Genomic DNA, 227456 nt, shown 5'->3' on the forward strand with positions numbered 1-227456 from the left:
TGGCTTGGGGGTGGGGATTGGGACATGGCTGCTCACTGCTGGAATGCACTTTTGAAAACGACACAAACCTAATGTGGGAGGGGGCTTGCCCCCGATGGCAGTGTGTCAGTCACTTATTTGTCAACTGACCCACCGCTATCGGGGGCAAGCCCCCTCCCACATTTTCAGCCCCGCGGTGCATTCAGGACCTTACAGGTCGCCATAGCCCAGGGAACGCAGTGCACGCTCGTCATCGGACCAGCCGCCCTTCACCTTCACCCACAGGTTCAGCATGATCTTGGAATCGAACAGCAATTCCATGTCCTTGCGCGCCTCGGTGCCGATGCGCTTGATACGCTCGCCCTTGTCGCCAATGATGATTTTCTTCTGACCGTCACGCTCGACGAGGATCAGCGCATGGATGTGCAAGGTCTTGCCCTGCTGCTTGAACTCTTCGATTTCCACGGTGATCTGGTACGGCAGCTCCGCGCCCATCTGGCGCATGATTTTCTCGCGCACCAGTTCAGCGGCGAGGAAACGGCTGCTGCGGTCGGTGATCTGGTCTTCCGGGAAGAAGTGCTCGTTCTCCGGCAGGTGCTCGGCGATCACGCGCTCCAAGGCATCGAGGTTGTGGCCGTGCTGGGCCGAAATCGGGATGATCTGGGCGTTCGGCAGTTGTTCCTGCAGCCAGCTCAAGTGCGGCATCAGCTCGGCTTTGTCTTCGATACGGTCGGTCTTGTTCAGCGCGACGATCAACGGGCCGGTGACGTACTGCACGCGCTCCAGGACCATCTGGTCTTCGTCGGTCCACTTGGTGCGGTCGACCACGAAGATCACCACGTCGACGTCTTTCAACGCCGCCGAAGCGGTCTTGTTCATGTAGCGGTTCAGGGCTTTCTCGCCACCTTTGTGCATGCCTGGGGTGTCGACGTAGACCGCTTGCACGGTGCCTTCGGTCTTGATGCCCAGCATGTTGTGGCGGGTGGTCTGCGGCTTGCGCGAGGTGATCGCCAGCTTCTGGCCAAGGATGTGGTTGAGCAACGTGGACTTGCCCACGTTCGGGCGGCCGACGATGGCAACATAGCCACAGCGTGTTGCGGTTGAATCAGTCATGGCCATTCTCCACGCCCAGGGCAATCAGTGCTGCGGCGGCCGCTACCTGTTCGGCAATACGACGGCTCACACCCTGACCTCGGCTTTTTTCGTTCAGTAAGGTGATTTCACATTCCACGAAGAACACGCGGCAATGGGGCTCACCCTGGATATCCACCACTTCGTAGCGTGGCAGTTCGCACCCGCGGGACTGCAAAAATTCCTGCAGGCGGGTCTTGGGATCTTTGTTGGTGTCGACCAGCGTGAGGCTTTCGATCTCGGAAGTCAGCCAGGCAGTGACACGTTCCTTGGCGGCTTCCATGCCGGCATCGAGGTAGATGGCACCGATCAGCGCTTCAAGGGCATCGGCCAGGATCGACTCGCGACGAAAACCGCCACTCTTCAACTCGCCGGACCCCAGGCGCAGGTACTCGCCCAGGCCAAAGCCACGGGCCAGCACGGCCAGGGTCTCGCCCTTCACCAGGCGCGCACGCAGGCGCGACAACTGGCCTTCACGGGCTTGGGGGAAGCGCTCGAACAGCGCCTCACCGGCGACGAAGTTGAGGATGGCATCACCGAGGAATTCCAGGCGCTCGTTGTTACGCCCGGCAAAGCTGCGGTGTGTGAGGGCAAGGACCATCAGTTCCTGGTCCTTGAAGGTGTAGCCGAGCTGGCGCTCGAGACGTGCTAGAGAAACGGTCACGGTTTATCCATATCTAGTTGGTGGCACCGGCGGCCATCGACGATTGACGCAGTGTTCAAATTCAAATCCTGGTTGGTGCCGCATGAGGCAGGACCGATTTGTCCCCACCCCAGAAAAGCATTCGGCGCTGTGATCACAGCGCCGCCTGTATTACTTGATCAGCCCGATCCGCGAGAAGTTCGGCAGGTGGCTGAGTTTGGGTTCCGGCCAGCTCATCCAGACCGCAAAGGCCTTGCCGACGATATTCTGGTCGGGAACCATGCCCAGCAGGTCCTTGGGAATGTTGGGGTCATCCCAGTACCGGCTGTCATTGGAGTTGTCTCGGTTGTCGCCCATCATGAAGTAGTGCCCGGCCGGAACCTTCCACTGCCCATCAGGCTGGGCACGGTAGCGGCTCATTTCCTTGCGGATTTCGTGCTCCACCGCACCGAGTTTTTCCTGGTACAGCTCGGCGCTGCCCAGGCTGTTCGGCTCGGAACCCAGCAGCTTTTCAGCCACCGACTCACCATTGATGAACAGGCGCTTGTCACTGGTGTAACGAATCACGTCGCCCGGCAGACCAACCACACGCTTGATGTAATTGACGTTCGGGTCGCTCGGGTAGCGGAACACCATCACATCGCCGCGCTGCGGGTCACCGACTTCGATGACCTTCTTGTCGATCACCGGCAGGCGAATGCCGTAGGAAAACTTGTTCACCAGGATGAAGTCGCCCACGTCCAGGGTAGGCTTCATCGACCCCGACGGGATCTGAAACGGCTCCACCAGGAAAGAACGCAGCACCAGCACGATGAACAACACCGGGAAGAACGACTTGCCGTATTCAACCAGCAAAGGCTCTTTGTTCAGCTTCTCGATCACCACGCCATCGGGCTGGCTGACGCTGCCCTGATAGGCCGCGATAGCCGCCCGCCGACGCGGGGCGAAGAACACCAGATCGAGCAACGCCAGGAGACCGCAAACGGCAACGGCGATGACCAGCAACAGCGGGAAATTTAGCGACATAGGACCTAACTATCCAACCTGAGCACCGCAAGGAAGGCTTCTTGTGGAACTTCCACGTTACCTACTTGCTTCATGCGTTTTTTACCGGCCTTTTGCTTCTCAAGCAGCTTGCGCTTACGGCTTACGTCACCGCCGTAGCATTTGGCCAGTACGTTCTTTCTGAGTGCCTTGACGGAGGTCCGCGCAATGATCTGCCCGCCAATGGCGGCCTGGATCGCGACGTCGAACATCTGGCGCGGGATCAGTTCTTTCATCTTCTCGGTCAACTGGCGACCTTTGTAGTGCGCGTTGTCCTTGTGCACGATCAGTGCCAGGGCATCGACCTTGTCGCCGTTGATCAGCACATCCAGTTTCACCAGATTAGCCGATTGGTAACGGTCGAAATGGTAATCCAGCGAAGCATAGCCGCGACTGGTGGATTTGAGACGGTCGAAGAAGTCCAGCACCACCTCGTTCATCGGCATGTCGTAGGTCACTTGGACCTGGGTGCCGAGGAACAGCATGTCGCGCTGTACGCCACGTTTCTCGATGCACAGGGTGATAACGTTGCCCAAGTGTTCCTGCGGCACCAGGATATTGGCGCGCACGATCGGCTCGCGCATGTCTTCGATCGCCGAGAGATCCGGGAGCTTGGACGGGTTGTCGACGTAAATCGTTTCACCGGTTTTCAGCAACAACTCAAAAATAACGGTCGGCGCAGTGGTGATCAGGTCCAGGTCGTATTCGCGCTCGAGGCGCTCCTGGATGATTTCCATGTGCAGCATGCCCAGGAACCCGCAACGGAAGCCGAAGCCCAGGGCGTCGGAGCTTTCCGGGGTGTACTGCAACGACGAGTCGTTGAGGGTCAGCTTCTGCAGGGCTTCGCGGAAGTCTTCGAAATCGTCGGAGCTGACCGGGAACAGGCCGGCGTAGACCTGCGGCTGGATGCGCTTGAAGCCTGGCAGCACGTCGACGTCCGGCGTGGAGCTCAGCGTCAGGGTGTCACCTACCGGTGCGCCGTGAATATCCTTGATACCGGCGATGATGAAGCCCACTTCACCGGCTTTCAGATCAACGGTTGCGGTGTGCTTGGGGTTGAATACCCCGACGCTGTCCACCAGGTGGATCTTGCCGGTGGATTTGACCAGGATCTTGTCGCCCTTCTTCACGCGGCCATGGCGCACGCGCACCAGGGAGACAACGCCCAGGTAGTTGTCGAACCAGGAGTCGATGATCAACGCTTGCAGCGGATCTTCGTAGTTGCCGGTCGGCGCAGGGATAGTGTGCACCAGGCGCTCGAGCACTTCGTCGACACCCAGGCCGGTCTTGGCGCTGCAGGTGACGGCGTCGGTGGCGTCGATGCCGATGATCTTCTCGATCTCTTCCTTGACGCGCTCAGGCTCGGCCTGGGGCAGGTCGATCTTGTTCAGCACGGGCATGACTTCCAGGCCCTGCTCGATCGCGGTGTAGCAGTTGGCAACCGACTGCGCCTCCACGCCCTGGCCGGCGTCCACCACCAGCAGGGCACCTTCACAGGCCGCCAGGGAACGGCTGACTTCGTAGGTGAAGTCGACGTGGCCCGGGGTGTCAATGAAGTTCAGCTGGTAGGTGATACCGTCTTTGGCCTTGTAATACAGAGTAACGCTGTGGGCCTTGATGGTGATGCCGCGCTCGCGTTCGAGGTCCATGGAGTCCAGGACCTGGGCTTCCATTTCGCGCTCGGCAAGGCCACCGCACATTTGGATAAACCGGTCGGCCAGCGTCGACTTGCCATGGTCAATGTGGGCGATGATGGAGAAATTGCGGATATGACTCAAATCACTCACGGATCAACACTCAAAAAGGCTGCAGGCAGATTGCCCGCTGAAAAATAGCCGGGAATTGTACCTGATGCTCAGGCCAGACGTCATCTTTGCTGACCAGAACAAAAATGCCCCGATCTCTCGACCGGGGCATTTTTTGATCATAAGCGCGACATCAGCCAGCTCGACGCAACAGCCAGAACCCGGCCAGGGCGCAGATGCCGGTGGGCACCAGCACCGCAAACAGCGGCGAGAAGCCAAACACCAGGCTCGAAGGGCCAAGCAGGTCCTGGGCGATGCGGAAGGTGAAGCCCACCAGCACACCCGTGAATACACGCTGGCCCAGGGTCACCGAACGCAGCGGGCCGAAAATGAAGGAAATCGCCATCAACACCAGCGCGGCGGTCACCACCGGTTGCAACACCTTGACCCAAAATGCCAGCCAGTAGCGGCCGTTGTTCAGGCCCTGGTCCTTCAGATAGTGGATATAGCCCCACAACCCGGAGATCGGCAGGCTTTCCGGAATCATCACCACGGTATTCAGCAACTCCGGCTTGAGGGCGATATCCCATTCCTGGCTCGGTACGTTGATCACTTCGGTGCTGGCCTTGGTGCCTTGGCCAATATTGCGGAAGTAGGTGGTGGTTACATCGCTGAGTTGCCACTTTTCGCCACCGTATTGCGCACGTTTGGCGAAGCTGGACTCCAGCAGGTGACGCTCCTTGTCGAACGTATAACGGGTCACACCAATCAACAGTCCGCCGGGCTGCACGGCGTTGATATGGATGAACTCATCGCCCTGGCGGTGCCACAGACCATGCTTGGAGCTTTGCGCATCGCCTGACCCCTGGGCCAGGGCGCGATTGGCCTGGGCAGTGGTTTCGGCTGGTGGCGCGACGTATTCGCCGATCAGCACGCTGCAGGCCATCAGCAGCAGCATGGGCTTCATCACCGCCCAGACGATACGACCAATGGACACGCCGGCAGCGCGCATGATGGTCAGTTCGCTATTACTGGCCAGGCTGCCCAGCCCGATCAGGCAGCCGATCAGCGCGGCCATCGGCATCATGTCATAGAGGCGACGCGGCGCGGTGAGGGCCACGTAGCTCAGCACGTCCCACACGGTGTAGGTGTCGCTGACATTACTCACTTCATCGATGAAGGCGAACAACGACGCCAGCCCGAGGATGATGCCCAGTACCGCCAGGATGGCGATCAGTACGCTGCTACCAATGTAGCGATCGAGCTTAGCCACGAGCCAACTCCTTCTGGCCACGACGGCTCTTCAGTTTCAAACGGATCGGTTCCCAGTAGAGCAGCCCCAGGCCGATCACCAGGAACATCCCGTGCACCACCCACAGGCCCAGGGTCGGCGACAACTTGCCCTTCTCCAGGGAGGTACGGGCGGAAATCAGGATGGTCAGGTAGGCCATGTACAGCAGGATTGCCGGCAACAGCTTGAGGAAGCGGCCCTGGCGCGGGTTGACGCGAGACAGCGGCACAGCCATCAAGGTCACGATGAACACCAGCAGCGGCAGGGAGAGTCGCCATTGCAACTCGGCGATGGAACGCAGTTCCGTGCTGCCCCACAGATCAGGCGTCGGGATGGCATCACGGTCGGTGACTTCGTCGCTGATGTCCGGACGAGCCAGCATCACGCCATAGGTGTCGTACTTGATCGCGCGGTAATCAGCCATGCCCGGGCTGCCGTCATAGCGGTAGCCATTTTCCAGGATCAGGTAGCGGCTGCCATCAGGACGGACTTCCTGGCGCCCCGAATCGGCCACCAGCACGGAAATGCCACGGTCTTTCTTGTCCTGGCCCAGGCGCTTCTCGGAGATGAACACACCGCCCAGGTTGGCGCGGTCGTCGGTCAGGGTTTCGGTGTAGGTCACCCGGGAACCGTCATTGAGCGCCTGGAAGCGACCGGGCTCGAGCGTGTCGAACTCGGTCATCGCGTCCTGCTTGTTCAGCACCAGCTGGAACTGCAGGGCACCCTGAGGCGCCAGACTCAGGCTCAGCCAGGCAACGATCAGCGCGATGCCGGCGGCCGGGATCATGGTCATGCCCAGCAGGCGCTGCTGGCTCATGCCGGTGGCCGAGAGCACGGTCATTTCGCTTTCGAGGTACAGGCGGCCATAGGCCAGCAGTATCCCGAGGAACAGGCCCAACGGCAGGATCAACTGCAGGAAGCCCGGCAGGCGAAAGCCCATGATCAGGAACAGCGAACCCGGGTCGAGGGCGCCGGAGGCAGCCTGGGCCAGGTATTTGACGAAACGACCACTCATGATGATGACCAGCAGCACCGCACTCACGGCACTCAGGGTCAACAGGACTTCGCGGGACAGATAACGGAAGACGATCAAACCAGACACTCCAGGGTTGTCAGGCTAAGGCGGCCAAACAAGCAAGCATACCGAGACAGCCCATTTACACAGGGCCGGCTAAAAAGATGGCGCATTATCCTGTGATTGACCGCGCCTGTCACGGAGCTTGCTCGTGCACACGCACAAAGCGTGCACCAAGGGTTGTCAGGCTCCGTCGGCGAGGTTCAAACTGCGGCCTTTGTCGCCGGCGGCTTACACGGCTGCCTGGTATTAAAGCCGGAGTACAGACTCCTGGCTAACCGACCTTTATAAGGGACCCGAAAATGGAACTGGTTGTAAAAAGCGTTAGCCCCGAAACGTTGAAAACCGCCACCCTCGTGGTCGCCATCGGCGAAGGCCGCAAGCTCGGCGTGGCCGCCAGGCAACTCGACGAACTCAGCGGCGGCGCCATCAGCGCGGTGCTCAAGCGCGGCGACCTGGCCGGCAAAGTCGGCCAGAGCCTGCTGCTGCAAAGCCTGCCCAACCTGAAAGCCGACCGCGTATTGCTGGTGGGCGTGGGCAAGGACGCCGAACTGGGTGACCGTCCGTTCCGCAAGATCATCAGCGGCATCCTCGGCACCCTCAAGGGCCTGGGCGGCAGCGACGCGACGCTGGCCCTCGACGAAGTCGTGGTCAAAGGCCGTGACAGCTACGGCAAGACCCGCCTGCTGGCCGAGACCCTGGTGGACGGCGGCTATATCTTCGACCAGTTCAAGAGCACCAAGACCGAACCCCGCGCCCTGAAGAAAATCACCCTGCTGACCATCAAGGCCGCCCAGGCTGAAGTCCAGCGCGCCGTGACCCACGCCACGGCCATCGCCAACGGCATGTCGTTCACCCGTGACCTGGGCAACCTGCCGCCGAACATCTGCCACCCGACTTTCCTCGGCGAACAGGCCAAGGCGCTGGGCAAAGAGTTCAAGGGCCTGAAAGTCGAAGTGTTCGACGAGAAGAAGATCAAGGAACTGGGCATGGGCTCTTTCTATGCCGTGGGCCAGGGCAGCGACCAGCCGCCACGCCTGATCGTGATGCAATACAACGGCGGCAAGAAGTCCGAGAAGCCTTACGCCCTGGTGGGTAAAGGCATCACCTTCGACACCGGCGGCATCAGCCTCAAGCCGGGCCTGGGCATGGACGAGATGAAGTACGACATGGGCGGCGCCGCCAGCGTGTTCGGCACCCTGCGTGCCGTGCTGGAACTCAAGCTGCCGATCAACCTGGTGTGCATCCTGGCCTGTGCCGAGAACATGCCGAGCGGTGGCGCGACCCGTCCGGGCGACATCGTCACCACCCTGAGCGGCCAGACCGTCGAAATCCTCAACACCGACGCCGAAGGTCGCCTGGTGCTGTGCGATGCCCTGACCTACGCCGAGCGCTTCAAGCCGCAGGCTGTGATCGACATCGCCACCCTGACCGGCGCGTGCATCGTCGCCCTCGGCTCCCACACCTCCGGCCTGCTGGGTAACAGCGACGAGCTGATCGAGCAATTGCTCAACGCCGGTAAAGCCGCCGACGACCGCGCCTGGCAATTGCCGCTGTTCGATGAGTACCAGGAACAGCTGGACAGCCCGTTCGCCGACATCGCCAACATCGGTGGCCCGAAAGCCGGCACCATCACCGCGGCTTGCTTCCTGTCGCGTTTTGCCAAGAACTTCAACTGGGCGCACCTGGACATCGCCGGCACGGCCTGGACCAGCGGCGGCAAGGACAAGGGCGCCACTGGCCGTCCGGTGCCGCTGCTGACCCAGTACCTGCTGGATCGCGCCAAGGCCTGAAACTGAAGATTCCGGGGCGACGCTTATGTCGCCTCGGTCTCGGGAACCGCAATGACCCAAGTCGACTTCTACATACTGCCCAGCGCCGATCCGCTCGCGCGCCTGGACTTTGCCTGCAAACTCACCGAAAAAGCCTGGCGCATGGGCCACCGCATCTACCTGCATTGCAGCGATGCTGCCCAACGCGATGAGCTGGATGCCCGCCTGTGGCGCTTCAAGGGCGAAAGCTTCGTACCCCACGGCCCCGCCGAGTCTGAACCTGAAGGGCTGGTGGTGCTCGGTTTGGGCGACAGTTGCGGCGATCACCATGACCTGTTGGTCAACCTGGACCTGAAAGTGCCGCCGTTCGCCAAGGCGTTTGCCCGTGTGGCCGAGGTGGTGGTGGAAGATCCGGCTATTCGTCAGGCCGCGCGGGAGAGTTTCCGTTTCTACCGCGAACAGGGCTATCCTCTCCAGGATCACCGGCTACAACGACTTTGAGTAAATGATGGACACGCCAAACCCGCTGAAAAAAGATGACCACCTGCTGGACGACCTGGAGTCGATCCGTCAGTTACTGGGTGATGATGACTTGCAACCGCCGCTGTTGACCGAAACGGTCGAGGGCGAGGTACAGATTCCGCTGCTGTTCGACATGGTCGGCGGCAAACCTGTCGCGCCGGAGCCGGTTGTCGAAGCACCCGCCGTCGCACCTGCCCCCGCTGAAAAAGGGCCCGACGCCCTGCTACTGCACCTGGACAACGAACTGCGCGCCGCCGCACAACTGATCATGCAGGACGTGATCGACGACTTTGCCCCGCACATCGAAACCGAGATCAAGCGGCGACTGGATGCGCGGATGGAGCGGCTGCTCAGCCAGTACCAGTCCTGAGCCTTGCATAATCTCCCTGTGGGAGGGGGCTTGCCCCCGATAGCGATGGGTCAACGACTGCTGCGTTGACTGACACGCCGCCATCGGGGTAAGCCCCCTCCCACATTTGATTCGCACAAGTCTTCAACTCGCCCTCAGCTCCCAGCCCCGTTATACTTGCCGGCTTTCCTGAATTAATGCCAACTAGGGTCCCGCCGCGCATGGATAAGACCTACCAGCCGCACGCCATCGAAACTTCCTGGTACAACACCTGGGAATCCGAGAATTATTTCGCCCCGCAAGGCGCGGGCGATTCCTACACCATCATGATTCCGCCACCGAACGTCACTGGCAGCCTGCACATGGGCCATGGCTTCAACAATGCGATCATGGATGCCTTGATCCGTTTCCGCCGCATGCAGGGCCGCAACACCCTGTGGCAACCGGGCACCGACCACGCCGGTATCGCCACCCAGATGCTGGTGGAACGCCAACTCGAAGCCACCGGCCAGAACCGTCATGACCTGGGCCGCGAGAAATTCCTGGAAAAAATCTGGGAATGGAAGGACCAGTCCGGCGGCAATATCAGCCGTCAGATCCGTCGCCTCGGTTCGTCCGTAGACTGGAGCCGCGAGCGCTTCACCATGGACGATGGCCTGTCGGAAGCCGTGAAAGAAGCCTTCGTGCGCCTGCATGAAGACGGCTTGATCTACCGCGGCAAGCGCCTGGTCAACTGGGATACCAAGTTGCACACGGCGATTTCCGACCTCGAAGTGGAAAACCACGACGAGAAAGGTTTCCTGTGGAACCTCAAGTATCCGCTGGCCGATGGCGCCAAGACCGCCGAAGGCAACGACTACCTGATCGTCGCCACCACGCGTCCGGAAACCATGCTCGGCGACGCTGCCGTGGCGGTTAACCCGAATGATGAACGCTACCAGGCGCTGATCGGCAAGTTCGTCGAGCTGCCGCTGGTGGGCCGCCGTATCCCGATCATCGCGGACGACTATTGCGACCCTGAATTCGGCACCGGCTGTGTGAAAATCACCCCGGCCCACGATTTCAACGACTACGAAGTCGGCAAGCGCCACAACCTGCCGCTGCTGAACATCTTCGACAAGAACGCTGCCGTGTTGCCGGCCTGCCAGGTGTTCAATCTGGACGGCACGCTGAACGAAACTGTCGATGGCAAGATCCCGGCTGAATACGCCGGCCTCGACCGGTTCGAAGCACGCAAGCAGATCGTTGCCGCCTTCGACGCCGCGGGTTTGCTGGTGAGCGTTGACGACCACGGCCTGAAAGTGCCGAAGGGCGACCGCTCCGGCACCGTGATCGAGCCGTGGCTGACCGACCAATGGTACGTCTCCACCAAGCCGCTGGCCGAACCCGCCATTGCCGCCGTGGAAGACGGCCGCATCCAGTTCGTACCCAAGCAGTACGAAAACATGTATTTCTCGTGGATGCGCGACATCCAGGATTGGTGCATCAGCCGTCAACTGTGGTGGGGCCACCGCATTCCGGCCTGGTACGACGAGTCGGGCAAGGTCTATGTAGGCCGCGACGAAGCCGAAGTGCGTGCCAAGCACAACCTGGGTGCCGGCGTTGCGCTGCAACAGGACAACGACGTACTGGACACCTGGTTCAGCTCGGGCCTGTGGACCTTCTCCACCCTCGGCTGGCCGCAGCAGACTGAATTCCTGAAGAAATTCCACTCCACCGACGTACTGGTCACTGGCTTCGACATCATTTTCTTCTGGGTTGCCCGGATGATCATGCTGACCATGCACCTGGTGAAAAACGAGGACGGCACGCCGCAGGTACCCTTCAAGACCGTGTACGTGCACGGCCTGGTACGTGATGGCCAAGGCCAGAAGATGTCCAAGTCCAAGGGTAACGTGCTGGACCCGCTGGACATCATCGACGGCATCGACCTGGAAACCCTGGTGCAGAAACGCACCTCGGGCCTGATGCAGCCGAAACTGGCGAAGAAGATCGAAAAGCAGACCCGCGACGAATTCGCCGACGGCATCGCCAGCTACGGCACCGACGCCCTGCGCTTCACCTTCTGCTCGCTGGCATCCACCGGTCGCGACATCAAGTTCGACATGGGCCGTGTCGAAGGCTATCGCAACTTCTGCAACAAGATCTGGAACGCGGCGCGCTACGTGCTGGATAAAGGCGAAGACTGCGGCCAGAACGGCGAAGCCGTCGAACTGAGCCTGGCCGATCGCTGGATCATCTCGCAGCTGCAACGCACCGAAGCCGAAGTGACCCGCCAGCTCGACCAGTTCCGTTTCGACTTGGCCGCACAGGCCCTGTATGAGTTCATCTGGAACCAGTATTGCGACTGGTACCTGGAACTGTCCAAGCCTGTGCTGTGGGACGAGAACGCCCCGATCGAACGCCAGCGCGGCACCCGTCGCACCCTGGTGCGCGTACTCGAAGTCGCGCTGCGCCTGGCGCACCCGTTCATGCCGTTCATCACCGAAGAAATCTGGCAGCGCCTGGCGCCACTGGCCGGTATCGAAGGCAAGACCATCATGCTGCAACCCTGGCCGGTAGCCAACGAAGCGCGCATCGATGAGGCGGCCGAAAGCGATATCGAATGGCTCAAGACCCTGATGATGGGCACGCGTAACATCCGTGCCGAAATGAACATCGGGCCTGGCAAGCCATTGGCGGTGTTCGTGAAGAACGCCAGTGCCGAGGACCTGCGTCGTCTCGCCGAGAACGATGCGCTGCTCAAGAAGCTGGCGAAGCTGGAGTCGATCACCGTATTGGCGGCCGGCGAAGAAGCACCGCTGTCCGCGACCGCACTGGTTGGCGAGATGGAAGTGCTGGTGCCAATGGCCGGCCTGATCGACAAGGGTGCCGAACTGGCCCGCCTCGACAAGGAAATCGCACGCCTGCAAGGCGAAGTGCAGCGGGTGGGTGGCAAGCTGTCCAACGCGGCGTTCGTCGACAAGGCGCCGGCTGAAGTGATCGAGAAGGAACGCGCCAAGCTGGCCGAGGCCGAACAGGCCCTGGGCAAACTGGCGGAGCAACATGCGCGGATTTCCAGCCTGTAAGGATCAAACCGTGTGAAAAAAGAGACCTTCGGGTCTCTTTTTTTATGAAGATCAAATGCAATACGCCTCCTCAGGCCATTAAATTAACTCTCTTCACGTCCCCAAGCGGATCACTGTTCCTAATGACGTCCGCCGACGCTATTAAAGCGATCAACTTAGCACTTGCGAGCATGATGATTATAGAGAGGATAAAGCCACCACTTATAACTTCAAGATATAAGTTTTATAACCGTCGCCACACAACGCATTGCGTAGCCATATTGGAGGCCTGAGTGTCTATAGGAGAAGTAAGTGGGACACTGGCATAAAGAACCTTCATAACTTGGTTCCTTGAAGCAAAAATACTTACAAAAAAATTTGCACTCCATGAAAGATTCTGATCAGGATTCCTCCCTCCAACCTTCCTAAAGTCAAAGGGGCTTTACTTTCCTCGTCCAATACAGGAATCCCCTCATGCCAGTCATCCCGAATAATATTTCATCGTTATCGCCGGCATCTGCAAAAAACACTTACATTGAGCATGATAGTCTCTCGCTTCCCAGCGCCGCAGACAAAAACCCCGCCATTAAAAGCCAAACATTTCGCAGCTGGGAAACAGAGCACACTATTACTCATGACGAAAAAGACCGGTTACATATGCCAGAGGCAAAGGACCCTCGTAACTACCCTAAGACCCATGACAAATATGACCTCGCTTACTTACGAAACTGGAATAAACCCAAAGGCCCTGTTTGCACTGAAAAAGCGGCGAAGAAGTGCAATATCAATCAACTGGCGTTACTCACCCCTCCGAATACCCAGGCGCTCTTCAAGTTATACGACAACAAAGAGGGCTGGGGCGGTGTCCCGGGCTTTATCGATGCATTCTTGCGCGGGGAGCCAGGAGGAAGGACTGAGGGGTTTGGAGCACGGCCCGAACAGTTTTCGACCACGTCCTTTGACCCTCAACTAGGCGGTTTCCTGATATCGCCAAACCCCAGCAACATTCCTGAACGTGGCAAAACGTATACGGATGACGCCACTGCGTTACTTGAAAAGACACGTGGCAAGAATGGCTTCGGGTTGGTTTGCTACTGGATTCCCCCAGGAACCTATGAACGTTACCCTACCTTCCAAAAATTATTTCCACACGTAAAGATTCCAGAATCTTCACCTGCATTCGAAGAACGCGGGCATCTGCCGCCAAACCGACAGGACAGGGATTTCAATACCGAGTCTAATCAACAATACCTCCAGAGAACCGGAAACAGATTTCTATCGGTACCTGTGAACTTGGAGCGCAAACACATCCCCTTGCTTGAAGAGCTGACCAGTACCGTCAATAAGGTTTTGAAGGACGTATATCAAACGGATCCTGAGAAAGAAAAAGTTGAGATATTCACTCACAGTCCTGTATACGATATGGATTCGTGCGGCCTTCATGTACATGTGCGAATCAATCAAGGGCGCCACCCCCTTGAAGAAGACCTGCGGAATTTGCCTATTGGTCAGTCAAATCCGAATCCGACTGTCATCGCCCCCGACAGTCATTTGAATCATTTCCCCCATAACCGGACTCTGATCGAGCAGTTGGAAAGCAATGGGAGACTCACCGACTTCCCACAAACCAAGAATAAACATTTCATCTCCTATAATATCGCCGCAAAAATGGAAAGAGCCAGAGATAATGGCATTGAGTTTTTAACTGTCCCGAATGTTTTCAAAAATCCAGCCCTCGCTGTCAGCAAGCAAAGCCTTACGCTATCTCCACACCCCTTGATCAATAGAGAAAACGACCCCAACAGTATTCAAATATCAAAAAAATCCGCGGCCAAATATAATTGTCCAGAAATAGGCTTGGTGCCCCCTGAAGGCATGCAAGAACGCATTTCACGTTATGCCAACAATGAAATACTGCCAACGTTCATCTATAACTTCTTTACTAAAGAGGACGACCCGAAGGCAAAGGCATTCCAACAGCACCCAGAACAGTTTCCTGCCACCCACTTTTCCACAGAGGGCGGCATGTTTTTAATGCCCAATACAAAATATGTCCCCGGAAAATCCGAATCCTTTGAGCGTCCGGAGGACATTCTGGCAAGTACCCGCAACACGGGTGGGTTTGCCTTGGTCGGCTATTGGGTCCCGCCTGGTGTTTTTGAAGGCAAAGAACCGTTCAATAAACTCTTTGGCGTAAACACCCAGCGGGCTGAAGGTCCTGAAAGTCGTGAGACCATCGCTGCGTATAACAAACGAACTGACTCATCTTTTATTGTCAACCCGATTGACCTGCAAAAAAAACATATTCCGATGCTCAATGAGTTCAAGGAAATGAGCCTTAAACACTTGCAGGATGTATACGGGGTCCAGCCTGACAAAGAAAAAGTCGATATTTACCTGCACAGCCCGATCTACGGAAACCGGACGGCCGGCCTTCATATTCATGTGCGCATTAACCAGAACCTGCCTGCGGGAGAAATAGATAGTAATCGGCTTGGCTTCGACAAGCTCATGTCCATTTTGAACGATGAAAAAATTTCTGATAGCCACATTCGGGAGCACATTTTGAACAGCGGCCTCAAGACGAACTCTGGAAGCTTTTTGTCATTCAGTTCTGCTTGGGGAAGGCAACAATTCGAAGGTACAGCGACCACCTACGTACCCAACCCATTCCGACGTCCGGACCTCATGACAAGCACATGAAGAGCTAAGTGCATTGGAAGATGAACACCCTCAACCAAAACCGGCAAGCCTCCACCACAGGGGGAGGCTTGCGCATGAGTGCGCCGGTTTGGGTCCACGAGTAACCCTTCCCACTACGACACGCGGTAGCGGTATATGTGTGACAATACCTGCCACTTTTGAAACAGCCTCAGAATCGACGCAGCCAATGACCGCCCCCAGCACGCCAAAACCTCCGCGCAAGAAGCCTAAAACCGCAGCCACGGCCAAACCCGTTGTGCCGCGCAAAGAGGCCACCCTGCATCCGCGCAACCGCCACACAGGCCGCTACGACTTCCCGGCGCTGATCAAGACCACGCCAGAACTGGCGCAATTCGTGATCATCAACCCGTACGGCAAGGAAAGCATCGACTTCGCCAGCCCGGATGCGGTGCGGGTGTTCAACCGGGCGCTGCTGAAGGCGTTCTACGGCATCCAGCATTGGGACATCCCGGCCGACTATCTGTGCCCACCAGTGCCGGGGCGTGCGGACTACGTACACTTCCTCGCCGACCTGCTGGCCAGCACCAATGACGGCAAGATCCCGCGCGGTTCGATCGTCAAGGTGCTGGACATCGGCATGGGCGCCAACTGCGTCTACCCGCTGATTGGCTACATGGAATACCGCTGGAACTTCCTCGGCTCCGAGGTCGACCCTATCGCCGTGGCCGCGGCCAAGGCCATCGTGCAGTCCAACGACCTGAGCAAGGTCATCCAGTTGCGCCAGCAAACCAACCCCAAGCAGATCCTGCTGGGCTTGCTGGAGCCGGGTGAGCGCTTCGACCTGACGATGTGCAACCCACCGTTCCATGCCTCCATGGACGAAGCCACCAAGGGCAGCGAACGCAAATGGCGCGCCCTGGGCAAGGCCGATCCCAAGCGCAAGTTGCCGGTGCTGAACTTCGGTGGCCAATCGGCTGAACTGTGGTGTGAAGGTGGCGAGGCGCGCTTTGTGACGCAACTGATCGCTGAAAGTGCGCATTTTGCCCACAAGGTGTTGTGGTTCAGTTGCCTGGTGTCAAAAGCGTCGAACTTGCCCGCGATTGAGACAGCACTGAAAAAAGCTGGAGCTCTGGAAAGCCAGGTGGTGGAAATGTCCCAGGGGCAGAAGCAGAGCCGGTTTGTGGCCTGGACCTTCCAGACCAAAAATGAGCAGCAGATCTGGCGAAAAACTCGCTGGGTGCACAAAAGCGGCTGAAGTAAATCCTGTCGCCTACGTGTTCATAACGACAATAGCGTGGGCGCAACTACCCAAATGTAAACAATACCTACCACGTGCGCCCAGTATTGTTATTGGAACTGGCAGACACCTCCCGGAGTTCTAAAATCCATGTCAGCGTGAGTAACGGGGGACGTAACAGTTTGTCCACCACCATCGGTGTACGAATAGCTTAGCTCCACGTTACCACGCTGCACAGGTGCCATTAGTTTATCGTAAGGCGCTAAGAAGGCTTTCTCATCACAAAAAGGAATTACCTTCGTGATGTCCGCATTCACATTTTCATCGCCTTTGGCCCTCCAATGAAAATGGACCTTGGTGTTCTGGGGCAAGCTATTGATCTCTTTGATATGTACCCATACCCCCCATTTCCCGTCGTGATGCCTGATACTGTTACAGACAATCCTGCCTTGGTGCGTGTCAATAAACTCCACGGGATGAAGAGCGTTTTTACCGGACATAAGTTATCTCCTTGGTTAGCTAGCAACCATCTCCACTAAATATGTTTCAGGATGGCATAACATTAATGTCGGTTTCGATGCCAGATGTCTACTGTAAGTCTTGACAGTTGAAAAATGTCCAAAATCTGTTATTGAACGCTATCGGCTGCGCCCCGACGTCACTGCAACATGCCATTTTTCAGACAATAAAAAACCGTGCCCGGATCGCTCCGAAGCACGGTTTTTTTTGCTGCGGCTTACTTGTTAACAGCGTCGGTCAGGCCTTTGGCCACAACCAGCTTGATAACTTTCTTGGCAGCGATTTCGATGGGGGCGCCAGTCGAAGGGTTACGGCCAGTACGGGCAGGACGCTCGGTCACTTTCAGTTTGCCAATGCCTGGCAGAGTGATTTCGCCGACGGTTTCCAGCTGGTCAGCAACAACCTGGCTCAGTTGGTCCAGCAGAGCGCGCACGGTAGTTTTTGGTGCGTCTACTGCTTCAGCCAGGTCAGCGATCAGTTGGTCTTTAGTAATAGCCATTGTGGTGTTCCTTCCCTATCAAATTCATATGGATTGCAGAGTGCAGTGTCAGCCGTCGAGCCCGACCGTCATGGCCTGGCACCCCAGGCTTATAACCACGGAGATCGCGGTTATAGATGCTTGAAACGGGGATTGGTTCGACCTGACAGATGCTGAATGCACGCTTATCGCCGAGACTTGGCGTAAGACGGGGCAAAACTAGCACAGAGACGGGGAAATATCCGCCTCTACCTACCCATTTGGTCAGCTTTATCGCTCTAAACCGTGAAAAAAAGGCATATGCCCCGTCGGAAGGTGCCCAAAACACCCTTCGAAGCACGTCTTGGCCAATGGTGCGGTACACTTGGCGACTTTTCGGGGAGGCCCACCGCTCCCCTCTCAACCAGCCGAGAAGCCTATGCCGATCCGTCATTGCATCGTCCACCTGATCGACAAAAAACCCGACGGCACACCTGCAGTTCTCCATGCCCGCGACTCCGAGCTTGCCGAGTCGGCCGCCATCGAGAACATGCTTGCCGACCTCAACGAGAGCTACAACGCCAAACAAGGCAAGGCCTGGGGTTTCTTCCATGCCGAGTCGGGCGCGCACCCGTTCAGCGGCTGGTTGAAGGAGTATTTCGACGGTGGGCAGGATTTCACCACCTTCAGCCGCACCGCAGTCGAGCACCTGCAGAAGCTGATGGAAGAATCCAACCTTTCCACCGGCGGCCACGTGCTGTTCGCCCACTACCAACAAGGCATGACCGACTACCTGGCCATCGCCCTGCTGCACCACAGCGAAGGCGTGGCGGTGACCGACGAGCTGGACGTGACCCCGTCCCGTCACCTGGACTTGGGCCAACTGCACCTGGCGGCGCGGATCAACGTGTCCGAATGGCAGAACAACAAGCAGTCCAAGCAGTACATCTCGTTTATCAAGGGCAAGAACGGCAAGAAGGTCTCGGAGTACTTCCGCGACTTCATCGGCTGCCAGGAAGGTGTCGACGGCCCGGGCGAGACCCGCACCCTGCTCAAGGCCTTCAGCGACTTCGTTGAAAGCGAAGACCTGCCCGACGAATCCGCCCGCGAAAAGACCAAGACCCTGGTGGACTACGCCAGCAGCCAGGCCAAGCTTGGCGAACCCATGGGCCTGGAAGAACTCTCGGGGTTGATCGATGAAGATCGGCCAAAGGCGTTCTACGACCATATCCGCAACAAGGATTACGGCCTCTCGCCGGAGATTCCGGCGGATAAACGCACCCTCAACCAGTTCCGTCGCTTCACCGGCCGCGCCGAGGGCCTGTCCATCAGCTTTGAAGCACACCTGCTGGGGGACAAGATCGAGTACGACGAAGCCGCCGGCACCTTGATCATCAAGGGCCTGCCGACCCAGCTGACCGACCAGCTCAAGCGCCGTAACTGATGCTGGGCGGGGTCTTCAAGAAAGTCCTGCTGGTATTGCTGGTGGTGGTGGTGATCCAGAACTGGGGCAAGATCGAGCGGGTGTTCAACCCATCGCAGGTAGCCCCTGAACAAGTGCGCGCTTCGGCGCGCGTGGTGCTGTATGCCACCGAGTGGTGCGGGTACTGCAAGCAGATCCGCCGTTTCCTGGACCAGAAAGGCATCCCCTACCAGGCGTTCGATATCGAGAAAGACGCCCAGGCGCGCAAGACGTATGAGGCGTTGGGCGGCGGCGGGATTCCGTTTGTGGACGTGAACGGCACGCTGATTCGCGAATACAGCCCCGAGAAGATCATGGCGGCGCTGAAGTAATCAGCGCACCACGATCATGCGCCCCAGCACCTGGTGCTGTTCAAAACCGAGAACCGCCTGCAAGGCATTCAGCACAGCCTGTGGGTCTTTGCTCGGGAAGCTGCCGCTGACACGCCTGGCGCCCATCTCTTCGTTAAGCAACAGGATGCGACCGGGGTAGTAACGGCCCAGGTCCTTCACTACGTCCGCCAAGGGCGCCTTGTAGTAGTTGAGCCAGCCGTCGCGCCAGGCCAGGCGTGATTCGCTGTCGACCCCATGCATTGGTTCGGCAATGCCATCGGCGTAGGCCACTTGCTGGCCGGCGGCAAGAACCTGCTGTTGGCCGTGCTTTGACGGCGTCACGCCAACCCGCCCGGACAACACCGTCACCTGGGCGCCTGCCGGTCGCAGGCGCACTTCGAACTGGGTGCCCAGCACCCGCGCTTCACCGCTGCCCGCCGCCACCACGAAGGATTGCCCGGTGTGGGTCACGCTGAAAAAGCCGGCCCCGCGACGCAATTGGATACGCCGCTCGCCATGGTTGAAATCCACGGCGATGGCGCTGTCAGCGTCCAGGGTGACTTGGGAGTTGTCGGCCAGCGTGACGGTCTTGATTTCCCCGGGTGCCGTCACGTAGTCAGCGCCAAGGTCATCGACCCAGCGCGACGGCTGCCAACCAGCCCCCATGGACACCATCACCACCAGGCAGGCAGCCATGGCCAACGCCCCGGACCAACGCAGCACCCGCGAACGCTTCGGGGTGTTCATCGCATTGAGGTAGCCCTGCAAGGCCATGGCTTCTTCGTCCGCCAGCTTGCGCGCCGGGACTTCGCTCAACTCCCACAGCACCTGGGCCTGGGAATAGGCCTCGACATGTGCAGGGTCGGCCCGCAGCCACTGGCTGAACGTGGCCTGGTCGCCACTGCTGGGCTGGTCGTGCAGCAGGCTCAACCAGGCCAGGGCCGCTTGTTCCTGGGCGGGCGTGGGGATGACGTTCACGGTGCTTTCCCTGGCGTGCGTGGGGATGAGGGGTCGCGAAGGCTGGCTTTGCAGGCTTCGAGGGCACGCATCATATGTTTTTCCACGGCACTTTGGGACAGGCCCATGGCCTTGGCGATTTGCGCGTACTTGCGGCCGTGGATGCGGTTGAGCAGGAAAATCTGCCGCGTGCGCTCGGGCAAACTGCGCAGCGCCGCTTCGACATGGCGCAGATCATTGCCGGCTTCCAGCGCCGCCTGGGGCTCGGAGCCTTGGTTGTCGTGCTGTTCGGGCAGCCAGCCTTCGCTGCTGCGCACCCGCGCGCCTTCGCTGCGCAGGTGATCGATGGCGATATTGCCGGCGCAGCGCAGCAGGTAGGTGCTGAGTTCTTCGACCTGCACCAGCGGCCGGCGCCAGAAGCGCAGGAACAGGTCCTGCACCAGGTCGGCCGCCGTGGCGCGGCACCCCACGCGGCGACTCACCAGGGCCTCCATCTGCGAACGCTGGGACAGGAACACCTGCAGGAAATGCGCACGCCCACCGGCCGCGTCAGCGTGCTGGCTGTCCTGGGGTTCCGGTGGGGTGCTGATCATCATGGACGGGCTCAGAGGGTGGCGAAGGCTGCGACAGGGCTGGCGAGCAGGCCGACACCCGCCAGGATCAGGGCCAGCCTTGGCCGATACGGCAACAGCAGCACCAACAGCAGTGCGCTGAGCATCAACACGGCGCACCACTCCACCAGGCCCTGGCCCCAACCGGCGATGGCCACGGCGGGCCAGATCGACACGGTCAGCAGCAACCACCCGGCCACACGCAAACCCAGGCGCCGGCGAGGCGTGGGTCTACTGTGCAACAGTTCGCCGTGATGACGGTCGGTGGACAAGCACAACGCAGCAAACCCGGCGTAGCACATCAGCAGTGCAAGCAGCATTCAGTTCGCCTCCTGCTTGAGCGTCAACCCGCGTGTGCGTTCAACCTTGGGCGCAGGCACGGTGCGATGCCGCATCTTCCAGGCGGCCCAGCCGAGGAATATTCCGCTGGCCAAGCACGTCAGGTCGAAGCCGGCCATGGCCCAGTCTCCGGTGGCCAATGAAACGCCCAGGTGATGCGAGGTGGTCAACGCGTTGAGCAATGGAATGGCGATAAACAGCAATGCGCCGACGCTCAACTGCTCGACCCAACCCTGGCGGCCACGCCGCAGGATGGCGTGCAGCAGGCTCAGGCCCCAGGCAATAAAGAAGGTTTGCACTTCCCAGCCGGAACGTTCGGCGAAGGTCACCGGCAGCAGGCGGTTGGCCCAGAAAAACGCCGCGATGGCGATCATCAGGCCGGACATGCTGGCGATGTTGAGTACTTCCACAAGACGCAGTTCAAACGGCATCACATTGCTCTTGAGGTGCTTGAGCTGACGCTTGCCAAGCCAGATGACCAGCCCGGTGCCGATCATCGCCGTGCCCGCCAGCCCGCAGATAAAGTACAACCAGCGCAGCACCGGGCCGGCGAAATGGCCCATGTGCAGGCCGTAGAAACTGCCGCCGATGGCCGCCGGCAGCGACTGCCCGCCGCTCACTCGCAACAGTTCGCCGGTGCTGCCATTGAAGGACACGGTACTGCCGAAATCGTGCACTACGCTGTCGGAACCGGCGCGCAATACATTGACCGAGGCGTTCACATCGCCGGGGTTATTCACCGCCACGCGCCCCACATGCCCGCCCGCCCACTGTGCCCGCGCCTGCTCGTACATCGGCACCAGCGGCAGCAATGTGCCTGGCTGGCCCGATGCAGGCGCGTTGTTGGTGTTCGGGAACACCTCGCTGAAAAAGGCGCGGGTGTCGTTGCCATAGGAAGCCAGGATCGGCGCCGGCATCACCATGCTCATGAAGATCACCAGGCTGCTGTAGGTGATCATCAAATGGAAAGGCAGCACCAGCACACCCACCGCGTTGTGCCCGTCGAGCCAGGAACGCTGGCCTTTGCGGGGACGGAAGGTGAAGAAGTCCTTGAAGATTTTCTTGTGGGTGATGATGCCGGTGATCAGCGCGATGAACATCACCATCGCGGCGATGGTCGACAGCCAGCGCCCCCACGGGTGAGGCATTTGCAGTTGGAAGTGGAACCGGTAGAAGAACTCGCCGCCCATGCTTTCACGGGCCTGCACGGCCTGGCCGGTGACGGGGTCGAGGGTTTTCTGGATGAAGTTGCCACGCTTGCCGGGGTCGACCTTGTCCTGCCACATCACTGACAGGCCGGGGTCGCGGCTGTCCGGCAAGGTGATGAACCAGCGCGCGGCGGTGGGTGCGACCTGCTGCAGATAGGTTTGGGCCACGGTGAGGCTGCGCGCATCGTCCAGGGGACGGGCCTGCACTTCGGGCTGCATCCAGTGGCTGATCTCGTCCTTGAAATACGAAAGGGTGCCTGTCAGGAAAATCGCAAACAGCAGCCAGCCGAAGATCAACCCGGCCCAGGTGTGCAACCAGGCCATGGCCTGACGGAAACCCTCTTTCATACTCGTGTCATCCACAAGCCCACGCCCGCCAGGGTGGCGAACGCCGCACTTGGCAGCAGCACACCGAACCAGGCGCGTGCGGCACTGCGGCAGGCGAAACACCAGAGCACAGCGAGCAGGTAAAACACGAAGGAACTCATCATTCCGGTGATCACCGCATCGGCGCGAGAAGTAGGCAGCCACAGCGCCAGACAGATGCTGGCCAGGGACGCCATCAGGTAACCGCCCACCACGGCAGCCAGCACACGCGAGGTCACGGCGAGACGATAGGAGACAGGCAGCGAGGTTTTGCTTTTCATGCGGGAGGCGCCAGGTTCATCAGCGCGCAATATTAATGATAAATATTCTCATAAGCAAAACAGAACGGATGAATCACCTGTGCGGATGGATTGCCGAAGCCACCCATGCGCCCTACAATGCGAACAATTCTTGTTCTCTAAAGCATGGCGATGCTTGTGGAGTGTCCCCGTTGAGCCCGTCCAACACCGTCGAAGTTTTGTACACCGACCATCACCACTGGCTCACCGGCTGGTTGCGACGCAAGCTCGGCTGCCCGGAAAGCGCCGCCGACCTGGCCCAGGACACCTTCATGCGCGTGCTCACCGCGCGGGAAACGCCCACCCTGGTCGAGCCCCGCGCGTTTCTCACCACGGTTGCCAAGCGCGTGCTGTTCAACTTCTACCGCCGCCAGGACCTGGAACGCGCCTACCTCGATGCCCTGGCACACATGCCCGAACACGTGGCGCCATCGGAAGAAGAACGCGCAATCATCCTGCAAACCCTGGTCGAGCTGGACCAACTGCTCGACGGCCTGCCGGTGCAGGTCAAGCGCGCCTTCCTGCTGGCGCAACTGGATGGGCTGACCTACGCGCAAATCGGCGCGGAGCTTGGGATTTCCATCGCCACCGTCAAACGTCACCTGACCAAAGCGGCCATGCGCTGCTATTTCGCCCTATGAACTTCTCCACTCAAGTCGCCGAACAGGCCGTGCATTGGCTGATGGAAATGCAGCAAGGTGGACTCAACCCTCGCCAGCAGGCTGCCTGGCAACACTGGCTGAACGCCCACAGCGAACACCAGCGCGCCTGGGACCACATGCAACGCGTCAACCAGCGCCTGCGCGGCATGCCCTCGCCCCTTGCCCATGCGGCGTTGAACGCGCCAACCTCCACCAGCCGCCGCCAGGCGCTCAAGTTGCTGTTGATCCTCGGCGCCGGTTCGGCCGCCGCCTGGGGCCTGCGCCAGCAACATATCCTGCCGCCGCTGAGCGCCGACTACCGCAGCCCCATCGGCCAACGCCGCAAGGTGCAATTGGCCGATGGCAGCCAGTTGCAACTCAATACCGGCAGCGCGGTGGATGTGCACTTCGATGGCAGGCAACGACTGATCCGCCTGCTTGAAGGCGAAATCCTGCTGACCGGTATCGCCGGCAACACACCGCTTAACGTGTTGACCGGCCAGGGTCTACTTACCAGCCAGGCCGCACGCATGAACGTGCGTCAGTTCAACGACCACACCCAGTTGGCGGTATTCAATGGCCGCGTCGAGGTAATGCCCAACACCTACAGCGGCCTGCCGCTGACGGTCGAGGCCGCGCGCCAGGTCAACTTCACCCGCAAAGGCTGGGACACCCCGCGCCCTAGCGACGCCAACAGCGGCGCCTGGGCCGACGGCATGCTGGTCGCAGCTCACATGCGCCTGGAAGATTTCCTCGGCGAACTCGGCCGTTATCGTCGTGGCCAGGTCAATTGCGACCCACAGGTGGCCAACCTGCTGATCTCCGGCAGCTACCCGCTGGACGACAGCGAACGGATTCTGGACCTGCTGGAAGTGAGCCTGCCGGTCAAAGTGCGGCGCTTCACGCGGTATTGGGTGACGGTGCAGGCACGCGCCTGAAATTAATTCAAAACACTGTGAGCCGTTTTCCACACCTCGCGTGACAGAGAAGGAAAGCCCCCTTGATCCTTCCTTCTCAGGACCGCTCTTCATGCCCCAGCAACCCACGCTTCTCGCCCGCACCCTGCGCCAGTTCCTACTTGGCGCCAGCCTGAGTCTTACGGTACTGCCACACGCCATGGCGGCCGATGCCAAGCCGTATCACATCGCGCCGACTTCGCTCGAAGCGGCGTTGAATCAATTCGGACGTGAAGCGGGTGTGCTGATTTCCTTCGGTTCGCAAGTCACCGCGGGCATGCAGAGTCGTGGCTTGTCCGGTAACTATGGCGCCGCCGACGGCCTGCAGAAACTGCTGGAAGGCACCGGCCTGCAAGCCCGCGCCGAAGGCGACAATGCCTACAGCCTGCAACCGGCCAATGCACCGACCACTATTGAGTTGGGCACCTCCAGCGTGGTCGGCGACTGGCTCGGCGACGCAGCGCAAACCAATGTGTTCGAACACCCCGGCGCCCGAGATGTGATCCGCCGCGAAGAGTTCGAACGCCAGGGCGCCACCCAGGCCAGGGACGTGCTCAATCGCATCCCCGGCGTCAACGCCCCGGACAACAACGGCACCGGCAGCCACGACATGGCGCTGAACTTCGGTATTCGCGGCCTCAACCCGCGCCTGGCCTCGCGCTCCACGGTGCTGATGGACGGTATTCCGGTGCCGTTTGCGCCGTACGGCCAACCACAACTGTCGTTTGCGCCGATCAGCATGGGCAACATGGATGCCGTCGACGTGGTGCGTGGCGGCGGCGCCGTGCGCTACGGCCCGCAGAACGTCGGTGGCGTGGTCAACTTCGTGACCCGCGCGATCCCGGATGCGCCCACGGTGAAAGGCGGCCTGCAGACCGAAACCAGCCCGTCCTCCAGCCATGACGGCTTCAAGACCACCGGCAACCTGCTGGCCGGCGGCACGGCCGACAATGGCCTGGGCGGTGCGCTGCTGTACTCCGGCACCCGTGGCGGCGACTGGCGCGAGAACAGCAACACGCGCATCGATGACCTGATCCTCAAGGGCAAATACCAGCTCGACGACGCCAACAGCTTCAACGCCATGGCGCAGTACTACGAAGGCCAGGCCGATATGCCTGGGGGGTTGAACGTTGCGGACTACAAGGCCGATCCATACCAGTCCACCCGCCCCTACGACAAATTCTGGGGCCGCCGCACGATGTTCAACGTCGGCTACCGCTATGAGCAGGATCGTCGCGAGTTCACCGTGAATAGCTTCTTCACCAAGACCCTGCGCAGTGGTTACCTGGACCAGGGCACCTTCCTCTCGCTGTCCCCGCGCGAGTACTGGGTGCGTGGCATCGAGACCCGCTTCGCCCAAGGCTTTGATGTGGGCCCGAGCAGCCACGAAGTAGGCGTCGGCTACCGCTACATCAACGAGGCCGGCCACGAGCTGCGCTATCGCACGCCGATTGCCGCCAACCAGCAGATTCCCACTACCAACAGCCGCAACGACCGCGACACCCGTGGCGGCACCGAAGCCAATGCATTCTTCATCGACGACCGGATCGATATCGGCAAGTGGACCATCACCCCGGGCGTGCGCTACGAGATGATCGAGTCCCAGCAGACCAACAACCTGAGCAACGTCAAATACAAGGGTGACTACAACACCGCGCTGCCGGCCCTGAACGTGCTCTACCACCTCACCGACAGCTGGAACCTCTATGCCAACACCGAAGGTTCGTTCGGCAGCGTGCAGTACAGCCAGATGCCCAACCGCGTGACCAGCGGCGAAGTGAAACCGGAAAAAGCCCGCACCTGGGAACTGGGTACCCGTTACGACGACGGCACCTTGCGTGCCGAGATCGGCGCGTTCCTGATCAACTTCGACAACCAGTACGAAAGCAACCAGACCAACGACTCGGTGATTGCCCGTGGCGAAACCCGCCACCAGGGTATCGAGACCAGCGTCAACTACGCGCTCGATGGCTTGAGCCCGGCGCTGGCCGGGTTTGATGTGTACGCCACTTACGCCTACGTCGACGCCACCATCCGCGAGGACGGCCCGAACAAAGGCAACCGCGTGCCCTTCTCGTCCAAGCACAAAGGCACCCTTGGCGTGGGTTACACCGAAGGCCGCTGGAAACTCAACCTGGACAGCAGCTACCAGAGCAGCCAGTTCGCCGACAACGCCAACACCCAGGCCGAAAGTGCCGACGGTGCCAACGGACGTATCCCGGGCTATATGTTGTTCAGCAGCCGTGCCGCCTACGACTTCGGCCCGCAGTTGTCGGATTTGAACGTAGCGGTGGGGGTGAAAAACATCTTCAACAAGCAGTACTACACGCGCTCGTTCGACGATAACAACAAGGGCAAATACGTCGGCGAGCCGCGCACGGTGTACGTACAGACCTCGATCGCGTTCTAACTGCCCGCCAGGCAACTGGGAGTGGCCGCGACCAGGGCGTCGATGGCGCAGCGGGTCTTGGCCGGCATATGCGCGGCGGTCGGCCAGATCACGTGGATCGGCGAGGGTTGCTCACGGTAGGCGGGCAACACCGCTTCCAACTGCCCGCGCAGCACATAGTGTGCAATCAACCAACTGGGCAACCAGGCCAGGCCGACGCCCGCGATAGCAGCGTCCGCCACGGCCTGGAGGTCATCCAGCACCAACGGCGATACGACCCGCGAACGGTGCGGGGTGTTGCTGCGGTAGGCAATGCCGCGGTGGCCGGCAAGGTCATCCGTCGATTCAATCCGTCCCACCCGCTGCAAGTACGCCGGTGAAGCGGCCAGCCCCACGGACTGTTCGCCCAGGCGCCGTGCACTCAAGCGTTCGGTGTCAGGCAAAGCACCGATTCGCACGGCGATATCGAAGCCTTCCTGCACCAGGTCGGTGATACGGTCAGCAAAACACACCTCGATCTCCAGTTGCGGGTAACGGTCCATCAACCCCCATAACGCGGGCGCCGCATAGTGATGCCCGAAGGCCAGCGGCACGCTGGCGCGCAGCCGGCCGCGTGGCAACTGCCGGCCACTCTCCAGCACCGATTCGGCGGCTTCGAGTTCGGCCAGTGCGCGCAGGCAATGCTCGTAGTAAGCCTGCCCGTCTTCCGTCAGACGCTGGCGGCGAGTGGAGCGCTGCAACAGGCAAGTCCCCAGCCGCGCCTCCAGCCGCGCCAGGCCCTTGCCCACCGCCGAGCGCGTCAGGTTCAGGCGTTCGGCGGCTTCCGTCAGGTTGCCGCTTTCGACGATCTGCAGAAAGAGTTCAATGCCATCGAAACGCGCAGTGGCCATGATTTTATTGTCGCCCTTGATTCCCCTGTTGACGGAAAACTTATCACGAATAAAGAAACAGATTCCCCTGAAAATCTAACGACCCCTCGACCTCAGGAGAATCCCATGCCACCCGCCGCCACCTTATCGGCCATCAACCCACCTCGCACCGCCAGAAACGGCCTCGCCCTCACCGCCGTGTGCCTCGTCGCCCTGATGTTCGGCCTGGAAATCTCCAGCGTGCCGGTGATCCTGCCCACGCTGGAGCAGCAATTGGGCACAGGCTTCCAGGATGCCCAATGGATCATGAATGCCTACACCCTGGCCTGCACCAGCGTATTGATGGCAGCCGGCAGCCTGGCGGACCGTTTTGGCCGCAAGCGCATACTGGTGCTGTGCCTATGGTTGTTCGGACTGGCTTCGCTGGCGTGTGGGTTGGCGAACGATGCACCGACGCTGATTGCCGCGCGCTTCGTCCAGGGCGTGGGCGCCGGGGCGATGATGATCTGCCAGTTCGCGATTCTGTCGCACCTGTTTCGCGAACCGGCGGCGCGGGCACGGGCGTTCGCAATCTGGGGCGTAATCGCCGGCGTGGGCCTGGGCTTCGGGCCGATGGTGGGGGCGCTGATCCTGGCAGTGGCGGACTGGCGCTGGGTGTTCCTGGTGCATGTACCGCTCACCCTGTTCACCCTGGTGCTGTTGCATGTCAGCGTGCAGGAGTCCCGTGACCCGGCCGGCCATCGCCTGGACATCGCCGGTATGCTCACCTTGACGCTGTCGGTGTTCGCGCTGGTCTATTTCATCACCCAGGGCACCGAGAACGGTTTTGGCACACCGGTCATGCTCGGCTGGGCGGGACTGGCGGTGGCCGGGTTGCTGTTGTTCATCGTCGTTGAACGACGCAGCGCCCACCCGATGTTCGACTTCTCGGTATTGCGCATCCAGCGCTTCAATGGCGCCTTGATGGGCTCGATCGGCATGAATTTCAGCTTCTGGCCGTTCATGATCTACCTGCCGCTGTATTTCCAGGCCGGCCTGGGCTACGACACCCTGACCAGCGGCGGCGCCCTGCTCGCCTACACCCTGCCCACACTGCTGGTACCGCCGCTGGCTGAGCGCCTGGCCCTGCGCTATGGCGCCGAGCGCATCATTCCGTTGGGCCTGGGGTTGATGGGTGTCGGCTTCCTGGCCATGGCCGCTGCCAATGGGGTGGCGCAACCCAGTATCCTGCTGATCCTGGGCAGTTGCATCATTGCCGGCACAGGCCTGGCGCTGACCAACTCCCCCACCACCAACACCACGACCGGCTCGGTGTCGACGGACCGCGCCGGCATGGCCTCGGGCATCGACCTCAGCGCACGGCTGATTACCCTGGCGCTCAACATCGCGTTGATGGGGCTGGTGCTGTTGCTGGGGATCAGCGATCAACTGGCCGGTGTGCTGCCCGAAACCACGGCGCTGGATTGGCCGGGCATCAGCCAGAACATTGCGGCCGGCAAGCTCGATGTACCGGCGTTGAACGCCGCGCAGGCCCAGGCCGCACTGCGCCACGGTGCCGGCTGGGCGATGCTGTTTGCAGGGTTGGGTGCATGTGGGCTGGCGCTATCGAGCCGGTACTTTTTCCGACGCGGACAGTAAATGAAAACGGGCCTGCAGTTGCAGGCCCGTTTGTAGGGGGGTGAAAATCGGTCAGCCGTTAATGACAGCGTTTTCGTTTTCCAGGAATTCCTCTTCCAACGCGTCTTCATTCACTTTATTGATTGGCTGGTTTTTCGCGGCAGCGCGTGGCTTGCCTTGCAGTTTGCCAAACAGATGTTCCAACGCATGGTCCAGCTTAGTCGCCGCACCGTCGATGGCCTGTTCCAGCGTATCGGCCTTATGCAGCACCGACAGTGGCTGATGGCCTTTTGGCCGCGCTTCCAGGCGGCAACTCAAATCGTGGGGACCGGGCTTGTCGCCGTTCTCATCCCGCAGGTAGACCTCCACTCGGGTCAGGTCTTCTTCGTAACGTTCGAGCGTGCTCTCAATGGTAGTACGTACCCACTCCTCCAGTCGGATGCTGCTTTCAATATGGTTATCGCTATTGACTTGGATTTGCATAGTTCTTCCCTTATTTCAGCTAGCTCGCGAGAGGTCACAACTGCGACACCGGGGCGGTGAAACCATGACCTCTTGATTACACAATTGAGCAGTCCGCAGAACAATTCAACCCCTTTGCAAAGATAAATCCTACATTACAAATTAAGCCTGACGACGAGCAAAAACGCTGTTAGGGTGGGGAGTTAGTTACATCTTCTTACGTGCAATCAACCTTACAGTTGCCCCTCACCCAACGGGTGCAATCCGCGAAAGATCTCCGCCTCCTCCACCAGCCAATCATGTACCGCACGCACGCCCGGATGGCTCAGCGCACCCGGCGCATACAGCAGTACGTAGCGTTTATGGTTAGGCACGGCCAGGCCGAAGGGCACGATCAAGGTGCCGCGCTCCAATTCATCGTTGAGCAAGGTGCGGCGTGCGATGGCCACGCCCATGCCAGCGATGGCGGCTTCGATGGTCAGGTGGTTGCGGTTGAAGGTGTGGCCACGGCGCACATCGGCGTCGTGGTAGCCGATGGCATTCAAGTAAAACTCCCACTCCGCATACTCATAACTGCCACGCCAGGCGGTGATGTCATGCAGCAGCGGGAAATGCACCAGGTCGGCCGGCCCATGCAACGGTGGGCGACCGCGTAGCAGGCTCGGCGCGCACACCGGGAAGATCTGCTCGTCGAGCAAGGCGGTGGATAACAGGCCGGGGTAGCTGCCGTCGTTCAAGTCGACGGCCAGGTCGAAGTCGCCCTCATGCAAGGCGATGCTGCTGTCCTCGGCGACCATACGCAATTGGATATCCGGAAAGCGCTGCTGCAAACGCGGTAACCGAGGGGTCAGCCACTTGCCGAGAAACGACGGGATCGAGCGCAGGCGCAAGGTGCCGCTGATCATTCCCGCGTCCAGGCGCTGCAACTCCGCGTCGATGCTGCCATAGGCCTCGCCCACCGTCGCGGCCAAACGTTGCCCCTCGGCACTCAGCTCCACCCCACGGGCGCGTCGATGAAACAGACGAAACCCCAATCGCTCTTCCAACTGGCGGATTTGCTGGCTCACCGCGCCCGGCGTGATGTGCAGTTCTTCGGCGCAACGGGTGAACGACAGGTGCCGCGCAGCACAGGAAAAAACGTGCAGCCAGACATACGTCTGGCCATGGAGGGGCCGGATCATAGCGTTTAGTCCTGCTAAAGGGTGTCTTAGGATAATTCGTTGGTCAGTGCCGTGCCAGAGGCTCAGTATCGCGCCAATTGCGCTCGTCCTACAAAACATGGCAGCGATTCCTACTCCATTGCTTGTAAGGGTTTAGCATGGCTATCAGTGTTTTTGATCTATTCAAAGTGGGCATCGGCCCTTCCAGCTCCCATACCGTCGGCCCCATGCGCGCGGCGGCGACCTTTGCCCAAGCCCTGATCGACCAACGATTGTTGAGCGGCACCCGCCGCGTGGAAGTACGCTTGTATGGCTCGCTGTCCGCCACCGGTGTAGGGCATGCCACCGATCGCGCCTGTGTGATGGGCCTGATGGGTGAGTGGCCGGACACCGTCGACCCCACCTCGATCAATGCGCGTATCCAGCAACTGCGTGAATCCGGGCGACTGTTACTCGCCGGCCAGCAGGACATTGCCTTCAACTGGCACACCGACCTCCTGCTACTGGACGAAAGCCTGCCCTACCACCCCAACGCCATGTCCCTGCACGCCTACGGTGAAAACGGCCTGCTGAGCGAGCAAACCTATTACTCGGTAGGCGGTGGTTTCATTATCGAAGCCGCCGAAGCCGCCTCCGGCATCGCACCGGCCAGCGATGTGCAATTGCCCTACGACTTCTCCAGCGCTGTCGAACTGCTGGCTTTGTGCAACAAGCACGGCCTGCGGGTTTCCGAACTGATGATGGCCAACGAACGTGCGTGGCGCAGCGACGCCGATATCCGCAGTGGCCTGCTGCATATCTGGTCGGTGATGCGCGAATGCGTGGAGCAAGGCCTGCGCGATGAAGGCATCCTGCCGGGCGGCCTGGATGTGCCACGCCGCGCGGCGAAACTGCACCGCAGCCTGTTGGAAATCGGCAAGCCGAATGTCATCACCTCCACCTTGTCCGCCATGGAATGGGTCAATCTGTTCGCCCTCGCCGTCAACGAAGAAAACGCTGCCGGCGGGCGCATGGTCACCGCGCCCACCAACGGTGCAGCCGGGATCATCCCGGCCGTGCTGCATTACTACATGAAGTTCAACGCCGACGCGTCTGACGACGACGTGGTCAATTTCTTCCTGGCCGCCGCCGCCGTCGGCATCCTCTGCAAGAAAAACGCTTCCATTTCCGGTGCCGAGGTTGGCTGCCAGGGCGAAGTCGGTTCGGCCTGCGCCATGGCAGCCGCCGGCTTGGCCGACGTGCTCGGTGCAACCCCCGAGCAACTGGAAAACGCCGCGGAAATCGGCCTGGAACACAACCTCGGCCTCACCTGCGACCCGGTCGGTGGCCTGGTGCAAGTGCCGTGCATCGAGCGCAACGCCATCGCCGCCGTCAAGGCGATCAACGCCACGCAAATGGCCCTGCGCGGTGACGGCAAGCACTTCATTTCCCTCGACCGGGTGATCCGCACCATGCGCGATACCGGCGCCGATATGCATGACAAATACAAAGAAACTTCACGGGGCGGCCTGGCGGTCAGTTGGGTGGAGTGCTGATTGGCTTGATTGCGCTGTCAGCGATCGTTTTCTCGGGACTGCCCTGAAACAGGTCACCCCACTCAAGCACGACCCAAAACAACGGTGGGAGTGGGCTTGCCCACGATAGCGGTCTTCCAGCCAAGCATTCATTGGCTGAAGCTCTGCTATCGGCGGCAAGCACCCTCCCACATTGAGATACGCGCCCCACACGGCACGGCCTTTGCTGTACAGCTCATGAGGCAAACGGACTTTGTTAAACCTCAACGACGAAGTGGCCGGTGGTCAGGAGACGCGAACTAATCCCGACACCGGTCGTCAATGACTGCATGTTCTTATCAGGCGGTAACACACCATGGACAATCCTTTTCAGATCATCACCGATACCTTCACCCCGCAATACCGCGTCAATCTGAGCATCCAACGCCTGGACGGCAGCATCATGCTGACCCTCTCCAACGAGCAGGGCGTGGTAGCCAAACGCATGATCAGCGCCGAGCAACGCAATGATCCCAAGCGGCTCAAGCGTCTGGTGCAGAGCATCCAGTTCGGCATCGCCATCGAGCAGGGCCACAGCGCCATGGACATCCTCACGGTAATGACGGATGGCGACCACAAAGTGCTACAGCGCCCGCCTGCCCGTACCCTGCCCTTCAGCGTCGGGCTTTAAAGCTCGCCCTTCTCGGTTTCCAGGCTCGCCTCGCCCTTGCGACGCGGGCCTTCGACCTTCACGGAAGGGAATGCCGATGAGGCATAGCGCACCACCAGGATCGAGAACGCCAACAGCAGAATCCCACCGCACAGGTAGATGATGCCTACATCCGGCGGGTTGTGATGGGACACGTTGGAGATCAGCAGACGCGTCAGCGCGGTGATTGCCACGTAGATCAGGAAGCGTACCGGCATGTGGTTGGTCTTGAAGTAAATCCCCACCATCGCGCCCAATTCCAGGTAGATGAACAGCAGCAAGATGTCATCGATCTTGATGTGTCCGTTCTCCAGCATCCCCAGAAACTCCATCACCGCCGCCCAGGCCGTCACCGCACCAATGGCGAACAGCGCCAGGTAGTGGAACGACTCGACGAACAGATTGCCCAGGGACTCGGCCAGACCATGTACTTGCTGGCGCAGCCTTTCGGCCCAGTTGATTTTCACGATGATGCTTCCTTAGGTCGACTCGACCGGATAATGCGGGTTGGACGTGACGGTTGTTCTGCATGCAGAAAAAAGGCCAGGGGCAGGTATAAGATGATGGCGGGGTGATATGAGGCACTCCAATCCCGTATTTCCAGACTACATTAAAAAACTGCTACCCAAACCCCACGGTTTGGCTTACCCTTTTCGCTGTATATAAATACAGTAGTCGCAAAAGACAACTATCGTGAAGGCATGTGAGGTGGTGAATGGCCGTCGAAGTGGTATACCGCAGCAGCCGAGATCTGGAGCGTTTGTTCATGGATAAAGCCGAAGCTGACCGTCATGACAAGATGCTTGAACTCGCCGAGTTGCTCGCAGAAGTGTTGCAAAAAGCCGTGCCGTCCCTGAGCGAGCAGCAGGTGGAAGAAGCCGGGATCTATATGGCGAAGAACCGCGATGTGTTCGCCAAGGCGTTCAAGAGCCAGCCGGACGCGTTGTCCGAGTTGCTGAACGCGGCGGCGGAATAAAGCCCGAATTGAACAGGCCCTGAATCATTGGTTCAGGGCCTTTTTAATACCTGGCTATTGGTAAAGCAGGCGCTCGGCGAGTTCGTCGGCCACGCGGGCGGGTGAGCGTTTTTCGGCCTGGGCGTGGGCGAAGATTTCGGTGAGGCGCGTGCCGATGTTGGACAGGTGCGCGGTGATGGAAGGGAGCTCTGCGCCGCTGTGCCTGAGGGCGACGTAGATCAGCCCTCCCGAGTTGATCACGTAGTCCGGTGCGTAGAGGATGCCACGCGCCTCCAGTTGATCCGCGTTGTCGAGGTGGGTCAGTTGTGCACTGGCGGAACCGGCCACGGCGGCGCAGCGCAGTTGGCCGACGCTCTGGCGGTTGAACACGGCACCGAGGCCGCAGGGGGCGAGGATGTCGCACGGCGTGCTGAGCAAGGCGTCATTGGCGATGGGGTGTGCGCCCAGTTGCTCCATGGCCAGTTGCACCTTGCCGTGGTCGATGTCGCTCACCAGCAGTTCGGCCCCGGCCGCGTGCAGTTGTTCAGCCAGGGCGAAGCCGACGTTGCCCAGGCCCTGGATGGCGACACGCAAGCCTTCGAGGTTGTCGCTGCCCAGGCGTGCCATGGCGGTGGTGCGGATGCCGGCGAACACGCCCATGGCAGCGTGGGGCGAAGGGTCGCCCGCAGCGGTGGTGCTGGTGACGTAGCGGGTGTGCTGGGCGATGCAGTCCATGTCGGCCACCGAAGTGCCGCTGTCGATGGCGGTGATGTAGCGTCCGTCGAGCTGTTCGATGCAACGTCCAAAGGCTTCAAACAAGGCGGCACGGTTTTCCACATGAGCGGGACGCAGGATCACGGCGGTGCCACCGCCCACCGGCAAACCGGCCAGGGCCGCCTTGTAGCTCATGCCTTGGGCCAGGCGCGCAGCATCTGCCACGGCACTTTCGTCGTCGGGATAGGAGAGGTAGCGACAGCCGCCAAGGGCAGGCCCCAGACGGCTGTTATGGATGGCAATGACCGCCTTCAGCCCGGTGACCGGGTCGACGCTCAAGTGCAGCGATTCAAGGCGGGTGCTGTGCATGAGAGCAAACATCGTCAAGCTCCCGAGTCACTTCTGGTAGTGGGCCAAGTATAGGCTTGCGGTAGAAAACTGCCGGAATACGCTGGAATAAGCCGGCCGATTTGGTAGGGCTTGCGACATAAGCGCGCAGGATATTTCCCAAGCCACTGGACGAAAATTCCCAGCAAGGCTAAAACGGGGGCATCCGCCGGAGATTGCAATGAACCCCCGCAAAGCCTTTTTCGCCTGCCTGGAAAGCTCCCCGCCCGCGCTGTTTGAAGCAGCGTTGTGGATTGCGGCCGAGCATGACCCGGCGGTGCAGCCATCCGTGATCCTGCAGGAGCTGACGCTGCTGCAACAACAGGTGAACATCGGCATGCCCATGCTGCCGGCGGATGAGCTGGGCCAGCCGCTGCTGCGGCGCCTGAATGACCTGGGGTTTACCCAGGATGAATTCACCCCGCTGCGCCCCGCCGCCGCCCTGCTGGACAAGGTGTTGCAACGCAAGCGCGGACAACCCCTGGCGATGGGGCTGATCGCCATGGAGCTGGCGCGACGGATGGATATCCCCATGGTCGGCGTGAACTTCCCCGGGCATTTCCTGCTGCGCGTACCCGGCGCCGATCACCTCTTGGACCCATGCGGCGGCCGGCGCCTGTATCCCAATGATTGCCGCGACCTGCTGCAACGCCAGTACGGCCCCAACCTCAAGCTGCAGGCCGACCACCTGCACACCGCCGACCCGCGTTCGATCCTGCAGCGACTGTCCCGCAACTTGCGGCAATTGCACCTGTCCAACGACGCCCCGCTCGAGGCCCTGGTCGACGCCGAACGTGTGCTGGAACTAGGCAATGCCAGCGCCGCCGATTACCTGGCACGGGCCAGCCTGTACCAGCGCCTGGACTGCCCCAACGCCGAGCGCTTCGATCTGGAACACGCGCTGATGCTCAGCGAAGACCCGATCCAGCGCCTGCGCCTGACCGAACGCCTGGGGCATTTGCCGCCCAACTCAGTGGTGCACTGAACCCACGACTTGCCACAGCTAGTTCGCTCGCAGTGTCAGTGATTGGCCGGTGCCTTGAGAATATCGCCGGGCATCGCGCTCTTCGGCCCCCCAGCCCCAGGCGAACGCACCTGGATAATCAACAACGCCGCCACTACCGCCGGTATCGCGCAGAAGAAGAAAATCTGCTCCACCGGGATATGCATCGCCAGCAACATGCTGCCAAACAATGGGCCCAGGATTGAACCAAACCGCCCCACCCCCAACGCCCAGCCCGTCCCCGTGGCGCGCACCTGTGCCGGATAAAAATTGCTGGCAAAGGCATTGAGCGTCAGTTGCCCACCGATGATGCAAAACCCGGCTGCAAACACACAGGCCACCAGGTAACGGGGGTTGTCATGGTTCAGGCCGAGCAGGATGGTGCACACCGCCGCTATCGCCAGCACGCCGGACAACAGCCGCACCTTGCTTTTCAAACGGTCGGCGAACCAGGCCATGCCGATGGCGCCCAAGGTCCCGGCGAACAGGAACATCGAGGTCACCAGGTTGGCTTCTTTCAACGCCAGCCCACTTTCCAGCAGCAGCGACGGCAACCAGCTGATCATGAAGTACAACAGGATCAGGCTGACAAAAAAGGTCGCCCAGATCAGCAGCGTCGGTCGTGCATAACCATTGCGGAACAACTCCACCACCGTCAGTTTGCTGCCCTGCTCCTGTTGGTTTTGCGCCTCGGTGGCCAACGGCGGTTGCCAGCCCGGCAACATCCGCGACGTCACGCTTTGCAGCCGCGCATAAGGCGGAGCGTCGCGCAACAGACGTGGCAAGGATTCCGGCAACAGCCACACCAGAAACGGAAACAGCAGCAACGGCGTCACGCCACCGGCGAGAAACACGGCCTGCCAGCCAAACCCTTCGATGAACCCCGCCGCCACAAACCCGCCCGCCGCGCCGCCGAACGAGAAACCACAAGCCGCCAAAGTCACCATCAATGTGCGCAGGCGTGGAGGGGAATAGTCCGACATCAAGGCCATCGCACTCGGCATTGCGCCGCCCATGCCGATGCCACAGATGAATCGGGCGGCCATCAACGTGGTCAGCGAGTTGGCGAACACCATCAGCACAGTCAGGGTGGCGTAGATCAGCACACAGCCGAGCAGGATACGGCGTACCCCGAAACGATCCGCCAGCGGGGTGACCAGCAACGAGCCCAAGGTCAGCCCGAGCAGGTTGGCGCTGAACACCGGGCCAAAGGCAGCCTTCTCCAGCCCCCAGTCCTGGGCCAGCGCCGGCACCACATAACCCAGGACCTGGGCGTCGTAGCCATCGGTCACCAGCAGCAGCGCCAGCAACAGGAGAATCAACCACTGGTAGCGCGACACCGGACGGGCGTCGAGTGCCGCGCGAAAGCTGGCAATCTGATTATGCATCGCAAGGTACCTATTATTTTTATAAGGGTGTTGCAGGTCAAAATGTGGAAGGGGCTTGCACCCTTCCACAGTGTGTCCTAAGGCGTGTCAGGTTGATTGGCGGGGTGTGCTTTCACAAACGCCGGATTCTGCGCCGCCAATGCCGCCACCCGCCCGATGCGCGGGTACGCCGCCAATGGCACCTTGAAGCGTTCCGCCGCATACAACTGGGGAATCAGGAACGTATCGGCCAGCCCCGGCTGCTCGCCAAAACAAAACCCCGTGTCACCGATCAACTGCTCCACCGTACCCAGGCCCTGGCTGATCCAATGGCCGATCCATTCCAGCACTTGCGCCTCGTCATGCCCCCACTGGCGCAGCAGGTTCTGGGTACTGGAATTGTGCAGCGGATGAATATCGCAGCCGATGATCGAGGCCACCGCACGCTCATGGGCGCGGGTCGCCAGGTCGTTGGAGAGCAGCGGTGCCTGTGGATAACGTTCTTCCAGGTATTCGATGATCGCCGGCGACTGAATCAACAGCTCGCCCTCATCGGTGCGCAACGAAGGCACACGGCCCTGCGGATTGATCGCCAGGTACTCCGGCTGGCGATTGGCACCGCCCGCCGGCACCAGCAGGTTGACCGGTACGGCAGTGAAATCCAGGCCCTTGAGCGCCAGGGCAATGCGCACCCGGTACGACGCAGTGGAACGGTAGTAAGTGTAGAGTTCCATCGCCGGGCCCTCCTAGCGCGCCGCGACCACGGTGCCACGGCATTCGCCGAAGCCGATGGAGGCAAAGCCTTCGCGGCGGCAGCGGGCGCGCAGGATGATTTCGTCGCCATCCTCGAGGAACTTGCGCACCTCGCCGGACGGCAACTCGACCGCCTTTTTGCCACCTTCGGTCATTTCCAACAGGCTGCCGAACTGGCCCGCCTGCGGCCCGGACAAGGTGCCCGAACCAAACAGGTCACCGGCCTGCAACTGGCAGCCATTGACGCTGTGGTGCGCCACCAATTGCGCGACAGTCCAGTACATGTGCAGGCTGTTGCTCAGGGCCAGGCGGAATGCCGGCAGGTTCTGTTCGCGCATCGCGGCGGTGGTCAGCAGCACTTCCAATTCGATATCCAGGGCGCCCGCAGCCTGGTCGCGTTTATCCAGCAAGTACGGCAGCGGTTGCGGGTCGCCTTCGGGGCGCGCCGGTTGCGCTGTGCGGAACGGCTCAAGTGCCTCGACCGTGACCACCCACGGTGAGATGGTGGTGATGAAGCTTTTCGACAGGAACGGCCCCAATGGCTGGTATTCCCAGGCCTGGATATCCCGCGCCGACCAGTCATTGAGCAGGCAGAAACCGGCGATGTGGTCCGCCGCGTCACCAATGGCAATCGAATCGCCCATCTCGTTGCCCTGGCCGATCCAGATACCCAGTTCCAACTCATAGTCCAGGCGTGCACACGGGCCGAAGGTCGGCTCGGTCTGGCCGGCCGGCAGGGTCTGGCCCTTGGGACGACGCACGTCGGCGCCCGAGGCGCGGATGGTCGAGGCGCGGCCGTGGTAACCAATCGGCACGTACTTGTAGTTGGGCAGCAGCGGGTTATCGGGACGGAACAGTTTGCCGACGTTCTGCGCGTGCTCGATGCCCACATAGAAGTCGGTGTAGTCGTTGATCTGCGCCGGTACGTGCATCCGGCAATCGGCGGCGCGGTGCAGTACCTGTGCCTCGCGGGTTTGCAATGGGCTGCCTTCGGCCAGCAGTTCCAGCAGACGCTCGCGCAGGGCCACGCGCGGGCCTCGGCCCAGTTCAAAAAATGCGTTCAGTTGACCACCGGCGGTAGCCTCGACGGCGCGGCGGGCATCACCACTGAACTCGTCGATGGCGGCATGCAGATCCAGGATCGAGTCACCAATCGCCACGCCACTGCGTGGCGCACCGCCGTTGATGCTGAACACACCCAGTGGCAGGTTCTGCAAGGGGAAATCGGTGTGACCGTTGGCGGAGGCCACCCAGCTGCGGGTGAGTGTGGGCTGCGTCATGGGTTATCTCCGGTTCGGGTTGAAGGTAGCGGGCAGCGAGGCCCAGCACGCGTCATAAGCAGGTTGCAGTTGCGGGCAGTCCAGGGCGAACTGGGTCGGGCGCAGCACCTGGCTGGTCTCGAACATGAACGCCATGGTGTTATCGATCTTGTGCGGCGCCAGCTCCACGTTGATGGCCTTGGTGCAGGTCTCGCCGTCCGGGCCGTGGGCGCTCATGCAGCTGTGCAGAGATGCGCCCCCCGGCAGGAAGCCTTCGGCCTTGGCGTCGTAGGCACCCTGGATCAGGCCCATGTATTCGTTCATCAGGTTGCGGTGGAACCACGGCGGGCGGAAGGTGTTCTCGGCCACCATCCAGCGCGGCGGGAAGATCACGAAGTCGAGGTTGGCCAGGCCGTGGGTGCTGGTGGGCGAGGTCAATACGGTAAAGATCGACGGGTCCGGGTGATCGAAGCTGACGGTGCCAATCGTGTTGAAACGGCGCAGGTCGTATTTGTACGGCACGTTGTTGCCGTGCCAGGCGACCACGTTGAGTGGGGAATGGTCGAGCTCGCAGGCCCAGAGTTCGCCGAGGAATTTCTGTACCAGCGTCGTCGGTTTCTTCACATCTTCATAGTGCGCAACCGGCGTCAGGAAATCACGCGGATTGGCCAGGCCATTGCTGCCGATGGGGCCCAGGTCCGGCAGGCGCAGGGGTGCGCCATGGTTCTCGACGACGTAACCGCGCGCTTGCGCGTCCAGCAGCTCGACGCGGAACTTCAGGCCACGAGGCAACACGACGATTTCCAGTGGCCCCACTTCCAACACGCCAAGCTCGGTGGCGATGCGCAGGCGGCCTTGCTCGGGAACGACCAACAACTCGCCGTCGGCGTTGAAGAACACACGCTCCATGGAGCGGTTGGCGCGGTAGTGATGGATGCTGATGCCTGAGGGCTTTTCTGACCCGGAATTAGCCACCATCCCGACCAGCCCGTCGATAAAGTCCGTCGCCTCGCTCGGCATATCCAGCGGGTTCCAGCGCAGGCGATTGGGCGTCACCGCGCCCAGCGGACCACCGGCCAACTGTCGTTCAAGCCTGATAAACGCCGGGTGATTGGCCGACGGCTGGATGCGGTACAGCCAGGTACGCCGGGCTTCGCTGCGGGCCATGGTGAACGCGGTGCCGGAGAACAGTTCGGTGTACAAACCGTAGGGCGCTTTTTGCGGGGAGTTCTGGCCGACGGGCAGTGCGCCGGGCAAGGCTTCGCTGGCGAATTCATTGCCAAAGCCCGACAGGTATTCGAGGTTCATGGATCATCCTCTGCACGGAAGTTGTTTTTATCGTAATCCAGTTACGCATAACGTAATTTGATCACTATCGACCGTCAAGCTATAAAGACGCCCATTCATCTCTCGGATTCTCGTCCCTCCATGGAAAAGCCCCGCGACACCGGTAAACAGAAAGTCCGCTCGGCCGAAGTGGGCACCGATATTCTCAAGGCCCTGGCCGAGTTGTCCCCGGCCACGTCGCTGTCACGCCTGGCCGAACACGTACAGATGCCGGCCAGCAAGGTGCACCGCTACCTGCAGGCGCTGATCGCCTCGGGTTTCGCCGAACAGAACACCGCCACCAACCACTATGGCCTGGGCCGCGAAGCGTTGCGTGTGGGCCTGGCGGCGCTGGGCAGCATGGATGTGCTGAAAGTCGGCGCACTGCCCCTGGCGGAGTTGCGCGATGAATTGAATGAAACCTGCTTTTTGGCGGTGTGGGGCAACCAGGGCGCGACCGTGGTGCAGATCGAACCGGCGGTGCGCGCGGTGACGGTGGTGACGCAATTGGGTTCGGTGCTGCCGTTGCTCAGTTCGTCCACCGGGCTGGTGTTCAGCGCCTTCCTGCCGTCGCGGGAAACCGTGGAGCTGCGCGAACGTGAGATCCAGGCCGGCATCGCCCATGCGTTGGCGGACGACCAGGCCTACGCCATCACCTGCGAACAGATCCGCAGCCGTGGCCTGCACTTTGTGCATGGTTTGTTGATGCCCGGCGTCGATGCGCTGTCCGCACCAGTGTTCAACGCCATCGGCCAAGTCGCGGCAGTGATGACCGTGGTCGGCCCTACCTCGTTGTTCCATGCCGATGAAGACGGCCCGGCGGCGCAGCGCTTGCTGGCGGCGACCCGGGCCGTGAGTTGGCGCATGGGTTATCAGCCCTGAACTAATCGTGCCATTGGGTCAGGGCCAACGCCACGCGGTTCTCCAGGGCGCGGATCGGCGCGGCGCTGCTCAGGTAGTTGTTACTGATCATTGAAAACACCAGGCGCCGGCCCTGGGCGTCGCTGATGTAGCCGCTCAGCGACGACACGCCGGCCATGGAGCCGGTCTTGGCGTGCAGGTTGTTTTGCGCAGGCGTCCCACTCAGGCGATAGCGCAGGCTGCCACCGGTCATGCGGTCCGGGTTGCCGGCAATCGGCAAGGCGTTGTACCAGGCGTCGAACCACGGCTGTCTGGCGGTGGCCAGCAGCAGATCGGTGAGGCCTTGGGAAGACACCAGGTTACGCCGCGACAGGCCCGAACCGTCGACCTGGCTGAGAGTCGTCGGGTCCAGGCCCTGGCGCCGCATGAAGTCCGCCACCGCGGCCACCCCCGCCTGCGCCGTGCCCGCATTGGACGTCTTGCGCCCCATGGCCTTGAGCAAGGCTTCGGACATGTTGTTGTTCGAAAGCTTGAGCAGCGGCGTGATCAGCTCCTGCAATGGCGCCGACTGATGTTCCGCCACGACCTTGGCCGTCGCAGGACTGGCACCGCCGATCACACGACGCCCGAGCACTTGGATGCCTTGCTGCGCCAGTGCTTGCTCAAACAGATTCGCCACCAGTTGCGTCGGCTCCCACACGCTCACCCACTGCCGGCTTTGCTTGCCCGGCGCCAACGCGCCGGTGAGTTGCAGCAGGTTGGTGCCGTGCTGGCGGGTGATGCCGTAATTGTTGCCGGGGCCGCTGACAGCACGGTTGTCCAGTTGCACGTAGTCGGTGGACGGACTCACCAACACGCTGACCGGCTGACCCACCACGGCGGGGGCTTTGGCGGTGACCAGCAACGTGCCCGCATCAAAATCAGAATTGGGTGACACGGTCAGCGCCGAAATTTGCGCGCCGTAGTAGGTGCTTTCGTCGTCCTGGGCCCAATCCACGCCCAGGCGTTCGGCGTCGAAAAAGCTATCGTCGAACACCAGGTCGCCCTGGATCTGACGCACGCCCTGGCCGGCAAGCTGTGCCGCCAATGCCTGGTAGTCGGCGAACTGCGTGGTCGGATCGCCCAGGCCCTTGAGGTACAGGTTGCCGCTGAGACGCTCGCCTTGCTGCGTGCCGTCGCTCAACAGTTGCGTGGAAAAACGATACTGCGGCCCCAGCACATCCATCGCCGCTGCGGTGGTGAGCAGCTTGAGATTGGATGCGGGAATCAGGCGGGTTCGCGGGTTGTGTTGATAGAGGGTGCTGCCGCTGCGGGCATCACGCACCATCAGGGACACAGTGGCGCCGTTGAGGGCCGGGTCGGCCATCAACTGGTCGATGATGGTTGGGGTGGACGTCTGGGAAACACTCGCGCAGCCACCCAGCAATAAGCTCAAGCCCACCAGCATCCCGCTGGTGGATATCCATTTTCCAAAGTACATCAGTAGCGTTTTCCTAAAGCGGTCAGTGGCAGCAACGCTAACAGCTCCCTCCCCCTGTGGCGAGCAGGCTTGCCCTGCGTTGGGCTGCGCAGCAGCCCCCATCAGAACACCGCGCTATACCAGTTATTTCTCACCGACCAGGTTTGGGGCCGCTGCGCGGCCCAACGCGGGGCAAGCCCGCTCGCCACAGAAGCCTGCTCACCACGGAAGCCAGTTCGCCACACAATAGGCGCATCAGAACTCCAGGGTGCTCGACACCGACACCTGACGCGCATCCCCCATGGACACAAACAACCGGCTGGCCGCCGAGGTGTAGTAGACGCGGTCGAACAGGTTCTTCACGTTGAGCTGGAACTTGACCTTCTGCCCGTCAATCCTGGTGTCATACGTGGCAAACGCATCCGCCACGGTGTACCCCGGCAGGGTGAAATCGTTGGCGGCATCGCCTGCACGCTCGCCGACATACCGCGCGCCGGTCCCCACCCGTAACTGATCGCCCCCGAACACGTTGCCGAAGTCATAGGCCACCGACAGCGAGCCGGTGTGCTTGGCCACGTTCTGCAGGCGGTTGCCTTCCAGGGTCGGGTCCTTGTCCTTGATGTCTTCGGCGTCGGTGTAGGCGTAGCTGCCGATCAGGCTCCACTTGTCGGTCAGTTGCCCGGTGGCGTCCAGTTCCAGGCCGCGGGAACGCACCTGGCCGGCAATGCTGTAGATAGTGTTCGCGCCGGAACCGACCGATACCAGCACGTTGCGCTTGTCGATGGTGAACAACGCGGCACTGGCCGTGATGCGCCCAGGGATGTCGAGCTTGGCCCCCAGCTCCCAGGACTTGGATTTCTCGGGCGTCAGGTCGCCAGTCAGCGTGCTGCCGTCGGCCAAGGCAGCAATGGTGGAGTTGGGCTTGAACGATTCGGTGTAGCTGCCATAGAACGACAACTCATCGGTGTAGCGGTACACCAGCCCAGCACGCGGCACCCAGGCCTGGCCATTGCCGTTGGTGTTGGCCTTGAACGGTACGCCTTTGCCAGCGTATTGGTCGTACATCTGGTAGCGCGCACCGGCGACAAAAATCCATTGGTCGTTGAGGTGAATCGCATCCTGGAAGAACAGCGAGTCGCTGCGCAGCAGGTCGGTCTGGGCGCTGTCGGCGGGGCTGACGGTGGTGCCCGCCACTTCGTTGCCATACACCGGGTTGTTGTAGTTGAAGGTGCCGCGCGAATTCTGGCGGATCAGGTCAGCGCGGTAGATCTTGCGGTACTCATCATCCAGGCCGAACACCACATCGTTCTGCAGGCCGAACACATTGACCTTGCCTTCCAGGCTTGCAGTGGCGAAACGGTCGGTGGTGATCGCTCCCTTGGTGCCATCCATCTTGCGGGTCAGGGTGCCGTTGGTGTTTACCGCGCTGACGCGCACCTGGCTGGCGTCATAGGTCTCGCGGTTCCAGCTGTAGCCGAAGTGGGCTTTCCAGTCGTCGTTCAGGTCGTGGTCGGCTTCGAAGCGGTAAAGGTCGGAGCGACCTTCCATGTTGTTGAACGGTTCATCCAAACGACGTGTGGCCGGGATGTCCAGCGGGTGGTTGGACTTGTCGATGGCGGTGCCACGGTCAAACGGCGTGAGGAACTCGCGGTGCTCATAGGCGAACAGCAGTTGGGTGCTGTCGCCATACCAGGCCAGCGACGGCGCGATCAGGCTCTCGCGGTGGGTGCCGAAGTTGCGCCAGTAATCTTCATCTTCATGGTCGACGATCAGCCGATAGGCCAGGCCGCTGTCGCCAATCGGGCCGGTGGTGTCGAGGCTGCCGCCGCTGCCGTTCTTGCCGTCACCGAAGGTGGAGCCGCGTACGGTCAGGGCGGTGGACTGGACCAGTTCAGGCCTTTTACTGACGATGTTAACCACGCCGCCCGGGTCCTGGATGCCGTACAGCAACGACGCCGGCCCCTTGAGCACTTCGACCCGCTCCGCCGTGGCGTTCAGCGCACGGCCCTGCACGATGGGCATGCCGTCACGCATGATCGAGCCGTTACGGTTGTCGCCAAAGCCGCGCAGCATCACCGCGTCCTGGGTGCTGGCCAGAGTGTTGGCCTGGGTGATGCCGCTGATATTGCCCAGGGCGTCATCCAGGTTGCGCGGGGTCTGGTCGCGCAGCACTTGGGCCGGGACCACGTTGACGGTTTGCGGAGTCTCCAGCAGCAGGCCATGGGAGCGCATCACCGAACTGGTGGGTGGTGGCTGGTAGCTGGTGCTGTCCTGGGCCTGGCTGGCACCGCTGATGGTGGTGGCGCCGAGGTTGACCGCGCCTTCGGTGGGCACCGGCTCAAGGGCCAGGGTGCGAGCGTCGATCTGGCGGAAGGTCAGGCCGGAATTGCCCAGCAGGCGCTGCAGGGCCTGGATCGCGCTCATCTGGCCGCTGACCGCCGGGGCTTTGATGCTGTAGGGCGCTTCGTCGGTGTAGATCACGCTGATCCCGGTGACCCGGCTGAAATCGCTCAGGGCCTGGGGCAGCGGCTTGGCTGCCAGGGCAAAGGTGAACTGGGCGCTTTGCTGCTCTTGTGCCTGCGCCATGCTCAAGGGCAGCACCGCCAGCCCCGATACCGCCAATACCGAGGCTCCCAGCCACTGTTTAACCCAACCGCCCGCCGCTGACTTCATGCTGTGAGAACCCGTGTAGAAAACGCTGTTAATGCGAATAGATCGCAGTTTCAAGCACTACACGGTTGCGCGGTGGTTTTACCTCACTTTTATTTGCAAATATTTTTCCCTACTGCGCCTGGATGCGAAAACCGATGCGCGGGAAATGCACATGCACGGTGCCCGCGCGCTCGTCGGTGCGGCGCAGGATCAGTTCTTCACGCCCGGCAAACAGCAGTTCGCCGGCGACCGGGTCGGTGCCGTAGTCGGTCGCCGAAATGGTCACCTGCTGGCCTGCCTTGAAGCCGTTCAAGTCTTCAAACAGTTCTTCGGGCAGAGCAGCCGGCGTCGCATTGCGCGACACGTCCAGGGCTTGCTCGGCGCTCATCTGAGTGGAGGTACCGTGGCCGAAACCCAGCACACAATCCAACCAGGCGGCAACGGCGGGATAGGCGTCTACCAAAGGCGACGTCACTGAAGAGCCTTTGAGGAACCACAGGGGATGGGCCAGGGCAAAGTCGGCAATCGACGGCTCGCCGAACAGGAAATCCCCGGCCTGGTGCTGCAGTTGCTGATCGATGCGGCCAACAATCGCCGGCCATTGATGCTTGGCTACATCCAATTGCACCCGAGTCGCCGTGCCGCCGCTGAACAGTTTGCTGCGATCCGCCACCAGCACCTGGAGCATTTCCGGCGGCACCTTGGCGAACTTGACCGCCAGTGATTCCGGCTGGAACACCAGCGCCACCGCATGGGAGAACACCACCGAGTCGGCCCAGGCGGCGAAGCCTTGGGTGACCAGTTCCAGGCCTTGGAGAAACAGGGCCGGAGCGGCTTTTTCCTGTTCCAGCCGCCGGGCGATCAGCGCGGTGTCGCAGTAGATATCGGCACCGATTTGCAGCACGGGGGTCTTGCGATAGCCGCCCGTCAGGGCGGTGAGGTCTGGCTTGGGCATCACCGGCGAAATATGCACCGAGCGCCAGGACAAACCCTTGAAGCCCAGCAACAGCCGGGCTTTTTCAGCAAAGGGGGACTGCGGGTAGTGGTGGAGGATCAACTCAGACATGCCAGGCTCCGCGAGAGAAGTGAATCGCTAGCTTAGCCTGCAAACCCTGGCGCGGGCATGATGGGAACTCATCAGTCAAATCAATGAGCCACTTGCCGCCAGGCACTCCTTGGCGCTCTTCTTCAACTTCTTGATCAGCCGTTCCTGACGCAGGGCCTCGCCCTTGCTCGCGCATTGCTCGGTGTACACCAGCGCCACCGCCGGGCTGGACAGGAAAAACCGCGCACCCTTGCCGCTCTGGTGCGAGGCGAACCGGCGCACCGGGTCATTGCTGATGCCGCAGTACAGCGAGCCATTGGCGGCGCGCACCAGGTAGACGAACCAGGGTTTGGGGTCAGGCGTATTCACGGATCGATTCGGCAAGGCATAGGAGTTGCCAAGCTTATCAACGACTGGCCTGGAATGCCTTCAAGCCTTTGCGCGCCTGGGCACGCACGGCGTTTTTCACCAGCGGCGTCCACCCCAGCAACAACCCCTTGGTGCCCAAGGCCTGGCGCGACCAGCGCCACAGGTCGAAGTGATCGTGGTGTTCGCAGATCCTGCCGTCGCGAAACACAAAGCGCGCCTGGATATCGTTGACCACTGTGTTGCCAGTGGCGCTGAACAGGTAAGTCGCCACCCAGTGAGCGCCACCACTACGGTCGTCGCTGCGCACATTGTCGAAGGTCAGGGAGAAATCCTTGGCGCGGGTGGTGAGCATGCGCCACATGTCACCGGCATCCCGGCCGCGCAGTTCGCCGAAGGCCGGGTCGCTGAAGACCACATCGTCGGTGTAGCAGGCCGACATGGCCTCGGCGTCCAGGCGCTGGAACGCGCTGTAGAACTCGGTGATCAAGGCGTTGTGGGCATCACTCATGAACAGGCTCCGCAATTATCGGCATAAGGCCAGCACGATAATCCGCGGCGCCTGGAAACACCATGTTCATTCACCCGATGGATAAACGAGGGTGCGTCAGAGGTAGACGATATCCAGGGTGGCGCTGCCGTCCAGCGGGATCTCTTCGGTGATGGCGCCCCTGGGTTTTCTGACCCGTGTCTGTACCATCACGTCCATCGCCAGGTTCTGGACCGGCACCGGCATGGCGTCGACTTCACCGGGCGCACCTACAGAGCGCATCCAGAGCGGTTGCCAGGTTTGATCTTGCGAGATGGGAAACCAGGTCTGGCCATCCACGGACTCGATCACCGGGGCCACGGCACCGTCGGCCTGGACGTTTTTCACCATCAAGCGATACCCGCCCAAGCGCCAGGTCCCGCCGTAGAAACCCAAACCAAACACCGCATCGGTATCGCTACCGAACCAGGCACTGCCGGACCGATTATCCGTGGCCTTGACCGCCATCAATGTCGCGGCCTCACAGTTGACACTCAACGCCAGCGTGGCCTCAGGCAGGTAAGCGTCGTAAGAAAGATCGCCGATGGAAATCTTGCCATGATCGACCACTCCTGCGCGTGACAGTGCTGGCGTGCAGGCGGAAGGGGTCAATGTACCCACGACGCTCAGGTCTATGGTGGACGCGGCAAACAAGTTCGAACTCGCCGTGATCAGGAGTACGGAGGAAATAAGGGACAGTGAGTATTTCATTGATTCAAGTGCTCGCATTCAAGCCAATACAGATACTTGCATCTTGCCTTATAACAAGACGCTGCTCTGTATTCAGCTCAGTGTTGGACATAGGTATTTTATGTCGCCGATTTATAACTATCGGGTACATGAACACACACTAACCTGCCAACGCTTACCCCCCCATACAACTAATACGAATCACCATCAAGCCTGTAACAAAACTGCAACTTATCCATTATCCACACCAACTAAGGCACCATGCCGCTTTGCCGTGCGTAGGTAAAAAGATCCACATCGGTGGAGATACACAAACGCTGCATGGCCGTGCTTTTCTGCTTGCTGATGGTCGAGATACTGCGGTTGACCCGTGCGGCAATCTGGCTGACAGTCATGCCACTGGCGAGCATTCTGACCACCTCCCGCTCCTTGCCCGACAATTGCGGCTGGGACGGATGCGCCAAGTCGGCTTGCTCCATCTGCAGGCGCAGGCACTCACTGACAAAAGTACGCCCCTCGACCACCGCCCGCAGAGCCAGGGGCAGCTCCCTCGCCGACGCGCTCTTGGCCACGATTGCCCGCGCACCATGGGCAAACGCTTCGCGCAGCGTCACAACGTTGGCGAACATCGTCACCAAAATCACCGGCAATTTGGGGTATTGCCGATGCAACAAGCCCAACAAGCCATACCCATCTGCCTGTTGGTTCCCTGGCATCGCAAAGTCGGTCACGATGATATCGCACGGGATACCGCTCACCAGTGCCAACAACTCATCCGGCCCGTTGGCTTCTCCTACGACTTTGTATTTACCACTTGCCTCGATCACCACTTTTTGCCCAATCCGAACTATAGGGTGATCGTCAGCAATAATTATGCGAATCATCGACACTATCCGTGATGGCAATTTGAATTTACGCAAAATAGCGCGCTCTGCCTCATGTAACAACCTGAAATAACTGGGTGATTGCGCGTTACCCCCCACGTCGCTGGAAGTCGGCATTTAACCCACAAAACAAAAGGAAATTACATACAGATAAATCCTACATATCAGCAAAGAAACTTCTTACAAGCATCTCAGTTTAAAGTTGATGCAACCGCTGCAGATAACACTCGACATCGCGGTGGAATCGCTCCAATGCCTGCCGATTCCTTCCCACCCCATTGGCCTGTACCCGGTCAATCAACACCGCGGCCCGCCGCTCCAAAACCGTCGCTCCCAGAAACGCCACGCTGCCCGCCAGTCGGTGCAAGCGCTGCGAGGTCAGCGTGGCGTCGCCGCTGATACGCGCCTGCACCAGCACTTCCAAGTCGTCGCGGGCCTCTCGCAGCAGGCTTGTCAACATCGCCTCTACCACCGACCAGGAGCCAAAGGTCGCGATGAGGCTGTCACGGGAAGGGAATCGTTCCCGTCGACGACGCGGCGACTGCGGTTGCCGGCCACGGGCGCAGAGCAACGGCGCCGGCGCCAGCCACTGCGTCAGTAACTCGTGCAACTGGCCCAGGTTGATGGGTTTGACCAGCCACCCATCCATCCCGGATTCCAGGCAACGGCGAATCTCTTCCGGCCCCAGGCGTCCGGTCATGGCAATGATGGGGATACCAGGCCGGCTCTTGCCGTACTCGCGTCGACGCCATTCACGCGTCATGGCGAAGCCATCCATCACCGGCATTCGGCAGTCGGTAATGACCAAGTCAAAATGCCCCGTCTCCAAGGCGTGCAGCGCCATGCGGCCATCGCCGCAGGCTTCGTGAGCGACCCCCAGCATCTGCAGCAATGACCCGACCAGCAATCGATAGGTTGCATGATCATCGACCACCAGGACCCGGGCCTGCTGCCAGTGGGCGGGAACATCAGCCGGGGGCGAAGCCTTTCGTGAATAACGACGTGGAGCATTGCCCGGCATAACAACCTCATGCAGAGCGATCAGCTCACCAGGCTTACCTGGCGCAAGGAGACGCCTGAAAAGGTTTATGGCCTGTCAGACGATTTCACTCGAACTTTTCGCGCAAAGACATTCCGCTTCATTCAAAAGAAGCCGGATCGATTAAAAAAGAGCGCGAAAAATATCCGAACGAATGAGTTTGAGCGATACAACAACTACGACTAAGCCACTTTCCTTACATGTTGATCTGCACATTCCAACAGCAAATCGCAGCGGTATCAGGCAGCGCCATTATCGTAATTGTTGCATTCCAGCCCCCAGGGGAACGGGCGTTAAATATGTCCCGGCTCAAGGCAACAAGAGGCGCGTCGCCGCCTACAACATCCCTCCAATATCGCGACGCCAGCGCCCCGCCCAAGCCACTGACTGCCCTTCGTGCCAACACTTTGCCCAGGAATGCGCTGTTCACATGAAAGCCCAATATGCCCTGCTCTTCACTACCTTGCTGATGACCACTGCAACCCCGTTGCTGGCTGCCAGCAGCACCGACCTGAACGTCTCCGGCCTGATCACGCCAAGCGCTTGTACCCCTTCGCTCAGCGGCGGCGGGGTGGTCGATTTTGGCAAGATATCCGCCGCCGATCTCTACGAACACAGCGCCAAGGCGTTGCCGCCCGCGACGTTGCAATTGGGCGTGGAGTGCGAAGCCGCCACGCTGTATGCCTTCATCGGCCTGGATAACCGCGACGGCAGCTCCATCGGCGGCCCGACCTCCTATGGACTGGGGTTGATCAACCAGACCGAACGGGTAGGTGCCTTTGACCTGGGCCTGAACAACGCCACCGCCGACGGCGTGCAGGTCGCCACCCTCGCATCCAGGGACAACGGTGCCACCTGGCAGCAGAGCAGCGAAAACGCGTTATGGACCCGCGACCGCCTGGCCGGATTCGGCACTGAGGCCGCAGGGACCTGGGCGCCAATCCCGATCCGCGCCTTGAGCAGCGACCTGCGCATCTACGCGGTCATCGCCGCCACCAGCACCCTGACCCTGACCGAGGAACAACCCCTCGACGGCTCCGCCACGTTGGAGTTGCGCTACCTGTAAGCCCCACTGCTTTCCCTTCACACAAGGACCCGTGCCGATGGACAGAAACACCTGCGCCACACTTGCCCTGTTACTGAGTACCTGCGCTCCCGCAGCCTTCGCAGCCAGCACTACCGACCTGAATGTCTCGGGCACCATTACGCCCAGTTCATGCACCCCCAGCCTGTCCAATGAGGGCGTCGTCGATCATGGCAAGTTGACCGGTCGGGACCTGGACATCGATCTGCCGACCCGTTTGCTCCCCGGTGAAATGCAACTGGATGTGCATTGCGAGGGCGCCACGCATTTCACCCTGACCACCGTCGATAACCGTGGCGGAACGTCGGCCATCAATCCGGTGTTCCACGGGCTGGGAGTGGTCAACGATGACCAGATGCTGGGCAGCGTCGCGCTCGGACTGTTCGAACCCGTGGCGGATTCGACACCGGTGCAGGCCATCATGTCGCGGGACGGCGGTGCCAGCTGGGGGCCGTCGTCCTACCTGGGGCACGCCGCACTCACCGCCTTCGCCGCCGCGGGCGCCCCCTATACCCCCATTGCCATCACCGAGCTCAGCGCTCGCCTGCGGGCCTTCACCATCATCGCCCCGGCCCGCGACCTGACCCTGCTGGACGAGCTGCCGATCGATGGCAGTGCCACGTTGCAACTCAAGTACTGGTAACCCTTTTTCCCTTGCCCTTTATATGGAGCCTGACCATGAAACTTTCCTTGAATACCTTGTTCGCCAGCGTACTGCTGGCCGGTAGCGCCAGCGCCTTCGCGGCCTCCAGCGTCGATCTCACCGTCAAGGGCCTGATCACCCCCAGTGCCTGCACTCCAGCCCTGTCCAATAGCGGGTCTGTGGACTACGGCAAGATTTCCGCCAAGGATTTGAATGTCGACCAGGTAACGCCCCTCACCGAGCAAACCGTACAACTGACCGTCACCTGTGATGCGGCTACCCTCATGGCCCTGGACGCCGATGACAACCGTGCCGGCTCGAACTACGGCGGCGACATCACGGAATTCGGCCTGGGCCTGATCAACGGTACGCAGAAGCTCGGGGCCATGGGCCTGAGCCTGAACACGCCGATTGCCGATGGTGTGGAGGGGCGGCCGATCACCTCGGTCGACGGCGGTGTCACCTGGGTCGTTGCGCGCAACTTGACGCCCGACAACCTGATCTCGGTGGCCGACACCGCCGTCGACACGCCCATCCCGGTGCAGGTGCTGACCTCGGACCTGACGGTCAGCCCCAAGATCGCCCCCTCCAGCCAATTGACGCTGACCAACGAGGTGGCCATTGACGGTTCGGTGACCGTGACGGTGCGCTACCTCTAAGCCCACTCGAAACGCACACAGGCAGGTCATGAGACCTGCCTGTGCCCTGCACTGAAACGAAGAACCAGGCAACCGGTGAACCTCCCCATGAAGCACACCTCTTCACGCCTTCTTGCCATGCTTTGCCTGCTCTGTAGCGGGCCCGCAGCGTTGGCGGCCTCCAGTACCGAATTGAATGTGACCGGGATAATCACCCCCAGCGCGTGTACACCGACGCTGTCGGCCAACGGCATCGTCGACCACGGATTGGTGCCGGCACGCAGTCTCAACCAATACGAATTCAGCGTCTTGCCCACCCAGGCCCTGGACCTGAATGTGAGCTGCAACGAGTCAGTGCTGTTTGTATTGGTGGGCTTGGACAATCGCGCCGATTCATCCCTGGGCCCGGGCTTTTACTATGGCCTGGGCCATAACGTCCACGCGCCCACCGAACGACTCGGCACCGTGTCCATTGCCTTTCGCGACGTGATGGGCGACGGCGAGCGCGTATTGGTGCTGGCGTCCAGCAATCAGGGCCTGACCTGGTTCCCGGAAAGCAATGCCTACCCGAACAATTACATGGGGTTCGCTCACCCCGGCACGTTGGTGCCGGAACCCCACCGCCAGATCGCGGCCACGTTGCAAGTCAATACGTCGATCAATGCGGCCGCCTATTTGACCCTCAAGCAGGAAGTCCCTCTGGACGGTTCCATCGTGCTTGACCTGAGGTATCTGTAGCCATGTCCCCCCTGCCCTTTTCAACCCGCGCCTTCACCGCCATTCGCTACGCCGGCCTCTACCTCGGCGCACTGGCCCTGACGTTCGCCGGCCCATCATGGGTGCTGGCCGACGGCATGGTGCCCGACACCTCGGTGGTCATCGTCAACGAGGCGGACGGCGAAGCCTCGGTGTCCGTGACCAATACCGACGACAAGTTGGCGCTGTTGCACGTGACCCTTGAAGACATCCCCGAGGACAAAGCCTCGCTGTTGTTCGTGACCCCGCCCCTGGCCCGGGTGGAACCGAACAAGAGCCAATTGATCCGTTTCATTCTGCAATCGCCGCAACCGCTGAAAACCCAGCGCCTGAAACGGGTGATATTCGAAGGCATGCCCCAAGGCCGTTCGGCGGCCCAGGCCGGGCACGCACGGGTGGGCGTGACCGTGCGCCAGAACCTGCCGGTGATTCTGCACCCCAAGGGCCTGCCCCCCAACCGCACACCCTGGACCGGACTGGAGTGGCGCCTGCAGAACAACCAATTGAGCGTCAGCAACCCCACGGCCTATGTGGTACGCCTGGCTCAGGAGTTGCGCTTGTTGCCCGGCGACGGTTCGGCCTTGCTGCCGCGTACCTACGTGCTGCCCGGTGAAACCCTGCGCGTGACGGCCACCGGCAGCGGCGCGAGTCGCGTGCAACTGCAACCGGCCACGGTGTATGGCTTTGCCGTGGCGCCCTACGAAGCACCGATCACCCTATAAAAAAGAGTGGCCTGCCAACGCCACCAGAGGGCCTGACTGAACCGCAGAGTCAGCAGGCCACCCACAGCTGAGAATGACCTTGTGAGCACAGTAATGACTGATCGCCGCGGCCAAGCCGTGCCCGCCGTTTCACCACGCCGCGCGCACACCTTATTGGCAGGGCTGGCGCTGACCCTGGGTGGTTCACTGCCATACGAGGCAGCTTGGGCGAGCGACAACCTGATTGCCGGCGCCTTCGACCCCCAAACCTTGTCCCATCGCGGCATCGATCCGGAGTTGGCCAACCTGCTCCTGCAAACGCCCCGTTTTGCCACGGGCAGGCATGCCGTCAACCTGAGCGTCAACGGCCAACGCCGTGGGCGGGTGGATGTGGAATTCGACCGCCAGGGCAGTCTCTGCTTTAGCCGGGCCCTGCTGGATGCGGCCAACCTGATAGTGCCCGATGAAGTCCAGACCCCAGGCTGCCATCGTTTCCTCGAGCGCTACCGACAAACCGTCATCGAGCAAGACCCGGCCAGCCTGACCCTGGCCCTGGTGGTACCGACCGACGCACTGCGCCCCGCCCGGCAGGATATCTCCGGCTATCAGACCGGTGGTTTTGCCGGCCTGCTCAACTATGACCTCACGGGCCTGCATAACGAGTTCGGTGACGCCACCAGCCGCTTCGGCTCAGCCAACACCGAAGTCGGCTTCAACGCCGGCGACTGGATCGTACGCAGCCGCCAGGTCAAGACCTGGCAAGACAGCCGCTCACGCACCACTCATCTGGATGCCTATGCCCAGCGCACCTTTGCCGAGCAACAGGCCGTGTTCCAGGCCGGCCAGATCAGCCTCTACAACCCGGTGCTGGCGGGCACGCAGATCACCGGTGCCCAAGTGCTGACCGAAACCGCACTGCAAGACCAGAATCAGGGCGCGACGATCAACGGTATCGCCAACAGCCCGGCCCAGGTGGAAGTCCGCCAGAACGGTGCGCTGATTCACTCCACCGTGGTGCCGGCCGGGCCGTTCGCGCTGACGGATGTGCGCCGCTTGAACAGCCGCTCCGACGTGGAAGTCACCATCAAGGAAACCACCGGCGAAGAACGCCGCTTTACGGTGCCTGCCGCCATGCTCGGGCTGGGCTTGCCGGCGCCGGGGTATTCCGTGGCGGCGGGCCGCGTGCGGCAGATTGGCGACAGTGACGGCACCGAGCCCTGGGTGGTCAGCGCGGGGTGGAGTGGTGCGATCCATCCGCAAGTCAGCCTCGGCGGCGGTGCACTGATGGCCGATGACTATCGATCGGCGGGCATCAACCTGGGTTGGCTGCCCTGGCAGGACAGCCAATTGCAGGTCTCGGCGCAAGCGGCCCAGGCCAGCCACGAGGGGCGTGAGCGTGGCGTCCAGACGGACGTGTCCTGGTCCCAGCGCTTGAGTGAAAACTGGTCGGTGACCACTGCCGGCTCGTGGCGCTCCCAGGGCTATCGCGACCTCGAGGACTCAACCTTCGTCGGCAACAGTCGCGACCAACAGCGCTCGCGCTATCGCGATCAGCAAAGCCTCACCGCGTCCTGGGCGCATCCAGCGCTGGGAGCGTTCAGTGCCGGCGTGTCGCGCACTGCGGCCTATAACGGTGAAAGCAGCAGCCGCGCGTTGGCGTCCTGGGGCACCAGTTTTGGCCGGGTGTCGGTGTCCGCCAGTGCCGAATGGCAGGTGGGCGGCCGCCAGCAAAACGATGACAGCGTTTACCTGAACATCAGCCTGCCGCTGGGTGAAAACCGTCGCGCCCGCACTTGGGCGCGCAGGGCCGGCGGTGAGCATCGCCTGGGCGTGGGGTTGAACGAGCAACTCAACGACCAGTTGAGTTACCGCATGGGCGTGGAGCATGACAGCCGCGACCGCGAGGTGGAGTCTTCGATCGGTGTCTCGGCCCTGCCGTGGTACAGCCAACTGGACTTCAACTACACCCGCAGCAACGACGAGTACTCCAGTTACCAGGGCGGCGCCCGTGGCGGCGTGGTGGTGCATGGCGACGGCTTGACCTTCTCGCCCTATCCGGTACGCGACACCTTTGCCGTGATGTCGGTGGGCGAGATGGCGGGGATCAAGGTGGCAACGCCCAGCGGCCCGGTGTGGACCGACTGGCAAGGCCAGGCCGTTGTGCCGCAACTCAACGCCTACGGCCGCAGCCCGGTGGAAGTGCAGACGCGCTCACTGCCGCGCAACGCCGATATCCATAACGGCCTGGCGGTGATTTCCGCCGGGCGCGGCGCGGTGGACAAGGTTGAATTCGGCGTCGCCCTCACCCGGCGCGCGCTATTGAACGTGACCACCGACAACGGTCAGCCGTTGCCGCGCGGCGCGACCGTCAGCACCGCCGACGGTGAATTCATCACTCTGGTGCAGGAGGACAGCAAAGTCTTCCTGCCCGACGTACTCAACCCGCGTCCTCTGTGGATCAAGGCCCCGGGCCAGGCGCCTTGCCGCCTGAGCTACGAATTGGCGGACGACGTCGACCCCGAGGTGTATTACGAAACCGCACCCGCCCGGTGCCACCAACCATGAGGACTGTGACCATGGGCCTGAAACCTGTCTTGTACGTCATGGGCGTGCTGTTCGGCGCCCACGCCCTGGCCGCCGACGAATGCAAACTCAACCTCAGCCAGACGCACATGGACTTTGGTTTGATGAACCGCGCCGTGGCATTGGTGCCCGCCCCCGAGCGCCTGCTGGGAGAGCGACAACTGAGCCTGACGTTGAACTGCCCGCAACCTATCGACATGAGTGTGTTTTATCGTGGGCTGGGCGCGGGCCCTGGGCGCTTTCGCTTCACCGAGCGCGGCAGCTACGGCTTGCAAGTGCGCGATGCAGTGCTCGACGGTCAAACGGTCGAGCTTGGTTTGATTGCAGGCCCGGGGCAGGCGCCATCGGTGGTCGCTGGCCATCTGAATTGGCAGCCCGACCACGGCGTGGTGCCGATGCGTGGTGGCGTCGCGGTGACCGGGCGCAACCTGTCGCTACAGCTGCAGGCCAGTGCCTGGGCCAACGAAGATGCCGCCCGGGTACGCGACGCAGTCACCTGGGACACCTCCGGGCTGTTCGACGCCTTCGCCGCCGGGCGCTCGCGCGAGTTGCACTGGCAGGCACGTTTTGCGCCGGCCGCCTGTACCCCCACCCTGTCCAACGGCGGCCATGTGGAGCTGGGCAAACTTTCGATCGGCGACCTGTCCATCGACAAGGACACCCTTCTGGCGCCACGGCCCCTGTCCCTCAGCGTGACCTGCGATGCACCGACGACCTTTGCCATACGCATGCAGGACAACCGCCAGGGTTCGGCAACCGGCGCCACGGATGAAACCACCTTTGGCCTGGGCCTGGACGCCAGCCGCCAGAAAATCGGGCGTTATCGCCTGCTGTTCGACCCGTCGCACATCGCTGCCGACAGCTTCGCCCATGTCTTCAACACCTTCTCCAGCACCGGCGGCCTGCCCTGGAGCAGCGCCAGCGCACGCATCACTGCGGTAGGCGCCAATCGCTACCTGGGGTTCAGCAACACCTCCGGCAGTACCGGGGGACCCACTGCCATTCAACACCTCAGCGCCACGTTGAGCCTGGAAGCGACCATTGCGCCCTTGGGCACCCTGGACCTGGGCAACGAGGTACGCCTCGACGGCGCGGGCACCCTCGAAATTCATTACCTATAGGAACGCAACCATGAAAGCGATACTGATCCGACTGACCGCCTGCGTGTGGCTGGCCCACATGCTACAGGCCCAGGCCGCCTCAACCGTCGAGCTGAGTATCAACGGCCTGATCACGCCCAGCGCCTGCGCGCCCGCATTGTCCGAGGGCGGCGTGTATGACTTGGGCAAGATAGCCGCCAAAGACTTGAACAGCGATCGACCCACCCTATTGCCCGCCACCAGCCTGCAACTGGCAATCACCTGTGAAGCCATGACGCTGCTGGCCCTTGAGCCCCGGGACAATCGCCTCGGCTCGAGTTACAACGATTCACCCAACTCATTCGGCCTGGGGCTGACCGGCAATAACGCCAAGCTCGGCTTCCTGCTGCTGACCCTCGATACCGCGTTGGCCGACGGCGTTGAGATGATACCGATTGGCTCGACGGCGTCCTCGTCCTGGTCCCCCACGAGCATTCTCTCGCACCACTTCCTCACCGCATTTGCCCCAAAAGACGTATTCGCTCCAGTACCTGTGCAGCAACTGACCGCCCAACTGCACGTCGTGCCAGCCCTCGCCCCCGCCAACACCCTGCCACTGAGCGAAGAAGTGCCCTTCGAAGGCTCGGTGACCCTGACCATCAAGTACTTATAGGAGCTGAACCATGAACGCCTCACTGATTCGCGTGGCCGCCCTTGCCTGGCTGGCCAGTATTTCAACCGCCCAGGCCGCGTCCACGGTGGAACTGACCGTGGGTGGCCTGATCACCCCCATGGCCTGCACCCCGGCGTTTTCCGGCGGTGGGTTGATCGACTTCGGCAAGATCTCCCGGCAGGACCTCAACCAGGCCACGGGCACCCGGCTGCCGCTCAAGTCACTGACCCTGACCGTCAGTTGCAACGCCCCCGGTCGCTATGCCCTGCGCATGCACGACAACCGCGACGGCTCGGCTCACGTCAACAGCGAGATTTACTACGGCCTGGGCCTGGACAGCGCGGGTAACAAGATTGGCGTGTACTCGGTGAAATTCGATCCCAAGCAAACGGTGGCCGATGCTTTGCCGGTGACTTATGGCACCGAGTCGACCACGGGTGGGGTGGCGTGGCGTACATCCAACAGCAACCCCATCGATATCGGCTCCAGGAGCCTGCTGGGCTTTACCGATGTGGCTGGCAGCACCGCCGGCCCATCAGCGATCCAGAACCTGACCAGCACCCTGACCCTGGAAGCCGTGATCAACGCCAAGCAGAACCTCGACCTGAGTGTGGAAACGCCGATGGATGGCTCCGCGACGCTGGAAGTGGTGTACCTGTAGGCCGTACGCAGCCCCTGCGTTACCTCGAGGCCGCAGATCAAACCCGCTCGCTGAGCACGCCCACATAGCGTGCTCGGCCGGCGCCGAGACCTGCGATGATGGCCCCCAGGCCGATCACAGCGAACACCCAGCCGGTGGCGCCCCAGCCGCCGGTCCAGTCATGCAGCACACCCACCGCCAATGGCCCCATGGACGCCAGTGTGTAGCCAAAGCCTTGCGCCATGCTCGACAGGTTGGCCGCCACGTGGGAATCCCGCGAGCGCAACACAATCAAGGTCAGCGCCAGGCTGAAGGTGCCGCCCTGGCCCAGGCCCAGCAGGATCGCCCAGCCCCACAGGCCGTCGAGCGGCGCGTACAGGCAACCGAACAGGCCGCCGAGGGTGAGCAGCATCACCACCACAATCGCCAGCCGTTGATCCTTGCCCCGCGTCGCCAACCACGGTGCCGCCAGCGAGCTGAACAGCTGCACGATGATCGAACCCGAGAGCGCCAACCCGGCCTCAGTGGCGCTCAGGCCACGGCCGATCAGAATCGACGGCAACCAGCCGAACACGATATAGGCCAAGGACGATTGCAGGCCCATGTACAACGTCACCTGCCAGGCCAGCCGGTCGCGCAGCAAGCCCTTCACGCGATAGGCCACGTGGTGCGCACCGTGCTTGTGCCCGACCTGCGGCAACCAGACCAGTGCCGCTACCAACGCCGGCAAGACCCAGAACCCCAGGCCGATGCTCCAGCTGTCGCCGAAGTAATGGCTCAGGGGCACCGAAGCGCCGGCTGCCAATGCCGCCCCCAGGCACAGGGCCATGGTGTAGACGCCGGTCATGGTGCCCGCCTGCCGGGGGAAATCACGCTTGACGATCCCCGGCAACAGTACGCCGATGATGCCGATACTCGCTCCGGCGATCAGGCTGCCGACGAACAGCCCGGCTTCGCCAAATGAACTGCGCAGGATGATGCCGGCAGCCAGGGTCAGGAGGATGCCCAGCACCACCCGTTCGGCGCCGAAGCGGCGCGCCAGCAACGGAGCGGTCGGCGCGAACAGGCCCAGGCACAACACCGGCAACGTGGTCAGCAGACCGGCCCGGGCTGCCGACAGCCCCAGGCTGGCGGAGACGTCGGCCAGCAACGGCGCCATGCTCGAGAGTGCCGGACGCAGGTTCAGTGCCACCAGCACCAGGCCCAGCAGCAACAACCATGGGCGGCTCACTGGCGATGGCGTGTGCTGCACCACCTCGTCATCGGCTTCGGCGTCGATCAGCAGTTCTTCGAATTCGGTTTTGCGCTGGGTTTCAAGGCTCATTGATCAACTGCCGGCAGAGGGATTTGGCGCGTTCAGGGTTTTGCTGTTCCACGGCGTCGAGCAAGGCGGTGTGCAGGTCGAACACCGCTTGGCGACGCGGTGAAATGTTCAGGGTCTGGCGCAACTGGGCGGCAACGATGCGCGAGAAATACTGGTACAGCTCGCTGAGTGCCGGATTGTGCGCGGCGTCCACCAGATGCTTGTGGAACAACAGGTCAGCGCTGATATAGGCCTCAAGGTCGCCGTGAAACAGCTTGCCACTGGTGTCAAGGGCTTCGCGCAAGGCGATGAGGTCTTGTTCGGTACGACGCATGGCGGCCAACCCGATGGCTTCCACTTCAAGAATCTGCCGCGTCTCCTGCGCCTGCTCCAGGGTGCAGTGGGATAGCGCCCGCATCGTGCCCAGCGGATCGGTCATCGAGCGCAGGTAACTGCCATCGCCCTGGCGGATTTCAATCAAGCCGGAGAACGCCAATACGCGCATGGCCTCGCGCACGGTGTTGCGGCTGATGCCCAATTCGGCGGACAGCTCGGGCTCGGTGGGCAGGCGCTCACCGATGGCCCACCGGCCTTCAGTGATGCGCAGGCGCAACTGTTCCAGGGCCTGGTCGACCAGGGAGCGTTTGATCAAAGGGACGATGTCTGTCATGGGCTCCGCGCTTTCGTCCAATCATAGGATGAATTTTCCTACAGCCTATTCGGACTTGCCTACAAAGGCAACGCACTACGGTTCTTAGGCAGGTAAAGGAGCAGTATTTTCGATTGGTAAAATTACCCTTTGAGGGTAATTATGGACTTAGGTGTCTTATGGAAAAGTACACACCTCATTACGATTTGGCGGTGATAAAGGCGGATGTGAGGCGGTTGGGAAGGAAAGCATTCACCCGGACAGCAGAGGAATGTGGCGAGCGTCTTGGATTTGGCATCGAGGAAATGCAGGACGTTATTTATGAGTTGCGAAACTGGATGTTGTACAAGTCGATGACCACTTATGGAGACCATCGAGTATGGCAGGACGTGTACCACACCCACTCGAAAGGTAGGGAGATTTACATCAAGGTCACTTACCGCACAGACGGTAGACCTCCGGTGATCTCCTTCAAGGAGAAAAACCCATGAAAAAGAAAGAGCTGTGCTACATCTGCGGGGCCCCCGATGCATTGAGTTATTACCAGGGCCGCAGCGAAACAATCAGAGTCAAAAATATGGAGCGTCGGATCGACAATCTTTCAGGCTGGGAGTGTGAGGTGTGTGGTGACGGATTCTGGGACCCAGAAAACGACAGTGCAGACCGCTACGGCAAAGCCAAGGAAGAATTGATCCTTGCCTTCCGACAAATCATCGGCGCCGAGATAAAACGCATCCGACGCAAGCTGCATCTTACGCAAAAAGAGGCCGTCGAACTGCTGTCGGGAGGCGGCCACAACGCGTTCTCACGCTACGAACGCGGCGAACTGCTTGCCCCCAAACCCCTGGTATTACTGATGCGCTTGCTGGATCGTCACCCGCATTTGCTGGCTGACGCAAAAACCCTGGCCGAGGGTGCAGACATGCGCGGCGCGTTCACCTACATCAAACACGATAACGCTGAAACGCTCAAAGTGTCCTAGCCCCAAAAATAAACCCGGCGCCAGGCCGGGTTTATCGTTTCAAGCATCGATCAATGCAAGATCTGGCTCAGGAACAACTTGGTCCGATCATTCTGCGGGTTGTCGAAGAAGTCATTCGGCGCCGCCTGTTCCACGATCTCCCCCTTGTCCATGAAGATCACGCGGTTGGCCACGGTGCGCGCAAAGCCCATTTCGTGGGTCACGCACAGCATGGTCATGCCGTCTTCGGCCAGGCCGATCATGGTGTCGAGTACTTCCTTGACCATTTCCGGGTCGAGTGCCGAAGTCGGCTCGTCGAACAGCATGATCTTCGGCTTCATGCACAGCGCACGGGCAATCGCCACGCGCTGCTGCTGACCACCGGACAGTTGCCCCGGAAACTTGTGCGCCTGCTCCGGGATGCGCACGCGCTCCAGGTAGTGCATGGCGATTTCCTCGGCCTTGCGCTTGGGCATCTTGCGCACCCACATTGGCGCCAGCGTGCAGTTCTGCAGGATGGTCAGGTGTGGGAACAGGTTGAAATGCTGGAACACCATGCCGACTTCGCGGCGGATCGCTTCGATCTGCTTGAGGTCGTTGGTCAACTCCACGCCATCGACCACGATGCGGCCCTGCTGGTGCTCTTCCAGGCGGTTGAGGCAGCGGATGGTGGTGGACTTGCCCGAACCCGACGGGCCGCACAGCACGATACGCTCGCCCTGCTTGACGTTGAGGTTGATGTCTTTCAACACGTGGAACTGGCCGTACCACTTGTTGACGCCCTGCATCTGGATAATGCCTTCAGGGCTCACAGGCTGTTTGATCGCTTCGCTCATAACAACAACTCCTAACGCTTGTGGCCTGTGTCGAGCTTGTGTTCCAAATGAATGGAATAGCGCGACATACCAAAACAGAAAATCCAGAACACCAGGGCCGCGAACACGTAGCCTTCGGTGGCCATGCCCAGCCATTTAGGATCGGCGGCGGCTTGCTTGACGCTGTTGAGCAGGTCGAACAGGCCGATGATGATCACAAGGCTCGTGTCCTTGAACAGCGCGATGAACGTGTTGACGATGCCGGGAATCACCAGCTTCAGGGCTTGCGGCAGAATCACCAGGCCCATGCTGCGCCAGTAACCCAGGCCCATCGCTGCAGCCGCTTCGTACTGACCTTTGGGAATCGCCTGCAAGCCACCGCGCACCACCTCGGCCACGTAGGCCGACTGGAACAGGATCACGCCGATCAACGCCCGCAGCAGCTTGTCGATGCCCATGCCTTCGGGCAGGAACAACGGCAGCATCACCGAGGACATGAACAGCACGGTGATCAACGGCACGCCGCGCCAGAATTCGATGAAGGTCACGCAGACCACCCGAATCGCCGGCATGTTCGAGCGTCGCCCCAACGCCAGCATGATGCCCAGCGGCAAGGCGCCGGCGATGCCGACGGTGGCAATCACCAGGGTCAGCATCAGCCCGCCCCATTGGCTGGTCGCCACGTTGGTCAGGCCGAAGATGCCGCCATGCAACAGGAAGTAGGCGATGATCGGGTACAGCACCAAAAAGCTCAGGCCGTAGATCGCCTTGCGTTGGAAACGCGAGATGAACAGTGGCGCCACGCCAACGATGGCCAGCCACACGGTCAGGTCCACGCGCCAGCGCAGGTCGCCGGGGTAGTAGCCGTACATGAACTGCCCGAAGCGCTGTTGGATAAACACCCAGCAGGCGCCCTCCTTGGTGCAATCGGCCCGCGTGGTGCCGACCCAGTTGGCATCCAGGATCGCCCAATGCAGGATCGGCGGTACCACCAGGTAGATCAGGTAAAACGCCAACAGGGTCAGCAGGGTGTTGAGCCAGCTGGAAAACAGGTTGGCGCGCATCCATGCCATCGGCCCGAACACTTTGTTCGGCGGCGGCATATCCGGTTTGAATGTATGCGTAGTCATGCTGGTTTCCTCACCGCTCGATCAGCGCAATGCGCTTGTTGTACCAGTTCATCAGCAGGGAAATGCTGATGCTGATCGCCAGGTACACGCTCATGGTGATGGCAATGACTTCGATGGCCTGGCCGGTCTGGTTGAGCACCGTGCCGGCAAACAGCGAGACCATTTCCGGGTAACCGATACCGGCGGCCAGGGACGAGTTCTTCGCCAGGTTCAGGTATTGGCTGGTCAGCGGCGGAATGATCACCCGCAGCGCCTGCGGGATGATGACCTTGCGCAGCGTCGGCCCAGGGCGCAGGCCCAGGGAGCGCGCGGCTTCGGTCTGGCCATGGCTGACGGACTTGATGCCCGAACGCACGATCTCGGCGATGAACGCTGCCGTGTAGACGGTCAGCGCCAGGGTCAGTGCCAGCAGTTCAGGGATGAGTACCCAGCCACCGACAAAGTTGAAACCTTGCAACTTGGGCATTTCCCAATGCAGCGGCGCGCCGAAGATCAAGGCGCACAACGCCGGGATCACGATGAACAGCGCCAGGCCCGCCCAGAACTTGTGGAACGGTACGCCGGTGGCTTCGAAACGTTTGTTGGCCCAACGCGCCATCAGCACGATTGCCACGATGGCGACAACGATACTGACCACAAACGGCCAGAATCCGTCAGCGGCAATCGCTGCCGGCATGTTCAGGCCACGGCTGCTGACAAAGAAGGTGTCACCGAAGTTATGACTGTTACGCGGCCCCGGCATGGTCAGGAACACCGCGAAGTACCAGAACAGGATTTGCAGCAGCGGCGGAATGTTGCGGAACACTTCCACATACACGGTCGCCAGCTTGTTGATCATCCAGTTCGGTGACAGCCGCGCCACGCCGATGATGAACCCCAGCAAGGTCGCCAGGATCACGCCGATAAAGGTCACCAGCAAGGTGTTGAGCAAGCCGATCACGAAGACCCGGGCATAGCTGTCCGATTCGGTGTAGTCGATCAAATGCTGCGCGATGCCGAAGCCGGCACTGCGTTCAAGAAAGTCGAAACCCGAGGTAATGCCCCGGTGCTGAAGGTTGGTCTGGGTGTTGTTGAAGAGGTACCAGCCCAGCGAGACCACCGCCACTATCGTGATGATCTGGAAGAGCCACGCACGCACTTTAGGGTCGCTGAAGCTGAGCTTCTGCTTGGGTGCGCCGATTTGATTTTGCATGAAGTGCCCCGGAAATAATGGAACAGAACATCACCCGGCGGTTGGCCCACCGGGTGACAGAACCATCAGCGATCAGCGCACAGGTGGTGCGTATTGAATGCCGCCAGCGTTCCACAGCGCGTTCAGGCCACGGTCGATTTCCAGCGGGGTGCTCTTGCCCAGGTTGCGCTCGAACACTTCACCGTAGTTACCGACTTGCTTGACGATCTGCACGACCCAGTCTTTCTTCACTTTCAGGTCTTTGCCGTATTCGCCGTCAGCACCGAGCAGACGCGCAACGTCCGGGTTCTTGGTGGACTTGGCTTCAGCTTCGACGTTTTTGGAGGTGATGCCGGCTTCTTCAGCGTTGAGCATGGCGTAGCCAACCCAGCGCACGATGGCCAGCCACTCGTCGTCGCCATTACGCACGACCGGGCCCAGTGGTTCCTTGGAAATGGTTTCCGGCAGAACAACGTAGTCCTTCGGTGAGGCCAGCTTGCTGCGCTGGGCGAACAGCTGGGACTTGTCGGAGGTCAGTACGTCGCAACGCCCGGATTCCAGCGACTTGGCGCTTTCATCGGAAGTGTCGAAGGTGATCGGCGTGTATTTCAGGCCGTTGCCACGGAAGTAGTCGGAAACGTTCAGCTCGGTGGTGGTACCGGCCTGGATGCAGATGGTTGCACCGTCCAGTTCCTTGGCACTTTTCACGCCCAGCTTGTTGTTTACCAGGAAGCCGATGCCGTCGTAGTAAGTGATGAAGCCTGGGAATTTCAGGCCCATGCCGGCGTCGCGGGAGCTGGTCATGGTGGTGTTACGGGACAGAATGTCGACTTCGCCGGATTGAAGCGCGGTGAAACGCTCCTTGGCATTCAACTGGCTGAATTTGACCTTGGTCGCGTCGCCGAAAACGGCAGCGGCCACAGCGCGGCAAAAGTCGGCGTCAATCCCGAGGATCTTGCCGCTGGCATCCGGTACCGAGAAACCCGGCAGGCCGTCACTCACGCCACACTGCACAAAGCCTTTTTTCTGCACGGCGTCCAGCGTGGCGCCCGCCTGGGCGAAACCACTGACACCCAGTACAGCCGCCGCAGTCACGATGGCCAGGGTGGATTTCAATACCTTCATTCAAACCTCCAGTTTGCTCTTGTTGTGTCGGAGCTCGAACCTCAGCGCACCCTTATGAGGCGATATCGACCCGTGTTGGCTTTTTTTAGGGTCAAGCGGCATGAAGTTGTCGCAGTAATTCCAGTTGCTATCCCACAAGCGGCAGTCACTGATAGTGTTACCGTCCCGGGATAGCGCTGACATCGTTCAACACATAGCAAGCGCCGTACCAGAGTGCCGGCTGAGTCGTTCCAGCCCCCGGTCAAGAGAAAAAGATTCAACCGTGCGACATCTTCTTAACAGATCAACCCATCGCGCACCGTTCCGTCGCACTTAATCGGAGCGCGCGCACATTAATGGAGCAGACATGACCGAACCCTTGATTCTTCAGCCCGCCAAGCCCGCAGACGCCTGCGTTATCTGGTTGCATGGCCTGGGTGCCGATCGCTATGACTTCCTGCCAGTGGCCGAGGCGCTGCAGGAAAGCCTGCTGACCACGCGTTTCGTTTTGCCCCAGGCACCGACCCGGCCGGTGACGATCAATGGTGGCTACGAGATGCCAAGCTGGTACGACATCAAAGCCATGAGCCCGGCCCGTTCCATCAGCCTGGAAGAGCTGGAAGTCTCGGCAAAAATGGTCACGGATTTGATCGAGGCACAGAAGAGAACCGGAATAGACGCTTCGCGGATTTTCCTCGCCGGTTTTTCCCAGGGTGGCGCCGTGGTCTTTCACACCGCTTTCCTGAATTGGGAAGGCCCCTTGGGTGGCGTGATTGCCCTCTCCACCTATGCCCCCACGTTCAGCGACGAGCTGGAATTGTCCGCCAGCCAGCAGCGCATTCCCGCCCTGTGCCTGCACGGCCAGTACGACGACGTGGTGCAGAACGCCATGGGCCGCAGCGCCTACGAGCATTTGAAGAGCCGTGGTGTCACCGTGACATGGCAGGAATACCCAATGGGCCACGAAGTGTTACCCGAGGAGATACGCGATATCGGTGCCTGGTTGACCGCTCGCCTGGGCTGAACACCTGCGTTTATGTAGCCGTATGACAGACGCACTACGCCGCGCCCGATTCTTGCATTACACTGGCCGGCGTACATTCCTTAACCAATTAATGAGATCACCGTGCTCAAAGCACTCAAGAAGATGTTCGGCAAAAGCGAGGCTGAGCCGCTCGCGCCTGATTCCAGTGCTCCTGCCCCGACAGCCGGCAGCCGCAATGACGGCAGACAGCCCGACCGGACCGCACCCGCCGCCCAGCCGAAGAAGCCGACGGTGACCCCACCCGAACAGGCCAGACCGGTCGAACCCGTTGCCGCACCGGTGGCACCAAAACCGCGCCGTGAACGTGCGCCAAAACCGCCGGTAATTCCGTGGAAACTCGAAGACTTTGTCGTCGAACCCCAGGAAGGCAAGACCCGCTTCCATGATTTCAAGCTGGCCCCGGAACTGATGCACGCCATCCAGGACCTTGGTTTTCCGTACTGCACGCCGATCCAGGCGCAGGTGCTGGGCTTTACCCTGGCCGGCAAAGACGCCATCGGCCGCGCCCAGACCGGCACCGGCAAGACCGCCGCGTTCCTGATCTCGATCATCACCCAGTTGCTGCAGACGCCGCCGCCCAAAGAGCGCTACATGGGTGAACCGCGCGCGCTGATCATCGCCCCGACCCGGGAGCTGGTGGTACAGATCGCCAAGGACGCCGCCGACCTGACCAAGTACACCGGCCTCAACGTCATGACGTTCGTGGGCGGCATGGACTTCGACAAGCAGCTCAAGCACCTCGAAGCCCGTCACTGCGACATCCTGGTGGCTACCCCTGGCCGTCTGCTGGACTTCAACCAGCGCGGCGACGTGCACCTGGACATGGTCGAAGTGATGGTGCTGGACGAAGCCGACCGCATGCTCGACATGGGTTTCATCCCACAAGTGCGCCAGATCATTCGCCAGACCCCGCCGAAATCCGAGCGTCAGACCCTGCTGTTCTCCGCGACCTTCACCGAAGACGTGATGAACCTCGCCAAGCAATGGACCACCGACCCGTCCATCGTCGAGATCGAAGCGGAAAACGTCGCCAGCGAGAACGTCGAGCAACACATCTACGCGGTAGCCGGCGCCGATAAGTACAAGCTGCTCTACAACCTGGTCAACGACAACGGCTGGGAACGCGTGATGGTGTTCGCCAACCGCAAGGACGAGGTGCGCCGGATCGAAGAACGCCTGGTGCGTGACGGTGTGAACGCCGCGCAACTGTCGGGCGACGTGCCACAGCACAAGCGCATCAAGACCCTGGAAGGCTTCCGCGAAGGCAAGATCCGTGTGCTGGTGGCCACCGACGTGGCCGGGCGTGGGATTCACATCGACGGCATCAGCCATGTGATCAACTTCACCCTGCCGGAAGTGCCGGATGACTACGTGCACCGCATTGGCCGCACCGGCCGTGCCGGAGCGGCGGGTGTGTCGATCAGCTTTGCCGGGGAAGATGACTCGTATCAGCTGCCGTCGATCGAGGCGTTGCTGGGGCGCAAGATCAGCTGTGAGACGCCGCCGACGCACCTGTTGCGCGCCGTTGAACGCAAGCGTCCGTAAGCTGGAATGCAGTGAAAACTGTGGGAGGGGGCTTGCCCCCGATAGCGATGGCACATCTAACATCTCTGTTGGCTGACCCACTGCAATCGGGGGCAAGCCCCCTCCCACATTTGGTGCTGTGTTTGGCCTAAGACTTCCAGCGATCCGCGGCGGCGTGGTCGCTGTGGCGCCCTTCCACCCAACGCGGCCCCTCGCTGGTATTTTCCTTCTTCCAGAACGGCGCCCGCGTCTTCAGGTAATCCATCACAAACGCGCAGGCATCAAACGCCGCCTGGCGATGGGCACTGGCCGCCCCGACAAACACAATCGGCTCGCCAGGTTCCAGCGCGCCAATGCGGTGCAGCACTTCCAGCTTGAGCAACGGCCAGCGCTGCTCGGCTTCCACAGCGATCTTGGCCAGGGCCTTTTCGGTCATGCCGGGGTAGTGCTCCAGGAACATTCCCGCGACATCCAGACCGTCATTGAAATCGCGTACATAGCCAACAAAACTCACCACCGCGCCCACGCCGACATTGGCCGCATGCATCGCGTTGACTTCAGCACCGGGATCAAACGCCTGGACCTGCACACGAATGGCCATGTTCAGCCTCCGGTCACGGGTGGGAAGAATGCTACTTCGTCACCTGCCTGCACCGGCTCATCAAGGCCGCACATCTCTTCGTTGCGCGCACACATCAGACTGGTTTCGTTGAGCACTGCAAACTCCGGGTCACTGGCCAGCGCCAGACGCACCGCATCGACAGTGGCGAAGTCGCCCTCCATCTCCAACGAATCAAAACCCACCGCTTCGGCGTAACGCGCAAAAAACAATACGTTGATGCTCATGCCTGGTCCGCCTTGAAATGCCCGCTTTTGCCGCCGAGTTTTTCCAGCAGGCGAATGCTTTCGATGGTCATGCCACGGTCCACCGCCTTGCACATGTCGTAGATCGTCAGCGCCGCGACGCTGGCAGCAGTAAGGGCTTCCATCTCCACGCCGGTCTGGCCGGAGAGTTTGCAGCGCGCCACGATACGCACCAAGTCTGCACCCTCGGCGCTCAGTTCGACCTTGACACCTGTCAACATCAACGGATGGCAGAGGGGAATCAGGTCACTGGTTTTTTTCGCGGCCTGGATCCCGGCAATGCGGGCCACGGCAAACACGTCGCCCTTGGGGTGGGCGCCGTCGACAATCATTTGCAGGGTCTCGGGCAGCATGCGCACACGCGCTTCGGCCACCGCCTCACGGAACGTCACGGACTTGTCGGTGACGTCGACCATATGGGCGCGACCTTGGGAATCGAGATGAGTCAGCACAGGGATACTCCTGATCAGGAGCAGCGATTGTAAACCCGTCGGTCAAGATTGCGCACACCTGATTCCCCTTCCCTGAATCACCAGTAGCCAATGCTCGATCAGTGCGACGAATACACCCCATCAGAACAAAGAATTGGCGCCAACAATCCAAGCACCGTAAAACTTGAAAAAAAACGGAATGCCCACTTCATGACCTTACTGTATTTCATCCTGCTCAGTTTATTCGCCGGTTTTGCAGTGCCCTTGCAGGCAGGCACCAACGCAAAACTGGGTAACCTGCTAGGCCATCCTTTATGGGCCACGGCAGTATCTCTATTGGTCAGCCTGGTTGTACTCATTGTTGTCATTATTGCAGTCAAGGCGCCTCGCCCCAATCTTGCCGCCGTGCAAGACGGCCCCTGGTGGATTTGGATGGGCGGTGTTGCCGGCGTTTTTTATATTACCGTAGCCTTATTGATGGCGCCTCGACTCGGCGCCCTCAACTTCATCATGGCGGTATTGATCGGACAACTTATCGTTTCAATTGCGATTGACTATTTTGGCTTATTGGGCTTTCCCAAACAGTCTCTCAACATTAATAAACTGGTCGGCGTACTTGTCGTCATAGGAGGATTCCTTATTACCACTCGCACTTGATTCACGCCTAACAGGGTCACCAAAAACAGAAGACTTCTTCATGTTCCCAGTCAGGGATTGACGACAGCTATTAACTTTAAAAAGGTGAGGCAATGACCACTCAAACTGCAACGGCAACTTACGACGCCATCGGCGAACGCTTCGAAGCTTTCACGGACAGCGCCTCGCAGCGCTCGGTGGAAACCGCAACCTTCTTCAGTATGGTTGGTAATCCCCAGGGCAAATCCGTACTGGACCTGGCCTGCGGTTTCGGTTTCTTCGGACGCGAGCTGTATCGCCAAGGTGCCAGCAAAGTGGTTGGCGTGGACATCTCCGCCTCCATGATTGAACTGGCCCGGCAAGAGTCGGCGCGCAACCAGGAGCCGATCGAGTACCACGTCAGCGATATCTGCGATCTGGGCATTCTCGGCAAGTTCGACCTGATCACCGCCGCCTGGCTGTTCAACTATGCCGATTCGCCAGAAAAACTGGACAAGATGTTCCAGGTCGTCGCCAAGAACCTCGCCCCAGGTGGACGGGTCGTGGCTTACACGGTAGAGCCAACCTTTCAATTGAAACGTGGCAACTTCACCAAATACGGCGTGCACGTACTCACCGAAGAACCCCATGAAGGCGGCTTTCGCCACCACGCCGAATTCGTCACCACACCGCCCAGCGCCTTCACCTTCCATCGCTGGAGCCGCGAACGCTATGAGCTGGCGATCATGAAAGCCGGCTTCTCCCGCCTGCAGTGGCAAAAACCGATTATTTCCGAGGCCGAGCGGGCCAAGCACCCCAAGGGCTACTGGGATGACTTCGAACGCAACTGCCTGCAAACCGGGCTGATCTGCACTCTCTGAAGGCCGGGCACGTACGCCTGGGTGTACGTGCCTTTTCCCCCACGCAGTAGGAAAACGAGCGTTATGACTTCCAAGGGTTTCAACCATTGGCCCGTGTTCGACGGCCCCCTGACCGCCGAAATGACAGACCGTTTCTTGATGGGCCTGCCTGAGCATTTCCACGAAGCCGTCAACCTCAAGTTGCCGCTGGCAGCCTGGCGCCTGGTGTCGGAAGAGACCAGCGAACAGTTGGCCGACCGCGTCGAAAACCCTGTCTCGCCGCTGGCCTGGCGCTATGCCGCCGCCCAACTGCTGGCACTGACCCATGACCCCAGGCTCGATGTACTCAACCCCACGATGATTCAAATCAGCGCAGGCACCGTCGAGATCGGTCTGGCCGAATCGGCGGTCGACCAGGTGATGCATGACATGCGCGGCCTGGGCCTGGATCGGGACTGGATCGCCAAGGAAGTCCCTCGTCATCGCGTCCACCTGCGGCCATACGCCATCGGTAAATATCCGGTGACCAACCTCGAATACCGAGCCTTTCTCGAAGCCAACACGCAGGCACGGATTCCCGAAAGCTGGGCCTTCGGACAGTACCCTCACGCACGCGCCAACCATCCGGTCTACGGGATCACTGCCGATGACGCCGACGCCTACGCTGCCTGGCTCAGCGAAGCCAGTGGCCGCAGCTTCCGCCTGCCCACCGAGGCTGAATGGGAATACGCCGCCGCCGGCCCGGAAAACCTCGAATATCCCTGGGGAAATACCTTCCTGCCCGAGCGTGCCAACACCGCCGAACTGGGCCTGTTCGACACCACTCCGGTCGGCTTCCTGGTCGAGGGTGCTTCGCCATTTGGCTGTCTGGACATGGCCGGTAATGTCGAAGAATTCGTCGCTGACGACTACGCCCCCTACCCCGGCGGCACCGCCATCACCGACGACCTCGTCACTGTGGTTGGCACCCACCGCATCGCCCGTGGTGGCAGCTTCACGCGGTTTCGCGACCTGACCCGCAATTGCCGGCGTCACGGCAAGTATCCGCGACAGATTTACGTAATGGGCTTTCGCCTCGCACAAACCCTGTAATCCCTCTTCTGTACCAAAACAATAACGCGTTGATCATTCAAGCACGGAAGGAACCGCCATGAACCGCCTAAGCGTACGCAACCATGTTGATATCCCCCTGGACGACCATTCCAACCCTGGAACTTTCTACACGTTCAGTGGGTTGGACACGGCACACGAACATATCGTGATAAAGCTTGGCCCCGCCAATCCCATCAGCCCGTTGGTGCGTATTCATTCCGAATGCCTGACCGGCGATGTATTCAGTTCACAGCGCTGTGACTGCGGCCCGCAATTAAACGAGTCGATCCTGCGCATGCAGGAAGTGGGTGGCTATCTTATCTACCTGCGCCAAGAAGGCCGCGGCATCGGCTTATATGCAAAGTTGGACGCCTACCGCCTGCAGGATTCTGGCATGGACACGTTCGAAGCCAATACTCATCTGAACTTTCCGGAAGATGATCGCGACTTTTCCATGGCCGCAGGCATGTTGAAAGCGCTGAACATCAAACATTGCCAATTGATCACCAATAACCCGGACAAAGTTCAGGCCCTGGTGGATAACGGCATTGTAGTGGACAACGTTATTCCGACCGGTGTGTTTGTCACCCGACATAACACTCATTACCTGCAAGCGAAAGTCGATAAGAAAAACCACGTGATCAACCTGATGAAACAACCGAAGCGCGCCTGAACACTTTCTTTCGCCCACACTACATTAAGGATGATGACGCATGAGACACTTTGGCCCTATTAGCGGTATCGCAACATTCAACGATACTTACGTTGCAACCGCCGGTTATGACAACCAGGTTATTTTGTGGGATGCAAAAACCAAGACGCCGATCCAGCGCGTGCTCCACGACCACCTGGCCAACCAATGTGCGTTCAACGCCAGCGGCACCCTGCTGGTCAGTGCCAGCAGCGACTACACCGCCCGCGTCTGGGAAATCCCTTCGCTGCGCTTGAAAAGCGTGCTGGTGGGTCACGATGACGACATCGAAATGGCTGCCTTCTCACCGGATGGCCAGACCATCGCCACCTGCTCGCGGGACCACAGCATCCGCCTGTTCGACCTCAGCGGGCGAACCCTGCGGATCCTCAGCGGTCACGATGCCGACGTGATTTCGGTGTGCTGGGCCGCCGATGGCAAGACCCTGGTTTCCAGCAGCGATGACGGTTCGATCCGCCGTTGGGACGCTGCCAGCGGCGAACAACTGGACCTGATCGACCTGGGCGGCGTCGAAACCGACACCGTTGCCCTGTCCCGTGAGGGCATCATTTTCGCCGGTGACGACGAAGGCAAAATCTCCGTGATCAGCAGCAGCGGCACCTACCTGCAAGCTGCCCATGCCGCCGGCATCAAGCGCATCGTATGGAACGACGCGCAGCGCCTGCTGGTCAGCCTCAGCTACGACCGTTGCGTCATGCTGTGGGAGTTGACGCCCGACAACCAACTGGTAAAAACCGCCCAGACTTCACTGCCAAGCATCATCTGGCCACGCAGCTGTGCATTGCTGGGCAACCATCGCATCGCCTTCGTGACCTTCGGTTCCACCTACGCCACCTGGGATTTCATCACTCAGGAATGGGACGTGGGCGGCATCGAGCCGGCCATCAGCTTGAACGCCGTCACGGTGGTCGGCGACGACATCTACAGCATCGGTGATGCCGGCATCCTGCAGATCAATGGCCAGCCCAGCACCAAGGCCGGCAGTCTGTGCAACTTCCTGCTGCCCTTCGGCGACAGCGTGTTGACCGGCGGCCAGATGGGCACGGTGTTCGACGCCAAGACCGGCGACGTCATCTACCAGCACCGCTCACCGCTCAACTGCGGCACCACCTTCGAAAAAGATGGCCAGTTGCACGCCGCAATCGGTACGTACACTGGCGAAGCCTTGATCTTCAATCTGGAACACCAGCAGCCGCGCTTCCTGCGCGAAGTGCGCATGCACGAGAACGCCATCAAGGGCATCGCCGCCGATGAACAGTACCTGTTCAGCGTATGCGCGACAGCGGCCGCAGCGTTCTTCCGGATCGAAGACTTCGAGCTGGAAACCTACCTGGACAAGGCCCACGACCGTATTTCCAACGGCTGCACGCAGATCCAGGGCGGCTTTGCCAGTATCGGTCGCGACCTCAAGCTGCGCCTGTGGCAAGCCGGCAACAGCGAGGTGTATGACACCCCTCACAGCCACTCGATCAAGTGCATTGCCATCTCCAAGGACCGCCAGATGATCGCCACCGGCAGCTACGGCGGCACCGTGGCCGTGTTCGACCTGGCCAAGCGCAAATGGGCAAAGGTGGAGAAGATCACCGCCAGCGGTATTTCATGCCTGACCCATGACGCCGAAGGCAGTGGCTTCCTGGCCAGCGCCTACGACGGGCGTATCTACCCGATCACCGCCCACGCTGTGGCAGGGCAACGCCGCCCATGACCCACTTCAGCGAAATCGACTTTCAACATATGCATCATGCATTGTCGTTGGCCGAGCGCGGCAGTCACTCCACCTGGCCCAATCCACGGGTCGGGTGCGTCATCGCCCACGGTGCACACATCGTGGGCGAGGGCTGGCATCGGCGTGCGGGCGGTCCGCACGCCGAGGTCTTCGCCCTGCGCCAGGCGGGTGCCCTGGCCAAGGGCGCCACGGCCTATGTGACGCTGGAACCCTGCAGCCATGTCGGGCGCACCGGTGCCTGTCACCAGGCGCTGATCGAGGCTGGCGTGGCGTGTGTGGTCGTTGCCCATGAAGACCCGTTCGAGCAGGTCGACGGTCGTGGGATCGCCGAACTGCGCGACGCCGGGATCGAGGTTCGCGTGGGCTTGCTCAATGCGGTCGCCCGCGAGTTGAACCGTGGCTTCCTGTCCTCGGTCAAGCGCCAGCGGCCGTGGGTGCAACTGAAGATGGGCATGAGCCTGGATGGCCGCACCGCGCTGAACAACGGGCGCTCGCAATGGATCACCGGCGCCAGGGCGCGCGCCGATGTGCAGTATTGGCGAGCGCGCAGTGCAGCGATCCTCACCGGCAGCGGCACGGTGCTGGCCGACAACCCCTCATTGACCGTACGCGAGATGGCATCCGCCGAAGCCATCGCGCCGCTGCGGGTGATCCTCGACAGCCAGGCGCGGGTGCCGGGTACCGCGAGGGTGTTCGACGACCAGGCGCCAAGCCTGCATGTGGTGCACGAGCAACATCTGCCGCCAGGCGCCAACGCCGAGCGCTTGCTCGGCCTGCCGGGCAACCAGAATGGCCTCGATCTGCATGCCTTGATGGTCCATCTGAGCCAGCGCGGTTTGCATGATGTGATGGTCGAGGCCGGGCCGACCCTGGCCGGCAACCTGCTGCGCGCCGGGCTGGTGGATGAGCTGTTGCTGTACGTCGCGCCGCGCCTGCTCGGCGACCTCGCACGGCCGCTGGTGCATTTGCCGGAGCTGGAAAACCTCACCCACTCCCTGGACTTCACCCTGTACGAAGTGACCCAGTTGGGCCAGGACTTGCGATTACGCCTGCGCCCCGATCAGTCGACCTGCACGGTATGAGCTACCACTTGCTTGACCTGTTCGCGCAACCACGCATGTGCCGGGTCGTCACAGAATCGCTGGTGCCAGATCTGCACAAAGGGAAAGCGCGGAATGCTGAACGGTGGCGGCAATTGCACCAGGTCCGGGTTGAGCAACGTGTCTTCCAGCGTGCGGGTGGCCACGGTAAGGATCAGGTCGGTGTTGTGCAACAGGCTCGGCGCCGTACGCCAGTGCGGCACGCTGACGGCGATGCGACGACGCAAACCTTCGGCACGCAACAGGCTATCGACTTCACCATTGGCACCTCCGTCCATGGACACCTGGATATGCGGGCGCTCCAGGTAGCTCTCCAGATCCAGCATGCCGTCCTTGGACAGGGTCCGCCGGTCGAGCAGGCAGGAAAACGTTTCCTCGAACAACACTTCCATCGACACATCGGGCGTCAGGCTGGGGAACACCCCCAGCGCCAGGTCGATCTTGCCCTGCGCCACTTGCTCGAACATCGCATGCCGGCTGCCCTGGGTCACCACCAGCGTGGTGTTCGGCGCCTCGCTGCGCAGTCGCACCAGCAACTTGGGCAGGATAATCGCCGCGCCGTAGTCCGACATCGCCAATTGAAAGGTACGTTGGGAACTGGCCGCGTCGAAGTCGATGGACTTGCCGAACAGCGTTTCGATTTGGCTGAGGATGTCGCGCAACGGCACCTGGATATTCTGCGCCAGGGCGCTGAGTACCACTTCGTTACCCTCGCGGATCAGGATCGGATCGTCGAGCAGCACCCGCAACTTACTCAAGGAGTGACTGATGGCCGGCTGGCTCAAATGCAGTCGCGCACCGGTGCGGGTGACGTGTTTTTCAGTCAGCAGTGCATCGAGCACCACCAACAGATTCAAATCGATATTGCGCAGTAGGACCGTGACCATGCTGTGAATTCCATCTCAGGGAGCAACCTTCAACAAGGAGCAAAACCATGCCTCAACTCAAACGAATCATTGAGACCGCGCTGTACGTAGACGACCTCGACCGCGCCAAAGCGTTTTACGCCCGGCACCTGGAGCTTGAGACGATGGTCGAGAGCAACGTACTCGTCGCGTTAAATGTCGGTCAGCAGAATACTCTCTTGCTCTTCAAACGGGGCGCCTCTCTTCAAACCAAATACTTGAGCGGCGGCGAGATCCCTCCCCATGACGCCAACGGGCGCATTCATATCTGCTTTGCCATCGACGCCGACGATCTGCCGACCTGGGAGGCGCGCCTGGACAACGCGAACATTGCCATCGAGGGGCGCACCCACTGGCCCAAAGGTGGATCGAGCATCTATTTCCGCGATCCGGATGAGAACCTCGTCGAACTACTGACGCCGGGCTGCTGGCCCATTTACTGATTGCCGCTCAAGGAATGAAGCTTATGTCACACGTCAGTCGATCCGGACGTGCCGTCTCACGAACCAGCGTGGCGCTGTTGATCGCCGTGGTTGTCCTCATTGCGTTGGCGTGGGCATTGTGGCGCTGGAGCCATCAGGCTGCCGCTGCCTACGCGCCCGCGCCGATCAAAGTCGCGGTGGCGCCGGTCAGCGACGCCCCCTTCACCCGCTACCTGGAAGCCATCGGTGAGCTGGAAGCCGTGCAACAGGTGAGCGTACCCGCCGAAGTCGGCGGACGTGTGGTGCAGTTGCCAGTGGAATCCGGCCAGCGCGTCGAGCGCGACCAAGTGCTGGTCAGGCTCAACGATGCTCCCCAACGCGGCAACCTGATGCGCCTGCAGGGTGAGTTGGAAAATGCCAAGGTCAAACTGGAACGCTCGCGCACCCTGGTCAAGGTGAACGCCACGTCCCGCGAAGCCTTCGACAATGCCCAGACCGAATACACCACCGCCCAAGGCGCCCTGCAGGAACTGAAGGCGCAGATCGACCAATTGACCATACGCGCACCGTTCGCCGGCACCCTCGGGATCCGCAAGGTTCACCTGGGCCAATTTGTGAACCCCGGCGACAGCCTGATCAACCTGGTCGGCGACAAGGGCCTGTACGTGAACTTCAGCGTGCCGGAGCAAGCCCTGGCCCAACTGAAGGTCGGCAATACCCTGGATGTGCAACTCGATGCGCTGCCGGGGCAACGCTTCAGCGCACGTATCAGCAGTATCGACCCGTTCCTCGACCGCTCGCGCACCCTGAGCGTCCAGGCGCTACTGCAGGCCCCCACCGACGGCGCCCTGCCGCGCATGTTCGCCAAAGTGCGCCTGCCGCAGTCACTGCCCGGCAATACCTTGAGCGTGCCGGAAACCGCCATCACCTATAACGCCTACGGCGAAGATGTCTTCGTGGTGCAGCCATCGACCGATGCCAATACCCCACCCGTCGTCCGCCGCGTATTGGTCAAGACCAGCGAGCGGCGCAATGGCCGCGTAGTGATCGATGCGGGTCTGAATCCGGGTGACCGCGTGGTGATTTCCGGGCAGATCAAACTCAGTGACGGTGCCGCTATCGAGCCCCTCGAACGTACGGTGTTGAACGATGCCAACCCGTCCTCGGGGATGACCATGGCCGGAGAAAACCCGTGAAATTCACCGACCTGTTCGTACGTCGCCCAGTGCTGGCCCTGGTGGTCAGCCTGCTGATCGTACTGGCCGGGCTCAAGGCCTACCTCGACCTGCCTGTGCGCCAATACCCGCTGTTGGAAAGCTCGGTGATCAGCGTGACTACCGATTACCCCGGCGCGCCCGCCGAGCTGATGCAAGGCTTTGTGACCCAACCGATCAACCAGTCGCTGGCCTCGGTGGAAGGCGTGGACTATGTCAGTTCCTCATCGGTGCAGGGCCGCAGCCAGATCACCCTGCGCATGGCACTCAACCAGGACTCGGCCAAGGCGTTGAGCGATGTGATTGCCAAGGTCAACCAGGTCAAATACCGCCTGCCTGAACAGGCCTATGACCCGGTGATCGAACGTTCCGCCGGCGATGCGACAGCGGTGGCATACGTGGGATTTTCCAGTGATTCGCTGTCGGCCTCAGCCTTGAGCGATTACCTGAGCCGCGTGGTACAGCCACTGTTTTCCACGATCGACGGCGTGGCCAAGGTCGAGACCTTCGGCGGCCAGCGCCTGGCCATGCGCCTGTGGCTCGACCCGCAACGCATGGCAGGCCACGGCATCAGTGCCGCCCAGGTGGAACAGGCGATCCGCGACAACAACTTCCAGGCAGCACCGGGGCAGATCAAGGGCCACTATGTGATCTCCTCGATCCAGGTCAACACCGACCTGAGCAGCCTCGATGAGTTTCGCAACATGGTCATCAGCAACAACGGCGACCACCTGCTGCGCCTGCGCGATATCGCGACCGTCGAGCTGGGTTCGGCTGCCTACGAAACCAGTGCGTTGATGGACGCCAGGCCCGCAGTGCACCTGGGCCTCTATGCGACACCCAAGGGCAACCCGCTGTTGATCGTCGCCGACATCAAGCGCCTGCTGCCGAACATCGAGAAAACCCTGCCGCCTGGGGTCAAGGTGGCGCTGGCGTTCGAGACCGCGCACTTTATCGAAGCCTCGATTATCGAAGTCATCGAAACGCTGATCGAGGCCATCCTGATCGTGGTGGTGATCATCTACCTGTGCCTGGGCTCGGTGCGCAGCGTGATCATCCCCATCGTCAGTATTCCATTGTCGATGCTCGGCGCCCTGGGCTTGATGACGTTGTTCGGCTTCAGCATCAACCTGTTGACGCTGCTCGCAATGGTGTTGGCGATCGGCCTGGTGGTGGATGACGCGATTGTGGTGATGGAGAACATCCACCGGCATGTCAAGGAAGGCCGCAGCGCGCTGCAGGCTGCCTTGTTCGGCGCGCGCGAGATCGCTTCCCCGGTGATCGCCATGACCATCACCCTGGCGGCGGTGTACATGCCCATCGGCCTGATGAACGGCCTGACAGGCGCGCTGTTCAAGGAGTTCGCCCTGACCCTGGCCGGCGCCGTGCTGGTCTCCGGGGTGATCGCCCTGACCCTGACCCCGGTCATGTGCGCCAAGCTGCTACCGGGCCAGGAGCATGAAGGCACCATGAGCCGCCTGGCCGAGCGCTTCTTCCACCGCCTGGCACGCCTGTATCAGCGCGCGTTGCTGGGCTCGCTGCGCAAGCGCGGGCTGATCCTGTTGTTCGGCGCCGTGGTGCTGCTCAGCCTGCCCTGGCTGTATGGCCATGCCAGCAAGGAATTGGCGCCCAACGAAGACCAGGGCAACCTGCTGCTGGCGATCAAGTCACCGCAGCACGCCAACCTGGATTATGTAGAGCGCTACGCCTATCAGTTGAGCGGGATTCTCGGCCACTTGCCGGAGACCGTGAGCACCTGGATCATCAACGGCAATGACGGTGTCGCCGCGAGTTTTGCCGGGGTGAACTTCACCGAATGGTCGCAGCGTCAGCGCAGCGCAGCGACAATCCAGGCCGAGCTGCAACAAAGCGTCGATGCCGTGGAAGGCAACTCGATCTTCGTGTTCCAGTTGCCGCCACTGCCCGCCTCCACCGGTGGCTTGCCGGTGCAAATGGTGATGCGCAGCACAGAAGACTACCGCTCGCTGTACCAGGCCATGGAAACGCTGAAAACCCAGGCGCGGGCCAGCGGGCTGTTTGCGGTGGTCGACAGTGACCTGGCGTTCAATAACCCGGTGACCCAAGTGCGCATCGACCGCAGCAAGGCCAACAGCCTGGGGATTCGCATGCAAGACATCGGCAGCACGCTGGCGGTGTTGATCGGTGAGAACTACACCAACCGGTTCGCCCTGCAAGGCCGCTCCTACGATGTGATCCCCCAGAGCCAGGCCTCGCGACGCCTCACGCCCCAGGACCTGAATGGCTTCTACGTCGACACCGACACCGGCCAGCAGGTGCCGCTGTCCACCGTGGTGAGCCTGCACAACGTGATCGAGCCGAACAAGCTCAAGCAGTTCAACCAGCAGAACAGCGCGACCTTCCAGGGTATTCCCGCGCCCGGCGTCAGCCTTGGCCAGTCAGTGGCCTTTTTGCAGGAACACAGCCGCCAGTTGCCCGCCAGTTTCAGCCATGACTGGCAGGCCGATTCGCGGCAGTTCATCCACGAGGGCAATGCGCTGATGCTGACCTTCCTGTTCGCGCTGATCGTGATCTACATGGTGCTGGCCGCGCAGTATGAAAGCCTGACCGACCCGCTGATCATCCTGATCACGGTGCCGCTGTCGATCTGCGGCGCGTTGATTCCCCTGGCGCTGGGGCTGGCGACCATCAATATCTACACGCAGATCGGCCTCGTCACCCTGATCGGTCTGATCAGCAAGCACGGGATCCTGATGGTCGAGTTCGCCAACGAGCTGCAGGTGCTGTACCGCTGCACCCCGGCCCAGGCGATCATGCGCGCGGCACGCATTCGGCTGCGGCCGATCCTGATGACCACGGCGGCCATGGTGGTGGGCCTGGTGCCGATGCTGTTCTCGTCAGGTGCCGGCGCCGGCAGCCGCTTCGGGTTGGGGCTGGTGATCGTGATCGGCATGCTGGTGGGCACGCTGTTTACCTTGTTTGTACTGCCGTCGGTGTACACCCTGCTTTCCAGGGCACATAAACCGGCAATCGATTGGGCACAGGTCGAGCAGTCGGCCTGAACACAAAAAACGGGCGTCCCATGGGACGCCCGTTTTAGTCAGTGCCGAGGGTCAGAGATGGGATTCGGCGTATTCGGCCAGGATCGAACGTGGAACACCCTGCAGCGCAATGTGCACGCCGTTCGGGAAATCCTTGAAGCGTTCAGTCAGGTACGTCAGCCCGGAGCTGGTCGCGGACAGGTAAGGGGTGTCGATCTGTGCCAGGTTGCCCAGGCACACCACTTTGGAACCGGCGCCGGCACGGGTGATGATGGTTTTCATCTGGTGCGGCGTGAGGTTCTGGCATTCATCGATCAGGATCAGGCTCTGCTGGAAGCTGCGACCTCGGATGTAGTTGAGGGATTTGAACTGCAACGGCACTTTGCTGAGGATGTAGTCGACACTGCCATGGGTGTTTTCATCATCCATGTGCAAGGCCTCGAGGTTGTCGGTGATCGCCCCCAGCCACGGCTCCATTTTTTCCGCTTCGGTGCCGGGCAGGAAACCGATCTCCTGGTCCAGGCCCTGCACGCTGCGGGTGGCGATGATGCGGCGATAGCGTTTGGTCACCATGGTCTGCTCGATGGCGGCAGCCAGGGCGAGAATGGTTTTCCCCGAGCCTGCGGCGCCGGTCAGGTTGACCAGGTGGATGTCCGGATCGAGCAGCGCGTACAGCGCCAGGCTCTGGTAGATATCACGCGGTTTCAGGCCCCAGGCCTCCTGGTGCAACAGGGGTTCCTGATGCAGGTCGAGGATCAGCAACTTGTCGACCTGGATCTCTTTGATCCAGCCCACGAAGCCCTGTTCGTCGACGATGAACTCATTGATATGTACGGCCGGCAGGTTATCGATCAGCTGCACCTGGTGCCAGGTACGGCCATGGTCCTGACGGGTTTCGACCTTGCTGACGCGGTCCCAGAACGAGCCAGTCATCATGTGATAACCACGGGACAGCATCGACACGTCGTCGACCAGTTGGTCGGTACTGTAGTCCTCGGCCGCGATCCCACACGCTCGGGCCTTGAGGCGCATATTGATGTCTTTGGTCACCAGCACTACGCGCAGGTCCTTGTCACGGGCGTGCAGGTCGATCAATTGGTTGATGATCTTGTTGTCGTTCAGGTTTTCCGGCAGCAGGCTGTTGGGCTCGCTGCGCTTGCTCATCAGAATCGACAGCAAGCCCTTGGGTCCGCTTTTGCCACGCTGGATCGGCACGCCGACTTCGACATCTTCTGGCGAAGCTTCGCCCAATGTCTTGTCGATCAGGCGGATGGCCTGGCGGCATTCGGCGGCCACGCTGTGGTGCCCGCTTTTGAGTTTATCGAGCTCCTCAAGCACGATCATCGGGATGGCGACGTGGTGTTCTTCGAAGTTGAGCAGTGCGTTTGGATCGTGGATCAATACGTTGGTATCAAGCACATAAAGGATTGGCTGGTCGGAAGAAGGGTTACGTCCATGATCATCCATACTCGGTCACCTTTGTGGGAGCCAGTCGACGCAATACCTGGGCGGTGCTGCGCCTCGATTCGACCACCGACTGCACCTGAGTGACGTCAAGCGCAGTGCCCACATGAGGAGTCTTGGAAGACGCCACCTGTGTTGCAGGTTTCGGCGATCTGACTTCGTAATACCGCAAAACGTGTGACAGGAAAAAGCACTTTGACGCTTTTTTGAAGTTTATTTTTCAGGATGACGAATAGCACTAGCCGAGTGCCACTTACCCCGCTAAAGTCGGAAGTCCGCCTGCATCGAAATGTCGCACAAAATTACCCCGAAATCGCCCAAAACCCAACAGTTCCGGGCACTTCAGCGAAACGCCTCCCGGCAGTCCTGCCAACCCAGACCACTCTGCGCCGTCGCCTGCAACAGCATGGGCAAAGCGACCCGTGCCTTGTCCTGGGTGTCGTGGAACACAATCACGCCTTTGCGCCACAACAGCATCAAGGTCAGCACCCGTTGCGCCGACTCATCGGCCTTGAGCTTGCCCGGTTCATCCTGGGAATCGATGTCCCACAACGCCACCTGCAAGCCCTGGGCTTGAAAGAACCCCTGGCTGTCCGCGCGGCGCTGGCCATAGGGCGGACGGAACAGCGGCACGTAGTTTTCCGGCATCAGGTTTTGTGCCAGCGAAGCGCTGCGGGTAATCGAGCTCTGCCAGTCCACCCAATGGCTGTGGGAACGATACTGCCAGCCCTGGGTGCCGACGCACTGGCCCTGGTACAGCGCCTGCACATCGGCAACCGAACTGCGCTCGACACGGGCCTGCAGGCTGCTGCCAAGGGTGAAGAAGGTCGCGCTCATCTTCTGCTTGCGCAAATAGTCGGCGAGCCAGTCGGTATTGCCGCTGACCGGCGCAGGGCCGCCGTCGAACGTCATCAGGAACAGGCGGTCGTTGAACTCGTCGCCATTGCGCTCATGGTCGCCGAAACGTGCGACTTCGCTGCTGATCTGCGGAAACAGCGCGGCCTTGCGCAGCAATTCATCCAGGTAGCGCTCATGGAAGGTATGGCTCGGAGCGGCCCAGCCTATATAGAAGGAGTCTTCGCTCACCTCGAACTTGTCGGCCTGCTCGCGCAGGTCGTCCATGTTCTCCACCAGATAGCAGAACGAGGCGTCTTCCGCGCAGCTCTGCTGGGCGAAGGTGTAGTTCTCCAGCAGGCGCTGCCAGAGCTGGCGGCGCAGGTCGTCGATGGCGGCCAGGTTGATGATCTTCAGGCCCAGGCGCTGCTTGAGCGCGGTTTCGTCCTGGTTCTCGCTGGCCAGCAGGCTGTGGGCGAACATGAGGATTTCGGCACGTGAAGCCACATCGAACAGTGCCGGGCTGCCGAGTTTTTCGGGCCAGGTGCCACGGTCAAGGCTGGCCACATCCACGGGTGCTGCCTGGGCATTCAGGCATAGCAGGCATGCCGACAATAAAAGCGCTATTCGCACACAGGGTCTCCCTCTCCAGAGTCACCGGCCATCATAGCGGATCACGCCTATCGCCATCATAGGTGGAGTCAAAACGCCCCAGCCCCTAGAATCGCCTCACGTTTAAAGGAGACGACTTCATGCTGATGGTGATTTCCCCCGCCAAGACCCTCGATTTCGAGACCGCGCCGGCGACCCAGCGCTTTACCCAGCCGCAGTACCTGGACCACTCCCAGGAGCTGATCGAGCAACTGCGCACCCTCAGCCCGGCGCAAATCAGCGAATTGATGCACGTATCCGACAAGATCGGCGGCCTCAACGCCGCCCGCTTCGGCAGCTGGACGCCTGCGTTCACACAGGAAAACGCCAAGCAGGCGCTGCTGGCCTTCAAGGGCGATGTTTACACCGGCCTGAACGCCGAGACCTTCAGCGATGCCGACTTCAGCTACGCCCAGGACCACCTGCGCATGCTCTCGGGCCTGTATGGCCTGCTGCGCCCCCTGGACCTGATGATGCCGTACCGCCTGGAGATGGGCACCAAGTTGCCCAATACCCGTGGCAAGGACCTGTACGCCTTCTGGGGCACGCGTATCAGTGAGTGGCTCAACCAAGCGCTGGCCGAACAAGGCGACGACGTGTTGCTCAACCTGGCCTCCAACGAATACTTCTCGGCGGTCAAGCGTACGGCCTTGAAGGCGCGGATCATCAACACCGAGTTCAAGGACCTGAAGAACGGCCAGTACAAGATCATCAGCTTCTACGCCAAGAAAGCCCGGGGGATGATGAGCCGCTTTGTGATCGAGGAACGCATCAACGACCCGGCGAAGCTCAAGCAGTTTGATGTGCAGGGCTATCGCTTCAACGCCGAGCAGTCCAAGCCGGATAACCTGGTGTTTTTGCGCGATCACGCACCAGAATAAAGCTCCCGAGAACACTGATGAACAAATGTGGGAGGGGGCTTGCCGCCGATGGCGATGGATCAGCCAGCTTATCTTTAGCTGACCCACCGCCTTCGGGGGCAAGCTCCTCCCACATTTTTAACCGCATTTTAATTCGCGAATCGTCATTTTTTTGACGTCAAAAAATATCCCGACGCATCTCTAACAATTCTTTCACTCGACATTCGTCGATTTTTTTCGTAGTGGCACCACTTTTTTCAAACACTAGTGGCACAAAACTATCCCCGCGCGCCAACTCCCTATAACTACTGGCTCAAATAGCAAGTGCTATCAATATACTACCAGTGCCATCTTTCCTAATATTTCAAGAAATTTCAGGAAACAGGATGAGCGGCCCGGAACTTCGTCTAAACGCACGGCTCATACCACCGGTAACGAAATTCTCTGCTTCTGTAAGAGATGACTTACATGACGACCCAAGGAAGTAGCAAAGTTGCCCCATCAACTTTGACTCACGGGTCATATCATCAACTGATATGAGTTGAGGGCAGCGATAAGGATTAATTGCTATCCCCTATAGGCCAAGGCAGCGCTTACCCAAATGTGTCAGTGACGACACCCAAGATGTTGATAAATAAGGGCCTAAAGCCCCCATCAGGATCTTGTGGCACTGGCGTCGGCACCTTTCCCCAGAAAGGCCGGCTGCATTTCAGGGCAAGCCCCAATAACAAGGCCAAGTTGCGCACAACTTGAGTGCAATTGTTAGTCACTCGCTAATTAACATGCCTGTACGCGGTAAGTTGGCGTCTATTCGCCTAACTTTCGCGGCATCAGTGACGCTTGCAAACATGAACTCCGCCATTAATTGGCATGATTAACACAGTCTTGAAGACAAAGAGGTAAATGCGATGCGCATCAGCATATTTGGTCTCGGTTACGTTGGCGCAGTCTGTGCCGGTTGCCTGTCTGCCCGTGGCCACGAAGTGGTCGGCGTAGACATCTCCAAGGATAAGATTGACCTGATCAATGCAGGCAAATCGCCCATCGTTGAGCCCGGTCTGGGCGAGCTGTTGAGCCAGGGTATCGAAACCGGCCGACTGCGCGGCACGACCAACTTCGCCGACGCCATCCGCGATACCGACCTGTCGATGATTTGTGTCGGCACACCGAGCAAGAAAAACGGCGACCTGGAGCTCGATTACATCGAAGCCGTGTGCCGCGAGATCGGTTTTGTCCTGCGTGACAAAACCACCCGCCACACCGTGGTCGTGCGCAGCACCGTACTGCCGGGCACCGTGGCGAACGTGGTGATCCCGATCCTCGAAGACTGCTCCGGCAAAAAAGCCGGCATCGACTTCGGTGTCGCGGTCAACCCGGAATTCCTGCGTGAATCCACCGCCATCGCCGACTACGACCAGCCACCGATGACAGTCATCGGCGAGTTCGACAAAGCCTCCGGCGATGTCCTGCAGTCGCTGTACGAAGAACTCGACGCACCGATCATCCGCAAGGACATCGCCGTTGCCGAGATGATCAAGTACACCTGCAACGTATGGCATGCCACCAAAGTGACGTTCGCCAACGAAATCGGCAACATCGCCAAGGCCGTCGGCGTCGACGGTCGCGAAGTGATGGAAGTGGTATGCCAGGACAAGACCCTCAACCTGTCCCAGTACTACATGCGCCCAGGCTTCGCCTTCGGTGGTTCGTGCCTGCCCAAAGACGTGCGTGCCCTGACCTACCGCGCCAGCTCCCTGGACGTGGAAGCGCCGCTGCTCAACTCGCTGATGCGCAGCAACGAGTCCCAGGTACAGAACGCCTTCGACATCGTCTCCAGCCACGACAAACGCAAAGTCGCCCTGCTGGGCCTGAGCTTCAAGGCCGGCACCGACGACCTGCGCGAAAGCCCGCTGGTTGAACTGGCCGAAATGCTGATCGGCAAGGGCTTCGACCTGAGCATCTACGACAGCAACGTCGAGTACGCCCGTGTCCACGGTGCAAACAAGGACTACATCGAAGGCAAGATCCCGCACGTGTCGTCCCTGCTCAACTCGGACTTCGACGATGTGATCAACAACTCCGACGTGATCATCCTGGGCAACCGTGATGAGAAGTTCCGTGCCCTGGCGCAGAACGCACCACACGGCAAGCAAGTGATCGACCTGGTGGGCTTCATGTCCAAGGCCACCTGTGCCACAGGCCGTACCGAAGGCATTTGCTGGTAACAGCAACGGCAAGTTCCGGGCTGCAAGCGTACCTATCCCCAGCGCTTGCAGCCGGGAGCCTTCTTCACCTTCGGATGACGCTTATGTCCAAGTTAAAACACGTACTGCTCCAATCCGCCGGCTGGCTGTTCTTTTTGAGCCTGCTGATGGGACTCGCCCTGCTCTTGCCGGCGAGTACGTTCGACTCCGAGTCGAAGAATTTTATTTTCCTGATTGGCGCCGTCGGCATCTGGCGCTACTCGATGGGTGCTACGCATTTCTTTCGCGGCATGCTGTTCCTGTACGTGGTCTACCCGCACCTGCGCCGCAAAGTGCGCAAGCTGGGCAAGGCCGCCGACCCGTCCCATGTGTTCCTGATGGTCACCAGTTTCCGTATCGACGCGCTGACCACCGCGCAGGTCTACAGCTCGGTGATCCGTGAAGCCATCGAATGTGGCTTCCCCACCACCGTGGTCTGCTCGCTGGTGGAAATGTCCGATGAGCTGCTGGTGAAGAGCCTGTGGGAACGCATGAATCCACCGGAGCACGTGAAGCTCGACTTCGTGCGCATCGCCGGCACCGGCAAACGCGACGGCCTGGCTTTCGGTTTCCGCGCCATCTCCCGCCACCTGCCGGACGACCGTGCCGTGGTTGCCGTGATCGATGGCGACACCGTGCTCGCCGAAGGCGTGGTTCGCAAGACCGTGCCGTGGTTCCAACTGTTCGGCAACGTCGGCGGCCTGACCACCAACGAGTTCTGCGAAGTGCGCGGCGGCTACATCATGAGCGAGTGGCACAAGCTGCGTTTCGCCCAGCGTCACATCAACATGTGCTCCATGGCCCTGTCCAAGCGCGTGCTGACCATGACCGGCCGCATGTCAGTGTTCCGTGCCAGCGTGGTCACCGACCCGGGCTTTATCGCCGACGTGGAAAGCGACTCGCTGCAACACTGGCGCCTGGGCCGCTTCAAGTTCCTCACCGGCGACGACAAGTCCAGCTGGTTCAGCCTGATGCGCCTGGGCTACGACACCTTCTACGTGCCGGATGCCGCGATCAACACCGTGGAACACCCGCCGGAGAAGAGCTTCATCAAGGCCAGCCGCAAGCTGATGTTCCGCTGGTACGGCAATAACCTGCGCCAGAATTCCCGTGCCCTGGGCCTGGGTGTGCGTCGGCTGGGCCTGTTCACGAGCATCGTGCTGTTCGACCAGCGCGTGTCGATGTGGACGTCCCTGCTCGGCCTGACCGTGGCGATCATCGCCACCTTCAAATACGGCGGCGCCTTCATCCTCGCGTACCTGCTGTGGATCGGCATCACTCGCCTGATTCTCACCCTGCTGCTGTCGTGCTCCGGCCACAAGATCGGCCCTGCGTACCCGGTGATTCTCTATTACAACCAGATCATGGGCGCGCTGGTGAAGATCTACGTGTTCTTCCGCCTCGATCAACAGTCCTGGACCCGCCAGGACACCAAACTGACCCGCGATTTGGCCAGCTTTCAACGTTGGTTCAACACCTGGTCGTCTCGGACCATGACCTTCTCCGCCGGCAGCATCTTCGTTGCCGTGTTGCTGATGATGGTCTGACCCTGCCAAGCCTGAATTAACTCTAGGAAATTGCCCTGATGAACAGCCAAGTAAATGCCAATGTTGTCCACGAATCCGAAGCCCAGCGCCAACATGCCCGCGTAAAAATCCCGGCCAAGCTGCGCTTCTTCAACACCGACCGCACCCAGACCGAAGCACGGGTGATCGACCTGTCCGCCGGCGGCCTGGCGTTCACCGCCACCCAGCCGTTGACCGTCGGCGAAGTGCACAAGGGCCGCCTGCAATTCGTCATCGATAACCTTGGCCTGGCCATGGACGTGGAACTGCAGATCCGCTCCTACGACCGCCAGACCGGTCGCACCGGTTGCCAGTTCCAGAACCTCGACGCCCAGGATATTTCCACCCTGCGCCATCTGATCACCTCGCACCTGTCCGGTGACATCGTGACCATGGGCGACGTGCTGGCGACCCTGCAACGTGACAACTTCACCAAGGCACGCAAGGTCAAGGACAGCGGCAGCAACATGAGCGCCGCCGGCCGCCTGCGCGCCGTGGTGTTCAGCGCGGGTATCTTCATCGTCGGCCTGGCGGCTTTCGGTTTCGTCTTCAAGTCGGTGTACGGCATGTACTTCGTCAGCCATGCCCAGGCCGGCCTGGTGAGCGTGCCCGGCATGAACGTGACCATGCCACGCGACGGCACCGTGCAGAGCCTGCTCAAGGGTGATGCGGTCGCCGCCAAAGGCGCGCCACTGGCGACCTTCAGCACCAGCATGCTCGACGTGCTCAAGGGCCACCTGGACGAAGACCAACTGCAACCGGCCAAGGTTGAAGAGCTGTTCGGCAAGCAAATGACCGGCACCCTGACTTCGCCGTGCGATTGCGTGGTGGCGCAGCAACTGGTGGCTGACGGTCAATACGCCAGCAAGGGCGACGTGATCTTCCAACTGGTCCCACGCGGCAGCCAGGCCAACGTGGAAGCACGCTTCACCTATCGCCAGTTCGCCGATGTGCGCCCAGGTACCCCGGTGAGCTTCCAGGTGGCCGACGAGGAGCAGATCCGCACCGGCACCATCGTCAGCAGCACCAGCCTGAACAGCGCCGACCTGTCCTCCGACATCCGCGTGCAGATCAAGCCGGACGCACCGCTGGACAGCACCTACGCCGGTCGCCCGGTGGAAGTCACCAGCGACCGTGGCCCATCGCTGAACTGGCTGATCGATAAAGCCATGGCTGCGGGTCTTTAATCATGAGCGCCCTTCGAAACCTGCCGGTGCCCCTGGCGCTGGCCATCGCCCTCGCCGGTTGCGCCGGCCTGCCCGACCAACGCCTGGCCAATGAAGCGCTCAAGCGTGGCGACACCGTCACCGCGCAGCAGAATTACCAGCAACTGGCAGACCTGGGCTACAGCGAGGCCCAGGTGGGCCTGGCTGACATCCAGGTAGGCACTCGCGATCCGGCGCAAATCAAACAGGCCGAAGCCACCTACCGTGCGGCAGCGGACACCTCGCCCCGCGCCCAGGCGCGCCTGGGTCGCCTGCTGGTGGCCAAGCCCGGCAGCACCGAAGCCGAACACCATGAAGCCGAAGGCCTGCTGAAAAAAGCCTTTGCCAATGGCGAAGGCAACACCCTGATTCCGCTGGCGATGCTGTACCTGCAATACCCGCACAGCTTCCCGAACGTGAATGCCCAGCGGCAGATCAGCCAATGGCAGGCCGCCGGTTACCCGGAAGCCGGCCTGGCCCAGGTGCTGCTGTATCGCACCCAGGACACCTACGACCAGCACTTGGATGACGTGGAGCGCATCTGCAAAGCCGCGCTGAACACCACCGACATTTGCTACGTCGAACTGGCCACGGTCTACCAGAAAAAAGCCGAGCCGGAAAAACAGGCCGAACTGCTCAAGCAAATGGAAGCCGGTTACAGCCGTGGCACCGTTACCGCACAGCGTGTCGACAGCGTGGCGCGTGTGCTGGGTGACGCCACCCTCGGCCAGCCGGACGAAAAAACCGCCCAGGCCCTGCTGGAAAAAATCGCCCCCGGCTACCCGGCTTCCTGGGTCAGCCTGGCGCAACTGCTCTATGACTTCCCGGAACTCGGTGACGTCGACCAGATGATGAAGTACCTGGACAACGGCCGCGCCGCCGACCAGCCGCGCGCCGAACTGTTGCTGGGCAAGCTCTACTACGAAGGCAAGTGGGTGCCGGCGGATGCCAAGGCAGCCGAAGCGCACTTCGAAAAAGCCGTGGGCAAGGAAGTGGCCGCCGATTACTACCTCGGCCAGATCTATCGCCGTGGCTACCTGGGCAAGGTCTACCCGCAAAAAGCCCTCGACCACTTGCTGACCGCTGCGCGCAACGGCCAGAACAGTGCCGACTTCGCCATCGCCCAGTTGTTTTCCCAAGGCAAGGGCACCAAGCCCGACCCATTGAACGCCTATGTCTTCAGCCAGTTGGCCAAAGCCCAGGACACCCCGGAAGCCAATGACCTGGCCGCCCAGCTTGAAGCGCCTTTGACGCCTGAACAACGCGCCCAGGGCCAACGCCTGGTGCAACAGGAACTGGCCGCCCGCGGCACCCTGGCCCAGAGCACGTTGCAACTGCACGCCCTGGATGAAGAAGACGACGGCGAGGAATCCCTATGAAGCTCAACCCATTCGTCAAGGCCGGCATCGGCCTGACCTTCGCCCTGCTGTGGTCGTGCCCGACCCTGGCCGCGCTGACCGAAGCCAAGAACTTCGGCCTGGAAGTCAAAGCCACCGCGCAGTCCGAAGATGACCGCGACCTCGGCACGCAAAAAGGCGGCGACGTCAACGGTATCGGCCTTGACCTGCGCCCGTGGATCTACGGCGAAAGCGGCGCGTGGAGCGCCTATGCCATGGGCCAGGCGGTGGCGTCCAGCGACATCATCGAGACCGACACGCTGCAACAGTCGGCCGATGACGCGAACCAGCAAACCACCAACAACGACCGCAAGGCCAAGAAAAACTACCTGGCCATGCGCGAGTTCTGGGTCGGCTACAGCGGCTTCACGCCCTACCCTGGCGAGATCCTCAAGCTGGGTCGCCAACGCCTGCGCAATGACGACGGCCAATGGCGCGACACCAACATCGAAGCGCTGAACTGGACTTTCGACACGACCCTGCTCAAGGCCAATGTCGGCGTCGCCGAACGTTTCAGCGAATACCGCACCGACCTCAAGGAACTGTCGCCCAAGGACAAGGACCGTCAGCACCTCTACGCCGACGCCGCCTACCAGTGGACGCCCGGTCAGTGGATCGGCCTGCGCGGTCACCACACCCATGACAACGGCAAGCTGGACTACCCGGAACCGGGCGTGCCCACCGACTCGTTGGACAAGCGTGAAAACGGCGACCTGACCTGGCTCGGCATCGAAGCCAACAGCGACGCCTACAACTGGCGCAATACCAACACCGTCAACTACTGGGCCAGCATCACCGGTATGCGCGGCGACCGTGACTCGGTCAATGCCCTGAATGCCGACGGCACCCGCCCGACCAACGCCAAGCGCAGCGACGACGTGAGCGGCTGGGCCACCGACCTCGGTGTGCGCCTGCGCCTTGACCCGCAGTGGCAAGTGGGCGCGGCCTACTCCCGCGCCAGCGCCGAGTACGAGCAGAACGGCCTGCAAAGCAACCGTTCGAACTGGACCGGCACCCAGTCCCGCGTGCACCGCTTCGGTGAAGCCTTCCGTGGCGAAATGAACAACATGCAGGCCATGAGCCTGTTCGGTTCCTGGCAGCTGCGCGAGGACTACGACGCCAGCCTGGTGTACCACAAGTTCTGGCGTGTCGACGGCAACAAGCCGGTGGGCAGCAACGGTATCGATGCGGTGCAGAACAACACCGACGACGTCACCGGCGCGATCCTGTCCAGTACTTCCCTGCCTCTTGAAGATGGCAAGAAAGACCTGGGCCAGGAGATGGACCTGGTGGTCACTAAGTACTTCAAGACCGGCCTGTTGCCGGCTGCGCTCAGCCAGTCGATCGATGAGCCGTCAGCGCTGGTGCGTTTGCGTGCCGGCGTGTTCAAACCGGGCGATGCCTATGGCAGCAACGTCGACTCGTACATGCATCGCGCGTTTGTCGACGTGATCTGGAAATTCTGATGGGAGCCCGCCCAATGAATGCTCAAAGCCTACTCGTCGCGGCAATGCTGTTGGCCAGCGCCACAGCGTTTGCCGATACGGCGGCCAAGGCGCCGACCATCGCCAAGGAACTGCAGCAGGCCAAGACCTACACCATCTCCAGCCCGCCTACCGCGCCGCTGGAAATGGCCAAGCCGGCCCTGCCGGACCTGTCGGGCTACACCGCCGCGGCGATGGAAAAAAAGATCGTAAGAACCAAGCCGGGCAAGATCAGCATCCGCCGCATGATGCAGGAAGACGCGCTCAAGGACTTCATCGGCGGTGACAACAAGATGGCCGAATGGGTGGTGCGCCAGCACGGTATTCCCCAGGCGATCTTTGTCGACGACGGCTACATGAACCTCAAGGACCTGCTGGGCAAGGTGCCCAAGCAGTACCTGAGCGAGACCTCGCCGGGTGTGTTCCTGGCCAAGTTGCCGATCGTGGTCGGGCGCAAGGGCATCCTGGAAATCGACAAGAAGACCCAGGAGCTGCGCCTGTCCCAGGAAGGCGGTTCGTTCCTGATCAACGACGGCCAGCTGTTTGTGCATGACACCAAGGTCACCGGCTGGAGCGAAAAGGCCAACGGCCCGGCGCTGTTCAAGTCGCCCAAGGAATTCCGCCCGTTCCTTCTGGCCTGGGGCGGTACCGAAACCTACATTTCCAACACCAAGATGGCCAGTTTCGGCTACGCCAACAGTAAGTCGTACGGGGTGAGTATTTCCCAGTACACGCCGAACATGGCCAAGGTGCTCAAGCGTCCGGAGCCGACCGGCTGGATCATCGATTCCGAGTTCTCGGACATGTGGTACGGCTTCTACTGCTACGAGACCACGGGCTTCGTGATCAAGGGTAATACCTACAAAGACAACATCGTCTACGGCATTGACCCCCACGACCGTTCCCACGGCCTGATCATCGCGGACAACACCGTCTACGGCACCAAGAAGAAGCACGGCATCATCATTTCCCGTGAAGTGAACGACAGCTTCATCTTCAACAACCGCAGCTACGACAACAAGCTCTCGGGCCTGGTGATCGACCGTAACAGCGTGAACAACCTGATCGCCGACAACGAGATCTACCGCAACCACACCGACGGCATCACCCTCTATGAGAGCGGCGACAACCTGCTGTGGGGCAACAAGGTGATCAGCAACCGCCGCCACGGCATCCGCGTGCGCAACAGTGTGAACATCAAGCTCTACGAAAACACCGCGATGGCCAACGGCCTGACCGGTGTGTACGGCCACATCAAGGATTTGACCGACACCGACCGCGACATCGCCCTCGACCCGTTCGACGCCAAGGTCTCGCTGATCGTGGTGGGCGGTGAACTGGCGGGTAACGGCAGCGGGCCGCTGTCCATCGACTCGCCGTTGAGTATCGAGCTGTACCGCGTATCGATGCTGGCACCGACCAAATCCAGCGGCATCAGCTTCTCCGGCGTGCTTGGCGATCGCCAGGAAGAGATTCTCGACCTGCTGGTGCGCCAGCAGAAAGCCGTGCTGATCGACCCTGTCGAACGCCAGACCGAAATGCAGGACTGAGGATGACCCTTATGCACCCACACATGATCAAACTGCTGAGCCTCTCGGGTCTGACCCTCGGCCTGCTCGCGGCCAGCCAGGGCGTACGCGCCGACGACGTCAAGGCGCCGACCTTCACCGCCGAGCCATGCTGCAGCCTGTGCCCGGCCGCCCATGATGCGCGCAACTACACCACGCGCTATCAGCAGAACTTCACCACCCTGGTGCAAGCCCAGGGCGACTGGTTGTTCCGCACCCAGGAAGACCTGCGTACCGAATTCGACACCACCCCGTCCGGCTACAAGCGCATGCAACAGCTGCACGACGCGTTCAAGGCCAAGGGCGTGGAACTGGTGGTGGTCTACCAGCCGACCCGTGGGCTGGTGAACCGCAACAAGCTCAACCCGGAAGAGAAAGCCAAGTTCGACTTCGACAAGGCCCTGGGCAACTACAAGACCATGCTCGGCCGTTTCGCCAAGATGGGCTACGTGGTGCCGGACCTGTCGCCGCTGACCAACGAGCAACTGCCGGAAGAGCTGCCGGCCCACGATTTCTACTTCCGTGGCGACCAGCACTGGACCCCGTACGGCGCCCAGCGCACCGCAAAAATCGTCGGTGCCAAAGTGCGTGCGATGCCCGAGTTCGCGGATATTCCCAAGCGTGAATTCGAAACCAAGCGCTCCGGGCGCATGGGCAAGACCGGCACCCTGCACAACATGGCCGGGCAACTGTGCGGCACCAGCTACGCGATCCAGTACATGGACCAGTTCACCACCGAGCCCAAGGGCGAAGCGGGCGACGGCGATCTGTTCGGCGATTCGGGCAACCCGCAGATCACCCTGGTGGGCACCAGCCACAGCGGCAAGAACTACAACTTCGCCGGCTTCCTGGAACAGGAAATCGGTGCCGACATCCTCAACGTCGCCTTCCCCGGCGGCGGTCTGGAAGGGTCGATGATCCAGTACCTGGGCAGCGATGAATTCCAGAAGACCCCGCCGAAAATCCTCATCTGGGAGTTCTCGCCGCTGTATCGCCTGGACCAGGAGACCATCTACCGCCAGATGATGGCCCTGCTCGACAACGGCTGCGAAGGCAAGACCGCGCAGATGACCGCGAGCACCACCTTGAAACCCGGCAAGAACGAATTGCTGGTGAACAGTTCGAACAAAGACCTGCGTAATGCCAATCACCAGGTCGATATCCGCTTCGCCGATCCGTCGGTGAAAACCCTGCAAGCCACCCTCTGGTACATGAACGGGCGCCACGAGGACATCAAGATCGAGAAACCCGAGACATCCGATACAGACGGGCGTTTCGCCTTTGAACTGCGCACCGATGAAGACTGGGCCTCGCAGAACCTGCTGGCCGTGGAAGTGCAGGGTCCCGAAGCGGGCGCTGCTGCGCAGAAGGTCGAAGCGAAAATTTGCACACGCAACGTATTCCCGGCCGGTGGTCAACAGACCGCTTCAACTGGGAAATGAGGTTACCTATGCAGAAGTTACTGATCCCTACGCTGCTGGGCCTGGCGATGTTCGCAGGCTCCGTCAACGCCGCCGCACCGCTGCGTCCGCCACAAGGCTATTTCGCACCGATTGAAGCGTTCAAGACCGGCGACTTCAAGGAAAACTGCGACACCATGCCGGCGCCCTACACCGGGCCGCTGCAGTTTCGCAGCAAGTACGAAGGCTCGGACAAGGCGCGTTCAACCCTGAACGTGCAGTCGGAAAAAGCCTTCCGCGACAGCACCGCCGACATCACCAAGCTGGAAAAAGACACCAGCAAACGCGTGATGCAGTTCATGCGTGACGGCCGCCCCGAGCAGCTCGAATGCACCCTGAACTGGCTGGTGTCGTGGGCCAAGGCCGATGCATTGATGTCCAAGGACTTCAACCACACCGGCAAGTCCATGCGCAAGTGGGCGCTGGGCAGCATGGCCTCGGCCTATGTGCGCCTGAAGTTCTCCGACTCGCACCCGTTGGCCAATCACCAGCAGGAATCGCAACTGATCGAAGCCTGGTTCAACAAGCTCGCCGATCAAGTGGTCAGCGACTGGGACAACCTGCCCCTGGAAAAAACCAACAACCACTCCTACTGGGCCGCCTGGTCGGTGATGGCAACGTCCGTCGCCACCAACCGTCGCGATCTGTTTGATTGGGCGGTGAAGGAATACAAGGTCGGCGTGAACCAGGTCGACGACCAGGGCTTCCTGCCGAACGAATTGAAGCGTCAGCAACGCGCCCTGTCGTACCACAACTACGCTCTGCCGCCGCTGTCGATGATCGCCAGCTTTGCCCTGGTCAATGGCGTGGACCTGCGCCAGGAAAACAACGGCGCGCTCAAGCGCCTGGGCGACAAAGTGCTCGCCGGGGTCAAGGATCCCGAGATCTTCGAACAGAAGAACGGCAAGGAACAGGACATGAAGGACTTGAAGCAGGACATGAAATTCGCCTGGCTCGAACCCTTCTGCACCCTCTACACCTGCGCGCCGGATGTGCTCGAGCGCAAGCATGGGATGCAGCCGTTCAAGACCTTCCGCCTCGGGGGCGACCTGACCAAGGTCTATGACCCGACGCATGAGAAAGGCAACAAAGGTTCCTGACGAAACGCGGTAAAACATGTGGGAGGGGGCTTGCCCCCTCCCACAGTTCGAGTCGGTTTCGTCAGTTGGAATGTTGTACGGCCCGCCCCCGATGTTTTGTGGGGGGGTTTGGGGGGGCTCTGGCCCTTGACTGTTGGTTAAACATGGAGAGATCGGGATGGTTTTCTCGTCCAATGTGTTCCTGTTTCTGTTCTTGCCGATCTTTCTCGGCTTGTACTACTTGAGCGGGCAACGCTATCGCAACCTGCTGCTGCTGATTGCCAGCTACGTGTTCTACGCCTGGTGGCGAGTGGACTTCCTGGCGCTGTTCGCCGCCGTGACGCTGTGGAACTACTGGATCGGCCTGAAAGTCGGTGCCGCCGGTGTGCGCACCAAGCCGGCCCAGCGCTGGCTGCTGCTCGGCGTGGCGGTCGACCTGTGCATCCTCGGCTACTTCAAGTACGCCAACTTCGGCGTCGACAGCATCAACGTGATGATGAAGTCGGCGGGCCTTGAGCCGTTCATCCTGACCCACGTGCTGCTGCCGATCGGTATCTCGTTCTACATCTTCGAGTCGATCAGCTACATCATCGACGTGTACCGTGGCGATACCCCGGCAACCCGCAACCTGATCGACTTTGCGGCGTTCGTGGCGATCTTCCCGCACCTGATTGCCGGCCCGGTACTGCGCTTTCGCGACCTGGCCGACCAGTTCAACAACCGCACCCACACCCTCGACAAATTCTCCGAGGGCTGCACGCGGTTCATGCAGGGCTTCATCAAGAAGGTGTTCATTGCCGACACCCTGGCAGTCGTCGCCGACCACTGCTTCGCCCTGCAGAACCCCACCACTGGCGATGCCTGGCTCGGCGCGCTGGCCTACACCGCGCAGCTGTACTTCGACTTCTCCGGCTACAGCGACATGGCCATCGGCCTGGGCTTGATGATGGGCTTCCGCTTCATGGAAAACTTCAAGCAGCCGTACATCAGCCAGTCGATCACCGAGTTCTGGCGGCGCTGGCACATCAGCCTGTCCACCTGGCTGCGTGACTACCTGTACATCACCCTGGGCGGCAACCGTAAAGGCACGCTGACCACCTACCGCAACCTGTTCCTGACCATGCTGCTCGGTGGCCTGTGGCACGGTGCGAACATCACCTACATCGTATGGGGCGCGTGGCACGGCATGTGGCTGGCGATTGAAAAAGCCATCGGCCTCAACACCGCGCCACGCAGCTTCAACGTCGTGCGCTGGGCCTTCACCTTCCTGCTGGTGGTGATGGGCTGGGTGATCTTCCGCGCCGAAAACCTGCACGTCGCCGGCCGTATGTACGGTGCGATGTTCAGCTTTGGCGAGTGGTCGCTGTCGGAACTCAACCGCGCCAACCTCACCGGCCTGCAAGTGGCAACCCTGGTGGTGGCCTACGCAACCCTGGCGTTCTTCGGCCTGCGCGATTTCTACACCAATCGCCCTGCCGAGAAGACCAAGCCGGCCGACCCGAGCCTGATCAAGGCCGTGCCGGGCGACAACCCCGGCAGCATCCACGAGCCCGGCTTCACCGTGGGCCAGGATGCCGCTGTGCAACCGGCCTACTGGACCGCTGACTGGCCACGCTACGCCATGCGCGCTGCGGTGCTGCTGCTGTTCGTGGCGTCGATTCTCAAACTGTCGGCGCAGAGTTTCTCGCCGTTCCTTTACTTCCAATTCTGAGGGAGCCGACCATGACCCGTTCATTACGCGTCCTCTATATTGGCCTGTTCCTGGTGGTGTTGCTCGCCCTGGGCGCCTGGTCGCTGCGCAGCTTCTTCGGCTTCAGCACCAATGCCGACGCCACCGTGCTCAACGGTCGCTGGACCAAGGCGGTCGAGACCCACTACGACGACCAGTTCCCGATCAAGCGCCTGGGCACCAACCTGTGGGCGGCGCTGGACTACAAGCTGTTCAATGAAGGCCGTCCCGGCGTGGTGCTGGGTCGCGATCACTGGTTGTACAGCGACGAGGAGTTCAACCCCGCCGTCAACGAAGACCAGAACCTGGAAGGTAACTACGCGCTGGTCGAAGGCGTACGCCAGAAGCTCAAGGCCCAGGGCATCCAACTGGTGATGGCGATCGTACCGGCCAAGGTACGCCTGTACCCGGAACACCTGGGTGAAGTGAAGCCGGCGAGCATCCACGCCAACCTGTACCAGGACTTCCACGCCCGTGTCGCCGCCGACAAGATCATCGCCCCGGACCTGCTCGGCCCGCTGCAACAGGCCAAGCTCGGCGGCAAGCAGGTGTTCCTGCGCACCGACACCCACTGGACCCCGGACGGCGCTGAAATCGCGGCCAAGCAATTGGCCAAGACCATTGCCGCCAAGACCCCGCTGAGCGGCGAGCCCCAGCGTTTTGTCACCGAGGCCGAGAGCACCACACCGCACAAAGGCGACCTGCGTCTGTTCCTGCCGCTGGACCCGCTGTTCGAAAACCTGATGCCGCCGCAAGAGCCGCTGCAAAAACGCGTCACGCACCTGGCCGAAACCAAAGGTGACGACGCGCTGTTCAGCGACAGCGAAACCCCGGTGGCACTGGTGGGCACCAGCTACAGCGCCAACCCCAACTGGAATTTCGTCGGCGCCCTCAAGCAAGCCCTGGGCAGCGACGTGGTCAGCTACGCCGAAGACGGCCACGGCCCGATCCTGCCGATGCTCAGCTACCTGAAAAGCGATGACTTCAAGAACAGCCCGCCCCAGGTGCTGATCTGGGAGTTTCCTGAACGTTATCTGCCCGTGAACAACGAAATCGGTGATGCCGACCCCGCGTGGGTTGCGCAGCTTAAACAAGCCGGTTCGCGCCAACAGAACATGGCCATCAACACTAAATCCGAGACGCCCGACCGGGCGCAAAACTGAAAGAGAGGTAACTCACATGACTTTCACTACAACTCCTCGTCGTCTCGCTAAAACCCTGGCCATCGCAGCCGGTTTGAGCTTCGTATCAATGTCCGCCTTCGCCGGTGGCGACGCCGCCCTGTACGGCCCTACCGCGCCAAAAGGCTCGAGCTTCGTGCGCATCTACAACGCCAGCAACCAGGAAGTCAGCGCTACCGTCGGCGCCACCAACCTGAGCGACGTGGCCCCACTGGCCAGCAGCGACTTCAGCTTCATGCCCGGCGGTGACTACAGCGCCAAGGTCGGCAGCCAGACCGTACCGGTCAAACTCGCTCCGGACCACTACTACACCCTGGTCAACAGCGGCAGCGGCCAGCCACAACTGATCGAAGAACCGCCGTTCAAGAACAAGCAGAAATCCCTGGTGCGCGTGCAGAACCTCAGCGACAAGGCCCTGACCCTGAAAACCGCCGATGGCAAGACGGATGTGGTCAAGTCAGTGGCAGCCAAGGGCCGTGGCGACCGTGAGATCAACCCGGTGAAAGTAAGCCTGGCGTTGTATGACGGTGACAAGAAAGTCGGCGATGTGAAGCCGGTTGCCTTGGAACGCGGTGAAGCGGCGGTGCTGTATGTGACGGGCTCCGGTTCGAGCCTCTCGCCAGTCTGGGTCAAACGCCCAGTGTCGACCCGCTGAAGCATTTTTCCGGGTTGGTTGAGACCAACCCGGACCGAGACAAAAACAAGAGTGAAACGACAAACCTTCGTAGCTCTGACCCATATCGATTCAAGGAGAAACACCCATGATTCCAGTCATCCTTTCCGGTGGTAGCGGCTCACGTCTTTGGCCGCTTTCCCGTAAACAGTTCCCTAAACAGTTCCTGGCCCTGACCGGTGAACACACGCTGTTCCAGCAGACCCTGGAGCGCCTGGTGTTCGAAGGCATGGACACCCCGATCGTGGTCTGCAACAAGGACCACCGCTTTATCGTCAACGAACAACTGGCCGCCCGTAAGTTGGAAAGCCAACGCATCCTGATGGAGCCGTTCGGCCGCAACACCGCGCCGGCCGTGGCCCTCACCGCGATGATGCTGGTTAACGAAGGCCGTGACGAGCTGATGCTGGTGCTGCCCGCCGACCACGTGATCGACGACCAGAAAGCCCTGCAACGCGCCCTGGCCCTGGCCACCGTGGCCGCAGAGCGTGGCGAGATGGTGCTGTTTGGCGTGCCGGCCACCCGCCCGGAAACCGGTTATGGCTACATCAAGTCCACCAACGATTCGCTGCTGCCCGAAGGCGTGAGCCGCGTCGAGCAGTTCGTGGAAAAACCCAATGAAAAACGCGCCGTCGAGTTCGTCAAAAGCGGCGGTTACTTCTGGAACAGCGGCATGTTCCTGTTCCGCGCCAGCCGCTTCCTCGAAGAGCTGAAAAAGCACGACCCGGACATCTACGACACCTGCCTGCTGACCCTGGAACGCAGCGAACAGACCGCCGATACCGTGTCGTTCGACGAAGCCACCTTCGCCTGCTGCCCGGACAATTCCATCGACTACGCCGTGATGGAAAAAACCCAGCGCGCCTGTGTCGTGCCACTGAGTGCCGGTTGGAGCGACGTGGGCTGCTGGGCCTCGCTGTGGGCGGTCAACGACAAAGACGTCCACGGTAACGTCAGCAAAGGCGACGTGGTGATCCAGGACAGCCGCAACTGCATGATCCACGGCAACGGCAAACTGGTGTCGGTGATCGGCCTGGACAACATCGTAGTGGTGGAAACCAAGGACGCGATGATGATTGCCCACAAGGACAAGGTCCAGGGCGTGAAGCAGATGGTCAACACCCTCAACGACCAGGGCCGCAGCGAAACCCAGAACCACTGTGAAGTGTACCGTCCGTGGGGCTCCTACGATTCGGTGGACATGGGCGGCCGCTTCCAGGTCAAGCACATCTCGGTCAAGCCGGGCGCGTGCCTGTCGCTGCAGATGCACCACCATCGCGCCGAACACTGGATCGTGGTCAGCGGTACGGCCGAAGTGACCTGTGACGAGAACGTGTTCCTGCTCACCGAGAACCAGTCCACCTACATCCCGATCGCCTCGGTGCACCGCCTGCGCAACCCGGGCAAGATCCCGTTGGAGATCATCGAAGTGCAATCGGGCAGCTACCTGGGTGAAGACGATATCGAGCGCTTTGAAGATATCTACGGTCGCTCCACACCGGTAGAACGTGGCGTGTCGGTGAAAACTATCGCGCAGTAAAACAGTCGTACAAGAAGCCCTCGCCCAGCCCATTGCGTCCCCTATCCGCAGTGGGTTGGGTGGGGGCTTTTCTCGTTCAAGGGTTCTCTACACCTATCAGCGGACGCCCCCATTGTGTCCCATCGAATTGACGCCCCAATTTCTTGGGGAAAAGGCGTTGTAATTGCCGCTGGAGTGATCTTTCCCCGCGTTTTTGAATTGATCCTTGCCAAGTTTTTCAGCGGCCTTCCCTCCCCACATAAGCGCCCCACCTGCGGCTTTGGAGGCAAATCCCCCGGAGTTGGACACCGTCTTTCCGAGCACCTTGGCCATTCCCCCGACAACGGTCAGAGCGGCCCCCTGGGCTTTGTCCTTTTTATCGTTGTAGAGCGGTGGAAAGAAGTACGCATTCAGTTTGTCATTGACGCCTTGCAGAACCGTTTGTCGCAGGTTTGTAAGCCCCATGTTTTGCATACGAGGGAATAGGCGCGAGCTGACCTCCTCCCTGGGGGCTTGATCGATTGTTCCCAGCACGACAGGCGCTGGTACGGATGCAGGTACTACAGGAGAAATCTGCGCAGGAGCGAGGATGTTTGGAATGGCCATGGTGGATCTCACTTCGTAAGATGGCAGTAGGGTTACTGAAGGGCTTACAGAGCGTCTGCGTACCCGGTTTTTTGTAAAAAGACTCCACACTGGTTCGTGTCTCGAAGCCAATAAACACCTGGGGTGGTAGGTTTCAGCGGCGTCGGCAGTCCCACTCGGGCGAGCTCCCGAGGGCGATCGTCGGACGTCCTGCAAGATCGAATTTTTCGGCGCCATGCGCTTGGGCAACCTTGCCTCCCACAATCATCACTAGACCCAAGGCTTTGGAGAGAAGGCCACCACTGGCAGCTAACTTTTGCCCAGCCTCCTGCACGGCTATGCCGCCCACGGCAATACCCACACCCTTGGCGCTCATGTCACAGTTACGCGATTGCAGCATGACTTGCTTCAGGTTTGTCAGCTTCTGAGCCTGCCTACGCGAAAACGGGTGTGATCCTGCCGCGTCAATCGTTTGCGTGAGCGATGCAGGGTGGGACTGCTCAGCCACTTTTGAAGATGTGATAAGCGCGGTCGCCACCGACGCTAGGGAAGAGGTAACCTCAGGAGCAAGAAGGGCTGCAATAGTCATCGTTTATCTCACTTGATCAGACTGCGATAAGTACATCCTGGACAATCCGTACTTCCCTGTTATAGCTCTGTGGACAAAATGCGTGGGCCGGTTCCTCGCACAGGAAAACTGATCCTGCGTTAGGCATCCACACCCGCCCGCGAGTAGGATGTTTTATCCGCATATGAGACTGTCATCATGTTTTTTGGCGTTCTACTGATCATCACTTGGCTGGTCCTGCTACTGCGCTACCCGGCCAGAGCCTTGCCGGTGTCGCTGGCCGCCGCCGTGGGCCTGGGTTTCGTGGCGATCTGGGTGGTATGGCTGGACAACCGCGAAGCCTCGCAACTGGCGCGCCTGGAACTGCGCATCAGCTACGCCCCGCAAGAGTGCCCGGCCGACCGCCCGCTCAAGTTGACCCTCAACAACGGCAACGATGTACCGCTGACCGAACTGCGCTGGCGCGTCGCCGCCTATGCACCGGGCGACTCGGTCAACCTGGCCGACAACGTCTACGCCGCCCCCCGCTATCGCGGCCCCGGCGAGTTGCAGGCCGGGGCGACGTGGGACGACTGCCTGCCCACCCCGCCCTTGCGCCCTGGCTATCGCCCGCAAACCCTGGAATTTCGTGCCGAGCACCTGCAAGGCAGTTTTTCGGACTGACAAAGGATTGATCCATGCCCAACGTACTGATCACCGGTTGTTCCAGCGGCATCGGCCGTGCCCTGGCCGACGCCTTCAAGGCGGCAGGCTACGACGTGCTCGCCAGCGCCCGCCGCGAAGAAGACGTGATCGCCCTCAACGACGCCGGCTTCCATGCCGTGCTGCTGGACGTGAATGACAGCGCCGCCCTGCAAACGCTGGCCGGGCACCTGGACGAGCTGGATGTGCTGATCAACAACGCCGGCTATGGCGCCATGGGGCCGTTGCTCGACGGCGGCACCGACGCCATGCAACGGCAGTTCGAAACCAATGTGTTTTCCATCATCGGCGTGACCCAGGCGTTTTTTCCGGCGCTGCGCAAACGCAAAGGCCTGGTGGTGAATATCGGCAGCGTGTCCGGGGTGCTGGTGACGCCGTTCGCGGGCGCCTACTGCGCATCCAAAGCGGCCGTACATGCCCTGAGCGACGCGCTGCGCATGGAACTCGCGCCGTTTGGCGTGCGGGTCATGGAAGTGCAGCCCGGCGCTATCAATACAAGCTTCGCAAAAAACGCCGGCGCCCAGGCTGAATTGTTGATCAACCAGCAATCACCGTGGTGGCCATTGCGCGAAGGTATTCGCGCACGCAGCCAGGCGTCGCAGGACAAGCCGACACCCGCCAATGAGTTTGCGGCGGACGTACTCAAGGCCGTGCAACAGTCGCAACCGCCGCGCCTGCTGCGTTCGGGCAACGGCAGCCGCGCGTTGCCGTTGATGGCGGCGCTGTTGCCCAAGGGGTTGTTGGAGAGAGTGCTGAAGAAGCGTTTTGGTCTGGCGGGCTCACTCTAGCCCTTCATGAAATCAATAAATGCCCGCACCTTGAGCGGCAAATGCCGAGTGTCCGGATACATCGCATAGACCCCTTGCGGAGCGAAGCGATGGTCCGGCAACAGGCGCACCAACCTCCCGCTGTTCAGATCGTCCTGCACCAACCACTGCGGCAACACTGCCACGCCATGCCCGCGCACGGCAAAGGCTTGCAGGACCGCCGCGCTATCGGCCACCAGCGAAGCATTGCCGGGACGGTACTGATGTTGGCCACCTTCGGGGTCGGTCAGACTTAACTCAGTCAGACGGCCATGTGCCAATTTGGGCAACGGCTCCAATGCCTCCAGCGTGTCAACCCCGGCGAACTCCGGTGCCGCCACGACAAACACCTCGAAGGTGGACAATTGCACCGCGCGGTGATTGGAATCGAGCAGGCGGCCCAGTCGAATCGCCACGTCGAAACGTTCGGAGATCAGGTCGGCATGGGTCGAGGAAGTGGACAAGTGAATGTCCAGGTCCGGATGCAGGCGGCGGAAGGCTTCGACCGCCGGCGCGACCACGGCCAACGCGTATTCGATGGTGGTGGTGATGCGCAACGTGCCTTTGAGTTGGGCATGCTCCGAGCGGGCTTCCTCCACCGCCAATCGAGCTTCTTCGAGCATGCGCGTGCAACGCACGTAGAAGCGTTCGCCGGCATCGGTCAGCGCCAGTTGGCGGGTGTTGCGGGTCAACAGAGTAACGCCCAGTTCCGCCTCCAGGCGCTTGAGGTTGAAGCTGACCACGGCGCGAGTCTGGCCCAACAGGTCAGCGGCAGCGGTGAGAGAGCCGGCCTCGACCACGGCCTTGAAGGTGTCGAATCGGTCCAGGCTGACCATGGGTTGGAGGTCTCTTTGTCAAAATATTTTTGACAAACTAGCAGGCAAACCGGCGTAGCCCAAATGTTGTGTGCGGCCTACCCTGCCCGCTTCATTCGCAGGATTGCGTTCATGACCTACCGCTCGAAAGTCGCCTGGATCTTTTTATTGGGTTTTGCCCTGGACCTGGTGAACACGTTTGTCGCCACGGTCGCCTACCCGGATATCGCCCACGAACTGCATGCCTCGGTCACACAACTGGCATGGATCAGCAACGCCTATCTGATCGGCCTGACCGTGATCATTCCGCTCAGTGTCTGGTTGGCTGCGGTGATGGGGGAGCGAACGCTGATCGCGGCAAGCCTGTTGCTGTTCGCCGGGGCATCGGTGATGGTGGGCCAGGCGAGTTCGATTGAACCACTGATCGGCTGGCGTGCCCTGCAAGGGCTGGGCGGTGGCTTGCTGATTCCTGTCGGGCAGGCCATGGCTTACCGGCATTTCCCGGCGGCTGAACGCAGCCAACTGACAGCGCGAGTGATGTCGGTGGCATTGCTGGTGCCGGCGCTGTCTCCGGCTCTGGGTGGTTTGATTGTCGACAACGTGTCGTGGCGCTGGATCTTCTACGCCAATCTGCCACTGGCGTTGATGACCCTGCTGCTGACCGTTCTATGGATAAAACCTGACAGGCCGTCGAGCCGTCGTGTGCCACTGGACGTGGGCAGTATTTTCCAACAGATGCGCAGCCCAATGCTGCGCACCGCGATGCTGATCTACCTGTGCATCCCCGGCGTGTTCATCGGTACCAGCCTCATCGCCATACTCTATCTTCGCGGCCTCGGGTACGACGCCACACAGACCGGCGCCTTGATGCTGCCGTGGGCACTGGCGTCGGCACTGGCGATTTTGCTCAGCAAAAAACTGTTCAACCGCTGTGGTCCGAAGCCGTTGTTGTTGGCGGGCATGCTGCTGCAATGCCTGGGCATCCTGTTGCTGAATGGCCCTGCACTGATCATTCCAGCCTATTTGTTGATGGGGTTGGGAGGCAGCCTGTGCAGCAGCACCGCGCAGACCCTGGCCTTTCTCGATATTCCTGCCGAACGCATGGGCCACGCCAGCGCCTTGTGGAATATCAATCGACAAGTCAGCTTCTGCCTGGGCGCCGCTGCACTGAGTGCGCTGTTGTCAGCCTTGGATTCCTTCGCCATAACCTTCACGATGGCGGCAGCCCTGACCCTGCTGCCTCTTTTTGCGGTGCTGCGTCTGGATGCGTCCAGGCTACGTGCACTGCTTCACCCTGCCAGCGAGCCCGACCGATGATTGACTACAGCGATTTTTTTGAAGAAGTGATCCAGACCCACGTCGAAATCGAACAATGGTTTGCCGGTGTCGCACCCGAAGGCACCTTGCAGACGTTGCTCGCCCGCTTTTCGCCGGAGTTCAGCATGATCGCCCCCGCTACCGGCGCACGGGTGAACGCCGCCGGGGTCAATGCACTGTTCACGCGTCTGGGCGGCATGCGCCCGGGGTTGAAGATCACCTTGAGCGAGATGGCCGGGATCGACCGGCATGCTCGTGGGGCGACGGTGACTTACCGCGAACATCAGGTGGATGCCAGCGGCACGCAGACGGATCGCCGCGCTACAGTGGTGTTTGAGAAGCAGGCCAGTGGCGCGCTGTTGTGGCGGCATTTGCACGAGACCTTCATAGCGCAGTGAGATAATTACCAGGCCGCGTCCTACAAAAAACAGCGAACAGCCTGACATCATTACAAGGAAACAATCCCCAGGCTCTTTCACCTCTGTCGACTCACAGGTGAAAGGATGCCCAGGGATTTTCTACAAAGCGGTGTGCCGCAAGCGCATACCACCACTCGCCAGCGGCTGACCAGTCTGCTGGACCTGCCCAAGCTCTATCGAACCATAGATGCCGACCCGGCCATCGTCGGGGCCGCAGTGGTGCATATCGGCAGTGATTATCAGGTGACGGTACTGCGTGAGTTTGTGCCGCTGTGCAGTATCAGGCCCAAGCGCGTGATGTTGCGGGAAATGACGGGGCCGGTCAGGACGGCAGAAGAATATGCGCAGCTGGCGGCAAGTTCGCCGCGTGAGTCGCAGGTGTGGAAAGAAGCATCGGGAGTCGTGAGTTCCTGCGGCGGGGCTGTAATAGGCATCATAATTGCGAAGGCAGGAATCGCGGCGGCACCGTTCAGCGCAGGTACCAGTCTTGCTTTGTCCTACGTTGCTTTGGCCGGCACGGCTGCAAGCGGCGTGCAATGCCTCAACAGTCTATGGCGGACCTACAATGAGTTCGTCAACCCCGCCGAGAACGACTACTACGACTCGTTAGGTTGGTACCAGGCAATGACCGTCGCTCTAGACGGAATCTCACTCGTCGGTGCGGGAAGCACTACGTTTGCCACGGTAAAAACGATTATGGCGATCAAACATTCGACGGGGCGCGAAGTCACTGATGTCTTGAGGCATATGAGTCGTCAGGAACGCGCAAAGCTAACCAGCGAAGTATTACGCCTGAAAAACCCTCATCACCCCAGTGCAATGGTTCGCCTGAAACAGTTGTCTGGGCAGTTGCCCAGACGCTTCAGCAATTCCCAGATACGCCTAAGCATCATGACTCAGATCCAAGACCAAATCGGCGCCACTTTGGCTGTCACGGGCAGCACTCTATCCGGAAACGTCAATCACGTGATCGTTGCACTCTACGAGGAGTTCGACAGCCATGAAATATAGCGTCGACCCCTTCCGGGAGTATTTAATTTGGCGCCGTTATGCGTACCGTTTTTTACCGGTATGGGGTGGCGCCTTACTGCTTTGCTTGAATACGATTGCCGGCAACATGGCGCATAGCCTCTCGTACTACGCAGCGCTCTATCACCTATCGACCGAGTATTCTTTCGGAACCGGCGTAGCACTCTGCTTGATCTTCTACGTGGGCCAAGCGATGTTGTGGGAAGGATCCCGTCATGCATCTCGAGTACTTGTAACTGTGATCATCGCGAATATCTTGCTCTCGATCGCCTATCTGGGCAGCCACGCTGTGACATTGCTCAACCTATTGCCGCTATTCTCGGCTCTGCTTTACATCTTGGTTCTCAACTCAAAAAAACATCGCCGTTTTACCAGCATCTTGAGAGTGAAACGCCGTCGCAAAGTGAGGGCCAACGCACTCCTTCAATAGCCGACCTCAACCACCCGGCAACTTCCGCACAATCACCGTGCAAGTAATCCCCGCCACCTACCCCCGCTTGCGGTAGCCAGCAGCGTTCTATCAGGAAACATCAACCACCTCATCATCACTCTCTATGAGGAGTTCGACAGCCATGAGCACTAAAAACGGCCCGATCCCAGCACCGGGGACATTGCGCAGTGACACCAAGCGTTTCGCTTTCACGGTGGGAACTGCAGTGTCCATGAACTTGGTCAGCAGTTCAGGCAACCTGTCACACAGCCTGTCGTATTACACCCGAATCAACTATCTCCCCAGCGAATACGCGATAGCAGCGAGCCTGATATTGGTGCTGGTAATGTGCATGGGATTAGCCCTGGTGGTACGAGGGTTACGCTCAGGGCCGCCACTACTTGTGTGCACCGCAGCCCTGAATGCATTGCTTGCGGCAGACTACCTGGGGAGCCACCCGGTTTCTATGTTTGCACTGTTTCCCTTGTTTCAATCTCTGGTCTGCCTGCTGATGCTCAATACACGAAATCACCGCCGATACGTCAGCATAATGCGGGTCAGACGGCGACGCGAAGTGCGGGCCAACGCACGCCGTCATTAGACGACCTCAACCTCCCGACAACTCCCGCACAATCACCGTGCACGTAATCCCCGCCGCCAACAACACCCCCTGCGGCACTTCATCGATATGAATCCGCACCGGCACCCGCTGGGCCAGGCGCACCCAGTTGAAGGTCGGGTTCACATCGGCAATCAACTCGCGGCTCTCGGGATTGTCGCGATCGTAGATGCCGCGCGAGATGCTTTCTACGTGGCCCTTTAAGGTCTCACCGCTCATCAACTGCATATCGGCTTTGTCACCGACCTTCACATGGGGCAGTTTGGTTTCTTCGAAGAAGCCGTAGACCCAGAACGAGTTCATATCCACCACCGCCATCTTGGCTTCGCCGATGCGTGCGTAGTCGCCTCGGTGCACGTTGAGGTTGGTGACATAGCCGTCCACCGCCGCCAGCACCCGGGTGCGTTTCAGGTTGAGTTCGGCGGCTTCCAGTTGCGCCAACGCATGCTGGTAATCGGCCAAGGCGGAGTCGGCGATGTTGCTGGCGTCGTCACGGTTTTCTTTCGAAATCACCAGCGCATCGAGGTCCGCCCGGCGATGGGCGTTGACCTTGCGCATTTCCCAGGTGGCTTTGCGCGACGCGACCAGCGATTGCGCCTGCTTGACCGCAATGCGGTAGTGCTCGGGATCGATCTGCATCAGAAGGTCGCCTTTTTTGACAAGCTGATTGTCACGCACCGGCACGTCGACCACTTCGCCGGTGACGTCGGCCGCCACGTTGATGATGTCGGCTCGCACACGGCCGTCGCGGGTCCACGGGGTTTCCATGTAATGCACCCACAACGTGCGGCCAATCCAGATCGCCAGGGCCAGTACCAGCAAGGTCGCGAGCAGGCTGAAAAACTTTTTCATCGGGGCATTCTCAACGGTAGACGCTCAGCGCCAGGGCGCCGAACAGGCAGACGAACAGGCTCAGGCGCAGCAACGCCGGGTGCCAGAAAAAACGGTACAGGTCGAACCCGGCCAGGAAGCGATCCACACCCCAGGCCAGCCCCGCCGCGATCAGGAACATCAGGGTCATGGTCGGCATATAGATGCCGTGGAAGGCGATTTCACGGGGCATGCGCAGTTCCTTTAAAGGCAGCGAGTGGCGATTGCGGGTCGAGCAATGAAGTGCGGATAAAGTGCAGGTAGCTTTTCACCCGGCGCAGGGCCGACGTGTCGAAGTGCGGGGCGAAGGGTTCGTCGGTAGCCTGTACGCGGCTGATCGCATGGTCGACGGCGATGAGGCCGCGCTCCAGGTTGCTCGCGCTGGGTTGCAGGAACAGCCGCACCAGCGAGCGGCCCATCACGCGGATCGCCTGGCGCCACGGCTGGGACTCGGCGTACGCCGGGTGCACCGGAAGGATCGCCTGTTCCTTGCGCAGCTCAATGATCGCGTGACCGACTTCCAGCACCACGAACATCCAGCGCAGCAGGTCGCGCTGCACTTGCGGCTGGCCGACGGCGAGGCCGTAGGCCTGGTGCAGCAGGTCGCGGGTGCGGCTTTCAAAACTCGAGGCCAGGCCCTTGAGCTTGCCGCTGATCGCATACACCACCTGTTCGCGCAGGTCCTGCTCCAGGCGGCGCCACAACCAGCGGCTGTTGGGCGGCAGGATGATCGCCCCCGCCGCCGCGCACACCAGCATGCCGATGACCATGGCGATGTAGTCGTTGATAAAGGTGTAGGGGTTGTAGACCGTGAGGTTATCCGGCACCGAACCGGTGCTGAAGAAGATCAACAGGCCTACCCCGACACCCGCGTATTGCGGACGTGAAGCGAGAAACGCGCCGAAGATGATCACCGGCGCAAGCATCACGCACAGCAGCGGGAAACCGTCGATCCAGGGGAACACGAAGAACATTTCGACAAAGCCCACCACCGCACCGAGCAACGTGCCGCAGGCCATCTGGAACGCCATGCGCTTAGGGTTCGGCGTGGCGGCGGACAGGCCCACGGTGGCGGCGGCGATCAGGGTCATGGTCGCACCGCTGGGCCAGGCGGTGGCGACCCAGTAACTGCCGAGCACAATCAAGATAAACGACGCGCGAATCCCCGAGGCGACGCAAGCCAACCAGTTGGTCTTCGGGATAAAGGTTTCGTCCCACTGCTCGCGCGCATGGCTGTGATCGGCCAGGGACGCGTGGGTTTGCGCGTAGTTGTGCAGGTCGTCGACGAAACGGTAGAGCAACTCGTAGGCGGTGTGGAAATCCAGCTGCTCGGCTTCGGTGGGATCGCCTTCCTGAAAGGCCGCGCGCAGGCTACGGACCTTGGCGGGCAAGCTGTCCTTGTAGGCACTCAGTTGATTGACCAGGCGCGCCGCGTCAGGGCTGGTGAGCGCACGGCCAGAAAAACCATCGAGCACTTCGGCGAGGTCTTGCAGGCCGGGTTTGATCGCCGCGACAACATGGTCGGCGGCATCGCTGCGCAGGCGCTCGAGCAACTGGTGCAAGGCATTGAAGCGCGTGGTAAGGCTCATGAACTCGCTGTTGAGGCGACTGAGCCGACCATTGCGCCGGCGCATGTGCGGGTCTTCAAACACCGTGACACTGCGCAGCCCTTCCAGGCCCACGGCCTCGGCGATGAAGCGCACGTTGCTGGCCTCGAACCCTTCACGCTGGCTGCGTCCGCGCAGGCCATCGGTGACGAACAGCGCGAACACCCCAAAGCGCTGGTACAAGGCATTGCGCATGGCGGCACTGGAGGTTTGCGGCAGGATCGCGGCGCTGACCAGCGTGGCGCACAGAATCCCCAGGGAGATTTCCAGCACCCGCCACACCGCTGCCATGAAAGCACCGTCCGGATGCGCCAGCGCAGGCAGGCCGACCATCGCCGCCGTGTAGCCGGCCAGCACGAAACCATAGGCGCGAAAGTTACGATTGCGCGTGGCACCAGCGGTGCACATGCCCACCCAGATCGCCAAGGCACCAAGGAACAACTCGGTGTTCTGCGCAAACAAGGCGATCAGCAGCACCATCACCGCCGACCCCGCCAGAGTGCCGAGGAAGCGATAGAAGCTCTTGGCGAACACCTGGCCGCTTTGCGGTTGCATCACGATAAACACGGTGATCATCGCCGTACGCGGTTGCGGCAACTCCAGGCGCATGGCCAACCACAGCGTGAGGAACGCGGCGGCCAGCACCTTGAAGATATACACCCAGGTCACGCCATCGCTGCGTACCCAGTCGAAAAAACCACGGCGCCACTCAAGGGCATGCAGCCAGCGCAGCGGTGCAGGCAAGGGAGTCATCAAATCCTACTCAGTGATCGAACACGGCCAGTGCCGTCGGGGTCTTGCTCGGGAGGGTCTTGGCGTCTTGCGGTACGTCGCTGCCAGCACCGAGGCCGCCGCCCAGGGCGGTGACCAGTTCGGCGTGGGCACTCAGGCGGGCGGCCTGCACCTGTTGCTGCACCTGCTGCTGGCGGAACAACAACGTCTGCGCATTCAGCACATTGAGGTAGTCGGTGAGGCCGCGCTGGTAGGCGATCATCGCGATGTCGTAGGTTTTCTGCGCCGAGGCCACCGACTGCGCGGCGAAGGACGCTTGTTTGTCCATGGACTCGCGACGGATCAACTGGTCGCTGATGCCTTTGAGCGCGTTGACCAGGGTCTGGTTGTACTTGGCGACCGCGATGTCATAACCGGCGCTGGCTTCACCCAATTGCGCACGCAGGCGCCCGCCGTCGAAGATTGGCAAGGTGATCGCCGGACCGACGTTGTAGTTGAATTTCTTGCCCGCCAGGAACTCCAGCATGCCGCCACCGGTGGCCATGTAGCCGAGGCTGCCGACCAGGTCCACGTTGGGATAAAAACCGGCGTGGGCCACGTCGATGCCACGGGCCTGGGCCGCAACTTGCCAGCGGCTGGCGACCACGTCCGGGCGTTGGCCGAGCAATTGCGCAGGCAGTCGCGACGGCAGTTTCAGGGGCGCGGCGAGAGACAGGGTCGGGCGTTGCAATGTCGCGCCCTCCCCCGGCCCCTTGCCCGCCAGCGCTGCGAGTTGGTTGCGGCTCAGGGCGATCTCTTCGTCCAGGGCGTCCAGTTGGCGATGGGTTTCCGGCAACGGCGTTTCGGCCTGGCTGACATCAAAGTGGGTGCCGATCCCGGCGTTCAGGCGTTTGTTGGCCAGGTCGAGAATCTGCTGCTGTTGCGCCAAGGTGGCCGCGACGATATCGCGATTGGCGTACTGCAACGACAGCTGGATATAGGCGCGCACCACGTTGTTCTGCAATTCGAGCTGGGCCTGGCGCGCTTCGGCGGCGCTCATGTGCGCCAGGTCGACGGCACGTTCGCTGGCATTGCTTTCACGGCCCCACAGGTCGAGGGCGTAGCTCAGGCCCAGGGACGCATTGTTATCCCATGTGTTGGCACCGCTCAGCTCGCCCGGCCCGTAGAATTGATCCTTCGGCCAATTGTGACGCTTGAGGGTAGTGTCGCTATTGATCTGCAACGACTCGGCCGACTCGGCAACCCCCGCCATGGCCCGTGCTTCACGCACCCGTGCAACGGCCATGACCATGCTTGGGCTGTTTTCGGTAGCGAGGGCGACCCAGCGGTTCAGTTGGGGATCGCCGTAGGCTTGCCACCAGTGTGCGGTGGGCCAGTGGGCGTCTTGCGCGGCGCTCTGGATGGCGTCGTCGGTAGCCAGGTTATTGGCGTTGAGGGACTGGCCTTGAGGGGCTACTCCTCCGGTTCCGATGCAGCCGCTGATTGCGAACGATAAAGCCCAAACACTGAGAGTCTTGAGCTCTCTGCTGATGCGACGCGGCACTGCTGTGAATTCCTGAGAGGGTGTTGCGGGGAGAGGTGGCGCAATTCTAGGGGGCGGCATGGGGAACGATAAGCTGGCATTCCTGTGAATCTTTGTTACCGTTCAGACGATAATCCGAGCTGGCTCCAAGGATGTAGGGCTATTTATCCCGGCACAGGGACATTCTCCCTACAGCGCGGTGCGCTGCCAGCAAGCACACTAACGAGCATTCCACCCTCTGGAGTGCCCGAATGTTTTCAGTCCTCAACGCACGCCCTTTCGAAGCAGCCATATCCGCCCCTGCACAACAGACCGCTGACGTTCTGCGCAGGCAGCTACACCTCTCGCCAGCACCACTGCAACCCGGCATGCGCCCCCTGGAGCGTGATGTGTGCTGGATTGCGGACAGCGTCCTGGAAAAGCTGATCCCGCTTGCAGACGATCATCGCGATCGAGCGTCAATAGAGGCGCTTCACCACAAGCTGTCCAGCCGAGAGCCGAGCCTTGAGGTGTCGGTAGAGGCATTACCGGACTTTTACGCGTTTTTCAAAAAGGCCGAACACCTGCTTCGCCGGCACCGCACCTCCAGGGACCCGGACATCGAGGCCGACTATGCACTGTGTCGAGCCCTCAAATGGCAGTTCCGGGCAGCCGTCAGTGCTGGCAAACATCTGCGCCTGACGCAAAAGTTATTACCGGCACTCGCCTATGTCCGCAATGGCGGCGAACGCAGCAACCACCGTCATATCGGCTACAACGTTGCATTGGAACCAACGCAACAGACGCGTGCCGGGCCGCAGCTGGCAGCCGACTCCCGCCTGGAGGTCTGCGCCGACCAGCGCATCAGAAGCACGCGCGCCATCAGCCTGCAGGCACAGTTGAAGTCATCGATCGAGAAGCTGTTCCAGACCCACAGCCAACTCGGTATCGGCTATGTTTCGGCTCGCGAATACGAAAACCTGGAACAGTACGCCGATGCGCGCAGCCATTCCGTTCGCACCTCGCTAAGCGAGAGTATCCGTCGCACTGTGAAGAACCTGCCCAGCTTGTTGCGTGATAGCTACAACCTGCAGAAACACCTGGCCTACTCAGCGCTGAGCCAACCCTATGTCAGGGCGGCATTGGCCGACGCAGGCCTGACCGATGTTGAGCTGCCCAGCGTGAGAAACACGTCCCAACCGGTGATCACCGAACGCGGCTTCGCGTTGACGGCCCATAACAAGTCGACGGTGAATGTCTTCAGTGCTCTGCAGGTGAAAACCACGATAAAGCCAACCCTGCAACGCACTCACCGACACATCACCCTGGATATCCTGAGCCTGTATGAAACGGCGCCGGAGTTGGCGCATCGTCGCCTGGCCTCGCACAAGCACTACAACGACGACCCCCTGGCACTGTTGGCCGACATGAAAAACCACATAGACGCCACCAGCAAACAATTCACCCGGCAGGTCTGCACACCCGTGCCAGCGTCCGAGCTGAACGCCACTCGCCACGCCAGCAACAAACAGGCCCAATCATTGCTGGAGCGCTATGTACTGCTCAAGGCACAGTCGCGCATCGATAGGCCGCTGGAGAATGAAATGTACACGCTGATCCAGCGTCACCCTGCTCAGCTGCGCCCCGATGCGCTGAAAGTCTACAAGCTGACCGCCATCGCCCAGATACAGAGTTTCTCTGCCGGGGTAGCGGCCTCGTCACAGGGCGGGGCGGGCAAAGGCGTGACCATTGAAGTCAGCCAACGCAAGCTCGATGACCCGCACCTGAGCGGTGATTACCTGACAATCGATATTGCCCCTTTAGAATCCCGGCAAGTCGTCAAGGAAATGCTGGACCAAGCACTTGATACCATTGGCGAGCAGACATTCGGCTGGGGACACCTGGTCCGCTCGATCAGCGAATCGCTGCCTGATCCCGCCAGACCGTGGTCCACCCAAGTGCTGGTAAAGATAAAGCACGGCCAACCGGTGGTGCTCTATACCCGTCATACGGAGGACAAAGACCGCAATCTGGTACTGCCGCAACAGGTTGAACAGTTCAGCGTCATCGAGGCGCAGTCGTTGCGCACCCGGCAAACCTTGCACAAAGAACGGTTAGGCAGCGACTCACTGGATCATCTGCTGCCAATCGCCCGCCGCTACCTGGAAAACCCCGATGAGAAGCCGGGCTGGGACGATTACGTAGAGCGGCACGCCGATGACTTTCATGCATTGCTCGACACCCTGGGCCGGCAGGCCCACGGTACGTCGCTGACCGCGGAGATTGACGCACTCAAACGCATCAGTCCGGTACTCGCCCGGGCCGCCGAAACCCTGATACAGCGCGCCCACGCCGCCCTCGACGTACCTACCGGTGAAAACCGCGCCCGCGCACAGGCGGCATTCAATCACTTGCTACAGGAATACATGCCGCACTATAGGGCGAAAGTCAGTGAGGCCTGGACGTTGTCCTGACTCTTCGCCACCCATGTCGGGAGGGGACAGCGCCCAGCGGATACACACCTGCGCGCAACTTCATGTCACAATTTGGCATCTCCCTTGAGAACACTCCATGGACACTTTGCAAAACATGCGCGCCTTCAGTTGCGTGGCCGAAGCCGGCAGCTTCACCGCCGCCGCGGTGCAACTGGATACCACCACTGCCAATGTGTCGCGCGCGGTCTCCAACCTTGAGGCCCATCTGCAAACCCGCTTGTTGAACCGCACCACTCGGCGCATTGCACTGACCGAGGCGGGTAAACGTTACCTGTTGCGCTGCGAACAGATCCTGGCCTATGTCGAAGAAGCCGAAGCCGAGGCCAGTGACGCCCATGCGCGCCCCGCCGGGCAATTGAAAGTGCACACCATGACCGGCATCGGCCAGCATTTCGTCATCGACGCCATCGCTCGCTATCGCCGCACCCATCCGGACGTGACCTTCGACCTGACCCTGGCCAACCGTGTGCCGGACCTGCTCGACGAAGGCTATGACGTGTCCATCGTGCTGGCCAGCGAACTGCCGGACTCGGGCTTCGTGTCCCAGCGCCTGGGCATCACCTACAGCATCGCCTGTGCCTCGCCGGATTACGTCAAGGCCAAGGGCTGCGCCCATCGCCCCAATGACCTGCTCAACCATGCCTGCCTGCGCCTGGTCAGCCCGGTGATCCAGCTCGACAAGTGGACCTTCAACGGCCCCGAAGGCCAGGAAAGCGTGGCGATCAATACCTCGCCGTTCCTGGTGAACTCGGCCGACGCGATGAAAACCGCGATCACCAGCGGCATGGGCATTGGCCTATTGCCGGTGTACGCGGCCATCGAGGGCCTGCGCAACGGCACCCTGGTGCGGGTCATGCCCAACTACCGTTCCCAGGAATTGAACCTGTACGCCATCTATCCCTCGCGCCAATACCTGGATGCGAAAATCAAGACCTGGGTGGAATACCTGCGCGGCTCGCTGCCGGAGATTCTGGCGGCGCACCAGGCGGAACTGGTGGCGTATGAATTGAGTGGCAGCCTTAGCGGTGCACGCCTGGCGAACTGATCTCTCCCAGGTGATACAGATCAGATGTGGGAGGGAGCTTGCTCCCGATAGCGGTGCGTCAGTCACCAGATGTGTTGACCGGTCCACTGCCATCGGGGGCAAGCCCCCTCCCACACTTGGTCCGGTGCTCACATGGATACATGTGACGTCCTGACAACTGTCGGCAGGAATGTTAGCGTGCTTGGCATTCTCCCGTAGTCGATGAGCCCGCCTGCAATGAAAAAGACTGTCCTCGCCTTCAGCCGCGTCACCCCGGCAATGATCGAACGCCTGCAACAGGATTTCGAGGTGATCGCGCCCAACCCCAAGCTGGGTGACATCAACGCTCAATTCAATGAAGCCCTGCCCCACGCCCACGGCCTGATCGGTGTGGGCCGCAAGCTGGGGCGCGAGCAGTTGCAAGGCGCAAGCAAGCTGGAAGTGGTGTCCAGCGTGTCGGTGGGTTACGACAACTACGATGTGGCGTACTTCAACGAGCGCGGAATCATGCTCACCAACACCCCGGATGTGCTCACCGAAAGCACCGCCGACCTGGCCTTCGCCCTGCTGATGAGCAGCGCTCGCCGGGTGGCCGAGCTGGACGCCTGGACCAAGGCCGGCCAGTGGAAAGCCAGTGTCGGCGCGCCGTTGTTCGGTTGCGATGTGCACGGCAAGACCCTGGGCATCGTCGGCATGGGCAATATCGGCGCGGCCGTGGCCCGGCGTGGCCGCCTGGGTTTCAACATGCCGATCCTCTACAGCGGCAACAGCCGCAAGCCGGCGCTGGAGCAGGAGTTGGGCGCACAGTTGCGCAGCCTGGACGCGCTGCTGGCCGAGGCGGATTTCGTGTGCCTGGTGGTGCCGTTGAGCGACAAGACCCGGCACCTGATCAGCACCCGCGAGTTGGGGCTGATGAAGTCCAGCGCGATCCTGATCAATATTTCCCGCGGCCCGGTGGTAGACGAACCGGCGCTGATCGAAGCCCTGCAAAGCCAGCGTATCCGTGGTGCCGGCCTGGATGTGTATGAGCAAGAGCCACTGGCCGAATCGCCGCTGTTCCAACTGAGCAATGCCGTGACCCTGCCGCACATCGGCTCGGCCACCCATGAAACCCGCGAAGCCATGGCCAACCGTGCCCTGGACAACCTGCGCAGCGCCCTGCTGGGCCAGCGTCCGCAGGACCTGGTGAATCCTCAGGTGTGGAAGGAATGATTTTAGCGGCCCATGCCCCTAAAGCATGGGCCGCTCAAGTCGATAACCTTCCATAGATCGTCATCCCTGATCCACAGAAGGTTTTTATGCCCACCACCAAAGCCCGCGCAGACTCACTCTCGCTTCTGCTCTTTACCTTGCGCAGCGGCAAGCTGATGGCGATCAACCTGCTGAAAGTCAGCGAAATCATCCCATGCCCGCCGCTGACCAAGCTGCCGGAGTCCCACCCGCATGTGAAAGGCATCGCCACCCTGCGCGGCAACTCGCTGGCGGTGATCGACCTGAGCCGCGCCCTCGGCGAAATGCCCCTGGCAGACCCGGACGGTGGCTGCCTGATCGTCACCGACGTGAGCCGCTCCAAACAGGGGTTGCATGTGCAGGCGGTGAGCAAGATCGTGCATTGCCTGACCACCGACATCCGTCCGCCGCCCTACGGCTCCGGCGGTAACCGTGCGTTTATCACCGGAGTGACCCAGGTGGAAGGCGGCCTGGTGCAGGTGCTGGATATCGAAAAAGTCATCCATGGCATCGCACCGGCGCCAATCGAAGCGGCGCCCACCGACTTGACCATGGAAGAGGCCGAAGTGCTGGGCAATGCGCGCATCCTGGTGGTGGACGACAGCCAGGTCGCGCTGCAGCAATCGGTACACACCTTGCGCAACCTCGGCCTCACTTGCCATACCGCACGCAGCGCCAAGGAAGCCATCGATGTGCTGCTGGAGCTGCAAGGCACAGCCGAGCAGATCAATGTGGTGGTGTCGGACATCGAGATGTCGGAAATGGACGGCTACGCCCTCACCCGCACCCTGCGCGAAACCCCGGACTTCCAGCACCTCTATATCTTGCTGCACACCTCCCTGGACAGCGCGATGAACAGCGAAAAAGCCCGGCTGGCCGGCGCCGATGCGGTGCTCACCAAGTTCTCTTCGCCCGAGTTGACCAAGTGCCTGGTAGTGGCCGCTCAAACCGTGGCGCAAAAAGGCCTGTGAGCGAATACTTCCAACTGCTGCGCCGCGACCTCACCGGCAGCCTGCCTGCCCCGCTGTGGCCCGCGGATACACAGTTGGATCATTATCGTGACGAGCTTGCACCAGCGATTCATGCGGTATTGCGCCTGACCCAGGACCAGGGCGGCGGCCGCGTTCCCCACCTGGAAACCTGGCAGCGCCAATTCACCACCGACGCCGAGTTCGACCCCACGCTGTGCCTGGTGGCGAGCAACCACGAAGGCATTCTCGCCGTCGCGCAATGCTGGACCAGCGCATTCATCAAGAACCTCTCCGTTCACCCTTGCGCCCAGGGCCAGGGGCTGGGCCGCGCCTTGTTGCTGCACAGCTTCCAGGTGTTCAAGCAGCGCGGCGAGCCCTATGTGGACCTCAAGGTATTGGAAAGCAACCTGCGCGCTCGGCAGTTGTATGAGAGCGCAGGCATGAGATTTGTCCTACGCGATGTAGTGACAGAGGACTGACAGGCACTGGCGTGCAACTTGCTTCCACAGAGACAAAACGGTGAACAGAGGTAAAAACCCGTCACCGTTCTTGCGTGCCCTCTGACCTAGCCTGGTGACAGATCCGCCATGAACACTCGATTTTCCTGCGTAGGTTGCGGCAAATGCTGCTCCGATCATCACGTGCCCCTGACCCTCGAAGAAGCCCGCCAGTGGGCGGCAGACGGCGGCAGCGTCATCGTCCTGGTGGAAGGTTTCCTCGGTAATGGCCTGGGCCTGCCCCTGCAACAACGCGAACATGCCGAACGCCGTTCGGTGGTCGTGCCCAGCGGCAACACCGAGGCGTTTGTGGCAATCACCTTTGCCGCCTACAACGCCGGCCCCTGCCGGAATCTTGACGAGGACAACCGCTGCCGTATCTATGAGCGTCGCCCGCTGGTGTGCCGCATCTACCCGATGGAGATCAATCCGCATATCCCGTTGAACCCCGCCGCCAAGGATTGCCCACCGGAGTCATGGGAACAGGGGCCGGAATTGATCGTGGGCGGCCAGCTGATGGACCCTGAACTGGCGCAGTTGATCCAGCGCTCACGTCAGGCCGACCGTGATGATGTGCAGACCAAGGAAGCGGTGTGCGCCTTGCTCGGCATTCGCACTACAGCGCTCAAGGGCGATGGGTTTACCGCTTACCTGCCGGACATGGGCGCGTTTGCCCAAGCGATCGAGTTGGCGGTGGGTCAGCCGTCCGTGGCCAATGAATGGGTGTTCCATGTGTCGGGAATGGACATCGCCGAGCAAGTGCTGGATGCCGGGGCGCAGATTGCCACCGAAGTGCCGGCCAACTATGCGTTTATCTCGTTGCGCGCGGCCTAGACCAGAACTCCCGCGCCAACTGCCGTAGATCCTCCGCCAGTGCGGCCACATCGCTTGAACTGAGCCGGCTCTGCTGCCCAGCACTGACGGTGGCCTCCCCGGCATCACGGATGCCGACGATGTTGCGATTGATGTCCTCGCTCACCGTGCTCTGCTCCTCCACGGCGGTTGCAATCTGCTGGCTCATGGCGGTGATTTGTGTGACACGCTGGCTGATGCCATCCAGTGCGGCGGCGGCCCGCTGCGCCTGTTTGACGCTGGCGTCGACATACTCGCCACTGTGCGCCATGGCCTGCACCGCGTCCCGTGCGCCGCCTTGCAGGGTGCTGATCATGCGCTGGATTTCATCGGTCGATTGCTGGGTGCGCTGGGCCAGGCCGCGCACTTCATCGGCCACCACCGCAAACCCGCGCCCCTGCTCACCGGCCCGCGCCGCTTCGATAGCCGCGTTCAGGGCCAGCAGGTTGGTCTGCTCGGCAATCGTGCGGATCACTTCCAGCACGCTGCTGATTTCACCGCTGTGGTTTTCCAACTGGTGGATAACCTCCGTGGCCCGCACCAGCTCCTGGGACAAGCGCAACACCGCATCACGACTTTCATCCACACGCAGGTGACCTTCACGGGTTTCGTTGCCGGCCTGGTCGGCCGCCTTGGACGCCTGCTGGGCATGGTTGGCCATTTCGGCCACGCTGGCGGCCATCTGGTGAATGGCTGCCGCCACCTGGTCGGTCCGGGTCTGCTGGCCAAGGCTGCTGGCGTGACTGTTGTCGAGGTGCTGCACCAACCGTGCAGCGTGGCCGGAGAGGCGCTGGGAGGCATCGTCGATACGCCCTACCACTGCGCCGACCTGGGCTTCGAGCATGTGCAGGGCGAACTCGATCTGCCCGCACTCGTCGCGGCGCTCGGTGTAGATCGCCTGGCTCAGCGGGTTGTCGGCCACCCGGCGCGCGCGCTTTTGCAGTTCAGCCAAGGGCCGCAACATCAGCCGCACGCCAGCCGCCCCCACCGCACAGCCCGACACCAACGCCAGTAACTGCCAGACCGGCGCGGAGTCCGTCAGGCCCAAGCCCAAGGCCCAGGTCACCGCGCAAGTGGCGATGACCCATGCCGACAATTTCACACCCATGCCGACGACCGGCCAGGACAGCCGCTTGCCCGCTCGCAAACGCGCATACATCCGCTCCGCCACCGCGATCCTGCGCGCATCCGGCTTGATACGCACCGATTGATACTCCACGGTCGCGCCCTCTCGGGTCACCGGCGTGGCATACGCGCTGACCCAATAGTGGTCACCGTTTTTGCAGCGGTTTTTCACCATGCCCATCCACGACCGGCCGCTCTTGAGGGTTTGCCACATATGGGCGAATGCCTCGGCCGGCATGTCCGGATGCCGCAGGATGTTGTGCGGCGCCCCCAGCAGCTCGTCACAGCTGTAGCCGCTGATATCGATGAAGTCCTGGTTGGCGTAGGTAATCGCGCTGGTCAGGTCGGTGGTCGAAAGGATGTTGGCGTCGGGGGCAAAGTCCACATTCCGACCGGTGACCGGCAGATTGATCTTCATGGAGAAGCGCGCTCGTGATTGTTGGGGGAGTCGGCAGGGCGTCGACTCTAAGCGCACCGAGGGGGCAAATACTGATCCAGCTCATGTTCCGCGCAATTAATTAGCCATCACGGCCGGTCCAGATGATAAGGCGCGACGATCCGCTGGTATTCGCCATTGTGCTTGAGCTGTTCAAGCGCACGATTCAGCTCGACACGCAGCGCCGTGTCGGTATTGCGCAGCGCAATCGCAACACCATTGCCTAACAGCTCAGCACAAACGGCGGGCCCCAGAAAGTCGAAATCCTGGCCGACAGCCGTGTCGAGCAGGGCCTCGCGAATTTCCACAGTGCCCTGCAGGGTCGCATCGATATCGCCTGCCACCAGGCTGCGGACCAGCTCGTCGTTGAGCCAGAAACTCTTGATAATCACGCCTTCGCGCGCCCATTGCGAACGAACAAAGGCTTCGCGATTACTGCCCAGCAATACGCCCACTCGCTTGCCCTTGAGCGATCTTGGTGTCGGCATCAGGCCCGAGCTTCGACGGGCGACAAGACGCGTGGTAAAGGGGTAGAGGTTGTCGGTAAAACTGACCCAACGCCGGCGCAGGGGTGTAGGGGCAATGCCCATGATCGCATCGAATTGCCGCGCTTCAAGACGTCCGAAGTTTTCGACCAGCACCTGGTCGACCCAGGTACAGCGAACATTCAACTGCTGGCAAAGGGCGTTGCCCAACTCGATATTCAAGCCGACCAACTGCCCTTGCGGGTTGCGGCTCTGGAAGGGGGGAAATTGCGCGGCAACGGCGAAGCGGATTTCGCGTCGAGGTTGATCAAGGCCTGCAACGGCATCCACCGCAAGCAACAGGACAAACGCTACACAAAGGTGTATCAGGGCCACAGGAAACGTCCTTTTCCGGAAAGAGCGCCCTCCGCTGCTCCCTGTGGAAAAACCAGGGGTGCAGCGGAAGCTGTGCAAGCTTTCAAGAAACGGTCGTGGGCCTACAAGAAGAAATAGCGACTGGAGCTGTAGGCAACATCCCGCAAATATTACAGTGGATTAATCTTAACGTTTACCCATGGAACGGCGGGTGCCCGGTGGCGCCATGCCCGGGGTCTTGGTGTGGCCATTCTTGGCACCGTTCTTGTACCAGGGCTGGGCGGCATTCTTGGCCCCGGCCAACTCACCCGGCTTGAAGGGGAATTTGAACGCCGGGATCTCGGCTTTTTCAACGCCTTCGGCGCTGGCCGGATCGACGAGGTCGGCCGCTTCAACAGGGGGTTGTGTCGGGGAAGTCATGGAAGCTCCGGAGCGTGCAAGAAATGACGCGGGGCCGGCTTGCGGGCCACGCTGGCGCGCAGTATACCTGCCCGCCTCGGATCTTTAACCACCACCTGTACGAATGGTCTGCCTTTACTGACAGCGCCGTCAGTTAGCAGTCACCTTGCTGACCGGGTTGGCAGGCTATAAAGGCCTCACACACTTCCAATCCTTTGCCCTGGCGCCTCACCCCATGCACATTCAACGCAAAACCGCCCTGATCGTGGCTGTCCTCGTAGTGTTGGCTGTTGCAGCCTGGACCTTGACCCGTCCAGCCAAAGCCAGACTGGCGGCGCCCACGGCGATTCCGGTGCGGGTGGTGAGCGTGGTGCAGCAGGATGTTCCGCGCTTTGTCAGCGGGATCGGTTCGGTGCTGTCACTGCACAGCGTGGTGATTCGCCCGCAGGTGGACGGCATCCTCACAAAATTGCTGGTCAAGGAAGGCCAACGGGTCAAGGCCGGCGACCTGCTGGCGACCATCGATGACCGCTCGATCCGCGCCAATCTCGACCAGGCCAAGGCGCAACTGGGCGAAAGCCAGGCGCAGTTGCAGGTGGCGCTGGTCAACCTCAAGCGCTACAAGGCATTGAGCGTCGATGACGGCGTGTCCAAGCAGACCTATGACCAGCAACAAGCGTTGGTCAACCAGCTCAAGGCCACCGCCCAGGGCAACCAGGCCGCCATCGATTCGGCCCAGGTGCAACTTTCCTACACCCAGATTCGCTCACCGGTCAGCGGCCGCGTGGGTATTCGCACCGTGGATGAAGGCAACTTCCTGCGCACAGCCGATACCCAGGGCCTGTTTTCCGTGACCCAGATCGACCCGATTGCCGTCGAGTTCTCCCTGCCGCAACAGATGCTGCCCACCCTGCAAGGCCTGATCGCGGCGCCCACCCCGGCCAGCGTCGACGCCTACCTGGGCGCCGATACCGACGGCCAGACCGGCGATTTGCTCGGCGAAGGCCATTTGAGCCTGATCGACAACCAGATCAGCTCCACCACCGGCACCCTGCGCGCCAAGGCCGAGTTCAACAACGCTTCACAGCGCCTGTGGCCGGGGCAACTGGTGACTATCAAGATCCAGACCGCCCTCGACAAAAACGCCTTGGTCGTTCCACCGACCGTGGTACAGCGCGGCCTGGATTCGCACTTCGTGTACCGGGTCAACGGCGACAAGGCCGAGGTGGTGCCGGTGCAGGTGACGTACCAGGACAGCGACCTCAACATCATCAAGGGCGTGCAGGCCGGGGATGTGCTGGTCAGTGACGGCCAGTCGCGACTCAAGGCCGGTGCGCAGGTGGAGGTACTCAAGGACCCACCGCAGGTCATCCAGACCGTCGATGCCAAGGTGCAACCATGAGCCGTTCGCCGTCAGCCTGGTGTGTCGACCACCCGGTCGCCACCCTGCTGCTGACCTTCGCCCTGGTGCTGCTCGGGCTGATTGCCTTCCCGCGCCTGGCCATTGCCCCACTGCCTGAAGCGGAGTTTCCGACCATCCAAGTGACCGCCACCCTGCCCGGCGCCAGCCCGGACACCATGGCCTCGTCCGTGGCCACGCCATTGGAGGTGCAATTCAGCGCCATCCCCGGCATGACCCAGATGACCTCCAGCAGTGCCTTGGGCTCCAGCCTGCTGACCCTGCAATTCACCCTGGACAAGAGCATCGACACCGCCGCCCAGGAAGTGCAGGCGGCGATCAACACCGCGTCCGGCAAGCTGCCCAGCGATATGCCGAGCCTGCCGACCTGGAAAAAGGTCAACCCGGCGGACAGCCCGGTACTGATCCTCAGCGTCAGTTCCAACAGCATGCCCAGCACCGAGCTGAGCGACTACGTGGAAACCCTGCTGGCCCGGCAGATCAGCCAGATCGACGGCGTTGGCCAGATCAACATCACCGGCCAGCAACGCCCGGCGATCCGCGTGCAGGCGTCGCCGGACAAACTCGCCGCCATCGGCTTGACCCTCGCCGATATCCGCCTGGCTATCCAGCAATCGAGCCTCAACCTGGCCAAGGGCGCGATCTACGGCGAGAACAGCGTGTCGACCCTGTCGACCAACGACCAGTTGTTCCACCCGGAGGACTACGCGCAGTTGATCGTGTCCTACAAGGACGGCGCACCGGTTCAACTGCGTGATATCGCCAAAGTCATCAATGGCTCGGAAAACGCCTACGTGCAGGCCTGGTCCGGCGACACGCCCGGGGTCAACCTGGTGATCTCACGCCAACCCGGCGCGAACATTGTCGAGACCGTCGACCGTATTCAAGCCGAGTTGCCGCGCCTGCAAGCCATGTTGCCAGCGTCGGTGCAGGTCAGCGTGTTGACCGACCGCACCAAGACCATCCGCGCCTCCTTGCACGAAGTGGAAGTCACCTTGCTGATCGCCATCCTGCTGGTGGTGGCGGTGATGGCGCTGTTCCTGCGCCAGTTGTCGGCGACGCTGATTGTGTCCAGTGTGCTGGGCGTGTCGCTGGTCGCCAGTTTTGCGCTGATGTACCTGATGGGCTTCAGCCTGAACAACCTCACACTGGTGGCAATCGTGATTGCCGTGGGCTTTGTGGTGGACGATGCGATCGTGGTGGTGGAGAACATTCATCGTCATCTGGAGGCGGGCCTCGACAAGCGCGAAGCGGCGATCAAGGGCGCCGGTGAAATCGGCTTTACCGTGGTGTCCATCAGCTTCTCGCTGGTGGCGGCATTCATTCCGCTGCTGTTCATGGGCGGTGTGGTCGGACGGCTGTTCAAGGAATTCGCGCTGACAGCCACCTCGACCATCCTGATTTCGGTGGTGGTATCACTGACCCTGGCGCCGACCCTCGCCGCGCTGTTCATGCGCGCGCCCACCCATCACGTCCACGACAAACCAGGTTTCAGCGAGCGCCTGTTGGCCGGCTATGCGCGCAACCTGCGCCGCGCCCTGGCCCATCAACGCACCATGGCAGCGATCTTTGTGATAACCCTGGCCCTGGCCGTGGTCGGCTATGTGTTTATCCCCAAGGGTTTCTTCCCGGTGCAGGACACCGGCTTTGTACTCGGCACCAGTGAAGCGGCGGCCGACGTGTCGTACCCGGACATGGTCGCCAAGCACAAGGCCCTGGCCGAGATCGTCAAGGCCGACCCGGCGGTGCAAGCGTTCTCGCATTCAGTGGGGGTGACCGGCAGCAACCAGACCATTGCCAACGGGCGTTTCTGGATCGCCTTGAAGGATCGCGGTGATCGCGATGTGTCCGCCAGCCAGTTCATTGATCGCATCCGCCCGAAACTGGCCAAGGTGCCGGGCATTGTGCTGTACCTGCGTGCCGGTCAGGACATCAACTTGAGTTCCGGCCCCAGCCGCGCCCAGTACCAATACGTGCTCAAGAGCAATGACGGCGCGACGCTGAATACCTGGACCCAGCGCCTCACCGAAAAACTGCGCGCCAACCCGGCCTTTCGCGACCTGTCCAACGACCTGCAACTGGGCGGCAGCATCACCCACATCAGCATCGACCGTCAGGCCGCCGCACGCTTTGGCCTGACCGCCACCGATGTGGACCAGGCGCTGTACGACGCCTTCGGCCAACGCCAGATCAACGAGTTCCAGACCGAAATCAACCAGTACCAGGTGGTGCTGGAACTGGACACGCAACAACGCGGCAAGGCCGAAAGCCTGAACTATTTCTACCTGCGCTCGCCGCTGACCAACGAGATGGTGCCGCTGTCGGCGCTGGCCAAAGTCGATCCACCGACGGTGGGGCCGCTTTCCATCAGCCATGACGGCATGTTCCCGGCCGCCAACCTGTCGTTCAACCTGGCGCCGGGCGTGGCGTTGGGCGACGCGGTGCTCATGCTCGACCAGGCCAAGAATGAAATCGGCATGCCAACTACCATCATCGGCAACTTCCAGGGCGCGGCCCAGGCGTTCCAGAGCTCCCTGGCCAGCCAACCGTGGCTGATCCTGGCGGCGCTGGTGGCGGTCTACATCATCCTCGGCGTGTTGTACGAGAGTTTCGTGCACCCGCTGACGATCATCTCGACCTTGCCATCCGCCGGGTTGGGCGCACTGATCATGCTGTCACTGATGGGCCAGGACTTTTCGATCATGGCCTTGATCGGCCTGGTGCTGTTGATCGGTATCGTGAAGAAGAACGGCATCCTGATGATCGACTTCGCCCTTGACGCCCAACGCGTGCGCGGGCTGGCGCCTGAAGAAGCGATCTACGAAGCCTGCGTCACGCGGTTCCGGCCGATCATCATGACCACCCTCGCCGCCCTGCTTGGCGCGGTGCCGCTGATGCTCGGCGCCGGCCCCGGTGCGGAAATGCGCCAGCCGCTGGGGATCGCGGTGGTCGGCGGCTTGCTGGTGAGCCAGGCGCTGACGCTGTTCACCACGCCGGTCATATACTTGTACCTCGAGAAGTTTTTCCACCGGCCCATACCAACCCCTGCGTTGGCGACCACAGATTGAAGCCCGGCCCTGGAGCAAAAGACTCATGCGCGTCCTGATTATTGAAGATGAAGAGAAAACCGCGGACTACCTGCATCGCGGTCTGACCGAGCAAGGCTATACGGTCGATGTCGCCCGCGAAGGTGTCGAGGGTCTGCACCTGGCGCTGGAGAACGATTATGCGGTGATCGTGCTCGACGTGATGCTGCCCGGCCTCGATGGCTTCGGCGTGTTGCGCGCCTTGCGTGCACGCAAACAGACGCCGGTGATCATGCTGACCGCTCGCGAGCGCGTGGAAGACCGCATTCGCGGCCTGCGCGAAGGCGCCGACGATTACCTGGGCAAGCCGTTTTCCTTCCTGGAACTGGTGGCACGCCTGCAAGCCCTGACCCGCCGTAGCGGCGGGCACGAGCCGGTGCAGGTGACGGTCGCTGACCTGTGGATCGACCTGATCAGCCGCAAGGCCAGCCGCAACGGCGTGCGCCTGGACCTGACCGCCAAGGAGTTCTCGCTGCTCAGCGTATTGGCGCGACGCCAGGGCGAAATCCTTTCCAAGACGGCGATTGCGGAAATGGTCTGGGACATCAATTTCGACAGCGACGCCAATGTGGTGGAAGTCGCGATCAAGCGTCTGCGCGCCAAGCTCGACGGGCCGTTCGACACCAAGCTGCTGCACACCATCCGGGGCATGGGGTATGTGCTGGAGAGTCGCAATGTCGGCTAACTCCATTGCCTTGCGCCTGAGCGGCATGTTCAGCCTGGTGGCGTTGCTGATCTTCCTGTTGATTGGCGGCGCGCTCTATCAACAGGTGGACCGCAGCCTTGGGCTGCTGCCGGGCGCCGAGCTGGATGCGCGCTACAGCGTGCTCGAATCGTCGGTGAACCGCTTCGGTACGCCGGACCATTGGGTGAAGATCAAGGCCAAGCTCAAGCTGCTGGGTGAGGAAGACAAACGCATCCGCTTCTGGGTGGTGAGCAGCGACCCGAACTACGAGTATGGCAACCCCGATGCGCAGATCCGCGCCTTCGCCGAAGGGCGCACAGGCAAGCGCGACTTGCACCTGGCGGGCTACAAGCACCCGTTCAAGGTGTTGGTGAGCCAGTTCCCGGCCAAGGACCAGCGCCCGCCGCTGCGCTTCATGATCGCCATCGACACCGAGAACTTCCGCGCCACCCAGCATCATTTGCTCGTGGCATTGATCAGCCTGGCCCTGGTAGGCGTGGTGCTGGCGTCGTTGCTGGGGTTCTGGGTGGCGCGCATCGGCCTCAAACCGCTGGGCAAACTCTCGGACGAGGCGCAGAAACTCGCGCCACCGAAGCTCTCCGGGCGCCTGCAACTGTCGCCGTTGCCGCCGGAGTTGAGTCAGTTCGTCAACTCGTTCAACTCCACCCTGGACCGCGTCGAGCAAGCCTATTCGCGCCTGGAGTCGTTCAACGCCGATGTGGCCCATGAACTGCGTTCGCCGCTGACCAACCTGATCGGCCAGACCCAGGTGGCGCTGACCCGTGGGCGCTCGGCCGAGCATTATTTCGAAGTGCTGCAATCGAACCTCGAAGAGCTGGAGCGCCTGCGCTCGATCATCAACGACATGCTGTTCCTCGCCAGCGCCGACCAGGGCAGCAAGGCTACCAAGCTGATCGAAAGCTCCCTGGCTGACGAGGTGGCCACCACTCTCGACTACCTGGACTTCATCCTCGAAGACGCCCAGGTCCAGGTGCAGGTCCACGGGGATGCCGTGGTGCAGATCGAGAAGGCCCACCTGCGCCGCGCACTGATCAACCTGCTGAGCAATGCGGTGCAACACACCGCGCCCGGGCAGGTCATCGCAGTGAACATAGAGGTGCAGGAGCATCAGGTCTCGATTGGTGTGACCAACCCCGGCGAAGTGATTGCCAGCGAGCACCTGCCGCGTCTGTTCGAACGCTTTTATCGGGTGGACGCGTCGCGCAGCAACAGCGGGGCCAATCACGGGTTGGGCCTGGCTATCGTCAAGGCGATTGCGTTGATGCATGGCGGCGATGTGTTCGTGCGCAGTGACGGCGGTGGGAATACCTTTGGTATTAGCCTGCCGGTCTAGCACCATGACTGTTGCGATTTGGGCAACAGTCATTATCTTGTTACACTCTGTATCGCACCGCTCACCTGCGTTAATTTGACGCATCGATGAGCGCGACGGCAAAGACAGCTTTCCCGCTTACCCGCATTTCCCTCGACTTATTTCCAGGGCTCTACACTGGGAATCTGTCTTAAAGCCGCTGACGTTCAGCGGCTTTTTTTTGCCGTCAAAAAAGGCCAGGCACCCCCAACGACACTGGCCGTTTCCGATTGACCAAAGGAGCTCCACCGGTGAAGAACTCGCTGACGTTCACCCCGTTATTCCTCGCAATAGCCGCAACGATTTCTCCCCTTGCCCACGCGGCAGACACTACCCCCGCCGACGGTTTCGTCGAAGGCGCCCACCTCACTATCAACACCCGCAACTACTACATGAACCGCGACCGGCGCGACATTCACACCGATGACAGCAAGGAGTGGGGCCAGGGTTTCATCGGTATCTTCGAATCCGGCTACACCCAGGGCACCGTCGGCTTCGGCCTGGACGCCCATGCCATGCTCGGCCTCAAGCTCGACGGCGGTGGCGGCACCGATGGTTCCAGCATCCTTCCGTATGGTGGTGGCAACGGCAAGGCACCCGGCTCGTTCTCTACCGCGGGTGGCACCTTGAAAATGCGCGCATTCGATACCGAGCTGAAGGCCGGCGACCTGATCCTCAATAACCCGGTGATCGCCGGCGGCGCGACACGCATGCTGCCGCAGACCTTCCGTGGCGTGAGCCTGACCAACCACAGTCTCGACGGCTGGATGTTCGAAGGCGGCCAGGCCAGTTTCACCAAGCTCTACAACCAGAGCGGCCATCGCCGCATCGGCACCAGCTACGGCGCGCTGCCCAACACGGCGGACAGCCAGCACATGAACTGGGCCGGCGTATCGTTCAGCGGCATCGCCGGGCTGACCAGCAACCTCTACGCGTCGGAACTCAAGGACGTGTGGAACCAGTACTACTACGACCTGGACTACACCTACGCGCTGAATGATCTGGTCAGCCTCAACCCGGGCCTGCACTACTACCACACCCAGGACACCGGCCAGTCGCTGCTCGGCGCCATCGACAACAACACCTACAGCCTGCATTTCACCGTGGGCGTGGGCAACCACAGCGTCACCGCCACCTACCAGCGGGTCAACGGCAACACGCCATTCGACTACATCGCCCAGGGCGACAGCATCTACCTGGACAACTCCCAGCAGTACTCCGACTTCAACGGCCCCAACGAACGCTCATGGAAGCTCAAGTACGCCTATGACTTCGTCGGCCTCGGCATGCCGGGCCTGACTTCGGCGGTGTCCTATATCAGCGGCGAGACCGACCTGACCAAAGTTGATCCGCAAAGCCGTGGCTACAGCGCCTGGTACAGCGCCGATGGCAAAGATGCCAAGCACTGGGAACGCGACATCGACGTGAAATATGTGGTGCAGGGCGGCAAGGCCAAGGACCTGGCGGTGCGCCTGCAATGGGCGACCAACCGCGGTGGCAATGGCTACGCGGCGGTGGATCGGGACGTGGACGAGTACCGCGTGATCGTCGACTATCCGATCAACGTGTTCTGAGGGGTGATTTTTTCTTTTTAACCAAGTATTTAATTTTCATCGGGTAGAACTAAACTGCCAGCATCCTCACCGCTGAAGTCTGCCCGATGAGTCCACGCCCTGTTCGTACCTCACCCGTACACCCTGAGTTGTTACTGATCCTGGGCAGCGGGCTCAGCGTCGCCCTGATTGTGATCATTGTCGCGGTGCTGTTGATGCGCGAACACGCCAGCACGCTCGAAGCGGCCAAGCGGTCTACCACCAACATCGCCCAATTGATCAATGCCGACGTGCTGCGTAACGTCGAACTGTATGACATGGCGCTCAACGGTCTGATTGCGGCCACGCAACGCGAAGACTTGTCCCAGGTTGCCGCCAATATCCAGCACCTGGTGCAGTTTGATTTGTCCACGGCGGCGCCTTTCAAAGGCGAGGTCCTGCTGCTGGACACCACCGGTACGGTTATCGCCGACTCCTCCACGCTGCGGCCCACGCCACGTAATTTTGCCAGCCGCGATTATTTCCAGGTGCATGCCAAGGACGCCAACGCCGGCTTGTTTATCAGTCGGCCGTTCAAGGTCCGTTGCGAATGCGACCAGGTCTGGCGCATGGCATTCAGTCGACGTGTGTCAGGCCCCAAGGGAGAGTTTGCCGGCGTGGCGGTTGCGACCATGCGCCTGGCGTATTTCGATCAGCTCTTCAACACCCTGACCATCGGCAACGGCAGCAGCGTCAACCTGCTGAGCAGGAATGGCATTCTCCTGGCCCAGCAGCCGCTGCTCGAACGCGACATGATCGACAAGGACCTCAGTGACCGGCCCAACTTCAAGCGAATACTGCGTGACGGAAGCGGCAGCTTTCAGGCGATCTCTGCCATCAGTGGCAAAGAGCGCCTGTATACCTTTACCAATGTCGGTGAACTGCCACTGATCGTGGTCGTGGCGCTGTCCAGCGAGGACGTATTCGCGCCCTGGAGTCGCGTGGCACTGCTGACCAGTAGTGCCACAGGAGTGCTCTGTGCCGGTTTGTTGTGGCTGACCTGGATGCTACGCCGGGAACTGCGACGGCGGCGGCGCGCTGAACGGGTACTGTCAGAACTGGCAGCCACCGATGCGTTGACGGGCCTGGCCAACCGCCGCGTGCTGGACGAACGCCTGCGCCTGGAGTGGGACCGCGCCCAACGCTCGACCGAGCCGCTCACGGTGCTGATGATCGATGTGGACCACTTCAAGGCGTTCAACGACCGTCATGGTCATCATGGCGGCGATGAGGCACTACGTAACGTGGCCCAAGTGATCGGTACCAACATCCGCCGCCCGGCCGACTTGGCGGCACGCTATGGCGGTGAAGAGTTTGCGGTGGTGTTGCCGTTGACCGATGCCAAGGGTGCCTGGGTGATCGCCGAGCATATCCGCAGCGGCGTCGAGCACTTGCCGCGGGTGGCCGGGGACGAACAGCCGATTACGGTGAGTATTGGCATGAGTACGTGGGACAAGCGCAGTCGCCAGTCGCTGGAGGCATTGCTGTTGAGTGCGGACCAGGCGTTGTATGAGGCCAAGCACAGCGGAAGAAACCGCATTGCCGATTCAGCAACCCTCTGAATAGTGAAGCGGATCTAATGTGGGAGGTGGCTTGCGCCCTCCCACACTTGAACAGTGGCAGAGTCAGAAAAAGTGGGTATAAAAAAAGGCCACCCGAAGGCAGCCTTTCAAAACTAAAGAAAGAGAGTTGTTACTTACACCGCCGCAACGGGACGCATGTAAGAGATCGGTGCGGTGCTGGCATCTTCGAAGGTCACGACTTCCCAAGCGTCTGTCTGCTCAATCAACTTGCGCAGCAGCTGGTTGTTAAGGGCGTGGCCCGACTTGAAGCCTTTGAACTCGCCTATCAGGCTATTGCCCAGCAGGTAGAGGTCACCGATTGCATCGAGGATCTTGTGCTTCACGAATTCGTCTTCGTAGCGAAGGCCGTCTTCGTTCAGTACACCATCCGCGTCGACCACAATGGCGTTTTCAACGCTGCCGCCGAGTGCGAGGTTGTGCTTGCGCAGGTACTCGATGTCACTCATGAAACCAAAGGTACGGGCGCGGCTGACTTCTTTTACGAACGAAGTGCTGGAAAAATCCACGCTTGCACTTTGGGTGCGGTCACGGAATACCGGGTGATCGAAATCGATCTCAAAGCTCACTTTAAAGCCTTCGAACGGGACGAAGGTGGCGCGCTTGTCGCCGTCTTCTACTGTCACTTCCCGCAGAATGCGAATGAACTTCTTGGCTGCGTCCTGTTCTTCCAGGCCGGCAGATTGAATCAAGAATACGAAGGGTCCAGCGCTGCCATCCATGATCGGGACTTCGGACGCGGAGAGCTCGACGTAGGCGTTATCGATGCCCAAACCGGCCATGGCCGAGAGCAAGTGCTCCACCGTGTCCACCTTGACGTCACCGTTGACCAATGTGGTCGACATCGTGGTTTCGCCAACGTTTTCCGCGCGAGCAGGAATCTGCACCACAGGGTCCAGGTCGGCACGCACAAACACGATGCCGGTGTCGACAGGTGCAGGCTTGAGGGTCAGGTATACCTTCTCCCCGGAGTGCAGACCTACACCTGTGGCACGAATAATATTCTTCAGGGTGCGTTGTTTAATCATGGCTTGGACCGCTTCAGCGCAAATTGCGAACTGGTATCAACAAAGGCTGGCGATAATAGCAGACCAGACCTTTGCTGAACACCAATCACCTTCATAGCCCTGATACATTCCATCAATCGGCCTGACGACGCAAGAATGCCGGGATGTCCAGGTAGTCCAGATCATCTTGCGGATTCGGGCTACGGGACGCCGCAGCACCGGCCTGAGCCTGGTTGCGCATCACGGTCGGACGGTCCAGGTCACGGTAGTTCACCGACGGCAGTTCCTGGCGCGAAGGCGCTGGAGCAGCAGCCGCCTGGCTGGCGTGGCTGGCTTGGCTGTTGTGCAGGGTGTTGTCGATGACCTTCACAGGCTTCTCGATTTTCGCGCCCAGGCCGGTCGCAACCACGGTCACGTGCAGCTCGTCGCGCATGTCCGGATCGATAACGGTACCGACCTTGACCATGGCGTGCTCGGAAGCGAAGGCTTCGATGATGCTACCCACGTCGGAGTACTCACCCAGGGACAGGTCAGGACCGGCGGTGATGTTCACCAGGATGCCGCGTGCACCTTGCAGGTTCACGTCTTCCAGCAGCGGGTTGCGGATGGCCGCTTCAGTGGCTTCACGTGCACGGTTCGGACCGCTGGCGCAGCCAGTGCCCATCATCGCCATGCCCATTTCGCTCATCACGGTACGGACGTCGGCAAAGTCGACGTTGATCATGCCTGGGCGCTTGATGATGTCGGAGATACCGCGAACGGCACCGGCCAGTACATCGTCAGCCTTGGCGAATGCGGACAGCAGGCTCGCGTCCTTGCCCAGGATGGTCAGCAGCTTCTCGTTGGGGATGGTGATCAACGAGTCGACGCTTTCAGACAGCAGACGGATGCCTTCGTCGGCGATCTGCATGCGCTTGCGACCTTCGAACGGGAACGGACGGGTGACGACAGCCACCGTCAGAATGCCCATTTCCTTGGCCACTTCGGCAATGATCGGCGCAGCACCGGTACCGGTACCGCCGCCCATGCCGGTGGTGATGAACACCATGTTGGTGCCTTGCAGCACTTCAGCGATACGCTCGCGGTCTTCCAGCGCGGCTTGACGGCCGACTTCCGGGTTGGCGCCAGCGCCGAGGCCCTTGGTCACCGCAGTGCCCAATTGCAGGATGGTCCGCGCGCCGATGCTTTTCAGCGCCTGGGCATCAGTGTTGGCGCAGATGAATTCAACGCCTTCAATGTTGCTCTTGACCATATGGTTGACAGCGTTGCCGCCGCCACCGCCGACACCGATCACTTTGATGACCGGGCTTGCGGGGATGTTGTCTACGAGTTCGAACATGTTCCCTCTCCTTTCATTTCTCTAGTTTTTTCGCCTACTGCTTACAACGGTGTTGCGGTGTCGCGGTAAATCATTAGAAGTTGCCCTTGACCCATGCCTGCAACCGCTCGAACAACGGCGCCTTGGCCTCGTCGTCGCTGCGGTAGCTGTCACGGTTGCTCGGGCCCGACAGGGAAATGCCGTCGGTCTGCTTTTGCAGCCCGTACAACAGCAAGCCCACGCCGGTGGAATAAATCGGGTTGCGTACCACGTCGCCCAGACCCTTCACGCCATGGGGCACGCCCAGGCGGACCGGCATGTGGAAGATTTCCTCGGCCAGCTCGACCGCGCCTTCCATCTTCGAGGTACCACCGGTCAGCACGATGCCGGCCGGGATCAAATCTTCGTAGCCGCTGCGGCGCAGTTCAGCCTGGATCAGGGTAAACAGCTCGTCGTAGCGTGGCTCGACCACTTCGGCCAGGGCCTGGCGCGACAGTTCGCGCGGTGGACGATCACCCACGCTCGGCACCTTGATGGTCTCGCCGGCACCGGCCAGCTTGGCCAGGGCGCAAGCGTAGCGGATCTTGATTTCTTCGGCGTACTGGGTCGGTGTACGCAGCGCCATGGCGATGTCGTTGGTCACCTGGTCACCGGCAATCGGGATCACGGCGGTGTGACGGATCGCACCCTCGGTGAAGATCGCGATGTCGGTGGTGCCGCCGCCGATGTCGACCAGGCACACGCCCAGTTCTTTTTCGTCGTCGGTCAGAACCGAGTAGGCCGAAGCCAACTGCTCGAGAATGATGTCGTCGATTTCCAGGCCGCAGCGACGCACGCATTTTTCAATATTCTGTGCGGCGTTGACGGCACAGGTCACCACGTGGACCTTGGCTTCCAGGCGTACGCCCGACATGCCCAGGGGCTCACGCACGCCTTCCTGGTTGTCGATCACGTAGTCCTGCGGCAGGGTGTGCAACACCCGCTGGTCAGCCGGGATCGCCACGGCCTGGGCAGCGTCGAGCACGCGCTCGAGGTCGGCCGAGCTGACTTCGCGGTCGCGGATCGCCACGATGCCGTGGGAGTTCAGGCTGCGGATATGGTTGCCCGCCACGCCGACGAACGCCGAGTGGATCCGGCAACCGGCCATCAGCTGCGCTTCTTCGATGGCGCGCTGGATCGATTGCACGGTGGACTCGATGTTCACCACCACGCCCTTCTTCAGGCCCCGGGACGGATGCGTGCCAATACCGACGATTTCGATGACACCGTCTTCCCCGACCTCGCCCACCAGCGCCACCACCTTGGAGGTGCCGATATCGAGACCGACGATCATTTTGCCGCTTTGCACGTTTGCCATGGGTCCTGCCTCTTCTTAATTCTTCGCGACAGCGGGTTGCGCTGCCGTGGGCGCTGCCGGTTCACGCCAGCCGACGGCAAGGCCGTTGGCGTAACGCAGGTCGACGCTCGCAATGTTCGTAATCTGTTCTTTCAAGGTCTTGTCGTAGATGGCAATGAAGCGGCGCATCTTTTCCACCAAGCGGTCGCGTCCCAGCAACAACTGGATGCCCGGGCCGGAACTGCCTGCCCCGGTCGTCAAAAACCAGCTGCCCCGTTCACGCAGTTCCAGGCGTGCAATGGAGAAGCCCAGTGGCCGCAGCATCTGGCTCAAGGCCTGGTACTGCTGCATCACTTGCTGCTGAGCCCGCTGCGGCCCGAACAGCTGCGGCAGGTGCTCGTAGTTGGCCAGCTCACGCGGGGTGAACGCCTGGCCCTGGTTGTTCAACAGCGCTTCGTCACCCCAACGGGCCACGGGCAGTTGTTCTTCCAGGCGGATCGTCACCTGGTCCGGCCATACGCGGCGGACTTCGGCGTGGGCGATCCACGGCATCTGTTCCAGCTCCGAGCGCATGCCGGCCAGGTCGATGGTAAAGAAGCTCGCCGCCAGGTACGGGCCGATGCGCTGCTGTACCGCTTGCTGGCTGATGTAGCTCAAGTCGCCCTGCACGCTGATCCTGGTGATCGGCCGGTCGGCATACGGCAACAGACGCTGCGCGCCTTCGTAGGTTCCGAAGCCCAGCACCACCAGCAATACCGGCCAGTACAACGCCTTGAGGAAACCAAAGTTGGCTTTCGGCAGGCGCGCCGACATCGGCTCTTTAGCCACCATTCGGCTGGCACCCCGTGGCACCGGCTTGCGGCTCGGTGCTTGAGGGGGCTGATGACGAAGCGATGCGCCTTTCATGTCCTTAGCCTCGTGGCTCAATGCTTGCGGCCAGGATCGCCAGCACCAGTTGCTGGAAATCCAGGCCCGCAGCGCGAGCGGCCATAGGTACCAGGCTGTGGTCGGTCATGCCCGGTGCGGTGTTGACTTCCAGGAACCAGAAATTCCCTTGGTCATCCTGCATCACGTCTGCCCGCGCCCAACCGGCGATACCCAGCGCCTCACAGGCTTTCGCCGTGAGGTCCATCAATTCCTGTTCCTTGGCTGCGTCAAGGCCGCATGGGATCCGGTACTGGGTATCGGAAGCCAGGTACTTGGCGTCGTAGTCGTAAAAGGTGTGGGGCGTGCCCAATGCGATGGGCGGCAATACCTGGCCACGCAGGGTGGCGATGGTGTACTCGGGACCCTGGATCCACTGTTCCACCAACACTTGCGAATCGTAGGTACTTGCCGCTTTCCATGCGTCGATCAATTCGGCAGCCGAGTTCACTTTAGCCATGCCGATACTGGAGCCTTCATGGGCAGGTTTGACGATCAAAGGCAGGCCCAGTTCCTTGGCTGCAGAAATACAATCGTCTTCGCTGCACAGCACACTGTGACGCGGGGTCGGAATGCCCAGGCTGTGCCACACCTGCTTGGTGCGCAACTTGTCCATCGCCAGCGCGGAAGCGAGGATGCCGCTGCCCGTGTAAGGGATGCCGGCACACTCCAGCAGGCCTTGCATGCTGCCGTCTTCACCGCCACGGCCATGCAGGATGATGAAGGCGCGGTCGATCTTCTCGGCCTGCAGGCGGGCGAGGAAGTCATCGCCCACGTCGATACCGAAGGCGTTCACGCCGGCACTTTGCAAGGCTTCGAGCACGGCGTTGCCGGACTTGAGCGACACTTCGCGCTCGGCGCTCTTGCCGCCGAACAATACGGCTACGCGACCGAAGTCGGCAGGCGTGATCGTGGAAAACAGGGAGGCGTAGTCAGTGGTCATTTCGCCGCTCCCTTTTTTGCCGCAAACAGCGGGCTCGCCAGCAATTTCGGCGCAAGGCCACCAATGTCACCGGCGCCCTGGCACAGCAGGATGTCGCCGGCACGCAGCAGCGGCTTGACGATTGGCGCCAGGTCCACGCCACGTTCGATGTAGATCGGGTCCAACTGGCCGCGCTGACGGATGCTGTTGCACAGCTTGCGGCTGTCGGCGCCCGGGATCGGCTCTTCGCCGGCAGGGTAGACTTCCATCAACAGCAGCACGTTGGCATCAGCCAGTACATTGACGAAATCGTCGTACAGGTCGCGGGTACGGCTGTAGCGGTGCGGCTGGTACACCATCACCAGGCGACGCTCCGGCCAGCCACCACGCACGGCCTTGATCACCGCAGCGACTTCAGTCGGGTGGTGCCCGTAGTCGTCCACCAGCATCACGTCACCGCCCTCTACCGGCAACTGGCCGTAGACCTGGAAGCGACGGCCCACGCCGGCAAAGCGCGACAGGCCTTCGACGATGGCTTCATCGCTGACGCCCTCGTCGGTGGCGATGCAGATGGTCGCCAGGGAATTGAGTACGTTGTGGTTGCCCGGCATGTTCACCGAGACATCCAAGGGCTCACGGTCCGGACGCAGCACGGTGAAGAAGGTTTGCATGCCTTCCTGGCGCACATTGATGGCGCGCACGTCGGCGTCTTCGCTGAAGCCGTAGGTCACGGTCGGACGCTTGACCAGCGGCAGGATTTCGCGCACCACCGGATCGTCCAGGCACACCACCGCCAGACCGTAGAACGGCAGGTTGTGCAGGAACTCGACGAAGGTTTTCTTCAGCTTGTTGAAGTCACCGTCGTAGGTCGCCATATGGTCGGCGTCGATGTTGGTGACCACAGCCACCAGCGGTTGCAAATGCAGGAAGCTGGCATCGCTTTCATCGGCTTCGGCGATCAGGTAACGGCTGGTGCCGAGCTGGGCATTGGTGCCGGCGGCATTCAGGCGGCCACCAATGACGAACGTCGGGTCCAGGCCTCCGGCGGCGAACACCGAGGCAATCAGGCTGGTAGTAGTGGTTTTGCCATGGGTGCCGGCGACGGCGATGCCGTGGCGATAGCGCATCAGCTCGGCCAGCATCTCGGCGCGAGGCACCACGGGAATGCGGCGCTCAAGGGCGGTGGCCACTTCCGGGTTGGAGGTGTTCACGGCGCTGGACACCACCAGCACATCGGCCTCGGCGGCGTTCTCGGCACGGTGGCCGATAAAGATCTGCGCGCCGAACGACTTCAGGCGGTCGGTGACCGGCGACTCTTTCAAGTCGGAGCCGGACACCTGGTAGCCCAGGTTCAGCAGTACTTCGGCAATGCCGCACATGCCCACGCCGCCGATACCGACGAAGTGGATGCGACGGATGCGGCGCATTTCCGGTTGCGGCATGGCTTTCTGATTCTCAACCATGGGCCACCTCCAGGCAGATATCGACCACGTTGCGGGTTGCGTCAGGTTTGGCCAGGCGGCTTGCGGTGCTCGCCATGCTGTTGAGTCGTTCCGGTTGCATCAATACCTCGGTCAGGCGTGCGGCCAAGTCGGCGGCGCCAGTCGTTCTTTGCGGCAGCAGGAAGGCAGCGCCCTCCCCGGCCAAATATTCAGCGTTGCGGGTCTGGTGATCGTCGATCGCGTGGGGCAAAGGCACCAGCAACGACGGCAGACCGGCGGCGGCCAGTTCACTGACGGTCAGCGCACCGGAGCGGCAGACCACCAGGTCGGCCCAGCCATAGGCATGGGCCATGTCTTTGATGAAGGGCTGTACGTTCGCCTCCACACCGGCCTCGCGATAGCGCGTGGCGGTGACTTCACCATGATCTTTGCCCGCCTGGTGGAAGACCTCAGGGCGCAACTCCACAGGAAGTTGCGCCAGGGCTTGCGGCAGCAATTTGTTCAAAGGCTCGGAGCCCAGGCTGCCGCCCATGACCAGCAGGTGCGCCTTGCGCCCGGCCAAGGCTTCACGGGCGATGCCCATGAACAGTTCGATGCGCACCGGGTTGCCAGTGGTGCGCAGCTTGTCCGATGCACCAAAGGTCTTCGGAAAGGCCTCGCACACCCGCGCCGCCAAGGGCACCAGCAGGCGGTTGGCGGTGCCGGCGACGGCGTTCTGTTCGTGCACAATCACCGGCACACCGGCGAGCCTGGCCGCGACGCCACCAGGGCCGGTCACATAGCCACCAAAACCGAGCACACACACCGGCTTCAGTTCACGAATGATCTTGCGCGCCTGCCACACCGCCTTGAGCAACACGAACGGCGCCTTGAGCAGGGACAACTTGCTCTTGCCGCGCAGGCCGGTGACGTTGATCAGGTGCAGCGGCAAGCCGGCATTCGGCACCAATTCGTTTTCGATACCGCGCGGCGTGCCCAACCAGTGCACGGTGTAGCCACGGTTCTGGAATTCCCGCGCGCAGGCCAGGGCCGGGAACACGTGGCCCCCGGTGCCGCCCGCCATGATCAGCACGTTAGCGCCCATGGGTCGGCTCCTCGGCGAAATCGCTTTCGCTGAATTCCATCTCTTCGCTGCCCAGGTGGGTTCGACTCTCCCACTCGATGCGCAGCAACAAGCCCAGGCACGCGCAGCAGATCACCAACGAACTGCCGCCATAACTGAGGAACGGCAAGGTCAGGCCCTTGGTCGGCAACAGGCCGACGTTCACACCGATATTGATCAGGAACTGGCCGATCCACAGGAACGACAAGCCGTACGCCACATAGGCGGCGAAATACTGTTTGGCCTTCTCGGCCCACAGGCCGATGTACATGCCGCGTACACACACGAACACGAACAGCGCGACGGTGCATAGCGAACCCACCACACCGAGCTCTTCGGCCAGTACCGAGAACACGAAGTCGGTGTGCGCTTCCGGCAGGTAGAACTGCTTCTGCACACTGTTGCCCAGGCCCACGCCCAGCCACTCGCCGCGACCGAAGGCGATCAGCGCCTGGGTCAACTGGTAGCCGGAGCCGAACTGGTCGGACCAGGGGTCGGTAAAGGTGATCAGACGCGCCATCCGGTAGGGTTGTGCCTGCACCAGGACCGTCACGGCAGCCACGGCCAGCACCACCATCAGGGTGAAGCGGAACAGCCCCACGCCGCCGAGGAACAGCATCGCCGCAGCAGCGCCCATCATCACGACGGTGGCGCCGAAGTCGGGCTCCATCAGCAGCAGGCCAGCCATGGGCAGCAGCACGATGAACGGCTTGAAGAACCCCATCCAGCTTTCGCGCACTTCTTTCTGGCGACGTACCAGGTAGCCGGCCAGGTAGATCACCACGAACACCTTGGCGATTTCCGACGGCTGCACGTTGAACGCGCCGAAACCGATCCAGCGCATCGAACCATTCACCTCGCGGCCGATGCCGGGCAGGATCACCATGACCAGCAAGCCGAACGCCCCGATCAGCATCAACCAGCCCAGGCGTTGCCAGGTGGCGATGGGGATCATCATGGTGACGATGCAGGCGCCGAGGCCGATCACCAGGTACACCAGGTGACGGATCATCATGTACAGGGTATTGCCCGACTGCACGGCAGCCACTTCGGACGACGCCGAGGTAATCATCACCAGGCCCAGGCCCAACAAGGCGAGGCAACCGGCGAGCATCGGGAAATCGAGGTCGATACCGCGCCCGGTAATGATCGGCGATGGGTACGGCTTGATGATATTCCGGAAATTCATGCCAAGGCCTCCACGGCGCGGGCGAACAGCTGGCCGCGCTCTTCGTAGTTCTTGAACATGTCGAAACTGGCGCAGGCTGGCGACAACAGCACCGCATCGCCGGACTGGGCCAGGGCCTTGCAACGGGCGATGGCGTCGTCCAGGGACGTGGCGCGCACTTGCGGCACCGCGTCACCGAGAGCGGCGGCGATCAGATCGGAATCGCGGCCCATCAGCACCACGGCGCGGCAATGCTCAGCCACCGGGCCTTTAAGGTCCTTGAAGTCGGCACCCTTGCCGTCGCCACCGGCGATCAACACCAGCTTGCCGTCGATATCGGCGCCAAGGCCTTCGATGGCTGCCAGGGCTGCACCCACGTTGGTGGCCTTGGAATCGTTGTAATAGCTGACGCCATCAAGGTCGCGCACCCACTGGCAGCGATGCTCAAGGCCGCCAAAGCTGCGCAGCGCCGAGAGCATGGCGTCAAACGGCAGGCCGACGGCATGCCCCAGCGCCAACGCCGCCAGGGCATTGGACTGGTTATGGGCGCCACGGATTTTCAGCTCGCGCACCGGCATCAGGTTCTGGAATTCGAAGGCCAGGTATTTCTCGCCGTTCTCTTCGCGGATGCCGAAGGCTTTGAAATCGGGTTTGCCGAGGCCGAAGGTCCAGCAGGGCAGGCCCTCGCCCATCAGCGGACGGCTCAGGGCATCCTGGCGGTTGACCACGACTTGCCGCGCACCACGGAAGATCCGGTGCTTGGCCAGGTGGTAAGCCGGCAGGCCGCTGTAGCGGTCCATGTGGTCCTCGCTCACGTTCAACACGGTCGCCACTTCGGCGCCGAGGTCGTGGGTGGTTTCCAGCTGGAAGCTCGACAGCTCCATCACGTACAACTCGATGTCGTCACTGAGCAGGTCCAGCGCGGGTGTACCGAGGTTGCCGCCCACGGCCACGCGCTTGCCGGCCGCAGTCGCCATCTCGCCGACCAGGGTGGTCACGGTGCTTTTCGCGTTGGAGCCGCTGATGGCCACGATCGGCGCCTTCGCATTACGGGCGAACAGGTCGATATCGCCGGACAGCTTCACGCCACGGGCAGCGGCGGCTTGCAGGGCCGGGGTCGCCAGGGCCAGGCCGGGGCTCACGTAGAGCTCATCGGCACGGCACAGAAACTCGACATCCAGCTCGCCACAACGCACTTCCACGTGCGGGTAGTCACGGCGCAGCGTGACCAGCTCCGGTGGATTTTCCCGCGTATCGGCCACGGCAAACGACGTGCCGCAGTTCGCCAGGAAGCGAACCAGGGACATGCCGCTCTTGCCGAGGCCGACAACGATGCGGAAGTGGTCTGAAGCGATCAGGGACACTCGTTTCTACCTCAGTTTCAGGGTGGCAAGGCCGATCAGCACCAGGATCACCGTGATGATCCAGAAGCGGACGATCACGCGTGGCTCGGGCCAGCCCTTGAGTTCAAAGTGGTGGTGAATCGGCGCCATGCGGAACACACGACGCCCGGTCAATTTGAAGGACGCCACCTGGATGACCACCGACAGGGTTTCCATCACGAACACACCGCCCATGATGAACAGCACGATTTCCTGGCGCACGATCACCGCGATGGTGCCGAGGGCCGCGCCCAGCGCCAGGGCGCCGACGTCGCCCATGAACACTTGCGCCGGGTAGGTGTTGAACCACAGGAAGCCCAGGCCGGCACCGATCAGCGCGCCGCAGAACACAATCAGTTCACCCGCGCCCGGTACATAAGGAATCAGCAGGTATTCAGCGAATTTCACGTTACCCGACAGGTAGCAGAAGATGCCGAGCGCGCCGCCCACCATCACCGTCGGCATGATCGCCAGGCCGTCGAGGCCGTCGGTGAGGTTCACTGCGTTGCTGGAGCCGACAATCACGAAGTAGGTCAGCACCACGAAGCCGATACCCAAGGGAACGCTGGCGTCCTTGAGCATCGGGATGATCAGGGTCGTCTCCACCGCGCTTGGCGCAGTGGTGTAGAGGAAGATCGCCGCAGCGAGGCCAAACACCGACTGCCAGAAATACTTCCAGCGGCTTGGCAGCCCCTTGGAGTTTTTCTCGATCACCTTGCGGTAGTCGTCCACCCAACCGATGGCGCCGAACAACAGGGTCACCAAGAGCACCACCCACACATAGCGGTTGTGCAGGTCAGCCCACAGCAAGGTGCTGATGCCGATGGACGACAGGATCAGCGCACCGCCCATGGTCGGGGTGCCGGACTTGGACAGGTGCGACTGCGGGCCGTCATTACGAACCGATTGACCAATTTGCAGGTTCTGCAGGGTGCGGATCATCCACGGCCCCAGGAACAGCGACAAACACAACGCGGTCAGCACACCCAGGATCCCGCGCAGGGTCAGGTACTGGAAGACCGCGAAGCCTTTGTGGAACTGTTGCAGATACTCAGCCAGCAGCAGCAGCATTAATGTTTCTCCGTACTTGAGCCACACAAGGCCGCGACGACGTTTTCCATCACCGCGCTGCGCGATCCCTTGATCAAAATGGTTGTGTGTTTGTCGTGTTCAGCCGCCGCCAGCGCCTGGATCAGCTCGGCCTGGGTCGCGAAATGCAGCGCGCCGGGGCCGAACGCGTTGACAGCGTGAGCCATGTTCGGGCCGACGGCGTACAGCGCGTCGACTTTGCCGGTCGCGTAGGCACCGACTTCACGGTGGGACTGTTCGGCCCAGTCGCCCAGCTCGGCGATGTCGCCCAGCACCAGTACCTTGCGGCCATCGAAGCCTTTAAGCAGGTCGATGGCGGCGCAGACCGAGGACTGGTTGGCGTTGTAAGTGTCATCGATCACGCGCATGCCATTGGTTGCCAGCTGCGCCACGGTACGGCCCTTGACCGGCTGCACCGCGCCAAGCCCGGTGGCGATACCGAACAGCGACACGCCCAGGGCGTAGGCGGCAGCGGCCGCGGCCAGGGCATTGGCGACGTTATGGTTGCCCAGCAGGTTCAACTGCACGTGCTCATTGCCTTGCGGGGTGTGCAAGGTAAAAGACGGGCAGCCACGGGCATCAACGGTGATGTTGGATGCGTGGAAATCAGCCGCAGCATTGAGCACGGCAAACGTCAGGACCTTGCGACCGGCGGCGCGTACACGCCAGGTCTCGAAGGCCTTGTCATCGAGATTCAAGACAGCGGTGCCGGATGCATCGAGGCCTTCGAGGATTTCACCCTTGGCTTCGACGATCTTTTCCGGGCCGCCGAACTCACCGACGTGGGCGGTTCCGGCATTGTTGATGATCGCCACGTGGGGCTTGGTCAGCGCCACGGTGTAGGCGATTTCGCCGATGCGCGATGCGCCCAGCTCGATCACCGCCGCCGTATGTTCAGGGGCCAGTTCGAGCAGGGTCAACGGTGCGCCGAAATCATTGTTCAGGTTGCCACGGGTGGCAAGCACCGGGCCGCGCGTGCGCAGTACCCCGGCAAGCAACTCCTTGACCGTGGTCTTGCCGCTGGATCCCGTGATGGCCGCAACGGGGTTGGTGAACCCGGCACGGTTCAACGCACCCAATTGACCAAGGGCCAGACGGGTGTCGGCGACCAGCAGTTGCGGCAGTGTGGAATCCGCGACTTCGCGCTGCACCAAGGCACCCACGGCGCCTTTGGCGGCAACTTCATTCAGGTAGTCGTGACCATCGAAACGCGGGCCCGCCAGGGCGACAAACAGTTGCCCCGGCTTGATGTTGCGGCTGTCGATACTCACGCCGTCGAAGCGGCAATCGCTCGACAGCATACGGGCCGACAAGGCCTGGACCAGTTCGCTGAATGTCATCGGTTTAAGCATGGGCAACCTCCCAGGCGGTCAAGGCGTGATCGGCCTCGACCAGATCGGAGAAGGCATGGCGCTCGCCGTTGATTTCCTGATAGTCCTCGTGACCTTTACCGGCCAGCACCACCACGTCGTCAGCACTGGCGCCGGCGATCAATTGGGCAATGGCTGCGCCGCGACCGGCGACGAACGTAGCCTTGGACACGTCTTTGAAGCCGACGCGGATGTCGTCGAAAATCTGGCTCGGGTCTTCACTGCGTGGGTTGTCGTCGGTGACGAGCACGCCATCGGCCAGGCGCTCGACAATCTCGGCCATTAACGGGCGCTTGCCGCGATCACGATCACCGCCGCAACCAAACAGGCACAACAACTTGCCCTTGGCGTGGGGACGCAGGGCCACCAGGACTTTTTCCAGGGCATCCGGCGTGTGGGCGTAATCGACCACCACCAACGGCTGTTTGCCGCCACCCAGGCGCTGCATGCGACCGACCGGGCCTTCCAGCTTCGGCAGCACACGCAGGATTTCGTCGAGGGCGTAATCCAGGCCGAGCAATGCGCCGACGGCCGCCAGGGTGTTGCTCAGGTTGAAACGACCGAGCAAGGTGCTGCGCAAATGATGTTCGCCCTGGGGCGTCACCAGCGTCGCGCGCACGCCTTCGTCATTGAATTGCGCGTCGCGGCAGTACAGGTACGCGCTGGAATCTTCCAGGCTGTAGCTGATCAGGCGCGACTCACGCTCTTCGGCGGCCAGTTGGCGACCGAACTCGTCGTCCAGGTTCACCACGCGGCACTTCAAGTCGTTCCAGGCGAACAGCTTGGCCTTCTCGGCCGCGTAGGCTTCCATGGTGCCGTGGTAGTCGAGGTGATCGCGGGACAGGTTGGTCATCACCGCCACATCAAACGCCAGGGCAGCAACCCGACCCTGGTGCAAACCGTGGGACGACACTTCCATGGCAACCGCCTTGGCGCCGGCCTTTTTCAGGTCGGCCAGGGTCGCTTGCACGGCAATCGGGTTCGGCGTGGTGTGCAGGCCGCTTTGCAGCGCGCCGTAGAAACCAGTGCCCAGGGTGCCGACGATGCCGCAGTGTTGCCCCAGCAGGTCAAGGGCCTGGGCAATCAATTGGGTCACGCTGGTCTTGCCGTTGGTGCCGGTAACGCCAACCAGGTTGAGATGTCGACTTGGCTCGCCATAGAAACGCCCGGCGATGTCCGAGAGCTGTTTGGCCAGCCCCTTGACCGGAATCAGCGGAACATCGGTGATCGGCAACACGGTTGCGCCTTCCACTTCGTAGGCCACGGCAGCCGCGCCACGTTGCAGGGCGTCCGCAATATGTGCACGGCCATCGAACTTGCCACCCGGCACCGCCAGGAACAGGTCACCGGCGCGCACATTGCGACTGTCCAGGCTCAATTCACGGATCAGAAGATCGCGGCCGGCGTGGGCAAAAATCTTGTTCAGGCTAAGAGACATCAGCCGCGCCCTCCATTGGCTTTTACAGCAGCGGCCGGTGGACCGGCGTTCGCTTGTTGGGTCGGCGGCAGGTTGTCCGGCGTGATGTTCATCAGGCGCAGGGTGCCGGACATCACTTTGCTGAACACCGGCGCCGAGACCAGGCCACCGAAGTAACCGGCTTTGCTCGGCTCATCGATCACCACCACGATGGCGTAGCGTGGATCGCTCATCGGGCCGAAACCGGCGAACAACGAACGGTACGAATTTTCCGCGTAGCCCTTGGTACCCACCGACGTTTTACGCGCAGTACCCGACTTGCCGGCTACGTGATACGCCGGCACCTGGGCACGGAATACGCCGCGTGGCGCTTCGATCACTTGTTGCAGCATGCCTTGCATGGTCTTGGCGACGTTTTCCGGTATCACCTGGGTGGCTTTCGGCGCTTCGTCGACATGGATCAGGCTCAGCGGAACCATGCGCCCATTATTTGCCAATACAGAGAAAGCATGGGCCAGTTGGATCGCCGTCACCGACAAGCCGTAGCCGTAGGAAAGCGTGGCGGTCTCGGCCTTTTTCCAGTCGCGGTAGTTCGGCAGGTTGCCGACGCGCTCACCGGGGAAATCCAGGCCGGTGGGCTGGCCCAGACCGATCTTCTGCGCCAGGTGATAAATGGTCTCGCCGCCGATATCGAAGGCGACCTTGCTCATGCCTACGTTACTGGAGTTGATCAGGATACCTGTCAGATCCAGCACCGGGCCTTCGGTACGGGACACGTCACGAATGGTGTACTTGCCCAGCTGCAACGTACCCGGATACACCTCGACCTTGTCGCTGGGTTTCCAGCGTCCGGTTTCGAGGGCGGCACTCATGGAGATGGCTTTCATGGTCGAGCCCGGCTCGAACACGTCGATCATCGCTCGGTTGCGCATCATCGCCGGCTGCAGGTTGCGACGGTTGTTGGGGTTGTAGGTCGGCTGGTTGACCATGGCGAGGATCTCGCCGGTCTTGACGTCCATGATCACCAGGCTGCCGGCCTTGGCGCCGTTCTCGATGATCGCGTTACGCAACTCGCGGTTGGCCAGGTATTGCAGGCGCAGGTCAATCGACAACGCCAAGGGCTTACCGGCCTTGGCGTTTTTGGTGACTTGGACATCCTTGATCAGTCTGCCGCGCCGATCCTTGATGACTTGTCGTTTGCCGGGAACCCCGGCGAGCCATTCATCGTAGGCGAGTTCCACACCCTCACGGCCGTGGTCGTCGATGTCGGTAAAGCCGACCATATGCGCGGTGGTTTCACCGGCCGGGTAGAAACGACGGAACTCCTCGATGCCGTAGACACCGGGGACTTTAAGGTCGAGCACCTGCTGGCCTTGTTCGGGGGTTAGGCCGCGGACCAGGTAGATGAATTCTTTATTGGCCTGGGCTTCCAGGCGTTCAGCCAAGGCTTTCGGGTCTTGCCCCAGCGCGGCGGCAAGCGCCGGCCAGCGATCCTTGGCGACCTGCAACTCCTTGGCGTTGGCCCACAGGGTGGTGACCGGCGTACTGACGGCCAGCGGTTCGCCGTTACGGTCGGTGATCAGGCCGCGGTGTGCCGGAATCGGGATGTGACGCAGGCTACGGGCATCGCCCTGGCCGATCAGGAAGTCACGGTCGACCACTTGCAGGTCGATGATCCGCCAGGCGATCGCACCCACCATCAATGCCAGCAAGCCGAGCATCAGGCGGAAGCGCCATGGGTAGAGTGCGCCTTCGAGTTTCATCATGGCGCCACCATGCGGACTTCGGCCGCGCCCGGGATGTGCATTTTCAGTTGTTCAGTCGCCAGCACTTCAATGCGGCTATGGGCTGTCCAGGTGCTTTGCTCCAGGATCAACCGGCCCCATTCCGCCTGGGCTTTGTCGCGCACACTCAATTCCCCGTACAGGGTATTGAGCAACTGGCGGTTGTAGTGGGCGCTGTAGGACACCGCAATCGCGGAAATCAGCACGCCGACAAACAGCAGCAACATAAAGAAGCTGCCGCCCGGGAGGGGCTTGGCGAAAAGCTTGCTCACCGCAACTTCTCCGCGACACGCATGACAGCGCTACGGGAACGTGGGTTGGCCTTGAGCTCAGCTTCGGACGCGAACTGCGCCTTGCCATGGATTTTGATTTTCGGCACAAAGGCTTCGAAACGTACCGGCAGGTTGCGCGGCAGGTTGTCGGACTCACCCTTGACCAGGCGACGCATGAACAACTTGACGATGCGGTCTTCCAGAGAGTGGAAGCTGATCACCACCAGGCGACCGCCCACTTCCAGCGCCTCGAGAGCAGCCTCGAGGCCGGCCTCCAGGTCGCCCAACTCGTTGTTGACGTGAATACGCAGGCCCTGGAACGCACGGGTCGCCGGGTTCTTGCCCTTTTCCCACGCTGGGTTGGCGACTTTCAGTACTTCGGCCAGGTCGGCAGTGCGCTCGAACGGCTGGATTTCACGACGCTCGACCACGGCGCGGGCCATGCGGCCAGCGAAGCGCTCCTCACCGTATTCCTTGAACACACGGGCGATTTCTTCCACTGGCGCGGTGGCGATGAACTGCGCAGCGCTGACGCCACGGGTCGGGTCCATGCGCATGTCGAGCGGACCGTCGTTCATGAAGCTGAAGCCGCGCTCCGGGTCGTCGAGCTGCGGCGAGGACACGCCCAGGTCGAGCAAAACCCCGGCTACCTTGCCCGCCATGCCGCGCTCGGCCACTTCGGCACCCAGCTCGGCAAAGCTGCGCTGCACAACGACAAAGCGGCCGTCTTCGGCCGCTAGCGCTTGCCCGGTGGCAATCGCTTGGGGGTCCTTGTCGAACCCGAGGAGTTTGCCGTCGGGCCCGAGCTGGCTGAGGATCAACCGGCTATGCCCGCCCCTGCCGAACGTGCCGTCCAGATAGCAGCCATCCGCGCGTACGGCGAGAGCCTCAACGGCTTCGTCAAGCAGTACGGTGATGTGGTTAAAGCCGCTATCAATAGTCACAGGATCAAATCACGCAGTTCATCAGGCATGGCGCCCGGTTGTTGAATAGCAGCCAGGTCAGCTGCAGAAACAGCATCCCAGGCATCTTCGTCCCACAATTGGAACTTGTTCAGTTGGCCGACCAGCATTGCGCGCTTGTCGAGCCTGGCGTACTCACGCAAGCGCGGCGGCACCAGGAAACGACCGCTGCCATCGAGCTCGAGGTCGACGGCGTTACCAATCAGCAAACGCTGCAGGCGGCGGTTCTCTTCACGCAATGAAGGCAGGGCGCGCAATTTGGTTTCAATCAACTCCCACTCATCGAGCGGGTAAACACACAAACAAGGGTCAACGGCATCGATAGTGATGATCAACTGCCCGGAACTTCGCGAAATGAGCTCGTCACGATACCGGCTCGGCATGGCGAGACGGCCTTTTGCATCGAGACTGATAGCGTTAGCTCCGCGAAACACAGATGCGTTTCTCCAAATTTTAGCGTTTTACGTTCAAAAAACCCACTTTGTGCCACTTTCCGCCACTTGCGCACACTATAGGAATGCGCCCACCACACCGTCAAGGCGCGGATTCAAGGAAAAGCCTTACAGAACGGAGATTTAGGAGCGTAAAGGGAGGAGAAAACAGAGTTCGAGGATGTTTTTGGCCCAACAAGCGCAAATAGCTCAAAGAGCTATAGGCTAAAGTTAAAGTAATTTATTAAGAGTAAGATTTTTTTGGTATTACGAAGACGCATCTGCCAATGATTCGGCAGGGAGGGATTCTTGCGTTACTACCGGGTTTCTGCTCGAGATTCGGACAGAAGGAAAAAGGTGGAGAGTCGATCTATAAGCCGGGTTCTGTCTTGAACAGTCATTCGTCTACGATGGCCATCACTGGACATCTTTAGCAACCTACCCGGTCCCAGCGCGGGCCACGCCTTGGGACCCTATTTGGTCTTGCTCCAAGTGGGGTTTACCTAGCCACGAACTGTTGCCAGTCGTGCGGTGCGCTCTTACCGCACCTTTTCACCCTTACCGGCACCGAAGTGCTTAGGCGGTTATTTTCTGTGGCACTTTCCGTAGGCTCACGCCTCCCAGGCATTACCTGGCACTTCGCCCTATGGAGCCCGGACTTTCCTCCCCCCCCTAATTTTCATAGAGGGCAGCGACTGTCCAATCGACTCTCCGCCGCGCAGGTTAACGGCACGACGGACTTAGGACAAGTAATAAAAGTTCAGAATTGCCATCACGTTCAGACGGAATACCCCTTTAACCCTGGAACTATTCGCCTTTTTGTTTATCCAGCGCCGCTTGATACAAGAGGTTCTTGCGCACCCCGGTGATTTCCGCCGCCAGGGCGGCCGCACGCTTGAGAGGCATCTCCTTGAGCAGCAGGTCGAGGATGCGCATGGCCTCGCTGCCCACCGCATCTTCGTCCTCAGGCGCGGTCCAGCCTGCGACCAGCACCACACACTCGCCGCGCTGCTGATTGCTGTCACCTTCGACAAACGCACGCAACTCTTCCAGCGGCAGACCCTTGAGGGTTTCGAAGGTCTTGGTCAGCTCACGGGCCAGCAGTGCCAGGCGCGCACCGCCAAATACCAGCTCCATGTCCTGCAGGCATTCGAGGATGCGATGGGGGGCTTCATAGAAGATCAAGGTGCGCGGCTCTTCCTTTAACGCTTGCAGCCGCGCACGTCGCCCAACGGCCTTGGCCGGCAGGAAACCCTCGAAAATAAAACGGTCGGACGGCAGACCCGCCGCCGACAATGCCGCAATCAGCGCGCACGCTCCCGGAACAGGCACTACATTGATACCAGCGGCCCGCGCCTGGCGCACCAGATGGTAGCCAGGGTCGGAGATCAGGGGTGTACCCGCGTCGGAGATCAGCGCCACATCGTCGCCGGCCAGCAGCCGCACGATAAAGCGGCTGCCTTCTTCGCGCTCGTTGTGTTCGTGGCACGCGGCTAATGGCGTGCTGATACCAAAATGCTGCATCAAACGCTGGGAGTGCCGTGTGTCCTCCGCCGCGATCAATTTAACCTCGCGCAACATTTTCAGTGCCCGCGCACTGATGTCGTCCAGGTTGCCAATGGGCGTCGCCACGACAAAAAGCGAGCCTGCAGTGGAATTCAAAGGACCTGGAGCAGTCAAAACGCACACCTCGATGGTTGGCAAAAGCGACATTGTAGCGCGTAGGCGCCTTGAAAATATGCCATCACCGCCGATGCCTTTTCAGCCGTTTAACGCCAGTTGCAACATTTGCACGACCTAATTCGACGGTTTCACGCCAGTAACATCGCGCCTGGGCCAGTGCTTGGGTACAATTCCACGCTAATTTGATCGGTATCAGGAACACTTACATGATCGCTTGCCTGCGGCTGCTCTCCGCCCTCTGCCTCGCTGCCTTATTGGCCGCGTGCGCCAGCTCGCCCTCGTCCAGCCTTGGCGACCTTCCACGGACCCCGGACGCCAGTATCGAGCAACTGCTCGAACAGGCCACTACCGCCAAGACGCCAGAAAAGGCTGCGTTGCTGCGCCTGAGTGCGGCAGACATGGCCTACAAGCAGAACAACCCTGGGCGTTCGTCGCAGATTCTTGCGCAAGTGCCCCTGGATGTCCTCAAGCCCGCCGCGCAAGTATTTGCCAGCACCCTGGCTGCCGAACTGGCCATGACGCGCAACCAGCCCAAGGCGGCGCTGACTGCCTTGAGCCACCCGAGCCTGCAAAACCTGAAGGACCTGCCGCCCGAACAGCAGATCCGCACCGCCAGCGTACACGCCCGCGCTTATGAAGCCGACGGCCAGACCCTGGCTGCCGCCCGGGAACGTGTCGCCATGGCCCCACTGCTCACGGGTGATGCCGCCAACAACAACCACGAAGCCATCTGGACCTTGATTGCCGCCGTGCCGGCCGAACAGCTGCAAGCCAGCGGCAATCCGGTGCTGGATGGTTGGATCACCCTGGCCCAGTCGGTCAAGGGCGCCGGTACGCTGGAGCAGCAACAGGCGGCCATCGACACCTGGCGCGCACAGAATCCGGGCCACCCGGCTGCCGTGCAATTGCCAACGCCGCTGACCAAGCTCAAGGAACTGGCCAGCCAGCCTCTGAACAAGATCGCCTTGCTGCTGCCACAGGACGGCCCGCTGGCCTCCGTCGGCAAAGCGCTGCGTGAAGGTTTCATGGCGGCGCACTACCAGGCCGAACAAGCGGGGCAGAAGCCGCCGGTCATCGAATTCTATGACAGCTCACGCCTGACCTCCCTCGACGACTTCTACGCCAAGGCCCAGGCCGCCGGTGTGCAATTGGTGGTCGGCCCGCTGGAGAAGCCTTTGGTCAAACAGCTCAGTGCCCGCCCGCAATTGCCGATCACCACCCTGGCGTTGAACTACAGCGAGACTGATCGCAGCCCGGCGCAACTGTTCCAGTTCGGCCTGGCCGCTGAAGACGAAGCCCGCGAAGTGTCGCGCCGCGCCCGTGCCGACGGCCTGCATCGCGCGGCTGCCATGGTTCCGCGTGGCGAATGGGGTGAGCGTGTCTACAAAGCCTTCCGCCAGGACTGGGAAGCCAATGGCGGCCAGGTCATGGGGGTTGAGTATGTCGATCAGCCCGTCGCCCTCGCCCAGCAAATTGCCGATCTGTTCCAGCTGCGCAAAAGCGAAGGCCGCGCCAAGAGCCTGCAAAGCACCGTCGGCACTGATGTCGCTGCGCAGCCGTCGCGTCGCCAGGACATCGAGTTCATCTTCCTGGCCGTGACACCGCAACTGGCCCAGCAGATCAAGCCGACCCTGAACTTCCAATATGCCGGCGACGTGCCGGTATACGCCACGTCCCACGTGTTCAGCGCCAGCGGCGACAAGAACCAGTACCTGGACATGACCAACGTGATGTTTTGCGAAACGCCCTGGTTGCTCAACACTACCGACCCACTGCGCAACCAGGTAGCCGCACAATGGCCACAAGCCAATGGCAGCCTCGGCCGCCTGTACGCGATGGGCGTCGACGCCTACCGCCTGGCGCCGCGCCTGGGGCAACTCAAGGCGCTGCCAGACACCCGTGTCGACGGCCTGTCGGGCAACCTGGGTATCAGCGCCAACCAGCGCGTTGATCGCCAGATGCCTTGGGCCAAGTTTGTCGGTGGCGAGATCCAGCGCCTGCCGGACACTCCGCGCTGATGCCCGAGCGGTCCACTGCACAAAGCGGCAAGGACGCCGAACTGCAAGCCCTGGAGTATTTGCAACAACAAGGTCTGCGCCTGCTGGCGCAGAACTGGTTATGTAAACGCGGTGAGCTTGATCTGGTCATGCTTGACGGCGATACAGTAGTATTCGTCGAAGTCCGCTACAGAAAACACGCACAATGGGGTGGCGCGCTCGCCAGTATCGACGGGCGCAAGCGTCAGAAGCTGATACTCGCCGCGCAGTTTTTCCTGCAAAAAGAGCATCGCTGGGCCGACGCCCCCTGCCGTTTCGATGTGGTTGCCATAGAAAGCACACCGTCTGGTCAGGCTGATCTGAACTGGCTCAAGAATGCCTTCGACAGCTGATTCGCCGGACATCTTCACCACACACTTTTGCTCTTTGCTTTGCGGGCTGCACATTCCTGTGCCAAACAGCCGCGCTACTTAAGGTCACACAGATGGACATGCAATCCCGAATTCGCCAGCTTTTCCAGGCCAGTATCGACACCAAGCAACAGGCGATGGACGTACTTGCACCGCACATCGAGCAAGCCAGTCAGGTCATGGTCAACGCCTTGCTCAACGAGGGCAAAATGCTTTCGTGCGGCAACGGCGGTTCGGCCGGCGATGCCCAGCATTTTTCGTCCGAGCTGCTCAACCGCTTCGAGCGTGAGCGCCCAAGCCTGCCAGCCATTGCCTTGACCACCGACTCGTCGACGATCACCTCGATTGCCAACGACTACAGCTACAACGAAATCTTCTCCAAGCAGATTCGCGCCCTGGGTCAACCGGGAGACGTGTTGCTGGCGATTTCCACCAGCGGCAACTCGGCGAATATTATTCAAGCGATCCAGGCCGCACATGATCGCGAAATGATTGTCGTAGCATTGACCGGGCGCGATGGCGGCGGCATGGCCTCACTGCTGTTGCCTGAAGACGTGGAAATTCGTGTCCCGGCCAATGTCACCGCACGTATCCAGGAAGTCCACCTGCTGGCGATCCATTGCCTGTGCGATCTGATCGACAGCCAACTGTTTGGGAGTGAAGAATGACCGTTAACCGCCTCAGCCTTTTGGCCATCACCCTGTGCCTCGCTATCAGCGGCTGCAGCACGGCCATCACCGCGACTCGTGACACCCCTATTCAGGATGACAAGGGCACCCGCACTTTCGGCAGCAAGATCGATGACTCGCTGATCGAAACCAAGGTCGAGGTCAACGTCGCCAAGGCCGCGCCAGATTTGGGCAATGGCGCTTCGCGCATCGTCGTGACCAGCTTCAACGGCGTCGTACTGCTCGCTGGCCAGACGCCACGCGCCGACCTCAAGGCCCAGGCCGAGCAAGCCGCCGCTGCCGTGCAGCGCGTGAAGAAAGTGCATAACGAATTGCAGGTGATGGACCCGATCACCCTGCTGGCCATCAGCAACGACGCCCTGCTGACCACCAAGATCAAGGCGCAGATGCTCACCGATAACGCGATCCCTGGTTCGCGCATCAAGGTCGTGACCGACAACGGTATCGTCTACCTGATGGGCCTGCTGACCCAGGCCGAAGCCACTCGCGCAGCCAACCTGGTGCAAGGTGTGTCCGGCGTGCAGAAAATCGTGAAGGTGTTCGAATACATCGATTGATGTAATCACGCAGCCACAAAAAAGGGCGCCTTTCACAGGCGCCCTTTTTATTAGCGAATGTTTACTGGTACTGCGAGTACGGGTTGCCCTGGAACTGGTTGTTCTGTTGTGGCGCCTGTTGCTGAGCACCTGGCTGGCCATACTGCTGGCCCGGGATCGGACCGAGGTTGACTTCCACACGACGGTTCTGGGCGCGGCCGTTGACGTCGGCGTTGCTGGCAATCGGGTTATCCGGGCCGGCACCGCGTGCGCTCAGGTTGGCACCGTTGACGCCCTGGGACGTCAGGTAGTTGGCTACGCTCTGCGCACGACGCTGGGACAGGTCCATGTTCAACTGACGGCTGCCCGTACTGTCGGTATAACCGACGATCTGGATCGTGTTCTGGTTGAACTGCTTGAGCGAGTTGGCCAGGTTGTTCAACGGCTGGTAGAAGCTGCTGGAGATCGCGTCCGAGTTGGTGGCGAAGGTGATGTTGCCCGGCATGATCAGCTTGATCTGGTCGCCCTGGCGCTGAACTTCAACCCCAGTATTAGCCATGCTCTCGCGCAGTTTCTTTTCCTGCTGATCGGCGTAGTAGCCATAACCTGCTGCGCCGGCACCTGCCACCACGGCACCGATCAGCGCGCCCTTGCCACGGTTGTTATGGTCGATGGCCGCACCCGCCAGTGCACCGGCCAGGGCACCCAAGCCGCCGTACTTGGCGGTCTTGCTCATACCGCCGGATTCATTACTCGCCTGTCCCTGGCTGCTGCCGTCATAAGGATTAGGTGATGCGCAGCCAGACAACAGGGCTACGGCGGTAGCAACAACAAGCAGACGACGCGAAGTGAACATGAAGGAAGCTCCTACTTTTGCATTCTATGGTGCAAAGGACATTGGCAATGGACCTGTGCCGAGTTTGGAACACGACAAACGGCAAAAATTCCGTCGCTACAGCAACCGTAGCAGACGCACGCTGAACACAACCTGAGTTTTTGCTGCAACGCTTGCCTCTGACAGAACAGCCCTACCCGGCAATTAATCTGTCACGCCCGTACAAAAGGGTTCTCACGCATTTCATCACCCAGTCGAGTATCCGGGCCGTGCCCGGTCACCACGGTCGCCCCCTCATCCAGCGTGTATAGCCGCTGCTTGATCGAACGCACGATGGTCGCCTGGTCGCCGCCCCACAAATCCGTACGCCCGATACCACGTCGGAACAGGGTGTCGCCAGCAATCAGCAGCTTGGCATCGGCAAACCAGAAGCTCATCGAGCCCGGCGTATGCCCCGGGGTGTGCAATGCCACGCCACACCCGCAGGCCAACTCTTCATCATGTTCCAGCCAGCGGTCTGGCGAAGGCACCGGGGTGTAGGGCACGCGAAACATCTGGCATTGCATTTCCAGATTGTCCCAAAGGAATTGATCCTCTTTGTGCAAGTGCAAGGTGGCACCGGTCTTCTCCTTCAACTGGCCGGACGCCAGGAAGTGATCCAGATGGGCATGGGTATGGATGATACTGACCACCTTGAGGCCCAGGGCATCGAGCCGCGCCAGGATCAGCTCATGGTTGCCGCCCGGGTCGACCACGATGGCCTTTTTGCTGATGGGGTCGCCGATGATGGTGCAGTTGCACTGCAAGGGGCCTACGGGGAAGGTTTCGCGAATCAGCGTGGGAGCCGTGAGCGTCATGGGTGAGCCTCTGAATCGTGATCAATGCAATTAAACTATAGTTCCGAGCCCTGTATCTCCAGAATAATTGCACTTTACAAAGAAATAGAAGTGCTATTATTTTTGCACTTCGCACCAAAAAGTGCAGGAATAATAGCATGGCAAAAAAAGTCGCCCCATTGCTACCCACTACCGAGCACCTGCTTTCGGATTTCGGCGAGCGGATCAAACTTGCGCGCCTGCGCCGAAAAATCACTGCCAAGCAAGCAGCTGAGCGCGCCGGCATGTCCCAGATGACACTTCGAGCCTTGGAGCGGGGCTCTTCAGGAAGCACGATGGGTGCTTACCTGGCGATATTGCAGGTGCTGGGCCTCGAAAAAGACCTAAACGCCGTTGCAGCGGACGATGAACTGGGTCGACATCTGCAGGATTCAACACTGCTAACGGGCAAGGCATCAGCGTCGCGCAGGAATAAGCCGATGGAGTCAGAGAAAGTTACAAGAAACAAAGCCATCGCCCGCAAGAAGCCACTACCGTCAAAGCCTACGCCCCCTCCCGACAAGGGCACGATCAGCAGCGACGCACTGGCCGCACTGATCCCACCACGGCAAAGGACAGACACGTAATGACCATGATTGGGGTTTATGCCGACTGGGAAGGTATCGACGGCCCCCGGCGCCTTGGTTGGCTGCACGCAAGAAAAACCCGGGTGACCGAAAAGTTCGAGTACGAAAGCGACCCTCTGGCATTGCAAGACCGGGCGCTGAACGCCGTTCGGATCGACCCGGGCATCGGCCCCTATGCAGGCGCTCAGTTCCCTGTTGAGGGGCGAAACATGTTTGGTGTCTTCAGCGACTCCTGCCCGGATCGCTGGGGGCGATTGCTGATGAAACGACGCCTGGAACGCGACATCCGCGACGGACTATACGACGCGAATACTCGGCTCGGCGAGTCGGACTATCTGCTTGGCGTACACGATCTCTTTCGCGCCGGCGCCCTACGCTACCGGCTGAACGATACCGGCAGTTTTCTCGATGATCAGGACACCATTGCCGCGCCGCCTTTTGTCGAGCTGCATACGCTGGAAAGAGCCAGTCGCGAGCTGGAAAACGACCCGGATAATCGGGCCCCAGAAGGCCGGCAATGGCTACGCATGTTGATTGCACCCGGCGGCTCCCTGGGCGGTGCACGCCCGAAAGCCAGCGTCGCCGACCACGACAACCATCTATGGATCGCCAAATTTCCCTCGACCCGCGACACCTACGATGTGGGCGGCTGGGAGCTGGTCGTCAACGCCCTGGCCAAGGCCTGTGGCCTGAAGGTCGCCTCGGCGATCGGCAAGCGCTATGCCAGCGAGTTTCATTGCTTCATGGTCAAACGTTTCGACCGGACGGCTGCAGGCGGCCGTCTGCACTTTGCATCCGCCATGACGCTCACTGGCCGAGTCGATGGTGACGACGCCAGCTCGGGCGCTAGCTACCTGGAGCTGGCTGAAGTGCTGATGCGCAGCGGCTCGAATACCGACCAGGATCTGCAAGAGCTGTGGACGCGCATCGTGTTCAATATCCTGGTTTCAAACACCGACGACCACTTGCGTAATCATGGCTTTATCCTGGAGCCAGGCAACGGATGGCGCCTTTCGGATGCGTATGACTTGAATCCCACGCCACTGGGAGATGGCCTGAAACTCAATATTACCGAATACGACAATGCGCTGGATCTGGAACTGGCGAGAGAAGTCGCCGGTTTCTTCCGTGTGAACCTCGGGAAGGCGGATGAAATCATCGCTGACTGCATCAACTCAGTCAGCCATTGGAGGACCGTGGCTCAGGCGGTTGGTCTTTCACTGCGAGAACAAGACTACATGGCTGCGGCTTTCGCAAAAGCCCAGGCCTAGCCGATCAACCTCAGCTCCTGCGCCCGTGCCACCGCCTGAGTGCGCCGCTCAACGCCCAGCTTGCTATTGATGTGGCTGGCGTGGGTCTTGACCGTGTGCAGGGAGATAAACAGCCGATTACTGATCTCCTGGTTGGAACAGCCCTGAGCGATCAGTTGCAGCACCGCCAGCTCGCGTGCGCTCAGGGCTTCATGGGTCGACACTGTCTCCACCACCGAGGCGACGGGCAACAGCGCCAGCAGGCTCTCGTTCAAGAGGCCATGGGGATCTCTGGCGAGTTGCTCGCGCATCCAGTCCGGGTGGTTTTCCAGCAGACGCTGGAAGGGTTGCAACGCGCCACCGGCCCCCGCCTCCAGCGCCTGTGCCAGCAGCGGACGCGCCTTGGCCTCCTGGCCGCTGTCCAACAGTAAATGCGCCTGCTGGGTCAGCGCCATGAGGGCGATCATCTGGCGCCCGCTGTTATGCGCCTGCTGCGCCAGTTCATCAAGGCGTTGCAGCGCCGCAGCGGGCTGGTGGCGCGTGGCGTCCAACGCAGCCTGTTGCAACCCGATATGCTGGGGCAGGTGCGGATGGAATTCTGGCGCGGCGGCGGCGTGTTCACCGTTGTAGGTCTGCCCCAGGCGGGTCAGCCAGGCGTCGGCCAAGTCGGTGCGGCCCTGGGCCAACCACAGCTCGCACTTGATCAGGGTAATCATCGCCAGGTAGTAGATCGGTGGCACGTCCCAGATATGCATCAGGCGCTCCGCCTCGGCAAGCTCGGCGAACGCCGTGGCGAATTGACCCCGACGCCCTTCGAAACTGGCGATCACGCAATGACCGATCAACACGCTGATATCGCGGCAAGCCCGGGCTTCGGCGAGACCGGCGCGCAAGCGAGCGAGACCGGCTTCAGGCTGGAGGCGCACCAACAGCAAAAAACCTTCGTAGAGCGACAACCGCGCACGCACCGCGTACAAGCGCTGCGGCGCCAGGCCATGCAGGCGCTGCAAGCCCTGGCGCACTTCATCCAGGGAACGCAGGATTTCGCCGCGCGCCTGCAACACCCGCGCACGGTCGTAATGGGCCAGGGCCTCGAACAACGGGTTGCCGACCCGCTGCGCCAGTTCCAGGGATTCGCGATTCAAACCACGGGCGCGCCATAGGTCGGCATCGACGATGGCCAGGTTGGAGAGCGTCGACAGGCACATCAGGCGCTGGCCGTAACGCCGTTGCGGGAGGCTTTCCAACGCTTCGCTGCAATAGCGTTGGGTCAACTCACGATCCCCCCTGCCTCGGGCGATGATCCCGCTGAGCGCCAGCCACTGGGCCAGCATCGACTTTTGCGCGGTGGCCGACGGTGCCGGCAGGAAGCGACTGAGGTAACTGGACAATTCTTCCGCCGCGTCCAACTGGCAAGCCAGGCCCAACGCCCAGCTGTACAGCACGATCAAACGCGGCGTGCTGATCAGCAGACTGTCGGGCAGGTCCATTTTCCAGCGCAGCAACATGCCCACGTTTTGCTCGGCCAGCAGTTGTTCTTCGGACAGGTTCTGTACCAGGTTGGCCGCCACATCCAGGTGGCCGGCGCGCAACGCCTGTTCCACCGCCTCATCGATCAAGCCCTGGGCGTTGAACCAGCGGCACGCACGCAGGTGCAGGCTCGCGGCCGGCAGTACATGGCTGCTGGCGCGCCGCGTGCGCAGCAGGTCGGAAAACAGATGGTGATAACGGTACCAGTGGCCCTGCTCGTCCAGCGGCACCAGAAAGACTTGGTGGGCTTGCAGGTAACGCAGGATTTCGGCGCTGTCGTGGGCCTCACGCACAGCATCACAGAGTTCGCTGCAAAAACGATCCTGCGGGGCTGTATCGTACAAAAACGCCTGTACTTCGGCCGGCAGACAGTCGATCACTTCTTCAAGCAGATAGTCGCGGATCAGCCCTTCCCCGCCATTCAGGCTTTGCGGCAAGGTGCCGTCGCTACCGGCCTCGGAGGCGGCCAGCAACCAGAAGCGCAGGCCGGCGACCCAGCCTTCGCTGCGGCGGATCAGGTTGTCGAGGGCTTCGCCGCGCAGGGAGTTGCTGTGGCGATCCAGCACCGCCAGGGATTCGTCGTGCGTCAGGCGCAGGTCCTGTTCATTCAGTTCCAGCAGGTGGCGCGATAGACGCAGCCGCGCCAGATGCCAGTCCGGACGTTGGCGACTGGTCACCATCACCACCAGACCATCGGGCAGATGATTGAGGAAAAACTGCAGGCAGCGGTCAAGCACCGGCCCCTGGGCCAGGTGATAGTCATCCAGTACCAGCAACAGCGGCGCACGGGTGGACAGGTGCACGGCCAGCTCGTCGAGCAGGCCGTCCAGCCATTCTTCAAAGGCAAAGGGTTGATGACGCTGGCGCATTTTCAGCAAGCCCAGGGACTGGGCGCCGAGTTGCGGGAAGAATTGCTGCAAACCATCGAGCAGGCGCTCGAGGAAACGACCGGGGTCGTTGTCCCGCGGACTCAGGCCCAACCACAGGCTTTGCCAATGGGCCGGCAGGCTCTGGCAGAACTCCACCGCCAACGAACTCTTGCCGAACCCGGCCGGCGCGCTGACCAGCAACAGGCGCCCGTCCAGCCCGGCGCTCAGGCGTTCGCACAAGCGCGGTCGCAGCACGTAGCCGTCAGGCAGGGGTGGCCTGTAGAAGCGCCCTTCCAGGGTCGGGATTACCGCACTGGCAGGCCCTTGGATTCGGGACAGATCAGTCATCGCCGGGCTCTTGTAGAAGGCTGTGGTCGGCATTGCAGATGTCCGCAGACTAGCGGTAAAAGCGGCAGGTTTGTAGATCTTTGCTACAAATGACTGAAAAAGAACTGCGACAAAAAATGTGGGAGGAAGCTTGCCCCCCGATGGCGGCGGATCAGTCAATGCACTGCTTGACTGTCACACCGCTATCGGGGGCAAGTCGAATCGTCGCACCGCCTCTCCCACATTGAGTTACGCGTGCAGCTTAGCGAACACCATCCTGGCGCAGGGCCGCCGGGGTGAAGTCGCTGGTGGTCGCAGTGAAGCCGAAGTCATACGCCTGCTTCTCTTCGTTCTTCATGCCCAGTGCCAGGTAGCGGCCGGACTGCAGATCGTAGAGGGTTTCCAGGGCGTACCACGGCACTTGCTTGTCGTAGTAGTTCTCGGCATGGGCTTCGGCGACACGCCACAGTTGGCCACGGCCGTCGTAGTGGTCAATGACCGCTGCTTGCCAGGTGTCTTCGTCGATGAAGAAGTCACGCTTGGCGTAAATGTGGCGCTGGCCTTCCTTCAAGGTCGCGACCACGTGCCAGACACGGCGCAGCTCGTAGCGAGCCAGGTCCTGGTTGATGTGGCCGGCCTTGATGATGTCGGCGTACTTGAGCTTGGGATCGTCGATCTTGTAGCTGTTGGAGGCGATGTAGATCTCTTTCTTGCCTTCCAGCTTCCAGTCGTAGCGATCCGGCGCACCGTTGTACATGTCGAGGTTGTCGGAGGTACGCAAGCCGTCGGCCGCAGTACCCGGGCCGTCATAGGACACTTGCGGCGCCCGGCGCACACGGCGCTGGCCGGCGTTGTAGACCCACGCCGAACGCGGCTCCTTCACCTGGTCCAGGGTTTCGTGCACTAGCAGCACACCACCGGCCAGACGCGCCGGCGCGGTCACTTGCTGCTTGAAGTAGAACAGCACGTTGCCCGGGTTTTTCGGGTCGAAGTCTTTCATCTTGTCACGGAACACAAATTGGTCGCGGAAGTACACCAGGCTGTAGGAACCGTTGGTTTGCGGCGTGGCCTGGGTCACCAGGCGGGTCACGCTGCCACCGCGATAGCGGGTGATGTGGTTCCAGATCACCTCGACGCCGCTTTTGGGAATCGGGAACGGCACGGCGGTTTCAAAGTTTTCCAGACCGTTGCCACCGGACACCAGGTTGGTGGTGGTGGCGTTCTTCTTGATGGCCGCGAACACATCCGCCGGCACCGTGGCGCCGCGATGGGTCGGGTAGACCGGCATCTTGAAGGTTTCCGGGTAGCGCTTGAACATCGCGTACTGCCCCGGCGCCAGCTTGTCCTTGTACTGCTCGACGTTCGCTGCGGTGATGGTGAATTGCGGTTGCTCACTGGCGTACGGGTTAGCCAGGAACCCACGGGCGTCGACGGCGCCGGCGTTGGTGGGCAGTGGCGACCACTTTGGAATGGTGCCGGCAGCGTTGCCGGCCATTTCGGCGCCCATCGGGGTCAGGGTCGTGCCCAGCTTGGCAGCTTCATCCGCCGAGACTGCCGCCATGACGTTGCTCGCCAGGATCGACAGCCCAAGCACACCCACGTGCAACAGACTTTTGGTTATTTTCATGTTCTGGTCTTCCTGAAATGCAGTGTGCTTAGAAGTTGGCGCCGAAGCTCAAAGCGACAAAGTCGCGGTCATCCACCGTACTGAACTTGCCACCAAAGAAGTTGGTGTAGGCCAGGCTGGCGGTGTAGGTGTTCTGATACTCGGCATCCAGGCCCAGGCTGACCGCCTTGCGACCTTCTTCGAAGTTACCGCCAGGGCCTGGCGAGTAACCTTTGACGTCGTGGGACCACGCCACGTTTGGCTTGAGGTTGACGCCTGCGAACACGTCCGGGTATTCCCAGATGGCGCGGGCGCGGTAGCCCCAGGAGGTGGCGGTGGTGTAACCGTCGTTGTTGCAGTTGGTGTTCAAACCTGCCGCATTGGGAAGACCGGCGCCGGTGGCCGTCGAGTTGTTGAGGGCGTTGCAAAACCCACCTGGCAGACTACCTGGGCCAAACACCGGATCACGACCGTAACGGGCCTCGGACTTGCTTTCCAAGCCGCCCACATGGGTCACACCAATCTCACCGACGGTTGTCAAGCGGCTGGCGCCCATCACCTGATCGAAGAAGTGCGTGAAGGTGGTCTGGAACTGAGTCACTTCCTTGCGGTTATAGCCATGCAAATCCTGGCCAGGCGTCCCTTTCAGCACGGACGCATTGCCAAAGCCAGGAATGGGCGTGACACCGGCATACAGGATATCGGTCGTGCTCAGTTGCACAGGCGCATTCGGCCGGTAGCTCAACTCACCGCTCCAGGCCGTGCCCGTAGGTAGGGTGGTGGAGAAGCTCAGGCCGTAGAGGCGGATATCTTCCGGGTACTCGACGAAGTAGTTCGAGCTACCGGCTACGATCAGCGGACGCAGCGCAGCCAGCGGCCCCAGCGGACGGGTATAAGCGGACGACGGTGCACCTTGAGCACTGAAGATCGGTGCACGGCTGTGATAGTTCATGAAGTAAGCGCCGAACTCGGTATCCAGCGGCTCGAAGTTGTAATGCATGGCCACGCCAAATTGGCCACTGTCCCGCGCATCACGGTCGGGACCACGACGTACCAGTACACCTTCGTTATTGACGTCTACACCCAGGGCATTCAAGGTCGGTAAAGCGGCACCCGGAATGGTCGAGCGCTTGTTGAGCACTCGCAGGTTATCGCTGCAACCGTCAGATATCACGTCAGGCTGCGAGAAGAATGTACCGCAGTTATCGGTAACGGTCTGGTCCCACTCCAACTGATAGAACGCTTCCGCCGACAGGTTATCGGTCAGGGTTTGCGACACGTAGAACATGTTGACCGGAATCAAGCCTTCCTTGATCTCAGCCCCCGGACGACGGAACGCAGACACGTCGATCGGGTTGATGGAGTTGATGCCGCCGCCGATGAAGGTACTTTCACCCCAGCTCACCACCTGCTTGCCGAAGCGCACGTTGCCCGGCAAATCGGCAATGTTGTAGTTGTGGTAGATGAAGGCATCGAGGATCTGCCCGCCAGAGGACTTGGCGCCTTCTTTACGGTTGTTGTCACTGATGTCCTTGAAGGGGCGACTTTCGTCCTTTAGCTCAAAGTCATACCAGTACTTGCCTCGTACAAAAACACCGGTGTCTCCGTACTTCAGTTCCAAATCATGGATGCCCTTGAAGATCTTCGAGAAGGTCTCACCGCGCTTGAAGTTAAGGTGACCATCATCGGAAGTCTGGGACAGGCCACGACCACCGTTGTTCGCACCAATGAGATCTTTGTTGGGCTTGGCCGTCGACCAGCTCGCCCCCACGGAAAGCGACGAGTCAAAGCTCCCTTCGATTTCACCAATGTTGAAACTGACGCCGAATGCGGGCCCGGCGAGCGTAGAAGCGAGACTGACGGCCAGGGGCAGTCTTGCCCGGCGCCAGAACTGGTTTACTGAGGTCATCGACGCTACTCCATGTGCATTTTATTGTTATGGCAGTGAGTTCTTTCTGTGATGCGTGTAACGGCCGGAATACAACGATTCCAATGCCGCTCGGCAGCCGAGCCCCCATGGCCCGAAGCGGAACATCCGTGAAAAACTCTGGAAGGGACTATAGCCAGCAGGGGGTAGTGCTTGATCCCTCTAAAGTGTGATTTGCATCACCGACCCGTCTGCCACGACCCTTTCGCCACGTCGGCGAAGGCCGACGCGGCAAGGATGGCTGAAAATCGGCAAATCACAAGTCAAGGCGCGAGATAGAGCATTGCCGTGCCACAAGGGCGCGGCGAATCAGCTCACAGGGTGGACAGGAACGTGCTGTTGTTGGCCTGCCATTCGATGATGTCGATACGGATACGTTTTTTGTCGAGTTTTCCTACGCTCGTCTTGGGAATTTCAGTAACAACGGCAATCTGGCTCGGAATCGCCCACTTGCTCAAGTGGCCCAGTTCCACGAACGGCTTGAGGTGTTCCTTGAGCTCACGAGCGCCTATCACATGGCCATCACGCACCACCAGCAAGGCAAATGGGCGTTCGCCCCACTGCGGGTCGGCAATGCCCACCACCGCTACTTCGCGTACCGCCGGGTGACGGCTGACCAGGTCTTCGAGCGCCAGGGACGAGATCCATTCGCCGCCGGTCTTGATCACGTCCTTGATGCGGTCGCGGATATCAATCACCCCAAAGGCATCCAGGGTCGCCACGTCGCCAGTGTGCATCCAACCGCCGGCCCACAGCTCGGCGCCCTTTTGCGGCTCGTTGAAATAACCCTCGCTGAGCCACGGCGCACGCAATACCAGCTCGCCCTGGGACTCGCCATCGGCGGGCAGGAAGTTGCCGTCGCCGTCGATGATCGCCGCTTCTACCAACGGTCCGGGCACGCCGGCCTTGATGCGGTACGTGGTGCGCTCATCCTCGGTGCCCGCCATCAATTCTTCGTTGAGGTGGGCGCAGGACACCAGCGGCCCGGTCTCGGACATCCCATAGGCCGCAGTCAACTGAATGCCACGGGCCTTGGACGCTTCGTACAGCGAACGGTTGAGCGCACTGCCGCCGATGACGATTTTCCAGCCACCGAAATCCACGTCCTGGGCGGCCTTGGCGTTGAGCACCATCTGCAGGATGGTCGGCACGCAGTGGGAGAAGGTGACCTTTTCCTTGCGCCACAGCTCCACCAGGTATTCCGGGTCGTAGCGACCGGGGTAGACCTGTTTCAGGCCGAGCATGGTCGCCACATACGGCAGGCCCCAGGCGTGCACGTGGAACATCGGCGTGATTGGCATGTACACATCGTTGGTGCCCAGCAGGCGCACACTGTCGACGCTGCCCATGATGGTCGCCACGCCCATGGTGTGCAGCACCAGTTGGCGATGGGTGAAATACACGCCCTTGGGGTTGCCGGTGGTGCCGGTGGTGTAGAAGGTGGTGGCGACAGAATTTTCGTCGAAGTCCTGGAAGTCGTACTTCGGGCTGGCGGCGGCCAGCAGGGTTTCGTACTCGCCCACCAGGTTGGGCAGCTCGGCAGTCTTGGCCTCGCAATCGGTGAGCAGCAGGGTCTTGTCGACGGTGGTGAGCTGCCCGGCAATCGCCTGGTAAAGCCCCACGAACTCACTGTTGACCAGCACGAAGCGGTCCTCGGCGTGGTTCATGGTGTAGAGGATCTGTTCCGGCGAGAGGCGCACGTTGATGGTGTGGATCACCGCGCCGATCATCGGGATGGCGAACATGCATTCCAGGTAACGGTGACTGTCCCAGTCCATCACCGCCACGGTATCACCGGCCTTGACCCCGGCGTCAGTCAGCACGTTGGCCAGGCGCGCAACGCGCTCGATCAGGGTCGGGTAGGTGTAACGCAATCTGTCGCGGTAGATGATCTCCCGGGTCTTTTCATAGCGGGTGCCGGACATCAACAGGCGTTTGATCAACAGCGGGTATTGGTACGCACCTTCGGCGGGCGGGATAACACGGGTCTGCAACATACGAATCCCTTTTCTGACTGCACGGTCTTGGCTTGAAGACCTGCACTTTAGAGACCTTATGTTTCAGCCAAATCAGCCAAAGGAATGATTTGCAGACCCCAGCGAATGCTAGCTTTGCGCCAGTATCCGGCTTATTTCATGCTGGTGAAGGCCAGCTTGACTCCAATCGCAATCAACACCGCGCCCATGGTCCGATCGAACCAATGCCCCATCCGCGCAAACCCCGCACGCACGCGCTGCTGGCTGAACAACATCGCCACCAGGCAGAACCACAGCGCCGTCGCCACCGCCAGGTACACACCGTAACCGGCCTGGATCGCCAGCGGGGTGTGCGGGTTGATCACCACGGTGAACAACGACAGGAAGAACAAGGTGGCCTTGGGGTTCAGGCCATTGGTCACAAAACCAGCAGTGAACGCCCCACGCGGGGTGCGTTCGCCCGCCTCGCGGTGCAACTCGCCTTCAACAGGTGGCTTGGCCGGCTGCGCGCGCAGGGCCTTGAAGCCGATGTACAGCAGGTAGGCCGCCGCCGCCCACTTGAGTGCGTTGAACAGCACGATGGACTGGGACACGATCAAGCCGATGCCGAGCAACGAGTAGCCCACGTGCAGGAAAATCGCCGAGCCCACGCCCAATGCGGTCCAGGTACCGGCGCGGCGGCCGTGGGTCACGCTTTCACGCACCACCACCGCGAAATCCGGGCCGGGGCTGGCCACCGCCAACAAGTGAATCAGAGCTACGGTCAAGAACTCGGCGGCGTACATACTCACTCCATTAAGTAACGGATTATTTCATCTGATAGGCTCGGCAGATTACGCCTTCGAACTCTGTCGCAAAAGGTACAGTTGATGACGAACAATCGCCGCGCCGTCTTCCTTGATCACCCGTCCCTGGACCTGGGGGACCTTGACCTCAGCGAATTGCGCAACAGCTTCAGCGAGTTGCAGTTGTTTACCGACACCACACCGCAGAACGTGGTTGAACGCGTGCAAGGCGCCCACGTGGTGATCAGTAACAAAATCGCCCTCAATACCGCGACCCTGGCGGCCTGCCCGGAGCTCAAGCTGATCCTGGTTTCAGCCACCGGCACCAACAACGTCGACCTCGACGCCGCCCGCGCCCATGGCATCACCGTGAGCAACTGCCAGGGCTATGGCACGCCGTCGGTAGCGCAGCACACGATCATGCTGTTGCTCAACCTGGCGACGCGCTTGAAGGATTACCAAAGAGACGTGAGCGCCGGCAAGTGGCAGGAGGCCAAGCAGTTCTGCCTGCTGGACCACCCGATTGTCGAACTCGAAGGCAAGACCCTCGGCCTGCTCGGCCACGGTGAACTGGGCGGCGCCGTGGCGCGCCTGGCCGAAGCCTTCGGCATGCGTGTGGTGCTGGGTGCGATTCCGGGGCGGCCTGCCCGCGCCGACCGCGTGCCACTGGATGAACTGCTGGCGCAGGTCGACGCGCTCACCCTGCACTGCCCGCTCAACGAACACACCCGCGACTTTATCGGCGCCCGCGAACTGGCGCTGCTCAAGCCCGGCGCGTTTGTGGTCAACACCGCGCGCGGTGGCTTGATCAATGAGCAGGCCCTGGCGGACGCCTTGCGCAGCGGCCATCTGGGCGGCGCGGCCACCGATGTACTGAGCGTGGAGCCGCCGGTGGATGGCAATCCGCTGTTGGCCGGTGACATCCCTCGGCTGATCGTGACCCCGCACAACGCTTGGGGCAGTCGCGAAGCGCGGCAGCGCATCGTCGGCCAACTGGCGGAAAACGCCCGGCGCTTCTTCAGTGGGGCCCCGCTGCGCGTCGTCAGTTGATAAACTGCGCCCCTTTTCAAGGAGCAGACCATGGATCCGCGCAGTGAAGTACTGCTTCGCCAGGCCGAACTTTTTCAAGGCAACCTGCTGTTGGTGGGCTTGCCCGCCGACGATCTGCTCGGTCGCCTGCCCAACGCCCACGGCTGGAGTTGGCACGCCGGCGACCAGGCGGCACTCGACGCACGTTTCCCTGAGCGCAGCCAGTTTGGCGTGAACGTGCCTGACAGGGCGTTTGATACAGCGGTGATCTTCCTGCCCAAGTCCAAGGACCTGACCGACTATCTGCTCAACGCCGTGGCCGCCCGTTTGCCCGGCGCCGAGTTGTTCCTGGTCGGCGAGAAAAAGGCCGGGATCGAAAGTGCCGCCAAACAGCTAATCCCCTTCGGCAAACCGCGCAAACTCGACAGCGCGCGGCATTGCCAACTGTGGCAGATCACCGTGGTCAACGCCCCCCAAGCGGTCGAGCTGGAGAGCCTGGCGCAGGTCTTCGAAGTGCCATTGACCGAAGGCCCGTTGAAGGTAGTGAGCTTGCCGGGGGTGTTCAGCCACGGCCGTCTGGATCGCGGCACCGAGCTGCTGCTGGAGCACCTGGACAAACTGCCGAGCGGACATCTGCTGGACTTTGGTTGCGGCGCTGGGGTGCTGGGGGCTGCGGTCAAACGGCGCTATCCGCACAACACGGTGACGATGCTCGACGTGGACGCCTTCGCCGCCGCCAGCAGTCGCTTGACCCTGGCCGCCAATGGTCTGGAAGCCGAGGTATTGACCGGCGATGGCATCGACGCGGCACCGATGGGTTTGAACGCGATTCTGAGCAATCCACCGTTCCATGTCGGTGTGCATACCGATTATTTCGCCACCGAGAATCTGCTGCGAAAAGCGGCGAAACACCTGGCAAAGGGCGGCGAACTTCGCCTGGTTGCCAACAGCTTCCTGAAGTACCAGCCTTTGATCGAAGAGCATCTGGGCGTGTGTGCGGTGAAGGCCGAAGGCAACGGTTTTCGCATCTACCGTGCCAAGCGCGGCTGACGGGCGTTTGAAAAAGAAGGCTTGCCGAATGGATTTTGCCTAGGCAGAATCCGCAGCGTCCTAGGGGAGTAGTCTCCCACGAGCGCCACGCTCGTCCGGCATACGTCAACATACTTGGTCAGCAGACCATGGCGTATGCGACCCAGGAGTCCGCACAGACGGACCGGGGTTTGACAAGACCTATGACACGCACACCTTACCCGGGGCGGGAAGGCTGTACGTGTCATAGCCGTGTCGACCCGCCCCTGGAAACCTACCTGATGCTGGATTCATTGCTCGTACCCACCGCAATCGTTGCCTTGGCCGAAATCGGCGACAAGACGCAACTGCTCGCGCTCATCCTTGCCGCACGCTTTCGCAAACCTTGGCCGATCATCGCCGGCATCGTTGCCGCGACCCTGGCCAACCATGCGGCGGCTGGTGCCGTGGGGGCGTGGTTCGGAAGTTTCTTCTCGGATGCGGTGTTGCACTGGATCCTGGCGGCAAGCTTCTGCGCCACGGCGCTGTGGACCTTGGTGCCGGACAAACTCGACGATGACGAAGCCAGCACCACACGCAAATTCGGGCCGTTCCTGACCACACTGATCGCGTTCTTCCTGGCGGAAATCGGTGACAAGACGCAGATCGCCACGGTGATGCTGGCGGCGCAGTATCCGGAGCTGTGGCTGGTGATCATCGGCACCACCCTGGGCATGCTGATTGCCAACGTGCCGGTGGTTTTGGCGGGGAATTTCGCGGCGGAGAAACTGCCGTTGACGTTGATTCGTCGCTTGGCCGCTACAGCGTTTTTCATCCTGGCCATTGTGGCCGTGTACAAAGCCATGCAAAGCAGCGGGTGGATCTAAGGGTTCCTGTGGGAGGGGGCTTGCCCCCTTCCACATTTAGATCTTCAAAAGGTCAGGATTTCTTGGCCTGCTGGTACAACGGCATCACCTTCGGAATCGCCGCCTGCAACGAGGCGATTCGGCTGTCGGAAGCCGGGTGAGTACTCATGAACTCCGGTGGTGCGCCTTCCGAAGCCTTGGCCATCTTGTTCCACAGCGTAATCGCCGCGTTCGGGTTGTAGCCGGCACGGGCCGCCAGCTCCAGGCCGATCAGGTCCGCTTCGTTTTCATTGCTGCGGCTGTTGGGCAAGGTCATGCCGTAGTTGGCCACGGTATCGGCCAGGGCCAGGCTGTCCTGGCCGAGGCCGAACAACGCACCGGCCCCCTGCTTGGCCATCTCGATCCCGTAGGCCTTGGACATGGCTTCGCGGCCATGCTCACGCAAGGCGTGGGCGATTTCATGGCCCATCACGGCGGCCAGCTCATCATCGGTGAGCTTGAGGTTGTCGATCAACGCGCTGTACACGAAGATTTTGCCGCCAGGCCCGCAGTTGGCGTTCATCTCATCGCTCTTGATCAGGTTCACTTCCCACTTCCACTGCGCCGCGTCCGCACGAAACGTCGGCGCCTGGGCGATCAAGCGGTTGGCGATGGCCTGCACGCGCTTGGCGTTGGCGCTGGTCTTGTCCAGTTGGCCCTTGCTGCTGGCCTCCCCCAGGGTCTGCTGGTAGGACTGGGCATACATCTGGTCGACTTCCTGGCTCGACAGCATGCTGAACATGTACTGCTTGCGCTCTACCCCGACAGCACCGCCGCTGGTGGTATTGACCGACTGACACCCGGCCAGCAGCATCGCCGCGACCAAACCACTTATCACCAATGACTTCTTCATCAATACTCTCCCTGATAGCAAGCCCTTAAACATGGCGCGTATCGTAGGCGCACATTTGTATCGACGCCAGATACACCAGACATGTAACCGCTGATTTTCCGATACATCTCACATGTCAGCGGCGGCGCCGAGCATTCTGTTTGCGACACAGCCCCCTATTTTGCCGGCGCCCCCCTCATGCCCACCTCGCCCTCGGCCGATACACAAGACAGGCCCTCTCCCCTGCGCCCGGAGCTTTCATGAAATTCAAGTCGATTCAATTTTCTGTCGCGGCCCTGGCCGGGGCCATTGTCCTGAGCGTAGTGGCGGTGCTGGTGCTCTACGCCTTGTTTGCCGGCGCACGCACTCAGGAGATGGTGCAGAAGCGCACCCAGGTGCAGTTCGAACAGATTATCGAACAGCGCCTCACCGCCCTGGCGCAAACCCAGGCCACGCTGATCCAGCGTGAATTGGAAGCGCCGTTGGTAACCGCCAAAAGCCTGGCCACTACCAACGCACTGCTCGGCATGAAAGACGCGAAGGGTGAACCCGCTCTGCAGATTGGCCGCGAGCAACTGATCAACCTGCTGCACGAAACCGTGGTACGCAATCCAAAAATCCTCGGCGCCTACATCGGCTGGGAGCCCAACGCTATCGATCACAACGACGCGGCCTACGTGAACAGCCCGACTGTCGGCATGGGCGCCGACGGACGTTTCCTGCCGTGGTGGTACCGCAACGCAGATGGCAGCCTGGGCATGGATAAACTGGCCGACGTGGCCGACCAGAAAATCCTCTCCACAGGCGTGCGCGCCAGCGAGTACTACCTGTGCTCCAAGGAAAGCAAAAAGGCCTGTGTCATCGACCCCGCGCCCTACAAGGTGGGCAACGCGATGGTGATGCTGGCCTCGTTTATCGAGCCAATCATGATCGATGGCACGTTCCAGGGGATCGTCGGCGCCGACCTGTCGGTGAACTTCATCCAGGACATGCTGACCGGGGCCGACCAGAAACTCTACAACGGTGCCGGTGAACTGGCGCTGATCTCCAGCAACGGCCGCCTGGTAGCCTACACCCAGGACGCCAGCAAACTCGGCGAAAAGGCCAGCGACCTGCTCGACAGCAATGAACTGGCCAACCTCGGCCAGCTGAAAATCGGCGAAGTGCGCTACGACATCGACAAGGAGCACGGGCATATCGAGTTGTTCCTGCCGTTCAACATCGGCCAGACCGATGCGCGCTGGACCTTGATGATGCAGCTGCCTTTGAGTGCCGTAATGGCCGACTCGCAGAAACTGCAAAGCGACCTGGAAACCCAACGCAGGACCGATATTTTCGGCATGACCATCGCCGGCCTGCTGATCGCCGGTATCGGCCTGCTGGTGATCTGGCTGGTAGGCCACGGCATCGCCCGGCCACTCAAGCAAATGGTCGCGATGCTCAATGACATCGCCCAGGGCGAAGGTGACCTGACGCGGCGCCTGACCAGTGATCGCGCCGACGAACTGGGCGCGATTGCCAACGGTTTCAACACCTTCCTGATCAAGCTGCAAGGCATGATCACCCAGGTGGTGAGTTCGGTGCAGAAGGTCAGCGACTCGTCGGAGCACACCGCTGATATCGCGATCCGTACCAACCAGGGTGTGCATAAACAGATGGTGGAGATCGACCAGGTCGCCACCGCCGTGCATGAGATGACCGCCACTGCGCAAGACGTTGCACGCAATGCCACCCAAGCCGCACAGGCCGCCAGCCATGCCGACCAGGCCGCGAGCCAGGGCATGCGTATTGTGCGTGACACCTCCACCTCCATAGGCGCGCTCGCCGAGGAAATCGGCAAGGCCGTCGGTGTGGTGCAAACCCTGGCCAAGGACAGCGAAAACATCAACGCCATCCTCACGGCGATTCGCGGGATTGCCGAGCAGACCAACCTGCTGGCACTCAACGCCGCCATCGAGGCGGCGCGGGCCGGCGAGCAAGGTCGTGGTTTTGCCGTGGTCGCCGACGAAGTGCGCAACCTGGCGCAGAAGACGCAAAAGGCCACTGAAGAAATCCAGACCATGATCCAGCAGTTGCAACAAGGCACGCGGGATGTGGTGCGGGTGATGGAGGACAGCCAGAACCGCACCGATGAAAGCGTGCAACACGCGGCCAAGGCGGCCGAAGCACTGGAGACCATCACCCAGGCGGTGTCGGTGATCAACGACATGAACACCCAGATCGCCAGTGCCGCCGAGGAGCAGAGCGCGGTGGCCGAGGACATCAATCGCAACGTGATCAATATCGGCCAGGTGGCCAATGAAGTGGCGGGCGGCGCGGATGAATCCAGTGCGGCCAGTGCCGACTTGACCAAGTTGGCCGAGCAGCAGCGCCGGCTGATCAATCAGTTCAAGGTTTAAGCCGGGGTCAGGCACTCCGGCCCGTTAAGCTTGGGATCATTGACCATGTTGGCCAGGACCCGCTCGCGCAACGCGCTCGGCTCGCTGGCCAGCAGGCCTTGCAACACATGCAACGGCGTCTCGGGGTCGAGCCAGGCTGCCTGTCCGGCCTCATCCAGAATCAGTGGCCGACGCTGGGCCTGCGCGGCCTGGGTCACTACCGCGGTGCTCAGCCACACCTGTTCCTGCACCGGGTAGGCCTCCCAGATCGCGGCAAAAAACAACGTGGAGCCCTCCCCCGGTGTCAGCCAGTACGGGCGCTTGCGCTGGGTGCCACGCCATTCGTAGAACCCATTGGCCGGTAGCAGGCAGCGACGCTGGCGGAACGCTTCGCGAAACATCGGCTGTTCGGCCAGGGTTTCGGCGCGGGCGTGGGCGGGGGTACGGGAAAGATCGGTCAACCAGGGCGGGGTGAGCCCCCAGCGGGCGCGAGCCAGGGTGCGCTGGCCGTCGGCGGCGCGCTGGATCAGCACAGAATCATTCGGGGAAATGTTCCACTGGGCCTGCTGGTCGGCCGGAAAGCCCGGCAGGGCAGCAAAAGCGGGGGTCCAGCGAAACAGGGCATAACGTCCACACATGGGGTAACACGACTCTTGGGTAAACCGACCGACAGCCTAACAGACCAGCACGTCGGGGAAGCTGTCGGGTTCGTCGCCCGGCAACGGTTGTGCGCCGATATAGGCGGTAATCAACTCGCGGGCGTACAGGGCGCGGTCATTGTCCACCTCCAGGCCCAGCAGGCCGAAGATGGGCAATTCGCCGGTGCCACCGAGCAAATGACGCCCCACCAGGTGCGCCTCGATACCTTCGCTGGCGAGCATCTGTTGCAGCAGCTCGCCCTCCATCAGGTTTTCCGGTTCGTAGATTCGTTGCATCAGCGTCCCCGCTATTCGTTTTCACTACGGGTTTCAAGCATCCATTCTTCGCCATGTACCTGCAGATCGAAAATGATCGGTCGGCAGCACACCTGGCAGTCCTCTATATAAACCTGATCCCCCCCGGACAAATCCACCGTTGTCTCGACCACTTCACCGCAATAAGGACAATCGTACGTCGCGTTTTCCAGCATCGCAGCCTCCAAGGTGACTTGTGCGTATAATCGCCGGTCTATTTACAGGGCTATTTTTGGCCGAGCCCATTACTCGGGCCGCACCCTGGTATTTCCTTTACTTACCCTAGCCGTTTCTAACAAGAGAGCATGATGGGCGAATTCGATACCATCCGACCTTACAACGACAGCGAAGTCCCGGCAGTGCTGGCACGTCTGTTCAGTGACAAGGCCTTTCTGGACATCCTGACCCACTTCCGCTTCCCGCGCTTCGCCGGCGCCCTGGGATGGCTGCTCAAGCCGATGATCGCCCGCAAACTGCGCCGTGAATTCGCCGGCGTCACCACCGTGGCCACGCTGCAGGACAAAGTCGAGTACTACGTCGACCACACCATTGACCGGGCGACCGACGGCGTGACCTACACCGGGGTCGAGCAGCTCAAGTCCGGCACCGCCTACCTGTTCCTGGCCAACCACCGCGATATCGTGATGGACCCGGCCTTCGTCAACTATGCGGTATACCACGCCGGCCTGCCGACACCTCGCATCGCCATTGGCGACAACCTGCTGCAAAAGCCGTTTGTCAGCGACCTGATGCGCCTGAACAAGAGTTTCATCGTGCACCGCTCGATCACCGGGCGCAAAGAGAAGATGGCGGCGTATCAGCTGCTGTCGGCCTACATCAACCATTCGATCCGCAACGACGGTGCGTCGATCTGGATCGCCCAGGCCGAAGGGCGCGCCAAGGATGGAGATGACCGTACCGAGTCGGCGATCCTCAAGATGTTCCACGTCAGCCGCAAGGACGAGCCGTTTGCCGAGGTGATCCAGTCGCTGAACCTGACGCCGGTGTCCATCAGCTACGAATACGACCCGTGTGATTCAGCCAAGGCCCGCGAGCTGTACATCCGCGCGACCACCGGCACCTACGTCAAGGCGCAGGGCGAAGATGATGTGAGCATTGCCCTGGGCATCACCGGCTACAAGGGTCGCGTGCACATTAACTTCGCGCCGCCGATTACCGAGCGTTTCGAAGACACCAAGTTGCTGGCCGCAGAAATGGACCGGCAGATTCTGGGGGGCTACCGGTTGTTCCCGGTGCATTACCTGGCCTACGCCCAGTGGAGCGACGCCGACCCGCAATTGCAGGTGCCGACGGCGGCCGAAGTGTTCCCGGCTGATGAACTGGCCAAGGCGAAGGCGGAGTGGGAGCGACGTCTGAATGACTGCCCGGCTGAGCACCGGCCGTTCCTGGTGGTGCAATATGCGACGCCGGTGCGCAATCAGTATCGGGTCAAGGCCGGCATTCCTCTGTAAAACACCGCTCCAAATCTGGGAGGGGGCAAGCCCCCTCCCACATGTGCTTTGTGGCGTGTTTAAAGATGGGTGCTGAGCCAGGAGATGGCCAGCGCCACGCCCAGGCAGGCAAACCCGACGCGGTAAGCCAGGCGATGCGCCCGTTCGGTGCGCACATCCAGAAACAACATCGGCTGATCAATTGCGCGATCTTCGCTCTGCGCGGTGAGGTCGGCCATGGCGCGCTGTTCGCGCAGGCGGGTAATGAACAGCAGCGCCGCGCCCGGACAGGCCACGGCCAAAGCAACAACATTGGTCAAAAGTGCGGGCAGCGCCATCGCAAACCTCGGCAAAACAGTGTTTTGGTATCGGTTCAGATACAAACCTGAACGATAGTGGCCTCCGGCGCCTGAAATGCTCCCTCCCCCATTGACGGCTAATGTATCCAGTAATTTACAGCGTCACCTGAACGTCACCTTAACAAGCCACTCTGTTGCCCTTCGACGTTTCAGGAGCTTGTCATGCTGCACGCGCAAAACCAGGATCGGCTGTATCTGATCGCCCCGAGCGATGAGCAGGAAGCGCTGATCGGCGGCCTGGCCTTCAACGTCCAGGACCGCCACTGGCTGGTGTATTGCGCCCTTGGCGGACACCAGCATGCCGACCTGCCGGAGGCCGATCTGTTGACCGGGGTGAGCCTGCTGGATTTCTGTATCGACACGGCTGCATGAAACTGAAGACGAAAAAAAACCGGGCTCAGTGATGAGCCCGGCTTTTTAAGGACCGGTTATTGCGCGCTGAGCAACGAACCGATGCTTGGGTCCTTGAACAGGCGGGTCAAGGCATCGCTCAGCACGTCGCTGACCAATTTGGTGTTGGTTTCCTGGTTCGGCGACATACCGAAACGCTGGTTCAGGGACGCACCGTAGCGCCCGCTGTAGCGACGGGTGCCGGCGGTGACGTCGGACTTGAAGGTGGCACCGATGGATGCTTCGGTCACGTACAGGCCGTCTTTAGGCGACTGGTACTTCAATTCGGCCAGGGTGATCGTCAACTGCGGAGCACCCGGCGCGTTGGGGCTCGGGGTGAAACCCAGCAGGCGCACGGCAGCTTCGGCCTGGGCCTGCAGCTTGGGCAGTACGTCTTGAGCATTCACCGAGACCAGGGCGGTTTCCGGATACAGGCCGCCGCGCGAACCGAGCGTAGGCGACGGACGACCATCCACCACACGCACCGACACCGGCTGGCCGTGACCCACGGGGGCCAACTGCGTGGTGATTTTTGGTTCCGGGGTCAGTTGTTGCGGGCTGTTGGCGCAGCCAACCAGGGTCAAACTGGTCACAGTGATCAAACCGAACAACAGGCGTTGCAACATGCTCTTCTCTCCAGAAATCGGGTACCGACAGGCGGGCAGTATAGCGGTGCGCCAGTGCCGGGAACTAGCGCCAGTTACAACCTGAGACCTGCACAGACTGTAGCGGTTCGATGTCACTGATATGTCACGGCTGATACACAGAGCCGTCATGCCCGACAGGCAAGCTTGGCCCCAATTTCAAGAGGTCTGTCGCCATGCAATTTCTCTGGTCACTGTTCACACGCAAACCCGCCCTTCGCCAGTTCGCCCTGCTCGATGTGCAAGGCCGTTGCCAGGCCTTCAAAGAGTGCTGCCAGCCTCCTGTAGGCGACGGCTGGGTGGAAATCGATGAAATCCGCCTGAGCTGGATGCACCACCCGCTGCCAGCCAGCGCCCGTGTCAGCCCACGTGCAGCGCAGCCGTCGCGTCACCAACCGTTGGCCGCCTGACCGAACGCCTAATAAAAGTCATAAAACACGCCCATTTCCCTGGCGTTCTTCGCTACAATCTCCCCCCGATTATAAGGACGTCTCCTGATCGGGCCTCGCAGCATCGTTAATGCCTCGGCATTAGCTCCAAGAATCGCCCACAGAGAGCCGCCCACACAGATCGAGTGAAGCTGGCGCGCTTGCTGTTTTCTTTGCAAACCACCCGCCTTTGCCGAATCTGCCAGAGCTGCCATTGCGCTCGGCCACTTGAGTTGTTTGCCCGTTTTGCCGCGTGTCGGCTAGGGGCCAGGTGCCAGGCTGGGGCAGCCCTTTTTTGAGGTTCACGTCTTCAAAAGAGCGTGAAAAAACGGGTTTTCACAACTTCACAAGAGTGTGGCGAGCAAATGAATAGTTTGGCGTTTGTACAAGCACCATCAGCGTCTGGAACAGCCCAACCACACAGGATCGAGTACTCCTCAACAACGGGAGCTTGAGCCTGTCCGCTACGGATTGGTTGCACGAATCGCACGCTTTGACCATAAGTCGAATTGCCACAGGCGCCCATGAATGCGTTCATAGGCAGATTAGCCCGGCAGGAAGCGTGCGCTGAACATGCAAAGAATTGCGAATCGGACATGGCGATCCTGGCCATGGGTAACCTGGGGCAACACGTGAACCGCCCCATCACTCCTGGCAGCCATGCCGTCAATTTGGTGCTGCAGATTTTGGAGACGCGTTAAATGGCGCATAACGAAGCAGTCGACGTAGTACTGGTAGGGGCCGGCATCATGAGCGCCACCCTGGCCGTACTGCTCAAAGAGCTCGACCCCGGCCTGAAGCTGGAAGTCGTTGAGCTGATGGATTCGGGTGCCGCGGAAAGTTCCAACCCGTGGAACAACGCCGGTACCGGCCACGCCGGGCTGTGTGAGCTGAACTACACGCCGCAGGCCGCCGATGGCTCCATCGACATCAAGAAAGCCGTGCACATCAACACCCAATTCGAGGTGTCGAAGCAGTTCTGGGCGTACCTGACCAAAAAGGGCACCTTTGGTTCGTCCAGGTCCTTTATCAGCCCGGTGCCGCACCTGAGCTTCGTGCAGGGCGAAAAAGGCGTGTCCTTCCTCAAGAAGCGCTTTGAAACCCTCAGCCAGCACCACGCGTTTTCGGACATGCACTACACCGAAGACCGTAGCGAGATGGCCGAGTGGATGCCGCTGATGATGCCGGGGCGTCCGCTCGACGAGAAAATCGCAGCCACCCGTGTAATGAACGGCACGGACGTGAATTTCGGCGCGCTGACCAACCAGTTGCTCAGCCACCTGACCAGCTCGGCAGACGCCCAGGTCAAGTACAGCAAGCGCGTCACCGGCCTCAAGCGCAACGGCGCGGGCTGGACCGTAAGCATCAAGGACGTCAACAGCGGCAGCAGCCGCGAAGTCGACGCCAGGTTCGTGTTCCTCGGCGCCGGCGGCGCGGCCCTGCCGCTGCTGCAAGCCTCGGGCATCGAAGAAAGCAAAGGCTTTGGCGGCTTCCCGGTCAGCGGCCAGTGGCTGCGTTGCGACAACCCGGAAGTGGTCAAGCACCACCAGGCCAAGGTCTACAGCCAGGCTGCCGTTGGTTCGCCGCCGATGTCCGTGCCGCACCTGGACACCCGCGTGGTCGATGGCAAGAAGTCCCTGCTGTTCGGGCCTTACGCCGGTTTCACCACCAAGTTCCTCAAGCACGGCTCGTTCCTCGACCTGCCGCTGTCGGTTCGCGCCGGCAACATCGGCCCGATGCTGGCCGTGGCCCGCGACAACATGGACTTGACCAAGTACCTGGTCAGCGAAGTGATGCAGTCCATGGAACAGCGCCTGGAATCCCTGCGCCGCTTCTACCCCGAGGCGAAAGCCGAAGACTGGCGCCTGGAAGTGGCCGGCCAACGGGTGCAGATCATCAAGAAAGACCCGAAAAAAGGCGGCGTGCTGCAATTCGGCACCGAGCTGGTCGCGGCCAAAGACGGCTCGCTCGCGGCGCTGCTGGGCGCGTCCCCAGGTGCGTCGGTGACCGTTTCGATCATGCTGGAGTTGATCGAGAAGTGCTTCCCGGAAAAAGCCGCCGGTGAGTGGGCTGCCAAACTGCACGAGATCTTCCCGGCCCGTGAAAAGGTCCTGGAAACGGATGCCGAGTTGTATCGCAAGATCAACGCGCAGAACAACATCAGCCTGGAACTGGTTGAGCCTGCCGCCGAGACCGAGAGCTACGCTTGAGGCCTTGAGGCAATAAAAAACGCCCCGTTCTCGGCATGAGAACGGGGCGTTTTTTTGTGTATCGGATAATCAGCCGCGAGCGTTTTCGATCAGTTCGATGTACTCGTCCGCGTTGCGCTGGTCCTTGATCAGGTCGACGAAGGTCTGGCCATGCGCATCCTTGCCGTCGAGGTCCAGGCCGGCTTCCTTGAAGAAACCCAGGAACCGCTCGAAATCGTCGATACGCAGGCCACGGTAGGCCTTGATCAGCTTGTGCAGGGACGGAGAAGTTGCGTCGACCGGCTCGAAGTCCAGGAACAACTTGATCTGATCGTCGCCGATCTCGTCACCAATCACCTGTTTCTTATCTTTACGCATTACCGACTCCAGCCTGCAGACATTTAAACGGGGTTTGAAGTCTACCTGCGGGGCGCGGGCTTGTGTAGGCGGGGCCTACCTGGCTTTAACCGCACCCGTGTGCAAATCCGCCCAGATATGCCCGTTGGCATAACTGAGGAACTGCACATACACCGTGTCATTGCGCAGCAGGTCGACAATCACCCGGTATTGGGCCAAGGGGTAAGACAGCGTCAGGGTTTTGCTGGAGTCGTCATACACCGGCTTTTTCAGGCTTTTGCTTTCGGCGTCGAAATTGAGCACCACCTGGGCGATGGTCGCACCTTTGTTCAGGGACTTGCCCTTGAGACGGATCATCAGCGGCGAGGTCACCGGGATCGGCTGCTGGCTGGACTGGCGCTGGTTGCCCACCACCACCGCGTAGTCGGTGACTTGCAACAGTTGCTGCTGCTCCGGCGCTTCAGCGCGCAGGGTCAGGTCGTCCGAAGGCAGGAATTGGCTGTGCATCGGCGCAGGCGCGGCAGCCAGCGGCAAACTGAGGGTCAGCGCCAGGGCGGCGCAGGTGCGTATCAACAGGCTCATGGGCCGCTCCGGCAAGGTGGGCCCAGCACTGTAGCTCAATCGAACTGGGCAAGCATCCAGCGTTGGTACTCGGCCACACCGGCCTCGCCTTCGCGGGGCGCCCAGTCGGGCTGTTCGCCCTCGCCCACCGGACGATAAGGCCCGGCCTTGCACTCGAACATCACCGTGTCGGGCTCCAGCACCACCAGGCCATGAAACACGCCCGGCGGCAGATCGACACCGGCGCATTCACCGCCGGCCTGCATGACACGCTTGGCAACGACCTCGCCGGTTTCGTTGAAGACCAGCAAGCCCAAGCGGCCCTGCAGCACCAGCAAGGTTTCTGCCTTGTCCGCACTCAGGTGCCGATGCGGCGGTACATAAGTGTCAGGTTGCAGGCCCACCGCCAGGCGATGGCAGGGTTCTTCCATCTGGTGGAAGTTATGGTGGTGCCGGCCACGGGGGTGGGTGGCCGCTTTCTCGGCCAGTTCGGCAAACAGCGTCTGATCAAGAAAGCGGGCCATGGCTTACATCCCTTTGACGGCGAAGATGCCATTGGCGTTGCGCCAGTAGCCTTTGTAGTCCATGCCGTAACCGAAGATGTAGCGGTCGATGCACGGCAGGCCGACGTAATCGGCTTTCAGGTCCGGACGCGCCTTGCGGTCGTGGTCCTTGTCGATCAGCACGGCGGTGTGCACTTTGCGCGCGCCGGCGTGTTTGCAGAAGTCGATGATCGCGCCCAGGGTGTGACCTTCGTCGAGGATGTCGTCGATGATCAGCACGTCGCGGTCGATGAACGAGACTTCCGGCTTGGCCTTCCAGAACAAGTCGCCGCCGCTGGTTTCGTTGCGATAACGGGTGGCGTGCAGATAGGACGCTTCCAGCGGGAATTGCAGGTGGGTCAGCAATTTGCCGGCGAAGATCAGGCCACCGTTCATCACGCAGAAGACCACCGGGTTGGTGTCGGCCATTTCGCGGCTGATGTGTGCGCCGACCTTGGCGATCGCTTCTTCGACTTGCGCTTCGGTGTACAGGCAGTCAGCCTCGCGCATGATTTGACGGATATGCTCGAGATCAGCGGACATGGCGCTCTCCAAGGGGGTGCTGTGGCAAGAAAAGCGGGCGAAGGTACGCTTCTCGTGCGCTCCGAGCAAGCCTTAATGGACTAACGTACTAGATGTCTATAGGACAACACCCTCGGATAGATTAATCTAGGCCGGTTTTTTTGCCCGCCGCCGGAGCCTTTCCCATGCCCACTCGCGAGATCCGCCACCCGCTGATCCGACACAAGCTCGGCCTTATGCGCCGCGCCGACATTAGCACGAAGAACTTCCGTGAGCTTGCTCAGGAAGTCGGAGCGTTGCTCACCTACGAAGCGACCAAGGATTTACCTTTGGAGAGCTACGAAATCCCTGGTTGGGCCGGTCCCGTCCAGGTCGAGAAAATCGCCGGTAAGAAAATCACCGTGGTGCCGATCCTGCGCGCCGGTATCGGCATGCTCGAAGGCGTCCTCAGCCTGATACCGGGCGCCAAGGTCAGCGCCGTGGGCGTGGCCCGCAACGAAGAAACCTTGCAGGCCCACACCTACCTGGAAAAACTCGTCCCGGAAATCAACGAGCGCCTGGCGATGATCATCGACCCGATGCTCGCCACCGGCAGCTCCATGGTTGCCACTATCGATCTGCTGAAAAAAGCCGGCTGCAAGGACATACGCGCCATGGTGCTGGTGGCCGCGCCCGAAGGCATTGCCGCCGTCGAGAAGGCCCACCCGGATGTGCAGATCTACACCGCCTCCATCGACGAGCGCCTGAATGAACACGGCTACATCATCCCAGGCCTGGGCGATGCCGGTGACAAGATCTTCGGCACCAAGCAGAAGGACGCGTGAGCATGCGGGATGAATTCAACGACCCGCTTTGGCGCCAGATCCTGTCTGGCGCACAAATGCTCTTCGTAGCATTTGGTGCGCTGGTGTTGATGCCACTGATCACAGGTCTTGATCCAAACGTCGCACTGTTCACCGCTGGCCTGGGCACGTTGCTGTTCCAGGTGGTGACGGGGCGCCAGGTGCCGGTCTTCCTGGCATCGAGCTTTGCCTTCATTACCCCGATCATTCTCGCCAAGGGCCAGTTCGGCCTCGCGGCGACCATGGGCGGGGTGATGGCGGCGGGTTTCGTGTACACCTTCCTGGGCCTGGCGGTGAAGATCAAAGGCACCGGGTTTATCGACCGGCTGCTGCCGCCCGTGGTGATCGGGCCGGTGATCATCTCCATCGGCCTGGCCATGGCGCCGATTGCCGCGAACATGGCGATGGGTAAAGCCGGTGATGGCGCTGAGCTGATCCATTACCAGACCGCGATGATGATCTCGATGCCTGCGCTGCTGACCACCTTGATCGTGGCGGTGTTCGGCAAAGGCATTTTCCGCCTGGTGCCGATCATCTCCGGCGTGCTGGTGGGCTTCGCCATGTCGTTCTACTTTGGCGTGGTCGACACGGCGAAGATCGCGGCGGCCCCGTGGTTCGCCCTGCCCCACTTCACCGCGCCGGAATTCAACTGGCAGGCGATCCTGTTCATCGTCCCGGTGGCCCTGGCCCCGGCAATCGAACATATCGGCGGCGTGATTGCGGTGGGCAGCGTGACCGGTCGCGACTACTTGAAGAAGCCCGGCCTGCACCGCACCCTGCTGGGTGACGGCATTGCCACCACGGCTGCCGGTCTGTTCGGCGGCCCACCCAACACCACCTACGCCGAAGTGACCGGCGCGGTGATGCTGACCAAGAACTACAACCCGAAGATCATGACCTGGGCAGCGGTGTTTGCCATCAGCCTGGCGTTCATCGGCAAGTTCGGCGCGTTGCTGCAGAGCATTCCGGTGCCGGTGATGGGCGGGATTCTGTGCCTGCTGTTCGGCTCGATTGCCGCGGTGGGGATGAACACGCTGATCCGCCACAAGATCGACCTGGGCGAAGCGCGCAACCTGGTGATTGTGTCGGTGACCCTGGTGTTCGGGATTGGCGGTGTGCTGGTCGGCACCGGCACCGGCCCGGATGACTTCGGCCTCAAGGGCATCGCCCTGTGTGCGGTGGTGGCGATTGGCTTGAACCTGCTGCTGCCGGGCAATGATGGTTGGAAGAACAAGAAGTCGGATGAGCCGTTGCTCTAACCAGTACCGCGAAACCCAATGTGGGAGGGGGCTTGCCCCCTCCCACATTTTGCTCTTCAGTGTGGCTTAGAGCTCACCGAGCCCATCGATCAACGCCTGGTTCTGCTCCGGCGTACCGATGCTGATCCGCAGGAACTGGGCAATCCGCTCCTGCTTGAAGTGCCGCACGATCACCCCTTGCTCACGCAACTTGGCCGCCAGGCCCGCAGCGTCGTGCCGTAGGTGACGGGCAAAGATGAAGTTGGCTGCCGAGGGCAGCACTTCAAAGCCTTTCTCTTCCAGTTGCGCGACCAGCTTGTCGCGACTGTCGATCACCAACCGGCACGTCTTCTCGAAATACTCACGGTCCTCGAACGCCGCCGCCGCGCCAACAATCGCCAGGCGGTCCAGTGGATAGGAGTTGAAGCTGTTCTTGACCCGCTCCAGCGCCTCGATCAAGTCCGGGTGGCCCACGGCCAGGCCCACACGCAAACCGGCCAGTGAGCGCGATTTGGACAGGGTCTGGGTGACCAGCAGGTTCGGGTAGCGATCCACCAGGCTGATCGCGGTTTCACCGCCGAAGTCGATATAGGCTTCATCGACCACCACCACCGAATCCGGGCTGGCCTTGAGGATCTGCTCCACCGCGTCCAGCGCCAGCACGCAGCCGGTCGGCGCGTTCGGGTTGGGAAAAATGATCCCGCCGTTGGGCTTGGCGTAATCCGCCACGCGAATCTGGAACTGGTCATCCAGCGGCACCGGGTCGGACTTGATGCCATAAAGGCCGCAGTAAACCGGATAGAAGCTGTAGCTGATATCCGGGAACAGCAGCGGCAGGTCGTGCTGGAACAAACCGTGGAAGATGTGCGCCAGCACTTCGTCGGAACCGTTGCCGAGGAAGACTTTAGCGGCGTCGATCCCGTAATGCGTGGCCACCGCCTGTTTGAGCAGGTCGCTGTTGGGGTCCGGGTACAGGCGCAGGTTGTCATTCAACTCGGCCTGCATTGCCGCCAACGCTTTGGGCGACGGACCGTAGGGGTTTTCATTGGTATTGAGCTTGACCAGTTTGGTCAGCTTCGGTTGTTCACCGGGCACGTAAGGCACGAGGTCCTTGACGAAAGGGCTCCAGAATTTGCTCATGTCTCAGTTCCCCTTCTCTTCAAGGATGCGGTATTCGGCGCTGCGGGCGTGCGCGCTGAGGGATTCACCACGGGCCAGCACCGAGGCAGTCTTGCCCAGCTCGGAAGCGCCCTGCGGCGAGCAGAAAATGATCGACGAACGCTTCTGGAAGTCATACACCCCCAGCGGCGACGAGAAACGCGCGGTGCCGGAAGTCGGCAGCACGTGGTTCGGGCCTGCGCAGTAGTCGCCCAGGGCCTCGCTGGTGTGGCGGCCCATGAAGATCGCACCGGCGTGGCGAATCGACGGCAGCCAGGCTTGTGGGTCGGCGACGGACAACTCCAGGTGCTCCGGCGCGATGCGGTTGGCCACGTCGATGGCTTGCTCCATGTCGCGCACCAGGATCAGCGCACCACGGCCATTGATCGATTTCTCGATGATCTCGGCGCGCTCCATGGTCGGCAGCAGCTTATTGATGCTGGCCGCGACCCTGTCGAGGAACTCGGCGTCCGGACTGACCAGGATCGCCTGGGCGTCTTCGTCGTGCTCGGCCTGGGAGAACAGGTCCATGGCGATCCAGTCCGGATCGGTCTGACCGTCGCACACCACGAGGATTTCCGAAGGGCCGGCGATCATGTCGATACCGACCTGGCCGAACACATGGCGCTTGGCAGTGGCAACATAGATGTTGCCGGGGCCGACCACTTTGTCGACCTTCGGTACGCTTTCAGTGCCATAGGCCAGGGCGGCAACGGCTTGGGCACCACCGATGGTGAAAACCCGATCGACACCGGCGATGCAGGCCGCTGCCAGCACCAGCTCGTTGATTTCACCACGCGGCGTCGGCACCACCATGACCACCTCGGTCACGCCCGCCACTTTGGCCGGGATCGCGTTCATCAGCACCGATGAAGGGTACGAAGCCTTGCCACCCGGCACGTACAAACCGGCGCGGTCCAGCGGCGTGACCTTCTGGCCCAGCACAGTACCGTCGGCCTCGGTGTAGCTCCAGGAGTCCTGTTTCTGTTTTTCGTGGTAGCTGCGCACACGCGCCGCCGCCACTTCCAGGGCTTCGCGCTGCGGCGCGGTGATGCGCGTCAGGGCCAGCTCCAGGCGTTCGCGGGGCAGGATCAGGTCAGCCATGGACTTGACGTCCAGACCGTCAAACTGGCGGGTGAAGTCCACCAGCGCCGCATCACCGCGCTCGCGCACGGCCTTGATGATGTCGAGCACCCGCTGGTTGACCGAATCGTCGGACACGCTTTCCCAGCTCAGCAGATGATCCAGATGATGGGCAAAATCCGGGTCGGCAGCGTTGAGTCGGGCAATTGCAGTGGACGTGGTCATAGCGAGGGCCTCATAGGATTGGCAAAAATGCTCAGGCGCCGAAAGTTAGCAGTCGATCCGCTTGGGCACCTGAGAATTCTGGCTATGAGGCGGATAGACGGGCGCGACCCAGGGCCGCGCGGGTAGGTCAACCGCGGTGTCGCGACTCCACTGCCTTGCGCAGCGTGTCGATCAACGCCTGGATACGGGCGTGCTGCATCTTCATCGATGCCTTGTTGACGATCAGACGGGAGCTGATGTCGGCAATGAAGTCCTGCGGCTCAAGACCGTTGGCGCGCAGGGTGTTACCGGTGTCGACCACGTCGATGATCTTGTCAGCCAGGCCGATCAACGGCGCCAGCTCCATCGAGCCGTAAAGCTTGATGATGTCGACCTGGCGGCCTTGCTCGGCGTAGTAGCGCTTGGCGACGTTGACGAACTTGGTCGCCACGCGCAGGCGGCCCTTCGGCTCCACATCACCGACACGGCCGGCGGTCATCAGCTTGCACAGGGCGATACGCAGGTCCAACGGCTCGTACAGGCCCTGGCCACCATATTCCATCAGCACGTCTTTACCGGCGACGCCGAGGTCGGCCGCGCCATGTTCAACGTAGGTCGGCACGTCGGTAGCGCGCACGATCAACAGGCGCACGTCGTCCTGGGTCGTGGGGATGATCAGCTTGCGGCTCTTGTCCGGATTCTCGGTCGGCACGATGCCCGCTTCAGCCAGAAGCGGCAACGTGTCGTCAAGGATGCGGCCCTTGGACAGTGCGATGGTCAACATGGGAAACGTCAATCCTTTATCAGGCTATTGCGGTCCGGTCGCAAACGGCGCCGGACACAGATCGAGGCTATTACAGCCTCGATTTGAAACAAATCCTGTGGAGAAAGATTACCCTCCCCCACCGTTACAGCTTCCGGGACTAGCCCGGTACGCGGCGGATTTTCGCGCCGAGCATCTGCAGTTTTTCTTCAATGCACTCGTAACCACGGTCTATGTGGTAGATGCGGTCGATCAGGGTGTCGCCTTCGGCGATCAGCGCCGAGATCACCAGGCTGGCCGACGCACGCAGGTCGGTGGCCATGACTGGCGCGCCCTTGAGTTTCTCGGTGCCGGTGACGATGGCGGTGTTGCCTTCGACCTGGATCTTCGCGCCCATGCGGTGCAATTCGTACACGTGCATGAAGCGGTTTTCGAAGATGGTCTCGATCACGGCACCGGTGCCTTCGGCAATCGCGTTCAGGGAGATGAACTGCGCTTGCATATCGGTCGGGAACGCCGGGTACGGAGCGGTACGCACGTTGACGGCCTTGGGACGCTTGCCGTGCATGTTCAGCTCGATCCAGTCTTCACCGGTAGTGATTTCCGCACCGGCTTCGCGCAGCTTTTCCAGGACCGCTTCCAGGATAGTCGGATCGGTGTCCTTGACCTTGACGCGGCCACCGGTGACGGCGGCGGCAACCAGGTAGGTACCGGTCTCGATGCGGTCAGGCATTACCTTGTAGGTGGCGGTATGCAGACGCTCTACGCCATCGATGGTGATGGTGTCGGTGCCCGCACCGGAAACCTTCGCGCCCATGGCGTTCAGGAAGTTGGCCAGGTCGACCACTTCCGGCTCGCGCGCGGCGTTTTGCAGGACGCTGCGGCCTTTGGCCAGGGCAGCGGCCATCATGATGTTCTCGGTGCCGGTCACACTGACAGTATCAAAGAAGAAATTGGCGCCACGCAGGCCGCCTTCCGGCGCCTTGGCCTTGATGTAGCCGCCTTCGACGTCGATAACGGCGCCCATGGCTTCAAGGCCACGGATGTGCAGGTCAACCGGACGCGAGCCAATGGCGCAACCGCCAGGCAGGGCGACTTCGGCTTCGCCGAAACGGGCAACCATCGGGCCAAGCACCAGGATCGACGCACGCATGGTTTTCACCAGTTCGTACGGGGCTATCAGGGTCTTGATGGTGCGTGGGTCGATTTCGACGGCCAGTTTCTCGTCGATCACCGGCTCGATACCCATGCGACCGAACAACTCGATCATGGTGGTGATGTCGTGCAGGTGCGGCAGGTTGGCCACGGTCACCGGGCCATCGCACAGCAGGGTCGCTGCCAGGATCGGCAAGGCGGAGTTTTTTGCACCGGAGATGCGAATCTCGCCATCAAGGCGGGCACCGCCGGTAATAATCAATTTATCCATAAGAATCTCGACGCCTTGGGGGCTCAGGTGCGCTCGGCCCAGGCCGCGCGGCTGAAAAATTTCATAGTGACCGCATGGATGCTGCCATCGGTGATCCACGGGTTCAAATGGGCATAGATCTGCTGCTGACGCTTGACCGGGCTGAGTGCCGCCAGTTCATCGCTAATCACGTTCAGCTGGAAGTTGCAGCCTTCGCCTTCAACTTCAACGGTCGTTTCCGGCAGCTTTCCTTCAAGAAAGCTCTTAACTTCTAGGGCCTGCATGCTCAACCTCTATCGGCGCCCAGTGCGCGCGGGTCGCACATCATACAAAAAAGCCCCGCGCCTGCGAACCCCGCATAGCAGGACTCTGACGGGGGGCTTCTTTAATAATGTGTATTAAGGATGCGCCAGCAGCTCGGTCAGACCGGAAACTTCGGCGATTTCGCGCATGTCTTCGGGCAATGCCCGGATGCTGACCGGCTTCCTGGCCGCCTCAGCATCACGCATGAAGCACAGCAGCAGCGACAAGCCGACGCTGCTGGACTTGGTCACGGCAGAACAATCCAGCACCAACGCGGGCGCAGTGCTGGTCTTGATCAGCGCCTGACCCTGCTTGCGCAGCTCAGGCCCGGTGCGGTAATCCAGCACGCCGCTGAGGAACAACTCACCGGCGTCGCCAAGACGAACAGCCGACTCGGTCATTGCACAGGCTTCCCGGCTTCTTTATCGGATGTTTCCTTGGCTTTGGCGACTTCACCGGCCCAACCGTTGATGGTTTTGTCCAGGTCGTTGCCATTACGCTGCATCGCATCAGCGAACTGATCACGGAACAGCTTGCCGATGTTGATACCGTTGATGATCACGTTGCGCAGCTTCCACTCGCCGTTGACCTTCTCGAGCGTGTATTGCACAGGGTAGACGGCACCGTTGTTGCCCTTGACGCTCATGTTGACGCTGGTGCGATTACCCGACTCGTCCCCGGCGGGAGCAACGGTAATGCCCTGGTTGTTGTACTCGAGCAGCGCGTTGCCATAGAACTGGAACAGGCCTTTCTTGAAGTTTTCCTGGAAGGTCTGCATCTGCGCAGGCGTCGCCTTGCGCGAATACTTGACCGTCATGATGCTGCGGGAAATGCCTTCGGCATCGACCACCGGGCCGACAATGGCGTTGAGCGCATCGTAAAACTTGCTCGGATCTTGCTTGTACTGCTCTTTATTGGCAGTGAGGTCAGCCAGCATTTTGTTGGTCGTGTCTTGCACCAGATCGTGCGCAGAACCTGCCGCGTTAGCTATCAGCGGCAGCGCTGCCAACAGCACCAGCAGGCCACGTCGCAAGGTAGAGATCATGAACAGATTCCTCATTTGGCGTCTTTATTGACCGTATTAAGCAGGAATTTACCGATCAGGTCCTCAAGCACCAGCGACGACTGTGTGTCGTGGATTGTCGAGCCATCCTTGAGCAGGGCTGTTTCCCCACCCACGCTGATACCGATGTATTTCTCGCCCAGCAGACCCGCAGTGAGAATAGATGCAGTGGAGTCTGTCGGCAGATTATCTACCTTCTTGTCCAGTTGCATCGTCACTCGGCCGGTGAAGCTGTCGCGATCCAGATCGATTGCCGTGACCTTGCCGATGGTCACACCGGCCATGGTCACTTTAGCTCTGACAGTCAAACCGGCGATATTGTCGAAGTATGCGTAAAGTTTATAAGTGTCGGCAGTGGGGCTGGCCGACAGGCCGCTGACGCGCAGGGCCAACAAGAGTAAAGCCAGGATGCCAGCCAGCAAGAAAAGGCCGACACCGATTTCCACAGTGCGGTTTTGCATCAGAAATCTCCAAACATCAAGGCGGTCAAAATGAAGTCAAGGCCCAGTACCGCCAGCGAGGCGTACACAACGGTCTTGGTGGTGGCGCGACTGATCCCTTCTGATGTGGGCTCACAGTCATAGCCTTGGAATACGGCGATCCAGGTGACAACAAAGGCGAACACGATGCTCTTTATGATGCCGTTGAGCACGTCGCCAGTGAACGTCACGCTGTTCTGCATGTTGGCCCAGTAGGAGCCGTCGTAGACGCCCAGCCAGTCCACCGCCACCCACGAACCACCCCAGATCCCGACCACGCTGAAGATCATCGCCAGCAGTGGCAGGGAAATGAAGCCGGCCCACAGGCGTGGGGCAACAATGTACTTGAGCGGGTCCACGCCGATCATTTCCAGGCTGGACAGCTGTTCGGTGGACTTCATGTTGCCGATTTCGGCGGTCAGCGCGGAGCCCGCGCGCCCGGCGAACAGCAGGGCGGTCACCACCGGCCCCAGTTCACGCAACAGCGTCAGGGCGACCATCTGCCCCACCGCCTGCTCCGAACCATAGCTGGACAGGATATTGAAGCCCTGCAACGCCAGCACCATGCCAATGAACACCCCGGAGACCACGATGATCACCAGGGACATCACGCCCACCGAATGCAACTGCTTGACCAGCAGGCCAAAGCCGCCGCCAATGCCGCCACGGCCGAGCAATGCGTGGAACAGGAAAATCGTCGAACGGCCCAGCACTTCGACGATGTCGATGCCCGAGCGACCGAAAAGGCGAACCTTCTCGATAAGAGATGTCTTGCGCATCAGCGCTTCCCCAGAAGATCTGAGCGGTAATCCGCCGCCGGAAAGTGAAAAGGCACCGGGCCATCAGGATCGCCGGTCATGAATTGGCGAATGCGCGGGTTGTCGGCGTTCATCAGCTCTTCGGGCGTGCCCTGCCCCAGCACCTGGCCATCGCCCACTACATAGAGGTAATCGGCAATGCTCGCGGTTTCTGCAAGATCGTGGGAGACCACGATGCTGGTGATGCCCAGTGCATCGTTGAGCAGACGGATCAGACGCACCAGCACGCCCATGGCGATGGGGTCCTGGCCGACGAAGGGCTCGTCGTACATGAGAATCTGCGGGTCGAGGGCGATGGCACGCGCCAGCGCCACACGGCGCTTCATCCCACCAGACAATTCATCGGGCATCAGGTCGATGGCGCCGCGAAGGCCTACGGCCTGCAGTTTCAGCAACACAATGTCACGAATCATCTCATCGGACAGCTGGGTATGCACCCGCAGCGGAAAGGCCACGTTCTCGAAAACATCAAGATCGGTGAACAGCGCACCGCTCTGGAACAGCACACCCATGTGCTTGCGTGCATCGAACAGATCGCTGCGCGACAGCGTCGGCAGGTTCTGGCCGTTGACCCACACTTCTCCCGCACTGGGGCGCAATTGCATGCCCATCAGGCGCAGCAGCGTGGTCTTGCCGCAACCGGAAGGCCCCATGATGCCCGTGACCTTGCCGCGCGGAATGCGGATATCGACGTTATTGAAGATGCTGCGCGTCCCGCGCTTGAAGGTCAGTCCCTTCAGCTCGACCGCGTAGGCGTTATCGGCACTCATCTAAACTCCTTGGGATGCAGCCTCTCACTCAGACACCACGCTTGCGACAAACGTTTGCAACCTTTGTGCAATAGTTGGCCACGTGGGCTGGGCGGACCGAACTGGCGGCGAACTATATCACTGCTGGTACAAGGCGCCCAAGGCCGGAACAGTGCTTGTTCAGATTGGGGACAGGGAAAAATCGTTGCTGGGGTTGAATCTCAAGCACATTGCGAACAAACCCTGACGAACTTGCGTGAGGGAATTGATCATTACCGCTATAATCGCCGACTTTTCGTCAGGCTATACGATTTCAGACATGAGCCAATCCAGCGACCTTATTCAATCCGCACAACGCACCATCCGCCTCGAGCTTGAAGCCGTAGAAGGCTTGCTGACGCATATTGACGCGGATTTCGTACGCGCCTGCGAGATGATTCTGGCCAGCAAGGGCCGCGTCGTGGTGGTCGGCATGGGCAAGTCGGGCCACGTCGGCAACAAGATCGCCGCCACCCTGGCCAGCACCGGAACCACCGCGTTTTTCGTGCACCCGGCCGAAGCCAGCCACGGCGACATGGGCATGATCACCAAGGATGACATCATCCTTGCCCTGTCCAACTCCGGCACGACCAACGAAATCGTGACCCTGTTGCCGCTGATCAAACGCCTGGGCATCAAGATGATCAGCATCACCGGCAACCCGGAGTCGACGCTGGCCAAGGCCGCCGAAGTGAACCTGAACGTCCACGTGGACCACGAGGCCTGCCCGCTGAACCTGGCACCCACCTCCTCCACCACCGCGGCACTGGTCATGGGCGATGCCTTGTCCGTAGCACTGCTGGAAGCCCGGGGGTTTACCGCTGAAGACTTCGCGTTTTCCCATCCAGGCGGCGCCCTGGGCCGCCGCCTGCTGCTGAAAGTGGAAAACGTCATGCACTCGGGCGATGAATTGCCTCACGTCCAGCGCGGCACCCTGCTGAAAGACGCGCTGATGGAAATGACCCGCAAGGGCCTGGGCATGACCGTGATCCTCGAGGCCGATGGCCGCCTGGCCGGGGTCTTCACCGACGGCGACCTGCGCCGTACCCTGGACCGCACGATTGATATCCACACCGCCACCATCGACGCGGTAATGACACCCCACGGCAAGACCGCGCGCCCCGAGATGCTGGCAGCCGAAGCCTTGAAGATCATGGAAGACCACAAGATCGGCGCGCTGGTGGTGGTTGATGGCGACGACCGCCCGATTGGCGCCCTGAACATGCACGACTTGCTGCGTGCAGGAGTGATGTAGATGACCAGCGACCTGTTGCAACGCGGCAAAAATATCAAACTCGCGATTTTCGACGTTGACGGTGTGCTGACCGACGGCCGCCTGTACTTTCTCGAAGACGGCAGCGAATTCAAGACATTCAACACGCTGGACGGCCAGGGCATCAAAATGTTGATGGCGGCGGGCGTGCAAACGGCAATTATCAGCGGCCGGAAAACGCCCGTTGTGGAACGGCGTGCACAAAACCTGGGGATTCCTCACCTGTATCAGGGCCGCGAGGATAAACTGGTGGTTCTGGACGAGCTTCTTGGCCAACTCAACCTAAGCTATGAGCAGGTCGCCTACTTGGGTGACGACCTGCCAGACCTGCCGGTGATTCGCCGAGTAGGCCTGGGCATGGCCGTCGCCAATGCGGCGGCGTTTGTTCGCGAACACGCCCATGGCATCACCAGCGCCCGCGGCGGCGAAGGTGCCGCCCGCGAGTTCTGCGAGCTGATCCTGCGTGCCCAGGGCAGCCTTGAAGCGGCCCACGCCGCCTACTTATAGAGCGTTTTATGCCGAGCAAAAAGATTCGCAACTTCCTGTTATTCGGGGTCATCGCCGCGCTGTTCCTGGCGGTGGGCTACTGGAATATCAGCCCGGAGCGCTTTCTCGACCAGCCTGCTGCGCAGGTTGACGAGGGCGCTATCGACTATTACGCCATCAATGCCAAAAGCGTGCAGTTCCTGCCTGACGGCAAGGTGCAATACGAGATGACCTCGGACAAGGTCGAGCATGTGAAGGCCACCGAAGTCACCCTGCTGACCAACCCGGACATGAACATTTACCGCGGTACCGAGTTCCCATGGCACGTCACCAGCAAGCGTGGCGAGGTCAACCCGGACGGTACCGAGGTGGAACTGATCGACTCGGTGCGCATTGCGCGCACTGACGATAAAAGCCGTGAGACCGTGATTACCAGCAGTCGCATGACCGTATTCCCGCAGAAGCAATATGCGCAGACCGAGCAAGACGTTAGAATCGACGGCGCTGGCGGTGTATCGACTGGCAAGGGAATGAAAGCGTATTTGAAAGAAAGCAGGATACACCTGCTATCGAACGTAAGAGGACAGTATGAGGCTCGTTAAAACTCTCCCTATTTTGCTCGGCCTGGGCGCAGCACTGGGAAGCGTGAGCGCCTGGGCTCTGCCGAACGATAGCCAGCAGCCGATCCACATTTCAGCTGACGATGCGCAACTGGATGACAAGCAAGGCGTGGCCACCTACACCGGCGGCGTGATCATCACGCAGGGTTCGATGAAAATCACCGGCAATACCGTGACGCTTACGCGCACCAAGACCGGCGATATCGATGTCGTGACCTCGGTCGGCAACCTGGCTTACTTCGAACAGAAGCAGTCCGCGACCGATACCGGACCGATGAAGGGCTACGGCAAGACCATCCAGTACCATGCCCAGCAGAACCGCATCGTCCTGATCGACCAGGCCAAGGTGCTCAGCCCCGATGGCAACTCCACGGAAGGTGAGAAGATCACCTATGACACCGTGAAACAGATTGCAAACGCCGGTCGTGCCAATGGCAACAAGGTCACCGCGCCTCGTCCACGCATCGACATGGTTATCCAGCCGAAGAAGAAGGCCGAGTAATGGCAACCCTGAAAGCCCAGCATCTGGCCAAGGCCTATAAAAGCCGTCAGGTCGTGCGCGACGTCAGCCTGTCGATCGACAGCGGCCAGATCGTCGGCTTGCTCGGCCCTAACGGCGCCGGCAAGACCACTTGCTTCTACATGATCGTCGGCCTGGTCCAGGCGGACCAGGGGCGCGTGCTGATCGATGACCTGGACGTGAGCCACCAGCCAATGCACGGCCGCGCCCGTGCCGGTATCGGCTATCTTCCACAGGAAGCGTCGATCTTCCGCAAACTGTCGGTGTCGGACAATATCATGGCGATCCTCGAGACCCGCAAGGAACTCGACCGTGACGGCCGTCGCAAGGAGCTGGAAAGCCTGCTGCAGGAGTTCCACATCAACCATATCCGCGACAACCTCGGCATGAGCCTGTCCGGTGGTGAGCGTCGCCGCGTGGAAATCGCCCGCGCCCTGGCCACTGCACCCAAGTTCATCCTGCTGGACGAGCCGTTTGCCGGCGTCGACCCGATCTCGGTCGGCGACATCAAGCAGATCATCCATCACCTCAAGGCCAAGGGCATCGGCGTGCTGATCACCGACCACAACGTCCGTGAGACGCTCGACATCTGCGAAACCGCCTATATCGTCAATGACGGCCAGCTGATTGCCGAAGGTGATTCCGCCACAATCCTGGCCAATGAACTGGTCAAGGAAGTGTATCTGGGTCACGAGTTCCGCCTGTAAACACCGTGGTGTCACGGCGTTCGCCAAGGTGCGCGGGAGTCAATGAAAACCTCCGGATTTTTATTGTTACCGCGCTCTAGGCAAAGCACCCGACATCAGGCATATAATTTGCTTATGTTTGGCGCTCACGCGCCCTGTCGTGGATGGCGCATTGCGCCGGCGAATAAGGTGTTAAGCCCCTGCCATGAAACCATCGCTAGTCCTGAGAATGGGCCAGCAGCTGACGATGACACCGCAGCTGCAACAGGCCATCCGCCTGCTCCAATTGTCGACCCTGGACCTGCAACAGGAAATCCAGGAGGCCCTGGAGTCCAATCCGATGCTCGAACGCCAGGAAGAAGGCGACGACTTCGATAATGCAGACCCGCTGGCCGATAACATCGAGCAAAAACCCAATTCCGACGTGCAGGAACCCTCCTACCAGGAAACCGCCCCCACGGTGGACAACCTTGAGGAAGGCGAATGGAACGAACGCATTCCCAACGAGCTTCCGGTCGACACCGCCTGGGAAGATGTCTACCAGACCAGCGCCAGCAGCCTGCCCAGCAACGACGATGACGAGTGGGATTTCACCACCCGCACCTCTGCCGGCGAGAGCCTGCAGAGCCATCTGCTATGGCAACTGAACCTGGCACCGATGTCGGACACCGATCGCCTGATCGCCGTAACCCTGATCGACTGCATCAACAATCAGGGTTATCTAGACGAGACGCTCGAAGAAATTCTTGAAGCCTTCGACCCCGAACTGGATATCGAACTGGACGAGATCGAAGCCGTCCTGCACCGCATCCAGCAGTTCGAGCCTGCCGGTATCGGCGCGCGCACCCTCAGCGAATGCCTGCTGCTGCAATTGCGCCAGCTGCCGGCCAAGACCCCATGGCTCGCCGAGGCCCAGCGCCTGGTCACCGACTACATCGACCTGCTGGGCAGCCGCGACTACAGCCAGTTGATGCGCCGCATGAAGCTCAAGGAAGACGACCTGCGCCAGGTCATCGAGCTGGTACAGAGCCTCAACCCGCGCCCTGGCTCGCAAATCGAGTCCAGCGAAGCCGAGTACGTGGTTCCCGACGTGATCGTGCGCAAGGACAACGAGCGATGGCTGGTGGAACTGAACCAGGAGTCGGTGCCACGCCTGAGGGTCAACCCGCAATATGCCGGTTTCGTCCGCCGCGCCGACACCAGCGCCGATAACACCTTCATGCGCAACCAGTTGCAGGAAGCCCGCTGGTTCATCAAGAGCCTGCAAAGCCGCAACGAAACCCTGATGAAAGTCGCCACCCAGATCGTCGAGCACCAGCGCGGCTTCCTGGAATACGGCGACGAGGCGATGAAGCCGCTGGTACTGCATGACATCGCCGAAGCGGTGGGCATGCATGAGTCGACCATTTCACGCGTGACCACGCAGAAATTCATGCATACCCCACGGGGTATTTATGAACTGAAATACTTTTTCTCCAGCCACGTCAGCACCTCCGAAGGCGGTGAATGCTCGTCCACGGCGATCCGCGCGATCATCAAAAAACTGGTTGCCGCGGAAAATCAGAAAAAGCCATTGAGTGACAGTAAGATCGCTGGTTTACTGGAGGCACAAGGCATTCAGGTCGCCCGTCGAACCGTCGCCAAGTACCGCGAGTCCCTCGGGATCGCGCCTTCCAGCGAGCGTAAGCGTTTGATGTGACGGGCGGGCCACAGCGTTCCAGTGGCAGGCGCCTTTGCCTGCCGCTTTATGCACTGGCAACGAAGGAGAAGCTGTATGCAAGTCAACATCAGTGGACACCAACTGGAAGTGACCAAGCCCCTGCGTGAGTACACCGAAAGCAAGTTGAACAAGCTTGCAGGGCATTTTGACAAGATTACCAACGTGCAGGTCATCATGGAGGTCGATAAGCTCAAGCAGAAAATCGAGGCCACCCTGCACGTACCGAATGCCAAGCTCGTCGCCAATGCGGAACATGAAGACATGTACGCGGCGATCGACTCGCTCTACGACAAGCTGGACCGCCAACTCATAAAGCATAAGGAAAAGAATCTGCACCTGATGCAAGGTACAGGTCGTTAACTCTCCCCCCATGATCCGACTTGAAACCATCCTGACCCCCGGCCGTTCCCTCGTGAACGTGCCGGGCGGCAGTAAAAAGAAAGCCCTCGAACAAATTGCCAACCTGATCGCGCGCGAAGTGCCGGATCTGGAGATGCAGGATGTCTTCGATGCGCTGATTGCCCGTGAAAAACTCGGTTCCACGGGTTTTGGCAACGGCATCGCCATTCCTCACTGTCGCCTCAAAGGCTGCGAAACACCTGTCAGTGCCCTGCTGCACCTGGAAGCCCCCATCGATTTCGACGCCATCGACGGTGCGCCGGTAGACCTGCTGTTCGTCCTGCTGGTCCCGCAAGCCGCTACCGATGCGCACCTGGAACTGCTCCGGCAGATCGCCAGCATGCTCGACCGCAAGGAAGTACGCGACAAACTGCGTAGCGCCAGCAGCAATGAGGCGTTGTACCAGGTTGTCCTGGATGAACAGAGCGGGCAGTAACCATGCGCTTGATCATCGTCAGCGGCCGCTCCGGCTCGGGTAAAAGCACCGCCCTCAACGTTCTTGAGGACAACGGGTTCTATTGCATCGACAACCTGCCCGCCGGCCTGCTGCCAGAGTTGGCGGAACGCGCCTTGATCCATACCGAACTGGCCCAACCGCTGGTCGCCGTTTCGATTGATGCCCGTAACCTGCCCAGCCACCTCGAGCGATTCCCGCAATTGCTCGAGGAAGTGCGGGGCAAGCACATTCATTGCGACGTGCTGTACCTGGACGCCGACGAAGAGACCCTGCTCAAACGCTTCTCCGAGACCCGCCGGCGCCACCCCCTCAGCAGTCCCCATCGCTCTCTGGCCGAAGCCATCGAAGACGAAACCAAGCTGCTGGGACCGATCATTGACCTCGCCGACCTCAAGATAAACACCACCAGCCTCAACCTGTACCAGTTGCGCGATGCCATCAAGCTGCGCCTGCTGAACCAGCCGGAGCCGGGCACGGCATTCCTCGTGGAGTCGTTCGGGTTCAAGCGCGGCATGCCGGTCGACGCCGACCTGGTGTTCGATGTGCGCTGCCTGCCTAACCCGTACTGGAAACCGGAGCTGCGTGACCAGTCCGGGCTGGATCAGCCCGTGGCCGACTACCTGGCGGCACAACCGGATGTGGAGGAGATGTTCCAGGATATTTCCACCTACTTGCTCAAATGGCTGCCACGCTTTGCTGCAAGCAACCGCGCCTATGTCACCATTGCCATCGGCTGCACTGGCGGCCATCACCGCTCCGTCTACCTGACCGAGCGCTTGGGCCAGGTGCTGCAACAAACCCTAAAGAACGTCCAGGTCCGCCACCGCGACCTTAGCTGAAAGGAACACCCCCGCGATGCCCGCTCTGGAAATTGAAATCATCAACAAGCTGGGCTTGCACGCCCGCGCCTCGGCCAAGTTCGTGGGCGTAGCAGGGCAGTTCCCCTGCCAGATCCGCGCCGGGCGTACACCGGAATCCATGGTCGACGGCAAGAGCATCATGGCCATGATGATGCTTGCGGCCGGCAAGGGCACCCGGATTCACTTGAAGACGGAAGGCGAGCAGGAAGACGAAGCAATGGCCGCGCTGGTGGCGCTGATCAACAATTACTTCGACGAAGGTGAATAACCCTCTGTAGAAGCGAGCTTGCTCGCTCCTACAGTAGACTTTACCTACCCCAAAGCGGTGTCCATCACCATCATCAAGCAAAAACCGATGCACAGGCCCAGGCTGGCGAGTTTTTCGTGACCATTGCGTCGCGATTCGGGGATGACTTCGTGGGTCACCACCAACAGCATCGCGCCAGCAGCCAGGGCCAACCCCAAAGGCAACAACACTTCGGCCAGGCTGACCAGCCAGGCGCAGAGCACAGCGAATACGGGCTCCACCAGACCTGATGCAGCGCCGATCAGGAACGCCTTGACCCGCGACATTCCCGCCCCGGCCAACACCAACGCAATCACCAGTCCTTCGGGCACGTCCTGCAACGCGATCCCCATGGCCAGGCTGTCGGCATCCGGCATGCCACCACCGGCGGAAACGCCTACCGCCATGCCTTCGGGGATGTTGTGGGCGATGATGGCAAACACGAATAACCAGATACGCGGTGGAATTACCGGCTTGTCCGGCGTGCCCACCAGCATTTCCGGACTCGCCCCGGAGACCTTACGGTCAACCAAGTACAACCCGAATGCCCCCAGCATGATGCCAAAGCTGATCAAACCACTGGCACCCCACGGCGAGAGCCCCAGGCTTTCAGCCGCGGCAATGCCCGGGACGATCAGCGAAAACGCCGTCGCCGCCAGCATCACCCCCGCACCAAAACCCAGCAGCGTATCGCTCAGCGCCACCGGCATGCGTCGGATCACCAGTACCGGGACCGCGCCCAGCGCCGTCCCCAGGGCGCAAATGGAGCCGCCTTGCAGGGCGCGCAGGATACGCGGTTCCAGGTTCAGCCAGGCCAGCCCGTGGGCCACCAGCAATGCAGTACCTGCCAATAGCAGCAGCGAGCCAAACGCATAACGAAACATTCGTCCGCTGCTGATCGCCAGTGTGTCAGTCCCCATAGTCGGCCTTAGATCTTGTCGAGGGTGGTTTTCAGGCCAAAGCGGCCTGATAGCGGGCGGCAACTTCTGGCCAGTTGATAACACTGTAGAAGGCATTGATGTATTCGGGGCGGCGGTTCTGGTACAGCAGGTAGTAGGCATGCTCCCAGACGTCCAGACCGAGGATCGGTGTATTGCCGTTCATCAATGGACTGTCTTGATTACCACTGCTCTCCACCACCAGAGTCTTTTGCGGGGTGACGCTCAGCCAGGCCCAACCGCTTCCGAAGCGCGTCAACGCGGCTTTGGTGAAGGCTTCCTTGAAACCCTCAAAACCACCCAACTGTTCGTCGAGGGCTTTGCCCAACGCACCTTCGGGCTTGCCACCGCCTTTGGGCGACATCACCGCCCAGAACAACGAGTGGTTGGCATGGCCGCCGCCTTGATTGATCACCGCTGCGCGCAGTTTTTCCGGCAGTTGCTGCACGCTGGACACCAGTTTCTCGACCGGCCAGCCCGCAAACTCGGTGCCTTCGACCGCTGCGTTGAGGTTATTGATGTAAGTCTGGTGGTGCTTGGTGTAGTGAATCTCCATGGTTTGCGCATCGATATGCGGTTCCAGGGCGTCATACGCGTAAGGCAAGGCAGGCAAGGTGTAAGTCATTTCAATGTGCTCCGTAGTGGGGCGTGGCGGGCTGCGCCGCAGTACCGCCCAGCAAGCGATGGGTGCGAGGGTATTCGCCGTGATCGCTGATGAAATTCAACAGTTCGACATAGGTTTTGCTGCTCTGGCGCAGCGCCGCTTCCCGCAACTGCGGGCTCAGGCGCGGGTCCTGCATGGTCTGCAACAGACGCTGGTGGATAGCGCAAAGGTATTCCGCGCTTTCTTCCGGCTGGTTCAGCCGCAGGTGCAGGTCGGCCAGGTTGTGATGGGAAATGACGCAAGCCGCCACTGCTTCGTCGGCATCTGCCCAGCGCTCGAACAGCACTTGGGCCAGGGCCAGGGCTTGCAAGTAAGCCTCGCGAGCGTCAACCAATTCACCCGCCATAAAGCAGCGATTGGCCCGTTCGATCGTGCGTTTCCAGTGCTCCATGGTGAGCCTCCAAAGCAGAGTCGGTGATTACACGCCGCCGGCCGTGAGCTTTTCCGGATCCAGCAGGATTTCCAGTTGGCTGCGCGGCAAGTCGGTGTGCTCAAGGGCGACATCAATCACCGGACGGCCCTGCTGATAGGCCTTCTTGGCGATTTCAGCGGCCTTTTGGTAACCGATGATCGGGTTGAGTGCGGTGACCAGGATCGGGTTGCGCGACAGCGCTTCCTTGAGCTTGGCCTCATTGACCTTGAAGCTGGCAATGGCCTTGTCTGCCAGCAAACGACTGGAGTTGGCCAGCAACTCGAGGCTGCTGAGCAGGTTATTGGCGATGATCGGCAGCATCACGTTCAGTTCGAAGTTGCCCGACTGGCCGGCGACCGTGATGACCGTGTCGTTGCCGATGACTTGTGCGGCCACCATCGCGGTGGCTTCAGGGATCACCGGGTTGACCTTGCCGGGCATGATCGACGAACCAGGCTGCAGGCCTTCCAGCTCGATTTCCCCCAGGCCTGCGAGTGGGCCGGAGTTCATCCAGCGCAGGTCGTTGGCGATTTTCATCAGCGACACGGCGGTGGCTTTCAACTGCCCGGACACAGCGACGGCGGTGTCCTGGGAGCCAATCAGGGCGAAAAGGTTCTTGCCCGGGGTGAATTTCACACCGGTCAGGCTGCTCAATTGCTGACTGAAACGCACCGCGAATTCCGGGTGTGCGTTGATTCCGGTGCCGACCGCAGTACCGCCCTGAGCCAACGCTTGCAAACTCGGCAGAAGGTCCTGCAAATGCCCGATATTGGCCTTGAGCTGCTGCGCCCAACCGTTGAGCACCTGGCTCATGCGCACCGGCATGGCGTCCATCAAGTGAGTGCGGCCAGTCTTGATGAACGGGTGAACCTCTTGCGCCTTCTGCTCGATCACCTGCACCAGATGCAACAGTGCGGGCAGTGTTTGCTCATGCAGCACCAGCGCGGCGCTGACGTGGATCGTGGTCGGAATGATGTCGTTGCTGCTTTGGCCGCAGTTCACGTGGTCATTTGGGTTGACCGGCTCACCCAGCAAGCGGCTGGCAAGGGTTGCAATCACTTCGTTGGCGTTCATGTTGGAGCTGGTGCCGGAGCCGGTCTGGAAGATGTCCACCGGGAAGTGCTGCATGAAGTCGCCTTCCAGTAAGCCTTGGGCGGCATCGACGATGGCCTTGCCCTGCCCTTCGCTGATCTGCTTGAGGTCAACGTTAACCTTGGCAGCAGCTGCCTTTGCCAGGATCAGAGCGCGAATGAATTGCGCGGGCATACGTTGATGACTGATTGGGAAGTTGTTCACCGCGCGCTGGGTTTGTGCGCCATACAAGGCTTCGGCAGGCACCTGCAGTTCGCCCATGCTGTCGCGTTCGATACGGGTGTTACTCATCGTTAGATCCTTGCACCAGGTCAGAAACAGAAATGGAAGGCAGCAATTCGCAGGTCGCCAATTGCCAGGCAAAGGTCTGCCAGCGCTTGAGGCTGCAGGCACAGTGGGAGAGTTTTTCCAGGTCGCGCAGCGGGCGCCAGGCCTGGTCCAGGCACAGGGAACGCCAATGCCACGGCAGTGCGATATCGCTGGCAGTGTCGAGCAACAGGCGGAATGAGGTTTCAGCGATCGTCCACGGATGGGTCGCGGTGCAGCACGCCAGGTATCGACCCTCATTGAGGTAGTGTTCGATCAGGCGCGGCTCGTTGGGGTCTAGGCCGCAACGAATCTGGCGACTCATCCAGCGCCAGCTCTCCAGGTAAGGATCCTCATGCAGGACAGAACTCATGATCCACGCTCACTCGGTAATGATATTTATTATTAAATGATATTGAGAATCAAAACAAGAGTAACAGGATAATCCTCCTGACACGCAGCCACAAAAAAGGCGCGCCATCTATAAAGATGGCGCGCCTTCTTGTTGAAGCGCGTCTGAAGGATCAGCTGCCAGCGACGGTCATCCGCTCGATCAACACCGAACCCGTACGGATATTGCTACGCAACTCCAAGTCGTTTCCGACAGCGACGATCTGCTTGAACATATCGCGCATGTTGCCGGCAATCGTCACCTCTTGAACGGCAAACTGAATCTCGCCGTTTTCCACCCAGAAACCCGCTGCACCACGGGAGTAGTCGCCCGTAACCATATTCAGGCCATGGCCCATCAACTCGGTCACCAGCAGGCCACGCCCCATGCGCCGCAGCAACGCCGCCTGGTCTTCATCACCATGAGTAACGAACAAGTTGTGCACGCCACCGGAGTTTGCTGTGCTTGGCAGGCCCAATTTACGACCGGCGTAAGTACCCAATACGTAGGACACCAATTCCCCGTTCTCGACAAACGGCTTGGCATACGTGGCCAGACCATCACCGTCGAACGCCGAACTGCCCATGGCGCGCATCAGGTGCGGACGCTCATCGATGGTCAGCCATTCGGGGAACAGCTTCTGGCCGATCGCACCTTCAAGGAACGACGACTTGCGGTACAGGTTGCCGCCGGAAATCGCCCCCAGGAAACTGCCGAACAAGCCGCCGGCCAACTCCGCCGAAAACAACACCGGCACCTCGCAGGTTGGCACCGGGCGCGCGCCCAGGCGGCTCGCCGCACGCTGTGCAGCGCGCTGGCCAATGCTGACCGGGTCGGCCAGCAAATCGCCCTGGCGGTTCACGTCATACCAGTAATCGCGCTGCATCTGGCCGTTGGCCTCGGCGATCATCACGCAGCTCAGGCTATGGCGAGTGGACGCATAACCACCGATGAAACCATGGCTGTTGCCATATACGCGGCAGCCCTGATGAGTACTCAACGTGGTGCCATCAGCGTTCTTGATGCGGGCATCGGCGTCGAACGCGGCGGCTTCGCAGGTCAGCGCCTGCTCGATGGCCTGCTCCGGCGTGATATCCCAGGCATGGAACAGATCGAAGTCCTTCAGCTCCTTGGCCATCAGCGCCTTGTCGGCCAGGCCCGAGCTTTCATCCTCGGACGTGTGCTTGGCAATCGCCAGCGCAGCGGCGACTGTCTCGCGAATCGCTTCCGAGCCACTGGCCGAGGTACTGGCCGAACCTTTGCGCTGCCCCACATACAAAGTGATGCCAAAGCCCTGGTCACGATTGAACTCGACAGTTTCCACTTCCCGCTGGCGCACCGACGTCGACAGCCCCTGCTCCAGCGACACCGACACCTCACAGGCACTGGCCCCCTGGCGCTTGGCCTCGGCAAGGATCTGCTCGACTTGTTCCTGCAGTGCCGGTAACGCTTGCGGACCGACGCTTTGGGCTGCACTCATGGTTTTCTCCACTCAAATTCTGCTTTCGGTTAAGGCCATCGAGCGACCGGGCCGGACAAGCGGCCCCCGACTGGTTATCATGGCGGCGTTTCTTTGCGGACTGCCACCATGGTTGATTCTTACGACGACTCCCTCGATGGGGAGAAAAGCAAAACCCAGGTTAAACGCGAGCTGCATGCGCTGGTTGACCTCGGCGAGCGCCTTACAACGCTCAAAAAAGATTTGATTGCAAAACTGCCACTGACCGACGAAATGCGCCGGGCCCTGGCCGATGCGCCCAAGCACACCGCGAATATCGCGCGCAAACGGCACATCATGTTTATCGGCAAGCTGATGCGCGACCAGGACATCGACGCCATTCTGACTTTGCTCGATCAAACCGATGCCTCCACTCGCCAGTACAACGAACGCTTCCATAACCTGGAACGTTGGCGTGACCGCCTGATCTCGGGCGATGACGCGGTGCTGGAGAAATTCGTGCTGGACTACCCGGACGCGGACCGCCAGCAACTGCGCTCCCTGATCCGTCAGGCCCAGCACGAGCTGGCGCATAACAAGGCGCCGGCCACCAGCCGTAAAATCTTCAAGTACATCCGTGAGCTGGACGAGACTCAACGCGGCCTGCGTTGATGCCCTTCCCCGGGTGGCGGCCTTCGCCACCCGAAGCTCCACCGCTTAAGACCCCGTGCCACCCACGGTGATCGCATCAATCTTCAGCGTTGGCTGGCCGACACCGACCGGTACCGACTGCCCATCTTTCCCGCATGTGCCCACGCCGCTGTCCAGCGACAGGTCGTTACCGACCATCGACACCTTGCTCATGGCTTCCGGACCGTTACCGATCAAGGTTGCGCCTTTGACCGGCGCGGTGATCTTGCCGTCTTCGATCAGGTAAGCCTCGCTGGTGGAGAACACGAACTTGCCGCTGGTGATATCCACCTGACCACCCCCGAGGTTGGCGCAGTAGATGCCGCGCTTCACCGAGGCGATGATTTCAGCCGGATCGCTTTCGCCACCCAGCATGTAGGTGTTGGTCATGCGCGGCATCGGCAGGTGCGCATAGGATTCACGACGACCATTACCGGTACGCGCCACGCCCATCAGGCGGGCGTTGAGCTTGTCTTGCATGTAGCCCTTGAGCACACCGTTTTCGATCAGGGTGGTGCACTCGGTCGGCGTGCCTTCGTCGTCGACGCTCAGCGAGCCACGGCGCCCGGCCAGGGTGCCGTCATCCACGATGGTGCAGAGCCTGGACGCAACCATCTCGCCCATGCGCCCGCTGTAGGCCGAACTGCCCTTGCGGTTGAAGTCACCTTCCAGGCCGTGGCCGACTGCTTCGTGCAGCAACACGCCGGACCAACCCGAGCCCAGTACCACCGGCAATGTACCTGCCGGTGCCGGGATGGCTTCCAGGTTGACCAGCGCCTGGCGCAGCGCTTCACGGGCATAGCCCATGGCACGGTCGTCGGTGAGGAAATAACGATAGTCGGTACGCCCGCCGCCGCCATGGCCGCCGCGCTCGCGGCGGCCGTTCTGCTCGACGATCACACTCACGTTGAAGCGCACCAGCGGCCGCACATCCGCCGCCAGGCCGCCATCGGTGGACGCCACCAGGATGCGCTCCCACACGCCGGCCATGCTCACGGTGACCTGCTGGATACGCGGGTCCAATGCACGGGTCGCGGCATCGACACGCTTGAGCAAGTCGACTTTCTCGGCACGGGTCATCACTTCCAACGGGTTTTCCGGCCCGTACAACTGGGTCACATCCTGGGTGCTGAACGCCTGCACCGTGCCGTTTTGCCCGGCACGGGAGATCGAGCGTGCGGCACGTGCGGCCAGGCCCAAAGCCTCCAGGGTGATCGCATTGCTGTAGGCAAAACCGGTTTTCTCACCGGACTGCGCCCGCACGCCCACACCCTGGTCAAGGTTGAAACTGCCTTCCTTGACGATGCCGTCTTCCAACGCCCAGGACTCGGAAATCTGCCCCTGGAAATACAGGTCGGCCGCGTCGATGCCCGGCCCGGCAAGATCGCCCAGCACGGTTTGCAAGCTTTCGATGGTCACGCCACCGGGTGCCAGGAGGTGTTCACTGACTGAGGACAACAACTCGCTCATAGGTATGGCCTTAAATTCATCGTTCCGAAGCAGGTCGCTGTGCGCCCTGCGAGAAAAAGCGCCGATGGCTGACCACCGGCATGCGCGCCCTTATCGACGCCTGTTCACTGCTATCGCGTTCGGCCAGCAACACCGCTTCGCCTTGATCCTGTTGTGTCAGCACGCGCCCCCAGGGGTCGACAATCGCCGCATGACCATAGGTTTCCCGCGGCCCCGGATGCACACCCCCCTGGGCGGCCGCCAGCAGATAGCACTGGGTCTCGATGGCCCGTGCACGAATCAGCACATCCCAGTGCGCGGCGCCGGTCACCGCGGTAAACGCCGACGGCGCTGTGATCAATTCAGCCCCCGCCGCGCGCAATTCGCTGTACAGCTCGGGGAAGCGCAGGTCGTAGCACACGGTCAGGCCCAATCGGCCGACCGGCGTATCCGCCACCACCACATTGCTCCCGAAAGCATAGTCGTCCGATTCGCGATAACGACCGCGAGCGTCGGCAACGTCCACATCGAACAGGTGCAGCTTGTCGTAACGGGCAACGATTTCGCCCTGATCATCGATCAGCAGCGAGCAGGCGTTGGACTTGGCGTGCGGTTGGTCCTTGGGCGGCAATGGCAAAGTACCGGCCACTATCCATAAGGTGAGGTCGCGAGCAGTCTGTTTCAACCATGGCAGGATCGGGCCTTCGCCCAGCGCCTCGGCGCGGCCGATATCGGCCACGTCACGACGGCCCATGGCGGCGAAGTTTTCCGGCAGTACCGCCAGCTTCGCACCACCAGCCGCCGCGTCTTCCAGCAAGCGACGGGCCTGGGCCAGGTTGGCCAGCACGTCGCTCTGGCTGACCATTTGAATTACCGCAAAGGACATGGGCCGACACTCCATAAAGGGCATGGGGCCATGCTACTCCACAGCCTCTCAGTTTGGCTTTTCAAATGGCTTGTCGAAGGTGATTTTCGGGTCCTTCCACGGGCCTTCGACCTTGTACTGGACACTGGCGAAGCGTGAAACACGGTCGCCGATCAGCTTGTCGATCAGGAACAACGCACCACCAATGGCCGGCGCACCCACGATCAACGCCGCGATCGGCAGGTTGTTGGTCACCGGCAGCGTTACCAGCAGCTTGGCATCGACGCGGTCAGCCACCAGGTCCAGTGTACCGTTGAGCTCGAGGTTGCTCGACGGCCCCGTCATGGTGATCGGTTCGCGGGTCACGAACACGCCATTGCTGGCGGCCAGCAGGCCTTTGACCCGGTCATAGCTCAAACCCTTGCCGAGCAGGTCCGAGAAATCCAGGCGCAACCGCCGCCCGATGGAGTTGAAGTTCAGCAGGCCGAATACCCGCAGGGCCTGGGCTCCGCCTTCCACTTCGACGAACTGGCCGTTGCGGAACGCCGCATCCAGGCTGCCGGAGAAACGCTTGGGCCCTACATAGGCCGGAGAACCAGGCCAACGTCCGTCCACATCCAGATGGAAATCCTGGCTGGTGACGGTCGGCGCATACCCCCACCCCTTGAGTACATCGCCAATATTCTTGCCGTCCAGGCGCCCCTTGTACCAGCTGCTGCTGTCTCCCGCCGCGCCCTCCCAGCCACCCGCCCCCTTGAGCTGCATACCCTTGAGACCCAGGTCCAGGTTGTTGAAGGCCAGGCCCTTGGCGGTCGGGCGGATTTTCAGCGACCAGGCGCCGATCAGGTCCGGGCCCTGGAACAATTGATCAATGGCGATATCCAGCGCCGGAATATCCTTGGGGTCGATGTTCGCCAAGGGGTCCGGCGCGTTTTCATCCGCCTGCACCGAAGGGTCTACCGCCGGCAGCTTCACATACTGCAGGTTGATCGCAATCGGTGCGCCCTTGGCGTCCGGCAGGTTGACCGAGCCCTTGGCCTGCTGGCTGTCGAGCTGCACGCCCCACGCTGCAGGCTTGCGGTCCAGTTGCAAATTGACTCGATCGAACTGCGTGCCGAAACCGGTCAGCTTGCCGATCTTGAAGTCAGCGCCGCTGAGCAATTGCTTGGCACTGCCGCCCGGGTCATTGCCCGCATAACGATCCACCAGTTTCTTCCACGGGTCGATATCCAGCTCCGACAGCACCCCACGAATGCGCAAGCCCTTGGCGCCCGGCAGCACAGCATCGCCATCACCGAGGAACAGCTCGCCGCGCCCGTCATTGAATTTGTCCGGCGGTGCAGCAAAGGTAAAGTTGGCCAGCTCGCCATAATCGAACCAATAGCGGCGCTCGGCGCCCTGCAAGGTCATGCGGAACACACTGTCACGCCCCTGGCTGGCCGGCATGCCGAACGGCGCCGGCAGGTCCACAGCCACGCCCTTGAGGTTGGAGCTGACCATCAGTTGGCTGTCGGCGCCATCCAGGGTCACCTGCAACTGGTACGGAATATCGCCGGATACCGGTAACGGCTGGCTGATTTTCAACCAGTCGGTCAGCCGCTTGACCGTAACCTGACCCTTGGCATTCACACGGGTGCTGATATTGCCCGGCTTGCCGTCGGCAACGATCTGCGCGGTGATCGGCCGATCAAACGCCTGGGCGGTGATGTTCTGGCCACTCAGGCCCTTGGCGCTGTCGAAACGGAACTCGCCCTTGAGCTGGGTCAGGTCCAGGGGCGGCTCGGCCAATTGCAGGCGCGCCTTGTCGGTCTTGAAGTCCACCACGATTTTCGGTTCGGCGCCCTTGGCCAACGGAATATCCAGGTCAAGGCCGCCTTGCAGGTCGCCCTCGCCCTTCCAGCCAGAAAAGGTCGATGCAGTACCGATCGGCGCTTCCTGAAGGATTTTCAGGCCATCGCCCAAGCCACCGGCAAAACCGCCCGTAAGCAGCAGATGACTGTCCTTGCCCGCAGGTGCATGGGGAATATTGACGTAGATGTCCTTGACCTTGGTATCGAGCAACTGGCCCTTGCTGGCCAGGATGCGCACACCGCTCTCCTCGACAAACACTTCGCCGTTGACCTTGCTCACGTGAGGCCAGCCCGGCTGGAACGCCAGCTCGGCATCATGCACCTTGAAGAACAGGCTGATATTGCGTGAAGCCGGCAGCGCATCGTGGTTCAACGACCCCTGATACTGGAAGAAGCCTTGATCCACCGCGCCCTTGAGAATCGCGGTACGCAGCCATTCATCCAGGGCGGGGCTCAACACCGCCGGCAGGTATTTGGGGGTGAAGCGCCCGTCGCCATCGACCATACCGACCCGCAGGTCCATGTAGTCTTCCTGGTTGTGGTCGAAATGCAGGCGGATCAGGAAGTCGGCGGCGATCTTGCCCTCCTCGCCCAGCACCTTGATGTACGGGGCGATCAGGGTGAAGCCTTCTTTGTCCAGCTTCCACGTCAGGCGTGCATTGGCCTGGAGGTACTGCCAGGGCTTGGCGAAGATCGGGTCGAGGTGCAGGGAAAAGTCCTTGCTGTCCATGCGCAACTCGCCCTGGCCCAGGTCGCCGCTGATGCTGCCGGATACGTTACGCGCAGCCGGTGCGCCGAAGTAGGCATCGAAGCCGATGCGTTCGAGGTTGGCGGCGAAGCTGACCTTCTTATCGGTCGTGTCCTGGGGACGGAAGTCCACCAGCACATTACGCAGCAGGCCAGTGGCCTTGAGGTGCTCGACCGTCTTGGCAAAACCTTCCGGCAGCGGCGCCAGCGCATTGAGCAATGGTGTGATAGGCGTCAGGTCCAGGCGGTCGGCCTGGAGCTTCCAGACTTCCAGGTCCTTGTCGGTGGCCAGGGTCTGCCGCAATTGCAGGCGGGATTCCCAGCGAGTCTCGCCCAGGCTCATCGCCAGCGAGTCGAACAGCACGCTGAGACCGGTGTCACTGCGTTGCAGGTAGGCCGTAAGCGCGAGGTTTTCGATGTGCACCGGCTTGCGCTCGGCGTATTGGCCCTTCACCTGTGGCGAGTTGAGGCGCACTACCGCACTCTGCACGGCACCATTGGCCCAGGTCAGCCAGAATTCGCCGCCCGCCTTGAACTGCGTGAGCTTCCACTGTTGAGTCAGCTTCGCCGGGATCCACCTGGCCCAGTCACTCTGGGGCAGGCTCAGATAAGCCTGGACTTCGCCGTCCTTCCACTGGCTGGCGCGGATGCGGGTGCGCAGGCTCATGGCGAGGGGCTGGCCATCGGGCAGGGTCAGGCGTGCATCCAGGCGTTGGCGGGTAACGCCGGTGTGCAGGTTCAGACCGACATACGTCAGGGTCACCGGCGCCTGGTCGAACGGTTGCAGTGTCACCTGGCTGTCGAGCAGTGACACGCGCTTGACCTTCTGCATGTTCGTGAGCAACTGCTCAGGGTCCAGCGGCTGATCGTCCTGAACCGGCAGGCCTTGCAAGGCCCACTTGCCGTCCTTGTCTTCCTTGACGCTGAGTTGCAGGCCACTGACTTGCAGGTGGGCAATCCGCACTTCGCGCGCCATCAGGCTGGCCCAGACATCGGGCACCACTTCGACCTGGTCCAGGCGCAAGGCACTGCTGCCCTCGCCCAGCATCACATCATGGGCCAGCAATACCGGCGCGAAGCCGCTCCAGCGGCCTTCGAGGCTGCCGATATGCAAAGGCATGTCCACGGCTGCCTGGGCCTTGGCTTCGACTTCGGCACGGTACTCGGCCACCAGCGGCGTCAATTCACGCCCCAGGCTCACGTACACCGCCGCCAATACCAGCGAAAAGGCGCAGAGGCCCAGCCCCCAACGGGTCAAAGCGGCAAAAAAGCGTATCAGACGCTCCATGTCAGGCGACCCTCAAGGCAGTAGTCGGACGGCAGATCAAGGCCTGCCTGTCTCATAAAAGGAAAGCGAATGGGGATCAGAGCAGCACCACGTCGTATTGTTCCTGGGAATACATGGTTTCAACCTGGAAGCGTATCGTGCGCCCGATAAATCCCTCCAGCTCGGCAACGTTGCCGGACTCTTCGTCCAGCAACCGGTCGACCACTTTCTGGTTGGCAAGCACTCTATAACCTTCGGCCTGGTAGGCACGCGCTTCACGCAGGATCTCGCGAAAAATCTCGTAGCAAACCGTTTCCGGGGTCTTCAACTTACCGCGCCCCTGGCAACTGCTGCACGGCTCGCACAGCACTTGCTCGAGGCTTTCTCGGGTGCGTTTGCGGGTCATCTGCACCAGGCCCAACTCGGTAATGCCGATAATGTTGGTCTTGGCGTGATCACGCTCCAGCTGTTTCTCGAGGGTCCGCAGCACCTGGCGCTGGTGCTCTTCGTCTTCCATGTCGATGAAGTCGATGATGATGATGCCACCCAGGTTGCGCAGACGCAGTTGGCGAGCAATCGCGGTAGCCGCTTCGAGGTTGGTCTTGAAGATGGTTTCTTCGAGGTTGCGATGGCCCACGAACGCACCGGTGTTGACGTCGATGGTGGTCATGGCTTCCGCCGGGTCCACCACCAGGTAGCCGCCAGACTTGAGCGGCACCTTGCGTTCCAGGGCTTTCTGGATTTCGTCTTCGACGCCATACAGGTCGAAGATCGGTCGCTCGCCGGGGTAGTGTTCCAGGCGGTCGGCAATTTCCGGCATCAGTTCGGCGACGAATTGCGTGGTGCGCTGGAAGGTTTCCCGCGAGTCGATGCGAATTTTCTCAATCTTCGGGCTGACCAGGTCGCGCAGTGTGCGCAGGGCCAGGCCCAGGTCTTCATAAATGACGCTGGGCGCACCGATGGTCTTGATCTGGGCGTCGATCTGGTCCCACAGACGCCGCAGGTAGCGGATGTCCATGAGGATTTCATCGGCGCCGGCGCCCTCGGCAGCGGTGCGCAGAATAAAGCCGCCCGCCTCCTTGATGCCTTCGGCGGCTACGCAATCGCTGACCACCTTCTTCAGGCGCTCACGCTCGGCTTCATCTTCGATCTTCAAGGAAATGCCGACATGCGCCGTACGCGGCATGTACACCAGGTAACGCGACGGGATCGACAACTGCGTGGTCAGCCGCGCGCCCTTGGAACCGATGGGGTCCTTGGTGACTTGCACCACCAGGCTCTGCCCTTCGTGCACCAGCGCACTGATGCTTTCCACGGCCGGGCCTTCGCGCAGGGAAATTTCCGAGGCATGGATAAATGCCGCACGGTCCAGGCCGATATCGACGAATGCCGCTTGCATCCCCGGCAGTACACGCACCACCTTGCCTTTGTAGATATTGCCGACGATCCCGCGCTTCTGGGTGCGCTCAACATGGACTTCTTGCAGAACACCGTTCTCTACCACCGCCACGCGCGATTCCATCGGCGTGATATTGATCAGAATCTCTTCACTCATGGCTGGGTCTCGTTCAGGCGTTTTCACAATAGTGACCGATCGCTAAAGGCTGGGCGCTGGAGAACGGCGATCAGCGCGCGGTAAGATTTTGCCAACAGGGTATGCCGAATTGATGGAGCAGTTGTGCGGTTTCGCACACTGGCAGGCCGACGACCGCCGAATAACTGCCATTGAGCCCGGCTGCAAACACCGAGCCCAGGCCTTGGATAGCATAGCCGCCCGCCTTGTCCTGGGGTTCGCCACTGTGCCAGTAGGTTGTAGCCTCCTCGACAGAAATGTCGCGAAAACGTACACGACTGCTTACACAAATACACTCGCAGCGCTGGCCGTCGGTGAGGGCAATGGCGGTGAGCACCTCGTGCTCACGCCCCGACAACGCCATCAACATCGCCAAGGCGTCGGCCTGGTCAACGGGCTTACCGAGGATCTGACCATCAACGATCACAGCCGTATCAGCCCCCAGCACACAGGCGCCAGACGTATTTGAGAGCACAGCAAAACCCGCCGCAGCCTTACCGCGCGCCAGGCGCTCGACGTAGGAAACGGCGGATTCATTTGTAAGAGGGGTTTCATCAATAGCGGCGCTGACCACGGTGAAGGGCACACCGATCTGGGTCAACAGTTCACGCCGCCTCGGAGAGCCCGAGGCCAGGTAAAGCGAATTCATTGCAGACTCTCCCTGTAGGGCTCGATAACCAGGCAGAGCCTCGCAATCCATTCAATTGATTTTGTAGCGACGACGCAACCCACGCAGACCGAAGCTGACCCATGGCCACAGCAACGCACTGACCAGGGCCGGCAGCACCAACGCAAGGGTGGGCTGGCGGTTACCGGTCAAGGCACTGAGCCACAGCTGAACCAGTTGTGCCAGGCCGAAGATCACCAGGATCACCAGGCACTGTTGCCACATCGGGAACATGCGCAAACGCTGCTGCAACGACAGCACCAGGAAAGTGATCAACGTCAGGATCAACGCGTTCTGGCCCAGCAAGGTGCCATAGAGCACATCTTCCGCCAAGCCCAGGAACATTGCCGTGACCATGCCGACTTTGTGCGGCAGGTTCAGCGCCCAGAACGCCAGCAGCAACGCCAGCCAGAGCGGGCGCAGGATTTCCATGAACTGTGGCAGCGGCGAAACGCTGAGCAACAGGCCGATGGCAAAGGTCAGCCAGACGATCCAACCGTTACGCGAATGAGTACCGGCCATTATTCTTCCCTCTGCCGCGTGGTGGTCGCAGCGGCCGCTGGAGGCTTGGCTGCAGGCGTGGCGGCCGGTGGCTTGGTCGCCGCCGGTTTGGCCGGGCGAGCGTTGTGGGCGGCCGGCTTGACCGGCGTGGCCACAGGCGCGGCCGGGGCAGCGGCGGGTGCGGGCGGCCCCACGAATGCAGGCTTGGGCACCGTCGCAGGAACGATCGGCGCGATGCCGTTTCGCTTATCTTCTGCTTCCTGGGCCTGGGCGGCGTCGTTGGCGCGCTCTTCCGGGGTGCGGTTGTCGCTGAATACCAGCAGCAGGTAGCGGCTGCGGTTCAGGGCTGCAGTCGGCACGGCACGCACAATGGCAAATGGCTGGCCGGAATCGTGGATCACTTCCTTGACCGTCGCCACCGGGTAGCCGGCCGGGAAACGCTGACCGAGGCCGGAACTGACCAGCAGGTCGCCTTCCTTGATGTCGGCAGTGTCGGCCACATGACGCAACTCCAGGCGCTCGGGGTTGCCGGTACCGCTGGCAATCGCGCGCAGGCCGTTGCGGTTTACCTGCACCGGGATGCTGTGGGTAGTGTCCGTCAGCAACAACACCCGCGAGGTGTAAGGCATCAGCTCGACCACTTGGCCCATCAGGCCACGGGCGTCGAGCACCGGCTGGCCGAGGACCACACCGTCGCGCTCACCCTTGTTGATGATGATGCGATGGGTGAAGGGGTTGGGGTCCATGCCGATCAACTCGGCCACTTCGACCTTTTCATTGACCAGTGCGGAAGAATTGAGCAACTCGCGCAGCCGAACGTTCTGCTCGGTGAGGGCCGCCAGCTTCTGCATGCGCCCCTGCAACAGCAGGTTTTCGGTCTTGAGTTTTTCGTTCTCGGCGACGAGCTCGGTGCGGCTGCCGAACTGGCTGGCCACGCCCTGGAACAGACGTTGCGGCAGGTCGGTGATCCAGTAGGTCTGCATCAACACCAGCGACATCTGGCTGCGCACGGGTTTGAGCAGTGCAAAGCGGGCATCGACCACCATCAGCGCGACCGAAAGCACGACCAGCACCAACAGGCGCACGCCCAATGAGGGGCCTTTGGCGAAAAGCGGTTTAATAAGCCGCTCCTCCCAGGCAAATGTTCTCTTTATTCATACGGCATCTAACCGGCCTGGATGCAGATTGAAGAAGATAAACGCCAACAGGCAGCACTGCAAAGTGCTGCCTGCGGGCGAAACATGGGCTCATCAGCAAAGGCTTATTCGCTGGAAAGCAGGTCCATGGTGTGTTTATCCATCATTTCCAGTGCACGACCACCACCGCGAGCAACACAGGTCAGCGGGTCTTCGGCGACGATCACCGGCAGGCCGGTTTCCTGGGCCAGCAACTTGTCGAGGTCACGCAGCAAGGCGCCACCACCGGTCAGCACCAGGCCACGCTCGGCGATGTCGGAAGCCAGTTCCGGCGGCGATTGCTCCAGGGCACTCTTCACGGCCTGAACGATGGTCGCCAGGGACTCCTGCAGAGCCTCCAGCACTTCATTGGAGTTCAGGGTGAAGGCACGTGGCACGCCTTCGGCCAGGTTGCGACCGCGCACGTCGACTTCGCGTACTTCGCCGCCTGGATAGGCGGTGCCGATTTCCTGCTTGATGCGCTCTGCGGTGGATTCGCCGATCAGGCTGCCGTAGTTACGGCGCACATAAGTGATGATCGCTTCGTCGAAGCGGTCGCCGCCTACACGAACGGACTCGGCATACACCACACCGTTCAGGGAAATCAGGGCGATTTCAGTGGTACCACCACCGATATCCACCACCATCGAACCGCGCGCTTCTTCAACCGGCAGGCCGGCACCGATCGCAGCAGCCATTGGCTCTTCGATCAGGAACACTTCACGGGCACCGGCACCGAGGGCCGATTCACGGATGGCACGACGCTCAACCTGGGTGGACTTGCATGGAACACAGATCAGCACACGAGGGCTGGGCTGCAGGAAACTGTTTTCGTGAACCTTGTTGATGAAGTACTGCAGCATCTTCTCGCAGACACTGAAGTCGGCGATCACGCCGTCTTTCATCGGACGAATGGCAGCAATATTGCCTGGTGTACGGCCGAGCATGCGCTTGGCCTCGGTGCCGACGGCAACGACACTTTTCTGATTACCATGGGTCCGAATGGCCACAACCGATGGCTCATTCAGGACAATACCGCGCTCGCGCACGTAAATAAGGGTGTTGGCAGTGCCCAGGTCAATGGAAAGATCGCTGGAAAACATGCCACGCAGTTTCTTGAACATGGGAAAGGGACCCTAGGCAACGCGTGGGTAAAAAAGTGCGGCAAACTCTAACAACGACAGGGATTTTGGGCAAGGCGCCAATGTGCTAAATTGGCCGACTTTCTGTGCACCTAACCCCACAATCGCGGCCGTAAGACCGTAGAAATGCGGTAGTGTTCCGACAATCTAACACACGGACAGCCTCCGTTCTGTTTTCCACTGGAGATTCCCATGACGCTTGAACGCTCCGACGTGGAAAAAATCGCTCATTTGGCCTGCCTGGGCCTCAATGAAGTCGATCTTCCACAGACCACCGCCGCCCTGAACAGCATTCTCGGGCTGGTCGACCAAATGCAGGCCGTGAATACCGACGGCATCGAGCCCCTGGCTCACCCACTGGAAGCCAGCCAGCGCCTGCGCGCTGACGTCGTGACCGAGAGTAATAATCGCGAGGCCTACCAGTCCATCGCGCCAGCGGTCGAAAACGGCCTGTACCTGGTTCCGAAAGTCATCGACTAAAGGGAAAGAGCCTGCAATGCATCACATGACTCTGGCCGAGATCGCCCGCGGTCTCGCCGACAAAAAGTTTTCTTCCGAAGAGCTGACCAAGACCCTGCTGGCGCGTATCGCCGAGCACGACCCGAAGGTCAACAGCTTCATCAGCCTCACCGAAGAGCTGGCCTTGAGCCAGGCCAAGGCCGCCGACGCACGTCGCGCCAACGGTGAAAACGGCCCACTGCTGGGCGCGCCGATTGCCCACAAAGACCTGTTCTGCACCCAGGGCATTCGCACCAGCTGCGGCTCGAAGATGCTCGACAACTTTAAAGCCCCCTACGACGCCACCGTGGTGTCCAAGCTGGCTGCCGCCGGGGCCGTGACCCTGGGCAAGACCAACATGGACGAATTCGCCATGGGTTCGGCCAACGAGTCGAGCTACTACGGCGCGGTGAAAAACCCGTGGAACCTGGAGCACGTGCCCGGCGGTTCGTCCGGTGGTTCGGCAGCAGCCGTCGCCGCGCGCTTCCTGCCGGCCGCCACGGCCACCGACACCGGTGGTTCGATCCGCCAGCCTGCCGCGTTCACCAACCTCACCGGCCTGAAGCCGACCTACGGTCGCGTTTCCCGCTGGGGCATGATCGCCTACGCGTCCAGCCTCGATCAGGGCGGCCCCCTGGCTCGCACCGCCGAAGACTGCGCGATATTGTTACAAGGCATGGCCGGTTTCGATAAACAGGACTCCACCAGCATCGATGAGCCCGTGCCGGACTACAGCGCCAGCCTGAACACCTCGCTCAAGGGCCTGCGCATCGGCGTGCCGAAGGAATACTTCAGCGCCGGCCTCGACCCGCGCATCGCCGAGCTGGTGCACAACAGCGTCAAGACGCTGGAAGGCCTCGGCGCGGTGATCAAGGAGATCAGCCTGCCGAACAACCAGCACGCGATTCCTGCGTACTACGTGATCGCGCCGGCAGAGGCCTCCTCCAACCTGTCGCGTTTCGACGGCGTGCGCTTCGGCTACCGCTGCGAAAACCCGAAAGACCTCACCGACCTGTACAAACGTTCCCGTGGCGAAGGCTTCGGCGCCGAAGTGCAGCGCCGCATCATGGTCGGCGCCTACGCCCTGTCGGCCGGTTACTACGACGCGTACTACCTGAAGGCGCAGAAAATCCGTCGCCTGGTGAAGAACGACTTCATGGCCGCCTTTGAACACGTCGACGTGATCCTCGGCCCAACCACGCCGAACCCGGCCTGGAAACTCGGCGCCAAGAACGGCGACCCGGTGGCTGCGTACCTCGAAGACCTGTACACCATCACCGCCAACCTCGCGGGCCTGCCGGGCTTGTCCATGCCCGCCGGTTTCGTCGATGGCCTGCCGGTCGGTGTGCAATTGCTCGCCCCGTATTTCCAGGAAGGCCGCCTGCTCAATGTGGCGCACCAGTACCAGTTGAACACTGACTGGCACACTCGCACCCCTACCGGCTTCTGAGGAGAACACTATGCAATGGGAAGTCGTGATCGGGCTGGAGATTCATACCCAGCTCGCCACCCAATCGAAGATTTTCTCCGGTAGCGCCACCACGTTCGGCTCCGAGCCCAACACCCAGGCCAGCCTGGTCGACCTGGGCATGCCCGGCGTGCTGCCGGTGTTGAACCAGGAAGCGGTGCGCATGGCGGTGATGTTCGGCCTGGCGATTGACGCCGAAATCGGCCAGCACAACGTGTTCGCGCGCAAGAACTACTTCTACCCGGACCTGCCCAAGGGCTACCAGATCAGCCAGATGGAATTGCCGATCGTCGGCAAGGGCCACCTGGACATCCCGCTGGAAGACGGCACCATCAAGCGCGTCGGCGTGACCCGTGCGCACCTGGAAGAAGACGCCGGCAAGAGCCTGCACGAAGAATTCCCCGGCGCGACCGGTATCGACCTGAACCGTGCCGGCACGCCGCTGCTGGAGATCGTGTCCGAGCCGGACATGCGCAGCGCCAAGGAAGCCGTGGCCTACGTCAAGACCATCCACGCGTTGGTGCGCTACCTGGGCATCTGCGACGGCAACATGGCCGAAGGCTCGCTGCGTTGCGACTGCAACGTGTCGATCCGTCCAAAGGGCCAGGTTGAGTTTGGCACTCGCTGCGAGATCAAGAACGTCAACTCGTTCCGCTTCATCGAGAAAGCGATCAACAGCGAAGTGCGTCGCCAGATCGAGCTGATCGAAGACGGCGGCAAGGTCATCCAGCAAACCCGCCTGTACGACCCGAACAAAGACGAAACCCGCGCCATGCGCAGCAAAGAGGAAGCCAACGACTACCGTTACTTCCCCGATCCGGACCTGTTGCCGGTGGTGCTGGAGGACTCGTTCCTCAACGAGATCCGCGCCACCCTGCCGGAACTGCCGCAGCAGAAACGCGAGCGCTTCCAGGAACAGTTCGGCCTGTCGGTCTACGATGCGAGCGTCCTGGCGTCCAGCCGCGAGCAAGCCAACTACTTCGAAAAAGTCGTGAGCATTGCCGGTGACGCCAAGCTGGCGGCCAACTGGGTGATGGTTGAGCTGGGCAGCCTGTTGAACAAGCAGGGCCTGGAAATCGACGAGGCCCCGGTCAGCGCCGAGCAACTGGGCGGCATGCTGCTGCGCATCAAGGACAACACCATCTCCGGCAAAATCGCCAAGACCGTGTTCGAAGCCATGGCCGGCGGCGAAGGCAGCGCCGACGAGATCATCGAGAAGCGCGGCCTCAAGCAAGTCACCGACAGCGGCGCGATCTCGGCCGTGCTGGATGAAATGCTCGCGGCCAACGCCGAGCAGGTCGAACAATACCGTGCGGCAGACGAAGCCAAGCGCGGCAAGATGTTCGGCTTCTTTGTGGGCCAGGCGATGAAAGCCTCCAAAGGCAAGGCCAACCCGCAACAGGTGAACGAATTGCTGAAAAGCAAACTCGAAGGCTGACAGCGGTGAAGAGACCGAGTGAGACCTCATGCTCAACTCGGCCTACTGTGGGAGGGGGCTTGCCCCCGATGAGGGTGTATCAGCCAGCAATTCTATTGACTGACGCGCCGCTATCTGGGCAAGCCCCCTCCCACATTCAATAGGGGGATAACCTGGAAATGAAGCGTCTACTCGGCCTCCTGGCCCTGTTCTCCCTGTTGGCCGGCTGCGCCAGCGGCCTCATCGACCCCAACGGCTACGACGAAACCGGCACTGCGTCCTACTACGGCGCCAAACACCACGGCAAAAAAACTGCCAGCGGTGAACCCTTCAACCAGAACGCCCTGACCGCCGCCCACCGGCGCCTGCCCTTCGGCACGCAGGTCAAGGTCACCAATCTCGACAACGACCGATCCGTGGTTGTCCGCATCAATGATCGCGGCCCGCATACACGTGGGCGCTTGATCGATCTTTCACGCAAGGCCGCCCAACAGCTGGGTATGATCGGCAGCGGTACGGCGCGAGTTCGCGTGCAAGCCCTGAGCAATTGAAAACGGAGCCCTGGCCATTTTCGGATTAACCGCCCTCTCGCCCTGGAGCCTGCTGGAATTGGTCAGCGGCCTGGTGCTGCTGATCCTCGGTGCCGAAATCCTGGTGCGTGCCGCCATGCGCCTGGCCGCCAGCCTCAAGGTGCGGCCACTGATCATCGGCCTGACCATCGTCGCCTTCGGCAGCAGCGCACCGCAAATGACCGTCAGCCTGCAAGCCACCCTGGCCGGCAATACCGATATCGCCGTGGGCAGCGTGATCGGCAGCAGCATCTTCAACATCCTGGTGACCCTGGGCCTGTCGGCGCTGATTATTCCGCTGCGGGTCTCACGCCAGTTGGTGCGCCTGGACATCCCCGTGATGATCCTGGCCGGGCTGCTGGTGTTCACCCTGGCGGCCAACGAAGAACTCACGCCCATCGACGGCCTGGTGCTGCTTGTTGCCCTGCTCGCTTACCTCGGCGTATTGCACTACCAGACGCGCCACTCCCGCCGCCCGCGCACCCTGGACACAGTGGCCAGGGCGCCCTGGCTGAGCAGCGTGCTGCTGATGATCGGTGGTTTTCTGATCCTGGTGCTGGCCGGGCATTTGCTGTTGGGCGCGGCGGTGGATGTGGCGAGCGACCTGGGCCTGTCGGAACGTGTGATCGGGCTGACCTTGATCGGTGTCGGCACCTCCCTGCCCTGCCTGGCGACGTCGCTGATCGCCGCCTTGCGCGGCGAACGGGACATTGCCGTGGGTAACGTGATCGGCAGCAACCTGTTCAACCTGCTCGGCGTGTTGGGCCTGACTGCCCTGCTCGCCCCGTCTCCGCTGTCGGTGTCGCCCAATGCCCTGGATTTCGACCTGCCGGTGATGCTCGGCGTGGTGGTGCTGTGCCTGCCGGTGTTCTACACCGGTTACCGCGTGACCCGCGCCGAAGGCCTGGTGCTGCTGGGCCTGTATCTGGCGTACGGGCTGCACGTGATGGCGTTCACCACGGGCATGCCCCTGGCCAACAAGCTTGAACAACTGATGCTGTATTACGTCCTGCCAGTGCTGGTGGCTTTCCTGTTGTTCAGCACACTGCAAGCCTGGCGCCGCCAACACAAGAGGGAACCGCAATGACCGATCAGAAGAAGCCCGGGGTACAAATGCGCCGCCAGGTCATGGGCGATGCGTTCGTCGACCGCGCCCTGGGCAATGCCACCGAGTTCAGCCAGCCGTTGCAGGATTTCGTCAACGAACATGCCTGGGGCAGCGTATGGAACCGCGAAGGGTTGCCGCTGAAGACCCGCAGCCTGATCACCCTCGCCGCCCTGACCGCGCTCAAGTGCCCGCAGGAATTGAAGGGCCACGTGCGCGGCGCACTGAACAACGGTTGTACCGTGGAAGAGATTCGCGAAGCGCTGCTGCATTGTGCGGTGTATGCCGGTGTGCCGGCGGCGATTGATGCGTTCCGTGCCGCCCAGGAAGTGATCGACGCGTATCAGACCGATCAGCAGTGACGGTCAGATAGCTATCGGGGGCAAGCCCCCTCCCACTTTGACTGTGCTCTCCCGTCCAATGTGGGAGGGGGCTTGCCCCCGATTGGCCCTCACAGGCACCCGAGCGTTCAGATCCAACCACCCGCCTGCAACACAAAGATCCCGATATTCGTGGTCACCGCCGCCATCAAGGTGGTGATCACGATAATCGCTGCCGCCAGTTCATGGTTACCCTCCGCCGCCCTGGCCATCACAAAGCTCGCCGCGGCGGTCGGTGCGCCGAAGTACAGGAACAGAATCCCCAACTCCGGCCCGCGAAAGCCCAGCAGCCAGGCGCCCAGGGTGGCGACCACCGGCAGCCAGACCATCTTCATCAGGCTTGCGCTCAATGCCATGTTGCCGCTCTTGCGCAACGCCGCCAGTGACAAGGTGCCGCCGATGCAGATCAATGCCAGCGGCAAGGTAGTGTCCGCCAGGTACTGCATGGATTTTTCCAGCCAACCGGGCAGGCCGATCTGGAAATAGGCGAACGGCGCCGCCGCGATCACGCTGATGATCAACGGATTGGCCAGTACACTCTTGCAGATGCTCCACGGGTCGGACTTGATCACCGGGCTGTACACCGCCAGCACGATGGTCGACAGCGTGTTGTAGAACAGGATCACCAGCGCTGCGAGGATCGCGCCGAGGGAGATGCCGTAGTCACCGTACATGCTGGCGGCCAGCGCCAGGCCAATCACGCCGTTATTACCGCGAAACGCCCCCTGGGTGTAGATGCCCCGGTCTTCACGCGGGCAACGAAAGATCGCCCAGCCCCAGGCCAGGGCAAAGCTGAGCAAGGTGGCGACGGCAAAATAGATCAGCAAGCCCGGCTTGAGTGCCGAATGCAGGTCGGCATGCAGGATGCCGAGGAACAGCAGCGCCGGCATGGTGACGTTGAACACCAGGGACGAGGCCGTGTGGATGAAGTTGTCGTTGATCCAGTTGATGCGCTTGAGCAGCACACCGAGGAACAGCATGGCAAACACCGGCGCGGTGATGGTGAGGGTGGAGAGGAAAATTGCCAGCATGCCGGGGAGAACCTTGGTGAGCGTCGTTAGGTGGCTAATGATAAGCCAGTGTAGGCCGCTTCGTCTGGTCTACCGCTATCGGGGCAAGCCCCCTCCCACCTCTGACGGTGCTCACCGTTCAAAATGTGGGAGGGGGCTTGCCCCCGATGCAGGCGACTCGGTCTCAGGTAATAGGCGCCGGGTTAAACAAGGTGATGTCGTTATGCAGCTTGTGGTGTTCCGCCCATGTCTGCTTCTTGCCGCTGGCCACATCCAGGTAGAAGTGAAACAGCTCCCAGCCCAACTCCTCGATAGTCGCACGCCCGGTGGCAATGCGCCCGGCGTCGATATCGATCAGGTCCGGCCAGCGCTGCGCCAGCTCAGTACGCGTCGACACCTTCACCACCGGCGCCATCGCCAGGCCGTACGGCGTGCCACGCCCGGTGGTGAATACGTGCAGGTTCATCCCCGCCGCCAGTTGCAAGGTGCCACACACAAAGTCACTGGCCGGCGTTGCGCAAAAGATCAGGCCCTTGCCCTTGAAACGCTCACCCGGACCAAGCACACCGTTGATCGCGCTGCTGCCGGACTTGACGATGGAACCCAGGGACTTCTCGACGATGTTCGACAACCCGCCCTTCTTGTTGCCCGGCGTGGTGTTGGCACTGCGATCCGCCTCGCCCTTGGCCAGGTAACGGTCGTACCAATCCATTTCCCGGACCAGCTCCTGGGCAACTTCCTTCGTCTCTGCACGCGAAGTCAGCAAGTAGATGGCATCCCGTACTTCAGTGACCTCGGAAAACATCACCGTCGCCCCGGCCCGCAGCAGCAAGTCCGAGGCATAGCCCAGCGCCGGGTTGGCGGTGATGCCAGAGAACGCATCACTGCCGCCGCACTGCATGCCCAGGATCAGCTCGGACACCGGCACCGTTTCGCGACGGCGCTGGTCAAGCTTCTTCAAGCGCACCTCCGCCAGCTCCATGATCTGCTCGATCATCTCGGTAAACCCGTGGCTGGAGTCCTGCAGGCGATACAGCCAGGGCTCACTCAGGTCCACCGAGCTGTCGTTGTCGTGCATCACCTGCCCGGCCTGCAATTTCTCGCAGCCCAGGCTGATCACCAGGGCCTCGCCCCCCAGGTTCGGGTTGCGCGCCAGATTGCGCACGGTGCGGATCGGGATGTAGGCGTCCGTGGCGGTAATCGCCACGCCACAGCCGTAGCTGTGGGTCAGCGCCACCACGTCATCGACATGCGGGTACCTGGGCAGCAATTCATCCTTGATGCGCTTGACCGCATGGTCCAGCACGCCCGTGACGCACTGCACCGTGGTGGTGATGCCGAGAATATTGCGCGTACCCACAGTGCCGTCGGCGTTGCGATACCCCTCGAAGGTAAAGCCCTCCAGTGGCGCCTGGGTTTCAGGCAC

217 protein-coding genes, 1 other RNA gene, 1 pseudogene and 1 riboswitch (2 of these 220 cut by a window edge) are annotated in these 227456 nt (G+C 61.0%); of the genes and pseudogenes, 105 read left to right on the top strand and 114 right to left on the bottom strand.

Annotation, left to right across the window (positions count from 1 at the left end; all coding sequences use genetic code 11):
• The 7 genes from recO to lptF all read right to left on the bottom strand — a co-directional run.
• A protein-coding gene (gene recO / locus BM110_RS03195) for a DNA repair protein RecO (RefSeq protein WP_092240949.1) crosses the window boundary here: on the bottom strand, nucleotides 1-26 show its 5' end (the start). 664 nt of this gene lie to the left of the window's left edge; only the first 26 of its 690 coding nucleotides appear in the window; the start codon lies at nucleotides 24-26; its stop codon lies off the left edge, out of view.
• Between the two features lie 163 nt (nucleotides 27-189).
• A complete protein-coding gene (gene era, locus BM110_RS03200) occupies nucleotides 190-1092 on the bottom strand; it encodes a GTPase Era (RefSeq protein ID WP_033902448.1) in 903 nt (300 codons plus the stop codon).
• Nucleotides 1085-1774, bottom strand: coding sequence for a ribonuclease III (rnc, locus tag BM110_RS03205; protein WP_012722401.1), 690 nt, complete (start codon nucleotides 1772-1774; stop codon nucleotides 1085-1087). Before rnc ends, era begins: the two co-directional genes overlap by 8 nt.
• Before the next feature lie 150 nt (nucleotides 1775-1924).
• Nucleotides 1925-2779, bottom strand: coding sequence for a signal peptidase I (gene lepB / locus BM110_RS03210; RefSeq protein WP_071488638.1), 855 nt, complete (start codon nucleotides 2777-2779; stop codon nucleotides 1925-1927).
• Nucleotides 2780-2784: 5 nt separating this feature from the next.
• On the bottom strand, nucleotides 2785-4584 hold the full coding sequence (gene lepA / locus BM110_RS03215) for a translation elongation factor 4 (RefSeq protein WP_003188853.1): 1800 nt from the start codon (nucleotides 4582-4584) through the stop codon (nucleotides 2785-2787).
• 151 nt (nucleotides 4585-4735) lie between these two features.
• On the bottom strand, nucleotides 4736-5815 hold the full coding sequence (gene lptG / locus BM110_RS03220) for an LPS export ABC transporter permease LptG (RefSeq protein WP_071488637.1): 1080 nt from the start codon (nucleotides 5813-5815) through the stop codon (nucleotides 4736-4738).
• Entirely contained in the window at nucleotides 5808-6926 is a 1119-nt protein-coding gene (gene lptF, locus BM110_RS03225; protein ID WP_093512347.1) for an LPS export ABC transporter permease LptF, read from the bottom strand. Before lptF ends, lptG begins: the two co-directional genes overlap by 8 nt.
• A 284-nt stretch (nucleotides 6927-7210) precedes the next feature.
• Here lptF and BM110_RS03230 point away from each other — a divergent pair, with 284 nt between their 5' ends.
• The 6 genes from BM110_RS03230 (at nucleotide 7211) to rlmF (ending at nucleotide 16517) form a co-directional block, all read left to right on the top strand.
• The gene (locus tag BM110_RS03230) at nucleotides 7211-8701 is read left to right on the top strand and encodes a leucyl aminopeptidase (RefSeq protein ID WP_093512349.1); all 1491 of its coding nucleotides are present in this window, start codon (nucleotides 7211-7213) and stop codon (nucleotides 8699-8701) included.
• A gap of 51 nt (nucleotides 8702-8752) precedes the next feature.
• Nucleotides 8753-9181, top strand: a complete 429-nt coding sequence (locus BM110_RS03235; protein ID WP_012722396.1) for a DNA polymerase III subunit chi — start codon at nucleotides 8753-8755, stop codon at nucleotides 9179-9181.
• A 4-nt stretch (nucleotides 9182-9185) separates the two neighbouring features.
• Complete coding sequence (locus BM110_RS03240) at nucleotides 9186-9572, top strand: DNA polymerase III subunit chi (protein ID WP_083351543.1); 387 nt, start codon at nucleotides 9186-9188, stop codon at nucleotides 9570-9572.
• Nucleotides 9573-9772: 200 nt separating this feature from the next.
• Complete coding sequence (locus BM110_RS03250; RefSeq protein ID WP_093119584.1) at nucleotides 9773-12619, top strand: valine--tRNA ligase; 2847 nt, start codon at nucleotides 9773-9775, stop codon at nucleotides 12617-12619.
• A 453-nt stretch (nucleotides 12620-13072) separates the two neighbouring features.
• A complete protein-coding gene (locus BM110_RS29230) occupies nucleotides 13073-15301 on the top strand; it encodes a hypothetical protein (RefSeq protein WP_139220309.1) in 2229 nt (742 codons plus the stop codon).
• Nucleotides 15302-15488: 187 nt separating this feature from the next.
• Complete coding sequence (rlmF, locus tag BM110_RS03260) at nucleotides 15489-16517, top strand: 23S rRNA (adenine(1618)-N(6))-methyltransferase RlmF (protein WP_093512351.1); 1029 nt, start codon at nucleotides 15489-15491, stop codon at nucleotides 16515-16517.
• Between the two features lie 92 nt (nucleotides 16518-16609).
• Here the strand turns inward: rlmF and BM110_RS03265 are convergent, their stop codons facing one another.
• Nucleotides 16610-16999, bottom strand: a complete 390-nt coding sequence (locus tag BM110_RS03265) for a hypothetical protein (protein ID WP_093512353.1) — start codon at nucleotides 16997-16999, stop codon at nucleotides 16610-16612.
• A 236-nt stretch (nucleotides 17000-17235) separates the two neighbouring features.
• Nucleotides 17236-17517: an HU family DNA-binding protein gene (locus BM110_RS03270; protein WP_092240941.1), complete on the bottom strand. Its 282-nt coding sequence runs from the start codon at nucleotides 17515-17517 to the stop codon at nucleotides 17236-17238.
• Between the two features lie 397 nt (nucleotides 17518-17914).
• Between BM110_RS03270 and yejK the strand changes: the two genes are divergently transcribed.
• Both yejK and BM110_RS03280 read left to right on the top strand, forming a co-directional pair.
• Nucleotides 17915-18919 (top strand): nucleoid-associated protein YejK, encoded by a 1005-nt coding sequence (yejK, locus tag BM110_RS03275; RefSeq protein WP_010212893.1) that lies wholly within the window; start codon nucleotides 17915-17917, stop codon nucleotides 18917-18919.
• The gene (locus BM110_RS03280) at nucleotides 18919-19269 is read left to right on the top strand and encodes a glutaredoxin family protein (protein ID WP_093512355.1); all 351 of its coding nucleotides are present in this window, start codon (nucleotides 18919-18921) and stop codon (nucleotides 19267-19269) included. The genes yejK and BM110_RS03280 overlap by 1 nt, the downstream gene beginning before the upstream one ends.
• Here BM110_RS03280 and BM110_RS03285 read toward each other — a convergent pair whose 3' ends face one another.
• Genes BM110_RS03285 through BM110_RS03305 form a run of 5 tightly spaced genes read right to left on the bottom strand, consistent with a single transcriptional unit; the run spans nucleotide 19270 to nucleotide 23031 of the window.
• Nucleotides 19270-20247 carry a FecR family protein gene (locus BM110_RS03285; RefSeq protein ID WP_093512357.1) on the bottom strand — a complete coding sequence of 326 codons (978 nt, stop codon included), beginning with the start codon at nucleotides 20245-20247 and terminating at the stop codon, nucleotides 19270-19272.
• Complete coding sequence (locus tag BM110_RS03290; protein ID WP_071488629.1) at nucleotides 20244-20822, bottom strand: RNA polymerase sigma factor; 579 nt, start codon at nucleotides 20820-20822, stop codon at nucleotides 20244-20246. The genes BM110_RS03285 and BM110_RS03290 overlap by 4 nt, the downstream gene beginning before the upstream one ends.
• Nucleotides 20823-20830: 8 nt before the next feature.
• The gene (locus BM110_RS03295) at nucleotides 20831-21157 is read right to left on the bottom strand and encodes a DUF3325 domain-containing protein (RefSeq protein ID WP_093512359.1); all 327 of its coding nucleotides are present in this window, start codon (nucleotides 21155-21157) and stop codon (nucleotides 20831-20833) included.
• On the bottom strand, nucleotides 21158-22732 hold the full coding sequence (locus BM110_RS03300; protein ID WP_093512361.1) for a PepSY-associated TM helix domain-containing protein: 1575 nt from the start codon (nucleotides 22730-22732) through the stop codon (nucleotides 21158-21160). It abuts the gene before it with no gap.
• Nucleotides 22729-23031 (bottom strand): DUF3649 domain-containing protein, encoded by a 303-nt coding sequence (locus tag BM110_RS03305; RefSeq protein ID WP_071488626.1) that lies wholly within the window; start codon nucleotides 23029-23031, stop codon nucleotides 22729-22731. The genes BM110_RS03300 and BM110_RS03305 overlap by 4 nt, the downstream gene beginning before the upstream one ends.
• Nucleotides 23032-23201: 170 nt before the next feature.
• Between BM110_RS03305 and BM110_RS03310 the strand changes: the two genes are divergently transcribed.
• From BM110_RS03310 to fecA, 3 genes are all read left to right on the top strand, one after another.
• Nucleotides 23202-23690: a sigma-70 family RNA polymerase sigma factor gene (locus BM110_RS03310; RefSeq protein ID WP_071488625.1), complete on the top strand. Its 489-nt coding sequence runs from the start codon at nucleotides 23202-23204 to the stop codon at nucleotides 23688-23690.
• Complete coding sequence (locus BM110_RS03315; RefSeq protein ID WP_093119598.1) at nucleotides 23687-24628, top strand: FecR domain-containing protein; 942 nt, start codon at nucleotides 23687-23689, stop codon at nucleotides 24626-24628. Before BM110_RS03310 ends, BM110_RS03315 begins: the two co-directional genes overlap by 4 nt.
• Nucleotides 24629-24719: 91 nt before the next feature.
• Entirely contained in the window at nucleotides 24720-27056 is a 2337-nt protein-coding gene (gene fecA, locus BM110_RS03320; protein WP_093512363.1) for a TonB-dependent Fe(3+) dicitrate receptor FecA, read from the top strand.
• Here the strand turns inward: fecA and BM110_RS03325 are convergent.
• On the bottom strand, nucleotides 27053-27925 hold the full coding sequence (locus tag BM110_RS03325; protein WP_093119601.1) for a LysR family transcriptional regulator: 873 nt from the start codon (nucleotides 27923-27925) through the stop codon (nucleotides 27053-27055). The two genes, fecA and BM110_RS03325, sit on opposite strands and share 4 nt — an antisense overlap.
• A 105-nt stretch (nucleotides 27926-28030) precedes the next feature.
• On the opposite strand from BM110_RS03325, the gene BM110_RS03330 reads away from it, so the two are divergent.
• A complete protein-coding gene (locus BM110_RS03330) occupies nucleotides 28031-29542 on the top strand; it encodes an MFS transporter (RefSeq protein WP_093512365.1) in 1512 nt (503 codons plus the stop codon).
• A 51-nt stretch (nucleotides 29543-29593) separates the two neighbouring features.
• Here BM110_RS03330 and BM110_RS03335 read toward each other — a convergent pair whose 3' ends face one another.
• On the bottom strand, nucleotides 29594-30004 hold the full coding sequence (locus BM110_RS03335) for an HPF/RaiA family ribosome-associated protein (protein ID WP_092240924.1): 411 nt from the start codon (nucleotides 30002-30004) through the stop codon (nucleotides 29594-29596).
• A 212-nt stretch (nucleotides 30005-30216) separates the two neighbouring features.
• A complete protein-coding gene (locus BM110_RS03340; RefSeq protein WP_092240922.1) occupies nucleotides 30217-31164 on the bottom strand; it encodes a LysR substrate-binding domain-containing protein in 948 nt (315 codons plus the stop codon).
• Nucleotides 31165-31301: 137 nt separating this feature from the next.
• Between BM110_RS03340 and BM110_RS03345 the strand changes: the two genes are divergently transcribed.
• The gene (locus BM110_RS03345) at nucleotides 31302-32678 is read left to right on the top strand and encodes an L-serine ammonia-lyase (RefSeq protein WP_093512367.1); all 1377 of its coding nucleotides are present in this window, start codon (nucleotides 31302-31304) and stop codon (nucleotides 32676-32678) included.
• Between the two features lie 334 nt (nucleotides 32679-33012).
• The gene (locus BM110_RS03350) at nucleotides 33013-33327 is read left to right on the top strand and encodes a DUF3509 domain-containing protein (protein WP_092240918.1); all 315 of its coding nucleotides are present in this window, start codon (nucleotides 33013-33015) and stop codon (nucleotides 33325-33327) included.
• On the opposite strand, the gene BM110_RS03355 is transcribed toward BM110_RS03350, so the two are convergent.
• Nucleotides 33324-33812, bottom strand: a complete 489-nt coding sequence (locus BM110_RS03355; RefSeq protein ID WP_058427808.1) for a phosphate-starvation-inducible protein PsiE — start codon at nucleotides 33810-33812, stop codon at nucleotides 33324-33326. The genes BM110_RS03350 and BM110_RS03355 overlap by 4 nt on opposite strands.
• Before the next feature lie 248 nt (nucleotides 33813-34060).
• On the opposite strand from BM110_RS03355, the gene BM110_RS03360 reads away from it, so the two are divergent.
• The gene (locus tag BM110_RS03360) at nucleotides 34061-34321 is read left to right on the top strand and encodes a YebG family protein (protein ID WP_003171979.1); all 261 of its coding nucleotides are present in this window, start codon (nucleotides 34061-34063) and stop codon (nucleotides 34319-34321) included.
• 54 nt (nucleotides 34322-34375) lie between these two features.
• Here BM110_RS03360 and BM110_RS03365 read toward each other — a convergent pair whose 3' ends face one another.
• Nucleotides 34376-35395 carry a Glu/Leu/Phe/Val dehydrogenase family protein gene (locus tag BM110_RS03365; RefSeq protein WP_071488616.1) on the bottom strand — a complete coding sequence of 340 codons (1020 nt, stop codon included), beginning with the start codon at nucleotides 35393-35395 and terminating at the stop codon, nucleotides 34376-34378.
• 187 nt (nucleotides 35396-35582) lie between these two features.
• Between BM110_RS03365 and BM110_RS03370 the strand changes: the two genes are divergently transcribed.
• On the top strand, nucleotides 35583-36386 hold the full coding sequence (locus tag BM110_RS03370; RefSeq protein WP_093512370.1) for a SirB1 family protein: 804 nt from the start codon (nucleotides 35583-35585) through the stop codon (nucleotides 36384-36386).
• Nucleotides 36387-36421: 35 nt separating this feature from the next.
• Here the strand turns inward: BM110_RS03370 and BM110_RS03375 are convergent, their stop codons facing one another.
• From BM110_RS03375 to hmgA, 4 genes are all read right to left on the bottom strand, one after another.
• Nucleotides 36422-37792 (bottom strand): MFS transporter, encoded by a 1371-nt coding sequence (locus BM110_RS03375; protein ID WP_092240914.1) that lies wholly within the window; start codon nucleotides 37790-37792, stop codon nucleotides 36422-36424.
• A gap of 77 nt (nucleotides 37793-37869) precedes the next feature.
• Complete coding sequence (maiA, locus tag BM110_RS03380) at nucleotides 37870-38505, bottom strand: maleylacetoacetate isomerase (protein WP_093512373.1); 636 nt, start codon at nucleotides 38503-38505, stop codon at nucleotides 37870-37872.
• 12 nt (nucleotides 38506-38517) lie between these two features.
• A complete protein-coding gene (gene fahA / locus BM110_RS03385; RefSeq protein ID WP_092240910.1) occupies nucleotides 38518-39804 on the bottom strand; it encodes a fumarylacetoacetase in 1287 nt (428 codons plus the stop codon).
• A 3-nt stretch (nucleotides 39805-39807) separates the two neighbouring features.
• Entirely contained in the window at nucleotides 39808-41091 is a 1284-nt protein-coding gene (gene hmgA, locus BM110_RS03390; protein WP_093512375.1) for a homogentisate 1,2-dioxygenase, read from the bottom strand.
• A 120-nt stretch (nucleotides 41092-41211) separates the two neighbouring features.
• Here hmgA and BM110_RS03395 point away from each other — a divergent pair, with 120 nt between their 5' ends.
• Nucleotides 41212-41991, top strand: coding sequence for an IclR family transcriptional regulator (locus tag BM110_RS03395; protein WP_071488610.1), 780 nt, complete (start codon nucleotides 41212-41214; stop codon nucleotides 41989-41991).
• A gap of 1 nt (nucleotide 41992) precedes the next feature.
• Here BM110_RS03395 and dacB read toward each other — a convergent pair whose 3' ends face one another.
• From dacB to BM110_RS03435, 8 genes are all read right to left on the bottom strand, one after another.
• Nucleotides 41993-43450 carry a D-alanyl-D-alanine carboxypeptidase/D-alanyl-D-alanine endopeptidase gene (dacB, locus tag BM110_RS03400; protein ID WP_093512377.1) on the bottom strand — a complete coding sequence of 486 codons (1458 nt, stop codon included), beginning with the start codon at nucleotides 43448-43450 and terminating at the stop codon, nucleotides 41993-41995.
• Nucleotides 43451-43684: 234 nt separating this feature from the next.
• Nucleotides 43685-46102, bottom strand: coding sequence for a TonB-dependent siderophore receptor (locus BM110_RS03405; RefSeq protein ID WP_093512379.1), 2418 nt, complete (start codon nucleotides 46100-46102; stop codon nucleotides 43685-43687).
• Nucleotides 46103-46211: 109 nt separating this feature from the next.
• On the bottom strand, nucleotides 46212-47147 hold the full coding sequence (locus tag BM110_RS03410; protein WP_093512381.1) for a glutathione S-transferase family protein: 936 nt from the start codon (nucleotides 47145-47147) through the stop codon (nucleotides 46212-46214).
• Between the two features lie 75 nt (nucleotides 47148-47222).
• A complete protein-coding gene (locus tag BM110_RS03415) occupies nucleotides 47223-47495 on the bottom strand; it encodes a GIY-YIG nuclease family protein (RefSeq protein WP_071488606.1) in 273 nt (90 codons plus the stop codon).
• A gap of 37 nt (nucleotides 47496-47532) precedes the next feature.
• A complete protein-coding gene (locus BM110_RS03420) occupies nucleotides 47533-48003 on the bottom strand; it encodes a nuclear transport factor 2 family protein (protein ID WP_092240899.1) in 471 nt (156 codons plus the stop codon).
• A 96-nt stretch (nucleotides 48004-48099) separates the two neighbouring features.
• Nucleotides 48100-48642: a DUF1120 domain-containing protein gene (locus BM110_RS03425; protein ID WP_256575342.1), complete on the bottom strand. Its 543-nt coding sequence runs from the start codon at nucleotides 48640-48642 to the stop codon at nucleotides 48100-48102.
• A gap of 320 nt (nucleotides 48643-48962) precedes the next feature.
• Nucleotides 48963-49595, bottom strand: coding sequence for a response regulator (locus tag BM110_RS03430; RefSeq protein ID WP_092240897.1), 633 nt, complete (start codon nucleotides 49593-49595; stop codon nucleotides 48963-48965).
• A 196-nt stretch (nucleotides 49596-49791) separates the two neighbouring features.
• Nucleotides 49792-50529, bottom strand: coding sequence for a response regulator (locus tag BM110_RS03435; protein ID WP_256572925.1), 738 nt, complete (start codon nucleotides 50527-50529; stop codon nucleotides 49792-49794).
• Between the two features lie 535 nt (nucleotides 50530-51064).
• Here BM110_RS03435 and BM110_RS03445 point away from each other — a divergent pair.
• The 9 genes from BM110_RS03445 to BM110_RS03485 all read left to right on the top strand — a co-directional run bounded on the left by BM110_RS03445 (nucleotide 51065) and on the right by BM110_RS03485 (nucleotide 59452).
• Complete coding sequence (locus BM110_RS03445) at nucleotides 51065-51700, top strand: DUF1120 domain-containing protein (protein WP_092240893.1); 636 nt, start codon at nucleotides 51065-51067, stop codon at nucleotides 51698-51700.
• Nucleotides 51701-51737: 37 nt separating this feature from the next.
• Entirely contained in the window at nucleotides 51738-52361 is a 624-nt protein-coding gene (locus tag BM110_RS03450) for a DUF1120 domain-containing protein (RefSeq protein ID WP_092240891.1), read from the top strand.
• A 35-nt stretch (nucleotides 52362-52396) separates the two neighbouring features.
• Nucleotides 52397-53020 (top strand): DUF1120 domain-containing protein, encoded by a 624-nt coding sequence (locus BM110_RS03455; RefSeq protein ID WP_092240889.1) that lies wholly within the window; start codon nucleotides 52397-52399, stop codon nucleotides 53018-53020.
• Nucleotides 53021-53107: 87 nt separating this feature from the next.
• Nucleotides 53108-53737, top strand: a complete 630-nt coding sequence (locus tag BM110_RS03460; RefSeq protein WP_071488599.1) for a DUF1120 domain-containing protein — start codon at nucleotides 53108-53110, stop codon at nucleotides 53735-53737.
• 2 nt (nucleotides 53738-53739) lie between these two features.
• Entirely contained in the window at nucleotides 53740-54477 is a 738-nt protein-coding gene (locus BM110_RS03465) for a fimbria/pilus chaperone family protein (protein WP_093119657.1), read from the top strand.
• Between the two features lie 81 nt (nucleotides 54478-54558).
• Entirely contained in the window at nucleotides 54559-57021 is a 2463-nt protein-coding gene (locus tag BM110_RS03470) for a fimbria/pilus outer membrane usher protein (protein ID WP_371914780.1), read from the top strand.
• An 11-nt stretch (nucleotides 57022-57032) separates the two neighbouring features.
• Nucleotides 57033-58160 (top strand): DUF1120 domain-containing protein, encoded by a 1128-nt coding sequence (locus tag BM110_RS03475; RefSeq protein ID WP_093512387.1) that lies wholly within the window; start codon nucleotides 57033-57035, stop codon nucleotides 58158-58160.
• Nucleotides 58161-58170: 10 nt separating this feature from the next.
• Nucleotides 58171-58791: a DUF1120 domain-containing protein gene (locus tag BM110_RS03480; protein WP_093512389.1), complete on the top strand. Its 621-nt coding sequence runs from the start codon at nucleotides 58171-58173 to the stop codon at nucleotides 58789-58791.
• Between the two features lie 10 nt (nucleotides 58792-58801).
• Nucleotides 58802-59452, top strand: coding sequence for a DUF1120 domain-containing protein (locus BM110_RS03485; protein ID WP_093512391.1), 651 nt, complete (start codon nucleotides 58802-58804; stop codon nucleotides 59450-59452).
• 37 nt (nucleotides 59453-59489) lie between these two features.
• Here the strand turns inward: BM110_RS03485 and BM110_RS03490 are convergent, their stop codons facing one another.
• Both BM110_RS03490 and BM110_RS03495 read right to left on the bottom strand, forming a co-directional pair.
• A complete protein-coding gene (locus tag BM110_RS03490; protein WP_093512393.1) occupies nucleotides 59490-60755 on the bottom strand; it encodes a CynX/NimT family MFS transporter in 1266 nt (421 codons plus the stop codon).
• Nucleotides 60745-61404 carry a FadR/GntR family transcriptional regulator gene (locus BM110_RS03495; protein ID WP_093512395.1) on the bottom strand — a complete coding sequence of 220 codons (660 nt, stop codon included), beginning with the start codon at nucleotides 61402-61404 and terminating at the stop codon, nucleotides 60745-60747. Before BM110_RS03495 ends, BM110_RS03490 begins: the two co-directional genes overlap by 11 nt.
• A 158-nt stretch (nucleotides 61405-61562) precedes the next feature.
• Here BM110_RS03495 and BM110_RS03500 point away from each other — a divergent pair, with 158 nt between their 5' ends.
• Nucleotides 61563-61874 (top strand): type II toxin-antitoxin system MqsR family toxin, encoded by a 312-nt coding sequence (locus tag BM110_RS03500; protein ID WP_093512397.1) that lies wholly within the window; start codon nucleotides 61563-61565, stop codon nucleotides 61872-61874.
• A complete protein-coding gene (locus BM110_RS03505) occupies nucleotides 61871-62365 on the top strand; it encodes a type II toxin-antitoxin system MqsA family antitoxin (protein WP_093512399.1) in 495 nt (164 codons plus the stop codon). The genes BM110_RS03500 and BM110_RS03505 overlap by 4 nt, the downstream gene beginning before the upstream one ends.
• 50 nt (nucleotides 62366-62415) lie before the next feature.
• Here BM110_RS03505 and BM110_RS03510 read toward each other — a convergent pair whose 3' ends face one another.
• The 4 genes from BM110_RS03510 to BM110_RS03525 all read right to left on the bottom strand — a co-directional run bounded on the left by BM110_RS03510 (nucleotide 62416) and on the right by BM110_RS03525 (nucleotide 66585).
• Nucleotides 62416-63180, bottom strand: a complete 765-nt coding sequence (locus tag BM110_RS03510) for an amino acid ABC transporter ATP-binding protein (protein ID WP_003171943.1) — start codon at nucleotides 63178-63180, stop codon at nucleotides 62416-62418.
• Nucleotides 63181-63191: 11 nt separating this feature from the next.
• Nucleotides 63192-64289 carry an amino acid ABC transporter permease gene (locus BM110_RS03515; RefSeq protein WP_058422897.1) on the bottom strand — a complete coding sequence of 366 codons (1098 nt, stop codon included), beginning with the start codon at nucleotides 64287-64289 and terminating at the stop codon, nucleotides 63192-63194.
• A gap of 10 nt (nucleotides 64290-64299) precedes the next feature.
• A complete protein-coding gene (locus tag BM110_RS03520; RefSeq protein ID WP_058422898.1) occupies nucleotides 64300-65481 on the bottom strand; it encodes an amino acid ABC transporter permease in 1182 nt (393 codons plus the stop codon).
• A 72-nt stretch (nucleotides 65482-65553) separates the two neighbouring features.
• Nucleotides 65554-66585, bottom strand: coding sequence for an amino acid ABC transporter substrate-binding protein (locus BM110_RS03525; RefSeq protein WP_071488588.1), 1032 nt, complete (start codon nucleotides 66583-66585; stop codon nucleotides 65554-65556).
• Nucleotides 66586-66931: 346 nt separating this feature from the next.
• Between BM110_RS03525 and BM110_RS03530 the strand changes: the two genes are divergently transcribed.
• Nucleotides 66932-67588, top strand: a complete 657-nt coding sequence (locus BM110_RS03530; protein WP_092240867.1) for an alpha/beta hydrolase — start codon at nucleotides 66932-66934, stop codon at nucleotides 67586-67588.
• Between the two features lie 96 nt (nucleotides 67589-67684).
• Nucleotides 67685-69154: an ATP-dependent RNA helicase RhlB gene (gene rhlB / locus BM110_RS03535; RefSeq protein ID WP_165447910.1), complete on the top strand. Its 1470-nt coding sequence runs from the start codon at nucleotides 67685-67687 to the stop codon at nucleotides 69152-69154.
• A 127-nt stretch (nucleotides 69155-69281) separates the two neighbouring features.
• On the opposite strand, the gene moaE is transcribed toward rhlB, so the two are convergent.
• From moaE to moaC, 3 genes are read right to left on the bottom strand one after another with little or no spacing between them, the layout of a single operon-like run.
• Nucleotides 69282-69734, bottom strand: coding sequence for a molybdopterin synthase catalytic subunit MoaE (gene moaE, locus BM110_RS03540; protein WP_092240865.1), 453 nt, complete (start codon nucleotides 69732-69734; stop codon nucleotides 69282-69284).
• 2 nt (nucleotides 69735-69736) lie between these two features.
• Nucleotides 69737-69979 carry a molybdopterin converting factor subunit 1 gene (gene moaD, locus BM110_RS03545; RefSeq protein WP_071488584.1) on the bottom strand — a complete coding sequence of 81 codons (243 nt, stop codon included), beginning with the start codon at nucleotides 69977-69979 and terminating at the stop codon, nucleotides 69737-69739.
• Nucleotides 69976-70449 (bottom strand): cyclic pyranopterin monophosphate synthase MoaC, encoded by a 474-nt coding sequence (gene moaC / locus BM110_RS03550; RefSeq protein WP_071488583.1) that lies wholly within the window; start codon nucleotides 70447-70449, stop codon nucleotides 69976-69978. Before moaC ends, moaD begins: the two co-directional genes overlap by 4 nt.
• Before the next feature lie 189 nt (nucleotides 70450-70638).
• Here moaC and BM110_RS03555 point away from each other — a divergent pair, with 189 nt between their 5' ends.
• The 6 genes from BM110_RS03555 (at nucleotide 70639) to ribD (ending at nucleotide 76515) form a co-directional block, all read left to right on the top strand.
• Nucleotides 70639-71085 carry a DMT family transporter gene (locus tag BM110_RS03555; RefSeq protein ID WP_071488582.1) on the top strand — a complete coding sequence of 149 codons (447 nt, stop codon included), beginning with the start codon at nucleotides 70639-70641 and terminating at the stop codon, nucleotides 71083-71085.
• Between the two features lie 92 nt (nucleotides 71086-71177).
• A complete protein-coding gene (locus tag BM110_RS03560) occupies nucleotides 71178-71924 on the top strand; it encodes a class I SAM-dependent methyltransferase (RefSeq protein WP_071488581.1) in 747 nt (248 codons plus the stop codon).
• 63 nt (nucleotides 71925-71987) lie between these two features.
• Nucleotides 71988-72995, top strand: a complete 1008-nt coding sequence (locus tag BM110_RS03565) for a formylglycine-generating enzyme family protein (protein WP_092240863.1) — start codon at nucleotides 71988-71990, stop codon at nucleotides 72993-72995.
• Between the two features lie 58 nt (nucleotides 72996-73053).
• On the top strand, nucleotides 73054-73668 hold the full coding sequence (gene ribA / locus BM110_RS03570) for a GTP cyclohydrolase II (RefSeq protein ID WP_071488579.1): 615 nt from the start codon (nucleotides 73054-73056) through the stop codon (nucleotides 73666-73668).
• A 40-nt stretch (nucleotides 73669-73708) separates the two neighbouring features.
• Complete coding sequence (locus BM110_RS03575) at nucleotides 73709-75412, top strand: WD40 repeat domain-containing protein (RefSeq protein ID WP_093512402.1); 1704 nt, start codon at nucleotides 73709-73711, stop codon at nucleotides 75410-75412.
• Entirely contained in the window at nucleotides 75409-76515 is a 1107-nt protein-coding gene (ribD, locus tag BM110_RS03580; protein ID WP_092240859.1) for a bifunctional diaminohydroxyphosphoribosylaminopyrimidine deaminase/5-amino-6-(5-phosphoribosylamino)uracil reductase RibD, read from the top strand. Before BM110_RS03575 ends, ribD begins: the two co-directional genes overlap by 4 nt.
• Here ribD and BM110_RS03585 read toward each other — a convergent pair.
• Nucleotides 76494-77420, bottom strand: coding sequence for a LysR family transcriptional regulator (locus BM110_RS03585; RefSeq protein WP_071488576.1), 927 nt, complete (start codon nucleotides 77418-77420; stop codon nucleotides 76494-76496). The genes ribD and BM110_RS03585 overlap by 22 nt on opposite strands.
• Before the next feature lie 47 nt (nucleotides 77421-77467).
• On the opposite strand from BM110_RS03585, the gene BM110_RS03590 reads away from it, so the two are divergent.
• From BM110_RS03590 to BM110_RS03600, 3 genes are read left to right on the top strand one after another with little or no spacing between them, the layout of a single operon-like run.
• Complete coding sequence (locus BM110_RS03590) at nucleotides 77468-77881, top strand: VOC family protein (RefSeq protein WP_058422912.1); 414 nt, start codon at nucleotides 77468-77470, stop codon at nucleotides 77879-77881.
• Between the two features lie 23 nt (nucleotides 77882-77904).
• Nucleotides 77905-79056, top strand: coding sequence for an efflux RND transporter periplasmic adaptor subunit (locus BM110_RS03595; protein ID WP_093512404.1), 1152 nt, complete (start codon nucleotides 77905-77907; stop codon nucleotides 79054-79056).
• On the top strand, nucleotides 79053-82115 hold the full coding sequence (locus tag BM110_RS03600; protein WP_093512406.1) for a MexW/MexI family multidrug efflux RND transporter permease subunit: 3063 nt from the start codon (nucleotides 79053-79055) through the stop codon (nucleotides 82113-82115). The genes BM110_RS03595 and BM110_RS03600 overlap by 4 nt, the downstream gene beginning before the upstream one ends.
• Before the next feature lie 51 nt (nucleotides 82116-82166).
• On the opposite strand, the gene BM110_RS03605 is transcribed toward BM110_RS03600, so the two are convergent.
• Both BM110_RS03605 and BM110_RS03610 read right to left on the bottom strand, forming a co-directional pair.
• A complete protein-coding gene (locus BM110_RS03605; RefSeq protein ID WP_005785025.1) occupies nucleotides 82167-83561 on the bottom strand; it encodes a PhoH family protein in 1395 nt (464 codons plus the stop codon).
• Nucleotides 83562-83900: 339 nt separating this feature from the next.
• Nucleotides 83901-85025, bottom strand: a complete 1125-nt coding sequence (locus tag BM110_RS03610; RefSeq protein WP_093512408.1) for a polysaccharide deacetylase family protein — start codon at nucleotides 85023-85025, stop codon at nucleotides 83901-83903.
• Between the two features lie 119 nt (nucleotides 85026-85144).
• Between BM110_RS03610 and yaaA the strand changes: the two genes are divergently transcribed.
• From yaaA to BM110_RS03680, 13 genes are all read left to right on the top strand, one after another.
• Nucleotides 85145-85924: a peroxide stress protein YaaA gene (yaaA, locus tag BM110_RS03615; protein WP_093512410.1), complete on the top strand. Its 780-nt coding sequence runs from the start codon at nucleotides 85145-85147 to the stop codon at nucleotides 85922-85924.
• An 887-nt stretch (nucleotides 85925-86811) separates the two neighbouring features.
• A complete protein-coding gene (locus BM110_RS03620) occupies nucleotides 86812-88128 on the top strand; it encodes a nucleotide sugar dehydrogenase (protein ID WP_093119704.1) in 1317 nt (438 codons plus the stop codon).
• A gap of 83 nt (nucleotides 88129-88211) precedes the next feature.
• Nucleotides 88212-89693: a mannuronan synthase gene (alg8, locus tag BM110_RS03625; protein WP_162276396.1), complete on the top strand. Its 1482-nt coding sequence runs from the start codon at nucleotides 88212-88214 to the stop codon at nucleotides 89691-89693.
• A 38-nt stretch (nucleotides 89694-89731) separates the two neighbouring features.
• A complete protein-coding gene (locus BM110_RS03635) occupies nucleotides 89732-90898 on the top strand; it encodes an alginate biosynthesis protein Alg44 (protein WP_071488569.1) in 1167 nt (388 codons plus the stop codon).
• 2 nt (nucleotides 90899-90900) lie between these two features.
• The gene (algK, locus tag BM110_RS03640) at nucleotides 90901-92295 is read left to right on the top strand and encodes an alginate biosynthesis TPR repeat lipoprotein AlgK (RefSeq protein WP_071488568.1); all 1395 of its coding nucleotides are present in this window, start codon (nucleotides 90901-90903) and stop codon (nucleotides 92293-92295) included.
• Entirely contained in the window at nucleotides 92292-93779 is a 1488-nt protein-coding gene (locus tag BM110_RS03645) for an alginate export family protein (RefSeq protein WP_092240847.1), read from the top strand. The genes algK and BM110_RS03645 overlap by 4 nt, the downstream gene beginning before the upstream one ends.
• Entirely contained in the window at nucleotides 93779-95347 is a 1569-nt protein-coding gene (algG, locus tag BM110_RS03650) for a mannuronan 5-epimerase AlgG (protein WP_071488566.1), read from the top strand. The genes BM110_RS03645 and algG overlap by 1 nt, the downstream gene beginning before the upstream one ends.
• A gap of 11 nt (nucleotides 95348-95358) precedes the next feature.
• Entirely contained in the window at nucleotides 95359-96807 is a 1449-nt protein-coding gene (locus tag BM110_RS03655; RefSeq protein ID WP_092241382.1) for an alginate O-acetyltransferase, read from the top strand.
• A gap of 8 nt (nucleotides 96808-96815) precedes the next feature.
• Nucleotides 96816-97925 (top strand): mannuronate-specific alginate lyase, encoded by a 1110-nt coding sequence (locus BM110_RS03660; RefSeq protein ID WP_092240845.1) that lies wholly within the window; start codon nucleotides 96816-96818, stop codon nucleotides 97923-97925.
• Between the two features lie 157 nt (nucleotides 97926-98082).
• Nucleotides 98083-99615 carry an MBOAT family O-acyltransferase gene (locus BM110_RS03665; RefSeq protein ID WP_034118206.1) on the top strand — a complete coding sequence of 511 codons (1533 nt, stop codon included), beginning with the start codon at nucleotides 98083-98085 and terminating at the stop codon, nucleotides 99613-99615.
• 11 nt (nucleotides 99616-99626) lie between these two features.
• Nucleotides 99627-100796, top strand: a complete 1170-nt coding sequence (locus tag BM110_RS03670; RefSeq protein WP_071488564.1) for an alginate O-acetyltransferase — start codon at nucleotides 99627-99629, stop codon at nucleotides 100794-100796.
• Between the two features lie 16 nt (nucleotides 100797-100812).
• A complete protein-coding gene (locus tag BM110_RS03675) occupies nucleotides 100813-101469 on the top strand; it encodes an alginate O-acetyltransferase AlgF (RefSeq protein ID WP_093512413.1) in 657 nt (218 codons plus the stop codon).
• A gap of 106 nt (nucleotides 101470-101575) precedes the next feature.
• Nucleotides 101576-103027 (top strand): mannose-1-phosphate guanylyltransferase/mannose-6-phosphate isomerase, encoded by a 1452-nt coding sequence (locus BM110_RS03680; protein ID WP_071488563.1) that lies wholly within the window; start codon nucleotides 101576-101578, stop codon nucleotides 103025-103027.
• 96 nt (nucleotides 103028-103123) lie between these two features.
• On the opposite strand, the gene BM110_RS03685 is transcribed toward BM110_RS03680, so the two are convergent.
• Together BM110_RS03685 and BM110_RS03690 are read right to left on the bottom strand one after the other, a co-directional pair.
• Entirely contained in the window at nucleotides 103124-103612 is a 489-nt protein-coding gene (locus tag BM110_RS03685; RefSeq protein WP_139212842.1) for a hypothetical protein, read from the bottom strand.
• A gap of 133 nt (nucleotides 103613-103745) precedes the next feature.
• Nucleotides 103746-104180, bottom strand: a complete 435-nt coding sequence (locus tag BM110_RS03690) for a hypothetical protein (RefSeq protein WP_093512415.1) — start codon at nucleotides 104178-104180, stop codon at nucleotides 103746-103748.
• Nucleotides 104181-104357: 177 nt separating this feature from the next.
• Here BM110_RS03690 and BM110_RS03695 point away from each other — a divergent pair, with 177 nt between their 5' ends.
• Nucleotides 104358-104822 (top strand): multidrug transporter, encoded by a 465-nt coding sequence (locus tag BM110_RS03695; RefSeq protein WP_093512417.1) that lies wholly within the window; start codon nucleotides 104358-104360, stop codon nucleotides 104820-104822.
• A gap of 14 nt (nucleotides 104823-104836) precedes the next feature.
• On the top strand, nucleotides 104837-105649 hold the full coding sequence (locus BM110_RS03700; RefSeq protein WP_093512419.1) for an SDR family oxidoreductase: 813 nt from the start codon (nucleotides 104837-104839) through the stop codon (nucleotides 105647-105649).
• On the opposite strand, the gene BM110_RS03705 is transcribed toward BM110_RS03700, so the two are convergent.
• Nucleotides 105646-106503 (bottom strand): LysR family transcriptional regulator, encoded by an 858-nt coding sequence (locus BM110_RS03705; protein ID WP_092240823.1) that lies wholly within the window; start codon nucleotides 106501-106503, stop codon nucleotides 105646-105648. The genes BM110_RS03700 and BM110_RS03705 overlap by 4 nt on opposite strands.
• Before the next feature lie 111 nt (nucleotides 106504-106614).
• On the opposite strand from BM110_RS03705, the gene BM110_RS03710 reads away from it, so the two are divergent.
• From BM110_RS03710 to BM110_RS03730, 5 genes are all read left to right on the top strand, one after another.
• Entirely contained in the window at nucleotides 106615-107799 is a 1185-nt protein-coding gene (locus BM110_RS03710; protein WP_093512421.1) for an MFS transporter, read from the top strand.
• The gene (locus BM110_RS03715) at nucleotides 107796-108197 is read left to right on the top strand and encodes a DUF4440 domain-containing protein (protein ID WP_093512423.1); all 402 of its coding nucleotides are present in this window, start codon (nucleotides 107796-107798) and stop codon (nucleotides 108195-108197) included. The genes BM110_RS03710 and BM110_RS03715 overlap by 4 nt, the downstream gene beginning before the upstream one ends.
• A 105-nt stretch (nucleotides 108198-108302) precedes the next feature.
• Nucleotides 108303-109229, top strand: a complete 927-nt coding sequence (locus tag BM110_RS03720; RefSeq protein WP_093512425.1) for an Ssp4 family T6SS effector — start codon at nucleotides 108303-108305, stop codon at nucleotides 109227-109229.
• Nucleotides 109219-109677 (top strand): hypothetical protein, encoded by a 459-nt coding sequence (locus tag BM110_RS03725; protein WP_093512427.1) that lies wholly within the window; start codon nucleotides 109219-109221, stop codon nucleotides 109675-109677. The genes BM110_RS03720 and BM110_RS03725 overlap by 11 nt, the downstream gene beginning before the upstream one ends.
• A gap of 142 nt (nucleotides 109678-109819) precedes the next feature.
• On the top strand, nucleotides 109820-110278 hold the full coding sequence (locus tag BM110_RS03730; protein WP_256575344.1) for a hypothetical protein: 459 nt from the start codon (nucleotides 109820-109822) through the stop codon (nucleotides 110276-110278).
• Nucleotides 110279-110284: 6 nt separating this feature from the next.
• Here the strand turns inward: BM110_RS03730 and BM110_RS03735 are convergent, their stop codons facing one another.
• From BM110_RS03735 to BM110_RS03750, 4 genes are read right to left on the bottom strand one after another with little or no spacing between them, the layout of a single operon-like run.
• Nucleotides 110285-111148: an efflux RND transporter periplasmic adaptor subunit gene (locus BM110_RS03735; RefSeq protein WP_071488551.1), complete on the bottom strand. Its 864-nt coding sequence runs from the start codon at nucleotides 111146-111148 to the stop codon at nucleotides 110285-110287.
• 10 nt (nucleotides 111149-111158) lie between these two features.
• Nucleotides 111159-111359, bottom strand: a complete 201-nt coding sequence (locus tag BM110_RS03740) for a DUF1656 domain-containing protein (protein ID WP_071488550.1) — start codon at nucleotides 111357-111359, stop codon at nucleotides 111159-111161.
• Nucleotides 111349-113526, bottom strand: coding sequence for an FUSC family protein (locus tag BM110_RS03745; protein ID WP_093512429.1), 2178 nt, complete (start codon nucleotides 113524-113526; stop codon nucleotides 111349-111351). Before BM110_RS03745 ends, BM110_RS03740 begins: the two co-directional genes overlap by 11 nt.
• Nucleotides 113527-113536: 10 nt before the next feature.
• Nucleotides 113537-115048 carry an efflux transporter outer membrane subunit gene (locus BM110_RS03750; RefSeq protein ID WP_093512431.1) on the bottom strand — a complete coding sequence of 504 codons (1512 nt, stop codon included), beginning with the start codon at nucleotides 115046-115048 and terminating at the stop codon, nucleotides 113537-113539.
• Between the two features lie 230 nt (nucleotides 115049-115278).
• On the opposite strand from BM110_RS03750, the gene BM110_RS03755 reads away from it, so the two are divergent.
• From BM110_RS03755 to BM110_RS03780, 6 genes are all read left to right on the top strand, one after another.
• Nucleotides 115279-117480 carry a hypothetical protein gene (locus tag BM110_RS03755; RefSeq protein WP_139217558.1) on the top strand — a complete coding sequence of 734 codons (2202 nt, stop codon included), beginning with the start codon at nucleotides 115279-115281 and terminating at the stop codon, nucleotides 117478-117480.
• Nucleotides 117481-117577: 97 nt separating this feature from the next.
• Nucleotides 117578-118546: a LysR family transcriptional regulator gene (locus BM110_RS03760; protein WP_058422937.1), complete on the top strand. Its 969-nt coding sequence runs from the start codon at nucleotides 117578-117580 to the stop codon at nucleotides 118544-118546.
• A 216-nt stretch (nucleotides 118547-118762) separates the two neighbouring features.
• Nucleotides 118763-119737, top strand: coding sequence for a 2-hydroxyacid dehydrogenase (locus BM110_RS03765; RefSeq protein ID WP_092240809.1), 975 nt, complete (start codon nucleotides 118763-118765; stop codon nucleotides 119735-119737).
• Between the two features lie 86 nt (nucleotides 119738-119823).
• Nucleotides 119824-120726, top strand: a complete 903-nt coding sequence (locus tag BM110_RS03770) for a chemotaxis protein CheV (protein WP_071491200.1) — start codon at nucleotides 119824-119826, stop codon at nucleotides 120724-120726.
• Entirely contained in the window at nucleotides 120723-121205 is a 483-nt protein-coding gene (locus tag BM110_RS03775; RefSeq protein ID WP_093512436.1) for a GNAT family N-acetyltransferase, read from the top strand. The genes BM110_RS03770 and BM110_RS03775 overlap by 4 nt, the downstream gene beginning before the upstream one ends.
• Before the next feature lie 108 nt (nucleotides 121206-121313).
• On the top strand, nucleotides 121314-122057 hold the full coding sequence (locus tag BM110_RS03780) for a YkgJ family cysteine cluster protein (RefSeq protein WP_092240805.1): 744 nt from the start codon (nucleotides 121314-121316) through the stop codon (nucleotides 122055-122057).
• Here BM110_RS03780 and BM110_RS03785 read toward each other — a convergent pair.
• The 3 genes from BM110_RS03785 to BM110_RS03795 all read right to left on the bottom strand — a co-directional run bounded on the left by BM110_RS03785 (nucleotide 122035) and on the right by BM110_RS03795 (nucleotide 124895).
• On the bottom strand, nucleotides 122035-123618 hold the full coding sequence (locus BM110_RS03785; RefSeq protein ID WP_093512438.1) for a methyl-accepting chemotaxis protein: 1584 nt from the start codon (nucleotides 123616-123618) through the stop codon (nucleotides 122035-122037). The two genes, BM110_RS03780 and BM110_RS03785, sit on opposite strands and share 23 nt — an antisense overlap.
• Nucleotides 123619-123725: 107 nt before the next feature.
• Complete coding sequence (locus BM110_RS03790) at nucleotides 123726-124496, bottom strand: transporter substrate-binding domain-containing protein (RefSeq protein WP_092240801.1); 771 nt, start codon at nucleotides 124494-124496, stop codon at nucleotides 123726-123728.
• Nucleotides 124497-124661: 165 nt separating this feature from the next.
• The gene (locus tag BM110_RS03795; RefSeq protein WP_010213018.1) at nucleotides 124662-124895 is read right to left on the bottom strand and encodes a hypothetical protein; all 234 of its coding nucleotides are present in this window, start codon (nucleotides 124893-124895) and stop codon (nucleotides 124662-124664) included.
• Nucleotides 124896-125109: 214 nt separating this feature from the next.
• Here BM110_RS03795 and BM110_RS03800 point away from each other — a divergent pair, with 214 nt between their 5' ends.
• The 6 genes from BM110_RS03800 (at nucleotide 125110) to BM110_RS03825 (ending at nucleotide 134591) form a co-directional block, all read left to right on the top strand.
• Nucleotides 125110-126276 carry an efflux RND transporter periplasmic adaptor subunit gene (locus BM110_RS03800; protein ID WP_093512440.1) on the top strand — a complete coding sequence of 389 codons (1167 nt, stop codon included), beginning with the start codon at nucleotides 125110-125112 and terminating at the stop codon, nucleotides 126274-126276.
• Complete coding sequence (locus BM110_RS03805; RefSeq protein ID WP_093512442.1) at nucleotides 126273-129362, top strand: multidrug efflux RND transporter permease subunit; 3090 nt, start codon at nucleotides 126273-126275, stop codon at nucleotides 129360-129362. The genes BM110_RS03800 and BM110_RS03805 overlap by 4 nt, the downstream gene beginning before the upstream one ends.
• 25 nt (nucleotides 129363-129387) lie before the next feature.
• Nucleotides 129388-130065, top strand: a complete 678-nt coding sequence (locus BM110_RS03810) for a heavy metal response regulator transcription factor (protein WP_071491192.1) — start codon at nucleotides 129388-129390, stop codon at nucleotides 130063-130065.
• Nucleotides 130055-131419, top strand: coding sequence for a heavy metal sensor histidine kinase (locus BM110_RS03815; protein ID WP_092240792.1), 1365 nt, complete (start codon nucleotides 130055-130057; stop codon nucleotides 131417-131419). Before BM110_RS03810 ends, BM110_RS03815 begins: the two co-directional genes overlap by 11 nt.
• A gap of 269 nt (nucleotides 131420-131688) precedes the next feature.
• Nucleotides 131689-133011, top strand: coding sequence for an OprD family porin (locus BM110_RS03820; protein WP_093512444.1), 1323 nt, complete (start codon nucleotides 131689-131691; stop codon nucleotides 133009-133011).
• A gap of 86 nt (nucleotides 133012-133097) precedes the next feature.
• Entirely contained in the window at nucleotides 133098-134591 is a 1494-nt protein-coding gene (locus tag BM110_RS03825; protein WP_093512446.1) for a GGDEF domain-containing protein, read from the top strand.
• 134 nt (nucleotides 134592-134725) lie between these two features.
• Here the strand turns inward: BM110_RS03825 and lpxC are convergent, their stop codons facing one another.
• The 18 genes from lpxC to rsmI form a co-directional block, all read right to left on the bottom strand.
• Nucleotides 134726-135637: a UDP-3-O-acyl-N-acetylglucosamine deacetylase gene (gene lpxC, locus BM110_RS03830; RefSeq protein ID WP_003171886.1), complete on the bottom strand. Its 912-nt coding sequence runs from the start codon at nucleotides 135635-135637 to the stop codon at nucleotides 134726-134728.
• 112 nt (nucleotides 135638-135749) lie between these two features.
• Nucleotides 135750-136955, bottom strand: a complete 1206-nt coding sequence (gene ftsZ / locus BM110_RS03835; protein ID WP_017526184.1) for a cell division protein FtsZ — start codon at nucleotides 136953-136955, stop codon at nucleotides 135750-135752.
• A 73-nt stretch (nucleotides 136956-137028) separates the two neighbouring features.
• Nucleotides 137029-138291: a cell division protein FtsA gene (gene ftsA, locus BM110_RS03840; RefSeq protein ID WP_010213031.1), complete on the bottom strand. Its 1263-nt coding sequence runs from the start codon at nucleotides 138289-138291 to the stop codon at nucleotides 137029-137031.
• Between the two features lie 15 nt (nucleotides 138292-138306).
• Nucleotides 138307-139176 (bottom strand): cell division protein FtsQ/DivIB, encoded by an 870-nt coding sequence (locus BM110_RS03845; protein ID WP_071491188.1) that lies wholly within the window; start codon nucleotides 139174-139176, stop codon nucleotides 138307-138309.
• A 4-nt stretch (nucleotides 139177-139180) separates the two neighbouring features.
• Nucleotides 139181-140137, bottom strand: coding sequence for a D-alanine--D-alanine ligase (locus BM110_RS03850; RefSeq protein WP_092240786.1), 957 nt, complete (start codon nucleotides 140135-140137; stop codon nucleotides 139181-139183).
• On the bottom strand, nucleotides 140134-141579 hold the full coding sequence (gene murC, locus BM110_RS03855) for a UDP-N-acetylmuramate--L-alanine ligase (protein WP_071491186.1): 1446 nt from the start codon (nucleotides 141577-141579) through the stop codon (nucleotides 140134-140136). The genes BM110_RS03850 and murC overlap by 4 nt, the downstream gene beginning before the upstream one ends.
• The gene (gene murG, locus BM110_RS03860) at nucleotides 141572-142642 is read right to left on the bottom strand and encodes an undecaprenyldiphospho-muramoylpentapeptide beta-N-acetylglucosaminyltransferase (RefSeq protein WP_093512448.1); all 1071 of its coding nucleotides are present in this window, start codon (nucleotides 142640-142642) and stop codon (nucleotides 141572-141574) included. Before murG ends, murC begins: the two co-directional genes overlap by 8 nt.
• Nucleotides 142632-143849: a putative lipid II flippase FtsW gene (gene ftsW / locus BM110_RS03865; protein ID WP_053254470.1), complete on the bottom strand. Its 1218-nt coding sequence runs from the start codon at nucleotides 143847-143849 to the stop codon at nucleotides 142632-142634. Before ftsW ends, murG begins: the two co-directional genes overlap by 11 nt.
• On the bottom strand, nucleotides 143846-145192 hold the full coding sequence (gene murD, locus BM110_RS03870) for a UDP-N-acetylmuramoyl-L-alanine--D-glutamate ligase (protein ID WP_093512450.1): 1347 nt from the start codon (nucleotides 145190-145192) through the stop codon (nucleotides 143846-143848). The genes ftsW and murD overlap by 4 nt, the downstream gene beginning before the upstream one ends.
• 6 nt (nucleotides 145193-145198) lie before the next feature.
• Nucleotides 145199-146281: a phospho-N-acetylmuramoyl-pentapeptide-transferase gene (gene mraY, locus BM110_RS03875; RefSeq protein WP_093512452.1), complete on the bottom strand. Its 1083-nt coding sequence runs from the start codon at nucleotides 146279-146281 to the stop codon at nucleotides 145199-145201.
• Nucleotides 146281-147651 (bottom strand): UDP-N-acetylmuramoyl-tripeptide--D-alanyl-D-alanine ligase, encoded by a 1371-nt coding sequence (gene murF, locus BM110_RS03880; protein ID WP_093512455.1) that lies wholly within the window; start codon nucleotides 147649-147651, stop codon nucleotides 146281-146283. Before murF ends, mraY begins: the two co-directional genes overlap by 1 nt.
• Nucleotides 147644-149107, bottom strand: coding sequence for a UDP-N-acetylmuramoyl-L-alanyl-D-glutamate--2,6-diaminopimelate ligase (locus tag BM110_RS03885; RefSeq protein WP_071491181.1), 1464 nt, complete (start codon nucleotides 149105-149107; stop codon nucleotides 147644-147646). The genes murF and BM110_RS03885 overlap by 8 nt, the downstream gene beginning before the upstream one ends.
• Nucleotides 149107-150849 carry a peptidoglycan D,D-transpeptidase FtsI family protein gene (locus tag BM110_RS03890; RefSeq protein ID WP_165447909.1) on the bottom strand — a complete coding sequence of 581 codons (1743 nt, stop codon included), beginning with the start codon at nucleotides 150847-150849 and terminating at the stop codon, nucleotides 149107-149109. Before BM110_RS03890 ends, BM110_RS03885 begins: the two co-directional genes overlap by 1 nt.
• Nucleotides 150849-151142 carry a cell division protein FtsL gene (gene ftsL / locus BM110_RS03895; RefSeq protein WP_010213047.1) on the bottom strand — a complete coding sequence of 98 codons (294 nt, stop codon included), beginning with the start codon at nucleotides 151140-151142 and terminating at the stop codon, nucleotides 150849-150851. The genes BM110_RS03890 and ftsL overlap by 1 nt, the downstream gene beginning before the upstream one ends.
• Nucleotides 151139-152086: a 16S rRNA (cytosine(1402)-N(4))-methyltransferase RsmH gene (gene rsmH / locus BM110_RS03900; RefSeq protein ID WP_010213048.1), complete on the bottom strand. Its 948-nt coding sequence runs from the start codon at nucleotides 152084-152086 to the stop codon at nucleotides 151139-151141. The genes ftsL and rsmH overlap by 4 nt, the downstream gene beginning before the upstream one ends.
• The gene (mraZ, locus tag BM110_RS03905; RefSeq protein ID WP_004371993.1) at nucleotides 152083-152538 is read right to left on the bottom strand and encodes a division/cell wall cluster transcriptional repressor MraZ; all 456 of its coding nucleotides are present in this window, start codon (nucleotides 152536-152538) and stop codon (nucleotides 152083-152085) included. Before mraZ ends, rsmH begins: the two co-directional genes overlap by 4 nt.
• 354 nt (nucleotides 152539-152892) lie before the next feature.
• An RNA gene (gene rnpB, locus BM110_RS03910) (RNase P RNA component class A) lies at nucleotides 152893-153246 on the bottom strand.
• 96 nt (nucleotides 153247-153342) lie between these two features.
• Nucleotides 153343-154248 (bottom strand): 16S rRNA (cytidine(1402)-2'-O)-methyltransferase, encoded by a 906-nt coding sequence (gene rsmI / locus BM110_RS03915; RefSeq protein ID WP_170856025.1) that lies wholly within the window; start codon nucleotides 154246-154248, stop codon nucleotides 153343-153345.
• Nucleotides 154249-154424: 176 nt separating this feature from the next.
• Here rsmI and BM110_RS03920 point away from each other — a divergent pair, with 176 nt between their 5' ends.
• The 4 genes from BM110_RS03920 to BM110_RS03935 all read left to right on the top strand — a co-directional run bounded on the left by BM110_RS03920 (nucleotide 154425) and on the right by BM110_RS03935 (nucleotide 157871).
• Nucleotides 154425-156236, top strand: coding sequence for a penicillin-binding protein activator (locus BM110_RS03920; protein ID WP_093512457.1), 1812 nt, complete (start codon nucleotides 154425-154427; stop codon nucleotides 156234-156236).
• Nucleotides 156236-156607, top strand: coding sequence for a YraN family protein (locus BM110_RS03925; RefSeq protein WP_093119777.1), 372 nt, complete (start codon nucleotides 156236-156238; stop codon nucleotides 156605-156607). Before BM110_RS03920 ends, BM110_RS03925 begins: the two co-directional genes overlap by 1 nt.
• 92 nt (nucleotides 156608-156699) lie before the next feature.
• A complete protein-coding gene (locus tag BM110_RS03930; RefSeq protein ID WP_007904374.1) occupies nucleotides 156700-157293 on the top strand; it encodes a phosphoheptose isomerase in 594 nt (197 codons plus the stop codon).
• On the top strand, nucleotides 157290-157871 hold the full coding sequence (locus BM110_RS03935) for a BON domain-containing protein (RefSeq protein WP_012722284.1): 582 nt from the start codon (nucleotides 157290-157292) through the stop codon (nucleotides 157869-157871). Before BM110_RS03930 ends, BM110_RS03935 begins: the two co-directional genes overlap by 4 nt.
• A 61-nt stretch (nucleotides 157872-157932) precedes the next feature.
• Here the strand turns inward: BM110_RS03935 and BM110_RS03940 are convergent, their stop codons facing one another.
• Together BM110_RS03940 and BM110_RS03945 are read right to left on the bottom strand one after the other, a co-directional pair.
• Complete coding sequence (locus BM110_RS03940) at nucleotides 157933-158706, bottom strand: YiaD family glycine zipper/OmpA-like lipoprotein (protein WP_058422961.1); 774 nt, start codon at nucleotides 158704-158706, stop codon at nucleotides 157933-157935.
• A 191-nt stretch (nucleotides 158707-158897) separates the two neighbouring features.
• Nucleotides 158898-159542 carry an MBL fold metallo-hydrolase gene (locus BM110_RS03945; RefSeq protein ID WP_071491178.1) on the bottom strand — a complete coding sequence of 215 codons (645 nt, stop codon included), beginning with the start codon at nucleotides 159540-159542 and terminating at the stop codon, nucleotides 158898-158900.
• A 137-nt stretch (nucleotides 159543-159679) separates the two neighbouring features.
• On the opposite strand from BM110_RS03945, the gene BM110_RS03950 reads away from it, so the two are divergent.
• Nucleotides 159680-160147: a helix-turn-helix domain-containing protein gene (locus BM110_RS03950; protein ID WP_093512459.1), complete on the top strand. Its 468-nt coding sequence runs from the start codon at nucleotides 159680-159682 to the stop codon at nucleotides 160145-160147.
• Nucleotides 160147-161418, top strand: coding sequence for a type II toxin-antitoxin system HipA family toxin (locus BM110_RS03955; RefSeq protein ID WP_093512461.1), 1272 nt, complete (start codon nucleotides 160147-160149; stop codon nucleotides 161416-161418). Before BM110_RS03950 ends, BM110_RS03955 begins: the two co-directional genes overlap by 1 nt.
• Here BM110_RS03955 and BM110_RS03960 read toward each other — a convergent pair.
• From BM110_RS03960 to BM110_RS03980, 5 genes are all read right to left on the bottom strand, one after another.
• A complete protein-coding gene (locus BM110_RS03960) occupies nucleotides 161415-164144 on the bottom strand; it encodes a winged helix-turn-helix domain-containing protein (RefSeq protein WP_093512463.1) in 2730 nt (909 codons plus the stop codon). The two genes, BM110_RS03955 and BM110_RS03960, sit on opposite strands and share 4 nt — an antisense overlap.
• A gap of 241 nt (nucleotides 164145-164385) precedes the next feature.
• Nucleotides 164386-165750, bottom strand: a complete 1365-nt coding sequence (locus BM110_RS03965; protein ID WP_025855569.1) for a DUF1329 domain-containing protein — start codon at nucleotides 165748-165750, stop codon at nucleotides 164386-164388.
• Between the two features lie 28 nt (nucleotides 165751-165778).
• Nucleotides 165779-167638 (bottom strand): DUF1302 domain-containing protein, encoded by a 1860-nt coding sequence (locus BM110_RS03970; RefSeq protein WP_093119797.1) that lies wholly within the window; start codon nucleotides 167636-167638, stop codon nucleotides 165779-165781.
• 332 nt (nucleotides 167639-167970) lie between these two features.
• Nucleotides 167971-169653: a fatty acid--CoA ligase gene (locus tag BM110_RS03975; RefSeq protein ID WP_093512465.1), complete on the bottom strand. Its 1683-nt coding sequence runs from the start codon at nucleotides 169651-169653 to the stop codon at nucleotides 167971-167973.
• Nucleotides 169654-169784: 131 nt separating this feature from the next.
• Entirely contained in the window at nucleotides 169785-170417 is a 633-nt protein-coding gene (locus BM110_RS03980; RefSeq protein ID WP_058422966.1) for a LysE family translocator, read from the bottom strand.
• Nucleotides 170418-170501: 84 nt separating this feature from the next.
• Between BM110_RS03980 and BM110_RS03985 the strand changes: the two genes are divergently transcribed.
• From BM110_RS03985 to BM110_RS03995, 3 genes are all read left to right on the top strand, one after another.
• Nucleotides 170502-171467: a 2-hydroxyacid dehydrogenase gene (locus BM110_RS03985; RefSeq protein WP_093512467.1), complete on the top strand. Its 966-nt coding sequence runs from the start codon at nucleotides 170502-170504 to the stop codon at nucleotides 171465-171467.
• A gap of 30 nt (nucleotides 171468-171497) precedes the next feature.
• Entirely contained in the window at nucleotides 171498-172496 is a 999-nt protein-coding gene (locus tag BM110_RS03990; protein ID WP_071491171.1) for a class I SAM-dependent methyltransferase, read from the top strand.
• A gap of 51 nt (nucleotides 172497-172547) precedes the next feature.
• Nucleotides 172548-172667, top strand: a riboswitch (yybP-ykoY riboswitch).
• A gap of 89 nt (nucleotides 172668-172756) precedes the next feature.
• A complete protein-coding gene (locus tag BM110_RS03995) occupies nucleotides 172757-173341 on the top strand; it encodes a TMEM165/GDT1 family protein (RefSeq protein WP_004372026.1) in 585 nt (194 codons plus the stop codon).
• Nucleotides 173342-173393: 52 nt separating this feature from the next.
• Here BM110_RS03995 and BM110_RS04000 read toward each other — a convergent pair whose 3' ends face one another.
• Nucleotides 173394-174212 carry a M48 family metallopeptidase gene (locus BM110_RS04000; RefSeq protein ID WP_071491170.1) on the bottom strand — a complete coding sequence of 273 codons (819 nt, stop codon included), beginning with the start codon at nucleotides 174210-174212 and terminating at the stop codon, nucleotides 173394-173396.
• A 1319-nt stretch (nucleotides 174213-175531) separates the two neighbouring features.
• On the opposite strand from BM110_RS04000, the pseudogene BM110_RS30040 reads away from it, so the two are divergent.
• Together BM110_RS30040 and BM110_RS30045 are read left to right on the top strand one after the other, a co-directional pair.
• Nucleotides 175532-175732, top strand: a pseudogene (locus BM110_RS30040) (HAMP domain-containing protein); the annotation flags it as partial.
• Nucleotides 175733-175846: 114 nt separating this feature from the next.
• Nucleotides 175847-176590, top strand: coding sequence for a methyl-accepting chemotaxis protein (locus BM110_RS30045; protein ID WP_371319328.1), 744 nt, complete (start codon nucleotides 175847-175849; stop codon nucleotides 176588-176590).
• On the opposite strand, the gene BM110_RS04010 is transcribed toward BM110_RS30045, so the two are convergent.
• Genes BM110_RS04010 through BM110_RS04020 form a run of 3 tightly spaced genes read right to left on the bottom strand, consistent with a single transcriptional unit; the run spans nucleotide 176587 to nucleotide 177698 of the window.
• On the bottom strand, nucleotides 176587-177207 hold the full coding sequence (locus BM110_RS04010; protein ID WP_071491168.1) for an SOS response-associated peptidase: 621 nt from the start codon (nucleotides 177205-177207) through the stop codon (nucleotides 176587-176589). The genes BM110_RS30045 and BM110_RS04010 overlap by 4 nt on opposite strands.
• A gap of 36 nt (nucleotides 177208-177243) precedes the next feature.
• Nucleotides 177244-177504 carry a putative signal transducing protein gene (locus tag BM110_RS04015; RefSeq protein WP_071491167.1) on the bottom strand — a complete coding sequence of 87 codons (261 nt, stop codon included), beginning with the start codon at nucleotides 177502-177504 and terminating at the stop codon, nucleotides 177244-177246.
• A gap of 11 nt (nucleotides 177505-177515) precedes the next feature.
• Complete coding sequence (locus BM110_RS04020; protein WP_071491166.1) at nucleotides 177516-177698, bottom strand: CPXCG motif-containing cysteine-rich protein; 183 nt, start codon at nucleotides 177696-177698, stop codon at nucleotides 177516-177518.
• A 132-nt stretch (nucleotides 177699-177830) separates the two neighbouring features.
• Here BM110_RS04020 and BM110_RS04025 point away from each other — a divergent pair, with 132 nt between their 5' ends.
• Complete coding sequence (locus tag BM110_RS04025; RefSeq protein ID WP_170856024.1) at nucleotides 177831-178994, top strand: 1-acyl-sn-glycerol-3-phosphate acyltransferase; 1164 nt, start codon at nucleotides 177831-177833, stop codon at nucleotides 178992-178994.
• Nucleotides 178995-179053: 59 nt separating this feature from the next.
• On the opposite strand, the gene BM110_RS04030 is transcribed toward BM110_RS04025, so the two are convergent.
• Nucleotides 179054-179311: a hypothetical protein gene (locus tag BM110_RS04030; protein WP_092240764.1), complete on the bottom strand. Its 258-nt coding sequence runs from the start codon at nucleotides 179309-179311 to the stop codon at nucleotides 179054-179056.
• Nucleotides 179312-179494: 183 nt separating this feature from the next.
• On the opposite strand from BM110_RS04030, the gene BM110_RS04035 reads away from it, so the two are divergent.
• Nucleotides 179495-179704: a hypothetical protein gene (locus BM110_RS04035; RefSeq protein WP_092240762.1), complete on the top strand. Its 210-nt coding sequence runs from the start codon at nucleotides 179495-179497 to the stop codon at nucleotides 179702-179704.
• Nucleotides 179705-179760: 56 nt separating this feature from the next.
• Here the strand turns inward: BM110_RS04035 and BM110_RS04040 are convergent, their stop codons facing one another.
• On the bottom strand, nucleotides 179761-180348 hold the full coding sequence (locus BM110_RS04040) for a YajG family lipoprotein (RefSeq protein ID WP_071491162.1): 588 nt from the start codon (nucleotides 180346-180348) through the stop codon (nucleotides 179761-179763).
• A gap of 194 nt (nucleotides 180349-180542) precedes the next feature.
• On the opposite strand from BM110_RS04040, the gene BM110_RS04045 reads away from it, so the two are divergent.
• Entirely contained in the window at nucleotides 180543-180776 is a 234-nt protein-coding gene (locus tag BM110_RS04045) for a hypothetical protein (protein ID WP_071491161.1), read from the top strand.
• A 719-nt stretch (nucleotides 180777-181495) separates the two neighbouring features.
• The gene (mqo, locus tag BM110_RS04050; RefSeq protein ID WP_092240758.1) at nucleotides 181496-183004 is read left to right on the top strand and encodes a malate dehydrogenase (quinone); all 1509 of its coding nucleotides are present in this window, start codon (nucleotides 181496-181498) and stop codon (nucleotides 183002-183004) included.
• A gap of 69 nt (nucleotides 183005-183073) precedes the next feature.
• Here mqo and BM110_RS04055 read toward each other — a convergent pair whose 3' ends face one another.
• The 4 genes from BM110_RS04055 to BM110_RS04070 form a co-directional block, all read right to left on the bottom strand.
• A complete protein-coding gene (locus BM110_RS04055; protein WP_058422979.1) occupies nucleotides 183074-183361 on the bottom strand; it encodes a PA4642 family protein in 288 nt (95 codons plus the stop codon).
• 75 nt (nucleotides 183362-183436) lie between these two features.
• Entirely contained in the window at nucleotides 183437-183922 is a 486-nt protein-coding gene (locus BM110_RS04060; RefSeq protein ID WP_071491159.1) for a hypothetical protein, read from the bottom strand.
• Between the two features lie 35 nt (nucleotides 183923-183957).
• Nucleotides 183958-184425 (bottom strand): WbuC family cupin fold metalloprotein, encoded by a 468-nt coding sequence (locus tag BM110_RS04065; RefSeq protein WP_092240756.1) that lies wholly within the window; start codon nucleotides 184423-184425, stop codon nucleotides 183958-183960.
• A gap of 3 nt (nucleotides 184426-184428) precedes the next feature.
• The gene (locus BM110_RS04070) at nucleotides 184429-184986 is read right to left on the bottom strand and encodes a hypoxanthine-guanine phosphoribosyltransferase (protein ID WP_058422982.1); all 558 of its coding nucleotides are present in this window, start codon (nucleotides 184984-184986) and stop codon (nucleotides 184429-184431) included.
• Nucleotides 184987-185150: 164 nt separating this feature from the next.
• Between BM110_RS04070 and upp the strand changes: the two genes are divergently transcribed.
• The gene (gene upp / locus BM110_RS04075; RefSeq protein WP_024073483.1) at nucleotides 185151-185789 is read left to right on the top strand and encodes a uracil phosphoribosyltransferase; all 639 of its coding nucleotides are present in this window, start codon (nucleotides 185151-185153) and stop codon (nucleotides 185787-185789) included.
• A 2-nt stretch (nucleotides 185790-185791) separates the two neighbouring features.
• Nucleotides 185792-187066: a uracil-xanthine permease family protein gene (locus BM110_RS04080; protein ID WP_093512472.1), complete on the top strand. Its 1275-nt coding sequence runs from the start codon at nucleotides 185792-185794 to the stop codon at nucleotides 187064-187066.
• A 66-nt stretch (nucleotides 187067-187132) separates the two neighbouring features.
• Here the strand turns inward: BM110_RS04080 and hisC are convergent, their stop codons facing one another.
• The 10 genes from hisC to BM110_RS04130 all read right to left on the bottom strand — a co-directional run bounded on the left by hisC (nucleotide 187133) and on the right by BM110_RS04130 (nucleotide 195091).
• The gene (gene hisC, locus BM110_RS04085) at nucleotides 187133-188185 is read right to left on the bottom strand and encodes a histidinol-phosphate transaminase (protein ID WP_093512474.1); all 1053 of its coding nucleotides are present in this window, start codon (nucleotides 188183-188185) and stop codon (nucleotides 187133-187135) included.
• A gap of 3 nt (nucleotides 188186-188188) precedes the next feature.
• Entirely contained in the window at nucleotides 188189-189511 is a 1323-nt protein-coding gene (gene hisD / locus BM110_RS04090; RefSeq protein WP_092240750.1) for a histidinol dehydrogenase, read from the bottom strand.
• 127 nt (nucleotides 189512-189638) lie between these two features.
• Nucleotides 189639-190274, bottom strand: coding sequence for an ATP phosphoribosyltransferase (gene hisG, locus BM110_RS04095; protein ID WP_003188599.1), 636 nt, complete (start codon nucleotides 190272-190274; stop codon nucleotides 189639-189641).
• Between the two features lie 139 nt (nucleotides 190275-190413).
• Complete coding sequence (gene murA / locus BM110_RS04100; RefSeq protein ID WP_010213103.1) at nucleotides 190414-191679, bottom strand: UDP-N-acetylglucosamine 1-carboxyvinyltransferase; 1266 nt, start codon at nucleotides 191677-191679, stop codon at nucleotides 190414-190416.
• A 23-nt stretch (nucleotides 191680-191702) separates the two neighbouring features.
• Entirely contained in the window at nucleotides 191703-191942 is a 240-nt protein-coding gene (locus tag BM110_RS04105; RefSeq protein WP_003188597.1) for a BolA family protein, read from the bottom strand.
• A 114-nt stretch (nucleotides 191943-192056) separates the two neighbouring features.
• Nucleotides 192057-192362, bottom strand: a complete 306-nt coding sequence (locus tag BM110_RS04110; RefSeq protein WP_071491154.1) for an STAS domain-containing protein — start codon at nucleotides 192360-192362, stop codon at nucleotides 192057-192059.
• On the bottom strand, nucleotides 192359-193006 hold the full coding sequence (locus tag BM110_RS04115) for an MlaC/ttg2D family ABC transporter substrate-binding protein (protein ID WP_092240748.1): 648 nt from the start codon (nucleotides 193004-193006) through the stop codon (nucleotides 192359-192361). The genes BM110_RS04110 and BM110_RS04115 overlap by 4 nt, the downstream gene beginning before the upstream one ends.
• 11 nt (nucleotides 193007-193017) lie before the next feature.
• Complete coding sequence (gene mlaD, locus BM110_RS04120) at nucleotides 193018-193485, bottom strand: outer membrane lipid asymmetry maintenance protein MlaD (protein WP_017845975.1); 468 nt, start codon at nucleotides 193483-193485, stop codon at nucleotides 193018-193020.
• Complete coding sequence (mlaE, locus tag BM110_RS04125; protein ID WP_003188592.1) at nucleotides 193485-194282, bottom strand: lipid asymmetry maintenance ABC transporter permease subunit MlaE; 798 nt, start codon at nucleotides 194280-194282, stop codon at nucleotides 193485-193487. The genes mlaD and mlaE overlap by 1 nt, the downstream gene beginning before the upstream one ends.
• Entirely contained in the window at nucleotides 194282-195091 is an 810-nt protein-coding gene (locus BM110_RS04130) for an ATP-binding cassette domain-containing protein (RefSeq protein WP_003171811.1), read from the bottom strand. Before BM110_RS04130 ends, mlaE begins: the two co-directional genes overlap by 1 nt.
• Nucleotides 195092-195389: 298 nt before the next feature.
• Between BM110_RS04130 and BM110_RS04135 the strand changes: the two genes are divergently transcribed.
• The 10 genes from BM110_RS04135 to BM110_RS04180 all read left to right on the top strand — a co-directional run bounded on the left by BM110_RS04135 (nucleotide 195390) and on the right by BM110_RS04180 (nucleotide 202398).
• On the top strand, nucleotides 195390-196364 hold the full coding sequence (locus BM110_RS04135) for a KpsF/GutQ family sugar-phosphate isomerase (protein WP_092240746.1): 975 nt from the start codon (nucleotides 195390-195392) through the stop codon (nucleotides 196362-196364).
• A complete protein-coding gene (locus tag BM110_RS04140) occupies nucleotides 196365-196889 on the top strand; it encodes a KdsC family phosphatase (RefSeq protein ID WP_058414321.1) in 525 nt (174 codons plus the stop codon). It abuts the gene before it with no gap.
• 8 nt (nucleotides 196890-196897) lie between these two features.
• Nucleotides 196898-197470, top strand: a complete 573-nt coding sequence (lptC, locus tag BM110_RS04145) for an LPS export ABC transporter periplasmic protein LptC (RefSeq protein ID WP_071491151.1) — start codon at nucleotides 196898-196900, stop codon at nucleotides 197468-197470.
• Entirely contained in the window at nucleotides 197457-197990 is a 534-nt protein-coding gene (gene lptA / locus BM110_RS04150; RefSeq protein ID WP_032893554.1) for a lipopolysaccharide transport periplasmic protein LptA, read from the top strand. Before lptC ends, lptA begins: the two co-directional genes overlap by 14 nt.
• Nucleotides 197990-198715 carry an LPS export ABC transporter ATP-binding protein gene (lptB, locus tag BM110_RS04155; protein WP_016974288.1) on the top strand — a complete coding sequence of 242 codons (726 nt, stop codon included), beginning with the start codon at nucleotides 197990-197992 and terminating at the stop codon, nucleotides 198713-198715. Before lptA ends, lptB begins: the two co-directional genes overlap by 1 nt.
• 184 nt (nucleotides 198716-198899) lie before the next feature.
• Nucleotides 198900-200393 (top strand): RNA polymerase factor sigma-54, encoded by a 1494-nt coding sequence (locus tag BM110_RS04160; protein WP_016974289.1) that lies wholly within the window; start codon nucleotides 198900-198902, stop codon nucleotides 200391-200393.
• Between the two features lie 75 nt (nucleotides 200394-200468).
• Nucleotides 200469-200774 (top strand): ribosome hibernation-promoting factor, HPF/YfiA family, encoded by a 306-nt coding sequence (gene hpf, locus BM110_RS04165; RefSeq protein WP_003171804.1) that lies wholly within the window; start codon nucleotides 200469-200471, stop codon nucleotides 200772-200774.
• 10 nt (nucleotides 200775-200784) lie between these two features.
• Nucleotides 200785-201249 (top strand): PTS IIA-like nitrogen regulatory protein PtsN, encoded by a 465-nt coding sequence (gene ptsN, locus BM110_RS04170; protein WP_038851044.1) that lies wholly within the window; start codon nucleotides 200785-200787, stop codon nucleotides 201247-201249.
• A 2-nt stretch (nucleotides 201250-201251) separates the two neighbouring features.
• Nucleotides 201252-202109, top strand: a complete 858-nt coding sequence (rapZ, locus tag BM110_RS04175) for an RNase adapter RapZ (RefSeq protein ID WP_058422992.1) — start codon at nucleotides 201252-201254, stop codon at nucleotides 202107-202109.
• Between the two features lie 16 nt (nucleotides 202110-202125).
• Nucleotides 202126-202398 (top strand): HPr family phosphocarrier protein, encoded by a 273-nt coding sequence (locus tag BM110_RS04180; protein ID WP_058422993.1) that lies wholly within the window; start codon nucleotides 202126-202128, stop codon nucleotides 202396-202398.
• A 44-nt stretch (nucleotides 202399-202442) separates the two neighbouring features.
• Here the strand turns inward: BM110_RS04180 and BM110_RS04185 are convergent, their stop codons facing one another.
• The 6 genes from BM110_RS04185 to pmbA all read right to left on the bottom strand — a co-directional run bounded on the left by BM110_RS04185 (nucleotide 202443) and on the right by pmbA (nucleotide 207699).
• Nucleotides 202443-203336 carry a ZIP family metal transporter gene (locus BM110_RS04185; protein ID WP_071491150.1) on the bottom strand — a complete coding sequence of 298 codons (894 nt, stop codon included), beginning with the start codon at nucleotides 203334-203336 and terminating at the stop codon, nucleotides 202443-202445.
• 31 nt (nucleotides 203337-203367) lie between these two features.
• Nucleotides 203368-203979 (bottom strand): superoxide dismutase, encoded by a 612-nt coding sequence (locus tag BM110_RS04190; protein WP_093512477.1) that lies wholly within the window; start codon nucleotides 203977-203979, stop codon nucleotides 203368-203370.
• A 1-nt stretch (nucleotide 203980) separates the two neighbouring features.
• Nucleotides 203981-204409: a hypothetical protein gene (locus tag BM110_RS04195; protein ID WP_092240737.1), complete on the bottom strand. Its 429-nt coding sequence runs from the start codon at nucleotides 204407-204409 to the stop codon at nucleotides 203981-203983.
• Between the two features lie 27 nt (nucleotides 204410-204436).
• Nucleotides 204437-205813, bottom strand: coding sequence for a class II fumarate hydratase (locus BM110_RS04200; protein WP_093512480.1), 1377 nt, complete (start codon nucleotides 205811-205813; stop codon nucleotides 204437-204439).
• Entirely contained in the window at nucleotides 205806-206201 is a 396-nt protein-coding gene (locus BM110_RS04205) for a FagA protein (RefSeq protein WP_093512482.1), read from the bottom strand. The genes BM110_RS04200 and BM110_RS04205 overlap by 8 nt, the downstream gene beginning before the upstream one ends.
• 151 nt (nucleotides 206202-206352) lie before the next feature.
• Complete coding sequence (gene pmbA / locus BM110_RS04210) at nucleotides 206353-207699, bottom strand: metalloprotease PmbA (RefSeq protein WP_093512484.1); 1347 nt, start codon at nucleotides 207697-207699, stop codon at nucleotides 206353-206355.
• Between the two features lie 108 nt (nucleotides 207700-207807).
• Between pmbA and yjgA the strand changes: the two genes are divergently transcribed.
• Nucleotides 207808-208329, top strand: a complete 522-nt coding sequence (yjgA, locus tag BM110_RS04215; RefSeq protein WP_058423000.1) for a ribosome biogenesis factor YjgA — start codon at nucleotides 207808-207810, stop codon at nucleotides 208327-208329.
• A 45-nt stretch (nucleotides 208330-208374) separates the two neighbouring features.
• On the opposite strand, the gene tldD is transcribed toward yjgA, so the two are convergent.
• The 8 genes from tldD to mreB form a co-directional block, all read right to left on the bottom strand.
• Complete coding sequence (gene tldD, locus BM110_RS04220; RefSeq protein ID WP_092240731.1) at nucleotides 208375-209817, bottom strand: metalloprotease TldD; 1443 nt, start codon at nucleotides 209815-209817, stop codon at nucleotides 208375-208377.
• Nucleotides 209818-209833: 16 nt separating this feature from the next.
• Entirely contained in the window at nucleotides 209834-210682 is an 849-nt protein-coding gene (locus tag BM110_RS04225) for a carbon-nitrogen hydrolase family protein (RefSeq protein WP_071491143.1), read from the bottom strand.
• 48 nt (nucleotides 210683-210730) lie between these two features.
• On the bottom strand, nucleotides 210731-214546 hold the full coding sequence (locus BM110_RS04230) for a YhdP family protein (RefSeq protein ID WP_093512486.1): 3816 nt from the start codon (nucleotides 214544-214546) through the stop codon (nucleotides 210731-210733).
• Nucleotides 214547-214622: 76 nt separating this feature from the next.
• Nucleotides 214623-216080 carry a ribonuclease G gene (gene rng, locus BM110_RS04235; RefSeq protein WP_071491141.1) on the bottom strand — a complete coding sequence of 486 codons (1458 nt, stop codon included), beginning with the start codon at nucleotides 216078-216080 and terminating at the stop codon, nucleotides 214623-214625.
• Nucleotides 216081-216150: 70 nt separating this feature from the next.
• Nucleotides 216151-216747: a Maf family protein gene (locus BM110_RS04240; RefSeq protein WP_071491140.1), complete on the bottom strand. Its 597-nt coding sequence runs from the start codon at nucleotides 216745-216747 to the stop codon at nucleotides 216151-216153.
• A gap of 51 nt (nucleotides 216748-216798) precedes the next feature.
• Nucleotides 216799-217287 carry a rod shape-determining protein MreD gene (mreD, locus tag BM110_RS04245; RefSeq protein WP_071491139.1) on the bottom strand — a complete coding sequence of 163 codons (489 nt, stop codon included), beginning with the start codon at nucleotides 217285-217287 and terminating at the stop codon, nucleotides 216799-216801.
• Complete coding sequence (gene mreC, locus BM110_RS04250) at nucleotides 217287-218387, bottom strand: rod shape-determining protein MreC (protein ID WP_083351538.1); 1101 nt, start codon at nucleotides 218385-218387, stop codon at nucleotides 217287-217289. The genes mreD and mreC overlap by 1 nt, the downstream gene beginning before the upstream one ends.
• A 140-nt stretch (nucleotides 218388-218527) precedes the next feature.
• Nucleotides 218528-219565 carry a rod shape-determining protein MreB gene (mreB, locus tag BM110_RS04255; protein ID WP_002555108.1) on the bottom strand — a complete coding sequence of 346 codons (1038 nt, stop codon included), beginning with the start codon at nucleotides 219563-219565 and terminating at the stop codon, nucleotides 218528-218530.
• A gap of 210 nt (nucleotides 219566-219775) precedes the next feature.
• On the opposite strand from mreB, the gene gatC reads away from it, so the two are divergent.
• From gatC to BM110_RS04285, 6 genes are all read left to right on the top strand, one after another.
• Nucleotides 219776-220063: an Asp-tRNA(Asn)/Glu-tRNA(Gln) amidotransferase subunit GatC gene (gene gatC, locus BM110_RS04260; protein WP_071491137.1), complete on the top strand. Its 288-nt coding sequence runs from the start codon at nucleotides 219776-219778 to the stop codon at nucleotides 220061-220063.
• Nucleotides 220064-220079: 16 nt separating this feature from the next.
• Nucleotides 220080-221531, top strand: a complete 1452-nt coding sequence (gene gatA / locus BM110_RS04265; RefSeq protein WP_071491136.1) for an Asp-tRNA(Asn)/Glu-tRNA(Gln) amidotransferase subunit GatA — start codon at nucleotides 220080-220082, stop codon at nucleotides 221529-221531.
• Nucleotides 221532-221541: 10 nt separating this feature from the next.
• Complete coding sequence (gene gatB / locus BM110_RS04270; RefSeq protein WP_092240726.1) at nucleotides 221542-222987, top strand: Asp-tRNA(Asn)/Glu-tRNA(Gln) amidotransferase subunit GatB; 1446 nt, start codon at nucleotides 221542-221544, stop codon at nucleotides 222985-222987.
• A gap of 158 nt (nucleotides 222988-223145) precedes the next feature.
• Nucleotides 223146-223517 (top strand): septal ring lytic transglycosylase RlpA family protein, encoded by a 372-nt coding sequence (locus BM110_RS04275; protein WP_071491134.1) that lies wholly within the window; start codon nucleotides 223146-223148, stop codon nucleotides 223515-223517.
• A 58-nt stretch (nucleotides 223518-223575) separates the two neighbouring features.
• Entirely contained in the window at nucleotides 223576-224622 is a 1047-nt protein-coding gene (locus BM110_RS04280) for a calcium/sodium antiporter (RefSeq protein ID WP_093512489.1), read from the top strand.
• A complete protein-coding gene (locus BM110_RS04285; protein ID WP_092240723.1) occupies nucleotides 224619-225002 on the top strand; it encodes a carboxymuconolactone decarboxylase family protein in 384 nt (127 codons plus the stop codon). Before BM110_RS04280 ends, BM110_RS04285 begins: the two co-directional genes overlap by 4 nt.
• 107 nt (nucleotides 225003-225109) lie before the next feature.
• Here BM110_RS04285 and BM110_RS04290 read toward each other — a convergent pair whose 3' ends face one another.
• Both BM110_RS04290 and garD read right to left on the bottom strand, forming a co-directional pair.
• Nucleotides 225110-226051 carry an AEC family transporter gene (locus BM110_RS04290; protein ID WP_092240722.1) on the bottom strand — a complete coding sequence of 314 codons (942 nt, stop codon included), beginning with the start codon at nucleotides 226049-226051 and terminating at the stop codon, nucleotides 225110-225112.
• A 163-nt stretch (nucleotides 226052-226214) separates the two neighbouring features.
• Nucleotides 226215-227456, bottom strand: partial view of a galactarate dehydratase gene (gene garD / locus BM110_RS04295; RefSeq protein WP_093512491.1) — the 3' portion only. It continues 312 nt past the right edge of the window; only the last 1242 of its 1554 coding nucleotides appear in the window; its start codon lies off the right edge, out of view; its stop codon occupies nucleotides 226215-226217.

The sequence above is a fragment of the Pseudomonas sp. NFPP28 genome, from assembly GCF_900115535.1.
Lineage (GTDB): Bacteria > Pseudomonadota > Gammaproteobacteria > Pseudomonadales > Pseudomonadaceae > Aquipseudomonas > Aquipseudomonas extremorientalis.

What these genes read in the sequence shown, in the direction of transcription:
- era (WP_033902448.1), bottom strand. Translation starts at nt 1,092, where the DNA reads ATGACTGATTCAACCGCAACACGCTGTGGCTATGTTGCCATCGTCGGC.
- lepB (WP_071488638.1), bottom strand. Translation starts at nt 2,779, where the DNA reads ATGTCGCTAAATTTCCCGCTGTTGCTGGTCATCGCCGTTGCCGTTTGC.
- BM110_RS03230 (WP_093512349.1), top strand. Translation starts at nt 7,211, where the DNA reads ATGGAACTGGTTGTAAAAAGCGTTAGCCCCGAAACGTTGAAAACCGCC.
- BM110_RS03235 (WP_012722396.1), top strand. Translation starts at nt 8,753, where the DNA reads ATGACCCAAGTCGACTTCTACATACTGCCCAGCGCCGATCCGCTCGCG.
- BM110_RS03240 (WP_083351543.1), top strand. Translation starts at nt 9,186, where the DNA reads ATGATGGACACGCCAAACCCGCTGAAAAAAGATGACCACCTGCTGGAC.
- BM110_RS03250 (WP_093119584.1), top strand. Translation starts at nt 9,773, where the DNA reads ATGGATAAGACCTACCAGCCGCACGCCATCGAAACTTCCTGGTACAAC.
- BM110_RS29230 (WP_139220309.1), top strand. Translation starts at nt 13,073, where the DNA reads ATGCCAGTCATCCCGAATAATATTTCATCGTTATCGCCGGCATCTGCA.
- rlmF (WP_093512351.1), top strand. Translation starts at nt 15,489, where the DNA reads ATGACCGCCCCCAGCACGCCAAAACCTCCGCGCAAGAAGCCTAAAACC.
- BM110_RS03265 (WP_093512353.1), bottom strand. Translation starts at nt 16,999, where the DNA reads ATGTCCGGTAAAAACGCTCTTCATCCCGTGGAGTTTATTGACACGCAC.
- BM110_RS03270 (WP_092240941.1), bottom strand. Translation starts at nt 17,517, where the DNA reads ATGGCTATTACTAAAGACCAACTGATCGCTGACCTGGCTGAAGCAGTA.
- yejK (WP_010212893.1), top strand. Translation starts at nt 17,915, where the DNA reads ATGCCGATCCGTCATTGCATCGTCCACCTGATCGACAAAAAACCCGAC.
- BM110_RS03280 (WP_093512355.1), top strand. Translation starts at nt 18,919, where the DNA reads ATGCTGGGCGGGGTCTTCAAGAAAGTCCTGCTGGTATTGCTGGTGGTG.
- BM110_RS03290 (WP_071488629.1), bottom strand. Translation starts at nt 20,822, where the DNA reads ATGATGATCAGCACCCCACCGGAACCCCAGGACAGCCAGCACGCTGAC.
- BM110_RS03295 (WP_093512359.1), bottom strand. Translation starts at nt 21,157, where the DNA reads ATGCTGCTTGCACTGCTGATGTGCTACGCCGGGTTTGCTGCGTTGTGC.
- BM110_RS03300 (WP_093512361.1), bottom strand. Translation starts at nt 22,732, where the DNA reads ATGAAAGAGGGTTTCCGTCAGGCCATGGCCTGGTTGCACACCTGGGCC.
- BM110_RS03305 (WP_071488626.1), bottom strand. Translation starts at nt 23,031, where the DNA reads ATGAAAAGCAAAACCTCGCTGCCTGTCTCCTATCGTCTCGCCGTGACC.
- BM110_RS03315 (WP_093119598.1), top strand. Translation starts at nt 23,687, where the DNA reads ATGAACTTCTCCACTCAAGTCGCCGAACAGGCCGTGCATTGGCTGATG.
- fecA (WP_093512363.1), top strand. Translation starts at nt 24,720, where the DNA reads ATGCCCCAGCAACCCACGCTTCTCGCCCGCACCCTGCGCCAGTTCCTA.
- BM110_RS03325 (WP_093119601.1), bottom strand. Translation starts at nt 27,925, where the DNA reads ATGGCCACTGCGCGTTTCGATGGCATTGAACTCTTTCTGCAGATCGTC.
- BM110_RS03330 (WP_093512365.1), top strand. Translation starts at nt 28,031, where the DNA reads ATGCCACCCGCCGCCACCTTATCGGCCATCAACCCACCTCGCACCGCC.
- BM110_RS03335 (WP_092240924.1), bottom strand. Translation starts at nt 30,004, where the DNA reads ATGCAAATCCAAGTCAATAGCGATAACCATATTGAAAGCAGCATCCGA.
- BM110_RS03340 (WP_092240922.1), bottom strand. Translation starts at nt 31,164, where the DNA reads ATGATCCGGCCCCTCCATGGCCAGACGTATGTCTGGCTGCACGTTTTT.
- BM110_RS03345 (WP_093512367.1), top strand. Translation starts at nt 31,302, where the DNA reads ATGGCTATCAGTGTTTTTGATCTATTCAAAGTGGGCATCGGCCCTTCC.
- BM110_RS03350 (WP_092240918.1), top strand. Translation starts at nt 33,013, where the DNA reads ATGGACAATCCTTTTCAGATCATCACCGATACCTTCACCCCGCAATAC.
- BM110_RS03360 (WP_003171979.1), top strand. Translation starts at nt 34,061, where the DNA reads ATGGCCGTCGAAGTGGTATACCGCAGCAGCCGAGATCTGGAGCGTTTG.
- BM110_RS03365 (WP_071488616.1), bottom strand. Translation starts at nt 35,395, where the DNA reads ATGTTTGCTCTCATGCACAGCACCCGCCTTGAATCGCTGCACTTGAGC.
- BM110_RS03370 (WP_093512370.1), top strand. Translation starts at nt 35,583, where the DNA reads ATGAACCCCCGCAAAGCCTTTTTCGCCTGCCTGGAAAGCTCCCCGCCC.
- BM110_RS03375 (WP_092240914.1), bottom strand. Translation starts at nt 37,792, where the DNA reads ATGCATAATCAGATTGCCAGCTTTCGCGCGGCACTCGACGCCCGTCCG.
- maiA (WP_093512373.1), bottom strand. Translation starts at nt 38,505, where the DNA reads ATGGAACTCTACACTTACTACCGTTCCACTGCGTCGTACCGGGTGCGC.
- fahA (WP_092240910.1), bottom strand. Translation starts at nt 39,804, where the DNA reads ATGACGCAGCCCACACTCACCCGCAGCTGGGTGGCCTCCGCCAACGGT.
- hmgA (WP_093512375.1), bottom strand. Translation starts at nt 41,091, where the DNA reads ATGAACCTCGAATACCTGTCGGGCTTTGGCAATGAATTCGCCAGCGAA.
- BM110_RS03395 (WP_071488610.1), top strand. Translation starts at nt 41,212, where the DNA reads ATGGAAAAGCCCCGCGACACCGGTAAACAGAAAGTCCGCTCGGCCGAA.
- dacB (WP_093512377.1), bottom strand. Translation starts at nt 43,450, where the DNA reads ATGTACTTTGGAAAATGGATATCCACCAGCGGGATGCTGGTGGGCTTG.
- BM110_RS03405 (WP_093512379.1), bottom strand. Translation starts at nt 46,102, where the DNA reads ATGAAGTCAGCGGCGGGCGGTTGGGTTAAACAGTGGCTGGGAGCCTCG.
- BM110_RS03410 (WP_093512381.1), bottom strand. Translation starts at nt 47,147, where the DNA reads ATGTCTGAGTTGATCCTCCACCACTACCCGCAGTCCCCCTTTGCTGAA.
- BM110_RS03420 (WP_092240899.1), bottom strand. Translation starts at nt 48,003, where the DNA reads ATGAGTGATGCCCACAACGCCTTGATCACCGAGTTCTACAGCGCGTTC.
- BM110_RS03430 (WP_092240897.1), bottom strand. Translation starts at nt 49,595, where the DNA reads ATGATTCGCATAATTATTGCTGACGATCACCCTATAGTTCGGATTGGG.
- BM110_RS03445 (WP_092240893.1), top strand. Translation starts at nt 51,065, where the DNA reads ATGAAAGCCCAATATGCCCTGCTCTTCACTACCTTGCTGATGACCACT.
- BM110_RS03450 (WP_092240891.1), top strand. Translation starts at nt 51,738, where the DNA reads ATGGACAGAAACACCTGCGCCACACTTGCCCTGTTACTGAGTACCTGC.
- BM110_RS03455 (WP_092240889.1), top strand. Translation starts at nt 52,397, where the DNA reads ATGAAACTTTCCTTGAATACCTTGTTCGCCAGCGTACTGCTGGCCGGT.
- BM110_RS03460 (WP_071488599.1), top strand. Translation starts at nt 53,108, where the DNA reads ATGAAGCACACCTCTTCACGCCTTCTTGCCATGCTTTGCCTGCTCTGT.
- BM110_RS03465 (WP_093119657.1), top strand. Translation starts at nt 53,740, where the DNA reads ATGTCCCCCCTGCCCTTTTCAACCCGCGCCTTCACCGCCATTCGCTAC.
- BM110_RS03475 (WP_093512387.1), top strand. Translation starts at nt 57,033, where the DNA reads ATGGGCCTGAAACCTGTCTTGTACGTCATGGGCGTGCTGTTCGGCGCC.
- BM110_RS03480 (WP_093512389.1), top strand. Translation starts at nt 58,171, where the DNA reads ATGAAAGCGATACTGATCCGACTGACCGCCTGCGTGTGGCTGGCCCAC.
- BM110_RS03485 (WP_093512391.1), top strand. Translation starts at nt 58,802, where the DNA reads ATGAACGCCTCACTGATTCGCGTGGCCGCCCTTGCCTGGCTGGCCAGT.
- BM110_RS03490 (WP_093512393.1), bottom strand. Translation starts at nt 60,755, where the DNA reads ATGAGCCTTGAAACCCAGCGCAAAACCGAATTCGAAGAACTGCTGATC.
- BM110_RS03495 (WP_093512395.1), bottom strand. Translation starts at nt 61,404, where the DNA reads ATGACAGACATCGTCCCTTTGATCAAACGCTCCCTGGTCGACCAGGCC.
- BM110_RS03500 (WP_093512397.1), top strand. Translation starts at nt 61,563, where the DNA reads ATGGAAAAGTACACACCTCATTACGATTTGGCGGTGATAAAGGCGGAT.
- BM110_RS03505 (WP_093512399.1), top strand. Translation starts at nt 61,871, where the DNA reads ATGAAAAAGAAAGAGCTGTGCTACATCTGCGGGGCCCCCGATGCATTG.
- BM110_RS03510 (WP_003171943.1), bottom strand. Translation starts at nt 63,180, where the DNA reads ATGAGCGAAGCGATCAAACAGCCTGTGAGCCCTGAAGGCATTATCCAG.
- BM110_RS03515 (WP_058422897.1), bottom strand. Translation starts at nt 64,289, where the DNA reads ATGACTACGCATACATTCAAACCGGATATGCCGCCGCCGAACAAAGTG.
- BM110_RS03520 (WP_058422898.1), bottom strand. Translation starts at nt 65,481, where the DNA reads ATGCAAAATCAAATCGGCGCACCCAAGCAGAAGCTCAGCTTCAGCGAC.
- BM110_RS03525 (WP_071488588.1), bottom strand. Translation starts at nt 66,585, where the DNA reads ATGAAGGTATTGAAATCCACCCTGGCCATCGTGACTGCGGCGGCTGTA.
- BM110_RS03530 (WP_092240867.1), top strand. Translation starts at nt 66,932, where the DNA reads ATGACCGAACCCTTGATTCTTCAGCCCGCCAAGCCCGCAGACGCCTGC.
- moaE (WP_092240865.1), bottom strand. Translation starts at nt 69,734, where the DNA reads ATGGCCATTCGTGTGCAGGTCCAGGCGTTTGATCCCGGTGCTGAAGTC.
- moaD (WP_071488584.1), bottom strand. Translation starts at nt 69,979, where the DNA reads ATGAGCATCAACGTATTGTTTTTTGCGCGTTACGCCGAAGCGGTGGGT.
- BM110_RS03555 (WP_071488582.1), top strand. Translation starts at nt 70,639, where the DNA reads ATGACCTTACTGTATTTCATCCTGCTCAGTTTATTCGCCGGTTTTGCA.
- BM110_RS03560 (WP_071488581.1), top strand. Translation starts at nt 71,178, where the DNA reads ATGACCACTCAAACTGCAACGGCAACTTACGACGCCATCGGCGAACGC.
- BM110_RS03565 (WP_092240863.1), top strand. Translation starts at nt 71,988, where the DNA reads ATGACTTCCAAGGGTTTCAACCATTGGCCCGTGTTCGACGGCCCCCTG.
- ribA (WP_071488579.1), top strand. Translation starts at nt 73,054, where the DNA reads ATGAACCGCCTAAGCGTACGCAACCATGTTGATATCCCCCTGGACGAC.
- BM110_RS03575 (WP_093512402.1), top strand. Translation starts at nt 73,709, where the DNA reads ATGAGACACTTTGGCCCTATTAGCGGTATCGCAACATTCAACGATACT.
- ribD (WP_092240859.1), top strand. Translation starts at nt 75,409, where the DNA reads ATGACCCACTTCAGCGAAATCGACTTTCAACATATGCATCATGCATTG.
- BM110_RS03585 (WP_071488576.1), bottom strand. Translation starts at nt 77,420, where the DNA reads ATGGTCACGGTCCTACTGCGCAATATCGATTTGAATCTGTTGGTGGTG.
- BM110_RS03590 (WP_058422912.1), top strand. Translation starts at nt 77,468, where the DNA reads ATGCCTCAACTCAAACGAATCATTGAGACCGCGCTGTACGTAGACGAC.
- BM110_RS03595 (WP_093512404.1), top strand. Translation starts at nt 77,905, where the DNA reads ATGTCACACGTCAGTCGATCCGGACGTGCCGTCTCACGAACCAGCGTG.
- BM110_RS03605 (WP_005785025.1), bottom strand. Translation starts at nt 83,561, where the DNA reads ATGGATGATCATGGACGTAACCCTTCTTCCGACCAGCCAATCCTTTAT.
- yaaA (WP_093512410.1), top strand. Translation starts at nt 85,145, where the DNA reads ATGCTGATGGTGATTTCCCCCGCCAAGACCCTCGATTTCGAGACCGCG.
- BM110_RS03620 (WP_093119704.1), top strand. Translation starts at nt 86,812, where the DNA reads ATGCGCATCAGCATATTTGGTCTCGGTTACGTTGGCGCAGTCTGTGCC.
- alg8 (WP_162276396.1), top strand. Translation starts at nt 88,212, where the DNA reads ATGTCCAAGTTAAAACACGTACTGCTCCAATCCGCCGGCTGGCTGTTC.
- BM110_RS03635 (WP_071488569.1), top strand. Translation starts at nt 89,732, where the DNA reads ATGAACAGCCAAGTAAATGCCAATGTTGTCCACGAATCCGAAGCCCAG.
- algK (WP_071488568.1), top strand. Translation starts at nt 90,901, where the DNA reads ATGAGCGCCCTTCGAAACCTGCCGGTGCCCCTGGCGCTGGCCATCGCC.
- BM110_RS03645 (WP_092240847.1), top strand. Translation starts at nt 92,292, where the DNA reads ATGAAGCTCAACCCATTCGTCAAGGCCGGCATCGGCCTGACCTTCGCC.
- algG (WP_071488566.1), top strand. Translation starts at nt 93,779, where the DNA reads ATGGGAGCCCGCCCAATGAATGCTCAAAGCCTACTCGTCGCGGCAATG.
- BM110_RS03655 (WP_092241382.1), top strand. Translation starts at nt 95,359, where the DNA reads ATGCACCCACACATGATCAAACTGCTGAGCCTCTCGGGTCTGACCCTC.
- BM110_RS03660 (WP_092240845.1), top strand. Translation starts at nt 96,816, where the DNA reads ATGCAGAAGTTACTGATCCCTACGCTGCTGGGCCTGGCGATGTTCGCA.
- BM110_RS03665 (WP_034118206.1), top strand. Translation starts at nt 98,083, where the DNA reads ATGGTTTTCTCGTCCAATGTGTTCCTGTTTCTGTTCTTGCCGATCTTT.
- BM110_RS03670 (WP_071488564.1), top strand. Translation starts at nt 99,627, where the DNA reads ATGACCCGTTCATTACGCGTCCTCTATATTGGCCTGTTCCTGGTGGTG.
- BM110_RS03675 (WP_093512413.1), top strand. Translation starts at nt 100,813, where the DNA reads ATGACTTTCACTACAACTCCTCGTCGTCTCGCTAAAACCCTGGCCATC.
- BM110_RS03680 (WP_071488563.1), top strand. Translation starts at nt 101,576, where the DNA reads ATGATTCCAGTCATCCTTTCCGGTGGTAGCGGCTCACGTCTTTGGCCG.
- BM110_RS03685 (WP_139212842.1), bottom strand. Translation starts at nt 103,612, where the DNA reads ATGGCCATTCCAAACATCCTCGCTCCTGCGCAGATTTCTCCTGTAGTA.
- BM110_RS03690 (WP_093512415.1), bottom strand. Translation starts at nt 104,180, where the DNA reads ATGACTATTGCAGCCCTTCTTGCTCCTGAGGTTACCTCTTCCCTAGCG.
- BM110_RS03695 (WP_093512417.1), top strand. Translation starts at nt 104,358, where the DNA reads ATGTTTTTTGGCGTTCTACTGATCATCACTTGGCTGGTCCTGCTACTG.
- BM110_RS03700 (WP_093512419.1), top strand. Translation starts at nt 104,837, where the DNA reads ATGCCCAACGTACTGATCACCGGTTGTTCCAGCGGCATCGGCCGTGCC.
- BM110_RS03705 (WP_092240823.1), bottom strand. Translation starts at nt 106,503, where the DNA reads ATGGTCAGCCTGGACCGATTCGACACCTTCAAGGCCGTGGTCGAGGCC.
- BM110_RS03710 (WP_093512421.1), top strand. Translation starts at nt 106,615, where the DNA reads ATGACCTACCGCTCGAAAGTCGCCTGGATCTTTTTATTGGGTTTTGCC.
- BM110_RS03715 (WP_093512423.1), top strand. Translation starts at nt 107,796, where the DNA reads ATGATTGACTACAGCGATTTTTTTGAAGAAGTGATCCAGACCCACGTC.
- BM110_RS03720 (WP_093512425.1), top strand. Translation starts at nt 108,303, where the DNA reads ATGCCCAGGGATTTTCTACAAAGCGGTGTGCCGCAAGCGCATACCACC.
- BM110_RS03725 (WP_093512427.1), top strand. Translation starts at nt 109,219, where the DNA reads ATGAAATATAGCGTCGACCCCTTCCGGGAGTATTTAATTTGGCGCCGT.
- BM110_RS03730 (WP_256575344.1), top strand. Translation starts at nt 109,820, where the DNA reads ATGAGCACTAAAAACGGCCCGATCCCAGCACCGGGGACATTGCGCAGT.
- BM110_RS03735 (WP_071488551.1), bottom strand. Translation starts at nt 111,148, where the DNA reads ATGAAAAAGTTTTTCAGCCTGCTCGCGACCTTGCTGGTACTGGCCCTG.
- BM110_RS03740 (WP_071488550.1), bottom strand. Translation starts at nt 111,359, where the DNA reads ATGCCCCGTGAAATCGCCTTCCACGGCATCTATATGCCGACCATGACC.
- BM110_RS03745 (WP_093512429.1), bottom strand. Translation starts at nt 113,526, where the DNA reads ATGACTCCCTTGCCTGCACCGCTGCGCTGGCTGCATGCCCTTGAGTGG.
- BM110_RS03755 (WP_139217558.1), top strand. Translation starts at nt 115,279, where the DNA reads ATGTTTTCAGTCCTCAACGCACGCCCTTTCGAAGCAGCCATATCCGCC.
- BM110_RS03760 (WP_058422937.1), top strand. Translation starts at nt 117,578, where the DNA reads ATGGACACTTTGCAAAACATGCGCGCCTTCAGTTGCGTGGCCGAAGCC.
- BM110_RS03765 (WP_092240809.1), top strand. Translation starts at nt 118,763, where the DNA reads ATGAAAAAGACTGTCCTCGCCTTCAGCCGCGTCACCCCGGCAATGATC.
- BM110_RS03770 (WP_071491200.1), top strand. Translation starts at nt 119,824, where the DNA reads ATGCCCACCACCAAAGCCCGCGCAGACTCACTCTCGCTTCTGCTCTTT.
- BM110_RS03780 (WP_092240805.1), top strand. Translation starts at nt 121,314, where the DNA reads ATGAACACTCGATTTTCCTGCGTAGGTTGCGGCAAATGCTGCTCCGAT.
- BM110_RS03785 (WP_093512438.1), bottom strand. Translation starts at nt 123,618, where the DNA reads ATGAAGATCAATCTGCCGGTCACCGGTCGGAATGTGGACTTTGCCCCC.
- BM110_RS03795 (WP_010213018.1), bottom strand. Translation starts at nt 124,895, where the DNA reads ATGACTTCCCCGACACAACCCCCTGTTGAAGCGGCCGACCTCGTCGAT.
- BM110_RS03800 (WP_093512440.1), top strand. Translation starts at nt 125,110, where the DNA reads ATGCACATTCAACGCAAAACCGCCCTGATCGTGGCTGTCCTCGTAGTG.
- BM110_RS03805 (WP_093512442.1), top strand. Translation starts at nt 126,273, where the DNA reads ATGAGCCGTTCGCCGTCAGCCTGGTGTGTCGACCACCCGGTCGCCACC.
- BM110_RS03810 (WP_071491192.1), top strand. Translation starts at nt 129,388, where the DNA reads ATGCGCGTCCTGATTATTGAAGATGAAGAGAAAACCGCGGACTACCTG.
- BM110_RS03815 (WP_092240792.1), top strand. Translation starts at nt 130,055, where the DNA reads ATGTCGGCTAACTCCATTGCCTTGCGCCTGAGCGGCATGTTCAGCCTG.
- BM110_RS03825 (WP_093512446.1), top strand. Translation starts at nt 133,098, where the DNA reads ATGAGTCCACGCCCTGTTCGTACCTCACCCGTACACCCTGAGTTGTTA.
- lpxC (WP_003171886.1), bottom strand. Translation starts at nt 135,637, where the DNA reads ATGATTAAACAACGCACCCTGAAGAATATTATTCGTGCCACAGGTGTA.
- ftsZ (WP_017526184.1), bottom strand. Translation starts at nt 136,955, where the DNA reads ATGTTCGAACTCGTAGACAACATCCCCGCAAGCCCGGTCATCAAAGTG.
- ftsA (WP_010213031.1), bottom strand. Translation starts at nt 138,291, where the DNA reads ATGGCAAACGTGCAAAGCGGCAAAATGATCGTCGGTCTCGATATCGGC.
- BM110_RS03845 (WP_071491188.1), bottom strand. Translation starts at nt 139,176, where the DNA reads ATGAAAGGCGCATCGCTTCGTCATCAGCCCCCTCAAGCACCGAGCCGC.
- BM110_RS03850 (WP_092240786.1), bottom strand. Translation starts at nt 140,137, where the DNA reads ATGACCACTGACTACGCCTCCCTGTTTTCCACGATCACGCCTGCCGAC.
- murC (WP_071491186.1), bottom strand. Translation starts at nt 141,579, where the DNA reads ATGGTTGAGAATCAGAAAGCCATGCCGCAACCGGAAATGCGCCGCATC.
- murG (WP_093512448.1), bottom strand. Translation starts at nt 142,642, where the DNA reads ATGGGCGCTAACGTGCTGATCATGGCGGGCGGCACCGGGGGCCACGTG.
- ftsW (WP_053254470.1), bottom strand. Translation starts at nt 143,849, where the DNA reads ATGAATTTCCGGAATATCATCAAGCCGTACCCATCGCCGATCATTACC.
- mraY (WP_093512452.1), bottom strand. Translation starts at nt 146,281, where the DNA reads ATGCTGCTGCTGCTGGCTGAGTATCTGCAACAGTTCCACAAAGGCTTC.
- murF (WP_093512455.1), bottom strand. Translation starts at nt 147,651, where the DNA reads ATGCTTAAACCGATGACATTCAGCGAACTGGTCCAGGCCTTGTCGGCC.
- BM110_RS03885 (WP_071491181.1), bottom strand. Translation starts at nt 149,107, where the DNA reads ATGTCTCTTAGCCTGAACAAGATTTTTGCCCACGCCGGCCGCGATCTT.
- BM110_RS03890 (WP_165447909.1), bottom strand. Translation starts at nt 150,849, where the DNA reads ATGAAACTCGAAGGCGCACTCTACCCATGGCGCTTCCGCCTGATGCTC.
- rsmI (WP_170856025.1), bottom strand. Translation starts at nt 154,248, where the DNA reads ATGTCGCTTTTGCCAACCATCGAGGTGTGCGTTTTGACTGCTCCAGGT.
- BM110_RS03920 (WP_093512457.1), top strand. Translation starts at nt 154,425, where the DNA reads ATGATCGCTTGCCTGCGGCTGCTCTCCGCCCTCTGCCTCGCTGCCTTA.
- BM110_RS03925 (WP_093119777.1), top strand. Translation starts at nt 156,236, where the DNA reads ATGCCCGAGCGGTCCACTGCACAAAGCGGCAAGGACGCCGAACTGCAA.
- BM110_RS03930 (WP_007904374.1), top strand. Translation starts at nt 156,700, where the DNA reads ATGGACATGCAATCCCGAATTCGCCAGCTTTTCCAGGCCAGTATCGAC.
- BM110_RS03935 (WP_012722284.1), top strand. Translation starts at nt 157,290, where the DNA reads ATGACCGTTAACCGCCTCAGCCTTTTGGCCATCACCCTGTGCCTCGCT.
- BM110_RS03940 (WP_058422961.1), bottom strand. Translation starts at nt 158,706, where the DNA reads ATGTTCACTTCGCGTCGTCTGCTTGTTGTTGCTACCGCCGTAGCCCTG.
- BM110_RS03945 (WP_071491178.1), bottom strand. Translation starts at nt 159,542, where the DNA reads ATGACGCTCACGGCTCCCACGCTGATTCGCGAAACCTTCCCCGTAGGC.
- BM110_RS03950 (WP_093512459.1), top strand. Translation starts at nt 159,680, where the DNA reads ATGGCAAAAAAAGTCGCCCCATTGCTACCCACTACCGAGCACCTGCTT.
- BM110_RS03955 (WP_093512461.1), top strand. Translation starts at nt 160,147, where the DNA reads ATGACCATGATTGGGGTTTATGCCGACTGGGAAGGTATCGACGGCCCC.
- BM110_RS03960 (WP_093512463.1), bottom strand. Translation starts at nt 164,144, where the DNA reads ATGACTGATCTGTCCCGAATCCAAGGGCCTGCCAGTGCGGTAATCCCG.
- BM110_RS03965 (WP_025855569.1), bottom strand. Translation starts at nt 165,750, where the DNA reads ATGAAAATAACCAAAAGTCTGTTGCACGTGGGTGTGCTTGGGCTGTCG.
- BM110_RS03970 (WP_093119797.1), bottom strand. Translation starts at nt 167,638, where the DNA reads ATGACCTCAGTAAACCAGTTCTGGCGCCGGGCAAGACTGCCCCTGGCC.
- BM110_RS03975 (WP_093512465.1), bottom strand. Translation starts at nt 169,653, where the DNA reads ATGTTGCAGACCCGTGTTATCCCGCCCGCCGAAGGTGCGTACCAATAC.
- BM110_RS03980 (WP_058422966.1), bottom strand. Translation starts at nt 170,417, where the DNA reads ATGTACGCCGCCGAGTTCTTGACCGTAGCTCTGATTCACTTGTTGGCG.
- BM110_RS03985 (WP_093512467.1), top strand. Translation starts at nt 170,502, where the DNA reads ATGACGAACAATCGCCGCGCCGTCTTCCTTGATCACCCGTCCCTGGAC.
- BM110_RS03990 (WP_071491171.1), top strand. Translation starts at nt 171,498, where the DNA reads ATGGATCCGCGCAGTGAAGTACTGCTTCGCCAGGCCGAACTTTTTCAA.
- BM110_RS03995 (WP_004372026.1), top strand. Translation starts at nt 172,757, where the DNA reads ATGCTGGATTCATTGCTCGTACCCACCGCAATCGTTGCCTTGGCCGAA.
- BM110_RS04000 (WP_071491170.1), bottom strand. Translation starts at nt 174,212, where the DNA reads ATGAAGAAGTCATTGGTGATAAGTGGTTTGGTCGCGGCGATGCTGCTG.
- BM110_RS30045 (WP_371319328.1), top strand. Translation starts at nt 175,847, where the DNA reads ATGGTGGAGATCGACCAGGTCGCCACCGCCGTGCATGAGATGACCGCC.
- BM110_RS04010 (WP_071491168.1), bottom strand. Translation starts at nt 177,207, where the DNA reads ATGTGTGGACGTTATGCCCTGTTTCGCTGGACCCCCGCTTTTGCTGCC.
- BM110_RS04015 (WP_071491167.1), bottom strand. Translation starts at nt 177,504, where the DNA reads ATGCAACGAATCTACGAACCGGAAAACCTGATGGAGGGCGAGCTGCTG.
- BM110_RS04020 (WP_071491166.1), bottom strand. Translation starts at nt 177,698, where the DNA reads ATGCTGGAAAACGCGACGTACGATTGTCCTTATTGCGGTGAAGTGGTC.
- BM110_RS04025 (WP_170856024.1), top strand. Translation starts at nt 177,831, where the DNA reads ATGGGCGAATTCGATACCATCCGACCTTACAACGACAGCGAAGTCCCG.
- BM110_RS04030 (WP_092240764.1), bottom strand. Translation starts at nt 179,311, where the DNA reads ATGGCGCTGCCCGCACTTTTGACCAATGTTGTTGCTTTGGCCGTGGCC.
- BM110_RS04035 (WP_092240762.1), top strand. Translation starts at nt 179,495, where the DNA reads ATGCTGCACGCGCAAAACCAGGATCGGCTGTATCTGATCGCCCCGAGC.
- BM110_RS04040 (WP_071491162.1), bottom strand. Translation starts at nt 180,348, where the DNA reads ATGTTGCAACGCCTGTTGTTCGGTTTGATCACTGTGACCAGTTTGACC.
- BM110_RS04045 (WP_071491161.1), top strand. Translation starts at nt 180,543, where the DNA reads ATGCAATTTCTCTGGTCACTGTTCACACGCAAACCCGCCCTTCGCCAG.
- mqo (WP_092240758.1), top strand. Translation starts at nt 181,496, where the DNA reads ATGGCGCATAACGAAGCAGTCGACGTAGTACTGGTAGGGGCCGGCATC.
- BM110_RS04055 (WP_058422979.1), bottom strand. Translation starts at nt 183,361, where the DNA reads ATGCGTAAAGATAAGAAACAGGTGATTGGTGACGAGATCGGCGACGAT.
- BM110_RS04060 (WP_071491159.1), bottom strand. Translation starts at nt 183,922, where the DNA reads ATGAGCCTGTTGATACGCACCTGCGCCGCCCTGGCGCTGACCCTCAGT.
- BM110_RS04065 (WP_092240756.1), bottom strand. Translation starts at nt 184,425, where the DNA reads ATGGCCCGCTTTCTTGATCAGACGCTGTTTGCCGAACTGGCCGAGAAA.
- BM110_RS04070 (WP_058422982.1), bottom strand. Translation starts at nt 184,986, where the DNA reads ATGTCCGCTGATCTCGAGCATATCCGTCAAATCATGCGCGAGGCTGAC.
- upp (WP_024073483.1), top strand. Translation starts at nt 185,151, where the DNA reads ATGCCCACTCGCGAGATCCGCCACCCGCTGATCCGACACAAGCTCGGC.
- BM110_RS04080 (WP_093512472.1), top strand. Translation starts at nt 185,792, where the DNA reads ATGCGGGATGAATTCAACGACCCGCTTTGGCGCCAGATCCTGTCTGGC.
- hisC (WP_093512474.1), bottom strand. Translation starts at nt 188,185, where the DNA reads ATGAGCAAATTCTGGAGCCCTTTCGTCAAGGACCTCGTGCCTTACGTG.
- hisD (WP_092240750.1), bottom strand. Translation starts at nt 189,511, where the DNA reads ATGACCACGTCCACTGCAATTGCCCGACTCAACGCTGCCGACCCGGAT.
- hisG (WP_003188599.1), bottom strand. Translation starts at nt 190,274, where the DNA reads ATGTTGACCATCGCACTGTCCAAGGGCCGCATCCTTGACGACACGTTG.
- murA (WP_010213103.1), bottom strand. Translation starts at nt 191,679, where the DNA reads ATGGATAAATTGATTATTACCGGCGGTGCCCGCCTTGATGGCGAGATT.
- BM110_RS04105 (WP_003188597.1), bottom strand. Translation starts at nt 191,942, where the DNA reads ATGCAGGCCCTAGAAGTTAAGAGCTTTCTTGAAGGAAAGCTGCCGGAA.
- BM110_RS04110 (WP_071491154.1), bottom strand. Translation starts at nt 192,362, where the DNA reads ATGACCGAGTCGGCTGTTCGTCTTGGCGACGCCGGTGAGTTGTTCCTC.
- BM110_RS04115 (WP_092240748.1), bottom strand. Translation starts at nt 193,006, where the DNA reads ATGATCTCTACCTTGCGACGTGGCCTGCTGGTGCTGTTGGCAGCGCTG.
- mlaD (WP_017845975.1), bottom strand. Translation starts at nt 193,485, where the DNA reads ATGCAAAACCGCACTGTGGAAATCGGTGTCGGCCTTTTCTTGCTGGCT.
- mlaE (WP_003188592.1), bottom strand. Translation starts at nt 194,282, where the DNA reads ATGCGCAAGACATCTCTTATCGAGAAGGTTCGCCTTTTCGGTCGCTCG.
- BM110_RS04130 (WP_003171811.1), bottom strand. Translation starts at nt 195,091, where the DNA reads ATGAGTGCCGATAACGCCTACGCGGTCGAGCTGAAGGGACTGACCTTC.
- BM110_RS04135 (WP_092240746.1), top strand. Translation starts at nt 195,390, where the DNA reads ATGAGCCAATCCAGCGACCTTATTCAATCCGCACAACGCACCATCCGC.
- BM110_RS04140 (WP_058414321.1), top strand. Translation starts at nt 196,365, where the DNA reads ATGACCAGCGACCTGTTGCAACGCGGCAAAAATATCAAACTCGCGATT.
- lptC (WP_071491151.1), top strand. Translation starts at nt 196,898, where the DNA reads ATGCCGAGCAAAAAGATTCGCAACTTCCTGTTATTCGGGGTCATCGCC.
- lptA (WP_032893554.1), top strand. Translation starts at nt 197,457, where the DNA reads ATGAGGCTCGTTAAAACTCTCCCTATTTTGCTCGGCCTGGGCGCAGCA.
- lptB (WP_016974288.1), top strand. Translation starts at nt 197,990, where the DNA reads ATGGCAACCCTGAAAGCCCAGCATCTGGCCAAGGCCTATAAAAGCCGT.
- BM110_RS04160 (WP_016974289.1), top strand. Translation starts at nt 198,900, where the DNA reads ATGAAACCATCGCTAGTCCTGAGAATGGGCCAGCAGCTGACGATGACA.
- hpf (WP_003171804.1), top strand. Translation starts at nt 200,469, where the DNA reads ATGCAAGTCAACATCAGTGGACACCAACTGGAAGTGACCAAGCCCCTG.
- ptsN (WP_038851044.1), top strand. Translation starts at nt 200,785, where the DNA reads ATGATCCGACTTGAAACCATCCTGACCCCCGGCCGTTCCCTCGTGAAC.
- rapZ (WP_058422992.1), top strand. Translation starts at nt 201,252, where the DNA reads ATGCGCTTGATCATCGTCAGCGGCCGCTCCGGCTCGGGTAAAAGCACC.
- BM110_RS04180 (WP_058422993.1), top strand. Translation starts at nt 202,126, where the DNA reads ATGCCCGCTCTGGAAATTGAAATCATCAACAAGCTGGGCTTGCACGCC.
- BM110_RS04185 (WP_071491150.1), bottom strand. Translation starts at nt 203,336, where the DNA reads ATGGGGACTGACACACTGGCGATCAGCAGCGGACGAATGTTTCGTTAT.
- BM110_RS04190 (WP_093512477.1), bottom strand. Translation starts at nt 203,979, where the DNA reads ATGACTTACACCTTGCCTGCCTTGCCTTACGCGTATGACGCCCTGGAA.
- BM110_RS04195 (WP_092240737.1), bottom strand. Translation starts at nt 204,409, where the DNA reads ATGGAGCACTGGAAACGCACGATCGAACGGGCCAATCGCTGCTTTATG.
- BM110_RS04200 (WP_093512480.1), bottom strand. Translation starts at nt 205,813, where the DNA reads ATGAGTAACACCCGTATCGAACGCGACAGCATGGGCGAACTGCAGGTG.
- BM110_RS04205 (WP_093512482.1), bottom strand. Translation starts at nt 206,201, where the DNA reads ATGAGTTCTGTCCTGCATGAGGATCCTTACCTGGAGAGCTGGCGCTGG.
- pmbA (WP_093512484.1), bottom strand. Translation starts at nt 207,699, where the DNA reads ATGAGTGCAGCCCAAAGCGTCGGTCCGCAAGCGTTACCGGCACTGCAG.
- yjgA (WP_058423000.1), top strand. Translation starts at nt 207,808, where the DNA reads ATGGTTGATTCTTACGACGACTCCCTCGATGGGGAGAAAAGCAAAACC.
- tldD (WP_092240731.1), bottom strand. Translation starts at nt 209,817, where the DNA reads ATGAGCGAGTTGTTGTCCTCAGTCAGTGAACACCTCCTGGCACCCGGT.
- BM110_RS04225 (WP_071491143.1), bottom strand. Translation starts at nt 210,682, where the DNA reads ATGTCCTTTGCGGTAATTCAAATGGTCAGCCAGAGCGACGTGCTGGCC.
- BM110_RS04230 (WP_093512486.1), bottom strand. Translation starts at nt 214,546, where the DNA reads ATGGAGCGTCTGATACGCTTTTTTGCCGCTTTGACCCGTTGGGGGCTG.
- rng (WP_071491141.1), bottom strand. Translation starts at nt 216,080, where the DNA reads ATGAGTGAAGAGATTCTGATCAATATCACGCCGATGGAATCGCGCGTG.
- BM110_RS04240 (WP_071491140.1), bottom strand. Translation starts at nt 216,747, where the DNA reads ATGAATTCGCTTTACCTGGCCTCGGGCTCTCCGAGGCGGCGTGAACTG.
- mreD (WP_071491139.1), bottom strand. Translation starts at nt 217,287, where the DNA reads ATGGCCGGTACTCATTCGCGTAACGGTTGGATCGTCTGGCTGACCTTT.
- mreB (WP_002555108.1), bottom strand. Translation starts at nt 219,565, where the DNA reads ATGTTCAAGAAACTGCGTGGCATGTTTTCCAGCGATCTTTCCATTGAC.
- gatC (WP_071491137.1), top strand. Translation starts at nt 219,776, where the DNA reads ATGACGCTTGAACGCTCCGACGTGGAAAAAATCGCTCATTTGGCCTGC.
- gatA (WP_071491136.1), top strand. Translation starts at nt 220,080, where the DNA reads ATGCATCACATGACTCTGGCCGAGATCGCCCGCGGTCTCGCCGACAAA.
- gatB (WP_092240726.1), top strand. Translation starts at nt 221,542, where the DNA reads ATGCAATGGGAAGTCGTGATCGGGCTGGAGATTCATACCCAGCTCGCC.
- BM110_RS04275 (WP_071491134.1), top strand. Translation starts at nt 223,146, where the DNA reads ATGAAGCGTCTACTCGGCCTCCTGGCCCTGTTCTCCCTGTTGGCCGGC.
- BM110_RS04285 (WP_092240723.1), top strand. Translation starts at nt 224,619, where the DNA reads ATGACCGATCAGAAGAAGCCCGGGGTACAAATGCGCCGCCAGGTCATG.
- BM110_RS04290 (WP_092240722.1), bottom strand. Translation starts at nt 226,051, where the DNA reads ATGCTGGCAATTTTCCTCTCCACCCTCACCATCACCGCGCCGGTGTTT.